This is a genomic window from Amycolatopsis sp. NPDC051106 (assembly GCF_040682775.1).
Taxonomy (GTDB): Bacteria; Actinomycetota; Actinomycetes; order Mycobacteriales; family Pseudonocardiaceae; genus Amycolatopsis.
Genome location: NZ_JBFBBQ010000011.1, coordinates 1 through 165,084 on the forward strand (window position 1 = coordinate 1; position 165,084 = coordinate 165,084).

Here is a 165,084-nt window from a genome sequence, read left to right on the forward strand (position 1 = left end):
GCCGGGCCTCCCCTTCTGCGCGGGGCGGGGGGGCGGCCCCCCCGACGGCTCGGCAGTACCAGAAGTACCAGTTGAAGAACTGGTACCCGGAGTCCTGGCACACCTGGGTTCCTTCGTCGGCCAGTTCCAGGCATTCGTCCCACCTGCCGGTGAGGTAGTCGTCCAGGCACAGGTGCATCAGCGCGCCGACGTGCCGGCGCGGCGGACCACCGTCGCGCCCTTGGAGAACGACTCGCCACGAAGGCTCGCGGACGTCCGCGAGGCGATCGAGGTAGAGCGCGCCCGTGCCGGCGCGCACGATCCGGCCGGGGTCGGTTTCCTTCTGCAGGTCGCCGAGAACGGATTCCAGCTGGTCCAGAGCCCCGGCACCGGAACGGACCGGGTCGGAGAAGGTCTTGGCCGCCACCGACAACAGGGCGGGTGGCTCCGGTCGCAGGCGCCGGAGCGTCGCGTACAAAGGATCCCACAGCTCCGCGCGGCCACTGTAGAAGCACAGGAGCAGCAGCAGGTGCAGCGCGTCGATGAGGGCGCCGTCCTGGGCGTCGTAGCGGTGCATGCCGCTCTCGACGGCGCCGGCCAGCAGCCGGTGGGCGGTGTCGATGTCCCCGTCGCCGTTGATGATCAAGAAGACCGCGGCGGCCGCGAAGTGGAGGGAGCCCCTCAGCTCCGGGTCGGCCAAGCGGGCGCCTTCGAGCAGTTCCGACGCGTTGTGCAGCTGCCCGGTCGCGTCGGCGCCGACGTAGGCGGCCTCGGCGAGCCGGCGAGCGCGGTGCGAGCTTTGGGGACTCAGGTCGGCAGCCCTCACCAGCGCCGCCACCGCACCGACGGCGTCTCCGCGGGCCGCGATGCGACGCGCCGCGTGTTCCAAGAGGCCGGCCACGTGCTCGTCCGGCTCGACCGAAGCTTCGCCGAGGTGCCAGGCCCGCCGCTCGGGGTGGCTCACCAGCACGTGGGCCAACGCTCGATGGGCCGCTCTGCGCTCGGCACTCGTGCAGGCATCCACGACCGCCGAGCGGATCAAGGGGTGCCGGAAAACGAGCCTGCGCGTGCCCTCGTCGAAAGCCACCAGCCGATCCTGCTCGGCCGAGGCGAGGTCTTCGAGGTCGGATTCGTAGCCGGCCTGCCGCGCCGACGCCCGCAGGACCGCGAGATTGCCGGTTCCCTCCAGCGTCGCGAGCAGCAGCAACCGCCGTGCGGCGAGGAGAGGGCCGACACCCGGGAGGCGAACAGCGCCTGAAGCCGCTGGCTGAGCGGGAGCACCTCGGGGAGGTTCTCCAAGGCCACGCGCTGCTCCCCGCTCAGCGCCGTCGGCAACTCGAGCAGAGCCAGCGGGTTGCCCTCGGCAACCGACAGCAGTCGCTGACGCACCCGAGCGGCCAGCGTCGGAAATCGAGTGGTGAGCAGGAGCTGTGAGGACTCCCCGTCCAGCGGCGGCACCTCGTACTCGGGCAGGCCACCGTGGTTGAAGAAGGTTTCGCTTCCCGAGCGCATGGCGCCGAGGAAGGTGACGCGGGTGCCGTTGAGCCTGCGGGCGACGAAGCCCAGCACGGCGGCGCTGGCCCGGTCGAGCCACGGCAGGTCGTCGACGATCAGGAGCAGCGGGCCGGCCTTGGCCACGTGACGCAGGAGCATGAGCGTCGCGTTCGATACGACGAGCCGTTCCGGCGCTGCTCCGCTCCCGAAGCCCAGGGCGACTTGCAGCGCTTCGGCGTGCGGCGGCTCGAGTTCCCCGAACGACTCGTAGACGGGGAAGAGGACCTGGTTCAGCCCGGAATAGCTCACGTCGGCCTCGAACTCGACACCGGCGGCACGCAGGACCCGCGAACCGTTCGCGACCGCCGCTTCCGCCACGGCATTGAGCAGGAGGGTCTTGCCCACCCCCGCCGCCCCCGACAACAGGAGCGCTCCACCGCGATCCGGGGCGTCGAGGAAGCCGCGGATGCGCTCGAGCGCCACGCCGCGTCCCACGAGAAATTCGACACCGGTGTGTTCGAAGAGGCCGCTGTCACCCACTGGATCACGCTCCCCGCCCACGCGGGCCGGACTGTCCACAAGCGATTCGCCGGTGGTCACTGCTGGCTGTCAACGTAGGAATCCTTCACCTGGCCGCGCGGAGCGCCGGCGTCAGGTGCCGGGCGGACCTGGCGCTCAAGCATTCTTCCCACGTTGGGGCTTTCAGTGGTTTTGGACGATGCTCCACGGCATCGCGTGAAATGCCGGATCATCCGACCCCGGATCGATTTTACTCAGATGATCCGATGACATACGGTCCACTTGGCAAACATGATGGGTGCCTCCTCCGTCGGGAGCGCCGGGTCCGTTCGGGCGGAACCATCGCGCACTCAGCTCGCAGCTTAAAAGGAGGACGGAACGAAAACATGGCTCAAGATCCGGAAGACTTTGCCGATTCACCACAGCCGCCGGCTTACGGCGAGCACGATGCGCTCTCGGACGTGTTGCAGGCGATTCACCTGCAGGGTGGCGAGGTGCGACGCCGGTCGAGCCCGAGTGAGCGGCATCCGGCCGGGGCCAGGGTGCTGCACTTCGTCGAGGAAGGCGGGATCAGCGTCGAGGTCGCGGGCGAAGACACGGTGGAGCTGGGTACAGGAGACCTGGTGCTGCTCGCGCGGGGTGATGCCCACGTCGTCCGAGCGACGCCGCACACGACCTGGGTGACCGGGGAGTTCGTCGTCGAGACGGTTGTCGCCGCGCCACTGCTCGGAGTTCTGCCGGCGGCGATCGTGATCCGCGGCGACGCGCGATCGGCGGCGTGGCTCGTGCCCATCAGGGAGCTTCTCGTGTTCGAGGTGACGAACTCGGCACCCGGCACCCGCGTGATGGTTTCGAGAGCGCTCGACTTGCTCTTCATCTGGTCGCTGCGGTCGTGGGCCGCATCCGGCGATGTGCGCCACGCCGGCTGGCTGACGGCAGCGCTGGACCCGGTGCTCGCGCCGGTCCTCACCGCGATCCACCGAGACCCCGGCCGTGACTGGCCCGTCGACGAGCTGGCCCGGCTCACGTCGCTATCACGTTCGGCGTTCGCGACGCGGTTCGCCGAGTCGGTCGGGGAAACGCCCGGTTCGTACGTATTGCGGTGCCGGCTGGGTCACGCGGCGCACCTGCTGCGCGGCACGACCGACCCGGTGGGCCGGATCGCGGCCCGCGTGGGCTACACCTCCGAAGCCGCCTTCAGCCGGGCCTTCTCCCGTGCCTATGGCAGTTCGCCACGGTCGTGGCGCGGTGGGGCCGGCTCTGCTTCGTTCGAGGGAACGCCGGAATAGATCGCCCGGGCCGACACCGCCGGGCCGGCCGGCGGTGTCGCCCGGTTCACGTCACCGGGTGCCCGCGACGGCCCGCTCGATGAGGTTGACGACGATCCCCGGGTTGGTCACCTGCGCGGCGTGGGGAGTGTCGGCCTCGACGATGTGGGAGTGGGCGCGGGTGGCCATGAAGCGCTCGGCGGCCGCCGGGATCACGTGGTCGGCGTCGGAGACGAGGGTCCACGAGGGGATCGTCTTCCAGCCCGGCTCGCCCTCGAGGCCCTCGCCCAGGGCCGTCGAGGCGACCGGGCTCTGCGTGGCGGCGAGTGCCGCGGCGGTGGACACGGAGACGCGGTTGCTGAAGAACAGGTCCCGGTACTGGGCCGCCTTGGCGTACAGCTCGACCTCGGCCTGCCCGCCGGGGTTGAGGTAGGGGACGGGGACGGCGCTGAGGGCGGTGGGAGGCACCGCGGTGGGATCGGTGCTGAGGTGGCTGCCGGGGAATTGCCCGGCGAGGGCCGTGACGTTTTCCTTCGTGTCCGGCTCGAAGGCCGAGATGTAGACCAGAGCCTTGACGTTGGGGTTGCCCGTGGCGGCACTGGTGATGACTGCTCCGCCGTAGGATTGCCCGACCAGGACGACCGGACCCTGGATGGTCTTGAGGTAGGAAGCCAGCAAGGCGGAATCGCCGGAGAGGCTGCGCAGGGCCGTCGGCGGGGCGACGACCGGGTAGCCGGCCGCCTGCAGGGGCTTGATCACATCGACCCAGCTCTGGGCGCTCGACCAGGCTCCGTTGACGAAGACGATCGTCGGCTTCGGAGCCGCGGCCGGGTACGAGAGCGCGACAGGCGCGGCCTGGGGGGCCGGTGCGGCCGATGCCAGCGTGGTCACGCCGGCGGCGAGGGCGATCCCGGTCGCGCCGAGGACGGCGGAACGGAAAACACGACGTTTGCGCACGGTTTCTCCTTGTTCGAGACAATGGTCATTGCTGTCCGCAGACGTGTCTGCCCGCGGGAGTTCGTGGTGGTGGGGCCGGAGGTGTCGACGCTCAGGCACGGGCGGCGGCGTGTTCCTCGGCCCAGTTCAGGGCGTAGTCGGCGACTTCCTGCCAGCCGTCCTGGCCGATGATGAAGTGCGAGCGCCCGGGGAATTCCCGGTACTCGGTGACAGCCGCGGACTTGCTGGAAAGCCGCAGGTTGGCCTGGTTGACCTTCGGCGGCACGAGGTGGTCGGACCCACCCGCGATGAACAGGAGCGGGGCCTGGCGCGTGCGGAAATCGACCCGGGTCACGGCGCGGGGGTTGAAGTTGGCGAACGCCCCCTGGAAGAGCACGCGGGCCGAGCCGGGGACGACATACCGCTCGTAGCGCGCAGCGGACTCGCTCTCGGTGAGCGTGTTGGTGAAGGCGTAGTGGAACTGCTCCGGCGTCAGCGAGACCGCTTTGTTCCGGTTGGCCGGGTTTCCCAGGACCGGGAAGGTCGACTTGAGGGTCGACAGCGGCAGCGGAAGGACCCCCTTGACGGCCGCCGAGTCGATCGCGACACCGACCCTGCCCAGTCCGCGGTCGAGCAGCATCTGGACGATGGTGCCGCCGAACGAGTGGCCCATGATGATCGGCGGACGATCCAGCGTGCGGATGATGTTGTCGTAGTGGTCGACCACCTCGCGAAGGCCGACTCCGGCGATCCCCGTGGGGTCACGCCGAAGCTCCTCCACCTCGCGGTCGAGCCCCGGCCAGGCCGGGGCGAGCACCCGGTATCCCCGAGCCTCGTAACGTGGCTTCCACCCCTCCCAGCTGCGCGAATTCACCCAGAGGCCGTGAATGAACACAACCGTGCCGGCCTCGTCGGCGGAGAAATCATTCATGTGGATCTTCCCTTTGAGTAGGACGCTGTCCGCACTGGAGCAGGCCTCACCGGCGCTCCTCGAAAGCCGCCTCGATGCGGGCCGGGCACGCATCCGCGGCGGTTGTCAGGATCCGGTCCCGCGCCACTCCGGCGCTTCCGTCGGATGGCCACGGGGAATCGACGCCGTCGCACCGATTCGGACAGTCGTTCGACAGGTGTCGGTGTCGCGCAGGCGGCGAGCGCGACCCGGCCTCGGTCCGCATCCGCCGGGCTTCGCGACCGGCACGGTCACCATGAGCCTCGGTCGCAGGTGGACAGTGCGCTGGGGACAGGAGCCCAGGGACGAAGGCGGAACCAGTCGAATGACAGTGACCGCGGCGGTCCCGGATTCAGTACCGTCCAGCGGAATGTCGGCGCGACCTCTGCGTCGAGAGCGACGGTTGTTCAGGCTCCCGGCGAGGTCGGGTAGGAAGGCGTCGGGGGCGTTGTTCGGCATGTATCTGAGTGATCATGGCCGCGGCATCCCCGAGTACTTGACCTGGCCGCCATCGCGAGAATCCGGGCGCGACTCGGCAAAGCGTCCATGGAACTGATCTGCCTGCTGTGAACTCAGCCGGGGAGGACCGTGCCCGGCAGGGAGTTCAGCGCCGCTCGCGGCGATTCCGTTGTTCGCAAGGGAACCGGCGAGGTCGAACCGGCGGCCGCGGCGGAAGTCAGGGCCAGAACCTCGGACGCGATCGCTTGGCGGCGGGCTTCGAACGCCGGGTCGGTGAGCCCTGTCGGCTGGCCCAGCACCGGCGTGTGCAGGTGACCGCCCGCCACCGACGTCAAGCCCAACCCGAGCCGGACGCGGTTGGCTCGGTACATCGATTCGTTGGACAGGTAGTTCCCGCCGCCGCCCGAAGCCGCGATCTCGCCCGGCGCCGGGGCGTCCGACCGGCACACCGACGTCCCCGTACCCGGGTGCGCGGAGTCCGGCCACACGCAGAACGCCTGGTTGAAGTTGACCGGATAAGCACCGGTCACCTCGAGCATCCGCGAGTAGGGCAGCGTCGTCTCGATGAACTGGACGTCCGGCTGCGGCCAGCCCGCGGCCGGCGGGACCCCGCCCGTCACCGACGCGTTGTTGTTGTCCGGAAAGCCTCCCCGCCAGGCGCCGGCCCAGCGTTCGACGTCGAAACGGCCCGGACGGCCCTGGCTGATCGTCAGCACGACGTCCGGCCGCCGCGCGCGGTCGCGCAACGCCGTGCCGTACGCCGATTCCACGATGCCCTGGTCGAAGTAGCCCCACACGACCGGGAAACTCACCGCCTGCACCACGGCGGGGCCCGCCGGCGTGTCGAGGACGCGCCCGTCCAGCTGCAGCGCCGACGCTCCCGCCGGGTTCGAGATGGTGATCCCCGGGCCGTCGAGCTGGAACGGGTCGAAGCCGCTCACCATGACCCGCCGCGTCTTCCCCAGCGGGAACCGGACGTCGTCGAGGCCGCGCGAGCCGCGGTCGAACGCCGTCAGCAGCGTCGCCCGCTGCGAAGCAGACGCCGGTGCCCACTGCCGGATCGCGCTGCTGAGCTGCAGCCGCGCCCAGTACAGCGGCCGGTCGTCGAACCGGTCGAGCGTGCCGAGGTCGGGGCGGCGGCCCTGCGCGCGGTCGATGGCCGTCCGCCACAACCGCTCGCCGGCCTGTGTGACGACGCGCTCGGCCCGGCGCGGGGTGCGCGCTGCGCAGAGGTCGTGCTTCACCTCGGCGACGAGCGGGTCGAAGCCCGCCAGTCGCACGAGTTCGGGCCCGACGGCGGGGCCGCCCGCAGGCAGGGAAGCGGTCAGGCGCTGTTCCTCGACGGTCAGCGGCGCGGCCGGGTCGAAGCAACCGGACGCGCCGGCTGCGGGGGCGGGGAGCGCGAAGAGCGGAACGGCGGCGAGCAGGGGGAGCAGGGCGGTGAGGCGCACGGGTTTCCCTCCACGGCGTGGGTGACGCGGCCGAGTCTCCCGTCGATCGCACCACCCGCGGAACCCGCGGAAGTCGGGATCGGCCACACCGGTCTTCAGAGGGCTGCGCCCGCGGACGCCTCGGCCGGGAGCCGCAGCCACCAGTTCGCGCGGGAGCGGACGCCGGGGGCGTGTGCCCGCAGGAGCCGCAGCCTGTCGCGGTCGCCTTTCATGCCCACCGCGTAGAGCGCGGCTCGCTGGGTGCTCCCGCCGGTTGCCGAAGGTGCCAGCTACTCATCGCGTCGATGATGGCGGAAGCCTCAGCGGTCGGCCCCCGGCTCATCGGGGGAATTCAGGATGCCTGCGAGGTAGATGTCGGCTTGGCGGCGGGCAGCGAGCTTCCAATCGGGGACGTGCGGTAGGCCCTGCGCCAGCAACGCGCCGAAGATGACGACGTCCGCCCTGGTGACCTCGGTTCGGATCGTGCCGTCGCGCTGCCCTCGCTCCAGGATCGAGCCCAGTGTGCGATGGGCCTCTTCACGAACTGCGACCGTGGCCTGATCGATGGGCGCCGGCCCGCCGTGCATCGGGAGCACGAGGTCCGAACCGTGCTCGATGGTCTGCTCCAGGAAGAAGCGGATCCGGTCGATCGCCGCCGCATCGAGAGCCGCGGCTCTCCGGGCGGTCTCGAGCACGAGCTGGAAGGACCGGTGCGTCAGCGCGCCGAGCAGCGCGTCCCGCGAGGGGTAGTGGCGGTACACAGTCCCGACGCCGACCCCGGCGTCCGCCGCGATGGTGGCCATCGGGACCGCGGTCCCTTCCCGGCGGACCGCGACGGCGGCGGCCGCCAGGACCCGGTCGCGGTTGTCGGCCGCGTCGCGGCGTGGCCCTCGGCGCCGGACGACCTTGTCCTGTTCATCGGTCACGGCACCGATCATCGCAGCTGGGTGCTCCGGCGGCGTCGTTGACAGCCGATTAGTCGGACGATATCGTCCGTTTATCGCACGCGGGCGACCCGTCGAGTCTCGTGTCCCGGCCCGATCGCCGTCGATCTCGGTCCAAACGAATCTCCGGAAAGAAGGACCGTTGTGACGTTCACCGTCGACCCTCAGGTCGCCGCGATCCTGGCGCCGATGGCCGAAGCCATGGCCGCCGCGCCACACCCCGCCGTGGCCGACGTGACGGCCACCGACTTCCACGCGGTCGCCGGGGACGGCACGAAGGTGTTGCTGCGCTGGTACGCCAAGGACGGCGCCGCTCCGGGCTCGGCCGCGTTGTACCTGCACGGCGGCGGGATGATCCTGGGCAGCGTCGCGCTCTACGACGCGCCGATCGCCCGGTACGTCTCCGCGTGCGGGGTGCCGATGCTGGCCGTCGACTACCGGCTCGCACCCGAGCACCCCGACCCCACGCCGGTCGAAGACGTCTACACCGGACTGAAGTGGCTCCACGACCACGCCGCCGAACTCGGCGTCGATCCCGCTCGGATCGCGGTGATGGGCGACAGCGCCGGTGGCGGTCTGGCCGCCGGCGTGACGCTGCTTGCCCGCGACCGCGGTGGACCGGCGGTGGCGCGTCAGATCCTCGTCTTCCCGATGCTCGACGACCGTACGACGACGCCTGACCCGGAGCTGGTCCCGTTCGCGACGTGGAACTACGAGGACAACGCCACCGGGTGGTCGGCGTTGCTCGGTGCCCGGGCCGGCGGCGCCGACGTTTCGCCGTACGCCGCCGCGGCGCGGGCGGCCGACCTGACGGGCCTGCCGCCGACGTACCTCGAGGTCGGCCAGCTCGACATCTTCCGCGACGAGGACCTCGACCACGCCCGGCGGCTCGGCGCGGCCGGGGTCGACGTGGAGTTGCACCTGCACCCCGGTGTGCCGCACGAGTTCGACACGTTCGCCTGGGACACCGATGTCGCCCGCCGCGCGGTCGCCGATCGCCTGCGTGCCCTCGGCTCCTTCTGACCGTCCACTTCGAACGGAGCCACCCGATGAGCATGGCCTATCTCGCCCAGCCCGATCAGCAGCAGAAACTGGAGTGGCTCGACGGCGGCACGCTGTCGATCCTGCTCGACAGCGCGGCGACCGACGGCCGGCTGATGGTCGGCCGGTTCGACGTCAGCAAGGGTGAAGCGCCGCCGTTTCACCTGCACACCAAGGAAGACGAAGTCTTCATGCTCATCAAGGGGACCGCGCTGGTCTGGGTGGGCGAGGAGGAGATGGAGCTGGCGGAGGGCGGCATCGTCTTCCTGCCCAAGAACATCCCGCATGCCTACCGCATCACGTCCGAGAAGGCCGACCTGCTGATGATCAATACCCCGGCGGGGATCGAGGGCATGTTCCGCCACGCCGGCCGGGACCGGGCCGAACCCCGGCCGGACGGTTTCGAGATTTCCCCGGCCCGGATGGCCGAGGCGGCGGAGAAGTTCGGCAACGTCATCGTCGGCCCGCCGCGCTGATCCCGGTTCCCCGGGGCCGTACCCGAGGGTGGAACTGCCGACGGCGGTCACACGCACCACCTCCGGTTCATCCTCGGCAGGATCATCGCGCTCGATCATCATCTGGAACAGGTTCTCGTTTGGATGTGGCACGGGTCGCGTGCGGTCCGTGCGGCCGCAGTCAGTATCACTCCGGACAACGCCGTGATGGACACGGCGATCAACGCGACGTGCGCCGAGTCGAACGTGCCTGCCTGTCGGCTCCAGACGTTCAGTGCGCCCGGCAAGTGCTGGCCGTGGTGGCTGGGTGTTTCCTGATCGCTGGCCTCGCCGGCGCGAACAAACAGCGGGTGTGTCGCCTGGAGACACTGGGTGGTCCGGGGAGCGCGCCCGACGTCACCGGTGCCGGTCTACACCGACACGACGATCACGTCGGGCTGCGTCACCTGGGTGGATCGAAGAGGATCTGCCGTAGCACGCGGGCCAGGTGCGCGGTGAGCGTCGGGGCGGACATCCGGGCGAGTGGTCCGGTCTGGGCGATGTAGCGGTTGACCGTCACGCCGATGAGTTGCGCGCCGAGCATCGCGACGCGGGCGGCGGTGTCCTGGTCGGGGAGGACTTCGCGGTAGGCCTGGATGCTGCTGGCCTCCATCGCGGCGTACAGCTTCGCTGCCGCCTGCTGATCCGAGGCGATGCTGCGCAGCAGGACCACGAGGGGGTCGACGGCGGCGCCGGCCTCCATCCGTTCCACGTAGGCGTGCGCGACGCGGTCCGGCAACGTGTCCAGGTCGCCGGCGATCACCTCGTCGAGCTCACGGTGACCCGGCACCGCGGCGAGGAACAGCTGCTCCTTCGAGCCGAACTGGCGCAGGACCAGGCCGTGGGTGACCCCCGCGCGTGACGCGATCTCCCGCACTGTCGCCCGGGCGAAGCCGCGTTCGCCGAAGCAGGTGCGGGCCGCCTCCAGGATGGCCCGGCGGTGGCCTTCCGGGTCCCGCCGATGCGGGGGTTTGGTCATGCCACCCAACTTACCAACTGGCCAGTAAGCCTCTATGCTCGTTAATGACCAAGTGGTCATTAGAGGTGAGGGAGCTCATGAGTACTTTGCTGATCATCGGTGGCACCGACGGGCTCGGCCGCTTCATCGCCGGGCGGCACGCGGACCGCGGTGGCACCGTGGTGATCGCCGGTCGCGACGCGGGCCGTGCCGAGGCCGCCGCGAAGGACATCGGCCCCACCGTGACCGGGATCGGCCTGGATCTCGCACGGCCGGAGACGATCGCCGCGTCGGCCGCAGGGCTGCCGTCCCTCGACCACCTGGTGATCACGGCCAGCCACCAGCGCCCGAACACGTTGCAGAACTTCGACATCGCCGAGGCCATCACCGCGGTGACGACGAAGCTGGTCGGCTACACGGAGGCCGTCAGAGTCCTGCGGGAGCGGTTCACGCCGGAAGCGTCGGTCGTCCTTTTCGGCGGTCTGGCCAAGGAACGGCCTTATCCGGGCTCGACCGTCATCACCACTTTCAACAGCGCCGTCACGGGGCTGGTGAAGACGCTCGCCGTCGAAATCGCGCCGCACCGGGTCAACGCGGTGCACCCGGGGCTGGTGGGCGACAGTCCCCGGTGGCGCGACGCCGACCTCGGTCCGCAGGCCGACCGCACGCCGATCGGGCGCCTGGTCACGATGGAAGAGATCGCCGACGCCACGGACTTCCTCCTCCGCAACGGCGGGGTCAACGGCCAGGACCTTTTCGTAGACGGCGGATTCCTCACCCGGTGACTTTGCGCCCGCGATCGGGGGCGATTCAGTGTCTGGCTTGACGATCGTCCAGTGATCGCTCGTCGTCCTACGGGCAGGTCCGCGATCGCCGGGTCCGCCGACCCTGGACGGGCATCGGTCGCCGGGGGACATCAAATCGTCAGTGAACCCAGTTCCTGAGGGGTCAGTTCGACGTCCGCCGCTTCGGTCAGCTGCATCAGGTGCGCGGGGCGACCGGTGCCTACGATCGGGACCAGGTCGGCCGGAAGCGATGTCAGCCACGTGATCACCGCTTGGGGCACGGGGTGAGGCCCCGGGCGAGCCCGGGCCGCACTCTGGGCCGCCGGGCAGGCCGGTGACCGCGACAGCCGTGATGCCGCGCTCGCTGCCGTGGCGGCGGCGCAGGCGGAGTTCACCCGCGTCACCGACGGGGCGATCGAGGAAATGCGCGACATCGTTCGGCTTCGGCCAGACGCTGGTTGCTTCGAGTGGTCGCCGGCGCAGGTGCAGGGTCTGTCGGCGAGTCGTGGCGGCTGTGAGGCCTCGGTGCTAGCCGACCGTGTCCAGGAAGTGGTTGTGCCGTAGGCGGAGTGCGCGTTCGACACTGGCCAGCACGGCGCCGATGCCGAGCAGGGAGTTGAGCCACCCTGGCAGGGAGACAGGCGAGACGAACGCCCCGAAGCGCGCGGCGACGGGCGGCAGTTCGAACGCGACCTCGATCAGCTGCGGAATGAGCAGGAGCACCGAGATCAGGAGCAGGAGCACCGACGTGACACTGATCGCGCGGCTCAGCGCGGGGTGCCTGCGAGCGAGGTGTGCACGTCGTCCTTCGGCCGAGGTGTGCTCCGGGGTCAGCGGACGCTCGACCCCTCCCGCCTCGACGTAGTGGCAGCGCTTCAGCCCGAACGGGGATTCCGCGACCTCGATCGCGCCGCCCGGGGCGGGAAAGACGGCGGGGAGCTTGGACTGGGCCTGATGACGGCCGTCGAGGTAGAGGTCGGCTGTGCCCTTGCCGTCGGTTGCGAAAAATCGCCGTCGATGATGCACGTCGACCGTGTACACCGCCTGCCGCCCGTCGCGGCCGAGCTCGACCGAGTACAGCGATCGCGAGAAAGGCTGCCACCAGCGGAACGGCTTCAGTTCCCGCCCGGTACCGGGCGCTACCCGCCTCGCTGCGCGACGTCGGCTCCACTTGTGCATGACGACGTCTCCTCAGCTCGCCGGCGTCGCCGGCGAAAATCGATTCGGTGAGAACGGAAAATGTTCGGTGGGCGGTGCCCGGCGATCAGGGTTCGAGCGCCAGCGGCACGAGGAAGTAGATCTCGATGACCTCGTACACCGCGCCGATGACGAAAAGCACGAGCGCCGGGAGCCAGAGCCACCCGAGCCGGGTCAGGCCGCGCGCGTATCCCTGCCGACGGGTGGAGGCCTCGACGGTCGCGGGCCGGAGCCACGACCTGCCGAGCAGGTAGGCACCGAACATCACGAGCGCGTAGGCCTGGAACTCGATGACCAGCGTGAGCGAATGCGGGATGAGGGTCAGCCGTGAGGTCGCGTCGACGGGGGCGAGCGTGAGGCCCAGATCGATCGTCTTGATCGCGAAGACCGCGAGCCCGGCGAAGGGCACCACGAGCGACGGGAGGGTGATCAGCAGCAGCGCGGTCGGGAACACGTTCACGAGGAAGATGACCGTGCCGAACACCCACCCGTTGCCGACCACGGCGTTGACGAGCGCGCCCTGCTCGCCTCCCGCGAAGGAGGCGACCCGCGAGGCGTGCAGCTCCGGGAAGAGCACCCCCACTGCCATACCGAGGAGCACCATCCCGTAGACGAAGGCGTTGAACAGGAGATATGCGCGCAGGTCGGCGCGGATGAGCTGGAACGGCCTGCGGAGGCGGTCCATGGGTTCACGTCCATTCGTTCGGTCGGGCAACCGCGTGACGACTGCCTCGACACGCTTCTAATACACTGTGCTAGTGCGGTCGGCCGCAACGCTAGCACAGTGTGCTAGTACAGTGTGTTGGAGAGGTGTTGATGACGGAGCAGGAGACGGGTCTCAGCAGCCGGGACATGGTCCTTCGGGCGGCCATGGCGATGTTCGGGGAAGATCCGGGCGCGCGGCTCAGCGTGCGAGCGGTGGCGGCGCGGGCCGGGGTGAGCACCGGGTCGCTCAGGCACCATTTCCCGACACAGCGCGCCCTGCAGGACGCCGTCCTCGCCGGCATCTACGACGTCGTCGCCCCCGACGACCGGATCCACGACCGATCAGTACCGGCGCGGGACCGGCTGATCGACTGCCTCCGGCAGGTACTCGCCCTCGCCGGCGTGGGCGACCAAGCACGAGCGGGCTGGAGCGAGATCTTCCAGACGTTCATCGAGCCCGAACCGACTGACGAGAACCGCGCGGCGTATCTCGCTGTCGAACGGGAAGCGCACCGTCGCGTCGAGTACTGGTTAACCGTCCTGAGCAACGAAGGCGCCCTCGCCGACGGCGACAACCGGCGGCGCGCCAGATTCCTCGTGACCGTCCTCAACGGACTCTCCATCGCGAGGGCCTTGCCCGCCGAGGAATCGATCCTGACCACCGAAACCGAGACGCTGCACGCAGCCGTCGACCACGTCCTCGGTTGCCGATCCTGACACTCGGGCCTCCGCCGCTTGCCTCGCGGCCCGACCATGGATCGCTGTCGGACGCGTCGGTGCGGCCCAGCCTGACCCGGTTCGAGGTGACCGCTGCCGATCCGCGCGGTCGGTCGAGCCGGTCCCGCCGCGGGCATTTCGATCCACCGTCCTCATCACCACCGGCGGAGACGATGGTCGGCGTCACCCCAGAACGAGGCGAGCCGGACACCGTCTTCGGTGCAGAAGAAAAAGATTCCCACCACCACCGCGCCGAGACCGAGGACGTTGAGGACCGCCGGCAGCACGTACGGCAGCACGGCTGAGTCGTCGAGCGCCTCCAAGGTGATCAGCCGGATGGTCGACGGCGTGGCGATCGACGCTCCGAGCAGGAACAGCCCGAACCAGGCCAGCTTCCGCCGCCTGCGCCAAGCGGAACTGAACACCCGAACAGGCAAAGAGCTCTCGCACGAGCCGCAGGCCACCGTGGCTTCGACGAGGCCGGTGGCGGGCCGCGAAACCGGGATGTCGCTCAGCGAGTACCGGACGGTGGTCGTGGACACGGCGAGGTATTCGCGGTATCGCTCGTCGTGGATGCAGGCCAGACGTACCTGCGGACAATCGCCCGTCTTGGCCACTGCTCTCTCACAACTTCCCCGGAACGCGTGCTGCTTTCGCAGTATCGGGCGGTATCCTCCGGGACCGGTCCCCTGCCGCGCGTTCGATGCTCGGCGTATGCAGTCGGAGGGTGCGCCGGTCACTCCTGGGCGGAGCAAGATCGGTTTCGGCGCCGCGGTGGCCCGGGCGGTGCGGCTGAGCTTCCGGCTCCGGGGCCGGGCCTCGCGGCCGGAGTTCTGGTACTTCTTCCTGGCCTACGTGCCGCTGGTCCTGGTACTCGGGGCCATCGAGAACGCCGTGAACGAAGAATGGGTCTACACGACCGGCACCGTCCTCTACCTGCCGTGGGTGGTGCCGTTCGTCAGCGTCGGGGTCCGGCGGCTGCACGACGTCGGGCGTTCCGGCTGGTGGTGCGTCGGCATCATCTCGTGCTTCGGCTGGCTCTTCCTGCTCTCGTTCTGGAGTGGGCGGGGCCGGCCGGGGGAGAACCGGTTCGGCCCGCCGCCGCGGTGACGCGGCGTCAGCAGGGCGACACGGTATTTCGTAGACTGCTCGCCGTGACCAAGGGGCGAGTCGTGGCCGGCCGCTATCGGCTGGAGGAGGAGCTCGGCCGAGGTGGCATGGGCGTCGTCTGGCGGGCGGTCGATCTCGAGCTCGGCAGGCAGGTGACGCTCAAGCGAGCGCTGGGCGAGGACGCCGGGCAGATCCGGCGTGAGGCGCGGATCGGGGCCGGGCTGCTGCACTCGAACGTCGTCACCGTGTTCGACACGGTCGCCGACGGGGACGCCCAGTGGCTGGTCACGGAGTACCTGGCCGCCCGAAGCCTCGAGGAGCTCGTCGACGACGGGGGCCCGCTGCCCGAGGACCGGGTCCGGCGGATCGGCGCGCAGCTCGCCGCGGCGCTCGCGGACATGCACTCCCGCGGCATCATTCACCGCGACGTCAAGCCGGGCAACGTCCTGGTGACCGCGGACGACGTCGCCAAGCTGACCGACCTGGGCATCGCCCGCTGGACCGAGGTCACCCGCACCGGCGGCGCCCAGTTCACCGGCACGCTCGGGTACGTCGCGCCGGAGGTGGCCGACGGCGCCGAAGCCGGCCCCGCCTCGGACGTCTTCTCCCTGGGGGCCACCCTCTACGCCGCGATCGAAGGCCGGTCGCCGTGGGGCTCGGGCGAGCACGGCCCGTTCGCGCAGATGCGCCGCGCCGCCGCCGGGCGGCCGGTGCCCCCGGAACGCGCGGGACGGTTCGCACCGGTGCTCGCCGCGCTGATGGCCCGGCACCCGGCCGACCGGCCCGGCGCCGCCGAGGCGGTCACGCTGCTCACGGCGGACGCGCCCGCGCCCCGGCGCCCGCGCCGCAGCCTGCGCCGCCGGCTGCTGGCCGGGGCCGCGGTCGCGGCGGTGGCCGCGCTGGTGGCCGGGTTCGTCGTCGGCCGGCCGCTGTGGGCGACCACCACCGGTGGCGCACCGGCCGGGGCGACCACCCCGGCCGGGCCGAACACCCTCGGCGCCGACCCGGCCGGGACGGACCCGTGCGCGGCGATCTCGACCAACTCGCTCACCTCGTTCGGGGAGCCGTTCGTGGACCCCGAGGTGCTGAACTTCGGCAGCTGCGTGGTCACGACCACGCTGACCGGCAAGACCGGGCAGGTGCAGACCCGGCTCGATCTGACCGGCCCGCTGCGGTACCCGCCCCGGCCTCCGGTGCCCGGCAAGATCGGTGAGATCGAGCGTCCCGACCCCCACGACGGCTCGTGCGAGCGCGCCATCTCGCTGGCCGATGCCAACCGGGTCGTCGTCACTTCACACCCGCTGGACGACCGCGCGAAGGACGCGCCGCTGTGCTCCTTCTCGGAGTCGGTGCTCTCCGGCGTGCTGACCACGCTCGCCAACGGGCCCCTGCCACGGCGCGCCCAGCTCCCGGAGTGGTCACTGGCGCACGTCGACGCCTGCGGCCTGCTCGACGACGCCACGACGTCGGGTGTGCTGGGCCAGGCCAAGAAACCGGACCGCGGGTTCGGCGGCTGGGGGTGCACCTGGGAGCACGATCCGCGCACGATCACCGTCGAGTACAGCCGGGAATGGCCGATCGAGGCGGACGAGGACGTCCCAGGCGACCGGATCCGCATGGGGAACCGCAACGCCGTCGTCGCGCCGGTGCCGGGCGGGCAGCCGGAGTGCGCCGTCATGGTCGTGCACCACGTCTACACCCCGGCGCTGCCGGTGCTGAACGGCACTCCTCCGGACCGGGAGGAAGTCGCCAAGGTCTCCGTCGAGGACACCACCGCGGCCGGTGGGGACGTGCTGTGCGCGACCGCGCGCTCGCTGGCGGAGGTCCTCGTCCGGCGGCTGCCGTGAACCGGGGACCGGTCCCCGGCGCCCCCGGCTAGAAAGAGCGGGTGCCGGAGACGGCCGGAGGAGACGGGACGAGAAGTGTCGATACGGGTACTGGCCGGCGTGGCGCTCCTGGTGGCGGCCGCCGCCGGTCCGACGGCCGAGGGGGCCGCCGGACCGGGACCGCGCACCCGGCGTGCCGGGCCGCACGGGACGTACCCCAGCGTCCAGGCCGCGGCCGACGCGGCCCGGCCGGGGGACACCGTCGCGATCGAGGCGGGCAGCTACCCAGGCGGGCTGACCGTCCACCGCGGCGGCGCCCCCGGCCACCCCATCCGGTTCACCGGCATCGGCGGCACCGCGGTGCTGACCGGCGCCGGCGGCCTCGCCGTGGGCAGGCACAGCTGGCTGGAGTTCACCGACGTGACCGTGTCCGGCTCGTCGGACGTCGAGGTGTCCGGCTGCCGCGTGCACGACAACGGCGAGGAAGGCATCGACGTCAAGTACGACGACGCCGCGCGGGTGAAGATCCACCACAACGTCGTCACCGGCAACCGCGGGCCGGACATCTACGTCGATTCTTTGTCCACAGTGGATGTCTACGCCAACGTCGTCGGCGGTACCCGCGAGGCCACCAAGGCCGGGATCGGGCTCGCCGTCGAGGACTACTCGGAAAGCCGGCTGCTCTCGGACATCCGGGTCGTCGACAACCTGTCCACCGGAAACGCGCAGGCCGGCCTGAGCCTGTGGGTCGAGTCGGCCGGCGCGATGCGGGACCTGAAGATCGTCAACGACCCGGCCCGCGACGACTACCACCTCGCCGCGCGTTCGGCCGCGGTCGATGCCGGCAGCCCCGAGCACGCCCCCGGGTTCGATCTCGACGGCGTCGCCCGGGCCGCCGGCGCGGGCTTCGACATCGGCGCCTACGAACGGAGGTGGCCGTGACCACCGGACGTCTTGACTCCCACCGCCTGCGCAGCCTGCGCCACGGCGTCGCCGACACCGTGCCGGGCATGTTGAGCGCGCTGACCGTCACCGGCGGCGTCGCGGTGCCGCCGTCGCCCGGCAGCCGGGTGACTTTCGGGCGCAACCGGCTGGAGGTCGACGTCTGCGTCGGCGAGGAAGACGTGCGGATCAGCCGGGTCCACGGGCTGCTGGTGCGCGAGGGGGACCGCTGGTGGCTCAGCAACACCGGCCGCTCGCCGATCCGGCTGTCCGACAGCGTCCTGCTGCACCGCGACAGCGAACCGCTGCCGCTGGCCGACGGCTACACCGCGCTGTTCCTGCGCGGCACCCGCGAGCACGTGCTGGAGCTGCTCGTGTCCGACGGCGAGGCCGGGGTCGCCACGCGCCGTCCGACGCACCCGACGACGCCGCCGAAACGCTGGCGGCTGTCCCCGGAGGAGCACCTCGTGCTGGCGGTCCTCGGGCAGCGTTACCTCGGCTACGACCCCCATCCGCTGCCGCTGTCGCGGCAGCAGGCGGCCGCCGAGCTCGCCGAACGACGGCCGCGCGAGAACTGGACGGCCAAGCGCGTCGAGCACCTCGTTTCCCGGGTCCGGCAACGGCTCTCCGACGCCGGGGTGCACGGGTTGCGGCGGGAGGAGGTGGGGGAGCCGGTGGGGCTGACCCTGACCGTGAACCTGCTCCGCGAGCTGGTGCTGTCGACGACACTGGTGCCGATGGACCTGGAATGGCTCGAGCTCCCCGAGCCACCGCTGTTCCCGGGATGAGAGCGGCCGTGCTCCGCGATCTGCTCGGCGGCGGCCCGGCGAGCCGGCTGGCGCGCGCCACGGCACGGCTCGCGGCGGGTTTTCCCGAACCCCCCGGCGGCCCGCCGTCCGACCGGGCGATCCGCGCCTACGGCACCGCGTTGCGGCTGGCGTTGCGAGTGAACACCGAGCAGGCCGAGCAGCTCTTCCTGCGCTACGACCACCGGATCTCCCGGCGGAGCGCTACCCGCTGACCGCGGCCCACGAACACCGGCTCACCGGTTCGGATCGCCCCGCGGCGACGGTCGTGTTCGAGGTGGCGACGAGGCTGGGGCTGCCCGGAGCCCAGCGCCGCGGGCGGGACCGGCTGGCCGAACTCCTCGAGGATGCCGCGTCGATCGTGCGTGCCTTCGACCGGTGGCGGGCGCTGGGCGTGCTCGACCGCGACGTCCTGACGCGAGTCCTGCGCGGCCACACGGCCCGGGAGTTCGAGGTCCGGCGGTTCCCGGGCACGGCGCGGCCGCCGTCCGGCTGGATCCGGACCGCGGACCGCGCGCTGTGGGACTGCGGATCGAGGCAGCCACTGGAAGCGAAGGACGGGCCGCTGACGACGTCACCGACGCCGTCACCGACGCCGTTGCGAGAGAAGGCCGCGCCGACGAACACGGCACAACGCGGTGATCGCTGGTCCGGCGCCTTCCGTCGGACGCCCGGGCGTTCCTGTCCCAGCGGGTCCGGCAGGCCTACGACAGCCTGGCTCAACCGTCACGACTGGCCACCGAGCTGGTGATCACCCCCGACGCAGTGGCGGCGCTCGGCCGAGGCAGGTCGCCGCCGACCAGTTGGAGAGCGTTGACGTGTCGGGTCACGGCCGTCCTACAAATTCTACGTACAGGGGGCTGGCCACAAGAATGCGATGGACCGCTTTCGGATCAGCGGACGGCGTTGATACATTCGCGGTCACCCGGGCGTACCCCGCCATCCATGCGGCTAAGTCGTTGGGAATTTCCCCCTCCAGCCTGTCGAGCAACTTCGCGACTTGCCAGCCGTCGACTTCGCGACCAGGTCGTCCCTCAAGCGTCTGCACGAGATCAATGAAGCCATAAGCGGTCGACAGTCCCAGCGACAGCTGACCTCTGCTGGGTGGTCCGGCAGCTGCGTCCCTTTCAAGGTGCTCTGCGGCGCCGTGCAGCAGAAGACGAGTTGAGCTGTTGCGCTCGTCGGGAACAGCCCAGAAGAGCAAAGCCGATACTGAATCGACGCCTCGCCGGCGTACCTTGATGTCCATGATTCGGTAGTTCACGCGGGCCTCGAAATGCACCCAGTCGCCGGGCTCCAGTGTGTCTTCCTCGAACCACCGCGCGCTCCGCGAGGACTCGTCGATGTGTCGAAGCACGCGAGCAAGATCAGGATATCGTCGACTGGTGTCCTCGGAAAGTGCCAGCTTGCCACCTATGCCCAGCGGTGCCTTGGCTTCCACCTCCCGAAATCGGCGGAGGAATCCGAGTTTCGACTTATCGGTCTGAAATGAACGAAGTTTGCGTTCCGATAAGTAGATCAACTCGCGCATGACGTCATTCTCCCACGAAGCCGCGGTCAGCAGCGTCCGGTGCCGACCGGCGGGCAAGAGGCGGTCAGGTGATCAACGCGTCGCCTGCGGTGCGGTGATCGTGGCGCAGGCTGGGCCGCCACGGGTGTTCGCACGAGCAAATAGCTCGGTGTCGTTTCGGCGGGTCCAGGCTTAGCTTCGGGCAATGGCGAACGAACTGACCATTCCGCTCCTGCCCTGTCCTTCCATCGACGAGATCGCGGCGTTCTACGAGATGCTCGGCTTCGAGATCACCTACCGGCAGACGCGGCCGAACCCACACGTCGCGGTGCGACGGGAAGACATCAACCTGCACTTCTTCGGCATGGACGGCTACGACCCGGCGCAGTCGTACAGCACGTGCCTGGTCATCGTGGCGGACACCGGCGAGCTGTTCGAGGCCTTCGCGGCCGGGATGCGTTCCGTGCACGGAAAACTGCTCGTCTCCGGCATCCCGCGCATGACCCGGCCGCGGCTGCGCAACGACCGGTACACCGGGTTCACCGTCGTCGATCCGGGTGGCAACTGGATCCGGATCCACAAGGCCGGCAAGGAACCCGAAGCGCGGACCAAGCTCGCCAAAGCCCTGGAGAACGCCGCGAGGCAGGCGGACGCGCGCGGCGACGAACGCCAGGGGCTGAAGATCCTGGAAGGCGCGTTGAAGCGGGCGACCGGCGACGAACCGGAGTTTCAAGCGGTGCAGGAGTACCGCGACGAGCTCATCGAACGGATCAAGGGGTCCTGAGCCGCGTTCGGCGAGCTGGATGAACCTCCGCGCAGCGCGGTGGGTCAGGTCCTGGATCGACGGCGGCCTGCTCACCCGGCCGACCTGAAGCATTGCCTGACCGTTCCACCTCGAAGGGCCCGCCGGAGCACCCTCCGGCGGGCCCTTCGACGTGCGCGGGTTCTCAAGAAAGTTCTGCGTGGAGGTACACGGATCGAGCGCCGGAGCAGTCTTCCTGGTGATGGCTGACTACGAGGACTTCGTCCGGGCGCACCTGCCGCGGCTGCTGCGCTACGCGACGATGCTGACCGGGGAGCGGGAACAGGCCGCTGACCTGGTGCAGGACGTGCTGGTCAAGGCGTACCGACGGTGGTCGCGGATCAGCGACGCCGAGCACCCCGACCGTTACGTCCTGCGGATGGTGACCAACGGCTACCTGTCCTGGCGGCGCAGCCGGTCGGCGCGGCTGATCGCCGTGGGCGACCCGCCGGAGGAGGCGCGGCCGGATGACTTCGCGTCGGACCACGCGGCACGCGAGGACATGTGGCAGCGCCTGGCGCGGTTGCCCCGGCGCCAGCGCGCGGTCGTCGTGCTCAGGTACTACGAGCAGCTCGCCGACGCCGACATCGCCGACCTGCTCGGCTGCGCCCAGGCCACCGTGCGGGCCCACGCCCGCAAAGCCCTGACGACCCTGCGACACGGCCTGAGCATCGACCGGATGGCCCAGGCGAAGGAGAGCTGATGGACATCGAGAACCTGATCAAGGACACCTTCATCGACCACGAGCACGACGCCCCCGACAGCGCCCAGGTGCTGGCGGCCACGCGTCGGCGCCTCGACCGCAAGCGCGCCGCGCTGAGCCGTCCGCTCGCGGCCGGCGCCGGGGTGGTCCTGCTCGTCCTGGCCGCGGTCGCCGTCGTCGCGCTGAACCGGCCCGCGCACGACAACCAGGTGGCCACGGGCACCAGCCGGACCAGCGGTCCGGCGGCCGTCAAGGCGCCGGCCGAGGCGGCCATCGCGGAGCTGACCATGCCCTACTCGCTCGGCTGGTTGCCGCCGGGCAAGGCCGACTACCTCGCGCGCCGGATCAACATCGGTGGCAGCGCGGCGAACCCGGACAAGCCGGTGTACGGCGGCGAGTACATGCTGACCGTCACGGCCGGGCGTCAGGTCCTGCTCGTGGACGTGCAGGAAATGCGGATGATGCCGATCGGGCAGGCCGCCTTCAAGTCCGGTCCGGGCCGGCCCGTCACCATCGGCGGGCGGGCCGGCGTGGAGAGCTCGCACTCCGGCGGCCCGGGCGGCTACGAGGTGTACCTGACCCACCCCGGTGGCGGCTCGCTGTACGTCAACGTGGCCGCGCAGCCGGGCAGCACGGCCTCGGAGCAGCAACTGATCGACGCGGGCCGCCGCGTCGCGGAGAACGTCGCCTTCCCGGGCACTGCCACCGTCACCCCGGCGTTCGGCCTCGGCAAGCTGCCCGACGGCCTGCGGATGTGCGCGTTCGACGTCGAGAAGGGCGGCACGAGCTACTCGGTGGGCACGTGCAGCACCCTGCCGCCGGTCCAGGTGCGTGTCGGCGAGTCCGACCGGGTGAGCGGCGCCGCGGGGGAGCCGGTCCAGGGACACGAGACCCGCTACGTGGACGAGAACGGTTACCGCACGCTCTGGATCCTCAAGGCCGTTCACGACGCGCCGATCGCCGTCGCGGGCCCCAGCGCGCAGGCGGAGCTGTACGCCATCGCCGACCACCTCGTCCTGCCCCGCTGAGGTCCCGTGGGTCCTCTTCGGACACGACCGAAGGGGACCCTCGGTGGGCGGCCCGCTGGACCGGCCCAGGCGACGTACTAGTCGAGAGAACGCAGGGACCGGATCAGCTCCGAGCGGGTGACGAGTGGCAGGTCACTGAAGACGCCCAGCTCGCCCGCGGCGGACTCGAAGGTGATCTCGGTGATCGTCTGCTCGGGCTCCGCTTTCGGGTCCGCGACCGCCGACGTTCCCGGGTCGATGGTCAGTGCCACCCGGCCTTCCGGGCCGAAAGGCCGGAACAGCTGGTGCCGCAGTGCTTTGTGGCCGCTCGGTGCCCACTGCCAGCCTCGCCGGACAAGACCGGACAGCTTCGCGGCCGCGACCGTCCGCTGCCAGTAGCCAGACGGGTCCTCGCCGGCGAACACCTCGCGCCCGGCCTGGACGAACGGCTGCTCACCGCGCTGAGCGAGCCAGGCGGCCCACGGCGTGAAGTCGTCGACCGCCGGGTGGGCGAGCCGGACCCACGTGCCGTCGCCGGTCAGCCCGCCATCCGGGGCTACCAGGTCGCCGAGGGCGTCGACGACCGCGGTCCGGTCGTCGAGTGCCCACACCAACCCGCGGGCGAGCCGGCCCAGCAGCGGATGCGCCAAGATCCGGGACCGGAAGTCGCCGGCGGACCATCGGCGCTGCACGACCATCGCTTCCTCCAGACGCGCGACCTGGTCGGCGATCATCGGCTTTGCTTTACGGCGCAGGCTGTTCCACGCCGATGCCGCCGCCTTCTCCTCGTCGTTCGCCGCCTTGGGCAACGCGCTGAGCCTGGCTCCGGAAGGATCCCGCAGCACGAGTTCGCGTGTGTCGCCGAGGTCGACGGCGTACGACACGGTCCGGTACTCGACCTGACCACCGTCCAGCCCGAGATCCGGCGCCAGCAGGTCGTCGAGCTGTTCGGGCAGCAGCCCGTAGTCCGTGGCGACGCGGTCGAGCGCGGCAGCGGCGTGGCGGCGCAAGGGCCCGGACTTGGCATTGCGCGCCAATGCCGACAGGTGGCCGAGAGCCTGCTCGGTGTTCATCACGGCCAGCACGTCAGCGCCGCGCTTCGCCCGTGGCGCCGCGCCTTCCGACGGCCACGCCCGGATGCGCGGTGCCAGCCGGCCTGCGACGGTGCCGTCACCGAAGTAGCCGAGGGCGTTCATGGCCCACGCGTCCTTCGACGGCCTGTCTTCGGCCTCCCACAGCCGGTACAGCGACCAGACGAAAGCCGAGAGACTCGCCGGGTCACAGTGTCCGGCGATCACTCGCAGGCCCTCGTAGGGCGCCTCGAGCTGGGACATCGCGATCATGCGCAGGAGGGCGGCGGTCGGCTCGGCCGGCAGCGCGTACTCGCCACCGGCCAGCAGGACCTGCGGTAGATGACGAGGGTCCGCCCACTTCGGCACGGCCGGGATCTTCGCGGGCACGAAGTCGAGCGGGTCGCGGCTGAGCAACGTCTCCACGGCCTCGACGCAGCCGAGGTCTTTCGCTGCGGCCCGTACGTCGTCCGCGTCGAGGCGGCTGAGGGCCAGCGCGGCGGTCGTCGCCTGCGCGCGCGCCGCGCCGAGCGCGGCCGGGATGAGCAGTGCGGCGGCGCCGGCGCCGTGGCGGGTGAACCATTCCTGCGCGACCGGGCGGAACTGGCGTGACCGGGTCAGCCAGCCCGCCATCAGCTCGGCGACCTCGACGGCGAGGTAAGGCATCAGCAGTGGGGCACCGACAACCGGCTTCTTGCGGGCCAGCCGCAAGAATGGCTCCAGCGCGGCAAGTTCGTACTTGGCGACCACCACTTGCGGCTTCTCGAGGTAGAACGAGGCCGATTCGGCCTGCCACCGAGCGAGCAGCGGACGGACGATGTCGTCCGGCGCCCTGATGTAGAACTCCGGCGGAGCAACACCTTTCTCGGCGAGCGGGAGATGCACGCGCATTTCCTCGGACCGGAACGCTCGCCAGTCGTACGCCCAGCGTTCCTGTTCACCGTCCTGCCAGACGATTCGAGGCTCGACCGCGACCGGGGCAACCGTGACGCGGGCCGGCGGTTCACGATCCCACGGCGGCGACGCGAGCAGCTTCGGGACGGCTTCGGGCGGCGCCTCCGGACGGCGGGTGAACAGCCTGGCCTCAGGGACTTCCGGGTGCCTGCGCACTTGACGTAGCAGCAACACGTCGATGAAGTCACCGTCCCGATGCGCGCCGAGCAGCCGCGCCGCGCGTCCAGGGAACCTGTCGGCCGCGGCACGCACCCCACCCGGCACCGCCGGAAGGTCCATGCGGTGCAGCAGTCCGCCGAACGCCGCGTCCGTCGGGATACGCGTCAGCACCTCGAGGACGTCGCGCCGGACGTCCGGCGCCCAGCGTGACCGGTCCAGCTGACGGAGCAGCAGTGGCACGACGTCCTCGCCGGCCGCGTCGAAGGCCGTGACGAACTGTTCCAGCGAGCTCATGTGCCATCGGGACAACTGCTCGGCCGTCGCCATGCTGTAGAAGAGCAATTCCGGTGATCCCCAGTAGCCACCGGGGAGATCGTCGAGATCCGCGGCCGCCCACTCCGGCCGGGTGGGGACGAGGTAGGACGTGACGATGCGCTGGCGCAGCAGTCCGCCGCGGAGCGCGGCCAACCGGGCGACCGCGTCGTCGTACACGTCCTGCTGCGCGACGGCCAGCATCGACCGCAGCTGCCTGGCGGCGCCTGTCCACACGGGGTACCCGGCGTCCGTTGCGTCGCTGTGGCGCAGCAGCGGCATGACGTCGCTCGCGCTGACACGATCGGCGGTGTAGTAAGCGCAGCTCGCCACGAACGCGGCAGTGGCATGGGCGAGCCCGCGGACGGCGACGAGATCGTCGATCGGCGCCATCGAGGCGCTGTGTGCGATGGCGCCGCGGCTCGGGTTCGGTGCGAGCGCGAGCCGAACGCCATCGGCCTCGACGCTCGGCTCGGCGGAGAGCGCCAACGCGCGAAGCGCGGGATCGGTCTGCGCGTGGTGAAGAACTCCCTGCCGCTTACCGTCCAGGTCCACGCCACGAGCGGCATGCCATGCGGTGAGCTCCGCGAGGCTTTCGTGCTTGACGTCGAGTGGTTCGAGCGCGGCCATCCCGCCACGGCGGGGATGCAGGGCATAACGCCACGTGTCGGGGATGTCGATCCGGTCCTCACCAGGCATGACGCCATCATCCACGAGCGGTCCGGATCCCGGCGCGGGACCTACGACAACGCGACGCGGACAGCTCGGTGACCGTCCCGCGTCGCGCTGCCGCAGCTGGTTCAGGTGACGACGATCTTGCCCGTGTTCTGGGGGAAGATCGGGTCGTTGTAGAAGAACTCACCCTTCTTCGTGAAGGTGTGCTTGAACGACTGACCGGGCATCAAGGTGCCGCTGTCGAACTCGTACTCGAAGAACGAGACGGCGCCGTGGGCGAACGCGTTGCCCTGCGGGTTCACGAACGTGATCTCCGTACCCACCGGGACCGTCAGGTTCTGCGGCGACATCGCCGTCTGGGCCACCGTGTTCTCGACCGCACCGGGAGCGCCGGCGGCGGAGTCCCAAACGCGACCGAGCGTCACCGTGTACTTGGCGGCGGCCGCCGTCACCGCCGCGGCGCGGATCTGGTTGCGCTTCGACGGAGGAGTCGGTGCGGGCGCCGGGGCGACCTTGCCGCCGAGCTTGAACGCCCACAAGTGGTCGCCCTTGGGGATGTCGGGGTAGGGGAGGCCGTTGCCGCCGGCGAAGACCGCCAGGTACTGCTCGCCGTCGATCTCGTAGCTGATCGGGCTGGTGTGGACGCCGGCGCCGCATTGGAAGCGCCACAGCTCGCGGCCGTCGACGTCGTTCATCGCGAGGAGGTTGCCGTCCGGGCCGCCCTGGAACATCACGCCGCCGTCGGTGGTCAGGATGCCGTTGCCGTGGGCCAGGGACCACTCGCTGTCCTTGCTCCACACCAGCTTGTTGGTGCGCGGGTCGACGGCGGCGATCCCGCCGGCGAAGTACTCGCCGTACGGCCGGGCGGTGTTGACGCGGCCGCCGGTCGTGTTGGAGTAGGCGGAGTTGATGAGGCCGTAGCCGACGTACACCCAGCCGGTGTTGGGGTTGAACGAGACGTGGGACCAGTCGGCGCCGCCGCCGGCGCCGGGGAAGATGATCGTCGCGCGGTCCCAGTGCGTCGCGAACAGGCCGCCGGTGGGGTAGAAGGGCACCGGGCGGGTGGAGTTGTCCAGCCGCGGCTCCTGCGGGACGAACGGGTCCCCTTCGGGGAAGGGCTGGGTCGGCGACGTCTTGTGCCGCGGGTCCTGGGGGACCGGGCGTTCGGTCACGCCCTGGATCGGCTTTCCGTCGGTGCGGTCGAGGATGTAGTACATCCCGACCTTGCTGCCGTAGACGACGACCTTGCGCAGCTTGCCGTCGATGCGCAGGTCGATCAGCACCGGCGCCATGACGTTGTCGTAGTCCCAGATGTCGTGGTGCACGGACTGGAAGTGCCAGCGCCGCTTCCCGGTTTTCGCGTCGATCGCGACGATCGTGTTGGCGAAGAGGTTGTCGCCGCCGCGCGTGGAGCCGTTGGTACGGGGGTAGGGGTTGCCGAAGGTCCAGTAGACGAGGCCGAGTTCGGGGTCGACTGCCGGGTGGATCCACGGTACGGCGCCGCCGGTCTTCCAGGATTCGCCTTCCCAGGTGTCGTGGCCGAACTCGCCCGGGCCGGGCACGGCCCAGAAGGTCCAGGCGATCTTGCCGGTGGCGGCGTCGAGGGCGTAGGCCCGGCCGCGGGCGCCGGCGGTGCTGCCCTGCATGCCCACGTAGATGAGCCCGTCGGAGTAGACGACCGCGCCGGCGAGGCTGCCGATGCTGCCGCCGCACTGGCCGTTCGCCGGATCGCAGGGCTCGGGCGTGCCCTGCGACGCGTCTTCGGTCAGCAGCTGGGTCTTCCAGACGACCGCACCGGACTTCTGGTCGAGTGCGTAGAGGATGTTGGCGCCCGAGGTGGAGAACACCTTGCCCTGCCCCAGCGCCACCCCGCGCATGTTGGTGGTTTCGGTGCCGACGTTGGTCTTCCAGCGGACCGCGCCGGTGCGGCCGTCGACGGCGAAGACGTTCTGCTGCGTGGTCTGGACGTAAAGGACGCCGTTCTGGGCGACGATCGTGCTCTGCTGCGCGCGGGAGGTGTCCCCGCCTTCGAGGGTGACGTGCCAGGCGCCGCCGAGCCGGGTGACGTTCTGGCGGGTGATCTGGTGCAGGGGCGTGTGGTTCTGGTTGCCGAGGTCGCCGCCCACCTTCGTGAAGTCCCGGCCCGGTCTGCCGAAGGCGTCGGGCTGGCGCGGGGTGTCCACTGTGGCCGGTGCGGCGGCGGCCGGCCGGGCCGCGAGCACGGTCCCCGCCACGGCGGCTCCCGTCGCACCGGTCAGGAATTTGCGTCGATCCATCGGTTGAGCCCTCTCTTCGTTGAGGAAGCGCGCGCTGCGACAAGATGATCCAGGCGGCAAACGGGTCCATCTAGTGGTACTCTCGGACCGCTCGACGGTTGAGTCTAGGACGGCGCCGTGCGAGTCACAAGGGTGTTCGCCCCTTGTTCCACCCGCCGTCGCCGGGGTACGGTCTCGAAACGCTAGGCGGACCGTTAGGACCGCTCTGCGGACCAGAGATCCGCGACTCGAAGAGGAGTGCCGGTATGCTTTGTGTGGTCGAAACCGTTGCGGCGCAGGGAGACGAGCGAGTCCTCCCGGCGTGGTCGGAGCCCGTGGTCGAGTGCTACGAGACTCGTCCGGAGGTCACCGCGTACGCCGGCGAGAGCGAGCCGTGGCGGGCCCGCTGAGCCGGGCGGAGCTGTCCGACGCCCTGCTCCGCCTCGAGAAGCGCTACTGGGCTCACCACCCGTTCCACCTCCGGCTGCACGAGGGGGGCTGCACCCCGGCGGACCTGCGCCGGTGGGTGGCCAACCGCTGGTACTACCAGAAGTGCCTGCCGCAGAAGAACGCCGCGATCATCGCGGCCTGCCCGCTGCCCGAGGTCCGCCGCGTCTGGGTGGACCGGATCGTCTTCCACGACGGGGCGAACCCGGGCGAAGGTGGCCTGGAACAGTGGCTGGGCCTGGCGGAAGCTGTCGGGCTGAGCAGGGCGGAGGTGCTCGACGAGCGGCACGTGCTGCCCGGCGTGCGGTTCGCCGTCGACGGGTACCTGCACTTCTGCCGCACCAGGCCGTGGATCGAAAGCGTCGCGGCGGCCTGCACCGAGCTGTTCTCGCCAGGGCACATGACCGACCGCGTCAACGCCTGGCGGGAACACTACGACTGGATCCGGCCGGAGGGCTTCGCCTACTTCGACCGCCGGATCCCCGCCGCCCGTGAGGACAGCGCCCTGACGCTGCGGCTGGTGCTCGACCACTGCGTCACCGCGGACCGGCAGGAGGCCGCGATCCGGGCCCTGACCTTCAAGTGCGACGTGCTCTGGGCCGTGCTCGACGCGGTGGACTACGCGGGGGCGTCATGACGGTGACCGCCGGGAGCCGCCTCGGGCTGCGCCGCGGGGTGCGGGGGGAGTTCGACCCCGTCCGCGGCCGTCCGGTGCTGCTGTTCCCCGAAGGGGTGCTGCTGCTCAACGAGACGGCCGCGGCCGTGCTGTCCCGGTGCGACACCCGGCGTTCGGTGGCGGAGATCGTCGACGACCTCGCCACCGAGTACGCCGGCGTTTCGGCCGGCTCCGTGCTGCGGACGCTGGCCGACCTCGACCGCCGCGGCCTGGTGGGCGAGGCGCCGGACGCCCGTCCGGCACCGGTGTTCCCGAGGTCGCCGGAGGGATCCGAGGACCGCCGCTCTCCGGTGCCCCTCGGCCTGCTGGCCGAACTCACCTACCGATGCCCCTTGCAGTGCACGTACTGCGCCAACCCGCTCAACCTCGCCGACTACCGGGACGAGCTGGACACGGCCGCCTGGCTGGACGTGTTCACGCAAGCCCGTGCGCTCGGTGTCCTGCAGCTGCACCTGTCCGGTGGGGAACCCGGGCTGCGCCGCGACCTCGTCGACCTGGTCGCGGCCGCGCACCGGCTCGGCTTGTACACCAACCTGGTCACCAGCGGGATCTCCCTGAACGCACCAAGGATCGCCGGGCTGGCCGACGCCGGTCTCGATCACTTCCAGCTGTCCCTTCAGGACGCCGAGGCCGCACCTGCGGACCAGGTGGCCGGGCGGGCGGCGCACGAGCGCAAGCTCGTCGTCGCCGAGGCGGTCCGGGCCGCCGGGCTGCCGTTGACCATCAACGTCGTGCTGCACCGCGCCAACGTCGGGCACATCCCGGCGATCGCCGAGCTGGCCGACCGCCTGGGTGCGGATCGGCTGGAACTGGCCCACACGCAGTTCTACGGCTGGGCGCTGCGCAACCGTGCCTCCCTCATGCCCACCCGCGAGCAGGTCGACCGGGCGGCGCGGGACGTCGCCGAGGTCCGGGAGCGGTACGGCTTCGAGGTCGTCCACGTCGCCGCCGACTACTACGACCCGCGCCCCAAGCCGTGCAACTACGGCTGGGGTGCCCGGCAGCTGACCGTCACCCCCGACGGCCGCGTGCTGCCTTGCCTGGCCGCGGAGACGCTGCCGGGGCTGGAAGTGCCGTCCGTGCGCACGGACCCGCTCGCGGACATCTGGTACGAATCCCCGGCGTTCCGCAAGTTCCGCGGCACCGCGTGGCTGCCCGAGCCCTGCAGCGGCTGCGCGCTCAAGGAAATCGACTTCGGCGGCTGCCGGTGCCAGGCTTACCAGCTGACCGGCGACGCCACCGTGACCGATCCCGTCTGCGACCTGTCCGAGCACCACGACCTCGTGCTCGCCGGGACCGCGGAACTCGCACCCGAGCCCGCCGTACCCCGGCGGATGCGATGAAGATCCGTTTTCTCGGCACCGCGGCCGGCGGTGGCGCACCGCAGTGGAACTGCGGGTGCCCGGTGTGCGAGCGTGCCCGCGCCGCCGGGGTGTCGCGAACCCAAGACGGCGTGGCCGTCAGCGGGGACGGCACCGCGTGGTACCTCGTCAACGCCTCCCCGGATCTGCGAGCGCAGTTGCTGGCGACCCCGGACCTGCGCCCGGCCACCGGAACACGCCGGACTCCGGTGCAGGGTGTGCTCTTCACCAGCGCCGAACTCGACCACACGCTCGGGCTGCTCGGCCTGCGGGAGGCCACCGGCCTCGACGTCTACGCGACCGCGTGGGTGCACGACGCCGCGTTCCCGCTGCAGGCCGTGCTGTCCGGCTACACGCGGGTGCGGCGGCACGAGATCCGGGACGGTGAGCCGATCGAGCTGGCGGGTGGTCTCGAGGTGACGGCGACGGTGCTCAGCGCCAAGCGACCTCGGTACGCGAGCCGGCTGCCGCCGGGTGACGCGGTGTGCGCCCTCCGGTTCGCCGCCGCCGGAACCTCGTTCGTCTACGCACCCGGCCTCGCCGCCTGGAGTCCCGGGTTCGGGAAAGCGATCGCCGGCGCCGACGTCGTCGCGCTCGACGGCACGTTCTTCACCGAAGACGAGATGGGCCCGGAGCGGCCGGCCTCGGGCATGGGCCACCTCGCCGTGCGCGAGCAGCTTCCGCTGATCGCGAACCACCCGGGACCGCGATTCCTGTTCACCCACCTCAACAACACCAACCCGCTCGTCCTGCCGGACGCACCGGAGCTGGCCGAGGTCACCGCCGCGGGCGCGGCCGTGGCCGCCGACGGCCAGCTGCTCGAGCTGTAACCGGCTCCCCTCCCACGGACCCCGTGGCACCGCCGTGCCCGGAGAAAGGTCGGAACACCATGAAGAAGAGAGCAACGACGTTGGTGACCATGCTCGGGAGCGCGGTGACCGCGGCGCTGACCACGGCCGCCCTGATCGGCATGCCCGCCTCCGCCCACGACGGGAAGAACCAGCAGGGTGCCCAGGCGCTCGGCGATCCCGACTACGGCGTGTGCCGCGGGCTCGACTCGCGCTGCTACCACAACTGGGGCAACTTCGACCTCGGCAAGGGCATCAAGGTCCTGGTGTACTCGCGCACCGCCGGCCCGCGGCACGCGAACCTGGGACCGGCGCTCGGGCCGGGCCTGAACCCGCCGCTGACGGCGGCGAACGTCGCGCAGAACGGGCTCATCGAGCTGGGCAAGAGGAACGGGTTCGCCGTGGACTGGACCGAGGACGTCACCCAGCTCGCCAGCCCGAACACCCTGTTGAAGTACAACGCGGTCATCTTCATGAGCACCACGCGCGACGCTTTGGATGACTCGGCGCAGACGTCGCTGCGCCAGTACATCCGCGGCGGCGGCGGTTTCGTGGGGATCCACAACGCGTTCGGCACCGAGTACAACTGGCCGTGGTACGAGGGCCTGCTGGGCGGGGCGAACTACTACGACCACGGGCCCGCGCAGGCCGGCGTCGTGCAGACGGTCGATCGCAACGACGTGTCGACGAAGGGCTTGCCGAACCGGTGGGCCTTCACCGACGAGTGGTACAACCTCGTCCCGTTCCCCAGCGACGTACGGGTCTTGGCCAAGGTCGACGAGTCGACACTCGCGAAGGGCGTCAAGGGTTCGATGGGCCACCCCGGACACGGCGACAACCATCCCGTGGCGTGGTGCCAGTACTACGACGGCGGCCGGTCGTGGGTGACGACGCTGGGCCACGAGAGCTGGGCGTTCACCAACACGTCCACCTCGGACGGTGCGGCGTACTTCCAGACGCTGATCGCGAACGGCATCAAGTCCGCGGCGGGAGCGGCACCGTTCTGCCGCTGAATCCTGGGAAACGCGAAACCCCCGGCCGGAGTTCCGGCCGGGGGTTTCGCTTGCCGCTGCTACAGCCCGAGGTAGATCTGCCGGACCAGCGGATCATGCGCGAGGTCCGCCGAGCTGCCGGTCATCGCGATCCGCCCGTTTTCCATGACCACGCACGTCTCGGTCGCCTCGAACGTCAGCTTCGCGTTCTGCTCCACCAGCAACAGCCCCAACCCCGACGCGGACAACCGCTGCAGCGTGCCGAGGATCTCCTCGACCAGCTTGGGGGACAGGCCCATCGACGGCTCGTCCAGCAGCACCAGCCGGGGTTCGGACATCAGCGCGCGCCCGATGGCCAGCATCTGCTGCTGACCACCCGAGAGCGCTCCCGCCAGCCGGTGCTGCATCTCGCCCAGCACCGGGAACATCTCGTAGACCTCGGCCAGCTTGTCCCGCGTCGGGCCCTTCCACGAGCGCAGGTACGCGCCGAGCAGCAGGTTCTTCTCCACGGTCAGCCCGGTGAAGACGTGCCGGCCTTCCGGCACGTAGCCGATGCCGTGGCGGACGACGTCCTTCGGCTTGACCTTGGTGAGGTCGCGGTCGCCGAGGCGGAGCGTGCCCACCTTGCGGGGCACCAGGCCCATCAACGCCTTCAACGTCGACGTCTTCCCGGCGCCGTTGGCCCCGATGATGCCGAGGCACCGGCCGGCGCCGACGGTGAACGACACGGAGTTGACCGCCTGGACCCCGCCGTAGTGGACGGCGAGGTCCTCCACGACGAGGTCGCCCTGGGGCGAGGTGTTCACGGCAACGCCTCCGTCTCGACTGCTTCCACGACCTCGGCCGTGCTGAACGAGTCGCCGAGGTAGGCCTCGATGACTTCCGGCTGGACGGCGACCTCCGCCGGGGTGCCTTCGGCGATCACGCGGCCGCTCGCCAGCACCGTGACGCGGTCGCACAGGGACATGACCAGGCCCATGTTGTGCTCGATCAGCACCACCGTGACGCCGCTGTCGCGGATGGACCGCACGATGTCCTGCAGTTGCCCGACCTCCTGGCCGTTGAGACCGGCCGCGGGTTCGTCCAGCAGCAGCAGGCTGGGTTCGGCGGCCATGGCCCGGGCCAGCTCGACGCGGCGCTGGATGCCGTAGGGGAGCGACCGGGGGGCGTCGTCGGCGAAGTCGGTCAGTCCGAAGCGGTCGAGCAGTTCCGCCGCGGCCCGCCGGAGCCGGCGTTCGTGCCGCCAGATGCCGATCGGCCAGACCACGTACTGCCACGCCGAACGCATCGGCGTGCGGTCGAGGGCGACCAGGAGGTTCTCCTCGACCGTCATCTGCCCGAACAGCCGCAGGTTCTGGAACGTCCGCGACATCCCCTGGTGCGAGAGCTGGTACGGCCGGCGCCCGACGAGCGGCCGCCCGTTGAAGCTCGCGGTGCCGCCGGAGGCGGTGTAGATCCCGCTGATCACGTTGAACAACGTCGTCTTGCCGGAGCCGTTGGGGCCGACGATGCCGCGGATCTCGCCCGGCGAGACCGACAGCGTCACGCCGTCCAGGGCGCGCAGTCCCTTGAACTGCTTGCTGATGCCGGAGATCTCGAGAGAGCCTGGCTCGGCTGTCTCCGTGTCCGGCTCGTACGGGCGGAACGCGTTGAGCACCGGCGCTGTCCGGTGCCGGCGGCGCTGCACCGCGGTCCGGATCCGCCGGGGGAGCCCGGCCAGGCCGGTGGGCGCGAACACGACCATCAGCACGACCACGGAGCCGTAACCCAGCTGCGCGTACACCGAGAAGTCGACCAGCGCTTCGCGCACCAGGGAGAGTGCGATCGCGCCGATCACGCAGCCGACGATGCTCTGCCGCCCGCCGATGATGACCATCGCCAGCAGCAGGAACATGTTGGCCACGCTGAAGGACTCGGGCGCGATGTAGTGGATCAGCCCGGCGTAGAGGACCCCGGCCGCGCCGCCGTAGACGCTCGCGGTGAGGAACGCCGTCATCCGCAGCAGCGGCACCGGGGCACCGACCGCGCCCGCGGCCAGCGAGTCGTCGCGCATGGCCCGCAGCCGCCGGCCGAGCGCGGTGCGCACGAGGAACAACGCGAACCCGATGGCGAGCGCGAAGACGATCAGCTCGAAGTAGTAGTACAGGTACTCGTTGGTCAGGTCGATGCCGAACAGCGGGGGCGCAGGGATCCCGTTGAGGCCCGACGCGCCGCCGGCGACCTGGGCGTTGGTGACCCAGTTGGTGAAGGCCAGCGCGAGGCCGAGGGTGACGATGCCGAGGTAGTGCGACTGCACCCGCAGCGCCGGGACGCCGACGAAGAGCCCGGCCAGCGCGGTGGCGAGCATCGCGAGCACGGCCGAGACCCAGAAGCCGAGGCCGGAGTTCGTCGTGAAGATCGCCAAGGCGTAGGAACCGATGCCGAAGAACGCGATCTGGGCGAGGTTGATCTGCCCGGCGACGCCCATGGCCAGGCCGAGGCCGACGGCCAGCAGCGCGAAGACCACGGCGATGTTGACGACGTGGATGCCGTAGGTGTCCAGCCCGTAGGGCAGGAACCAGGCGGCGACGGCGATCGCGGCGGCCGCGATGACTTTCACCGCGGCCGGTTTGGTGCGCAGGAAGGAGCTCATGCCCGGTTCACCGTCCGTTCCCCGAAGAACCCGGTCGGCCGGATCATGATGATGACCGTGAAAGCGAGGAACACGACCAGGTCCGAATAGCCTTGGAACTGGCCGGAGGCGTACGAGTCGAGCAGGCCGATGGCGAGACCGCCGGCGATCGCGCCGCCGATGTTGCCGAAGCCGCCGAGGATGGCCGCGGCGAACCCCTTGATGCCCAAGGTGCCGCCCAGCGTGGGACTGACGTACAGCAGCGGGCCGACCAGCCCACCGGCGAGTGCGGCCAGACCCGCGCCGATCGCGAACGCGATGGCGTTGCTGCGCCCGACGTGGATGCCGACGGCCGTCGCGGCCTCGTGGTCCATGGCCACCGCCTGCATGGCGGCGCCGCGCTTGGTGCGCTGCAGGAACAGCAACAGCAGCACGGTCGCGACGGCGGCGATGCCGAGCACCACGAGGTTGTAGGTGCGGACGCGCACGCCGAACAGGTCCAGCGGTCCGGTCTCGACCGGCGTGGGGACCGCGTGCCCGGTCGCGCCCCAGATGATGGTGGCGAGTGCTTCGAGCACCACGCCGAAGCCGATCGTGCCGATCAGCATCAGGTCGAAGTCCTTGTTCTCCAACGGCCGGAGAACGCGCTCCATGACCAGCGCGATCAGCCCGGTGACCACCATGGCGACGACGATGGCGAGGATGAACGGGAGGCGTGAGGACATGTAGAAGGTCGAGGCCGCGTAGGCCCCGACCATGACCACCTGGCCGTGGGCGAAGTTCACCAGGCCCATGGTGCGGTAGACGATCGAGAAGCCCATCGCGACGAGGGCGTAGACGGCACCGAAGCTGAGCCCGCCGACGAGGGTCTGGAGCAGAACTTGCATGGGGGTCCTTTCACCGGAGGAGCCGCGCGGGACCGCGCGGCTCCTCGGGGCGAATTCAGCTGGCGGGAGCCGCGATGAGCTTGCCGCCGGTGATGACACCGATCGACGTGGCGTGGATGCCGACCCCGGTCTGGTCGAACGTGAAGCCGCCCAGCAGGCCGGGGTACTTCGTGCCGCGGATGGCGTCGGCCAGCTGCTGGCCGGTGGCGCCGTTCGACGTCTTCAGCGCGGTGAGGAAGATGCTGGTGCCGTCGTAGGCCTTGGCGCCGTGCAGCTCCGCGTCCTCGTTGAACGCCGCCTTGTACGCCTGGGCGAACTGCCGGGCCGCGTCGCTGGTCTCGTTGCTCAGGTACGGGCTGCTGACGACGGTGCCTTCGGCGTTGCTCGCGCCGGCCGTGTTGAGGTACACGGTCGTGCCCATCGGGGCGGCGCCGGCGATGGTCGCGGTGATGCCGAGCTCGCGCGCCTGCTTGACGATCAGCCCCGCCTCGACCTCCTCGGTGCCCACGAACAGCACCTGCGGGTTCTTCTGCCGGATCGAAGTCAGCGCGGCGCTGAAGTCCTTCTGGTCGGTGGTGACGACCTGGTCGTCGACCGGCGTGACCCCGCGCCCGGCCAGTGCCTTGCCGAACGCGTCGTGTTCGCCCTTGCCGTAGGAGCCGTTGTTGGTGATGAACGCGATGGTCTTCTGGCCCTTCTGATCCACCAGGTACTTCGCGAGCGTCTCGTCATACGTCGTGCTGGTCGGCCCGTTGAGGAACTGGAACGGGCTCTTGACCGCGATGATCGACGGCGACTGCCCGGAGGTGATGCTCGGGATCTTCGCCTGCTGCAGCACCGGCGCCATCGCCACGGTGACCGCGCTTTCGGCGGTGCCGATCATCGCGGTGTAGCCCTCGCTGGAGATCTTGCGCGCCAGGTTGGTGCCGACGGTCGGGTCGCCGGCGTCGTCGAAGACGTCGAGCTGGATCTTGCGGCCGTTGACCCCGCCCTTGGCGTTCCACTGGTCCACGGCCAGTTTCGCGCCCTTGTACTCCCACGCGCCCAGCGAACTGAGCTGTCCGCTTTGGGCGTTGACCACGGCGATCTTGATCGGTCCGCTGCTGTCCGATGTGGACGGCGACGAGCCGCCGGGTGCGCTGCAGGCGGCGGCCGCTCCCGCGGCCAGCAGGGTCAGCGAGGCGAGCAGCCGTCTGGTTCCGGGTCGGTTCATGGGGACACTCCGTTGTGTGCGGTGGCGGGGATCATTCGAAGACGCCTTGGTAGATGTCGTTGATGTTCCAGTGCCCGGGGGTCGGGACCGGTTCGTTGACCATGGGGACGTCGAGCACGGCGGGGCGCCGGTTTTCGATCGCCTCGCGCAGTGCGGCGGCGAGGTCCTCGGGGCGTTCGACGGTGTAGCCGTCGGCGCCGCAGGACCGCCCGAAGGCCGCGAAGTCGGGGGAGAAGGGGTTGCCGTCCTGGTCGCGGAACTCGCAGCCGAAGCTCCGGCCGAAGTTGTGGGCCTGCAGGTCCGCGATGGTGCCGTGCGCCTTGTTGTTCATCACGACGAACAGCACCGGCAGCCCCTGTTCGACGGCCAAGGGCACGGCGGGCAGCTGGGCGCTCATCCCGCCGTCGCCGACGAGCGCGACGACGACGCGGTCCGGCTGGGCCAGCTGCACGCCGACCGCGGCCGCCGGGCCGAAGCCCATCGTGGACGCGCCGCCCGGGGTGATGAACCGGCCCTCTTCGGGGAGTTCGTAGCACTGGGCGACGCCGTTCTTGTTCCACCCGACGTCGGTGACCAGCACCGCGTCCGGGGGCAGCGTCGTGCGCAGGTCTTCCAGGATCCGTTCCGGACGCAGCGGGAAGTCGGTGCTGCGACCGCGTTCCTGGCTCGCCGAGAAGAGGTCCGCGCGGACGGCGCCGATCTGCTCGCGGACGTCGGGCCGCTCGACGGGTTCGGGTTTCAGGTCCTTGACGGCGGCGGTGATCGCCGGCACCGCGTGGTTCACGTCGGCGACCGCGCCGATCTCGACGGGGTAGTTGCGGCCGATCTCCGCCGGGTCGAGGTCGATCTGGATCAGCCGGCCCGGGGGGAAGGCCCAGGTGTACTCGTCGTTCCACGAGCTGGCGTCGGTCTCGGCGAACCGGGTCGCGAGCGCGAGGACGACGTCGGCCTTGCGGGTGTACTCGTTGGTCAGCTCGAGGCCCCAGAACCCGGTCATGCCCATGACGAGCGGGTGGCGGTCGGGCAGGGTCCCCTTGGCCATCAGGGAGTGGGCCACCGGGATGTCGAGGTACTCGACGAGCTCGCGCAGCGCGGCCCGTCCCTCCGGCGAACGGAGGCCGCCGCCGACGTACACGAGCGGACGTTCGGCCCCGGCCAGCGCCTGCGCGATCCGGCGGGCGTCGCCGTCGGACAGCGCGGGCTTCGCGGTGTGCGCGACCAGCGGGTACTCGACCAGCGGGACTTCGCGCGAGAAGTGGTCCATCGGGACGTTGAGCAGGACGGCGCCCGGACGGCCCGAGGTCGCCGTCCAGAACGCGCGCTCGGTGAACCGGGCGAGGTCCTCGGCGCGGTGCACGTGCCAGGCCCGCTTGACGAAGGGGCGGTAGATGGCCGTCTGGTCGGCGTCGGCGTGCAGGTTGACTTCCTGGTGCGGGTGCCGGCCGTGGTAGTACGACGGGATGTCCCCGGAGATCGTGATCAGCGGCACCGAGTCGAACGCCGCGGTGGCCACGCCGGTGACCGCGTTCATCATCCCGGGGCCGACGTGCACCAGCAGGACGCCGGGCTTGCCGGTGGCACGGGCGTAGCCGTCCGCGGCGTGAGCCGCGGCCTGCTCGTGGCGCGCCATCACGAACTTGATGCGGCTGCGCCCCAGCGCGTCCAGGAACGCGATGTTGGTGTGCCCGCACAGGCCGAAGACGTATTCGACGCCGTAGGACTCCAGCTGGCGCACGAGCGCGTCGGCGGCGGTGATGGTCGGGGCGGGGTGGCTCATCGGGCGGGAACTCCTCGGTCGCTCGGCGGGTTCGGTCACTGCTCGCCCCAGATGGACAGGTTGCGCAGCACGAGGGTCTTGACGACGGTGTAGTCGTCGATCATGGGAGCGGGGGACTCACGGCCGAAGCCGGAGTCCTTGACGCCGCCGAAGGGCACGTGGTCCAGGCGGAAGTTCGACGAGCCGTTGACGATGAGCCCGCCGACCTGCAGTTCTCGCCACGCCGTGAAGATCGTGCCGATGTCCTGGGTGAAGATCCCGGCCTGCAGCCCGAACCGGCTCGCGTTGCAGGAGGCGATGACGGTGTCGAGGTCGTCGAAGGGCAGCACGGCGACCAGGGCGCCGAAGACCTCCTCGACGACGACGGTGGCGTCCGGTGCGGGGTCGGCGACGATCGTGGGCAGCAGCGTCGCCCCGTCGCGCTTGCCGCCCAGCAGTACCCGCGCGCCGGTGGCCGCCGCCTCGGACGTCCACTTTTCGACGCGGGCCGCCGCCTCTTCGTCGACCATCGAGCCGACATCCGTGGCTTCGTCCAGAGGATCGCCGACCCGCAGCCCCTCGACCTCGGTGCGGAACGCGGTGAGGAAGTCCTCGAACCGGCTGCGGTGCACGTAGACGCGCTGGACGGAGATGCAGCTCTGGCCGGAGTTGCTGTAGCCGGTGCGAGCGCAGGTCTTGGCGGCGAGGGCGAGGTCGGCGTCCGAGCAGATCAGCGTCGCGGCGTTGCCACCGAGTTCGAGCACGAGCCGTTTCGCCCCGGCCGCGCGGGCGACCGCGTTGCCGGTTTCGGCGCTGCCGGTGAAGCTGATGACGGCGACTTCACGGGCCGCGCACAGGGCGGCGCCGACGTCACCGCCGCCGTGCAGCAGCTGCACCGCCTCCGGTGGCATGCCCGCTTCCAGCAGCAGCGCCACCACGGCCGCGGTCGTGGCCGGCGCCTGCGGCGGAGCCTTGACCAGCGTGGTGTTTCCCGCCGCGAACGAGGCGCCGAGCTTGTGGGCCAGCAGGTTCGCCGGGGCGTTGAACGGGGTGATCGCCAAGGCCACCCCGGCCGGCGCGCGGTAAGTCAGCGCCGTGTTGCCCACGCCGCGTGCCCAGCCGGCGACCGGCAGGTTCTCGCCGCCGATGTGGCGGGTTTCCGCGGCGCAGACGGCGAAGGTGTCGGCGACGCGGTCGAGCTCGCCCCGCCCGTCCTTGAGCGGCTTCCCGAGCTCGAGGGCGATCAGCCGGGCGATGTCGTCCCGGTGGTCTTCGGCCAGCCGCGACGCGCGTTCGAGGATCGCCGCGCGGGTCGCCGGGGCCAGGCGCGCGACGACGGGCGCGGAGCCGGCGGCGTACCGGACCGCACGGGCGACCTGGGTGTCGTCCGCGGTGAAGGATGTAGAGACGACTTTTCGCTGGTAGGGGCCTATGCGCTCAGCTACTGCCCCGTCCCGGGACCACTGTCCGGCCACGAACGCGGCGGCCTCGACCGGGGTATCGGATTTCGCGGCTTCGAGGATCTGCTCCAGCACCGCCACACTCCCTTGTGAACCATCAAACGGCACATCTGGACCGCTCTGCGGACTCCGTGTAACGTACGGTCAGTCGCCTGCCGGTGGCAAGAGCGGGATTCGAAGTAGTTATCAAGTGGTTCGCCGGCCGGGACGGCAGCGGAGTCCTGACCCGAGGACGATGTCGGCAACAGGACCCGTGACGGGACGAAGGGGTGAGCGGTCGTGAAAGCTGCTGGTGCGGGCGGTGCCGAGGAGAAAGAAGGATCGGCCGGCGAGGGTGGTGAGTCCCAGGGGGTGCGCAGCGTCCAGCGTGCGCTCGACATCCTCGGGTTGCTGACCGACGAGCGGCCCGCCGTGACGATTTCCGACATCGTGAAGGCGACCGGCCTCGCGAAGACGACGGCGATCCGGCTGGCGCAGACGCTGGAACTGAACGGGCTGTTGTGGGCGACCAGCAAGGGCTACATGGCCGGGCCCGGGCTGTGGCGGTGGGCGCACCTCGCGCGGCAGACCTGGGAGCTGCCGGCGGAGATGAAACAGCTGATGCGGGAACTGGGCGACCGGCAACGCGAGACGGTGAACCTGTACGTCCTGCGCGACATGTACCGGGTTTGCGTGGCCCAGCAGGAAAGCACCCAGCCGCTTCGGCACGTCGTGCGCGTCGGCGACGAACTCCCGTTGTGGGGCGGTGCTTCGTCGAAAGTCTTGCTCCGCGAGGCTTCTCCTGCTTTGCTGAAGAGGATCGCGCGCAGTTCCCCCTACGGCGCGGACTATGCGGACAGTATCCACAAAGGACTGACCGAAGCGGCCGAGCAGGGGTTCGCGGTGAGTCACGGCGAACGCGAGGCGGGCCTGTCCGCGGTGGCGGTGCCGGTGCTCGGCAAGAACGGCTCCATCGCCGCGGCGTTGTCGTTGAGCGGCCCCACCGTCCGATTCTCCGAGGACCGGATCGCCGAGTTCGTCGCCGACCTCACCGAGTCCGCTTCGCGGATGAGCGAGCGCGGCTTCGACTACCCGTTCGCCGGCTGACGCGGCTGGGCTCGTCTTCTGGGACAAGGAGAGGGAATGACGAAAAGACCGCTTCGCGGTATCCGGGTGCTCGACCTGACCAACGTCCTCGCCGGACCGTACTGCAGTTACCAGCTCATGCTGTTCGGTGCCGAAGTGGTCAAGGTCGAGCTGCCGGGCTCGGGGGACCTCGCCCGGAACCTGGGACCGGACGCGGCTCTGAACCGCGCGGGGATCGGCTCGTCGTTCCTCGCGCAGAACGCCGGCAAGAAGTCGATCGAGCTCGACCTCAAGGACGCCGGTCAGGTCGAGCTGTTCGAGGACCTGGTTCGCGGGGCCGACGTCGTTCTCGAGAACTACCGGGCCGGCGTGCTCGATCGGCTCGGCTTGGGCTGGCCGAGGTTGCGTGCGCTCAACCCCGGGCTGGTGTACTGCGCCATTTCGGGCTTCGGCCAAAGTGGACCGTTGAGCCAGGCACCGGCTTACGACCAGATCATCCAGGGTCTGTCGGGCATGATGAGCGTGACCGGAACGCCCGAAACCGCTCCGCTCCGGGTGGGGTTCCCCGTCTCGGACACCGTCGGCGGGCTCATGGCCGCGCTCGCCATTTCGGCGGCGCTGGTCGGCCGGGACCGCACCGGCGAGGGGTCGTTCGTCGACCTGTCGATGCTCGAAGCCTCGATCTCGGCGATGGGCTGGGCGGTGTCGAACTACGTCATCAGCGGCATTCCGCCGGCCCCGATGGGGCGGGACAACGCGACCGCGGCGCCTTCGGGCACGTTCTTCGCCGCGGACGGGCCGCTGAACATCGCGGCGAACCGGCAGGAGCAGTTCGTCACCCTGTGCCGGCTGGTCGGCCGGCCCGACCTGGTCACGGATTCCCGGTTCGCCGACCGGGAAGACCGCAAGACGCACCGGACCGACCTCGACGCCGAGCTGAACCGGGCCTTGGCCGCGCGGCCCGCCCTCGAGTGGGAGCGGCTGCTGTCCGAGGCGGGCGTTCCGGCGGCCAGGATCCTCACCGTGCCGCAGGCTCTCGAGTCCGAACAGCTCGCGCACCGCGGATTCTTCACGGAACTGCCGTTTCCCGGTCAGTCCGAGCGGACCCTGCGCGCCAGCGGTAACGGCGTCCTGCTCGACGGCGAGCCGCTGCGCCCGGGAACGCGACCTCCGCTGCTCGGGGAACACAACGCCGAAGCGGCCGAGCTCGCCCGCAGGTGGAACGCCGGCACACCGATTCCCCGGCCGGCACCGGAACCGGCGTTCACGCCCGCGGACAAGGACTGACATGGACAGCGAAGCAAGTGTCGCCGACTGGTGGGCCACCTCGATCTGCCGGATGGCGCCCGGTGTGGTCGAGCTGCGCGGAGTGCCGGTGCAGGATTTGATCGGTTCCCACGGTTTCGTCGCCACGATCTGGCTGATGGTGCGCGGAACGAGTCCCCGGCCCCGGGAAGCCGCGCTGCTCGAGGCCGCGATGGTCGCGTCGGTCGACCACGGTCCGCAGGCGCCGTCGATCGCGATCGCCCGGATGACCGCGACCTGCGGGGTCGGCCTGAACAACGCGATGGCGTCCGGGGTGAACGCGCTGGGCGACTCGCACGGCGGCGCCGGTCAGCAGTGCGTCGAACTGCTGTCGGCGATCGTCGAGCGCGAAGCCGCCGGTGACCCGCTGGAGGCCGCCACCGAGGCGGTCGTGGCGGACTTCCGGAAGCGCAGCCGCTACCTGCCCGGCTTCGGCCACCGCTTCCACCCGCGCGATCCGCGCCGGGACCCGTTGCTGGCCCTGGTGGACGGAGCCGTCGCGGACGGGACCGTCGAGGGGAAACATCTCCGGGCCGCACTGGCGGTCGAAGCGCTGCTGAACGAAGGGCGGGCCAAGCCGATCCCGATGAACATCGACGGCGCCACTGCGGTCATCTACGCCGAACTGGGCTTCCCGCCGCCGCTCGCCCGCGGGCTGTTCGTGCTCAGCCGCAGCGTCGGAATCCTCGCCCACGCCTGGGAAGAGACGACGCAGGGCCGCCGCAACAAGGGACCGATGCCGACGTCGATCCTGCCGACGGTGCTCGCGGCCGGATCGTGACCCCCGCGGAGTTCGAGGTCGACCTGCTCGTCCTCGGTTCGGGTGCGGCGGGCCTGAGTGCCGCCGTGGTCGCGGCCGCCGAAGGCCGGTCCGTGCTGGTGCTGGAAAAGACGGAGTGGCTCGGCGGGACGAGCGCCTACTCGGCGGGCACCGCCTGGATTCCCGGGCACCGGTACCAGGCCGACCCGGCCGCCGACACGGAGGAGGCCCGCCGGTACCTCGACGCGCTCGTCGGCGACCGCGCGCCGCGCGAACTGCGGGAGGCCTACCTGCGGCACGGGCCGGAGGTGATCGACCACCTCGAGCGGACCGGGATCGGCTTCTGGCATTCGGCGAGCGTGGTCGACTACCACCCGGAGCTGCCCGGCGCCGGGATCGGCCGGGCGCTCGAGCCGCGCACCTTCGACGCCCGGCGCCTGGACCGCGCCCACTTCGAGCGGGTTCGCTGGCCGGTGCGGGAGTTCGCCTTGTTCGGCGGGACCCTCATGCTCCGCAGACGCGAAGCTGATCAGCTCGTGAAGGTGTTCGACGGTTCCGTCCGCGGGATGTCCGTGGCTCTCCGGCTCGGCGTTCGCTGGGCACGGGACCGGCTTCGGCGCCGTCGTGGCACCCGCCTGACGATGGGCAACGCCCTCGTCGCCGCCCTCTACGACCTGCTCGTCCGCCGAGGTGGCGAGGTCTGGTTCACCGCCTGCACGACGGAACTGCTGAGCGACGACTCCCGCGGCGTGACCGGTGCCGTCGTGTCCCACCGCGGACGGACCGTACGTGTCCGTGCCCGCCGCGGTGTCGTCCTGGCCGGCGGCGGTTTCCCGGCGAGCCCGGAACTGCGCGCCGAGTACTTGCCTTCGCCGGTGCCGCAGTTCACCCCGGCGGCCGGTGGCGCCACCGGTGACACCCTCGCGCTGGCTCGGTCGGTCGGCGCCGTGCTGGCCCCGCCTGGCGACGACAACGCGCTGTGGTTCCCGAGTTCGATCGGCCGCCGGCCGGACGGCTCCACGGCGGTGTTCCCGCACATCTGGGACCGCGCCAAGCCGGGCATCGTGGCCGTGAACGCGGCGGGCCGGAGGTTCGTGGACGAGTCGGCGTCGTACCACCGCTTCACCCGGGCGATGTACGCCGCGCCGGACGCGATCCCGGCGTGGCTGGTCCTCGATGCGCGCACGCTGAAGCGGTACGGCTTGGGGATGGTCCGCCCGCACGCGCGGTCGGCGGTTCTCCGCCGATACATCGACGAAAAGTATCTCTACTGTGGACGGACGGTCGAGGAGCTGGCGCGGACGATCGGCGTCGACCCGGCGGGTCTGAGGGAGACAGTGGCGGCGGCGAACGTCGCGGCCCGCGTGGGTCGCGACGAGGAGTTCGCGAAGGGGGAGAGCCCGTACGGCCGTCAGTACGGCGATCCGGCACACCGTCCCAACGCGAACCTCGGTCCCATCGAGAAGGCGCCGTTCTACGCGATCGCCGTGGTGCCGACGCCGTTGGCGACCGCCCTGGGACTGCGCACCAGCCCCGACGCCGAAGTCCTGGATTCCGAGGGCGAGCCGATTGGCGGGCTCTACGCCTGCGGCAACGACGCGGCATCGATGACCGCGGCCGAGTACCCCGGCGCCGGGTGCCAGATCGGGGCCGGATTGGTCTTCGGCTACTTGGCGGCGCAGCACGCCGTCTCGTTCCACGCCCACGACTTGCCGGCACAGCCGGAGTAAGGTCGCGGGCGTGAAAGACGGTTGTCCAGTGCTTTCGCCCTGAGCACCGGGCTGAGGGGCGGGTTGCTGGAGGAGGGGCGCCTGTCGGTGGAGGGCATCGCCGTCGCGTGCGGCTACGCCTCGGCGGCGGCGCTGAGGCACCAGTTCAGCCGGCTGCGGGGGACGAGCCTGACGTCGTACCGGACGGCTTTCCGGGGGTGACCCGAGCGCCCCAATGTGGCCTTCGGTGCGTCAGGCGCACCCAAGGCGGCCTTCGGTGCGTTCAACGCAACCAAGGCCGCCTTGGGGCGCTGGCGACTGCCAACAAGTGGGTCTGGTGCGACCCGATCCTCGGCGACGAATACGCCGAGCGGGCGATGCGCAGTCTCGATCCTGGCTCCCCAGCGGTCAAATCCAGCTCGACACGGTGTCGGTCCGGGCGTGGCGCACCTCGAAATGGACCCCACGCTTCGTCGATACGGCACCCGGTTCCACTGCGGTTTCGACGATCCGGCCGCACTGGCCGGCTGACACCCGCGGCTTGGCTACGTCGACGAGGCGCCGATGAACGACTCGCCCGAGCTGACGGTTCCGGTTCTGAACACCGGCGCCGCTGTCAGGAGCCGATGCGGATGGTCAGGCGAGCGACGCGAGGTGGCGGCGCGCGGCGGCGAGTGCCAGCCGGGCGTGCTCGCCGGCGCCGACTTGGGCTACGAGCGTCGCGCGGGGAATCTCCAAGGCGTAAGGGATGTCCGGTGGGAGCGCGGCGAGGACGCCGGCCACGTCCAGGCCGCCCTCGCCGGGGAACAGGCGTTGGAAACGGGCGGTGTGGATGATCTCGGCTGTGCCGGCGGGGATCTCCGGGGGAGCGTCGCAGACGTGGGCGAAGTGGAACCATTCGCGTGGCAGGTCCCGCAGTTCGGCCACACTCGAACCGGACCGGGCGAAATGCAGCACGTCGATGAGGATGCCCGCGTTGGGCCGGTCCGCCGCGCGCAGCACACGGACCGCTTCGGTGAGGTCGGCCGTCTCGGTCCAGGACGGGAATTCGAGGTCGAGGGTGAGGCCGAACGGCCTGGCCAGGTCGCACAGCTCGGTGAAGTGATCGACTTTGCGGACCGGGTCCGGGTCGGGCAGCTGCGTGACGACATGCCGCGCGCCGAGCTCGGCGCCGGCCTCCAGCACGCTCAGGAAGTCACGTGGCTCGTCGCGCGGGCCGATGCGGGCCAGTTCGATGTCCAGGACGTCGACGCCGGTAGCCGCCAGCCGGGCCTTGGTGGAGCGCAGGAGAGCGGGATCGGTCGCCAAGGGGTAGTGCGGTTCCTGGGGTGTCACGCGGGTCAGGCGCAGCCCGACGTAGCGGTAGCCGGCGCTCGCCGCGGCATCCACGAGCGCCGGCGGCGACAGGGACAACGCGGTGAGGTGGGCCAAGGAATAGTCGTGCTGGTGGCGTGGTTCCTGCGATTCCCGAAGCGTGCGGAGCCGGCGCCTGCGGTGCGCCGCCATGCGAACGGGCGTGCCGGCCGCGCCGTACCCGCGGTAGCGGCCGAGGCGTTGCACCACCTCGAAGAACACGCGGGAGCCGGCGATCTCGGTGTAGAAGTGCAGGTACTCGCCGTGCTCGTCGCGGTCGTAGAGGATCGAGTGCTCGCGCAGCGCGGCGAGCAGGTCCGGCGCCGGGGCGAGGCGGGCGTCCAGGTCGTCGTAGTAGTTCTCGGGGATCGGGAGCACCGCGGCGTTCCGGGCGCGCATTGCTCTCGCGGCGGCGACGGCGTCGTTCGTGGTGAACGCGACGTGCTGGGGGTTCGGCACGGCGGGCGCCCAGTCGCCGCGGCGCAGTGGTGCGGTGTTGAGGGTGATCCGGACGTGGTCGGCGGGGTCGCTCGCGGCCCGGCTGCGGATCAGCCCGAACGGCGCGTCCAGCTCGACGGTGTGGCCGGGCCGCAGGCCGAGTACCACGCGGTAGAACAGGGATGTCTGGTCGAAGTCGTCGACCGACTCGGTGAGCGAGACGTGGTCGGTGCCGGTGAGCAGGTCCGAGACGATCGCGTGCCCGGTGGGCGTGAAGTCGCCCAGCCAGCCGTGCTCGTCGCCGGTGCGGCAGAAGAAGACCGCGGTTCCGTCGGGCGCGGCCACCGAGCTCAGTTCGGCCTCCTCAGGCCGGTGGACGCGCGGCAGCACGGGCGCGAGCAGCCGTTCGGCTCGCCGGGCCGAGGTCGCCGGGTCGTCGCTCTCCACCGCCAGCGCGCAGATCGACGCCGTCCCCGGCGCGACCGTCCGTTGTGGTGCGTGGTTCAGCAGGATTCGGGCCTCGCCCTGGTGCCACAGCTCGACGGGCTTGGACCGGTGCTGGCCGGAGTGGGTGAACCCGAGCCCGGTCAGCAGGCTCGCCACCGCCGGCCCCGACACCTCGTCCACGGCCAGCTCGGTGAACACGTGCCCGGCCAGCCGGGGTGCCGGCGGCAGGCCGGGCTCCCGCGTGGCGCCCGGCTCCCGCAGGGCGAGCAGGGAACGCATCGCGTCGACGGCCGCGTGCCACGGGTCGGTCTGCCGCAAGACGTCGTTGCATACCTCCAGCGACAGCGGTCCCGCGTATCCGGTCGCGAGCACGGCGTCGAGGAAGGCGGTGAGGTCGAACGCGCCCTGGCCGGGGAACGACCGGTGGTGCAGGCTCTGCTCCAGCACGTCCATGCCCGGCCGCGGCGCGTCCGCGAGCTGCACGTGGAACACCTTCTCTCCGGGAAGGCCGCCCAGGTCCGCCGGGGCGTCGCCGCCGGACAGCACGTGGAAGCTGTCCAGGCACAGGCCCAGCGCGGGGTGGTCGGCGCCGCGCACGATCCGCCACGCGTGCCCGTAGGTGTTCACGAACCGCCCCCACGCCAAGGCCTCGTAGGCGATCCGCAGCCCGCGGTCGGCGGCCCGGCCGGCCAGCTCGTGCAACTGCTCGGCGGCGAGGCCGTCGTCGTCGACCGCGTCCGGCGACACCGACGAGCAGACCAGCATCGTGGTCGCGCCCAGCTGTTCCAGCACGTCGAACTTGTGCTCCGCCCGGCGCAAGTTGGCGGCGAGCAGGTCGGATGGCACGGCCTCGAAGTCGCGGAAGGGCTGGTACAGGTCGATCGAGAGGCCCAGCCGGGCACACTCCCGCCGCACCTGGCTCGGCGACCACGGCGACGCGACGAGGTCGCCCTCGGAGATCTCCACACCGTCGAAACCCGCCTCCGCGGCGGCGGACAGCTTGTCCTCGAGGGTGCCGGACAGGCAGGCGGTCGAGATGCCCAGGCGTGCCCGCGCGGCAAGGCTCTTCGGGGATGTGGTCGCGGCATCACGCTCGACGGTGAGCATGGGCACCCAGCCTTCCGGAGTGTGAACGTACTAGGTAGTACATATACGCCGGATGTTGCGTCGGTGTAAAGGCGCGGCTTATGGTTCGCCCGTTGAACGGTTCATCTGTACCGCCTGGTGGACCCCCCGCTCCGCTGAGAGAGGTGGACGTGTGAAGACCGTCGTCCTGACCGTCGTGGCACTTCTGGCCGGTCTGGTGACCGGTCCCGCGGCGGCGACCGTACCGGCGCCCGTGGTCCCGGCGGGCGTTCCGAGCCCGCTGGTGACCGGGCCGATCCCCGCCACCGCCCGGCCCGGCGACCCGTCGCACGGCTACCCGTTCTTCGCCACGGACCAGAACCTGCGGGCGCGCGGGTACGTCGAGGAGGAGTACTTCGTCGAGGGCACCGCCAACCGGTACACGACCCCGGACGGCGCGACCGGCTCGGTCATCGACGGCGGTCACGCCTACCGCACCCGGATCGTCGTCCGCCGCCCGGTTTCGCCGAAGAAGTTCACCGGCACGGCCGTGGTCGAGTGGTACAACGTGACCAACACCTTCGACTACGAGGTCGTGTGGAGCCGGTCGTTCCAGCACCTGCTCGACGCCGGCTACGCCTGGGTCGGCGTCAGCGCCCAGGCCGCCGGCGTCCATTCCGGATCGGGCCTGAAGGCGTGGAGCCCCGGCCGGTACGGCACGCTCGACCTGACCGACGGCGGCACCGTCACCGACGACTCGTTGTCCTACGACGTCTTCAGCCAGGCCGCCGAGGCACTCCGGCACCCCCGTGGCGCGAATCCGTTGCCAGGCTTGAACCTCAGGACGGTCATCGCGACCGGCCAGTCGCAGTCGGCGTCGCGGCTGACCACCTACGCGAACTCGGTGCACCCGATCGCGCCGGTCTACGACGCCATCGCGATCGTCGACGGCGGCGTCCAGCTGCGGACCGACCTGACCACGAAGGTGTTCAAGACGGCCGGCGAGTACGACGTGCTTTCCAACCAGGCTGCGCGCCGCCAGCCGGACACCGACCGGTTCGTCTACTGGGAGATCGCCGGTGCGTCCCACTCCGACCGGCACGCGTACCTGGTGAACAACCCGATCCGGCTGCGCGACGCCGGGGTGTCGGGTCTGCTCGCCGGGCCGACCGCGCCCTGCGTGGCACCGGCGCGCAGCAACGTGCCCTACGAGTACGTGCTCGACGCGGTGTTCGACCACACCGTCCGCTGGGTTCGTGACGGCGTCCGGCCGCCCGACGGGCCGCGGATCGAGGTGACGGACACCGGCACCCGGCCCGCCACGGCGAACCGCGACGCCTACCAGATCATCAAGGGCGGCATCCGGCTCGCGGCGGTCGCCGCGCCGACCGAGCGCAACACGGGCTGGAACACCGGCCTCACCCCGGACCGGGACAGCGCCTGCGCACAGGGTGGCACCTGGATCCCGTTCGACAGCACCACATTGCGGAGCCTGTACCCGACGCACGCGAGCTACGTCGACGCGGTCCGCCGGGTCACGGCGCAGAACCTGCGGGACGGCTACCTGGTTCGCGAGGACGCCGACGCCACGATCCGAGCGGCGGAGCGGGCTGATGTGCCGTGAAGCACCGCGGATACGCCGCCGTGCCGGTCGGGGAAACGTCGGACATTCGATCCCGAAACCGGACTGCCCGCTGACCAGGCCGAACAACAGTGGGAGCCCGGCAAGCGCGTTCAGCGCCGGTGACGGGGGAGACGATGACACCGCGTCAAAGGCAGCCCGCCAGCGTCGTCAGCAGCAGGGAGCCGCGCTCGTCCGTGTCCTCGGACTGCAGCTCGCTCGTCGTGAACGAGAACCCGAGACCCTCCTCCGGCCACGCGCCGTGCCGCCCACCACCCGCGCCGGAGTGGCCGAACGCGACCGGGGCCGGACCGTAGGTTCCGATGGCGTCCGCCAGCTCGTAGCCGAGACCGAAGCGGACCGGGCGGTCGTTGATCACGTCCGTGCCCGACGACCATTCGCGGGTCGCCGCCGAGAGGACCGGCGCGGGGACCAGGCCCGCGCAGATCCGGTCGTAGAGCCGTGCCATCGCCGCGGCCGTGCCGGTCGCGCCGCCCGCCGCGAACTCCGCGCGGCGGTACCCGGCCGAGTTGATCGTGTCGGGCTCCAGGAGCCCGCGGTACATCCGCTCCACGATCTTCCGCCGTTCGGGGTCGTGCAGGAACGTGCTGATCCGGTAGCCCGGCGAGCGCGTCAGCCGTGCCACGCGGTGGTCCTCGGCCGCGGGTGTGCCGAGGTGGAGGTCGAACCCGCCCAGCAGGGCACGCACGACCGCGCCCGCGTTCTGTCCGGTCACCCGGCGGATCAGCTCGGTGCAGAGGTACCCGTAGGTCGTCGCGTGGTAGGCGACCCGGGATCCGGGCGTCCACAGTGGCCGTTGGGCCGCCAGGGCCGCGGCGTTCGCCCGGTTGTCCAGAAAGGACACTTCCGCCTCGACGTACGGCAGCCCCACCGTGTGGGACAGCACGTGGGACACCCGAGCTTCGGCACGGAACTGGGGCCAGTACGTCGTGACGCGCTCCGAAGGATCGAGCAACCCTCGCGCCGTCAGCAGCGCCATCACGGTGGCCACCACGCCCTTGGTGCCGGAGAACAGCACCACCAGCGTGTCCCGGGTCCAGCCCGGTCCGCCCCACAGCTCCACGAGGACTTCGCCCCGGCGCACCACGCTGAACGCCGCGCCCCCGGACGTCTTGGCCAGCACGGTGGCGAACGCCTCCCACACCGGCTCGAAGCCCGGCGCCACCATGCCATTCACAAGAGGGCCGTTCACAAGAGACCCCCTCACAAGCGCGGGGTCGCGGCCAGCAGCTCCCGCGTGTAGGCGTGCGACGGCGCGTCCAGCACGCTCCGCACCGAGCCTTCCTCGACGATCGCCCCGCCCTGCAGCACGGCGATCCGGTCGGCGACCTCGCCGGCCAGCGCGATGTTGTGCGTCACGAACAGCATCGCCATCCCGAGCTCACGACGCAGCTCCCCGAGTAGCTCGACGATCGTGGCCTGCACCGAAACGTCCAGTGCGGACGTCACCTCGTCGCACACCAAGACGTCCGGCGTCGTCACCAGGGCACGGGCGATGGCGGCCCGCTGCCGCTCGCCCCCGCTGAGCTGCTCCGGCAGCCGGTCGGCCGGCGCCCGCCCGAGCCGGACCCGGTCGAGCACCTCGGCAACGCGCTCGCGGCGTTCCGCCCGCGACATCGACGTCAGCCGCGTCAAGGGCACCTCGATCGACTGCGCCACCGTCTTGCGCGGGTTGAGCGAGGAGAACGGGCTCTGGAACACGTACTGGATCCGGCGCCGCTGCTCGTCGGACCGCTGCCGCGTGGACGCCGCCAGGCCGGTGCCCGCCAGGGAAATCGTCCCGGAGTAGGAGCTGGTCAACCCCGCGATGCACTGCGACAGTGTCGTTTTGCCGGACCCGGATTCGCCGAGCAGCAGCAGGCACTCGCCCCGCGCGACCGAGAGGTCGACCCCGCGCAGCACCACGTGCTGTCCATAGGAGACGGTCACGCCCTTCGTCGCGAGCACGGGCTCGGCCGCGGGGGGAGGTGCGACCACCGCGTCGGGATCGGGCACGGCGTCCAGCAGCCGCCGCGTGTAGGCGTGCGACGGACTCCGCAGCACCGACGCGGCCGGCCCGCACTCGACGATGCTCCCGTGGTACATCACCGCGACGCGGTCGGCGATCTCGGCGACCACCGCGAGGTCGTGGGTGATGTACAGGGCGGCGACCCCGTGTTCGGCGGTCAGCGCCCGGACGGTCTTCAGCACCAGGGCCTGCGTGACGACGTCGAGCCCGGTGGTCGGCTCGTCGAGCACCACCACGGCCGGGCGGCATGCGAACGCCATCGCGATGCCGACGCGCTGCTGCTGCCCGCCGGAGAGCTGGTGCGGGTAGCGGCGCCGGTACGCCGGGTCCGCCGGGAGGCCGACCTCGGCCAGGACCTCGGCGACGCGGTCCTCGACCGAGCCCGGGAAGCCGTGCGTTTCCAGGACCTCGGCGATCTGCAGCCCGATCCGCAGCGCCGGGTTCAGCGACAACGCCGGATCCTGCGGAATGTAGGCGACCGTGCTGCCGCGCAGCTTCCGTCGCGCCGCGGTGTCGAGCGCGAGGACGTCGACTGAGTCCTCGCCACGCGGGCACACGGTGATCCGGCCGCCGGACACGGCGAGCCCGCGCCGGAAGTGGCCGAGCGGGGCCAGCCCGGCGGTGGTCTTGCCGGAGCCGGACTCGCCGACCAGGGCCAAGACCTCGCCGGGAGCCACGGCGAAGGACACGTCGTCCAAAACGGGCACCCCGGCCGTCGTGCGGACTGCGAGCCCGGTGACCTCGAGAGCGGCGTTCATGCGCGAGCCTCCCGCTTCCGGCCGGCGGCGGCCGAGGCCAGCGCGTCGGCCACCAGGTTGGTCCCCACGGTGAGGGCGGCGATCGCCAGCACCGGCAGGAGCACACCCCAGGGCTGGACGACGAGCGCGATCCGGTTCTCGTTGATCATCAGGCCCCAGTCGGCCGACGGCGGCTGGATGCCCAGGCCGAGGAACGACAGCGACGCGATGTACCCGATCGAATAGGTCAGCCGCAGCCCGATCTCCACCATGAGCGGCCCGGTGATGTTCGGCAGGATCTCCCGCAGCAGGATCCGCGACCGGGGCACGGCGTACATCTCGGCCGCGCGGATGTAGTCCTGGCCGCGGACGGCGACCGTCGCCTGCCGGGCGACGCGAGCCGTGCGCGGCGCGTGGGTCAGCCCGATGACCAGCACCAGCAGCCAGCCTTCCGGCCCGATCACCGCGATGGCGAGCAGCGCGATCACCAGCTGGGGGAAGGACAGCAGGACGTCGTTGCCGCGCATCAGCAGGCTGTCGAGCCGGCCGCCGCCGTACCCGGCGACCATGCCGAGCAGCGCGCCCAGCACGATCCCGAGCGCGGTGGCCAGCACGGCGTAGAGCAGCAACGTCGTCCCGCCGGCGAGGAACCGGGTGAGCACGTCGCGGCCGAGGCCGTCGGTGCCGGCGACCCCGTCGGGCTTGAACGGCTTCCCGGCGAAGTCCGTGGTGGTGTGCCCGGTGAGCACCGGCCCCAGCCACGGTCCGAGCAGCGCGATGAGCACCACGACGAGAGTGAGCCCGGTGCCGATCTTGGCCTGCGGGAATCCCCACGCGGTCCGGAAGAGCCCGCCGGAACGGGCCGGCGGCGCGGCTTCGGTGACGGTCCCGGGGAGTTCGACGGCGGTCATCGGCCTGCCTCCGTGCGTAGTTTCGGGTCGGCGAGGATGCCGACGACGTCCGCGAGCAGGTTCACGACGATGTACACCGCGGCGATGAGCAGGGTGATCGCCTGGACGACGGCGACGTCCCGCTTGCCGACCGCGTCGATCAGCGCCTGGCCGATCCCGGGGTAGCGGAACAGGAACTCGACGACCACGACCCCGCCGGCGAGCCACGCCAGCTGCAGCGCGACGACCTGGGCGACCGGCCCGATCGCGTGCGGCAGCGCGTGCCGGACCAGCACGGTCCGTTCGCGCACGCCCTTGAGCCGGGCCATCTCGACGTACCCGCTGTCGAGGACCTCGTTCATCGTCGCCCGCATCATCCGGGTGATGTAGGGCGTCACGACCAGCACGAGGGTCAGCACCGGCAGCACGAGCTGGGCCGGCTCGTCCCACACCGCCTCGCCGGGCGCGGTGATCGTCACCGACGGAAAGATCTTGAACACCGTCGTCGAGAGCAGCACGACCAGCGCGACGCCGATGACGAACTCGGGCAGCGCGGCGATCACCAGGCTGATGCCGGAGACCACCTGGTCGGCGGCGCGGTCGCGGCGGATCGAGCTCCACGTGCCGAGGCCGAGCCCGAGCGGGGTGGCCAGCACCGCGGCGACGACCAGCAGCACGAGTGACGCCGAGATCCGGTCGCCCAGCAACGCCGTCACCGGGCCCTGGGTGGACGTCGACGTGCCGAGGTCGCCGGTGAACAGGCCACCGAGCCAGTCGAGGTAGCGCTGCCACACGGGCAGGTCGAGGTGCAGCTGGTGCTGCAGCGCGGCGACCCGCTCGGGGGTGGCCTGCTGGCCGAGGATGGCTCGCGCGGGATCGCCCGGCAGCAGCAGCGTCGCGACGAAGACCAGCAGGGACACCACCCAGAGCACGAGGACGCTGACGAGCAGCCGGCGCAGGATCAGCCGTGTCATCTCACGCCTCCTTCGTCGCGGGAGAGCCAGGCGTTGCGGAACTGGTACCCGCTCAGCGAGATCCCGGTGCGGTCCGGAACGAGCCCGGCGACGTACTTCTGGTGCGCGTCGACCTGGTTGACGAAGCCCCAGACGATCAGCCCGCCCCGCTCGTACTCGATCTCCTGCGCCTGTTTGAGCAGGCCCGCGCGTGCGGCCGGGTCCACTGTGGAACTCGCCCGGGTGACCAGGTCGACGAACTCCGGGTCCTGCCAGTGGGTCTCGTTGTACGGCGCCTTCGGCAGCGTGCCGGAGGCGACCTGGGGGAGGTAGTTGCGGGTGTACCAGAAGTCCTGCGCGAAGTCCCAGGACAGGTAGTTCTCGCCGTAGAAGGTCGTGGTGTCCAGCTTGCGGATCCGGACGGTGATGCCCGCCGCCTTGGCCTGCTGCTGGAACACCTGCGCCGCCTCCACCGCGCCCGCCTGGATCGGCGCGGTGACCAGTTCGACGTCCAAAGTGGAGTGCCCGGCCGCGGCGAGGAGCTGCCGCGCTTTCTCGACGTCTCGCTTGCGCTGAGGGAGCTCCTTTGCATAGGCCGGGTCGAAGGGCGCGTAGAGGTCGTTGCCGAGCCGGCCCTGTCCACTGAGGACCTGGTTGATCATCTGCTCCCGGTCGACGACCAGCCGCATGGCCTGGCGCACCCGGACGTCGTCGAACGGCGGGCGGTCGACCCGCATGGTGAACGGCAGCCAGGTGCCGGTCTCGGCGGCGAGCACCTCGATCCGCGGGTCGCTGCGCAGGACGTCCACCAGCGCCACCGGCACCTGGTCGATGGCGTCCACCTGGGACGAGAGCAGCGCGTTGATCCGGGCGTCGTCATCGGCGAAGTTGATCAGCACCAGCTCGTCGAGGTAGGGCTGCCCGGGCCGCCAGTAGTGCTCGTTGCGGGTGAACGTGCTCTGCTGCCCGGCCGTGAACGAGCCGGCCTTGAACGGGCCGGTCCCGATCGGGCGCTTGACGTCGAAGTCCGCCGGGACGATGCCGAGCGAGTACTGGCCGAGCAGGTCGTCGAACCCCGCGTTCGGCGAGTTCAGCCGGAACTCGACGGCCCGGTCGCCGCTCGGCGCCACCTCGGCCAGCATGGTCAGCCCGGCCGCGCCGCTCTTGGGGTCGTTCGGGTCCATGATCCGCTTGAAGGTCGCTACGACGTCGGCCGGCGTCACCGGGCGGCCGTCGTGGAACTTCACGCCGTCGCGCAGCACCGCTGTCCACGTCCGGGCGTCGGGGGACGACGTCAGCGACTGCGCCACCAGGAACTGGAGTTCGTAGTCGTGGTCGCGGTTCAGCAGCGGCTCGTACAGGTTGATCACCCGCGCGATGTCCGGGTTGGTCGCCGGGGTGTGCGGATCCAGGGTGTCGGACGCGCCGCCGCCGGTGACGCCGACCCGCAGCGTGCCCCCGGCGCGGGGCGGCCCGGTCGGCGCCGGCGCGGCGTACGTCGCCCCGCACCCGGCGGCCAGCAGCGCGACGCCGGTGAGGCCGAGGAACCTTCGTCGGGTGAATGGCCTACATCGCTCTTCCATGGTGGGGACTTCCGGTGGGAGCGGGTGTTCGGGTCAGGTGATGGCGCGCCCCGCGTAGTCCGGGACCGGTCCGAGGTGTACGCGCAGCCGCTCCGCGACGTCATCGGGAAGCGGCGAAGCTCTCGAGTCCGTGACGTGGATCGCCAGGATCTCCTCGGTGGCGACGAGGTCACCCGCGACCCGCATCTCGTGGCAGAGGCGGACCTTCTTCGCGCCGAGGCCGACCACCGACGTGGTGACGGCCAGCTCGGCGTCCGGCCCGACTTCGCGCAGGTACCGGACGTGGGCTTCGACGGTGTACAGCGAGGAACCGCTGCGCTCGGGGCCGAGGCCGACGGTGTCCATCAGGTGCGTTGTCGCGTCGCCGAAGACCAGGACGTAGTACGGCTCGGACAGGTGGCCGTTGTAGTCGATCCACTCCGGACGGACACGGTCGTGGTAGGACAGTTCAGCCATCGCGCGCCTCCTCGACGGCGCGCTGGACGGCGATGATCGCCCGGTCGCGTTCGGCGATCAGATCGGCGATGGTGCGTTCGCCGGCTTCGTCCGCACAGCCCTCGACGACCGCGTCACGCAGTTCCGGCGTCAGCTCGGGGGCTTCGAGGCGGGTCCACGGCGCCTTCAGCGACGGGCCGAAGTGGTCGAGCATGTGCGCCATGCCGCCCTCACCGCCGGCGAGGTGGAAGGTGAGCATGGGCCCTTGGACGGGCCAGCGAAGACCAGGCCCGGCGGTGATGGCCGTGTCGATCTGCTCGACGGTGGCTTCGCCGTGGTCCACCATGTGCAGGGCCTCGCGCCAGAGCGCCTCCTGCAGCCGGTTGGCGATGAAGCCCGGGACCTCGCGGTCCATGGTGATCACGGTCTTGCCGACCCGTCGGTAGAACTCCGCGGCCCGTTCGACCGCCCACGCTCCGGTGCGCTTTCCGCCGACGACCTCGACCAGCGGGATCAGGTAGGGCGGGTTGAACGGATGCCCGACGACCAGGCGTTCCGGCGTCACGGCGTCGGCCTGCATCTCCGTCATGCCGTAGCCGGACGTCGAGGACGCGATGACGATCCCGGCCGGGGTGGCCGCGTCGATCTCGGCGAGGAGCTTCTGCTTGAGCGGGAGGTCCTCGGGGGCGCTCTCCTGGACGAAGGTCGCTTCGGCGACCGCATCGGCGAGGGTGGCCACGACGCCCAGGTTGTCCCGGCTCGCGCCCTCGGCGAGGCCGAGCGAGGTCAGCGCGGGCCAAGCGGCGTCGACCAGCCGTCGCAGCTTCGCCTCGGCGTCCGGCGCCGGGTCCCAGGCGCGGACGTGGAAGCCCTGGGCGAGGAAGTGCGCGACCCAGCCACCGCCGATCACGCCGGCGCCGATGCACGCGACCGTCTCAGGCATGGACGCGCTCCTTCAGGCCGAGGATCTCGCGGGCGCGGGAAGCGCTTGCCACGGTGGCGCCGAGGTCCTGCACGATCCCGACGGCGCGCTCCACGAGCTGCCCGTTGGTCGCCTTCACACCCTTCGCCAGGTAGAGGTTGTCCTCGAGCCCGACCCGGACGTGCCCGCCGAGCAGCACCGACTGCGCGACCCACGGCATCTGGTCCCGCCCGATGGCGAACGACGCCCACTGCGCGCCGTCGGGGAGCAGCCGCACCATGGCCTGCAGCAGCCCGGGGTCGACGGGCGCGCCGTAGGGGATGCCCATGCAGAGCTGGAAGAGCGGGGGAGCGTCGATCAAGCCTTCTTCGACCATTTTGGACGCGAACCAGAGGTGCCCGGTGTCGAAGATCTCCAGCTCCGGCTTGACACCGAGTTCCTGGATCCGCTTGGCGCCGGCGCGCAGCATGTCCGGTGTGGACACGTAGAGCTGGCTGCCCTCACCGAAGTTGAGGGAACCGCAGTCGAGCGTGCAGATGTCCGGCAGCAGCTCTTCGACGTGCGGCAGCCGGTCCATCGCGTTCACGAGGTCGGTGCCGTCGACCGGCTTGAGCGGGTCCTCCTGGTCGATCACCAGGTCGCCGCCCATGCCGGCGGTCAGGTTGACCACGACGTCCACACCGGACTCTTTCACCAGGCGCACGACTTCGCGGTAGAGCGGGACGTCCCGCGACGGTGACCCGGTCTCGGGATCCCGGACGTGGATGTGCACGACGGCCGCCCCGGCGTTCGCGGCTTCGACGGCACTCGCGGCGATCTGCGCGGGCGTGACGGGCACGTGCGGGCTCCGGCCGACGGTGTCCCCGGCCCCGGTGAGGGCACAGGTGACGATGACCTCGTGGTTCATCAGTCCCCTTTCACGATGGACCTCTCGATGAAGTCGTGCAGGTGTTCTCGCATGCTCTCGGCCGTGCTGCCCGGGCGGCCGGTCAGCACCTGGATGCCGAGGCCGTCGATCAGCGCGGTGAGCCGGGTGGTCGCGGCGTCCGGGTCGGCCACCGAGAACACGCCCTGCTCGCGGCCGGAGCGGATGGTCATGGCGATCGTGCGTTCCCATCGGCCGATCGAGTCGTGGTACAGCGATCGGAACGACGGGTCGAGCGCAACCTCGTTCCACACCTGCAGCCACACCGACCACTCGGCACGCAGGACGCCGTCGGTCGGCAGCTGCAGCTCGACCAGCCGGTGCAGCCGTTCGTGCGCGTCCTCGATGGAGTGCAGTTCCGCGACTTGCCGGTCGAAGGCGAGCTTCACGTTGCGCCGCAACGCTTCGTTGAGCACCTCGGTCTTGCTCGGGAAGTGGTAGTGGATGGTGGCGGTGCTCGTCCCGCACGCCTGGGCGATGTCGGCGATGCGCACCTTGTGGTAACCGCGTTCGGCGATCAGTGCCCAGGCCGTCTCGAGGATGCGACGGCGCGGCTCGGACTGGGCGAGGTGGTCGGGATCGTCGCTCACCGGGCGGGCGGCGGGTGCGGGCACCGCTGTGACGGTGACCGCGTCGTCGCTGCCGTTGAGCAGCCAGTTGACCGTGACGCCGCAGTGCTCGGCGACGCGGACCAGTTCGTGCGGCGAGAACCGGCGGGTGCCGTTCAGCGCCTTGGACAGCTTCGTCTCGTCGAGCCCGATCGCGGCCGCAAACTCCCGCTGGGCCCCCGGCACGGCCTTGACCAGGCCGCGGACCCGGTCCCGCAGCTCGGCGCTTTCGTCCATGCCAGGAGACGGTAACCCCACGTTGCGATAATCGCAATATCCGAGTGGAGAACGTTGTGGTTGAGGGGAGTTGCGAAGCCGGATTGACTGATGAGTCAGTCGGCCGGCGTCGCCGGGCGCCTCGGCGCATGCCCGGCTGTCGGGCGTCGCGGTACCTCGATCGGAAGCACAAGACGGTCCTGCGGCATGCACCTTATGGCCAGGAAAGGAAAAATAAACGTCACGACCGGGTGATGGCGTCCCCCGCTTTTCTTGCCGGAAAGAACGGGTTATTCCACCGAAAGTGGTTTGGCGCATCGATAGGGGTTTTCGGATTGCCGGTGACCTCGACCTTGGCGACAATCGGGGCATGGAGAACACGGTTTCCGAACCCGAGGCAGCGCCGGAGTCCGACGTCCGGTTCCCGATCGTTCTACGAGGGTACGACCGCCGGCAGGTGGACGAATACGTGCGGGTCGCGGAGAAGCGGGTGGATCGGCACGAGAAGGCGCGACGGGTCGCGGAGCGCAGGTTGGCCAAGGCGCAAGTGCCGGCCCCCCGGACGCCCGAACCGGACGATGTCGCCGGGCTGGGCAAGCGGATCGACAAGATCCTCCAGGTCGCGAAATCGGAGGCCGCGGAGATCAAGGAGCAGGCTCGTAAGGAGCGTGAGGCGCTGCTGGCGGCCGCGGAAAAGACCGTCGCCGAGGCGGAAAGCGCCGCCGCGGAAACCGACCGCACGGCGCAGCGGGACGCTCGGCTCGTCATCTCCCGCGCGGAGGAGGAAGCCGCCGCCATCCGGGCCACGCACCGGGCGGTGCTGGACCAGCTGGGCCGGATCGTCGACACCGTCGAGGAGCTGCGCGAGCGGTTCGGCGGCGAGGCCGACGCCGGCGGGGACAGCCCGGCCGAGCCGGCGACCGCGGACTCCGTGCCGTCTCCGGCCTGACCGCCACACGGTCACGACGCGCCCTCGCGGCGAGGGCCACTAGGGTCACTGCGGCCACGCCCGTCGAACCGCCCTGCCGCGGCAGGCAACTGGTGGGGCACCGCTGATGGCCGGCTCGGCGCCGGTGGGTGTGCGACCTTGCCTGCACTCGGCCTCGAAGGATGCTCACATCCGTTCTTCGGCGCTCGTCCCGACGGTAGCGGCCGGTGGCGGCGGCGAAGCCTCGGCGACCGAGGCCACCTCCGTCTGTCCGAGCAGTTCCGCTGCGGCCTGGGCCTCGGCTTCCGACAGCGCCGCGGCGCACCGTCCCCGTTCCGGCAACCGGGTCAACCCTCGGGCTGACCGGCCCACCGAAAATCTATGGCGGCCGGGGTAGACATTCAACGGCGGCTGTGTGTAGTGTTCTCCTCGTACCGAGAGAGACAACGTCAAGCAGGCGCGGGAGAGGACGTAACTACCCGCGAGGTGAGACAAGACGGTCAGGCAGCACGGAGCCGATCAAGGGAACAAGGTTTCGGCTGGTGACCGGGAGCAGTACTCCAGGACCGGGTCGTGAAGAAGGTTCGACCGAGCAGTACCGGTCCCGGATCAGCAGTTACGGCAGTTGCAGTATCGCTAGGTGAAGATCAGCAGTACCGGTAGTTGTTGTGTGCAAGTGCAGTTGCAGGACATGTCAGGTGGCCGGGGCCGATCAGTGAACGGGGCTCCGGGCAGTGACCAGCGGCGTCAGCGTGCTGGGACCGATCAGTGGAAGGGTTCCGGCAGTGACGTGCGCAGCGAACGAAGTAGAAGTCGCAGTAACCGGTAAGTGGAAAACACAGGAAAGAAGGGAACGGGAACATCATTGGATCGCCCGCAGCGGCCAGGTAGCGCCGCGCGGGTGCCGCAGTCCCATCGAGTTCGGAGGTGGTGCTCGGTCACGAGTAAGCGATCCCCGTGGAATCCGGTTTTCGGCCGGACGCGGGTGCAGGACGCCGGCGGTCGCGCCGGTTGACAATGGTGAAAATCCCTACCCTTGAGGACCCCGGGCGCCGCAGTGGCGCCCGGGGTCCTCTGCGACGTGGAGGTGGAATGATCCCTGACCAACAAGGCCCGGCCACGCCCCGTGCGGCCGACAAGTTCGACGACGAGCAATACCCCGCCTACACGATGGGCCGGGCCGCCGACATGCTCGGCACCACCCAAGGCTTCCTTCGGAGCCTCGACGAGGCCGGCCTGATCACCCCGCAACGCTCCGCCGGCGGGCACCGCCGCTACTCCCGGCACCAGCTGCGCCTGGCTGCCCGGGTGCGGGAACTGGTCGACCACGGCACCGCCATCGACGCCGCCTGCCGCATCATCACCCTCGAAGACCAGCTCCACGAAGCTCAGCGCCGCACCACCGAACTCCCCGCCGGCGACTGAACCTCCGAATCGGCACGCGGCCCCGGCGCCGCGTGCCGATGTGCGGCCAAGCCACGCCCCTTTGCGGCCATGGTCGTTCGGCGTCCTCGCCGACGAGCGGACGGTCCGGACACGGGGACTCGCGTGCGGGAAACCGGCCCGAGGTCGGTGCCCCGGCGGCCTCCTGGTGGCCTTGGTCCCGGGTTTTGGTGACCAACGGCCGACGCGGGCGACGGCCACTGCGGGGCATGCTGAGGTGGTACCCGCCCTTGACGTCCGGAGTCCGCGATGAGCCGACCGCACGCGACGATGTTCGAGCAGGCCCTCGCCTCGGCCGTCCGCGCACCGTCTCCGCACAACACCCAGCCCTGGCGGTTCGTCCTCGACGGCGAAACACTCGAAGTGTGGCTGGACCGTGAACGTGTGCTCGGGGTGGCGGACCCGCTCGCCCGGGAAGCCCGGCTGTCCTGTGGCGCGGCCGCGTTCAACGTGGTCGCCCGCTTGCGGTCGGAAGGGATCGCGACGGTCGTCCGGACGATCCCGGACCCGGGCGAGCCCGACCTGCTCGCCGTGATCCGGCTCGAGGGGAACGCGAAGATCACGCAGGCCGACCGCGAGCTGGCCGAAGCCGTGTTCCGGCGGCACACCAACCGCAGGCCGTTTCTCGATCGGCTGGTGCCGCCCGTCGCCCGGGTGGCCCTCAAGTCGGCCGCGCTCGAGGAAGGCGGGCAGGTGGAGTACCTCGATGCGTCCGGGCGCTTCTCCACGGTGACGACGCTGGTGCGTCGCGCCGAGGCGCTGCAGGAGAACGATCCCGCGTTCCAAGCCGAGACCGCGTCTTGGATGCGGCACGATACCGAGGCACTGGACGGCGTGCCGACCATCGCGACCGGGCCGCCGCCGTACGGGGCCAGGGCGGTGTCGTTGCGTGCCTCGCACGCCAATTCGGAGCTGCCACCGCGCGAGTTCGAGCAGGACCCGCTGCTGGCCGCCGTCCTGACCCGGGACCGCGGGCCGCACGCCGAGGTCCGGGCCGGGATGGCCATGCAGCACGTGCTGCTCACCGCGACCGCAGCGGGTTTGGCGACCTCGTTCCTGTCGCAGCCCTTCGAGACGCCGCAGACCCGGGACGCGCTCGACCGGATCTTCGCCGGCCTCGGGCAGGCCCACACGCTGCTGCGCATCGGCTACGGCCAGCCGACGGCGACGACGGCGCGACGCCCCGTCGCCGACGTGCTGACCTTCGCCGTCACCCCGGATGTCCCCGCGCGGTGACGGCGAAGGTCCGGCACTTCACTCCGCGGCCGGGGCCTCGGGACGGACCACGAGCACCGGGCAGCCGGCGTGCTGCACGAGTGCCTGGCTGGCCGATCCGAGCAGCATCCCGGTGAACCCGCCGCGCCCGCGGCTGCCCACGACGACCAGCTGGGCCTGCTCCGCGGCTTCGAGCAAGGCGTGCCGGGGGCGGTCGCGGCGCAGAACCCGGCGGACTTCGACGTCCGGGTACTTCTCCTGCCAGCCCGCCAGGCGCTGCGCGAGCAGCCGCTCCTCGTCGTCCGCCACCGATGCCCACTGCGGCACGATCCGCCCGGTGCCGGAGAAGTCTTCGCAGGCGACGTCGCTCCAGGCGTGCACCGCGACGAGGGGCGCACCGCGCGACGACGCCTCTTCGAACGCCGCGGCGATCGCCGGTTCACTCGTCGGGCTGCCGTCGACCCCGACCACGACCGAGCCCGATTCCGGGACGCGCGCCGTGCCATGGCGGCCCCGGATGACTGCCACCGGCGAGTGCGCGTGGCTCACGAGGGTGGCCGCGGTCGTGCCGAGGAGCATCCCGGTGAAGCCGCCCGAGCCGGACGCGCCGACGACGACCATCCGGGCCTGCCGCGAGAGCCCGATGAGCAGCGGCGCCGGGGACTCGACCGGCGTCTTCACCGTGATCACCAGGGCCGCGTCGACCGACGCGGCCACCTTCCGGGCGACGGCGACGACCCGCTCGCCGTCCTGGCGCACCGCGTCGAACAGCACATCGGCGCCCGCCATGCCGCCGCCGTAGCCGAGCGCGGCGATCTGCAGCCCGTGCACGATCTCGAGTTCGAAGTGACGAGAGGAAGCCAGCTGGGCGGCCCACGACACCGCCGTCGTCGACGCGGCCGAGCCATCGACCCCCACCACGACCGTCCGGTTCCTGCCCTTCATCGCGTCTCCTCGCTTCCCGCGTCCTGCGACCGGACCACCGCGACCGGACACGGCGAATGCACGATCAGTGCCTGGCTGGTCGAGCCGAGCAGCATCCCGGTGAAGCCACCGCGGCCCCGGCAGCCGACCACGATCAGCTGCGCGTGCTCCGCGCGCTCGAGCAACGTCCGGACCGGGCGCCCACGGGTCACGTCGAGGTCGATCGTCAGGTCCGGGAACTTGTCCCGCCACGGGCTCACCTGGTCGGCGAGCCTGGCGCGTTCGGCCCGTTCGATTTCGACGGCGTCGTCCTGGAACGGACGGGGCCGGAGCACTCCGTCGGCGACGATTTCGCTCCAGGTGTGCACCACGGTCAGGCCGGCTCTTCGCAGCCGCGCCTCTTCACACGCGAACGCCAGGGCGCCGTCACTGTCGGACGATCCGTCCGCGCCGACGAGCACGGGGCCCGCGACCGGCGGCGGATCCTGGGGTCGCCGGCCGCGCACCACCACGACCGGGCAGCGCGCGTGGGCGACCACGGAAACGGCCGTGGAGCCGACGAGCATCCCGGTGAAGCCGCCGAGCCCACGGGACCCGAGTACCACCAGGCCGGCGTGCTGTGACTCCTGGATGAGGGCGGTGACCGGGTTCCACTCCCGCGCGGCGGTTCCGATTTCGAGCCCGGGTGATTCCGCCAGCACCGCTGTCCGCGCCTCGGCCAGCCAACCTTCGGCACGTTCGGCCAGCCCGGCACGCACCTGTTCGTGGGTCCCGGCCGCGATCGGAGCGCGCACCTGCGGCACCGCGTACACGTGCACCAGCCGCAGCGGACGTCCGCGCCGGAGCGCCTCGGCACCGGCCCAGACCGCCGCGCGCACCGCCGACGACGAGCCGTCGACCCCGGCGACGACGGCGCCGGGCGTCGCCCGAGTCGCCTCCGGATGCCCGTGCGGCGTGGTCACGACGTGCTCCCGGCGACGGCCGCGGCGGCCAGCGTCGCGCCGATTCCGTAACCCCAGGCCCGGATCGACGGCCAGTCACGGAAGTCGCCGTCCTCGACGTGCAGCGCCGTCACCACGAGGCGTTCCGGGAGGCGCAGGCCCTGGCGGTCGATCCGGCCGCCGAACACCCGGTGCTCCCGTGCCCCCAGCCGCCGGACGAGGTCGTCGATCGCAGCCTGGTCTTCGGGCTCGGGCTTCTCGCTCACCGGGCCGCTGGAGAACAGCCAGAGGGGAAGACCTCGCAGCTCGTCCGAGAAGGACTCCGCGAACTTCCGCGCCGGTTCGAGCCACCGCCCCAGGTAGCGGGCGCTGCCGAGGACCACCGCGTCGAAGCCGTCGAGCGAGGCGATGAGCCCGACGTCGCGCACCTCGACGTCGGGCGCCACTCCGGCGTCGGTCAGCGCGGAGCCGAGCGACGAGGCGAGGTGTTCGGCGATTTCCCGGGTGGCGCCGTGCCGGGTGGCCACCGCGACGAGGATTCTCATGGTCTCAGCCTCACCCGGCGGCGGCTCCGGCAGCAGAGGCCGACGACCTCGCCGGACCGCCGAAGGTCACCGCGGCGGGTCAATGGACGACGGCGACCGGGCAGGTGGCGTGCGCGAGCAGGTCGTTGCCCGTCGACCCCAGCACCGCGCCGGCGACCGGGCCGCGACCGCGGCTGCCGACGACGATCAGCTGCACGTCGGGCGCGACCGCCATGAGCACGCGCGACGGCTCGCGGTCTTTGACGACCCGCGTCGTGATCGCCAGGTCCGGGTGCTTCCGCGTCCAGCCGGCGACCAGTTCGTCGAGCTCGCGGCGATCTTCTGCCTGCTGGTCGGCGAAGGCGGGTTCGATGCTCGGGACCCGTCGGCGGCCGGCGTGCACCACGACCAGCGGTACCTCGCGCGTGACCGCCGCGTCGACCGCGAAGTGCAGCGCTTCCTCGCTCGACGGCGAGGAGTCCACGCCGACCACGACGGGGCCCCTGGGGTCGGCGTGGCCGCGAAAGACGACTACCGGGCACTTCGCGGCCGCGACGACCCTGAGGGCGACCGAACCGACCAGGGCACCTCGCAAGCCGCCGAGGCCGTGCGAACCGAGGACGATCAAGGACGCGGTCACGGACTCGGCGAGCAGCAGGTCGACCGCGAGCCCGAGCCGCACGTCGATTTCGACTTCGAGGCCCGGTGCCGCGGTGCGGGCGATCTTCTCCGCGTGGCGCGTCCGGCGGGTCACGTGCTCGGGCTAGAGCTCGGAATCGTCGCCCGGATCGACCACGCAGGCGTGCACCAACCGCAGGTTCGTGCCGCGCCGGGCCGCTTCGTGCGCCGCCCAGCGGACCGCGCGCAGCGACTCCTCCGAGGTGTCCACCCCGACGATCACCGCGGCCTTCTTCTCGGCCATCGCCGCCTCCTGCCGTCCGGTGCCGCCCGGACGGCGGCCCTGCCAGCATGTCCTCCGGCGCGTCCCCGCGTCAGAGCACGAAGACCCTTCGCCGGGGGACCAAATCCGGGAGGAACCTGTCACGGTCACGCTGTGACCGGGTCCCGGCGCCCCCGGCAGGGATACACTGATCGTGCCTCGGACCCCGGCGCTGCTTGTCCTCTCGGCGTGCCGCACAAGACGGTTCGCCGATCCGAATCCCGTTCGCGAACCCCGAGGCGCCGATGACCACCCGCACCACCTCGGCGCCCGCGCGACCGGCCGCCCCCGACCTCGACATCGCCCACGCCGCGGCGCTGCCCGGTGCGGCCGTCCTGGCCGCGCTGGGCGTTACGTCCGACGGGCTGACCGCCCGCGACGTCGCCGAGCGGTCGGCGCGGTACGGGCCGAACGCGGTGTCGTCGCACCGGGCGCGGCTGGTTCCGGTGCTGTGGCACCAGCTGCGCTCGCCGTTGCTGGTGCTGCTGATGGTCGCCGCCGTCGCGTCCTACTTCGTCGGCGAGCGCAGCGACGCGGTGATCATCGGGGTGATCGTCGCGGTCTCGGTCGGGCTGGGGTTCGTCAACGAGTACCGCGCGGAAAAGGCCGCGGAAGCCCTGCACACGCAGATCCGGCACGAGACGGTGGTGCGCCGGGACGGTCACGCCGTGCGGGTCGACGTGACGGCGCTGGTGCCCGGGGACGTCGTCGAGCTGAAGCTGGGCGACGTCGTCCCGGCCGACGTCCGGCTGCTGTCGGTCACCGGGCTGGAATGCGACGAGTCGGTGCTGACCGGGGAGTCGTTGCCGCTGGACAAGAGCACGGCGGTGGTCCGGGCGGGCACGGCGATGGCCGAGTTGTCCGGGTGCGCGCTGATGGGGACTGTCGTGCACGCGGGCAGCGCCACCGGTGTCGTGGTGTCGACCGGCGCCCGCACCGGGTTCGGCGCGATCGCCGCCGGCCTGGGCACCCACCAGCTCGACACCGAGTTCCAGGTGGGGCTGCGGAAGTTCTCGATGCTGCTGGTCTACGTCGCCGGCGCGCTGACGACGTCGATCTTCGCGATCAACGTGGTGCTGCACAAGCCGATCCTCGACGCGCTGCTGTTCTCGCTCGCGATCGCGGTCGGCATCACCCCGCAGCTGCTGCCCGCGGTCGTGTCGACCAGTCTCGCGGCCGGGTCGCGCCGGATGAGCCGGCGCAAGGTGCTCGTCAAGCGGCTGGTGTGCATCGAGGACCTGGGCAACGTCGACGTGCTGTTCACCGACAAGACCGGCACCCTCACCCTCGGCCGCGTCGACTACATGCGGGCCGTCCCGGCGGCCGGCGGGGATCCGGGCGAAGTGCTGCGCTGGGGCCTGCTCTGCACCGAAAACCCCGGCTCCGTCGGCGGCAACCCGCTGGACCAGGCGCTGTGGGCATCGCCGGCGTCGGTGACCCAGCGGTCCGCGCTCGCCGGTTACACCACGCTGGCCGTGCTGCCCTTCGACCACGAACGGCGCATGGTCTCCGTCGTCGCCGGTGATCCGGCAGGCCACACGGTCCTGGTGACCAAAGGCGCTCCGGAGACGGTGCTGGACCGCTGCACCGGAATCCCGCCTGACGCGCGGCAGGCCCTGGACGCCGAGTTCGCGGCGGGCAACCGGGTCGTCGCCGTGGCCATGCGGCCCTTCCCCGGCGGGCAGCCGCTCACACCCGCGGACGAACAGGGCCTGACGCTGCTCGGGTTCCTGGTGTTCCTCGACCCGCCCAAGCACGACGCCGCGCGGTCCCTGCGGCGGCTGGGCGACCTGGGCATCGCGGTCAAGGTCGTCACCGGCGACAACTCCGCGGTCGCGGCGAAGGTGTGCCACGACCTCGGACTCGGCGACGGTGCCGCGCTGACGGGGGCCGACCTCGACGGCCTCGACGACACTCAGCTCGCCGAAGCGATCACGCGGACCACGGTGTTCGCCCGGGTGAGCCCGGAACAGAAGGCCCGCATCGTGCGTGTCCAGCGCATCGGTGGCGGCGGGGTGGCGTTCCTCGGCGACGGCGTCAACGACGCGCTCGCCCTGCACGCGGCCGACGTCGGCATCTCGGTGGACTCGGCCACCGACGTCGCCAAGGACGCCGCCGACGTGATCCTGCTGGAGAAGGACCTCGACGTGCTCGCCGACGGCGTCACCGAAGGGCGGCGGATCTTCGCCAACACCATCAAGTACGTGCTGATGGGCACGTCCAGCAACTTCGGCAACATGTTCTCCGCCGCGGGTGCGTCGCTGTTCCTGACGTTCCTGCCGATGCTGCCTTCGCAGATCCTGCTCAACAACCTGCTCTACGACACCAGCCAGCTCGCGATCCCCACCGACACCGTCGACGAGGAGCAGCTCCGCCGTCCGTCCCATTGGGACATCGGCTTCATCCGCCGGTTCATGGTGTTCTTCGGTCCGCTCAGCTCGGTGTTCGACTTCGTCACCTTCGGCGTCATGCTGTGGGTGTTCCACTCGGGCCCCGACCAGTTCCGCTCGGGCTGGTTCGTCGAGTCCCTGGCCACGCAGACGCTGGTGATCTTCGCCATCCGCACCCGGCGGATCCCGTTCTTCCGCAGCCATCCCAGCCTGCCGCTGACCCTGGGAGCCCTCGGCGTCGTGACCGTCGGCGCACTGCTGCCCGCGACACCGCTCGCGTCGGCACTGGGGTTTTCGCCGTTGCCGGGCGGGTTCTTCGCGGCGCTGGCCGGGATGGTGCTGGGCTACCTCGTCCTGATCGAAGCGGGCAAGCGCGTCTTCTACCGGCTCGTGCGGACGACCACCGCCGCGCCACAGCCCGCTCCTCGTCGTCACCTGCGCCGCCGGGCCGCCTACTTCAGCACCGCGGAGCCGACCGGTCACGCCGGAACACCTTGACCGCAAGGACTTCGCTGACGGACGAGACGCGGAACGCCGGCGTGCTCGTGGCGATCAAGGTCGTGCACACGGCGGCCTGGCTGGTCATCGAGTCGTGCTTCTCGTACGCCCTGTACTCGGGGCTGACCGGACGATCGGACCGCCGTGCCGCACTGGCCGGGGGAGTGGTCGCCGCCGAGTGCGTCGTCTTCGCGGCGAACGGATTCCGCTGTCCGTTGACGGTGGTCGCCGAATCGCTCGGCGCCGAGCGCGGCTCGGTCACCGACATCTTCCTGCCGCGGTGGTTCGCCCGGAACCTGCCCGCGATCCACGTACCGCTGCTGGTCCTGGCCGTCGGCCTGCACACGCGGAACCTGCTCCGCGGGGCCGCGGTCAGCCGGCGGGGTGCGGCGGACCCTCGCCCTGCCAGACGAAGTCCATCCGGTTCCTGACCCCCACCACGCCGGGAACAGCGAGGGCGAGCCGTTCCGCGGTGGCCACGTCGGCTTCGTACTCGAGCCGGCCGGTCAGCAGGACCACGCCGTGCTCGACGCTCGCGAGCACGGTGTTCTTGTCGGCGTGCAGCGCGTCCTCGAACACGGTGTGGTCGACGTCGGCCCGCAGGTCTTCGTCCGTGCGGAGGAAAGTGCGCAGGAGGTCCCGCCGCGCGACGACGCCCACCAGGTGCGCACCGTCGAGCACGAACAGCCTTCGAACACCGCTCGTGGTGAGCAGCCGCGCGACCTCCGGCAGAGTGGCACCCGGTGTGGTGGTCCGCGGCGCCGCGGACATCAGCGTGGCCGCGGTCTGCGCGGCCGCCTTCCGCCAGTCCTCCCGCGTCAGGTGGCCGGCGAAGTGCGGACAGCCCGCGCCGAGGGCGTCGTCCTGGTGAGCTTGGCGGCACAGCAGGTCCGCTTCGGTCACGACGCCGAGCAAGCCGCCCTCCGGGCTCACGACCGGGACCGCGCCGACGCGGTCGGTGACGATCATGCCGACCAGGTCCTTGAACGACGTGGCCGGCGTCGCGGTGATCACTTCCCGGGTCATTACGTGGTCGACGGTCGTGCTGGTTCGCATGGCGTTCCTCCTGTGGTGTCCATTGTGGACTAAATGGCGGTGCTCAGCGAAGCCAGGTGTTGCGCCGGACGAGTTCCAGCTTCGCCCAGCGGCGGCCCAGGCCCCAGGTGTCGCCGGCCGCGAAGGCGGCCAGGACGACGATCGCGACGAGGTACACGAGGTGGTAGTCGAGCAAGGGGTTGGTCGAGGAGGTGGCCGTGCCGTCCGAGGCCGTGCGGGCGAGCGGCCATTCGGCGATCCACATCAGGGCGAGCAGGACCGTGGCCGCGACGGCGGCCGGGCGCAGGCCCACCCCGAGCAGCAGCGCGAGCCCGATGCCGAGCAGGGCCAGCATGAACAGCCCGTCGGCCCAGCCGGTGCCCGCCCAGTCCCGGAGCATCGACTGCAGCGGGCCGACCTGCACGTGGCCCAGGAATCCCTTGGTCGGTGACCCGCCGCCGATCCAGGCCTGCGCGGAGCTCGTGGCGTAGCCCAACCCGAACGTCTTGTCGAAGAACGCCCACAGGAACGTCAAGCCCAGGACGATGCGCAGGACGGCCAGCGCCGGGCGGCGACCCGGTTCGGCCGCCGCGCCCGCCGGCCGGCCGGAGAGGAACGATTCCTGCATGGACTGACCGCGGTCCCGGATGGACATGAGGGGCTCCTTTGGTGTCACCCGGAGTATCAGCCCTCGTGGCGGCCCGGCGCTGGTGCCGAAGTCCCCTTTTCGAAAGGTCTTCGGGAACCGGACCCGCGGCGCCGGGGACGCCAGAGGAACTTGTCGAGCTCGGCGACCAGGAACGTCGTGGCGGCGAGGCCGAGCACCAGCAGCCAGCTCCCGACGGTCAGCGGCGCGGTGTGGAACAGCTCGTTCATCACCGGGAGGTAGAGGATCGACACCTGCAGCACGACCATCACGGCGACCCCTCCGAGCACCCAGGGGTTCCACCCCGTCGGCCGGAACCGGTCGAGGGACCGGCAGCTGAACAGGTAGGCGATCTGCGCGAAGACGAACACGGTGACCGTGATCGAGCGTGCTTCCGTGACGGCCGCCCCGGCGCGCAACTGCCAGGTGAACACCGCGAACGAACCCGCGACGAGGATGACCGACACGAGCGTGATCCGCCGGAGCAGGTCGGCGGTCATCAGCGCCTGGCCCGGTGGGCGGGGGCGGCGGGCCATGATGCCCGTTTCCTTCGGTTCGAACGCCAGCGCGAGGCCGAGGAAGACCGCGGTGGTCATGTTGATCCACAGCACCTGGACCGGCAACATCGGCAGCTGCGCGCCGAGCACGATCGCGACCAGGATGACCAGTCCCTCGGCGATGTTGGTCGGCAGCGTCCAGGCCATGAACTTGCGGATGTTGTCGAACACCGCGCGGCCTTCTTCGACGGCGGCCTCGATGGTCGCGAAGTCGTCGTTGGCCAGGACCATGTCGGCGGCTTCCTTGGCGACTTCGGTCCCGCTGCGGCCCATCGCGACGCCGATGTCGGCCTTGCGCAGGGCGGGTGCGTCGTTCACGCCGTCACCGGTCATCGCGACCACGTTGCCGCGCTGCTGCAGGAGGGTGACCAGCCGCAGTTTCTGCTCCGGGGAGACGCGGGCGAACACGTCCACGCCGGCGAGGGTGTCGTCCGGGGTGGCGGCGATTTCGGCACCGGTGAGGACCACCGGTTCCCCGTCGGCCAGCGCGAAGTTCCGGGCGATCGCCCGGGCGGTTTCGCCGTGGTCGCCGGTGATCATCTTGACCGCGATCCCGGCTCGCCGGCACGCCGCCACGGCGGCCACCGCGGCCGGACGGGGTGGGTCGTGCATGGCCTGGAAGCCGACGAGGGTCAGCCCGTCCGGAGGCGTGCCCGCCGGAAAGGCGGTTTCGCCCGCCGGGGTGAACGTCGCGAAAGCCAGTACCCGCAGTCCGCGGCGGGCGAGGGCTTCCGCGGTCTCCCGTTGCCCCTCCGCGAGCGGCTCGGCGGTGCCGTCCTCGCAAAGCTGGTCGTGGCACCGGGCGAGCACCTTTTCGGGAGCTCCCTTCAGGTATCCGGTCAGCCGGCCGTCCGCGCTTCGGTGCACCGTGGCCATCAGGTTCCGCCCGGACTCGAAGGGCAGCACGTCGACGCGCGGCCGGGCCGACCGTTCCGCGCCGGCGTCCAGCCCGGCTTCCCGTGCCGCGGTGAGGAGGGCGGTTTCGGTCGGATCGCCGGTCGCCGCGGTCGTGCCGTCGGCGGGTTGCGCCTCGTTGCAGAGGACCCCGGTGAGCAGGCACTCCCGCAGGGCCGGCGGGAGCGGGCCGCCGCCGGTCCACTCGTGGGTGCGGCCGCCGGCGACCACGGTGGTCACCGTCATCCGGTTGGTGGTGAGGGTGCCGGTCTTGTCGGTGCAGACGACCGTGGTGCTGCCGAGGGTCTCCACCGACGGCAGCCGCCGGACGATCGCGCCGCGCCGGGCCATCCGGACGACGCCGATCGCCAGGACGATCGACACCGCGGCCGGCAGGCCTTCGGGGATCGCCCCGACCGCCATCGTCACCGCCGCGGTGAACATCTCTCCGGCCCGGTAGCCCCGCAGCAGGCCGATGCCGAACAGGACGACCGCCAGCGCCACGATGCCGACCGAGAGCCGGCGGCTGAACCCGGCGAGCTTGCGGGTCAACGGCGTGGTCGGCACCCCGGTGGCGGTCATGAGCTGGTTGATCAGCCCCAGTTCGGTGCCGGCGCCGATCGCTACGACGACGGCGGTGCCCTCGCCCCGCGTCACCACGGTGCCCGCGTGCGCGATGTTCCGCCGATCGGCGAGCGCGGTGGCCCGGGGGAGTGCGCCCGGCACCTTCGTGACGGGTGCGGCCTCACCGGTGAGCGCGGATTCGTCGATCTGCAGTGTGTGCGCCGAGAGCAGGAGCGCGTCCGCCGCGACCTTGTCCCCGGCGCGGAGAAGCACGAGATCCCCGGTGGCCAGTTTCTCGGCTGACAGCCGGATCGGTGCACCGTCGCGCACCACCCGGACCTCGGTGGTCACCATGCCGGCCAGCGCGGCGAGCGCGTGTTCGGCCCGCGACTCCTGGAGCAGCCCGACGACCGCGTTGAGCAGCACCACGGCGAAGATGACGCTCGAGTCGACCAGCTGGCCGAGGCTGAGGGTCACGGCGGCCGAGGCGAGCAGGACGTAGACGAGCGGATCCTTGAACTGGCGGAAGAACCGGCCGAGTGCGCTGGTGGGACGGCCGGTCGGGAGCACGTTCAGTCCGTTGTGGACGTTCCGGGCGGTGGCCTCGGCTTCGGTGAGCCCAGCTTGCTCGTCGGTCCCGAGCAGGGTGATCGTTTCGGCCGCGTCGAGCGCGTGCGCCGGTGCGCGGACGGCGGTGCCGACGCGCTCAGCCGGCCGGGCCGGTGCCGGCACTCGCATGATCGGTTCCCTTCGACGGCTCTGGCGGACCTTTCGTCCCGATCGTCCCGGTGATCGTGGTGCCGGGCACAGGGCCGAACTGCTCCACGTCCGAGGTCGGACGGCCTCAAGCTCGTCGACGGCGATGGCCGGGCGCGTAGGGTGCGAGGTGAGTGCCCCGGACCCGGCGCGACGACCAGCCGATCGAGGAGCACCCATGGCACCCGTCGATCTCGCGGGAATCGCCGAGCCGCATCGCAGCGCGGTGACCGCCGGCATCGAGAGCGCGGCGGAAGCCGGTGCCCGATGCGGGTCCTGACGGTGAACCCCGGCTCGTCGAGCGTCAAGCTGTCGGTCGTCGACGACGGCCGGGAGGTCGACCGGGCCACCGTCGGCGCCGCGTCCGCCGCCCAGACCCGGCAGCCGCTGGCCGACCTGGTGGTCCGGCGGCAGCCGATCGACGCGGCCGGGGTGCGGTTCGTGCACGGCGGCCCGAGCACCCACCCGGTCCCGCTGGACCAGGCGGAAACCGCGCGGCTGACCGCCTTGGCCCCGCTGGCGCCACTGCACCAGCCGCTGTCGCTGGAACTGGCCGCGGTGGTCGCGGAGATCGTGCCGGGGCCGGTGTACGCGTGTTTCGACACTGCTTTCCACGCGCTGATGCCGGAAGCCGCAGCCCGCTACGCGTTGCCGAAGAGCTGGGTTCGCGAGCACGCACTGCGGCGCTACGGCTTCCACGGTCTCTCTTGCGCGTCCGCCCTGCGCCGCACGGCCGAGCTGCTCGACCGGGACCACACCGAGCTGCAGCTGGTCTGCTGCCACATCGGGGCCGGCGTTTCGGTGACCGCCGTCCGCGACGGCCACGGCGTGGACACGTCGATGGGCTTCACCCCGCTGGAGGGGGCGGTCATGGCCACCCGCTCCGGCAGCGTCGACCCGGGTCTGCTCCTCTACCTCCTGCGCTCCGGCGTCACCGACGCCGCCGGGCTCGACGACGCGCTCGACCGCCGGAGCGGCCTGGCCGGGATGACCGGCACCGGCGGCGACGTGCGCGACGTGCTGGCCGCGCGGGACCGAGGCGACCCGGACGCCCGCACCGCGATCGAGGTCTACCTGCACCGGTTGCGCCGGGAGATCGGGGCGATGGCGGCGTCCCTCGACCGCCTGGACGCGCTGGTGTTCACCGGCGGCGTCGCGGAACACCAGCCGGCCCTGCTGGCCGAGCTCTGCGGAGGGCTGGGGATCTTCGGCGTGCGGGTCGTGCCCGGTCTCCTGGCCGCCGCAGGGGACCGGCAGATCGGCCGGGCGCACGAGCCCGTGCGGGTGCTGGTCGTGACCGCGCGCGAGGATCTGGAGATCGCCCGGCAGACGACCCTCGCGATGGCCGCCCGGGCCGCGGGTGCCGGTGGACCTCGCGATCGGTGACGAACGACCGCAGCGCGCCCGGCGGGGTCGGGCCTAGCGTCAGGGGCGACGAAAGAGGACTTCGATGCAAGCACGCGACATCATGAGCAGCCCCGTCGTCTCGGTGACCCCGGACATGACGGTGAAGTACGCCGCGAACCTGTTGTCCGCCCACGGCTTCACCGCGCTCCCGGTCCTCGACGAAGACGGCCGGCTCATCGGCGTGGTGACCGAGGCGGACCTCGTGCGGGACCGGTTCCCGCGCGACGCCCGGTACCACCCGGCCGAAGGCACCGGCCCGGCCGATCCGCGGAAGCCGCCGGCCGGGACCGTGGGCGGGGTGATGACCACTCCGGCCGTCGAGATGAGCGCCGGCACCGACGTGGTGGACCTGGTACGGGTCCTGCTCGAGGATCGGATCCGCAGCATGCCGATCGTCGACGGCGCCCACGTCGTCGGCGTCGTCACCCGCCGCGACCTCGTCCGGGCGCTCGCCCGCGACGACGACGTCATTTCGGCGGACGTCCGCCATCAGCTGTCGATCTACGGCGGCCCGGCGCGGTGGACCGTCCAGGTCCACGACGGCGCGGTCGAAGTCGTGGACGCGTTCGACGACGAGACCGACCGGCACGTCGCGACCGTGCTGGCCCAGGCGGTGCCGGGCGTGACCGCGGTCCGCGTCACCGGTACGACCGGCTGAGAACCGGCCCGACACACTTCCGGAAGGCCACGGCGATGCAGCAGTCCACGACCCTGACCGGCACCACTCCCACGACTTCGCCGTACGACGAGCACGAGCGGGACCTGGACCTGAGGTGGTGGGCCGCGGCGAACTACCTGACCGTCGCCCAGATCTACCTGCAGGACAACCCGCTGCTGCGCGAACCCCTCTCCGTGGAGGACATCAAGCCGCGCCTGCTCGGCCACTGGGGCACCAGCCCGGGGCTGTCCATGATCTACACCCTGCTGAACCGGCTCATCCGCGACACCGGTTCCGACTGCGTCTACGTCGCCGGTCCCGGCCACGGCGGGCCGGCCCTGCTCGCGAACGCCTACCTCGAAGGCACCTACGGCGAGGCGTACCCCGCCGTCTCCGCCGACGTCGCCGGGCTGACCCGGCTGGTGCGGCAGTTCTCCACGCCCGGGGGCGTGCCGAGCCACGTCGGCGTCCAGACCCCCGGCAGCATCCACGAGGGCGGCGAACTCGGCTACTCCCTGGCCCACGCGGCCGGCGCCGCGTTCGACCACCCGGGCTTGATCGTGGCCTGCGTCGTCGGAGACGGCGAAGCGGAGACAGGACCCCTGGCGGGATCCTGGAAGATCCCTGCCTTCCTCAACGCCCGCCGCGACGGCGCCGTGCTGCCGATCCTGCACCTCAACGGGTACAAGATCGCCGGCCCGACGGTGCTCGGCCGGACCGACGACGCCGACGTCCTCGAGCTGCTCACCGCACAGGGCTGGGACCCGGTCCTCGTGTCCGGCGACGATCCCGCCGCCGTGTTCACCGAACTGCACGCCGCCCTCGCCGCCGCCCACGACCGGATCCGGGACAACCAGCGGCAGGCGCGCACCGGCTCGGCCGAGCCGTTCCGGGCGGTCCGCTGGCCGGCCATCGTCCTGCGCACCCCGAAGGGCTGGACCGGCCCGGACGTCGTCGACGGCCTCGCGATCGAAGGCACGTTCCGGGCGCACCAGGTGCCCCTGACGCAGGTCCGGGAGGACGTCGGGCACTTCCGGTTGCTGGAGCGGTGGCTGCGGTCCTACGCCCCGGAGACCCTGTTCGACGCCACCGGACGGCTCGTCCCGGAACTGGCCGCGCTCGCCCCGGTCGGGGACAAGCGGATGTCCGCCAGCCCGTACGCCAACGGCGGCCGGCTGCTGGAACGGCTCGACATCCCCACCCTCGACCAGTACGCCGTCGCCGTGCCGGCGCCCGGTGTCGTGCACCACGGCAACACCCGCCCGTTCGGTGAGCTGCTGCGCGACGTCTACCGCGCCAGTACCCGGGAATCCGACGGCGGCGGCACGTTCCGGTTGTTCTGCCCGGACGAGACGGCCAGCAACCGGCTCGGCGCCGTCTTCGAGGCCACCGATCGCTGCCTGCAGGCACCGATCCTCACCACCGACGACCACGTCTCACCCGAAGGCCGGGTCATGGAGGTGCTCTCGGAGCACCTGTGCCAAGGCTGGCTGGAGGGCTACCTGCTTTCGGGGCGGCACGGCGTGTTCGCGACCTACGAAGCGTTCGCGATGGTGTCGGCGTCGATGCTGGTCCAGCACGCCAAGTGGCTGCAGCACGCCGCGGACCTGCCCTGGCGGCGTTCGGTCGCGTCGCTCAACGTCCTGTTGACCTCGACCTGCTGGCGCAACGACAACAACGGTTTCTCGCACCAGGGGCCGGGCCTGATCGACATCGCCATCCCGCTCGCTCCCGGCGTCGTGCGCGTCTGGTTCCCGCCGGACGCCAACACCACCCTCTCGGTGGCGGACCACTGCTTGCGCAGCCGCGACCACGTCAACCTGATCGTCGCCGACAAGCAGGAGCACGTGCAGTACCTCGACCTCGAGGAAGCGGCCGCGCACTGCGCCGCCGGAGCGTCCACATGGGACTGGGCCGGCACCGAGACGTCCGACGGCGAACCCGACGTCGTGCTCGCCGCCGCCGGTGACGTGCCGACGCTGGAGGTCCTGGCCGCCGCCCGGCTGCTCCGCGACCACGTCCCGTACCTGCGGGTGCGGGTGGTCAACGTGGTCGACCTGATGGGCCTGCTCCCGCCCGGCGACCACCCGCACGGATTCGGCGAGCGGAAGTTCGAGCGGCTGTTCACCGCGACCGCCGACGTCGTGTTCGCCTTCCACGGCTATCCCCGGGCCGTGCACCAGCTGCTGCACGGCCGCCCGGATCCCGGTCGCTTCCACGTTCGCGGCTACACCGAGCAGGGCACGACCACCACCCCGTTCGACATGGTCGTGCTCAACCGGATGAGCCGCTACCACCTCGTCCTCGAAGCACTGCGCAGATCCGCCCGGGTGCCGGAAGGCGGGGCGGCGCTGGCCGAGCACTGCCACGCCATGCTGGCCCGCCACCACGGCTACATCCGCGAACACTTCGAGGACATGCCGGAAATCCGCGGTTGGACCTGGGCCGGCTGACCGGCGCCGGGTTCAGCTCAGGAGAGAGAGCCGGACGGGAAGGGTCCGCCGTCCGGCTCCGCCCTCCAGCTTGACGGCGAGCACCCGCATTCGCGTGCCTGGGAAGGAAGTCGGCCCGACTCGGCAGCCGGATGCCGCGCCCCGCGGCCGAGGATCAGCCGGTGCAGTTGGGGACTGCGGGGACGCTGCCGACGCAGTTGTTCGGGGTGTTGGCGGTGATGGGTGAGTTGGTCGTGGTCATGGTGCCGCCCTGGCGGTAGACGCCGCCGGCGGAGCCCAAGAGCAGCAGTGCGTGGTTGTTGGTGACGGCGGTCTGGGTGAGGGTCGTCGCGGTGGAGCCGACGGCGGAGATTCCGCCGCCCCGGCCCGCATTGTTGCCGGTGATGAACAGGGGGCTGCCGGAAACGCCGGTGACCGTCAGCGAGCCTCGGAGGCCGTTGTAGATGGCGCCGCCGTCGCCGAGCAGCGTGCTGTTGCCGGACAACGGGCTGTTGGTGAACGTCGCGGCAGGTGCGGTGCCGGACGGGGTGTCGGCGTTGGCGAGGCCGCCGCCGTTGCCCGAGGCGGTGTTGCCGGTCAGGGTGCTTCCGGTGAGGGTGACCGCGCCGCGGTTGAGGATGCCACCACCGTCGCCGAGGACGTTGCCGCGGGTGAACGCGACGCCGGTGGTGAGCGTGAGACTGCCGGTCGGGCCGACCTCGGCGATGCGGAACATCCCCAGGCCGAGCAGCGAGGCGTTGGTGACGGTCGCGGGGCCGACCATCTCGATCGGGGTGGTGATCACCGGCAGCGCGTTCGCCGCGCCGCCGTGGGCGGTGGTGATGCCGTAGGTGCAGCCACCCGCCAGGACGAGGGTGTCCGAGGTGGGGGTGGAGTTGGCCAGGTTCACCGCCGCGACCAGAGCGTTTTCGCTGCAGGCCACCGGAATGGTGATGGCCAGCGCGGCCGGGGCCAGAGCGACCAGGCTTCCGGTCGCGATGGTGGCCCCGAACAGGACCCGGACAATGGTGCGGATACGTCGCATGACGATTTCTTTTCCTGGAAATGCTGGGAACGACCCGCCGGCGCGGTGTGCCGGCGGTGAGAAATACGTAAACGGTGCGTGATCTGATCCACGCGAAAGGACCCCGGTTTTGGCGTCCGCTTGTGTGATCGCGGATTTTTTGCGGCACCGGGGTCCAGGGTTGCAACCGTCAACCTACTCTTTGGTCCGGGTGAGGGATACCCCAGGCCCCCGGATGGGGGTATTCCCGGTGGGCGAGAATGGGTGCGGGTCCATTCTCGCCGATCACCGATGGCGAATCGGAAGTCGCGGGAATTGCTTTTACTTCGGGGGTCAGGTGCGGTCGAGGCGAGGGTGGAGCACCTCGCGCAGGAGCAGCAGGAGGGCGGCGGCGACCGGGATGGCGACGAGCGCGCCGATGACGCCGAGCAGCGCGCCGCCGACGATCACCGCGACGACCGTCACCAGTGCCGGGATCTTCACCGCGCCTCCGATGATCCGGGGGACCAGGAGGTAGTCCTCGAGGAGCCGGTAGACGACGAAGAAGCCGATCGTGCCCAGGCAGACGGGCAGTGACACCGTCAGGGCGACGAGACTGACCAGTACGCCACCGACGACCGAGCCGACGACCGGGATGAGGTCGAGGATGGCGACGGTGATGGCGAGCAGGGCGGGGTAGGGGACGTCGAAGATCAGCAGCCACAGCAGGGTGAGCACGCCCGCGATGACCGAGATCGCCAGGTTGCCCAGGACGTAGCCGCCGACCTTGGTGAAGATCTGATCTCCGAGGAGGATGGCCCGGGGCCGGCGTGAGCGCGGGAGCAGGCGGTAGGCGCCGGTGCGGATCCGGGGCAGGTCCGCGACGAAGTACACGGTCAGCACCACCAGGATGAGCACGTTGGTCAGCGCGCTGAACACGGCTTGGCCCGCACCGAGCAGGCCGCTGCCCAAGGCGGATCCACTGACCAGGCCTTCGACCTGTTGCTGGAGGTGGAACCGCTCGTTGAGCCGGCCCAGGAGCGTGCTGTGGTCCTGGGCTTCGCGCAGGTAGGCGGGTGCCTTGGCGATGAACTGGCTCGCCTGCTCGACCACGACCGGGATGGCGGCGGTGAGGAAGCCGCCGACGGCGAGCAGCCCGGCGACGAACACGGTCGTCACGGCGAGCCAGCGGGGAAAGCGGTGCCGGGTCAGCCACGCCACCGCGGGTTCGAGCCCGATGGCGAGGAACAGGGCGAGGCCGATGAGGACGAGGACGTCCTGGAGACCGACGATGACGCGGACGAGCCCGTAGGTGACCGCGACACCGGCGGCGGCTGTCATGCCGATCAGGAATGGCGAGCGCCGGTTGAGGGGTTTTCCGCTCGCGCCCAGGGGTTGTTCGGCGGTGCTGAGTTCGGCCGCGGTTGTTTCGTCGTCGGTGATGCCGCTCGGAGGTGGTGGGTTTTCCGGTGGAACCGGCACGTCGGGTGAGGACACGGGCAAAACCTCCAGGGAACCGGCGGCGCCGGGTGGGTGGACCGGCGCGTTCGCCGGAGGCTGCCGGCTCAACCGGTTCTCATCCAACCACGCCGGACCCCCGTCCGCGACGTTCGTGGTTCGCGCGGGACCACGATGGTCCGTTGTTGCACGGCCCAGTGGCTGAGGAGGCTGGTGACGCGTCGCGGCTCTTCGAGATCCGGGGCCGGCTCATCGCCAACGCCGGCGGCCAGGGCTTGCTGTGATTCGTCCTTTGTGGACCAGATGGTGACTGCCGGCAGTTGACGTGCCGTGGCGCGCTGACCGTGGCCGGGGCTACCTGTGCTTTGCCGTCAATCCAGGCAGAATTCGTTGCCTTCGGGGTCGGTCATCACGATGAACCCGGCGCTGAGCGGAGGTTCGGGCTCGAAGCGGCGTACCCGGGTCGCGCCGAGGGCGATCAGCCGCCGGCATTCCGCTTCGAGCGCCGCCATCCGCTCGTCGCCCTGCAGGCCCGGTGCGCTCCTGACATCGAGGTGGACTCGGTTCTTCGCGGTTTTGTCCTCCGGCACCTGCTGGAAGAACAGGCGCGGGCCCCGACCGTCGGGGTCTTCGACGGCGGAGCTGCTGTTGCGCTGGTCCTCCGGCACGCCGACCCGCTCGAGGAACTCATCCCACGCGGCGAAGGGGTCGGCGCCCTCGGGCAGCTCGACGCCGGGCGGTGCCGGGTGGACGTAGTCCAGCACCTCGCGCCAGAACGCCGAAAGCGCTCGGGGGTCGTGGGCGTCGAACGTGATCTGGACGTGCCGGCTCATCGGGGTCCTCCGTTGGTCGTCGTCGGGCTGACGTCGCCCATCCTGACATCCAAAGCGGACAGGCACGGTCCTCGATTGCGTCGCGGCCAGGCCGGTGGACACCCACCGGCCTAGCGCACCAGACAGGGACGTTTGCCGTCGAATTCCCAGCCGGGAACGAGGTAGCGCATGGCGATGGTGTCGTCGCGAGCGCCCAATGCCTTCTCTTGGTAGAGCTCGTGGGCCGCGAGGAGCCGGTCCCGGTCGAGCTGGATGCCCAGGCCGGGGGAGTCGGGAACGGCGATCTCGCCGCCGATGATGCGGGGTGGGGCGGTGGTGAGCCGCTCGCGGCCTTCCTGCCAGATCCAGTGCGTGTCGAGGGCGTTGTACTCACCCGGCGCCGCGGCGCCGCAGTGGGTGACCATCGCCAGCGAGATGTCGAAGTGGTTGTTGGAGTGGCAGCCCCAGGTCAGGCCCATCGCGTGGCACAGCTGCGCCACGCGCACCGAGCCCTGCATGGTCCAGAAGTGCGGGTCGGCCAGGGGAATGGAGACCGACTGCAGGGCGAGCGCGTGGGTCAGCTGCCGCCAGTCGGTGGCGATCATGTTCGTCGCGGTGGGCAGGCCGGTCGCGCGCCGGAACTCGGCGAGGATCTCGCGTCCGGAGTAGCCGCCCTCGGCGCCGCACGGGTCTTCGGCGTAGGCGAGGGTGCCCACCAGGGGCCGGCACAGCTCGATCGCCTCCCGCAGGGACCAGGCGCCGTTCGGGTCCAGTGTGATCCGGGCGTCGGGGAAGCGCTCCTTGAGCGCCAGCACGGCCTTGACCTCTTCGGTGCCTTCGAGGACACCGCCTTTGAGCTTGAAGTCGCGGAAGCCGTACCGGTCGTAGGCCGCTTCGGCCTGACGGACGATCGCGTCGGGCGTCAGGGCTTCCTCGTGCCGGATGCGGTACCAGTCCACGGCCGCGCCGGGTTCGCCGACGTAGTCGAGGTCCGTGCGGGCGGAGTCGCCGACGTAGAAGAGATAACCGAGGACGCGGACGGAGTCGCGTTGCCGCCCGTCACCGAGCAGGGCCGCGACCGGCACGTCGAGGTGCTGGCCCAGCAGGTCCAGCAGCGCCGCTTCGACGGCGGTCACCGCGTGCACGGTGGTGCGCAGGTCGAAGGTCTGGGCGCCCCGGCCGCCGGTGTCGCGGTCGGCGAACCGGTCGCCGATCTCCCGCAAGACGCGTTTGTAGTCGCCCACCTTCGCGCCGACGACGAGGGACTCGGCGTCACGCAGCGTCCGGGTGATCTGTTCGCCGCCCGGTACCTCGCCCAGGCCCGTGCGCCCTTCGGAGTCTTCGAGGACGACGATGTTGCGGGTGAAGTAGGGGCCGTGGGCGCCGGAGAGGTTCAGCTCCATGCAGTCCCGGCCGGCGACCGGGTAGACGGAGAAGGCGGTGACGATCGGCTGCTTGACGCTCATGGATGTCTTTCTGTGCCGGGGAATCAGATGTTGAGGGCGTTGAGGATGCCCTCGACGGCGAGGACGCCGCCGAGGCCGAGGATGGCGAGGACCGTGGTGTAGCTGGTCCGGACCTTGATGGCCTCGACCACCGAGAGGTTGAAGTATTCCTTGAACAGCCAGAAACCCGGGTCGTTGACGTGGGAGAAGGCGATCGAGCCGCAGGAGACGGCCAGCACCATCATTTCGGGGTGGATCCCGCTGCCCGCCACCAGCGGCAGCACCACGCCGGACGCGGTGACGACGGCGACCGTGGCCGAGCCGAGCGCCACGCGCAGGATGACCGCGATGAGCCACGCGAGGATGAGCGGTGAGATGGGCCAGCTGTGCGTGACGTCCTTGATGTAGTCGGAGATCCCGCCTTCGACGAGCACGTTCTTGAACGCACCGCCGGCGCCGATGACCAGCAGGATCATCGCCATCGCCTTGGCCGCCGACGCGCAGGAGCCGCCGACCTCTTCCAGGCTCCGGCCGATGCGCGGGCCGAACACCCAGATCGCCAGGAGCAGGGTGAGCAGGAGCGCGATCGGGGCGGAGCCGATGAAGGCGATCAAGTGCAGGAAGTGGCTGTCGCCGGGCACGGCCAGCTCGGTCACCGCGGCGCCGGCGATCAGCACCACGGGAAACAGTGCCACGCCCAGCGACCAGCCCAGGCCGGGCATTTCCTCGTCGGTGAACTCACGCTCGCCGACCAGGCCCGTGGGGACGGCGGGGTCCATCCGCTTGACGAACGGCAGCCGCGGCCACACCAGGGCGATGAGCGCACCGGCCGGGATGGCGATGAACAGACCGTAGAACAGCGTCAGTCCCACCGAAGCGTGGAAGGTCGCGGCGACGGCCGTCGGCCCGGGGTGGGGCGGCAGGAAGCTGTGCATGGTGGACAGGGCGATGGACATCGGCAGCCCCACCCACAGCAGTTTCTTGCCGGTGACGCGGACGAGGGTGAACGCGATGGGCACGATGATGACGAAGGCGACCTCGTAGAACATGGTCACGCCGATGAGCATGGACGTGACGACCATGGCGACCTGGACCCATCGCGGGCCGAAGGCGTCGAGGAGTTTTCCGGCGATCCGCTGGGCGGCGCCGGAATCGCCCATGACCCGGCCGACCATGGCGCCGAGGCCGATGGTGAGCATCGTGTCGCCGATCTGGTCACCGATGCCTTCGGAGAGGACGTCGGGGATCTTGACCAGCGGGATCCCCTGGACGATGGCGACCGCCACGGCGACGAGCAGCAGCGCGGCGAAACCGTTCAGCTTCAGCTTGGTCATCAGCAGGAGCAGGATCAGCACGCTGATCCCGACCACGATGAGCGGCATGGCAGTTCCCCTTTGAACTGTGGGTCGAGCTGAGGGCGGGTTTGGTCAGGCGAGCCGGCGTGCGGCGCCGACGAGGTCCAAGCCGGTGTCGAGCACTTCCGCCAGGTCGGCGAGGTCGCCCGGGCCCGGGTCGGTGAGCGGAGCGCGGACCGGGCCGACGGGCAGGCCGCGCAGCCGGGCGGCCGCCTTGACCAGCGAGACGGCGTAGCCGGGCACTCGATCGCGCAGTTCCACCAGGGGCACGTAGAACTCCCGCAGCAGCTGGTCGACGGCGTCGTCGTCGCGTGCGGTCAGTGCGGTGAAGAAGGCGTGCGCGATTTCCGGCGCGAAGGCGTGCACGGCCGAGGAATAAGCCGCGACGCCGACGGTGGCGTAGGCGCGGGCCTGGATTTCGGCGGTGGCCGCGCCGTTGAAGAACAGGAAGCCTTCCGGTGCGGCGAGGGTGAGGCGCTGGAGCCGGTCGAGGTCGCTGCGCCCGTCCTTGAGGCCGATCACGGCCGGGATCTCCGCGATCCGGCGCAGGCCGGCGGCGGTGAAGGAAACTTGGTCGCGCTGGTAGGCGATCAGCGGCAGGCGGGTGCCGTCGGCGACCCGGCGCAGCTGCTCCACCAGCCCGTCCTCCGGCGCGGTGACCAGGTAGTGGGGAAGCACCAGCAGGGCATCCGCCCCCGCGTCCTCCGCGATCCGGGCGAACCGCCGCGCCTGAGCCCAGCCGTAGCCGACGCCCGCGACCACCGGCATCCGGCCGTCGGCCACTTCGACCGCGCTCGTGACGACGGTGCGGTACTCGTCCTCGTCCAGTGCGCCGAACTCGCCCGTCCCGCACGCCGGGAACACGGCCCCCGGCCCGGCGGCGAACTGCGTGGCCAGGTACGTCCGGTACGCGTCCGGGTCGAGGTCGCCGTTGTCCCGGAAACTGGTGAGGGGAAAGGAAAGGACCCCGCCGGCCATCCCGTCGCGCAGCCGCTTGGCCACGGCCTCGGGTGCGTGTTCGGCGTTCAAGTACATGAACACATCCTTGTATGCAAACGACATCTACGTATGCAGATGGAGGGTAGGCGGGTGAACGCTTGGGGTCAATGGCCGCTCCGAGCGCGATCTACGATGAGGGCATGTCGGAGGGTGCGGAAGGCCAGGCCAGGGGAGTGCGTGGCGTGAAGTCGGCGGCCCGGACCGTCGCGCTGCTGGAGCTGCTGGCAGCGCGAGGCGATCGCCCGGCCCGCCTGGACGAGCTCGCCGCCGAGCTGGACGTGCCGCGCAGCAGCATGTACCAGCTGTTGCAGACCCTCGTCGACTGCCGCTGGGTGCGCACGGACGTCACCGGCTCCCTCTACGGGATCGGGATCCGGGCGCTGCTCACGGGCACGAGCTACCTCGACACCGACCGGCGGGTGCGCGTGATCCGCCCGTACCTGGACGAGGCCTCGGACGCACTCGGCGAGACGATCCACCTGGCCCGGTTCGACAGCCCGGACGTCGTCTACCTCGCGACCCGCGAATCCCACGAATACGTGCGCACGATAAACCGCGTCGGCCGCCGGGTCCCGGCCCACGCCGGCGCCCTCGGCAAAGCACTGCTCGCCGAACGTTCCGACGACGGACTCCCGCTCCCGGCCGAACCGTTCGCCGCGCTGACCGAGCACACCCACACCGACCGCGCGTCGCTGCTGGCCGACCTGGCGCAGGTGCGCGAGCGCGGATACTCGACCGAACACGAGGAAACGGTGCCGGGGATAGCGGGCTTCGGGTTCGCGTTGCGCTACGACAGCCCCGCGATCGACGCGATCAGCTGCTCGGTCCCGCTGGCCAGGCTTACCGTGGACCACGAAGCCCGCATCGTGGCGATCATGCGGGAGGTCCAGGCGAAGATCGAGACCCTTCTGGCGCCCGCTTCCGGGGCCCCCGACTGGCGTTGACCGGTTCCGGCGTGGTCACGAGGCAGGGCTCGCCGGGTCGGTCGCGTGTGGACGGTCCGGGCGGAGGCCCGCACTTGGACCACGACGACGGGTGCGCCGGTGGGCCACGAGGCTCCTTGACCAGCGCCGGCCGCCCACGCTTCGGCGCCGTCCAGGAACCGGTCGGCGCCGAAGCCGAGCTCGATCGGAAGTGGGTCACCGCCGGGCCGTGAAGCGGCCTGGGCTTTCCTTCTCAGGCGCCGGCGCCCCCGTCCACCGGCACGATCGCGCCGGTCACCATCGAGGCACGGTCGCTGAGCAGCCACGCCGCCACCTCGGCGACCTCGCGGGGCTCAGCCATCCGGCCGAGCGGGGTCGACGCGTTGATGCGCTCGATGACGCCCGGGGTCGCCGCCTCCCACGCGTCGATCATCTCCGTGCCGGTGCCACCGGGGGTGATGCCGTTCACGCGGATGCCCTCGCGGCCCCAGGTCACGGCAGCGGTCTCGGTGATGCTGTTGAGCGCGCGCTTCATCGCGCCGTACGCGGGGAGGGCGGGGTTCGCGCGGCGGCTGCCGATGCTCGACGTGTTGACGATCGCCCCGCCGCCGCCCCGGCGCATGAGCGCGGCCTCGGCCGTCATGGCGGTCCAGTGCGCCCGGAAGTTCACCGCGAACTGCTCCTCGACGTCGTCGTCGCTGGTGGTGTCGAGCGGGCCGGGTCGCTGGATCGCCGCGCCGTTGTTGAACGCGCCGTTGAGCCGTCCGTGCAGCTGCTCGACGCGGTCGACCGCCGCGCGGATGCTCGCCCGGTCGGCGAGGTCCACCGGCACGGCGTCGGCGACGCCGCCGTCGGCGCGGATCCCGGCGACGATCCGCTGGAGGGCGTCGGTGCTGCGCGCGGCGAGCACGACGGCGGCGCCCTCGGAGGCGAAGAGCCGGGCCGCGGCCGCCCCGATGCCGCGGCTGGCGCCGGTGATGAACACGATCTTGCCGGTGAGCAGGCCGATGGGAGTGCTGTCGCTGTCGTTGGTCATGACCACAGCCTGTGCCGGCCCCCGGATCGGATACAGGCACAAGCGGTACCAGGGTCCGCCGCCGCGCGGTGTGCAGACTGGGGGTATGGACAAGCAGGAGCTCGGGGCGTTCCTTCGCAGCCGTCGCGAGCGGCTGCGGCCGCAGGACGTCGGCCTCCCCGCCGGGCCGCGACGCCGGACACCAGGCCTCCGCCGCGAGGAGGTGGCGGTCCTCGCGCACATCTCCACGGAGTACTACGTCCGGCTCGAGCAGGGCCGGGCGCCCCGCCCGTCGGGCGAGGTCCTCGCCGGGATCGCCGGCGCGCTGCGGCTCACCGACGCCGAGTCCGATCACCTGCACGTCCTCGCCGGCACTGCGCCGAGTCGTACCGGCCTGCATCGGCGCGACGTCCGCCCGAGCATCCTCGCGCTCCTCGAGCGGTTGCCGCAGACGGCCGCTTTCGTGACCTCCGCCGCGTTCGAGGTGCTCGCCTGGAACACCCTCGCCGCTGCGCTCATGGAGGACTTCGCCGCGCTCGCCCCGCAGGACCGCAACCTCGCCCGCCGAGCCTTCCTCGGCGCGGAGCAAGCCGATCCGCTGTACGGAATCTCCGACGCCGCGGAGTTCCGGCACCACGTCGTCATGGAGCTTCGCGCCACCCTCGCCCGCTACCCGGCCGATCCCGCGGTGACGGGCCTCGTCGCGGAGCTGCGCGACGCCAGCAGCGAGTTCGCCCGGCTCTGGGAACAGCACGACGTGCAGGCTGCGCCGGTGCTCACCAAGACCTTCCGCCACCCGGTCGCCGGGGCGATCACCGTCGACTGCGACTCACTCGCGCTCACCGACCGCGACCAGCACCTCGTGCTCTACAGCGCGCCGCCGGGATCGCCCGACGCCGAGGCTCTCGCCTTTCTCAACGTACTGGGAGCCGAGGCGAACAAGTCCTGAGAGCCCGTGGCGGAACCTCAGCCCGTCATCACCGCGCGGCGGACGGTCTCCCGCAGCAGGGCGCGGCGTCCGTCGTGCCGGTCCGGCGGCTCGTCCGCGGTGGCCGCGTAGACGTTGCTGACCGGTGACCACGCCATCGACATCGCGATGACCACCGCCATCACGTCGAACGGGTCGCCCGGCCGCACGAGCCCGGCGGCCTGTGCCTCGGCGATCGCCCGGAGCTTGCGGTCGTCGAGCCGGTCGGCGTCGGCGACGAGGTGGCCGGCCGGGCGCCGTTCCAGGCGGGCCCAGGTGGCCAGGCGGATCAGGTCGGGGCGGCGCAGGTACTCGTCGTAGAGGCGCACGGCCCAGTCCGCGAGGTCGGTGGCGTCGATCGGGACGACGTTCACGATCCGTTCCAGCGAGGCGAAGAAGATCGCGTCGAACAGGCCGTCCTTGTTGCCGAAGTAGGCGTAGAGCTGTGCCTTGTTGGTGCGGGCGGCGCTCACGATCCGCTCGATGCGGGCACCCGCGATCCCGTGCTCCGCGAACTCCCGGGTCGCCGCCTCGAGGATGCGGTCTCGGGTCGCCGTGCCGCGGGCGGTCAGGGGCAGGTCGGTCATCGGGCGAGCCTAGCAACAGAACAGTCGGTTTGCTTTTCGGTCGGGCCCAGCCTACGGTGAAATAGACCGAACAGTCTGTTTGGATGGGAGTGATCATGCGGGAGACGGTGGGCTGGGGAGTGGACGGCGGAGCCGGGGAGTTGCGGCGAGTGCCTCTCGAGCGGCGGGACCTGCGCCCGGACGACATCGCGGTCCGGGTCGATTACTGCGGTGTCTGCCACACCGGCGAACGCGCCGGTCGAACATGGTGGTGTGCCGGTCACCGGGCCGGATTTCGAAGAGAAAGTGAAGCAGGAATGGACATCAGCGGACGCACCGCACTGATCGTCGGTGGCACCACCGGAATCGGCCGCGGCCTCGCCCGGCGGTTCGTGGACGCCGGCAGCACCGTCGTCGTCGGCGGACGGCACACCGACCAGGTCGAGGGCCTCGAGACGGTCCGGGTCGACGTCACCGACCCGGCCTCCGTCCTCGCCGCCCGCGACGAGGTCCTCGCGAAGCACCCCGACCTCGACCTCGTCGTGACGATGTCGGGCGTCATGCTCACCGAGGACCTTCGTGACCCCGGCCACCTCACCCAGGCGGAGACCACCATCGCGGTCAACCTCCTGGGCACCATCCGGGTGATCGGCTCGTTCACCCCCCACCTGCTCGGCCGCGGCGCCGGCGACATCATCACCGTCTCCTCGGGCATCGGATTCCTGCCGTTCCCGCTCATGGCCACCTACGGCGCCTCGAAGGCCGCTGTGCACTCCTACACCGAGTCGCTCCGCGCCCACCTCGCAGGCACCGGGGTCGGTGTCACCGAGCTCGTCCCGCCGGCCGTCGCCAACGCGGGCCAGGAAAAGCTCAACCCGCACGCCCTGCCGCTGGAGGGCTTCCTCGACGAGGTCATCGGGCTCCTCATCCAGACCCCGACCCCGGACGAGATCGTCGTCGAACGGGCCAAGGCGCTGCGCTGGGCCGAGCGCGACGACACCTACGCCGAACTCCTGGCCGCCCGGTCCCAGGCGCTCGGCAACCTTCCCGGACGCTGAGCGGCGGCCGTCGGGATTCCCTTCGGCGGTCGGGCACCGGAGCCGACCTTCGTTGCAGCGACTGGCTCCGCTGCTCGCCGAGGGCTGCGGTTGTAGTGCTGACCACCTCCGCTTCGAACGAGCTGGGGCAGTCCGACCACAGTGTCTACTCGATACCCAGCTGTGACGCCGCGCTGGTCCTGCCTGCGCTGAGCCTTTCGGGTGGTGCCTCGGTAGGCGGCTCAACCGCTGTGGGGCACTCGGACGTGGAGGCGGCGTCAACCGACCTTCAAGGGGAGTCCCATGCTCAAGCGAACTCTTGCGCTGCTGACGTTGCTCTGCACGGCTTTGGCGCCCAGCTTGCTGCTCTCGGCCACCGTCGCCCACGCGACAACCCCAGGTCGAGTTGCTCCGGCGCCCGTCGCTTCGCCGAAATGCTCGGGCACACTGTCACACGGCAAGATCCGTTACCAGGTCTGTTTCCGCTGGAACTGCGACAGCACGAAGTGCAACGTGCTCGGCTATCTGGGGCTGATCAACACGGCCACGAGCGCCCGCACCGTCAAATGGCACCTCCACTACGGCATCGACGGCGGCCCGTACAGTCTCGACGATGAGGGGTCGGCTCGGTTGAACGCGGGCGAGCAGCGGACCATCTACTCCACGAATCCCCGGCAGACGAGGCTCTGCGTCCGGAACGAGGAGAACCTTCAAGTCAATTACGACAGCAGTGGGTGGAGCCTCGCGGCGATCACCAGCGAGTTCATCGGCTGTCTGTAGAGTCTGCCGCGCCTCGGAATGACACAGCACGTTCGTGGCTGTGCCGACCGCGAAGGTGCGTCTCAGGGTTCAGCGGGCCCCAATGCGGTGGCCGGGGCGAAGCCGTCGGGACGAGGCTCCTTCAGCTCGATGAACACCGAATGCGTCGGGGTGTCACCCACGTTCTCGCCTGAATGTTCCTGTTCGCCGAGCCACCGGACGGCGCCTGCCGGCAGGTCGACGCTCACTTCCTGGTCCCCGGCGTGGATGCGGCGCCGGAAAGCGCTGAGGGTGACCATGACGCTGTCCGGGTGGTGGTGCGGTGCGGTCCGATCGCCCGGCCCGTCGAGGTACTCGAGCACCCGGACCCGTTCGTTCTCGAAGGCGACTCGATACAGCTCGGGGTTCGTGTCCGTGGGATCGGCGATGGCTGCCTCCTTATGGAACTGAAGTACCATGATGGCATGGACGTACCATATGAGTCCACCGGCCGCCGGCGGCAGAAGGGCCGGACCCGGGCCGCGCTGGTGGCGGCCGCGCACGAGTTGCTCGCCGCGGGGGAGTCTCCGGCCGTCGAGGACGCCGCCGCCATCGCGGGCATCTCGCGGACCACGGCGTACCGCTACTTCCCGAACCAGCGCGCCCTGCTGCTCGCCGCCTATCCGGAAATCGAGGACGGCGTCGGGTTGCTGCCGGCCGATGCGCCGGCCGACGTGGAGGCGCGCCTCGATCTGGTCATGCGGTCGTTCCTCGATTTCGTGGTGCGCTGGGAGCCGCAACTGCGGGCACAGCTGCGGCTGTCCCTCGAGCCGGGAGCGGCTCAGCCGATCCTGCGCGGCGGCCGGGCGATCCGCTGGATCGAGGAGGCGCTGGCGCCGCTGGCCGAGTCCCACCCGCACGTCGGCATCCGCGAAACCGCCGTCGCGATCCGATCCGCTACCGGCATCGAGTCGCTGGTGTGGCTCACCGACATCGGCGGGCTCGGCCGCGAACGCGCCGTCGAAGTACTGGCCGGTTCCGCGCGAGCGATCCTCCGAGCGGCCCTCGAGCCCGCGGACTGATTGGCCTCAGTGCGCGAGCACGTCCGGGAAGCCGAACATCGCGGCCAGGGCGGGATCGTGGAACTTGGTCACGTGCCGGACGCCGGTCGCCGTGGCGGCCAGCACCACGACGCCGTCGGCTCGCAGTGCGCCGTCCGAGTCTCGGTGGTACACGACGGCGGCGGGGTGGCCGTTGGCCGTGGTGGGGATCATCCGCCAGTCGCCCGGTGTGCCGAGCACGAACGCGTCGAGCACGTGGACGCACATCGCCCGGCCCGACTGCCAGTCGCGGAACGGCGTCGCCTCCAGGGTGGCGTCGGTGCGCAGCACCTGTTCCAGCAGACCGGCATCGGAGTGCTCGAAGGCCGCGATGTAGCCCTCGAGCAGGGCACGCGCCCGCCGGTCGGTCGGTTCGAGCACCTCCGCGGGCTCCGGCTCCACCTCGTCCAGCCGGACCCGGGCGCGCTGCAGCCCGCTCTTCACCGCCGCGACGGTCGTCCCGAGGACCTCCGCGGCCTCGGCCGCGGAGAACGCCAGCACTTCGCGCAGGATGAGGATCGCGCGCTGGCGGGCGGGCAGGTGCTGCAGGCCGGCGATGAGCGCGAGCCGCAGCGACTCGTGCGCGACCACGACGGCGGCCGGATCGTCGGCGGGCGGGGCGATCCAGGCGTCCGGCATCGGTTCCAGCCACGCGACTTCGCCGGGCGCGACGGGACTCGGTGGCCGGTCGGGTCCGTCGTACGGGCCGGTCAGGCCCGAGGGCAGCATCCTGATCCGCCGTGGTTCCACCGCCCGCAGGCAGACGTTGGTGGCGATCTTGTAGAGCCAGGACCGGATCGACGCCCGGCCCTCGAACCCGGAGTAGGACCGCCACGCCCGCAGATAGGTCTCCTGCACCAGATCCTCGGCGTCGTGCGCCGAGCCGACCATGCGGTAGCAGTGCGCCAGCAACTCCCGGCGGAACCGTTCGGTCTCGGCGGTGAACCGGTCCTCATCCGGTGCCGTCCGCGCGTGCGATGTCACTCCGGGAGCCTAATGACCCGGTACCGGAAGTGTTTCAAGGCAGCAGCGCCAGTTTGCCGACGGTGGCCCTGGATTCCAGTTCCGCGAGCGCTTTCGGGCCGTCGGCCAAGTCGTAGGCGGTGGGCCGGCCGGGGGCCACCACACCGGTGGCGACGAGCGAGGACAGCTCGCCCATGACGTCGCCGAAGATCCGTGGCGCGGCGCTGATCACCACGCCGAGGTTGAAGCCGATGACGTGCACCTGGTGCTGGTAGACCAGGTCCCAGTTGGTGATCGCGGCTTCGCCGCCCGCCAGGCCGAAGACGACCACCCGGCCGGTGACCCGCTTCGCCGCGGCCAGGCTCGCCTCGAAAGTGGCGCCGCCCGCCGACTCCAGCACGACGTCGACGCCGGCGCCACCGGTCAGCCGCAGCACCTCGGCGACGAGATCGCCACCGCGGGCGTCCAGGACGTGGTCGGCGCCCGATGCCAGCACCGTCTGGTGCTTGCCCGGCGAGGCGGTGGCGATGACCGTCGCACCGTAGTGCTTGGCCACCGTGACCGCGGCCTGGCCGGTCGCGCCCGCCGCGGCGTGGACCAGCACGGTCTGCCCCGCGGTGACGTCACCCAACGGCTTCAGCGCGGCCAGCGCGGTCGGCCAGTTCACGAGCAGGCCCAGCGCCTGCTGTTCCGTCCAGCCAGGCGGCACGGGCATCGCCGCGGCCGCCGGCAGCACCGTGTACTCGGCGAACGCGGCGTTCCCGATGCCGACGACACGAGCCCCCAGCGTCGGGCCCGCTGCCGCGTCGCCCGTCGCGACGACTTGACCGGCAGCCTCGAAACCGGCCAGATAAGGCGGCCGCGGACCGTCCAGGAACGTGCCGTGGGCCTTCGAGACGTCGGCGAAGTTGACGCCGGCGGCGGTGACCCGGATCAGGACCTCGTCCGGGCCGGGGCTCGGCACCGGTGCGCCGGTGATCAGGCGCATGTCCTGCGGGCCGTCGAGGGAAGTCTGCTGCAGCGCGCGCATGGTCGCGGGAATGGTCATGGACGATCAGCCTTGCTTTCCGGGGTGGGTGATCGGGACCGGCCCGTCGCGCGGGCCGCGTCTCCGATCAGGTAGATCCCGGCCACCGCGAAAAGGAATCGGGCGCCGCCTCACAGGCAAGATCAGTCGACGCGCGGCTCCTCCGCGTACGCGGGCACGGCGTGCGGGCGGGGCTTGCCCGGGCCGTACGGGAACAGGACCGCCATCCGCCGTCCCCAGCCGCCGATCCACGCTCGTCGATCCTTCTCGCCGACCAGGTAGCCGGCGCCGTGCGCCGATATCGCGGTCCGCAGCACGATCTCGCGGCCGTCGCGGTAGCGGACCAGGATCTCCGGGTTGTGGCTGCGGGCCCGGAATCCGGGTACGACGGTCACCGTCGCGATGCGCCAGCCGGTGTGGGCGACCGCGCGGGCGCGGCGGCGCCGGCCCACCGCCGCCTTGGCCGCGAACGGCAGCCCGGCGAAGCCGACGACCGTCACCGCGTCGCCGACGTAGTACACGCGAGCGGAGTCGCGGACGATCTCCTCGGTCCAGGACTTTCCCGGCGAGTGGTAGCGCACCCAGAACGACGACGTGCCCCTGCTCGGCTGGTGAACCGCGAGCACCACACCCTCGACGCGGACTCCGGTGGCGAGGAGGCCGGCGGCGGCCTGGTAGGCCGCGACGACACCGGCGAGCCCGAGCGTGATCAGCACGGTCCAGGCCAGCACCAGCGCCGCCGCGTGGCGGGCGATCCGGCGCAGGCCGGCGGTCCGGGGCTCCCCAGGCGATACGCGGCGAAAACGGCGAGGCCGAGGGATCCGGTCAGGATGGCGGCCGCGACGAGGAAATCACCGCCCGCGAAGACGTAGGTCCGGTTGAGCAGCAAGGAGGTCGTGCCCGTGCCGAAGAACAGGAACACCAGCACCGCGACCGCCACCACGACCCGCCAGGCGATCCGGTGTCTACCAGACTCCATCAGCCGAGCGTAGAGCCGCCGAAGAGTGCCGGTCCTGCAAGAAAAAGCACAGGTGGGCCGGGCAACCGGACGGCCGCGCCCGGCGTGCGAGTGAGCAGGCAGATCTTCGGGATCGTCAGGACACGGTCGTCACCCATCGACCGACCGTCAGCACGGCATCGGCGAAAGCGGTGGGAGCCTCCTGGGGAAGGTTGTGGCCCGCGTCGATCACGCGGTGCTCGTGGCGGGCGGTGAACATGCCGGCGTGGTCGGCCGTGCCACCGGGTTTCAGCGTGTCGCTCGCTCCGTCGAGGGTCACCGCCGGCACCGTGATTTCCGGACGGTGCGCAAGCCGCTCTTCCAGCTCCGCATGAGCGGGGTCGCCGGCCTCGAGGCCGAAACTGTGGCGGTAGGCGTGAATCACGACGTCGACGAAGTCCGGGTTGTCGAACGACGCGGCGGTTCGTTCGAAGGTCGCCTCATCGAACCGCCAGTGCGGGGACCATTGCCGCCACAGCGTGCGGCACAGCTCCCGGCGGTGGTCGGCGAGGCAGCGGCGTCCCCGCTCGGTCTGGAACAGGTGCTGGTACCAGACGGCGTGCTCCACTGCGGGATCGTGCGCGCGCTGCTGGCTCTCGATGTCGATGATGTCGTAGCCGGCCAACGAAACCAGCCCGGCCACGCGCTCGGGCCACAAGGCAGTGGCGACACAGGAAGCCAGGCCGCCCCAGTCATATCCGGCGAGGATGGCGGTGTCCAGGCGCAGGGCATCCAGCAGCGCGACGAGGTCGGAGCCGAGCGCGGCCTGCTGCCCGCTGCGCGGGGTGGCCGCGGTCAGGAAGCGGGTCGGACCGAACCCGCGCAGCCATGGGCGGATGACCCGGGCACCCCGGGCGGTCAGCTCCGGGACGACCTCGTCGTAGGCGTGCACGTCGAACGGGAACCCGTGCGCCAGGATGACGGGCCATCCGTCGTCCGGACCGTCCTCCAGGTAGCCCACCGCGAGAACTCCCGCGTCCACCGTCTTCACGTCAGGACCACCGGGAGCCTGGTGAAGATTTCGGCGGCCCGCTCCAGCGCGGACACGTCGACGCGTTCGTCGGTCTGGTGTGCGAGGTTCGGGTCGCCCGGGCCGCACAGGAGCGTGGGAACGCCGGTGGCGGGCTGCAGGATGGATCCGTCGGAGAAGTAGCTGACGCCACGGGGTTCGGGGGAGCGCCCCAGCACCGTGCCGAGCACGCGCGTGGCGGCCCGCACGAGGGGCTGGTCGAGAGCCGTGCCGACGGCGGGGTAGTCACCGGTGACCGTCAAGCGCGCCCGGAAGCCGGTGTGGGTGCCGGCGAGTTCGTCGAGCAGCCTCTCGAGGCGAGCCACCAGGGCCGGGTGGTCGATGCCGGGCACCGTGCGCACGTCCACGCGGGCGGTGCACCGGTCCGGCACGATGTTCACGACCGATCCCCCTTCGATGGTGCCGACGTTGAGCGTGGCGCCGCCGAGCAGGGGATGCGCCGGGAGCTCGGTGGCGAGGGTACCCAGTCGGTCCAGCAGGCGCGTCATGTGGGTGATGGCGTTGACGCCCTGCTCGGGCATGGCGCCGTGGGCGGCCCGGCCGTAGGTGGTGAACTCCAGGAACAGCGCGCCCTTGTGGGCGACCACCAGTTCGAGGTCCGTCGGCTCGGCGATGACGAGGTTCGCCACGCCTTCGAGCGCACCGGCGTCCAGAGCGGCACGGGCGCCGGCGCAGTCGACCTCTTCGCCCACGGCGCCCAGGAAATGGACGTCGCCGGGCAGCGGCACCTCGGCGCGGGCGAGGGTGGCCATGCCGACGAGCATGGCCGCGACCCCGCCTTTCATGTCGACGGCCCCGCGTCCCCACAGCACGCCGTCTTCGTCCACCTCCGCCGCGTGGGGCGGCCGGGTCCACGCCGCGGTGCCCAGCGGCACGGTGTCGAAGTGCCCGCAGTACATCAGCGGAGCTCGTGCGCCGGCCCCCGGGAGCACCAGGCGCAGGTTGGCGCGGCCGTCGCCGAGGGGCACCAGGTCGCCGTCCAGGCCGAACCGCTTCCCGTAGGCGAGAGCCACCTCCGCGGCCGCCCGTTCGTTGCCGGGCGGGTTCACCGTGTCGATCCGGAGGAGCTCACGAGTGAGTTCGACGACTTCGCGACGGTCGGGGGACGGCACCACGTCCGGGGAACTCGCCACGGCGCTACCTCCTGGGTTCCGGATGTGCAGAACGACTTCGCGCCCCACTGTGGCAAGCTTGGCTGGTTTCGAATACAGCCAAGTGAAAGGTGTTGGCCGGATGGGCCCCGAGCGGCTGGCGTCCCTGATCGAGCCGTGGCTCGCCGGCGACGTACCCGTCTACGTCGCGGTTTCCGCCGGCGTCCGCAGCCTGGCGCTCGACGGCCGGCTGCCGGTCGGCACGCGGCTGCCCTCGGAGCGCGCTCTGGCCGGGGTCCTGGGCGTGAACCGGACGACGGTGAGCGCCGCGTACAACGTGCTGCGGCAGGAGAGCTACCTGCACAGCGCCCACGGCGCGGGCAGCCGGATCAGCCTGCCGGCGACGCCCGCGCAGCGGCCGGACGCCCAAGCCGGCGAGCCGGCCGAGGTCCTGGACCTCACGGTGGCCGCGCTGCCCGCTCCGGGTCAGCTGCCCGATGCGGCGCGGGCGGCCGCGGCGGACCTGTCCGCCCAGCTCGCCGGCCACGGTCTCCACCCCTTCGGCCTGCCCGCGCTGAGAGCCGCGGTGGCCCACCACCTCACCGGGCGCGGCCTGGAGACCCGAGCCGAGCAGGTCCTCGTGATCAGCGGCGTCCTGCAAGGCTGGAACCTGCTGCTGCGCGCGCTGGGCCGCCCCGGCGCCCCGGTGCTGGTCGAACAGCCCACCTATCCCGCCGTCCTCGACGCCGTCCGCGCCCACCACCTGCGCCCGGTCCCGTTGCCGGTCACCGCGGCCGGCTGGGATCGGCCCGCCGCGGGCACGACGCTGGCCCACCTGACCCCGGACGGTCAGAACCCCACCGGCCTGGTCGCCGGCGAGGCGGCCCGCCGGCGAGTGCTCGCCGGCCTGCGAGGCGCGGTCGTCGCGGTCGACGAAACGTTCGCCGACCTGGTGCTGGACGGTCCCGCGCCCCCGCCGGCCGCAGTCCTGCGCCGGGACGTCGTGACCCTGGGGTCGATGAACAAGGCGTTCTGGGCCGGCTTGCGCATCGGCTGGGTCCGAGCCGAGCCGGGTCTCCTCGCCCGGCTCGCGCAAGAGCGCGCCTCCGTCGACCTCGGCAGCCCGGTCCTGGACCAGCTGGTCGCCGTCCGGCTCCTGCACGACGCCGACGTCATCCTCGCCGAGCGGCGTGACCACCTGCGCCGGTCCCGCGCCGCCCTCGAGCGGGCCCTGCGCGCCCGGCTGCCGGACTGGCGGTGGTCCTCCCCGAAAGCCGGGATGGCGCTGTGGGTCGAGCTCCCGCAGCCGAGCGCGACCCGCATCGCCTCGGCGGCCCTCGAGCTCGGTCTCCGGATCACTCCCGGCCCGCGCTTCACCGTGGACGGCACGGCCGATCGGTGGCTCCGGCTGCCGTTCACCGTGCCCGCCCACCAGGCGGACTTCGTCGCCGGCTTGCTCGCGGAAGCCTCGCTCCGGTCCGCGGCGCCACCGGACCGGGACCTGCACGTCTCCCGCTGGACGGCCTGAGCTGCCTGGCCATCGAGCACTCCGACGACGGCTCAGAACCACCGGGTGACGGCTCGGTCGAACGCACCACCGTCCGGAGTGCGGTCGCCGGCCCAGGCGACGATGCCGTCCGGCCGGACGAGTACCGCGCCGAGGCCGAGGTCGTCGTGTGCCGCGCCGGTCGCGTACCGGATCCGGTCGTCGTGGAGCGACGCCGCCTCGCGCAACTGCCCCTCGGCGGTGAAGTCGAGAACGACGCCGCAGCCGTCCCGCAGCAGCTCGCCGAGGCGGGTGCCGTCGGCCAGGCGGAAGTCCGGCGCGGTGCGGCCGGCCAGCGGGTGTTCGCCGCCGAGCTCGTAGCGGAGCGACGTGCCCGAGGTGCGCTCGAAGACGTACGTGGTGCCGTCGCGGGTCTCCAGCAGGTCGCGCACCACGGCCTGGACCGCCCGGGAGTGCGGGTCCGGCCGCATGGTCGCCACCTGGGCGCGCGACCAGTCGAGCACCCGCGCGCCGATCGGGTGGCGTTCGGCGGTGTAGGTGTCGAGCAGGCCTTCCGGCGCGTGCCCGCGCACCGTCGCCGCGAGCTTCCAGCCCAGGTTGACCGCGTCGCCGAGGCCGAGGTTGAGCCCCTGCCCGCCGAGCGGGGAGTGGATGTGCGCGGCGTCGCCGGCGAGCAGGACGCGGCCGCGCCGGTAGGTGGTCGTCTGCATCGCCCGGTCGGTGAAGGTCGAGGCGAGGTGCACCTCGCCGAGCGTCACGTCGGTGCCGGAGACGCGGCGCAGCACCGACTGGAGGTGCTCGCGGGTCAGCGGCCGGGAACGGTCGTACGCGCCGCCGTCGAAGTCCATGATGCCGAAGTGGCCGGGCTCGGACATCGTGAGGTACATGCCCGCCGGGGTCAGGGCGAAGCCGCGGCGCAGCTTCTCCGGATCGGCGAGCGTGGCCAGCGCGAGGTAGCCGGTGAACTGCGGTTCGGTCCCGGCGAAGTCGAAGCCCGCGAGGCGGCGCACCGCACTGCGGCCGCCGTCGCAGCCGACGAGCCAGCGGGCCGGGTACTCCTGCTCGCCGGCCCGGGCGGCCACGGTTTCGCCGTCCTGGGTGACGGCGGTGACGGTGACCCCGCGCCGGATCTCGACGCCGAGCTTTTCGGCCCGCTCGGCCAGCACCGTCTCCACCGCCTCGAGGCTGGTCATGATGCCGTCGGAGGCCGGGCTGGGCAGCCGGTAGGGCAGCCGGGCGAGGTCGACGTCGGCCGGGTCGAGCATCATCCCGGCGAAGTGGCCGACCGTCCGCGGGGGTGCCGGCTCGTCCGGCACCGGCGTCTCCGGCACGCCTGACGCCGTCAGCAGGGCCGGCAGCATCCCGCGGCGGTAGAACGCTTCGACCGAGCCGGCCGACAGGCCCCGCATGCCGAGCGGGAAGCTGCGCCACGGGGTCCGCGCCTCCGGCTCCCGTTCGAGGACCAGTACCGAGCAGCCCGCGAGCCCGAGCTCGCCGGCGACGAACAGGCCGACCGGACCGGCCCCCACGATCACAACGTCATGCATGGCAGTTCCCTTCTCGAGGTGTGCCCCGAGACTGGCGACCGCCGCGCACACCAGACGCACACCGCGCGCACACCACGGGTTTGCCCGGTCAGGGACGGGACAGCGAGGCCGGGTCGGCTTGGGTCACGGCGGTTTCCGCGTCCAGCTCCCAGCCCCGCGCGTACGCCGCGGCGAACTCGTCCGCGCCCGACGCGGCCCGGACCCGGCGGGTGAGCTCGCGGATCTGGGGATCGGTGCGGTCGTGCGCGCCCCGCAGCCGGGCGGCGACCCCCAGCAGCACGGCCGGCTCGTGCCGCCGCCCGAGTGCTTCGGCGAGCGCGGCGGTGTACACCGTCACCAGCGAGAGGATCGGCAGGTCGCGGGCGACCAGCGCGGCGGCGTACGCGGCCCGCAGTGCCTTGTCCGCGCCGGCCAAGTCACCCTGGGCCAGGCAGAGCGCGGCACGGGCGCCGGCGACCAGGGTCCGGGCGTGGTCCGAGGGGAACGCGGTATCGCCGGGCAGACCGCGTTCGGCGGCGTCGAGCAGAGCATCGGCCCGGTCCAGGTCACCGAGCCGCACTCGCAAGTCGGCCTCCCGGGCGTCGATCAGCACCAGCATCTCCGCCGACGACGCGCGCAGCGCCCGCTCCCGGGCGGCGGCGAGCACCGCCATCGCGCGGTCGGTTTCGCCCCGCCGCACGTGCAGGTCGATCCAGCGCAGGTCGCTGTAGAACTGGTCGCCGAGGCTGAGCGCACCGAACTCGCTCGCCAGCGTCCGCGCTTCGCGCAGGTCGGCCAGCGCACCGTCGAGGTCGTCATAGCACCGCAGCTGGGCTCGCATCGGCAGCGTCGCCGCCTGGCCCCAGCGGTCGCCGGCCCTCCGGAAGCCGGCCAGGGCCGCTTCCACGTGGACGCGCACCCGATCGAGCGCACCGGTGTTCTCGGCGAACTCGGCCTGGAACATGTGGGCCAGCCCGGACAGCCACGCGTCGTCGCCGTCGGCCAGGCGCTGGAAGGCCGGGATCGCGGTCTCCTCTTCCAGCAGGAAGAGCAGCACCGGGCCGAACACGCGGTAGTGCGCCGGCAGCCCCGGGTGCGCGAGCAGCCGGCCGGCCAGCTCTCGCATCTCCGCCCGGTCTTCCGCGGCCTCCCCGGCGGTGATCCCCGACAGGATGTCCGCCCGGTTGAGCAGGTAGACGGCTCGGGCGCAGTCGCGTTCGGCCGTCGGCTCGCCGCCGGGCACCGCCAGCGCCGCACCCAGCCAGTGGTCGGCGTCGGCCGTGCGGCCGAACATCTGCCAGTACCAGGTCATGGCGAGCACGAGGGTGATCGCGGCGGCGGCGTCACCGGTGGCGCACAGGTGCCGCAGGGCGGCGATCGTGTTGTCGTACTCGGCGCCGAAGACCTGCATGGCCCGCACCTGGTCGTGGCCGCGCAGGCCGGGTTCGTGGCGGGCCATCAGCTCGGTGAAGTGGGCGGCGGCCAGGTCGCGGGTCGTGCCGAGCTCACCGGAGCCGGTCAGCCGGGCGGTGCCGTACTCGCGGAGGGTTTCAAGCATGCGGTAGCGGCCGGATCCGGTCGGCGGCTGCAGCAGCGACCGGTCGACGAGGGCGGCGAGCAGTTCGGGGATCTCGTCGGCCGGCACGGCCGTGCCGGCGCAGACGGCGGCGGCCGAGGCCGGGGTGACGCCCCCGGGCAGGATCGAGATCCGCTCCGCGACGGTGCGTTCGTGCTCGTCGAGCAGCTCCCAGCTCCAGGCGATGACCGCCCGCAGGGTGCGGTGCCGGGCCGGCGCCGTGCGGTGGCCGGTGGTGAGGAGCCGGAACCGGTCGGCGAGCCCGTCGGCGAGGTCGGGCAGGGCCAGCGTGCGCAGCCGGGCGGCGGCGAGCTCGAGGGCGAGCGGCAGGCCGTCCAGGCCGCGCACCACGCGCACGATGCCGGGCAGCGTGGTCTCGTCGACGGCGAAACCGGGGCGCACGGCGGCGGCCCGCTCGGTGAACAGGCGCACCGAGGCCACCGTGGCGGCCTGGTCGACGTCGACGTCCGGCTCGGGCAGCGCGAGCGGGCCCAGCGGCACGAGTGCCTCGCCGTCCACTGCGAGGGGTTCGCGGCTGGTGGCGAGCACCCGCACCCCGGGACAGCGGGGGAGCAGTGCCGCGACCAGATGGGCCACCGCCTCGATCAGGTGCTCGCAATTGTCGAGCAGCAGCAGGGTTTGCCGGCCGCCGAGCTCGCGGACGAGAACGTCCAGCTCGTCACCCTCGAGCCGCCGGTGGACGTCGAACAGGGCACCGCCCCGCAGCCCGATCCCGGCGAGCACGGCCGGGCCGATCTTCGCCGGTTCGGTGACGGGCGCGAGGTCGACGAAGCAGGCGCCGTCGCGGTATTCGTGCTGGTGCCGGTGGGCGGCTTCCAGTGCCAGCCGGGTCTTCCCGGCGCCACCGGGGCCGAGGACGGTGACCAGGCGTCCGGTGGTGAGCAGGGCGCCGATCCGGGCGAGGTCGTCGTCGCGGCCGATGAAGCTGGTCAGCGACGCGGGCAGGGCGGACGGCGGGACCCGGCGGGGTCCGGTCGCGGGCCGCCGTCCGGTTTCCGCCGTGCCGGCCGAGGTGTCCAGCAGGCGCAGGTGGCGGTCCCGCAGGGCGGTGCCCGGGTCGGCGCCGAGGTCCTCGGCGAGGGTCCGGCGGACCCGCTCGTAGACGGCCAGCGCTTCGGCCTGCCGCCCCTGGGCGGCGAGTGCGTCCATCAGCAGTCCGGCCGCCCGCTCGTGCGCCGGGTACTCGGCCAGCAACCCGGTCAAGCGGGTAGCGGCCACTTCGGCGCGCCCCAGCGACAACTCGGCGCCGGCGAGGTCGGCGACCGCCTCGATCGACACCCGCGCCAACCGGGTCGCCACCGTCGGCGCGACCGCGGCGATCACCGCGGGCTCGGTACCGGCGGGTTCGCCCCACAAGGCCACGGCCTCGGCGAGCGCGGCCCTCGCGGCCTCCGCGTCACCCGCCCGCAGCCCGTCTCGCCCAGCCGCGGTGAGCTGCTCGAAGCGCAGCGCGTCCACGTCGGCGGCGGCCACCGCCAGCCGATAGCCGCCCGCGACCTGCACGATCCCGGCCGGGGTGAGCGTGCGACGCAGCCGGGAGACGAGGGTCTGCAGGGCGGAGGCGGGCCCGGACGGCGGTTCCTCGCCCCAGATCGCGTCGACCAGCACGCCCGGCTCGACCGCACGGCCCCCGGCGAGCGCGAGCCGGACCAGCAGGGCCTGCAACCGCGCGCCCGGCACGGGCAGGACCACGTCACCGCGAGCCACCTCGAACGCCCGCAGCAGCGTGATGCGAAGCCGGGCACCACCGTCCATCTCCCGATCTTCGCGCGCCCGCCCGCGCCACCTCGAACCAGGGCGGCCGTGTCAGCGCCGTGTGCGTCCCGTGTGAGCGGCCCGCCGCAGTCTTGCGCCACCACGAACGCCACGAACCACGGAGGAACCGATGACCGAGACGGACGACGCAGGCAGCTGGGTCCGGACCTGGGGCGCTTCGCCCCAGAGCGCCCACGACGGGTTCGGCTCGCTCGACGACCACCCGCCGCTCGCCGACGTGACCCTCCGCCAAGTCGTCCGCATCGGCGGCGGCGGGCGCCGGGTGCGCATCCGCTTCACCAACGAGTTCGGGACCGCGCCCCTCACCATCGGCGCGGCACAGCTGGGCCTCGCGGCCCCCGGCGGTGCGGTGCGGGCCGGCAGCGAGCGCGTGCTGACCTTCTCCGGCGCCCCGGCCGTCACCGTCCCGGCCGGCGCGCCCGTCCTCAGCGATCCGGTCGACCTGCCCCTGCCCGCGCTCGCCGAGCTGTCCCTCAGCCTCTACCTGCCGGAGCGCGTGGAGACCTGCACCTGCCACGACCCCGTCCTGGACACCGGCTGGACGATCCCGGGCGACGCCGTCGCCGCTCCCACGCTGCCGGAGAACGCCGGGGACCTGCCGGTGCGGGCTCTGATCTCCGCTGTCGAAGTACTCCCCGACGCCCCGGCGAAGGCGATCGTGGTGCTCGGCGACTCCCGCACCGACGGCGCCGGCTCGACCCCGGGCACCCACCACAGCTGGCCGGAACTGCTGGCCGGGCGGCTCGGCACCGGGTACGTGGTCAACCAGGGCATCAGCGGCAACCGGATGCTCGACGACGGCATCGGCACCGCCGGCCTGGCCCGCTTCGACCGCGACGTGCTGGCGACACCCGGCCTCGGCCACGTGGTGCTGTCCATCGGCGGGGACGACATCATCATCTCCGCTGCCCCGCGCGACGACACTTCCCTCGCCGACTTCCTGAAGATGTTCCCCGGCGCACCGGTGACGACGGACGACGTCATCGCCGGCTACCGGCAGCTGATCGCCCGGGCGCGCGAACGCGGCGTGCGGGTCTACGGCACGACCATCGCGCCCTTCGAGGGCTCGGAGCTGTACACACCGGAAGGCGAGAACGCGCGCCAGACGGTCAACGAATGGATCCGCACCGGCGGCGCCTTCGACGCCGTGCTGGATTTCGATGCCGTCTGGCGCGACGCGGACCACCCCGGCCGGATCAGGGACGACCTCCACGCCGGCGATCATCTGCACGGCAGCGACGCGGGTTACCGGGCCCTCGCCGACTCCGTCGACCTGTCGCTGTTCGGCTGAGCCGGCCGGGCCGTCGAGAGGGTGCTCAGCTGCCGGTGACGAACTCCACCACCGCCTTGCCGAACAGGTCGGGTTCTTCGAGGTGGCCGAAGTGACCGCTGTGCTCCAGCACGACGAGGCCGGCGGCGGGGATCAGCTCGGCCAGTTCGTGCGCCCAGCGGACTCCGCAGATCACGTCGAACCGGCCGACGAGCACCAGCGCGGGCACGGTCAGCGCCCCCAGTGCTGCCCGGTCGTCGATCGTGTCCGGTACGAGCCGCGCGTCCAGTCCGGAGATGTGCGTGCCGCGCACGGCCGCCCTCAGGGGCGCGAACTCCGCCTCCCGGCCCCAGTAGTCGGCGAAGTAGGCCGGCATCAGGCCGCGCAGCGCGGCGGTCATCTCGTCGTCGTCCGAGATGGACGCGGTCGCCTGGAGGGCGGCCAGCACGGCGGGCAGCTCGGGCCGGTCGGCGTTGCGGCGGGCGAACTCGGCGACGTTGCGCTGAGCTTCGGCGCCGTGCTCCGGCCCGGTGACCGGGGCGCTTTCGTACAGCACCACCCCGGCGACCCGGCCGGGGTGGTGCAGCGCGAAGTACTGCGCGACGAACCCGCCGTGGGAATGGCCGAGGAGGTGGGTCGTGGCCAGGCCGAGGTGGTCCAGCAGGGCGAGCAGGGCGCGGGCGTACCGGTCGCGGGTGTACCCGTGCGGGTGGGACGCCAGCCGCCCCGAGCCGCCGGTGCCGATCGGCTCGACGTAGACCAGGGTCAGGTGCTCTTCGAGCGCGGGCATCCGGAGGTACGCCCAGTCCACGCCGGGGCCGCCGGGAAGGGCGACGCACACCGGCCCGCGGCCGTGCACGTGGTAGCGCTGAAGGATGCCGTCGAGCTCGACGGTGTGGGTGCCGATGTCCATGGGACTTCTCCGATCGCGAGGTGCTGGGACACCGGCACGATGGCTTCGGGGAAGGAAAGTTCGATCCGGCCGGCATGGCGTGCGTCACACCGCGGTGCCCGGGTCGAGACCGGGAAGAATGATCTGGTGATCCCCATCGACATCGAGCTGGCGCGCAGCGCCCGGGCCGGCAGCGTGAGCGCCCTCGGGACGTTGCTCGCCCGGCATCAGGCCGGTCTGCGCGCGGTGGCGCTGAGCATCCTGGGCCACGGCCCGGACGCCGAGGACGCGCTGCAGGACGCCGCGCTGCAGGCGTTGCGGCGGATCGGCACCCTGCGCGACCCGGCCGCGGCGGGCCCGTGGCTGCGGGAGATCGTCCGCAACGCCTGCCTCGTGCGCCTGCGCGCCGCGCGCCGGGTCGTGCCGGTCGCGGACCCGAGGCCGCCGGCCGATCTCGCGACCCCGGAACGCGTTCTCGACGACCACGTGTCCCGCGACTGGATCTGGCACGCGATCGACAGCCTGTCCCCGGCGTTGCGGGAGGTGGTCCTGCTGCGCCACTTCAGCGACGTCACGTCGTACGAGCAGATCGCCGCGGCCTGCCGGCTTCCGGTGGGCACGGTGCGCAGCCGGCTGAACCAGGCGCGGACCAAGCTGTCCGAAGCACTGCTGGCCACCGCCGACCGCGCGTACGACGACGCCGCCGCGCGCAACGCCGCCAGCGCCCGAGAGGCGACCGACACGCTGGCCGCCGCCCGGCGCGGCGAATTCGCCGGCGTCGTCGCCGACCGCTGGACACCGGACCTGCGGATGACCAGCGGCCAGGGTTTCCAGGGCGGGCCGGGCATGGCCGTGGCGGGCATGGAAGCGGACCTGGCCTACGGCGTGACCCAGCACCTCGTCAACGCCGTCACCAGCCGCGACTTCACCGTCTGGGAAATGGCGATGGTCAGCCCGTCGCACGATCCGCAGCACTGCCCGCCGGCCGTGGTCTGGCTCATGTCGCACGACGAAGGCCGGGTCCACCGTCTGCGCCTGTTCTTCCCGGCGAGCTGAGGAGCACACCGGGCCCGTCTCGCGGACGGAGTGGTCGATACGCAACCGTTCCGTCTCGTGCCGGCTTCGACCGATGAGCGACCCCGTTCCCCCGGCGCCCGGCGGCGCGCGCCCGGCGGGCCGGTCCTGCAGGACGACGTCACCGCAGCGCTGACGGAAGCCTTCTTCGCGGAGCTCGCCGCCGTCGGCTACGGAAGGCTGTCGCTGGAGGCGGTGGCCAACGCGCCGGCGCGGGGCGACCTCCGTGCGTTCCTCCAGGACGCGATCGACGCCCTCAGTCATCCCCAGGCCCGCCGTGGTGCAGCTGCCCACCCAGGAGCACTACGTCGAGCGGCTGATCGACCACATCGTCCGCTCGCTGGGTGGGCACTGCCCGGCCTAGGTCAGTTCCCTTTGCCGCCCGGTTCCCACGTCAGTGGCGGTTGCCGTGCGGTGCCCAGATCCGGAACCGGCCGCTGTCGTAGAGCAGCCCGAGCTGGTAGAGCATGCCGTCGTAGTAACGGGCTCGCCCGGCCGGGATCGGCGTGGTCCAGAAATCGCGGACGAAGGCGTTCTTGTCCGGATTGGTGGCCGAAATCGCCGATGTCGAGTTCATCGCTACGAGCCCCTCGGCGTGCGCGGGCTCGTAGGTGTTCTGGCCGGCGGTCAACGGTGTGCCGTCGAGGTGGTACCGGCTGACGTAGGTGCTGACACCCTGTCCCTGGAAGAACCGCTCCAGCGTGTCGGAATACCGCGTCTCCCACGGCTTGACGCCGTACCAGGACGCGTCGACGTTCACGTTGGCGATGGCGCGCCACGCGTCTTCCTGGAAGTTGTGGTCGTAGGCGTTGTCGGTCACCGTCTCGTTCGGCCGCAGGTACGGCGTGCCGTCGAAGTTGGCGTAGTCCGGTGCCAGTCCCGTCGCCGGGTTCGCCGCGCTCCGCAGCAGGTTCTCACCGGCGGTGTACGCCTGGTCCCACAGGTCGCGGTCCGCCGGGTCGGCCTCCGCGAAGACCTTGTAGAAACCGGTCAGGCTGTACGAGGGGTCGGTGAAGCCGACCGCGCCCGGCGGCGAGAACGTCGGCAGGAAGGACTTGCGGTCGAACATGTCGACGCCGCCGTGGTCCGACTCGTGCCACATCGCGTGCAGGATCTGCTTCGCCTGCTGCCCGTAGGCGTAGGTCCCGGTCCGGTCGCCCCAGCGGCCCGACGCGAAGTCGAGCGCCGCGGCGATCCACTGGTCGCCGTCCGGCGCCACACCGGTGTCGATGATCTTCCCGGTCGTGTCGGTGTGCCAGGCGAAGTAGTACTGCTCCGGACCGCTCTGGAACTGCATCTTGGTCTTGGCGAAGTTCCACAGCGCGTCGAACTCCTGCTGGTGGCCGAGCTGCACCGCGATCATCATGGCGTAACCCATGCCTTCGGTGCGCACGTCCTGGTTGCCGATGTCCTCGACGTAGGCCAGGTCCGGCGCGAGCCGGTAGTACAGCGTCTGGCCGTCGTACCGGTCGGCGGCGGTGCCCGGGCTACCGTGGAAGAGCTGCTGCCAGGTGGCTTCGATCTTGGCGTCGACCTGTCTCTTCGGGTAGCCGGCCCGGGCGAACGCGTCGGGGTAGGGGCCGGCGTGCAGGTTTCCCGGCGGATCGTGTGGTGCGGCGGATGCGGTCGCGGATACGGAGGACAACAACGCAGCTGCCGAGAGAATCACGACGCCGAGTTTCGCTGTCTTGCGCATACGACACCTCCTCGTGTCAGAGCGGGAACGGTGGCCGCGAGGCCGTTGTCAACCGCGCGATCGGCGCGCGGTCGGCCTGGAGACGAATGCGGGACAGGACCTAGCGGAACACCTCCGGCCGGTCCTTCGCGAGGTTGATCAGCCCGCCGGCGTCGAGCATGGCGACGAGGAACGGGTCGGCCGCCGCGCCGCGCACCATCGTGCCCGTCGTCAGGTTGGTGAACTCACCGGTGGTGAGGTCCACCCGCACCCGGTCGCCGTCGTCCGCCAGGTCCGGATTGAGCCCGATCTCCAGTGCGGGCAGGCCGATTTCGAAGCAGTTGCGGTAGAACGTCCGCGCGAACGTCTCCGCGACCACGCAGCCGATTCCCGTCGCCTGCAACGCCTTCGTGGCGATCGCGCGGCCCGACGACTGCCCGAAGTGCTTGCCGGCGAACACGATGTCGCCGGGCCGCACCTTCTTCGGGAACTCCGGGTTGAGATCCTCCAGCACGTGCTGCACGAGCACGTCCATGGGTTCGAACACGTACTGCGTCTTCACGAGCCGGTCGGTCGGGATGTTGTCCCCGAACCGCCAGCAGCGGCCTTCGTACTTCACGCGGTCCTCCCTGCGATGACGCCCGCCACGGCCGACGCGGCGACGGTCTCCGACGACGCCAGGTACATCGACGCGTCGGGGCTGCCGTTGCGGCCGGGGAAGTTGCGGGCGTGCGTGGAGATCATCGCCTCGTCCGAGGCCAGGGCGCCCATGTTGTACGCCTGGTTCGAGCCCGTGCTCGGCGGGAACCACGTCGCCCCGGCCTCGTGCAACGCGAGCACGAGCCCGTCCCGCGCCGCCTCGGCGAACACCTCACGGCTGGAGGGCACGAGGTGGAACCGGACGTCCGGGTGCACGTGGCGCCCGGCCAGGACCTCCGCCGCCGCGCGGAAGTCCTCGAGCCGGCCGCCGCCGTGGCCGCCGAGCTCGGCGTACTGGACGGGCGTGCCCGCGACCTCCGTCACCGGCTTGACGTTGCCGACGGTCGGCGGGCAGGCGACCTGCGGGTCGACCTCGCCGACGTCGAAGCGCAGCACCTGCGCCGCCTCTTCGCCGTCGCCGCGCACCAGCAGGTCCGGCGCGTCGCCCGGCAGCGTCCGCACGAATGCTTCGGTCACCTCGTCCGGCTCGACGAAGCTGCACTTCGCCCCGAGGTCCACGCACAGCAGCGGGAACAGCCAACGGTCCCAAAAGGACAGTGCGCGCACGTACGGTCCGCCGAACTCGACGGCCCGGTAGTTCAGCTCGCCCTCGCCGATGCGGCCGACGAGCCACAGCGCGACGTCGCGGGGGGTGACGCCGGGCCTCGGCGTACCCTCGAGGTGAACGCGCGTGGTTTCCGGTACCTTGAACCACGCCTTCCCGTACGGCAGCACGGTTCCGGCGTGCGAGTCGTTGCCCAGCGCCACGGCGAGCGCACCCATCGTCCCGTGCACGGGCGTGTGGCTGTCGGAGCCGACCACGATCATGCCGGGCCTGATGTGTCCATTGCGGACGACCGCGTGGTGCAGGTTGCCGTTGCCGCAGTCGTACAGCGTCAGGCCGTGCTTGCGGGCCCATTCCCGGTTGTGCCGCAGCACGTTCGCCTGCTGCTCGGTGGGCGGGGCGAAGTGGTGGTCGAACACCAGCACGGCCCGCTCGGGCTCGGGAATGGGCGTGTTCACGCGCTTCTCGTACACCTGCGAGGTGAGGTACCCGGACAGGTCGTGCATGATCAGCCGGTCGACCTTCGCGACCACGATCTCCCCGGGGTCCACGGAATCCCGGCCGCTCGCGCGGGCGAGGATCTTCTCGACGAGGTTCACGCGACCACCGCCGTCGCCACGATCTCGCGCGGGTCGGTGATGACGCCGCGGATCGCCGAGGCCGCGGCGGTCGCCGGGCTCGAAAGGAAGATCTTCGCGTCGTAGCTGCCCATGCGGCCCTGGAAGTTGCGGTTGGCGGTGGACAGCGTGGTCTCGCCGTCGGCCATCGCGCCGCCGTTGCCCGCGCACGCGCCGCAACCCGGGTTGGTGATCATCGCGCCGGCGTCGATGAGCTTCGTCAGCACCCCGTTTTCCGCCGCCTTCGCCATGATCTTCGCCGACGCCGGGGTCACGATGAGCCGCAGGCCCGGCGCGACGCGGTGGCCGGCGAGCACGTCGGCCGCGATCACGAGGTCGTCGTACTTGGCGTTGGCGCACGAGCCGATGAACACCTGGTCGAGCTTGGTCCCGGCGACGTCGCCGACGCCGACGACGTTGTCGACCGTGTGCGGCACGGCGATCTGCGGCGCCAGGGTCGGCCCGTCGAGGTGCACGGTCGCGCGGTAGGTCGCGTCTTCGTCGGGCAGCAGGATGTCCAGCTCGTCGCGGGGCACTCCGGCCTCGTCGAGGTAGGCGAGCGTGGTGGCGTCCGGGGCCACGTAGGCGTTCTTGGCGCCCATCTCCATCGCCAGGTTGCAGAACGTCATGCGTTCCGACACGGACATGCCCGCGACGTAGGAGCCGGAGAACTCGGCCGAGTCGTAGGTGAGCCCGTCGGCACCGAGATCGCCGATGAGCTTGAGCATCACGTCCTTGGCGTACACGCCGGGGGCCAGGTCGCCGTCGATGACCACGCGGACCGACTCGGGCACCTTCACCCACAGCTTGCCGGTGACCCACGCGGCGGTGATCTCGCTGAACCCGACGCCGGTACCGAAGGCGCCCAGCGCGCCGTAGATCGTCGAGTGCGAGTCGGTGCCGATGATGAACTGGCCGGGTCGGACGAGCCCGTGCTCCATCAGGACGATGTGCGCGATGCCGCTGTTGACGTCGAAGAAGTTCTTGACGCCCATCTTCTTCGCGAACTCGCGGCACAGCGCGTGGTCGGCGGCCGTCTTCGCGTTCATGGCGGGGGAGAGGTGGTCCATCACCATCGCCACGCGGTCGACGTCGAAGAGCTTCTCGACGCCCATCTTCTCCAGCGTCCGGATGCACCGCCAGCTCGCGGTGTGGCTCATGTACAGGTCCGGGTACGCGTCGACGATCTGCCCGGGCGCGAGGTCCGCGACGCCGGACGCGCGCTCGATCGCCTTTTGCGCGAAGGTCTTGCCGGTCACTGGGTTCCTCCTGCCGCGAAGCTCGCCATCAGGTGCGGGATCAGGCCGCCGTCGGCCATGATCTCCCGCAGCACCGGCGGGTACGGGCTGAACGGGAAGGTCCGCCCGGCCATCCCGACCGTGCCCGCGTCGTAGTCGACCCACAGCTCGCCGCCGTCGGTGGCCGCTTCCGCCGCGGCGGGCGACTCGACCGCGACGAGCCCGGTGTTGATGGCGTTGCGGAAGAACACGCGGGAGAAGGAGGCCGCGACGACCGCCTTGATCCCGGCGCCGAGCAGGCAGGTGGCCGCCTGCTCCCGCGCGCTGCCGCAGCCGAAGTTGCGGCCGGCGACGATCACGTCGCTCGCCCGCAGCCGTTGTTGCGTTTCCGGCCCCAGCGGCTCGAAAGCGTGCTCGGCGAGCTCCGCCGGGTCGATGCTGACGAGGTAGCGGCCGGGGATGATGACGTCGGTGTTCACGTTTTCGCCGAAGGTGATGATCTTGCCTCCGACGCGATGTGCACTGCTCATGGTGGGTCTCCGCTCGAAGTTCCGGTGGTGTGCCGTGTCCGGTCAGGGGCTGGTCTCCTCCAGGAACCACTCGGTCGGTACGGCGTGCCCGAGGTCGCGTTCTTCGGCCAGCGCGAGAGCCCGCGCGCACACGGCCGCGAACTGCACGCCCATGCCGGTGTTGTTGGCGAACACGGTGATGTCGTCGTGGCTCGTGCGGCCGGGCGCCTCGCCGAGCAGCAGGTCGCCCAGCTCGCGGATGTCGTCCCACGCCAGCAGGCCGCGCTCGACGGGCCCGAGGATGTCGTACTGCTTGTCGTGGTGCACCTGCTCGCGCGAGAGCACGGTGATGCGGGCCGCGCGGTCGAACGTCGTGTCGTCCAGCTCGCGCCGGGTGGCCGTGCCGTCCGGCGAGGTGATGGCCGTGACGTGCGTGCCGGGGTCGAGCCACGCGCCGTCGAAGCACGGCTCCATGGCCGCGGTGGCGCACGTGACGATGTGGCAGCCCGCGACCGCGTCACGCCGCTCGTCGACGGCCACGATCTTGCGACCGGTCTTCTCGCTCCACACCTTCGCGAAGTGTTCGCGGTGCTCGGGCGTGGGGCTGTACACGCGAACCTCTTCGATGTCCGGTCGCACCATGAGCAGGCACTCGAGGTGCGCCTCGGCCTGCCAGCCGGAGCCGAACATCCCGGCGACCGTCGCGTCCGGATTGGACAGTTCGCGGATGCCGAGCGCGGAGGTGGCGCCGACGCGCATCTTCTGGATGAAGCTGTCGTGCATGATGGCGAGCGGTTCCAGGGTGGTCAGGCTGTAGAGCGTGACGAGCCCGACGTAGCGGCCGCCGGGCGCGGCCGGGATGAGCCGCCGCCGCTGCACGCCGCTCGGCAGCGTCTCGACGCCGGCGATGTCGGACGTGATCCGCAGCGCCCACACGCCGCTGGAGACGTTGCCACCTTCCTGGGACTTGAACCGGAAGCGGAAGCCGGGGTGGCGGCTGTCCTCGACCGGGAAGTAGGTGTGGTTGCGCGGCCGGTTGGCGCCCTGGCCGGACGAAAGCTCCTTGTACGCGGTCTCCAGCGCGCCGAGCGTTTCGCCGGCGGTGAGCACCTGCTCGATGTCGCCGTTGGAAAGGATCCTCACCGTTGTGCTCCTGTCAGGTGTTCGGGTTCGCCGTCGGTGACGCGAACGGTTTCGGCCACGGCCGCGGTGCCGCCGTCGGCGAAGGCGACCTCCACGGACACCGCGCCCGCTTCGCCGTCGGCCAGCACGCTTTCGGGGTTCTGCGCGCGGAATTCCCCCGCGGTGGACAGGTCCGCCTGGTTGACCCAGCGGACCTCGGTTGCCGCGCCTTCGGGCAGCTTCGCCAACGCGGGCGCGGCGGCCTCGGCGAGAGCGCCGACGGTGACGCCGGCCTTGGCCGCGCCGATCGCCTTCGCGAGGGCCTCCTTCAGGGCGTCAGGCCAGCCGCCGTCATCGAGCACGCGGCTCGAGTGCACCCAGTTCATGCGGTACTGGCCGGTGACGGCGAAGGACGTCACGCCGTCCGAGGTGGACAAGGAGATCGGGTACAGGTCGAGGAACCCGCCACCGCGCAACGCGCGTTCCACGGTTTCGACGCGGCTGCCCGCGGTGCTGCCCGCGACCGTCGCCTTCGCCGCGGCGTCGTCCAGGATCCGGCCGGCCGCGCGCAGCAGCTCGGTCTCGGCGGCCGACGGCACCAGCCGCTGCTCGCGCACCAGCCCGCCGAGGCGGCGGACCTCCCAGCCGGGCACCGCGGTGACGATCTCGTCCGCCACGTCGGCGGGCCACAGCGCGGCGTCGACCAGGCCGACGGTGCCGGTCGGCCGGTCGAGCAGGTACTTCGCGACGAGATCGGCGAAGTTCTTGCCGCTGCTGAACTCCGTGACCGTCGACGAGCGCCGCATCCAGTTCTGCACGCGCAGCGAAAGCTTGGTCATGAAGGTAACGGGGCCCTCGACGGGGATCGCCAGCACTCCCTCGTTCCAGTAGAGGCACAGGTTGGTCAGGTAGGCGAGGTCGTCCGAGCGGGACACGTCGGCGTAGACGAGGGCGACGTCGACGCCCTCGGCGGCCATGGCCCGCTGCACCGCGGCCACGCGGTCGTGCCACTCCCGGTCGGGGACCTCGGCGGGATCGAGTACGTGCAACCCTCGTTTCACGCGACGTCTCCTGTCTCGAACAGCTTGCGTTCGGTCGTGATGAGCACTTCGCAGCCGTCGGCGGTCACGCGCACCGGGTCGCCGAGCACGTGGTAGCCGGCCAGCGGCGTGTAGGTGTTGGGGTGGATGATGAACACGGAGTTCTCGGGCAGCACCGTGTGGTTGCCCTCGATGATCGGCGTCTCGTCGAGGTGCAGGCCGTGTCCGTGGCCGCGCACGCGGGTGTACTGGCTCGTGCAGTACTCGCCGTAGCCGTACTTGCGGAACACGTCGTTCTCCGCCACTGCCACCTCGTGGGCGGTGACGCCCGGTCGCACCACGGCCATGCCGGCTTCGACGGCTTCGTTGAACAGGTCGAACGACTTGCGCTGCCCGTCGTCGGCCTTGCCGACCACGGCGGAACGGCAGATCTGCAGCCAGTAACCGTCCATCTTGGGCGTCAGCTCGGTGCGCACCATGTCGCCGGGTTCGAGCAGCCGGTCGCCGGGCGGGGTCATGCCGCGGACCTCGTCGCGGCCCGACGCGATGAGCATGAAGTTGTCCTCGGCGCCCAGGTTCTTCACCCGGGCCTCGACCTCGGCGACGATCCGGTATTCCGGCAGCCCCGGTTCGAGGACGTCGACGAACGCTTCCCAGCCTGCCGCGCACACCACGGCACTGCGGCGCATCCGGGTCAGTTCCCACTCGCTCTTCACGAGCCGGGCGGTGTCGAGCAGCTTCGTCGCCGGCCCGACTTCGGCGCCCGGCGCCGCGGCGCGGATCGTTTCCATGAGCACGAGCGGCACGAGCTCGTGGAGGGCGATCCCGATGCGCCGCGGCGCCAGCTCTCGCAGGACCACGCCCAGTTCCGCCGGGTTCGCCGGGTCGAGCCGGCGGGCCTCGCCGACCCAGCCCCGGGCGGTGAACGCCGCGAGGTCCGACGGCCGGGTCGAGAAGGCGACCGGGTCACCCTCGGCCGGGAAGACGACGAGCGCGGCGCTGCCGGCCGGGGTCACGTCGGTGAAGTAGCGGATGTTCTCGCGCCGCCAGGCCGGGCCGTAGGCGAGCACGACGTCGAGGCCCTGCTCGGCCATCGCGTCGCGGATCTTGCGGTGCCGCAGCCGCAGCTCCGCGCGATCCTCGGGGGACAGGTCCGCTCCGGCGGGTGCCGGGGCGTGGTCGATCGTCATGGTTCCTCCACTGTGGACAGGATCAGGAGCGGGCCATCGCACGCGTGGCCGCCACCGGTGCCCCGGTGATCTCCTGGGTGATCTGCTCGACGGTGCGGCCGCGGGTCTCGAAGGTCGCCACCAGCGCGGCGAGCCCGGCGAGGACCGAGATGACCCCGAAGAGCAGGAAGAACAGGAACTGCGAGGTGTGCATGGCCAGGACGAACCCGGCCAGCGCCGGCATGACGAGGCCGCCGACCTTCTGCCACGCCGCGGCCCAGCCGAGCCCGGTCGCGCGGCTCGCGGTCGGGTAAAGCTCACTGGCGTAGGCGAAGAGCGTGCTGCCGGCCAGGCCGCTGCCGAAGAACGTCGCCAGCGAGCCGAGCAGGATCACCGCGCCGGCGGCGGACGTGGTGCCCCAGAGCAGGCACAGCAGTCCACTGAGGACGAACCCGGCGCCGAGCACCACGCGGCGGCCGATCCGGTTGATCAGCTGCCCGGCCAGCAGCGCGCCGACGACGCCGGCCGTGGTGATGATCGCCGTGTAGCCGAAGCTCTTGAGCAGGCCGACGCCCTGTTTTTCCAGGATCGAGGGCAGCCAGCTCGACAGCCCGTACAGGAACGCCCCGGCGCAGACCTCCATGAACCACAGGGAGATCGTGTAGCGGAGATAGCGTCGGGCGACGAGCGTGCGCACGGTGCCCCGGGTTTCGGGCGCCTCGTGGTGCTCGGCGGGTGCGCTCGTGCCGGTGCCGCGGCAGAGCGTGTCGACGATCGCCGTCCCGGCGGCGAGCCGGCCGCGGCGCAGCAGGTAGCGCACCGACTCCGGCAGCGTGGCCAGCATGACGGCGCCGACGAGCACCGGCACGGTGGCGATCGCGAACATCGCCCGCCAGCCCCACACCGGTACCACCGCGGTGCCGACCGCGGCCGCCGTCGGCAGGCCGATCAGCCAGGCGGCGGTGGCCGCGGTGACGAGCGGCCCGCGGTGACGGGACGGCACGAACTCCGCGATGTAGGGCAGGGCCACGGCGATCTCCGCGCCGAGCCCGATCCCTTGCAGCGCCCGGAAAGTGACGAGTGCACCGAAGCTGGGCGCGAACACGGCGGCCAGCGAGAACAGCGCGTAGACCATGATGGTGATGGCCAGCGGGACTTTCCGGCCGAACCGGTCGGACAAGGTGCCGGCGACGGCTGCGCCGACGAGCATGCCGGCGAACAGGACCGAGGAGAACACCCCGGCCGATGCGCTGGTGAGGTGGAACGTCTTGACGACGCCCGGCAGGACCACCCCGGTCAGGTTGATGACGAACCCGCACAGGAAGTGTCCCAAGAGGACGGTCGCGTAGATTCTGGAGTGCCGCGCGGTGAACGCCGACTCGTCGAGCCGGGCGAGCAGCGCGCGGGATGAGGCGGTGGGGGACGGGGGCATGGCGGGGCCACCTCTCTGTGGCATGGACCAGCGGTTGTGCGCTTCTGCGGACCCCCCTCGGGTCTTCCCCGCTACCGGTCGTCGAGGTTGCCCTGGACGCGGTGGTAGAGCCCGGAGAGCGCGGACAGGAGTTGTTCGCGGACCCCGGGCGTGAGGCCCGCGGTCAGCTCGGCGGTGAACTTGTCGAGCGCGCGCCGCGCGGCGTCCCGCGCCTCCACCCCTTTGGCGGTCAGCTCGAGCTGCATGGTGCGCCGGCTCTTGGCCGACGGCTGCCGGGACAGGAATCCCTGATTGACCAGCTTGTCGACGCTTTCGGACATGGTCGACGGGTTGCGGTGCGCGAGCTTGCACAGCGCGGTGAGCGACGTGTGCCCGGCCCCGACCCGCGACAGGATCCGGTACTGCCGGATGGTGAGCGGCTGATCGAGGCCGGCCAGCAGTTCCGTCTGAAGCCGGGTAAGCCGTCCACCGAGGGCGAGCAGAACCTCGCCCAGGGAGGCGTCCGGTCCCAGCTCGTCGAAGGTTTCGGTGTCGCGAGTTGTCACTTTGGTCCCCGTACGTTCCGGTACCCGAAATAACGTCGAGGCCGACTATACGTCCGCCCGGCGCTCGCTGGGAAGGGGGATTTCGCGACGAAGAAAGCCTTCCGGCCAGTGAAAGGCGGGTGGCTCAGGGGACGAACGGGATCACCGCGACACGCTGTGCGATACCGGATTCGGACGGAACCGGACGACGTCGTCCGGCTCTGCATCCATTCGCGAGGGGCCGGTCCAGGTGCCGTTCGGCGGCTGCCTCGCCGACAAGCCGATCCAGCGCGGCTTGTCGGCGGTCCTCTCGGTGAGACGGCTTCAGCCGTTGCGCACGATCCGCCAGCGGGTGGCGGCCGCGCCGTTGTCGGGGCCCTGGACGGCGAACGCGCCGGTCGCCGTCGAGGTGTTCTCGATCGTCAGCAGCTTGCCGCTGTTGACGTTGCGGATCTTCGCCGTCCCGTCGCCCTGGTCGACGACCGTCCACCGGTGGTCGGCCGTGCCGTTGTCCGACCATTGCAGGACGCGGGCGTTGTCCGCCGTCGACATGTCCAGCACGCCGAGCACCTTGCCGCTGTTGGCGTTGCGGAACCGGACGGCCGTCCCGTCCGTGATGATCTCCCAGTTGTGGTCCGCCGTGCCGCTGTCCGACCACTGCAGCGCGCGGCCGCCGTCGGCGGTGGACATGTTCTCGATGCCCAGCACCAGGCCGCTGCCCACGTTGACCAGCCGGCTCGTCGTCCCGCCGGAGCCGCCCCCGGTGTTCCAATAGACCGTGTAATTGAAGCCCTGCGCGTCATAGAAGGGCACCAGGTTGACCGACGCGCCGTTGGCCTTCGCGCTGAAGGCGAGCGCGGTGGTGCTCGTCCGCGTGACCGAGTTCGGGTCGAGGGACGGCAGCGCGCCGAGCGTGCTGCTGCCGTAGTTGCCGGCCAGGACCACGGGTCCGTAGGTGACCGCGGCGACGTTCGCGTTGTCGTTGGCCGCTTTCAGGGCGACCTTCATGGGCAGCCGGACGGTGACCGTGTCACCCGCGGCCCACGACCGTGACAACGTGGCGTAACTGCCGGGCGTGGCGGTCACGTTCTGCGCGACGCCGTTGACGCTGATGGTCGCCCCGCTCGCCCAGCCCGGGATGCGCAGGCGCATGGCCCAGGTGCCGCTCACGCTGCCGGTGACCGTCAGCGTGGTGGTGTCACTGGCCGGGTAGGACGTCGTCTGCGTGACGGTGATGCCGCGCTGGGTCCAGGTGAGCACCGAGGGCAGGAACAGGTTCACGATCAGCGTCGTGTCGCTGTAGAAGTAGATCGAGTCCGCCAGCTTCGTCTGGGTTTCCAGCCCGCTGCCCTGGCAGCACCAGAACGAGTTGTAGTCGGTGCTCCACGTGCCGCCGCCCCACGCCGGGCCGAGGCCGCGCCGGCCGCCCGGGTTGAGGGAGCTGAAGTAGGTGACGTGGCCGTGGCTGTCGGCCGGGTTCTGCTGGCCGATCATCTGGTTGAGCAGCGCCCGCTCGTAGTAGTCGGCCAGGTCGGCGCGATCCGGGTAGAGCGTGAACAGCTCCCGGGTCAGCTTGAGCATGTTGTAGGTGTTGCAGCTCTCGCACGTGTCCTGGTTGAGGTACCCGGCGATGGCGTTGGGCGCGCGGAAGTGCTCGGCCTGGCTGTTGCCGCCGATGGCGTAGGTGTGCGCGCCGACGGTGATGTTCCACGCGTTCGTCGCGATGTCGCGGTAGCGCGTGGTGCCGGTCGCCTTGTACTCCCGCGCGGCGCCGATCCACTTCGGAATCTGGGTGTTGGCGTGCAACCCGTTGAGCTGATCCCGGTTCGCTGCCAGCGGGTCGAAGACGGCGGCGTGGTCGAACCGCTGCGCAACGGTCAGCCACCGGGCGTCGCCGGTGTACTGGTAGAGGTCGGTCAGCACCGCGTTCATGCCGCCGAACTCCGTGCCCAGCACGGATTGCTGCTGCGCGTAGCTGAGCCTGCCGGTACGCCGGTCGACCCACGCCGCCAGGTTCAGCAGCACGTCCCGGGCCTGGGTGCTGTCGACGTACCGCCAGACGTCGAGCAGGCCCGCCATCGTCTTGTGGATGCAGTAGTACGGCACGTTGCCGTTGGTCAGGCGCCCGGCCTCGAGGTTGTCGAAGTCCGACTCGGGGAAACCGGACAGGTACCCGGCGGTGAACCCGGCGGCGCCGTTGTTGGCCTGGCACTTGGCCAGTTCGGCGACCATGGAGGTGGCCTTGTCCCGGCACGTCGTGTCGCCGGTGACCGCCCACAGCTGTGCCCACGCCGTGAGGAAATGCCCCTGCACGTGGCTGCGGAACGGGAAGTTCGGCGCGTCCCAGCCGCCGTTGGTGGCGGCGCCGCCGGTGGACAGCCGGTGGTTGGCCCGGAAGTTGTAGAGCAGCCGGCCGACGTCGACGAACCGCAGGTAGTTCTGCGTCCGGTTCTGGTTGTCCAGCCACCGGCTCGCCGTCAGCCGCACCTGGCCGAGCTCGAACGGGAACGCGGACACGCCGACCTCCGATCGGACCGGTCCGGTGGCGGCGCCGGCGGCCGGCGCCCACCCGAAGGCGGATCCCGTCGCGGAAACGAGGGCACCGGCGCCGGCGGCTTGCAGCAACCGCCGCCGGGTGAAGGATGAGGTCACCGGGTTCTCCGTTCGTCCAGCGTGGGAACGGAGGAGAACGTTAGCGCTAACATTCGAGTCTGTCACGTACTTCGTGGCCGGCTTGTGCGCGTGAGGGCCAACGACTACCGGCTCGTTGGCTGTTCAGGCACGGTGACCACGGCAGGACAGGTCGGCGGCGGCGGATGAAACTTACTCCGGCGAAGGCGATCAGCGCGGACGTCCACCGGGCGGCGTCGACTCGGCGGGGGACGGTGCGGGTTGACCGGGTGCCGCGGGGCAGACGCCGGCGGCGAGCCACTTCTCGCGCAGGCCGGCCGGGATGGTCAGCGCGGTCGGCTGCCCGTTGGTGAGCGTGCGGACGCTCCCGCCCAGCAGCAGACTGCCCGCCTTGTCGAGAACCGCCGTGGCCAGCCGGCTGCGGTCCTCCGCTCGTTCCAGCACCCGCATCAAGCGCGCGCCCGCGCCGACCGCCCGGCTCCAGCCCCGTGCGCGCGGCACCTCGAGCCAGTCGGCGACCTGCGGGGTGACGACCTGGCGCACGACCGCGGCGGCCACGCCGTCGAACGCCTTGCCGGGAATCATGTCCTCGTACAGGTCGAGGAGGTTGCGGGTGAGCTCGATCCCTTCGTCCGACGGCCCGTAGGTCGCTTCGACGAGTTCGGCGTTCAGCGTCTGCGCCTCGGCGAGCGTCTCGGGCATCGCGCCGGCCGGGATGCCGAGCATCGCGCCAGTCACGCGCCAGACGTAGTAGTAGTCCTCGGCTTCGCGCTCGGTCACGGAAATCCCGATCCGGCGCATGCCGTCGATGACCTGGACCGAGAAGATGAGCAGCGCACCGAGCATGTCCTGCTGGCACAGCGGAACCCCGTGGGCGGCGACGTCCCATTCGCCGGAGTGGGTGATGAAGTACCGCACGGCGGCGTGGATGAGCCGGGTCTTCTGGATCGTGGGCACGAACCCGCCGCCGGAGCCGAACGGGGCGGGCCCCATCATGTTCAGCACGAACTGCGAGGTTTCCGACAGCCGGCGGTGCGGCTGGTTGAGCCGGTGGGTCAGCGACAGCACGCGCGATGGCCGCGGCTGGGCGTAGCAGTTCACCATCGCCCCGAACGAGAGCACCGACGCGACGTGCACGCCGTCGTCGACGAAGAACTCGTACGCGCTCGCGACCCGGTCGAGATCGGCCCAGCCCGGCGGATCGTCGGTCGCGACCAGGTAGCGGCGCACCGAATCCGGCAAGGTGTCGGGAATGGGCTGGTCGTTTTCCCGGAAGTGCGCCAGGACTTCGTTGACCGCGGCCGTCGTCCCGCTGGAGACCAGGTCGGCGACCACGGCGTCGGCGAGTGGGTCGCCCAGGAACTTCAGCTCTTCGAGCGGGATCGGTCTCGGTGTCCCGTGGTGGATCTCTGTCACCGACTTAGTTTCGGTCGAGAACAAACCGGGGGTCAGCGCTATTCAGGCATAACCGGTTCACGAACCGGTGACAGCGCCGATCACGGCGCGTGCGCTCCATCGTCCGTCCTGCTGCCGGACCTCGATGGGGTGCGCGAAAGCCGTTGTGACGTTCTCGGAGGTCAGCACCCGATCCGCCGGGCCGGCTTCGACGAGCCTCCCGTCGTTCAGCAACGCCGCGTGCGTGGTGCTCGAGGGCAGCTCCTCGAGGTGGTGGGTGACCATGATGGACGCCAGCCGGGGGAGTGCGTGTTGCAGCGTGTCGATGGTCTGCAGCAGTTGTTCGCGCGCGGCGACGTCGAGCCCGGTGGCGGGTTCGTCGAGCAGGAGCAGCCGCGGTTCGCAGATGAGTGCGCGGGCGATGAGCGCCCGCCCGCGCTCACCTTGGGAGAGCGTGGGCCATGCGTCCTCGCTCCGGCCGGCGAGGCCGAGCCGGCCGACGAGCTCGTCGGCCCGGCGGCGCTGCGAGGTGGTCGGCTTCCAGCGGGGTGGGGTGTCGATCGACCCGGTCAGCCCGGTCAGCACCACGTCGCGGACGGTCAGCGGCGAGGTGAGCGGGTGGCGCGGGTTGACGTGCCCGATGGAGCGGCGCAGGTGCTGCAGTTCGACGCGGCCGAGCCGGCTGCCGAGGATGTGGACGGCTCCGGAGGTGGGGTGCGCGACGGCGCCGCACAGCGCGAGGAGGGTGCTCTTGCCGGCTCCGTTGGGGCCGAGCAGGGCCCAGTGCTCCCCGGCGCCGACGGTGAAGCTGATGGATTCGAGGATCGTCCGCCCGCTCCGCCGGAACGCGACGTCGACCAGGTCGAGGACGGGGCTGGTGGTGCTCGGGGTCATGCCAGGGCTGCTTTCAGGGCGGAGAGGTGAGTTCGGCTCGTCTCGGCCGCCTCGCGGGGCTGCCGGTCGGCGATGGCCTGCACGAGCGCCGCGTGCGCCGCGTGGTCGGCCTCCGGTGCGGCGATCGGCTTGAGCTTGAGCATGTCGATCATCGCCGTGCGCACCCGGGGCACGAATCCGTCGAAGAGTTCGAGCAGCACGTCGTTGCGGGCGGCGGCCACGACCGCCCGGTGCAGGACCATGTCGGCGTCGATGTGCTCTTCAGGGGTCTGCCCGGCCACGACACGCTGAGCCAGCGCTCGGCGCAGGGCGCGGACGTCGGCGGCGGTGCGGCGCTGCGCGGCGAGCGCGGCGGCTTCGGCTTCGATCGCCACGCGGGCTTCGATGACCGACACGATCGATGCTCGCCGCAGCTTCGACTCCCAGTCTTCGACGACGTCGACGGCGGTGACGAAGACCCCGGCGCCTTGCCGGGGATCGAGGACTCCCTTGCCGGCGAGCTCGCGGATCGCCTCGCGCACGGTGGATCGTCCCACTCCGAGCTGCACCGCGAGGGTGGTCTCGCCGGGGAGCTTGTGGCCCAGTGGCCACTCACCGTCCTTGATCCGCGAGAGCAGGACTTCGGCGGCCTGGGCGGCGAGGGGATGCCGCTGGACGGTTGACGCCATCGACGACTCCTCCAGTTGTCTGAGGTCTACTGGAACCCTACCCGATGGCAGATCCGGCCGGAGACCGCGGTTTTGCGGTTGACACCTCTACTTGTCTGAGGAGTACGGTTCGGCGCATGGGAAAGATCATGCTGCGAGACACGGCTGCGGTGAGCGTGCCGACGAGGACGATCCGGCGGTCTCGCGGGAAATTCTGGTCGCTGGTGAGCACGCACACCATGAACGACTTCCAGACCGGCGCCGTCGCGGCCCTGCTGCCGTACCTCGTGTCCGAGCGGCATTACGACTACGCGGCCGCGGCCGGCATCACGCTGGCCGCCACCTCGCTGTCGAGTGTCAGCCAGCCGCTGTTCGGCTACCTGTGCGACCGGTTCTCCCTGCGGCCCCTGGTGCTGATCGGGCTCTTCGTCGCCGCGGCCGGGATGGCGGCCGCGGGGCTGACTTCGGGGAGCTACTGGCTGACCTGGCTGGTGGTGGCCTTGTCCGGCATCGGCGTCGCCGCGTACCACCCGCCGGCCACGATGGCGGCCAGGGAGGCCGGCGGCGGGACGAACCGGTCGATGAGCATCTTCTCCGTCGGCGGCAACGTCGGCGTCGCGCTGGCGCCGCCGGCCGTCGGCCTCACCGTCGGGCTCGCCGGCCTGAACGCGACGCCGCTGCTGCTGATCCCCACGATCGCCGTCGCCGCGATCTACCTGCTGACGCACGCCGCCCGCAGATCCCCGGCCGACGGTGTCCCGGCGTCGACGCACGCCGAGCGGACCGCCGCGGCCCCGGCGGCGCGCGACGCCTGGGGTCCTTTCGCGTGGCTGATGGTCATCGTCTCGTTCTGGTCCATCGCCTACGTCGGCACCACCTCGTTCGTGGCGCTCCACTCCATCCAGGAGTTCGGCGTCTCCACCACGACGGCATCCGTCGCCTTGACCGTGTTCCCCGCCGCCGGCGCCGTGGGCACGCTGACCGGCGGGGTGCTGGCCGACAAGTACGGCCGGCGGACGATCATGCGGATCGGCTACCTCCTGGCCGCCCTCGGCGCCGCCGCGATCGCCGGCGCGCCGAACGTGGTCGTGGTCATCGTCGCCGCGGGCGTCCTGGGCTGGGCGTTGTTCCTGCCGTTCGCCCTGCACGTGACGCTGTCGCACGCCTACCTGCCGCGTCACATCGGGACGGCCAGCGGAATCACGCTGGGGCTGTCCACGACCCTCGGCGGGCTCTTCACCCCGGTGCTGGGGGCGGTGGCCGACCACACCGGCGTCTCGGTCGTGTTCGTGATCATCGCCGCGGCGCTCGGGCTGGGGCTGGGGTGCTCGTTGTTCGTCCGGGAACGCAGCTGATCGGCGTGGGCGGCCTGGTGGTGCTCAGTCCGGGCGGGAATCGTGGGAGCACGCGCCCGACGACGCGATCGCGATGACGTCGTCGAGCTGCTTCCGGGTGCCCGCCAGCTCGGCCAGCCGGCGGTCGATGCGGTCGCGCTCGGCCACGAGGACGGCGAGCGCTTCCGGAGTCGCCTCACGCGATTCCACGCAGGGCAGGATCGTGAGGATCGTCTTGCTGGACAGGCCCGCGGCGTAGAACTGCTGGATCAGCCAGACCACCTCCACCCCACGCTCCGAGTAGTGGCGGTGGCCGCCGGCGCTGCGCTCCGGGACGAGCATTCCCTGCTCTTCGTAGTACCGCAGCGCCCGCACGCTCACGCCGGTCTTCTCCGCGAGTTCCCCGATCCGCATGGCCACTCCCGACGTGATCTACCGCACTCGACGTTGAAACTCACGTCCACGTGAGATTTTAGCGTAGCAGGGAACTCACCCGAAGGAGATCCCGTGACGACCCGCGCTTCCCACGTCCTGTCCCGCCCGCTCACCCTCGGCGGACTCACCGTTCCCAACCGGATCGCCATGGCGCCGATGACCCGCGGGCAGTCGCCCGACGGCGTGCCCACCGAGCAGGTTGCCGCCTACTACGCCCGCCGGGCGGCCGGCGGTACCGGCCTGATCATCACCGAAGGCACCTACGTCGGGCACCCGTCGTCCGGCGAGCACGACCAGGTGTCGCGCCTGTACGGCGACGCGCCGCTGGCCGGCTGGTCCCGGGTGGTCGAGGCCGTCCACGCCGCCGGCGGCGTGATCTTCCCGCAGCTCCAGCACGTCGGCATGACCCGCAAGGCCGGGACGGCGCCCCACCCGGGCGCGCCCGCCATCGGCCCCTCGGGTGTGCCGGTGTCCGCGGACGGCAGCGCCGGCGAGCCGGGCCGGACGATGTCGCAGGCCGACATCGACGCCGTCGTCCGGGCGTTCGCCGACGCCGCGGCCACCGCCGAACGCCTCGGCTTCGACGGCGTCGAGGTGCACGGCGCCCACGGCTACCTCGTCGACCAGTTCCTCTGGCCGGCCACCAACCGCCGGACCGACGCCTACGGCGGCGGCTTGCGCGCCCGCAGCCGGTTCGCCGCCGAAGTCGTCGCCGAGATCCGCCGGGCGGTGAGCCCCGGCTTCCCGGTCGTCGTGCGGCTGTCCCAGTGGAAGATGAACGACTACGCGGCCCGGCTCGCGGACACGCCGGAAGAGTTCGGCGTCATCCTGGGTGCCCTCGCCGACGCGGGCGCCGACGCCTTCCACGCCTCCACCCGCCGCTTCTGGGAGCCCGCCTTCGACGGCTCGGACCTGAACCTCGCGGGCTGGGCCAAGAAACTGTCCGGCAAGCCCGCCATCACCGTCGGCTCGATCGGGCTCGACACCGAGTTCACCGCCCGCGGATCGGCCGCCGCCACCGGGATCGACGGCGTCCTGGAGCGCCTGGAAGCCGACGAGTTCGACCTGATCGCCGTCGGCCGCCCCCTGCTCGCCGACCCGGCGTGGGCCGCCAAGATCGTCGAGGGGCGCGAGGACGAGATCACGCCGTTCACCCCGGCGGCGCTGGCCGTGCTGCGGTAGGGAGCCGGCCCTCCCGTCCGTTGTGTCCAGGCAGGGAGTTCGCGCAACCGGACATGTGTCCGGTAAGGTGGGCGGCGTACCGGACATCTGTCCATTTCAGTGAGGGGATCGTCATGACCATCCACGGCAAGGTCGTCGCCATCACGGGCGCCAGCAGCGGAATCGGGGAAGCGACAGCTCGCCACCTCGCCTCGCTCGGTGCGGCCGTCGTCCTCGGCGCCCGCCGCACCGAGCGGCTGGACCGGCTGGTCGCCGAAATCGAAGCCGACGGCGGTCAGGCGGCCGCCACGCGCGTGGACGTCACCGTTCCCGGCGATCTCCAGTCGCTCGTCACCCTCGCCGTCGAGCGCTTCGGCCGCCTGGACGTCTTGGTGGGCAACGCCGGGGTCAGCAGGATCAGCTCGATCGCGGACCTGGACGTCGAGGGGTGGTCGGCGATGGTCGACGTGAACGTCAAGGGAATCCTGCACGGGATCGCCGCGGCCCTGCCGGTGTTCCGCCGGCAGGGCCGCGGTCACCTCGTCACCGTCGTCTCGACCTCCGGGCTGAAGATCGTTCCCACCCAGGCGGTGTACGCCGGGACGAAGAACGCGGTGCGCACCCTGCTGGAGGGCCTGCGGCAGGAGAGCACCGACGGGGTCCTGCGGACGACGTCGATCTCGCCGGGCTATGTCCGCACGGAGCTGATCGACCACGCGGTCGACGATCCGGCCGTGCGCGAGCAGGCCAGGCAGAACATGGCTGAGCTCGGTATCGACGCCACGGCGGTGGCCCGGGCGATCGCCTTCGCGATCGACCAGCCCGAGGACGTCGAAATCGGCGACCTGACCATCCGGCCGGCTCGCCAAGGCTGAGGGGTCCCTTCGGCCGTTATGGACAGTGGACGCCCATCTGTGCGGCGGCGATGACCAACTCGGTTTTGCCGGCCCAGCGGAGGTAGATCGCCGCCTTGCCGGTTCCGGCGCGCCGGCTTCACTGGCAACGCCGGGGCTGCGGGCCGTCAACTTCCACCGCAGCCACGACGGGCACCGTCTGATCAACTTCGGGACGTGGTCCACCTTCGACCAGTTCCACGTTGTGCACGACCAGCCCGGCTTCACGACGGGCAAGAAGTACTGGGACGGGCTCGCGACATTCGAGAACGACTACTTCGACGTCATCGACGTGGTGAGCGGCCGGTCCGAAGTGCGGGCGGCCGGCTGACTTTCCGTGGCCAGACAAGGAAGGTCGTCGCCAAAGCCGCCATCGCGAGCACGGATCCCGCGACGAGCACGGGGACCGGACTCGCCAGGCTGCTCAGTGCCTGCACGAGCACCGGGAAAGCGAACCCGGCGTAGGCGAGGCTGTAGAAGACGGCGTTCGCGGTGGCGGCGTGCTGTGGAGGGGCCAGCGATTCCACCAGCCGCAGTCCGCTGACCAGGAGGATGCCGTAAGCCGAGCCGAGGACGACGGCCGCGGCCACCAGCAGGACCAGGGAACCGGTGCCCGCGGTGAGCGCCGCGAGCAGCATGCCGGCGATCGCGGCCGTCATGCCCGTCCGGAAGGGTGCTGCGGGGGAGCGTCTCGCGAGCCGGCCCGCCCATGGCTGCACCGCGATGCCGGTGCCCAGCGTGATCGCGGCGACGATGCCGCTTCCGACGGCGCCGAGGTGGCTCAGGGGCACCAATGCGGGCAGCACCGTGAAGGACACCGTGGCGGCTCCGAAGATCCAGGGTGCGGTGGGCAGAACGGCGGCCAGGAACGCCCGGCCGGTCAGGTAGCTCCCCGGCCGGTCGTCCGCTGCGGTGTGGCTGGTGGCCGGTCCGGTGTGCCGCCGTCCCGTCTCGGGGGCCCCGGACACGAGGGGTAGCACCAGCGCCACGAGCGCGATGTGGACGAGGTAAGACGTGGTCTGGGGCAACGGAAGCCACTGGACGATGGCCCCGGACAGGAGGGGCCCGGCCGCGAACCCGGCGGTCAGCGCCACCGCCGCGCGTCGTGCTCCGCCGGATCGCGTCGGCGTGGTGCCGGAGAGTTCCTTGATCCACGCCGTTCCCGGCCCGAAGGCCGCGCCGGCACTGATCCCGATGAGGATCCGCCCGAACAGGATCGTGCCGAACGCGCCGCCCGAGAAGGCCAGCACCGTCGAGCCGAGCGCCGAAAGCAGCAGTGCGGCGAGGAGTGCCCGCCGCCGGCCGAACCGGTCCGAGACCCGTGCCGCGATCACCAGGGCCGGGACGAGACCCAGGGCGTAGGCCCCGAACAGGCCGTCGGCCCGGGTCCCGCTCAGGTGGGCGTAGGCGTGCAGCACGGAGGCGAACATGTTCGCTCCCCATCCGACGACGAAGACCGCGGCGGCGGGCCGGATCCACGCGGTCCGGCCGGTTGTCCGCGCCGGCACCGGGGCGGCGGTGTTTGTGCTGGCTGGTAAGGGCATCGGTTCTCAGTCCCTGTGCGGACCCGGCCGGTACCGGGTCGTCGGTCAGTTCGTCCGGCTGGGCCCGCCGGGCCGGGGCCGGGTGGGCCGCCGGCCCGGCAGGGGCGTCGAGTTGCTCGCGCGGCGTAGCGCTCACGCGCCGTTCTTGGCGACCTTCGCGACGAGGTCGATGAGTGCGTCCGCGGCCGGGCCGGAGGAGGCGGGATTCTGCCCCGTGATCAGCAGGCCGTCCCGCAGGACGTACGGCGCCCAGTCGTCACCCTTGGCGTAGTCGCCGCCCAGCCGCACGAGCTCGTCCTCGACGAGGAAAGGGACGACGTCGGTGAGCTGGACTCCCGCTTCCTCGCTGTTGGTGAACCCGGTGACCTTCTTGCCGTGCACCAGCGGCGTGCCGTCCGCGTTCTCCGCGTGCCGCAGGACACCGGGAGCGTGGCAGACCAGCGCGAGCGGCTTGCCGGCGCGCAGGGTGGTCTCGATCAGCCGGACGGAGGTGGTGTCCTCGGCCAGGTCCCACAGGGGGCCGTGACCGCCGGGGTAGAAGACGGTGTCGAAGTCGTCGGCGGAGACGGAGTCGAGGCGCACGGTGTGGGCGAGCGCGTCCATGGCCTCGGGGTCGGCTTCGAAGCGGCGGGTCTCGTCGGTCTGGCTGGCCGGCTCGTTGCTCTTGGGGTCCAGCGGCGGCCGGCCACCCTTCGGCGAGGCGAGCACGATGTCGAAGCCGGCGTCCCGGAAGCGGTAGTAAGGGGCGGCCAGCTCCTCGAGCCAGAAGCCGGTCTTCCGGCCGGTGTCGCCGAGCTCGTCGTGCGAGGTGAGGACGAGGAGAACCTTCATGAGTACTGCTCCTTCGCATGGTGCCGGTCAAGTAGACCGGTCGTCTCTATTGGGTGAACAGAACGTACGGCGGCTGAACGGGATTGCTACAGGTGCAGGAGCCGGCGGGTGACCGTCGTGGTGGTGTCCAGGGGGCCGATGTCCCGGTGGATCTTGGCCATGACGCTGGCGCCGAGCCACATGTCGTACAGGACCTGCGCGGTGGTGCGGGCGTCCTCGTCGACCGCGAGCGAGCCCTCCGCCACGCCGGCGGCGATCACCCGCTCGAGGCGGTCGACGATGGCGGTGGTGCCTTCCTTCAGGGCGAGCCGCATCGACTCCGACAGGTCGGCGACCTCCGCCCCGAGCTTGACGGCCAGGCACTTGCCCTGGCACTCGTCGACGCTCTGCGTCTCGCGCCAGCTCTGCCAGTAGTTCATCAGCCGCTGCGCCGCGGTCGGGCCCGGCTCGCCGAGGATGCGGTCCATGTCCGCGAGGTAGTCGGCGAAGTACGACCGCATCATCGCCTCGCCGAAGGCGTCCTTGGAGGTGAAGTAGTGGTAGAAGGACCCCTTGGGCACTCCGGCCTCGGACAGGACCTCGTTGATGCCCACCGCGGCGAACCCCTTGTGGGACATGATGCGCTGAGCCGCGTCGAGGATGCTGCGGCGAGTGTCGCCCTGGGTGACTGGCATGGGTTCCATCCTAGCTTCCACTAGACCGGTCGTCTAGAAGGGGTCAGCGGCCGAGGAAGTCCAGCAGGATCTCGTTGACCTCGGCGGTGTGGGTGGTGATGAGCCCGTGCGGCGCACCGTCGATCTCGACGTACTGCGCGGTGGGCAGCGCCTTGGCGAAGCGGCGTCCGGTGGCGTCGATGGGCAGGGTGCGGTCGGCGGTCCCGTGGACGATCAGCGCCGGGACGTCGATGCGGGGGATGTCGGCGCGGAAGTCGGTGGGCCAGGTCAGGGGAGCGGCCGCCGAGGCGATCGCACCGGCGCCGGTCGCCACGTTCCAGGCGTTGCGCACCGCTTCCTCGCTCACCCGGGTGCCGAGGTTCTCGTCGAGGTTGTAGAAGTCGTTGTAGAACCCGGTGAAGAAGGCGTAGCGATCCTTCTTGACGGTGTCGGAGACGCCCTGGAAGAAGGCGGCGGGAGCGGCGCCGTCGGGGTTGTCGTCGGTGACGAGCAGGAAGGGTTCCAGCGAGGCCAGGAAGACGGCCTTGGCCACGCGGGCCGAACCGTAGGTGGAGAGGTAGCGGGCGACTTCGCCGGTGCCCATGGAGAAGCCGACCAGGACCGCGTCGTGCAGGTCGAGGGTCTCCATGAGGGTGTTCAGGTCGGAAGCGAAGGTGTCGTAGTCGTACCCGGTCGCGGGCTGGCTGGACTTGCCGAAGCCGCGCCGGTCGTAGGTGATGACCCGGTTGCCGGCCGCCAGCAGGGCCGGCACCTGGCCTTCCCAGGAGTTGCCGTCCAGCGGATAGCCGTGGATCAGCACGACCGGCCGGCCCTCGCCCTTGTCCTCGTAGTGCAGTTCGATGTCGGTGCTGTTCTCCGTGCCGACCTTGATGCTTCCCATGACGCTTGACCCTTCGAGGAGCGGCGGGGGACTCGGCGTGTGCCGCGTCCCGACGAGAAGGACTATACGACCGGTCTACTCCGGCGTCAACTGCCGCCCCATGCGCCAGTGGCAGGGGAGGTGGTGCCGGACGATCGCCCTAGCCGGCCTCCGCGGCGCGTCCGGCTCGACGGGACAGCTCCGCGAACGCCGTGCGCAGCTCCGGCGGGCCGATCACCTCGATCTCGGTGTCGAAGCGGGCCACCGTCGCGGCGAGGGCGGCCCAGGACCAGGACCCCGTCGTCAGCCTGGTCCGGGCGTCGCCGAGGTGCTCGACGACGCCGTCGCCGGCGAACGGGGCCACCTCCGCCAGGGGCAGGCCGAGGATCACTTCGCCGCGGCACGGCCAGGCGTCGGTGCTTTCGGAGCCCTTGAACCGGGCCGACAGGAACGTGGCCACGTCGCCGCCCGGCACTTCCCGGGGCACGAACCGGGGGCCGTTGGGGATCCGAGGTGTCATCCGGTCGGCGCGGAAGGTCCGCCAGCCGCCGCGGTCGGGGTCCCAGCCGACGACGTACCAGCGGCCGGCCCGCACCACCAGGTGCTGCGGCTGCACCCGGCGCGGCTCGGCGTCCTCGGGCCGGTCCGGCGAGCGGTAGCCGAACCGCACCTCCTCGTTCGCGCGCACCGCGGCACTGAGCGTGAGCAGGATCCCGGTGTCGATCTGCGGGTCGCTGCCGCGCCCGGCCACCCCGATCTCGAGGGCGTCGACCCGCTGCCGCAACCGCGACGGCAGCACCTGCCGCACCGTGGCCAGCGCCCGGAGGGCCGCCTCCTCGATGCCCGCGCCCGTCCCGGCGGCGATCCGCAGTGCCACGGCCAGCGCGACCGCCTGCTCCTCGTCGAACAGCAGCGGCGGCATTCGGCTGCCTGCTTCGAGCCGGTAGCCGCCGTCGGGCCCTTTGACCGCCTGGACCGGGTAATCCAGCTCGCGCAGCCGGTCGACGTCGCGGCGCACGGTCCGCTCGCTGACGCCGAGCCGCTCGGCGAGCAGGCCGCCCGGCCAGTCCCGCCGGGCCTGCAGCATGGACAACAGCGACAACAACCGGCTGGAGGTCGTCGTCGAGGAGGCAACCGGCATGGCTTCGACCATGCCACAAGTAGCGGACGTTCTCTGACCGGTACTGCTGACATCGTCGGTCCTGTCGCCGGAGCCCTCCGGCGTCAGGAACCACTCGCGAAGGACCGGAACACCATGTCGCTCAACGCTGTCGCCCACCTGAACTTCCACGGCCAGGCCCGCGAAGCCCTGGAGTTCTACCAGTCGGTGTTCGGCGGGCAGCTCACCGTCGCCACCTACGCCGACTTCGGCATGCCCGCCGAGCTGCCCGGCGCCGCCCACGTCGTGTTCGGCCAGGTCGTGGCCGACAACGGCTTCCGGGTGATGGCCTACGACGTGCCGGGCGAGCACGCGCCGGCCGTCCCGGGCGCGCCCACCACGCGTCGCGAGAACGGCACCACGATCACCGAGGAGCCGTTCTTCCTTTCCGTCCGCGGCGAGAGCATCGACGAGGTCACTCCCGTGTGGGAGGGCCTGGCCGAGGGCGCGAACGTGATCGAGGCGTTCGGACCCGCCCCGTGGGCGCCCGCGTTCGGGATGCTCGCCGACCGCTTCGGCGTCACCTGGATCGTCGACGTCGCGGCCGGGTACGTCCAGGCCTGACGGTCCCCCGCGAGGAGTGCGGCCGGTCGCGGCCGCGCTCCTCGGTGACCCGTTCGGGCTCGCTCGCGCCCTCCGCACCCGGGTTGGCCCAGTAGGTGGTTCGCCCGGTCGGGGTGTATGCGGTTTGGTCGCCGTCGTGTCGGGAAAGCCCTTGCGGGACTGGGTCAGTCGGCGGAGGTGTGTGTGCTCAGGGGTCTGTTCGGCGCCGCGAAGGCGAGCTTGGTGCTGGGGTTGACCGGGCCGGTCCTGGTTACGCAGGGGGCGAAGAAGGCGGTCGCGGCGATCGGCCCGCTGGCCGGCGAGCTGGCCACCGGTGCGGCGGGGACACTGCGCGAGGCGACGGTGACGACGAGCCGGTCGACGGTGCGTGCGGCGCGGGTGGTGCGCAACGCGACGGGAGCACGCTCGGCGGTCTGGCGCGCGGGACAGCGTCTGCACGTGCCGCTGCGGCCGGCCGACGACGGCACGGGCCGTCCCGACGGTCCCGCGGTGGCCGCCGCGGTGGCGGCGCACCCCGAGGTGGCCGGTGCGTACTGGGACGGCGGGCTCGGCAGCCTCGTCGTTCACCTGGCCGAAGACGGTGCGGTGTCCGGGGTCCTCGACTCGATCGCCGCGCACTGCTCCCGGCACGGGCTCGCGCCGGCCGAACCGGGCGACTGCGCGCCGTCGCACCCGGGCGACACCTACGGGGTGCGGACGGCGGCGCTGGCGCTGGCGATGGATGTCGCGGGCCTGGCCGTATCGATCGGTGGGCGCGCGATGGGGACCGGCCGGGTGCACGAGGCGGCCCGGGCGGCGGTGTCCGCGGCGCGGGAGCACCCGGCGGTCCGGACGGCCTTGGACGAGCGGTTCGGTTGGTACACAGCGGAACTCGTGCGGGCCGCGGTCTCCGCGGCGGTGCGCGGATTCGGCCAGGAGCCGGTCGAGCTGGCCTTGGACGCGGTGCTGCGCACCGGCCAGCTGACCGAGGCGATCGCCCGGCTCACCGCGTTCGACGCCGTGCACGACGAGCTCTGTTCGCCCGAGCGGCCCAGTTTGGGGGTGACCCCGGCGGAGCGGCGGGTGCGCGCGCCCACGGAGGACTACGCCCGCAACGCGCTCGGCAGCGGCCTGCTCGCCGCGCTGGCCGATCTGCTCATGCGCCGCAACGCACGCGAAGCCGCCGAAGCGCTCCTCGCCGCGTCCCCGATGCCGGCCCGCTACGCCGACACGGCCTTCCACACGGCGATCGGCACCGCGTTCGCCCGCGAAGGCATCCTCGTTCGCGACCCGGACCGGCTCAAGGCACTGGCCACAGTGGACACAGTGCTCCTGCACGCCGATGTCCTGCACGGGGACGACGGCTTGGACCCGCACGCCGAAGCCGTGCTGGACGCGGCTCGGCGCGCCGAGGCCCGGGTCGTCATCGCCGGGACGGACGTCCGCGAGCGGCTGGGGGAGTTCGCCGCGCTCGCCGACGACGTGACCGCCCTCGGTGCGGACGAGACCCTGGCCGGACTGGTGGCGCGGCTGCAGGACGAAGGCCGCGTCGTCCTGGCCGTCGGCCGGCCGGCCCCGCACTGCCGGCCGGCCTCCGACGACGTCGCCGGCCTGCTCGCCGCGGACCTCTGCGTGGCGCTCGTCGACGGCGACGCCCCGGTGCTGTGGGGCGCGGATCTCCTCGTCCGCCCGGGGCTGCGCGGGGTCTGGCGGGTGCTGCGGGCGGCCGCGGCCGCCCGCGCGAACAGCGGGCGCGCGACCCGGGTGGCCACCGCCGGCGCCCTGATCAACGGGCTGCTGCTGATGTCCGGCCGCCGCCCGGGAGCCCGGCGGCCGCTGGTCCCGGCCGTCCCGCGGCTGAACCCGGTCGCGCTCGGGGGGCTGACCGGGATGGCGCTGGGCTGGTCGAGCGCCCTGCACGTGGCCACGGCCCGGCCGCCGGCGGGCCGGGTCCGGGTCGCCTGGCACGAGCTGAGCGCCGACGACGTCGTCCGGCGCCTCGCGGCCGACCGGCCCACCCCGACCTCCTGGGACCTGGCCACCCAGCGGGTGCGCGCGGCGGCCGAGACCGCGGCCCGGCACCCCGTGGCCGCGCCGGTCCGCTTCGGCGCGGGGCTGACCGCCGACATCGTCGCCGAGCTCGACGACCCGCTCACCCCGGTGCTGGCCCTCGGCGCGGTCGCGTCCGCGGTGGTCGGTTCGCCGGTCGACGCGCTGCTGGTGGCCGCGGCGATGGGACTGAACGCCGTGGTCGGCGGCACCCAGCAGTTCCGCGGCCGCCGGGCGCTGGCCCAGCTGCAGGACGGTGAGCGGCAACGCGCCCGCCGGGAGGGCGGCCGGGTCGTCGACGCCCGGGTGCTCGAGCCCGGCGACCGGATCGAGCTGCGCGCCGGCGACGTCGTCCCCGCCGATGCGCGGCTGCTTTCCGGTACCGGCCTCGAAGTCGACGAATCCGCGCTGACCGGCGAGTCGCTCCCGGTCACCAAGCAGCTCGACCCGGTTCCGGGTGCGCCACTGGCCGAGCGCAGCTGCCTGGTCTTCGCCGGCACCACCGTGGTCAGCGGAGAAGGCACGGCCGTGGTCGTGGCGGTCGGCGCGGCGACCGTGGCCGGCCGGGCGGTCGAGCTGGCCACCCGCAGCTCCGCCGCGGTGGGCATCCAGGCGCGGCTGCAGGACCTCACCCGCCGTGCCCTGCCGCTTACGCTGCTCGGCGGCGCCCTCGTCACCGGGCTCTCCGCGGTCCGTGGCCGCCCGATGCGCCGCGCGCTGGCCGGCGGGGTGGCGATCGCCGTCGCCGCGGTGCCCGAGGGACTCCCGCTCGTGGCCACGGTGGCGCAGCGGGCGGCCGCGCGGCGGCTCTCGGCCCGCGGCGTGCTCGTGCGTGCCCCGCGCGCGCTGGAGGCGCTGGGCCGGCTGGACGTCGTGTGCTTCGACAAGACCGGCACGCTGACCGAGAACCGGCTGCGCGTGGTCACCACGACCGGGCCGGACGGCGAACCGCGCGAGGCGGACGCGGCCGACCCCGTCCTGCGGGCCGCGGCTCGCGCGTGCCCGGGTGCACCGGACGATCCCCACGTGCGGGTCCACGCCACCGACACCGCGGTGCTCGACGCCGCCGGTCCGGACGACGGCTGGACCGAGCTCGACGGCCGGCCGTTCGAGGCGAACCGGGGCTACTCGGCGACGGTCGGGCGGGATCGCGAGGGCGCGCCGGTACTGCTCGTCAAAGGGGCACCGGAAATCGTCCTTCCCGCGTGCGCCAACGCGAGTGAACCGGCCGCGGCCGGAGAAGCGTTGGCGGACCGGGGTTTGCGCGTGCTGGCGGTGGCGACCCGGTCGCTCGGCGACGATCCCGGCTCGCTGTTCGCCGACGGTGACGGCGACGTACTGGCCGACCTCGAGTTCGTGGGCTTCGTCGGTCTGGCCGACACGGTGCGCGCCACGGCCGAGCCCTTGATCAGCGGGCTCCGCGCGACCGGCGTCGCGCCGGTGATGCTCACCGGGGACCACCCGAACACCGCACGAGCCATCGCGACGTCGCTGGGCTGGCCCGCCGACACCGAAGTCGTCACCGGGCATGAGCTCGCCGAGCTCGACCGGGCCGGGCGCGCGCGGCTGCTGGCGGGCGCCGGGGTCATCGCGCGCGTCGCGCCGGAGCAGAAGCTGCAGGTCGTCGAGGCGTTGCGCGAGGCGGGCCGGGTGACCGCGATGGTCGGCGACGGCGCGAACGACGCGGCCGCCATCCGCGCCGCGGACGTCGGCATCGGCGTGCGCGCCCGTTCCTCGACCGCCGCGCGCACCGCCGCCGACCTCGCGCTCACCGACGAGGATCTGACCGTGCTGCTGGACGCCGTCGCGGAGGGCCGCGCGCTCTGGCGCAGCGTCACCGACGCCGTCGTCATCCTGGTCGGGGGCAACGCGGGCGAGATCGGCTTTTCGGTGCTCGGCACGCTGGTGTCCGGCGACTCGCCGCTGGGCACCCGGCAGCTGCTGCTGGTCAACCTGCTGACCGATCTGTTCCCGGCGATGGCGGTGGCCGTCACCCGGCCGGACGACGACGGCGCCGGCGGCCCGGCGGGCCTCGGCGAGCGGCTCGCGCGCGACATCACGAGCCGCGGGGTGACCACCGGCGTCGGCGCGACGACGGCGTGGCTGATCGGCCGGTTCACCCCCGGGACCGCGCGCCGCACCAGCACCATGGCTTTGTGCGGCCTCGTCGGCACACAGCTGGCCCAGACCCTGCGCGGCCGGCGGCGCAGCCCGTTGGTGGTCGGCACCGCGGTCGGCTCGGCGCTCGCACTGGCCGCGATCGTGCAGACGCCGGGTCTCAGCCAGTTCTTCGGCTGCACCCCGCTCGGCCCCCTCGCCTGGGCCGGCGTCGGTGCCGGCGTTACGACGGGCGCGGTGACGTCCCTGCTGCCGATCGGCCGCCTCGTACCGGGCGCTTGATCGCCGCACGCCACGCCGTTGACCGTGATCCGGTCCGGCGCGAGTTCGAGCGCCAGGCCCTTGATCATCGAACCGAGCGCTCCCTTGGACGCGCTGTAGACGGCTCGTCCCGGTGAGCCGAGCTGCGCGTGTCCGGAGTGGACGTAGACGATGCTGCCGCCCGGCGCGGTCAGTGCGGGGATGGCGCTGCGCGACAACAGGAACGGGCCTTGGCGTTGACCGCCATGACCCGGTCCCATTCGGCGGGCGGGAGATCCTTCAGCGGTGACCAAGGCGGTGCGACCACGGTGGCCACGGCCGGCACGTCGAGCCGGCCATGTCCGTGAGCACGACTCGGGCACCGTCCTCGGCGAAACGGCACGCGCCGCGGTACCGATGCCCTGAGCGGCCCCGGTGCTTCGGCGACAAGCGAGCCCTGTGCCGGACAGTGCCGGCCGAGCAGCTCCAGCAGCTCGCGGTCGCGGTCGGCGAGCCGCCGGGCGGCCTGGAGAACATCGGCGAGTTCGCCGGCCGGTCGACGAGACGAATCGCGGTGCGCACTACCAGAGCAAGGTCGCCCGGTACGCCGCCGCGCAGCGGGACGGGACGCTCGACGACGAGATCGACGCCGACTACGCCTTGTACAGCCGTTCCTTGGTGATGCCGGCCCGGTTCGCGATGTCGGCCATGGTCGCGTCCGGGCCGCGGTCGCCGAACTCGGCGACCGCGGCTTCCTTGAGGCGTCGTCGTGTCTCCTCGGTGTCCCAAGCCATGCCCGGAGCCAAGAACATTCCCACCGAATAGTTGGACTACGGGCCCGGTCAGGGGACGAGGGCCACGAAGCCGAGGCCCGTCGTGCGCTCGGCCAGGTCGAGTGCGGCCGCGGGGTCGTCCAGGCCGACCGTCAGCAGCTCGACCGCGGAGAGGTCCAGCAGCCCGGTGCGGACCAGGTTCCACACCGTGGTCACCGTCTCGTCGTCGCTCATCCAGGACCCGCGCAGGGTGAGCCTGCGGTGCATCAGGTCGCTGTAGGGAATGGTGAGTTCCTGGCGCACACCGCCGATGAGCACCAGGGTGCCGCGCCCCCGCAAGCTGTCGTAGGCGGCCATGGTGGCGTCCGCCGTCGGCGTCGCACCGAGGGCGTCGAGCGCCACGTCCACCGGGCCGATCCCCGCCGCGTCCGTCGCGCGGTCGCCGGTCAGCCGGTGGGTGCGGACGCGGGGGCCGAGCTCGGCCAGCCGGTCGAGCGCCTCCTTGTTGCGGCCCACCGCCGTCACCGTCGCCGCGCCTTCCGCCAGCGCCAGCAGCACCGCCGCGCCGCCGAGCTGGCCGGTCGCGCCGATCACCGCGACGTCGCGGCCGGCCAGGGTGCCCGCCGCGTGCAGGCCCCCGGCGGCGATGCAGAGCCACGGCAGGAACGACAGCCGCGCCGGGTCCGGGTAGTCCTCCGCGCCGGGCAGCTTGACCATCGTTTCCTTGGCGCAGAGCGCTTTCTCCGCGAACACGCCGTCGTGCCACACCGCGCGCATGCGGTCCGTGCGCTCGCTGCCGGCGCCGGAGCCGCCCAGGCCGACCCAGCCCACGAGGATCTCGTCGCCGTCACCCGCGTCGAGCCTCGACGTGTCCAGCACGATGTCGCCCGGGGCGACGTGGAACACGTCGGGCGCCACGTCGAGCACGCGCCCGATGCAGGACGGGCCCAGGATCAGGGGCACCGGCAAGCCGCCACGGTTTCCCCGCACCACCATCTTCGTGTACGCCGGGAGGTGCGCGGAAAGCACCTCCACAATCACGCCGCCGCCCTGGAGGGTGGGCGCCGGCACTTCGGTGAGGCGTACGTCGTCGTCGTGTGCCGCAACAGTCCAAGCTCGCATGGGGCAAGTCTCGCGCCGCGGTAAGCTGGTATCCAGAATCGCGTTGTTCTGGTACTGGAGGTTCCAGGTTGAGCGTCGAGCTGGGCACGTTCCTGCGCAGCCGCCGGGAGCGGCTGGCCCCGGCCGACGCGGGCCTGCCGATCACCGGGCGCCGCCGCACCCCCGGGCTGCGCCGCGAGGAGCTGGCCCTGCTGGCCGGCATCAGCGCCACCTGGCTCACCTACCTCGAGCAAGGGCGCGACGTGCGCCCCTCCGGTCAGGTGCTCGACGCCTTGGCGCGGGCGCTGCGGCTCAGCACCGCGGAACAGGAGCACCTGCACCGCCTCGCCGGGGGAGGCACGACGTCCGAAGAGGACGTTCCGGAGGAGGTCGCGCCCGAGATCGCGGGCGTCCCGGCGTTGCTGGGGGACAACCCGGCGTACGTCACCGGGATCTGTTACGACGTCCTCGCGCAGAACGCCGCCGCCGCGGAGCTGTTCCGGAACAGCGGGCCGGGCGGCAACATCGTGCGCTGGGTGTTCACCGAGCCCGTCGCCCGCGAGGTACTCGTCGATTGGGAGCAGGAGGCGCGCAATGTCCTGGCCCGGCTGCGCGCGATCGCGGGGCGCCATCCCGACCACCCCCGCGTGACCCGGCTCGTGGCCGAGCTGACCGAGACGAGCCCCGAGGCGCGCGAGTGGTGGCCGCAGTACGACATCCAGTTCAGCCACGCGGGCCGCAAGCGCTTCCGGCATCCCCGGCTGGGCGTGATCACCGTGTCCCACGCGGCATTCCACGTCGCGGAGCGGCCCGAGCAGACGCTGGTGGTCTACCACCTGTGACGTGCAGCCCGCCTTGAAGAACCTTCGACGGGGCGAACTCCGCATCGATCGACGGCAGCGCCGTCCGGGACGACGAGCGGCTCAGCTGATCGAGCCGAGGTACCGCGCCACCGCCGCGATCTCACCCGCGTCGGAGATCAGCCCGATGTACCCGTCGGGACGGATCAGCACCAGGGTGCGGCGGGTCGCGCCGTACGCGCCGGCGAGGTGACCTTCGGTGTCGGCGACCTCGTCCGGACCGGCCGGCCGATCGACGACGCGGAAGCGCTCGACGCCGGGCGGAAGGGGTTCGGCCGGGGAACCGAAGTCCAGCAACGTGAAACGCCCGCCGCGCGTCAGGTCGAACAGTCGGCGTTCGCCGTCCACCGTCTTCAGCGCGGTCGCGTCGGGAGCGCGATCTCCCGCGCGGAGCACCGCCGTCTCGTCACGGTCGTCGACCGCCAGGGCGGAGCCTCGGTAGTTGACGTCGAGCTGCAGCGTGCTCGCATCGCGGCGGGTGGAGACGCCGCCCCGCTCGAGGGTCCGCTCGAGACGAGCGGTCGAGGACACGAGCACGCCGGCGGCGACCGGCCGCCGCTCGGCTTCGTAGCTGTCGAGCAGTGCCGGTGAAGCACCCTTCGCGACGGCGGCGAGCTTCCAGCCGAGGTTGTACGCGTCCTGGATACCGGTGTTCATCCCCTGGCCGCCGGCGGGTGAGTGGATGTGCGCCGCGTCGCCGGCCAGGAAGACGCACCCCGCGCGGTAGCGGTCGGCGAGGCGGATGTTGGCGCGCCACAAGGACGACCACTCGGGTTCGCGCAGGCGGAGGTCGGTACGCCCGCTGCGCCGCTCGAGGATCGCCTGCAGGTTCGCGACGCTGAGCCCGGGATCCTGTCCCGGCGCGAGGCCGGCCTGGTACTGGAAGACGTCCGTCGAGGGCAGCGGGCAGAGAGCGAGGAAGCCGTCGGCGTGCCGCCACATGTGCCAAGCCTCGCGATCGAGGCCGTCGACGTCGACGTCGGCGACCAGCATCCGCACTTCTTCGCGGGTCTCACCCTCGAAGGCGATCCCGGCCTGCTTGCGGACGGTGCTGTGGCCGCCGTCGCAGCCGACCAGCCACCGGGCGGTGATCGTCTCGGTCTCGCCGTCCTTGACGACGACCGCCGACACGCCCTCCTCCGACTGCTCGAAGCCGACGAGCGTGGTGCCGAACTCGACGGTGCCGCCGAGGTCCGTCAGCAGGAGCCGGAGTGCCTCTTCGACGCGCCATTCCGGGGTGACCAAGCTCGTCGTGTAGGGAATGTCGGGACGGTTCCGCAGCGACTCGGGCTCCGCGCCACCCAGGGTCACCTGACCGTCGAGCGCGACGGACCGCATCGGCATCGCCGGCCGGCCGTGGGCGAGCACCCGCTCGACGATGCCGAGGTCGTCGAACACTTCGAGGGAGCGCGGCTGGAGTCCCTTGCCGCGCGAGCCGGGCTGCGGTCCGGGCGAGGCCTCGACGATCCGGGCGGCGACACCGCGCCGGGCGAGGTCGCAGGCCAGCGTCAGCCCGGTGGGGCCGGCTCCGACGATCAGTACGGCCGGGGCCTCCCGCTCCGGCGGCACGACGTTCTCGATCATCGCCTCGTCCTCACCTTAAGAAAGGGAACTCTGTCCTGTCAGCGTAGGGACGCTTGTCAAGAAAGGCAAATCTTTCTAGTGTGACGTAGTGGCCACCGAGGCAGCCGAGTCCGTCCGCCGTCGTCGCCGTGGTGAAGAGCTCGAGTCCGCGCTGCTCACCGCGGCCTGGGACGAGCTGGTCGAGATCGGGTACGCCCACCTGACCATGGGTTCGGTCGCCGTCCGCGCCCGCACGAGCGAGCCCGTGCTCTACCGCCGGTGGGCCAACAAGGATCGGCTGGTCCTCGCCGCGCTCGATCACCACCGGAACGCCCACCCGGTCGCGGATCCCGACACCGGAAGCCTGCGCGGTGACCTGATCGCCCACCTGACGGCCGTCAGCGAGACCCTCGCCGGCTTCTACGCCATCGCCGTGGCCGCCGCGTTCTCCGGGCTTTCGGCCGACACCGGTCTGACTCCTTCGCAGGTCCGCGAGCAGGTGATGGGCATTCGGCTCGAGCGTGTCCGGGCCCTCTATCAACGCGCCCACGACCGCGGCGAGCTCGACCTCGAGCGCGTCCCCGGCGCGGTGCTCGCCATGCCGTTCGACTTGGTGCGGCACGACATGCTGATGGATCTGGGGCCGGTGAAGCCCGCGCGCATCCGGTCGATCGTCGACGAGCTTTTCTTGCCGCTGCTGCGGAACAGTCAGGAAAGCTGAAGCCGGTCGGTCGGTGACGGCACTCGCTGCCGGCGGGCCTCAGTCATCGGATCCGTGGTACTCGTGCCGGGGTCCATTGTGGTCGGTTCCCTCGGGCTGCCCACTGTCCTCATCGGACAGTCCGGCCCGCAAACCGGCGATGAGGCTGTCGACGACGAAAGTGAAGCTGCGGTCGACATCCCGGTTCAGTCCGAAGCCGCCCGCGTTCTCCAGGGTGACGAATCCGTGCAGAGCCGAGCGCAGCGCGCGGGCGGCGTCCACCACCCGGCTGCCCGGCAGGTCGAAGCCCGCGAGAACGGCGTAGAGGATCTGCAGGATTTCGTTCGCGATGCGCTGCCCCTCCGCGTCGTCGGGCCCGGGTGCCCGGAGGCCGGCGGCGTAGCGCCCGGGGTGCCGGCCGACCCAGTGGCGGAACGCGTCCGCGTAGGCCCGGACCGCGGCCGGACCGGCCAGCCCGACGGTGGCCCGCATCAGGGTTTCCCCGAGTTCGCGCCACGTCTCGACGCTGATGCCGTGGCACAGCGCGTCCAAGGAACTGACGTGTTTGTAGAGCGACGGGGTCCGCACGCCGAGTCGTTCGGCCAGCAGGCCCATCGTCAGGTTTTCGTAACCGAGCTCGTCGGCCAGTTCGGCACCCGCGGCCACGACCGACGCGGGAGTGAGGCCCGCTCTGGGCATGGTGACCTCCCGAGTCCGAGAGCCTGTCGACGTTAGCCGGGAAGCTATCTCCGTTAGCTTCCGGTGTCAACCGGTGCTGCTCGGGTGACGCGGCCCACCGTGGGCGGAGTGTTGACATCATCAGCTAATCAGATTAGCTTTTGGCTAACCACATTAGCCAACTTCCCGGAGGTTCCCATGACGCAGCACCTGACCGTCGACGGCGGCACGCTCGCCTACGACGTGACCGGCGATTCCGGGCCGCTCATCGTGCTCGCGCACGGCCTGGGCGACAGCCGGCAGGCCTACCGCTTCGTCGCACCCGAGCTGGCGGCCGCCGGCTACCGCGTCGCCACCCTCGACCTGCGCGGCTGCGGCGAGTCGAGCGCGCAATGGCCGTCCTACACCCAAGAAGCGATCGCGGACGACTTGCTGGCCCTCGTGCAGCACCTGGGCGGTCCGGCGACGCTGGTCGGCCACTCGTTCGCCGGCGGCGCGGCCACCATCGCGGCGGTCAAGCGCCCGTCTCTGGTCACCGCGCTGATCGAGGTGGGGCCGTTCACGCGCAAACAGCAGGTCGCGCTGGGCGATCTGCGGGTGGCCGGCTACCGCCGCGGCGCGCTGCTGCTCGGGCGGGCCGGCATGTTCGGCAGCGTCACCGCGTGGAAGAAGTACCTCGAGCTCGCCTACCCCGGACCCAAGCCCGCGGACTGGGACGCGCGGATGGGCCGGATCGACGCCATGCTGCGCGAGCCGGGCCGGATGAAGGCGTTTCGGTCGATGGTCCGCGCGGGCGCCGCCGAAGCCGGCGCACAGCTGGCCAACGTCCGCTGCCCGGTCCTGGTCGTGCAGGGTGGTCTCGACTCGGACTGGGTGTCGCCGGAGGACGAAGGGAAGGCGATCGTGGCCGCCCTGCCGACCGGACTCGGCCGGCTGGTGGTGGTTCCCGGCGCCGGCCACTACGCGCACGTCCAGTTCCCGGCGCAGGTCGTCAGCGAGGTGCTGGCGTTCCTCACCTCGGCTCGTGCCTAGGGCGGGCCTGGACCGGGCCGCGGTCGTGACGGCCGCTGCGGCGCTGGCCGACGAAGTGGGCCTCGCGGCCCTGACCATGGGCCTGGTGGCCGAACGTGTCGGCGTCCGCACGCCCTCGCTGTACAAGCACATCGCGGGCCAGCACGATCTCAACCGGCGGATCGCAGCACTGGCTCTCACCGAGACGGCCGACGCGACCGGCACGGCCATCCAGGGCCGCGCCGGCCAGGACGCGCTCACGGCCGCGGCGCGCGCCTTCCGCGACTTCGTGCTCACTCACCCGGGCCGGTACGCGGCGACCATCGGGGTCGCCGAAACGGGCCCCGACGACCCGATCGCGATCGCGGAAGGCCGCCTGCTGGAGTCGTTCACCGCGGCCCTGCGCGCGTACGACGTCAGTCCGCACGACCTGGACCACGCCTTGCGCGCGGTCCGCAGTTTCCTCCACGGTTTCGCGACTTTGCAGTCGGCGCAGGGCTTTCGGCGGTCAGCTCACGTCGGCGACAGCTTCGAGTGGCTGATCGCGCTCGTCGACCGAGGACTGCGTTTCCCCTTGTGACCCGGCCGTCGGCGCTGTCTTCGCCGGCCCAAGACGACGTTCGCGCGTGAAAGAGTGTTCTCATGGCGGGTGGAGTGATGCCAGGGCATGGGGTCGTGCTCGAGACGGATCGCCTGGTGCTCAGGCCTTGGCGGGTGGCCGAGGCTGCCGTCCAGCGTGAGCTGTGGACCGAACGTGATCCACGAGTGCCGCCGCACCGGCGGATCGACGCGGAGGGGCGCCCCACAGTCGCGGAGCTCGAAGAGACGATCCGCGTCGGCCGGTCGTCCGGGTTGCCGGCGGTCGAGCGGAAGGCCGAGGGTGACGTCATCGGCTACTGCGGGCTGCTCGACGGAGGGCGTGGGCCGGAGCTGGCGTTCGAACTGCTACGCCGGGTCTGGGGTCAGGGATATGCGACGGAGGCCTCGATGGCGGTCTTGGACTGGGCCAGGTCGTCCGGGTACGCACGTTTGTGGGCCACGGTCTGGGACTGGAACACGGCTTCTCGCCGTGTGCTGGAGAAGCTCGGGTTCACCGAGACCGGGCGAGAGGAAGTGGACCCCGTCCACGGGACCACGCTGGTCTTCACGAAACGGCTCTGACCTACCCGGTCACTCGGGAGCGAAGAAGAGGTGCGACGCGCGTTCGCGGACGTCGGCGTCGGAGTGGTCGCGCAGCGCCGATACCAGCTCGCGCCACGGAAGCGACCAACCAGCGTGATGGCCGGCCTGGCTCGCGATGCTCGCCGCTAGCAACGCCTCTGCCGGGCTTGCCGTGAGGGCTCGGGCGGTGCCGAGCAGCTCGGGGCGGCCCGGGTCGTGGCCGGCCAGCCAGGCCGCGAGCCGGTCCGCCACTTGCCAAGCCGGTGCGGGACGGTCGGCGAGGGCGGCGATCCGGCGGAGGGCCGGCAGCAGGTCGCCGCGGCGGGGGAGGGCGGTGACGGCGAGCAGGAGCGCGTCCGTTCGGTACTCCGCCCGCTCCGCCAGTGTCATGGACAGCCGCAGCGCCGCAGCGCACATCGTTTCGCCGCCTGTGTCCAAGCGGGCGGCGAAGCGGACGAGGAAGAGACGCAGTCGTTGCCGCGCCGGCTGATCCCGGCCGTCGGCGACGACGTCGTCCCTTTCGGCGAGCGTCGTCACCACGGCGGGCAACGGCGCCGGATCGCCGGTGACCTCGGAGGCGGTGAGCAGCGCTTCGACCGCGGCTCGCCAGGTCGCGGTGCTGGTCAGGTCACCGATCACGGCGACCAGTGCGGGAGTTCCTTCGCGGTCCCAGGCGCTCCACGCGGGCCAGGCGGCCAAGCCGGTCCGTGCGGTGTCCGGGTCGGCGCTGCCCGCCACGGTCCGCACCAGCGCGCCGTAGCGCGCGCGGTAGCGCTCGGCGATGGTCATCGGGTCCGCTTCGGTCACGGCCGTGGCCACCGCGCTCATGGTGGCCGCCTCGGCGAGCCACTCCCAAGCACGGCCGTCGTCGAGCAGCCGGCGCGCGGCCGACACGATGGCGCGGCGGAGGTCGCGGTGCAGATCCGGAGTCGCCCACAGGGCGGCCAGTTCGCCGGCCGCATCCGGCACGCGGTGCTCGGCGAGCAACCGGATCGCTTCCTTGCGTGCCGTCACCTTCTTCCCGGCCAGCACGGGGCGGAGCGCGGCACCCAGGTCGGCCGGCGGGATGGCCCGGGCGGCCCGGCCGGCCGCGTACACCGCGACCCGGGCGCGCTCGGTATCGGCGTAACCGAGCAGCGTGCCCAGCGCATCGCCGGGCCGATCGGTCCACGCCAGGCCGGCCAGCGCCGCCTCGACCACGGCGACCTCGTCGTCTTGGAGGAACGGCAGCACGTCGTCGACGCGGGCACCGGGCAGGATCGCCAGGTGGGTCACGGCGGAAACCCGTTCCCAGACCGCCTTGCCGGGCGCGGTGGCGAGGTCGGCCAGCAACTCCGCGTACCGGGTGACCTGACGGGGCAGCCAGTTCCGCAACGACCCGCCGAACGTCGGCACCAGCCGGACACCGCGGGCGACGAACCGGCCGTGCGGCGGCCGGTCCAGCACGCGGTCGAGCAGATCGGTCCGGCGTCCGCTGACCGCGCTCGCGACCGCGGTCACCGTGATCGTGGACGAGTCGCGTCGCAGCACGGCCTCGACGCGTTCGTCCCGGCTCGCGGGCGGGGCCAGCCACAGTTCGAGCGCCCAGCGGACCGTGTTGTCGTCGGCCGCGCCGGTCGCTTCGCCCACGACGGCTTGGAGGTCGGGCATCGTCCACGCGCGCCGGTGCAGGCCCGACGCCAGGGACAGGGCCAGGTCATACCGGCCGGCGCGGGCGTCGGCGGCGACGCGGGGCCGCAGCGCGGACCACACGGTGTGCTCGGCGCCGAGGGGGAGGGCCTGGTCGAGCCGGTGCAGGGTGAGGGTGCGCGCGTGTCCGCCGGACCGGGCGAGGACCAGCAGCCCGCTTTCGACCAGGTCGGGCCGCGCCGTGAGCGTCCCTTGCCGGACCAGGGTGACCGCCAGGGTGCCGACCGCCTGGCGAGTGCCCCAGGACGCGTCCTTGGCCTGGACGGCATCGGTGGCCAGCTTGACCACTGTGGACGGATCGGCCGACCGCAGCAGCCAGCCCGGGATCGCGGCGATCGCCGCGAGCGCGGCGTGACGGACCGGGTCCTGCTCGTTGGGCAGCCGGGTCAGCGACGCCAGTACGCGAGCGACGACGTCCGGATCCCGGGTGGCCGCCGCCGCGCCGATCAACGACGGGTAGCCGAGAACCCGCTCCACCGCGGCCGGCCGAGCGGTCGCGGCGCGCAGCAGGGGCTCGGCTTCCGGCCACGGCAGCCGGGCGGTCGCCTCCCGCCGCAGGTCGGGGTGGTCGGCCACCGGGCGGGTGGCCAGCAGCCGGCGGGCTTGCTCGTGCCGGGACCGCCACGGCAGGAGGTCGAGCAGCGCCATCGGCAGTCCGGCCTGCTGCAGGTTCCGTTCGCCCAGCGCTCCACTCAGGACGGTCGCGCGCCGGCCGGGCGGGAGCCCGCGCAGCAACGCCGTCAACCGGGTCACATCGATGAGGGAGCTGCGCGCGAGCGAGGTCAGGGTCTCGTCCGAGGCCAGCCGCAGAGAGCGCTCCATGCTCCGGCCCGGCCGGAACCGGATGCGCCGCCCGGGATCGGCGAGGAGCGCGACGACACGGTCCGGATCGGCCTCGATCGCCTTGGCCAGCCAGCGGTCCGCGCCGGCCGGAAGCCCGGTCGGCGGCCCCGAGTGCGCGAGCAGGTCGACGAGCTGGCCGGGCTCGTGCCGGACCAGTTGCTTCAGCGCGGGGCCGAAGCGCGCCCAGGTGGCGTTGCGACCGGCTTCGCCGGCTTCGGTCAGCCGGTGGCGCAGGTGCGCGAGCACGACGGCGGGGTGCCGGCGGGTCAGCGCGGCGAGGTTGGGCACGGCGAAGTCCAGCTCCGGCAGCAGGGCCGTCACCGTCCCGGTTTCGCAGGCCGGGAGCACGGCGGCGGCTTCGTGGTCACCGAAGCGTGCGCGCACCGAAGGCAGGAGAGCTTCCGCCCACTCGGTGGCACCGGTGGCGCGCACCGCGCGGTAGAGGGTGTGCCGCCAGGCGAGGGGCGCGGTCGGGAGCGCCGCGGTGACGACGTCGAAGTGCAGGCCGCGGCGAGCGCAGTGGTTCATCGCCAGCCCGGCGACGCGGGTGTCGGCCGCGACGAGGCTGCGGCGCAGGTGCGTGTCGTCGTCCGCGATGACGGCCATCGTCACGGCCCAGGCGCGCGGCAGTCCGGGGACGGCGTCCAGTTCCGCGAGCAGAGCGGTCAGCTCCGGGGAGCCGGCCAGCGCGCGTGCGGTGTCGGCGAGGACCCGCCGTCGTGCCGGCGCCGCCAGCGGGTCGATCCGGGTCAGCAGCGCGCGCATGTCCATTTCGGTCATTGTTCCCGATCATGGAGCTCGCACCAACGCAATTCCGCCCGGCGGCCGTGGTCACCGCCTAGGATCGGCACGGCGCGGCCGGACGCCTCGATCTCCGGTGGAGAGCTGTGGAGGCGAGCATGTCACCCCTTACCTCGACGAGCATCGAGACCATCCCGCGGGTACTACTGCTCGTAGTGGGTGTGCTCGGCTTGATCTTCTCGATCAAGGGGCGGTCCAAGGGGGTGTCCGGCTTCATGGTGGGGGCCTTCGCCGTCATGCTCGTCACGACGGTGGCGGGCATCGTGTGGCAGTTCGTGGCGCTGAACGCGGCGTCCTGGAGCAGGTCCAGCCACCTCAGCGTGGACGATGTCCGCCTGATCTTCCTTGCGGTGGGTATCCCGCTCGACGTCGCCGCGGTGCTCTCGTGGCTCCTGGTCGTGATCGCGGTCGTCAAAGGCGGCCGTCCGCCTCGGCAGGCCGGTTTCCCGCCTTATCCGGGGCCTGCCGGTTATCCGATGGTCGCTCAGCCGGGCTTCGTGAGTCCCCAGCACGGCTACCCGCACACCCAGCAACCGCCGAATTAGCCTTCGAGGTCAGGCGCGCAAACGGACGCTGATGCCGGTGACGCTCACCCGCGCGGATCCGGTCGCGAAGTACTCGTCGCTGCGGGCGTCGAAGTCCGATTGCCGGCTCGGCCACACCATGATGAGCGTGTGGTCCGCGGGCGCCGGCCACCCCTGACCAGCTGTTCGCGATGTCCGGCGACGCGAGCGGCAGCGGGTCGATCGTGTTCGTGTTCCTTGCGAGCACACAGCCGCGGCCCGTATTTACCAACTCCCGGCCGCTGTATATGTTGTCACCAACAACATATTCACCGTGGCGGGGTTTCCCCACGTCCCGCCGCCAGGAGGTGTCGTTTCGATGAGGAAACACGACAGAGCCGGTGGTTCCCGTGCCGGCGTGCTGAGGAGCCGGGCGGCCCTCGTGGTGACGGCCGGCTGCCTGCTCCTGGGCGTTACGACGGCGCCCGCCGCCTCCGCAAGTGGCCACGCCGGCGGTGGCGACGGGTGGGTGCTGAGCACGACCGACACGGCGAAGAACTACTCGCCCACGTTCGTCGGCAACGGCTACCTCGGCGCCCGGGTCCCCGCGGCGGGCCACGGGTACAGCAGCAAGCCCATCGTCACCCAGTCGCAGCTCGCCGGCTTCTACGGCGCGCCCTCGGCCGGGCAGGAGGAGCGAGCCGGTCTGCCGACCTGGACCACCCTCGGGTTCGGGCGCGGCGGCGACGTCTACGGGCTGGGGGAGTGGTCCTGCGGATTCGGGCAGCTGTGCCCCGCCGCGTACGGGAAGATCTCCGGGGGCGCGTTCGTCGAGAGCTCCCACCCCGGCTCCACCACCGGCGCCTACCTGGCCGGGCTGAACACCAACGACAAGCCGACGGTCGGCGGCACCGACGTCATTCCCGTCCGGGACGCGCCGGCCGGCCCGGCGACGCTGGCCGTGCGGTACGGCAACGGCAGCGGCGGCCCGCAGACCGTCCACATCGGCGTCAACGGCCAGTCTCGGCAGGTGTCCGTACCCAGCCTGGCGAGCTGGGACGACTGGGCGGTGGTGACCGTGCCGGTGACCCTGACCGCGGGCGCGAACACCGTGGAGGTCACCGTCACCGACGGGGACACGGCGCGCGTCAACGTCGATTACCTCGCGCTGTACCCCGGCGGCGCGCAGCCACCGACGCAGGTCGCTCCGTCAACCGTGGGCACCACCACGAACTACCGGCAGTCGATGGACCTGCGCACCGGGGTGCTGACCACGTCGTTCGACTGGACCTCACCCGCCGGTGACGCGACGAGCTTCACCTACGAGGTCAACGCCAACCGCGCGGACGGCCACCTGGGCACGGTGAGCGTGCGCGCGGTCCCGCACTGGAGCGGAACGGCCACGGTGGTCGACGCGTTCGACGGTCGAGGGCTGGACCACGCCTCGACCAGGGACTCCCGGGTGGACGGCCGGACCGCGACCCTGTCGCAGACCGTCGTGAGCGACGGGAACCTGGTCACCGCCGGGATGAGCTCCGCGCTGCGCGTCGAGGGCAAGACGCCGACCACCCGGGCGATCGCCGACCCGGGTGACGGCGGCGCGGGGCAGCGCGCGGACTTCCCGGTGCGCGCCGGAGCGCCGGTGCGGATCACCAAGTACGTGGGCGTCGCCTCCAGCGTCGACACCGACCGGCCGCTCGCGGCGGCGACTCCGCAGCAGGCCGCCGCGAAGACCGCGGCCCGCGCCGCCGCGGACGGCTACCAGCGGGCGCTGGCGCGCAACCACGACGCGTGGGCACGCCTGTGGCAGTCGAGCATCTCGGTCCCCGGTGACACCGCCATGACGGCGCAGATCCACGCGTCGATGTTCTACCTGCTCGCCGGCGTGCGCGCCGGGGTCGTCTGGAGCGCCAGCCCGGGCGGCCTGTCCTCGGACGGCTACAGCGGGCACGTGTTCTGGGACATGGAGACGTGGATGTACCCGGCGCTGCTGGCCCAGTACCCCGACATCGCCGCCGACGCGAACACCTACCGGCAGCAGCGCCTGCCGGCGGCGCGGGCGGCCGCCGCGGCACTGTCCACTCCGGACCACCCGATCAAGGGTGCGAAGTTCCCGTGGCAGAGCGCGCTGACCGGCAAGGAGACGACCCCGGACTGGTCTCCCGACGGCAAACAGGAAATCCACATCAACTCCGACATCGCCCTGGCGCAGTGGCAGTACTACGAAGCGACCGGCGACAAGGCGTGGCTGCGCGACAAGGCGTGGCCCGTGCTGCAGGGCATCGCCGACTACTGGGCCACGCGCGCCGTGCCCGACCCGGCCGGTGGATACGCCATCAACGACGTCAAGGGCGCCGACGAGTACCACGACAACGTCAACAACAGCGCCAGCACCAACGCCGGCGCGCAAGCCTCGCTGCGCATCGCGATCCGCGCCGCCGGCATCGTCGGCCGAACCGCCGATCCGGCCTGGAGCAAGGTCGCCGACGGCCTGAAGATCCCGGTCGACACAGGCGCGAACATCCATCCCGAGTTCGACGGGTACGCCGGGCAGACCGTCAAGCAGGCCGACGTCACGCTGCTGCAGTACCCGTGGGCGGTGCCGATGCCGCCCGGCCTGGCCCAGAACGACCTGGACTACTACCAGCAGCGCACCGATCCGAACGGCCCGTCGATGACGGACGCGATCGCCACCATCGCCGGTGCGGCCCTCGGGTCGCCCGGCTGCCAGGTCTACACCTCCCTGCGCGACAGCGCGGGTCCGTACTTGGCGGCGCCTTTCGACCAGTGGTACGAGACGCGCACTGGCGGAGCGTTCGACTTCACGACGGGCCAGGGCGGTTACCTGCAGGAGTTCCTCTACGGGTTCACCGGGCTGCGGTGGGGAACCGACGCCGTCACGGTCGATCCGTTCCTGCCGCCGCAGCTGCCGGGGGTCGACATCACCGGCGTCCAGTGGCACGGCCGCACGTTCGACCTGTCGGTGGGGGCGCGAACGACGAAACTGGTTCTGCGGTCCGGTCCGCCGCTCCCCGTCCGGGTCGGCATCGGCAGTGCCGACGTGCGGCAGGTCCGGCCCGGCAGCACGCTGCAGGTGCCCACCCGGCACCCCGCGGGCGATCCGGCGGACTGCGGTTCTTGATGGCCGTCTTTCGTAGTGAACTACCCGGGGCTCACCGGTAGCGCGGGATCGGCCGCCTGCGCGCGTCGCACGTGCGATCGGGCGTGGGCGGCCGCTTCGCCGAGGTCGGTGAACAGGTGGTTCTCGTGCCGGAGCTTGCCGAGGGCGCCGGTGGCGCTCAGCAGGTGCCGGTGGTGCGGCCGGATTCCCTTGAGCAGCACCGTGATCCCGCGGGCTTCGAGTTCTTCGATCGCTTCGCCGAGCGCTTTCGCGCCGGTCGCGTCGAGGAGGTGCAGGCCGGACAGCCGCAGGATGACCACGAGGATGTGGTCGGCGGTGCCGGCGACTTCGGTGACGATGCGTTCGGAGGCGCCCCAGAACAGGGCACCTTCGAAGCCGAACACCGCGATGTGCTCGTCGCCGGGGGTGGCGGGGCCCGGCAGCGGGTCCTGCCGGGCGTGGGCGGCGCCGGCAAGGTGGCGCAGGGCGAAGAACGCGGCGACGAGCAGGCCGATTTCGACGGCGAGGATGAGGTCGGCCGCGACGGTCACCAGGGCGGTCACGGCGAAGGTGGCCGCGCTGGATCGGCTCGCGTGGAGGACTTCGCGGATCGTGCCGAACGGGACCATCTTCAGGCTGGTGACCATGAGGACCCCGGCCAGCGCGGCCAGGGGGATGCGGGAGACGAGGCCGGTGGCGGCGTAGATCACCGCGAGGATCACTAGTGCGTGCGTGATGGCCGCCAGCCGCGTGCGGGCCCCGGAGCGGACGTTGACCGCGGTGCGGGCGATCGCGCCGGTGGCGGGCATGCCGCCGAAGAGGCCACTGGCGATCGAGGCCAGGCCCTGGCCGACGAGTTCGCGGTCCGGGCGGGTGGGCCCGACTGGTGGCCCCGTGCGGGTCATCGTCACGGCGACGCGCGCGGAGAGCAGCGATTCGATCGCCGCCAGCGCGGCGACCGCGACGACGGCTCCGGTGAGGTCGCCGACCGCCCCGAGGGTGAAGGACGGCAGCGCGGGGCTCAGGGCGCTCGGCAGGCTACCGATCCGCGGGAGCGGCGCGTGGACGAGCTCGGCGGCGACGGTCGCCGCGGCGACCGCGAGCAGGGACGCCGGTATCCCGCGGTGCAGCTTGGGCAGCGCCAGCATGACGACCGCGACCAGCGCCACGGTCGCCAGCGTCCAGAGGGCCGTGCCGCCGCCGGTCACGGCGTGGGCGATGGCGCCGGCGGCGGCCAGGAGCGGGTTCTTTCCCGGCGGCGCGGTCGTGCCGACGGCCGCGGGGACCTGCTGCAGGAAGATGATGCAGGCGATCCCGAGCGTGAAGCCCTCGACGACCGGCCAGGGAAGGAAGCCGACCAGCCGGCCCAGCCGGGCGGCTCCCGCGACGAGCACGACCAGACCGCCGAGGATCGAGACCAGGGCGACCGACGACGGCCCGTGGACGGCGACGATCGGGGCCAGGACCACGGCCATCGCACCGGTCGGCCCGGACACCTGGACCGGTGAGCCGCCGAACACCGCGGCCACGATCCCGGCGACGACGGCCGTGACCAGGCCGGCGGCCGGTCCCGCGCCGGAGCTGACCCCGAAGGCCAGCGCCAGCGGCAACGCCACGACACCGACCGTGACCCCGGCGAGGAGGTCCGCGCGCACCACCGGCGGCCGCAGGTCGTAGTCACCGCGGCCCGGCAGGAGGTCCCGAGCCGTCGCGAGGACGCTCACACCTGGGCCGAGACCGCGTCGAGCACGGCTTGGGGGCTCGCGCCGGGGAGCGGCGGCAGTTCGCGCGCGGCGCGCAGCTGTTCCGAGCCGGGACGCAATCCGGCCAGCAGGAAAGCGCGGGCGACCACGAGCAGCTCGGCCACCAGCGGTTCGGCGAGCCAGTATTCGACGGCGTTGCCGGAGCGCGACGAGGTGACGACCCGGGTGCGGCGCAGTACCGCGAGGTGCTGGGACAGCTGGGAGGCTTCGCAGCCGGTCACTTCGAGCAGCCGCGTCACGGGCGCGCCCTCGTCACCGGCGGCGGCCAGCACCTCCAGGACCTGGATCCGTGTCGGGTGGGCGAGGCACTTGAACAGGTCGGCCTTGATCCGGTACAGCGGCTCGGTCGTGCGGGACCTCGCGGGCATGGGCACCTCCTGGATTGATGACTCTATCAATCCATCAATCCGTGGCGGTACCCCGGCTGGCTCAGACCGGGGTACTACACGGGGAGCGCGGTCGGCTCGGTGCTGCCGGACAGCCGTGCGGCCGACGTTTCCGGCGACATCGGGGCGCCGGATCTCCCGGCGCCCCGGACGTCTCGGATCAGCGGACCGCTCGGGCCGAGCTCTCACCGGGAGGCGACTCGAGTTCGGAGCTCTCGGGGAGCGTGCCACGGCGCAGGTCCGCTTCGGTCCGCACCTGGACGCGGCGGGGATTCGCGACAAGGCGGGGAGTGGGGTTCTCGTTCACGGCGGTCCTTTCGACATCTTCCAGTTCCGGTCTACCCCGAGTGCCGGACGGGCGAACTGTGATCAACAGCGCAGGTGGTGCTCGCCATAACGGCCGCGTATCCCTGGGGCGCGATCAGCTGCCGTGAGACCGATCTAACCGGCAGTTGATCGTGGACTTACGCGCGAGAAACCTCCCGGCGGTTCCCTGGTCACCAGGGTGACCACCACGACCGGGAGGCGAAGTGACGAGCATCTACGAACAGATCGGCGGCCAGGAAGCACTGGTGGCCGTGGTCGACGACTTCTACGAGCGGGTCCTGGCCGACGCGGAACTGGCCGCCTTCTTCAAGGGCACGAACCTGCCGCGGCTGAAGGGCATGCAGGTCGAGTTCTTCGCCGGCGCGCTCGGCGGGCCGGACGAGTACCGCGGCCGGTCCATGAAGGACGTCCACCGGGGCCGGGGCATCGAGCGGCACCACTTCGACCTCGTCGCCAAGTACCTGGCGGACTCGCTGCTCGCCGCCGGCGTGCCCGAGGAGACCACGCAAACCATCATCGGCGCCGTCGCGCCCTTGTCGGCGGACATCGTCTCCCCGGCCTGAGGGCCGGGTGACCGGCGGTCTCAGCCCTCCGCGACCAGCGGTTCCAGCACCAGCTCGGGCACCCGGCGCTGCAGGATGCGCAGGTCCATCTCCTGCTCGAACAGGGCCAGCTCGGTGCCGTCGGCGCGGGTGAGCACCTCGCTGCGGCGCTCACCGTTCACGATGGACCGCTGGGCGGGGTCGGGGAGCCGCCGCACCGCGGTGTAGGGCAGGTGGTCCAGCCGGACCGGGCAGGTGAACTCGTGCTCGAGCCGGTGCGCGGCGACCTCGAACTGCATCGGACCCACCGCGGCCAGCACGGGGGCCGCGTCGCCGCGCAGGTCGGAGGTGAGCACCTGGACGACGCCTTCGGCGCCGAGCTGTTCGATGCCCTTGCGGAACTGCTTGGCGCGGCCGAGGTCGGTGGGCCGGGCGACGGCGAAGTGCGCGGGTGCGAAGCTCGGCAGGCCGGGGAACCGCACGGCCGGCTTGCCGTCGTGGAGCGTGTCGCCCACGCGCAGCGCGGCGGCGTTGACGAGCCCGATGACGTCCCCGGGGTAGGCGGTGTCGAGAGTGGAGCGCTGCTGCCCGAAGACCTGCTGGACGTACTTGGTGGCGAAGGGTTTCCCGGTGGTGGCGTTGGTCACGACCATGCCGCGCTCGAACTTCCCCGAGCACACGCGGGCGTAGGCGAGCTGGTCGCGGTGCGCGCGGTCCATCCCGGTCTGCACCTTGAACACGAACGCCGAGAAGGGGTCCTCGAGGTCGCGCGGACGCCCGTCGACGTCGGTCCGGGCGGTGGGCCGGGGTGCGAGTTCGACCAGCAGGTCGAGCAGGTGGCGGACACCGAAGTTCAGCACGGCCGCGCCGAACAGCAGCGGGGTCGCCGAGGCGTCGGCGAAGCGCGCGGGGTCGAACTCGCCGCCGGACGCCTGGATCAGTTCCGCTTCCTCTTGGGCCGTCGTCCACTCGTGGCCGGCTTCGGCTTCGGCGGCCGCGGGAGTGAGGTGCTCTTCGGGGGCGGCGGTGGCCCCGCCCGTGGTCCGCCCGTAGCGCACGAACTGGCCGCTGCGGAGATCGGCGACGCCGCGGAAGTGCCCGGCGCTGCCGACCGGCCACGTCAAGGGCATCGGCGGCAGCCCGATCCGCTCGGTGAGCTCGTCGCACAGGTCCAGGGCCTCTCGGCCGGGGCGATCCCACTTGTTGATGAACGTGATCACGGGGATGCCGCGGTAGCGGCACACGTCGAACAGTTTCAGCGTCTGCGGCTCCAGGCCCTTCGCCGCGTCGAGCAGCATCACCGCCGAGTCGACGGCCGACAGCACCCGGTAGGTGTCTTCGGAGAAGTCCGCGTGCCCCGGCGTGTCCAGCAGGTTGATCACCGTGTCGCCGTACTCGAACTGCAGCGCCGCCGACGTGATCGAGATACCGCGGGCGCGCTCCATCTCCATCCAGTCCGAGGTGACGCCGCGTCGCCCGCCCTTGCCGTGCACGGCACCCGCCTCGGAGATCACCCGCGCGTGCAGGGCGAGCGCCTCGGTCAACGTCGATTTGCCCGCGTCCGGGTGGCTGATCACCGCGAAGGTCCGGCGCCGGCGGGCCTGCGCCGGCACCTCCGTTCCTGCGGGCTGGAGCGTGGTCTCGGTCATCACCGGCAACCCTACCTTTGCGTGAGGGCGAGGCCGGGCGGGGCAAGGCCGGGTCGCCGGCGCCCTCGGTCGCGCGGCTACTTCCGGCGCCCGAGCGCCTTCGCGCGGTCGTGGGCCCAGCCGGCCAGCACGATTCCGGCCGCCGTGGCCACCAGGTAACCGACCAGGGTTCCGGTGAACCCCGCTCCCAGCCATCCCAGCAGCCCGGTGTTCGCGTGGTCGATCAGCAGCCGGATCGCGCCCTGGGCGCCCACGACCGTCAGGACCGCCCCCAGGATCTGCAGCACGTCGAACTTCACGGTGTCCCCCCTCCAATTCCTGATACGAACGTATCATAACCATGGGTGATAACCTCGCGGCGTGGCGGGGAGCCGGATCACGGTGCAGGTGGGCGAGCGGCAGCTGACGCTCTCGAACCTCGAAAAGGTGCTGTATCCGCGCCACGGCTTCACCAAGGGCGAGGTGCTCGACTACTACACGCGCATCGCGCCGCTGCTGCTGCCGCACGTCCGCGACCGCGCCATGACGTTCGTGCGGTTCCCCGACGGTGTCGCCGGCGGCTCGTTCTTCGAGAAGGACGTCTCGCGCCACGCGCCCGACTGGGTCCGCACCGCCCGCCTCACCGTCGGCGGCCGCGGCAAGGAGCCCGAGGTCATCGCGTACCCGCTGATCAACGACCTGCCCGAGCTCGTCTGGGCGGCGAACCTCGCCGCGCTCGAGCTGCACGTCCACCAGTGGACCGTCGACGGCGGCGACGAGCGGAGCACGCCGGACCGGCTCGTGTTCGACCTCGACCCCGGACCCGGCGCGACGGTCGTCGACTGCTGCCGCGTCGCCGAGCGCCTGCACGACGTGCTCACCGCCGACGGGCTCACCCCGGTGGCGAAGACCAGCGGCTCCAAGGGCATGCAGCTGTACGCGGGCGTCGTGACGACCGACGCCGCCGAGACGTCGCAGTACGCGAAGGCCCTCGCCGAGCGGCTCGCCGCCGAGACGCCGGACCTCGTCGTCGCGCGGATGACCAAGACGCTGCGGCCGGGCAAGGTCTTCATCGACTGGAGCCAGAACAACCCCTTCAAGACGACGATCGCGCCGTACTCGCTGCGGGGGCGCGACGAGCCGACCGTGTCGACCCCGGTCACGTGGGACGAGGTGCGCGCCTGCCGGCACGTCTCGCACCTGAGGTTCACCGCCGACGAGGTCCTCGACCGCGTCGGCGACCTCGGTGACCTCTTCGCCGAACTGGACCGGACGCGCGTTCCGATTCCTGCGTTCGGCTGAATTTCGGAATTCGTTATTCCGCGGCTGAATCGCGCCGGTTTCCGAGGTGCCGTACGCCACTGTGGACGCAGTGTCGCGACGGCGGGCGCGACCAGGCGATTTCGATCGTCCACTGTGGACCGCTGCACGTGCAGACGGCCGTGTCGGTGCGCGGCGCCGATGATCGGGACGATTGCGTTGTGCGCCAAGCTGGACGAACTCGGTACGGTCTACCCGTAAACCGCCGTCTTGAGCCGCCGGAGCCGGTCATGAAGATCCAGAAACCGCCGCGGCTTTCGCGAGCCTTCGGCCGTTCTTCGCCGGGCGCGTTGTGCGAGCCGTTCTCGGTCACGACGTCGTTCCCCGGCGATCGGAGCACGCTTGTCACGGTGGTGGGCGACATTGATCTCGCGACTGTCGCCATTCTTGTCGAATGCGCGGAAACCGCGCTGAAAATCGGCGGCCCGCTCGTCGTCGACCTCGGCGGGGTGACTTTCTGCTCCGGCGTCGGCCTCCGGGCGCTGCGGCGGGTGCAGGAGCGCGCCGACGAACTGGCCGTCCCGCTGGCGTGGGTGGTCGGCACGCCGGCGATGTGGCGGCTGCTGCGGGGGACCGGCGTCGCCGGCTTCTCCTGCTACCGGGATCGGGCCGACGCGCTGGCGGCGGTCGGCTGATCCGCTTCGACCGGCCGGGCAGGGTGCGCGGCCGGGTTCCGCGAAGAAGGGAAACGGGTGTCCGGCCTGATCGACACCGATCTCGAGTTCTGGTTCCAGCGCGGCCTGCGCGCGTACCTCGGCGAGGTGGCGGGGGCGCTCGGCTTCGGCCTCGAGTCCTGCACCGTGGACGTCGACGTCCCGGTGTCGGCCTACGTCGCGGTGGACTGGCGGCTGCGCCGGTTCCCCGACCGCGACGTGGCGCTGCTGTGGGACGAGGTGCACGGCTGGGCCGTCGCCGTCGAGGCGGCGTGCGGGGAGGAGATGATCGTGCTGGCCTACCTCGGCGGCGCCGACATCCTGCCGCCGTCGCGCGTGATCGTGCGGTTCCTGGCCGCGTTGCGGGCCGGGGACCTGGAGCCGGACGGGCCGGGTTCGCCCGTGCTGCGCCGCGCCGGGAGCCACCAGGAGCTCCTGCCGTTGCTGCCGGCGGGGTGACGCTGCCCCGGCCGATCCTCCACACTGGAGCGATGGGGACGGTGCCGGACGCGGTGGCGCCGATGCTGGCCGTCGACGGGTCCCTCCCGGACGACGACCAGCACGGCTACGAGTGGAAGTGGGACGGCTTCCGGGGCTGCGCCCGGGTCGCGGCCACCGGCGAGGCCCGGATCACCAGCCGCAGCGGCAGCGACCACACCCACCGCTACCCCGAGCTGCAGGAGATCTTCGCGCCCGCGCTCGGCGGTCACGCGGCGGTGCTCGACGGCGAGGTCGTCGCGCTGAACGCGGCAGGCCGCCCGGAGTTCGAGCTGATGCAGCGCCGCGCGATGCACGAGCCGACGGCGAAGCTGCGGGCCGAGGTCCCGGTCGTCTACTTCGCCTTCGACCTGCTGCGGATCGGTTCGGAGTCGCTGCTGGACCGGCCCTACGAGCAGCGGCGTGCACTGCTCGCGGAGCTGGTCCGGCCCGCCGACGGCCGGCTCGTCGTCCCGCCCTGGTACACCCGCGCCGACATCACACCGGACCAGTTGCTGGCGACGGCGGCCCAGCACGGCATCGAGGGCGTCGTCGCGAAGCGGCTGGACGCGCCGTACCTGGCCGGCGCTCGTTCGCCGTTGTGGACGAAGCGCGCGCTGACCCAGACGCGCGAAGTGGTCGTCGGCGGCTGGCGGACCGGCGCGGGCCGCCGCGCGGGCACGCTCGGCGCGCTGCTGCTCGGCGCGTACGACGACGACGGCGCGCTGGTGTACATCGGCGACGTCGGCACCGGGTTCACCGACGACGCGCTCGAGGGCCTCCGCGAAATCCTCGCCCCGCTGGCGCGTCCGGCGTCCCCGTTCGCCACTGACGTGCCGCGCGACCGCGCCCGCGGCGCGCACTGGGTCGAGCCGGACCTGGTCGGCGAGGTCGTCCACCGCCGGGTCACGCCGGACCTGCGGCTGCGTCACACGTCGTGGCGCGGCCTGCGGCCGGACCGGACGCCCGGCGAGGTACGAGTGCCGAAACCGACAGGAGCGCTGTGAACCCGGCCGTGCGCTTGGTCGAGATCACCGGCGCGAACCGGGAAGCGGTGTGCGCCTTGCGTGTGCACCCGGGTCAGGAGCGGTTCGTCGCGTCGGTGGCGAAGTCGCTGGAGGACGCCGCGACGACGCCCGAGGGCGAACCCTGGTACCGGGCCGTCTACGCGGACGACGAGCCGGTCGGCTTCGTGATGCTCAGCTGGGACGTCCCGCCCGGGCGCCCCGGCATCCTCGGGCCGTACTTCTTGTGGCGGCTGCTCGTCGACGGGCGGCACCAGGGCCGCGGGATCGGCCGCGCGGTGCTGAGCGAGGTCGTCTCGCTGCTGCGGGCCGACGGTGCGACCGAGCTGCTCACGAGCCACCAGCCCGGTGCCGACGGCCCGGGCGCCTTCTACCGGAAGTTCGGGTTCACCCCGACCGGGGAGATCGACCACGGCGAGATCGTGCTTCGGCTCGGATTGTGATCGCCGTCACGGCCGGTCACATCGGTCCGGCGGGCGGAGTCGTGGGGGTGACGGACCCGGAACCCCGGGGCCCGCGATCTCCCGGAGGAGCTCCGATGTCCACCGCACACCTGATCGTCACCCTTTTCGCCGCCGCCTTCGTCGGCTTCTCGGCCGTCTCGGTCTTCGCCCGGGCGAAGTGGGTCGTGGAGCCGATCACCTCCTACGGCGTGCCGGAGGCGTGGTGGCCGTGGCTGGGCGCGGCCAAGGCGGCCGGCGCGGTGGGCCTGGTCGTCGGGTTGTTCGTGCCGCCGATCGGCGTCGCGGCGGCGATCGGGCTGGTGCTGTACTTCCTCGGCGCGGTCGTCACCGTGGCCCGCGCCCGGTCGTACGGGCACCTGGCGTTCCCGGTGCTCTACCTGGCGCCGGTGGTCGCTTCGCTGGCGCTGCTGTCCTGACCGGCGAGCCAGGTGAGGGCGTCGGCCGCGTGTTCCAGCACGGAGAGGTGGCCGTCGCCGGGGGTGAGCCGGAGCTCGGCGCCCGGGATCCGCGCGGCGAGCCACTCGCTGTGCGTGGCGGGGACCATCCGGTCGTCCGCGCCGTGCACGAGCAGCGTCGGGACGGTGATGGCCGCCGGGTCGCAGCCCCACGGCGTGACGTAGGCGAGGTCGTCGTCGATCAGGCCGGCGGCGCCGAGGGCCGGCTGGACGACCTCGTCGAGCCACGACCACGACCCGGTGAGGGTGGCGAAGTCGGCTTTGGTGAAGACGTCCGGGTCGAACTCGGCGGCGGCTTCGTACTTTTCCTTGGCAGCCCGGCCTTCGGCGGCGGCCCGCAACGAAGCGGCACTGGCGGCGGCCATGCCGTCGAACCAGCCCTCGGCCCCGAAGGGCGCGACGGCGGCGAGGCTGGCGACGGCCCGGACGCGGCCGGGCAGCAGCGCCGCGGCGGCGAGGGCGTGCGAACTGCCACCGGAGTGCCCCATGACGGCGAAGTCCCCGATCCCGAGCGCGTCGGCGACGGCGGCCACGCACCCGGCGGCGTCCCCGACGGTCCGGTCCGCCAGGTGTGTGGAGCGGCCGTAGCCGGGCCGGTCGTAGGAAACCCAGCGGACACCGAGGCTTTCGGCGAGCGGCAGCAGCGGCCCGGGCGGCGCGCCGAGGTTGGGGGTTCCGTGGTGCCAGAAGACGGTGAGCTGCGCGGAGCCGCCGGTGTCGTAGACGTGCAGGCTACGTCCGTCCGGCAGGGCGAGGTCCGTTTCGATCACCATGCGCCGAGCCTAGCCGCTGTAACGAAAACCGGGTTCGGATCGTCGGAGAACCACGACACCACCGCGAGGGGAGCCGGCATGAGCAACGGGAACTACGCGATCTTGGGCGAGGACCGGTATCCGTTCCACGTCTGGTACGACGAAGACAACCGGGCGATCCACCTGACGTGCACCGACCCCCGGCTGACCGACGAGAGCGGGCAGAAGCCGGGCTTCTTCCGCGAGTTCAACGCCAATCCGCGCTCGGCGGACTACGACCCGGCCAACTTCAACCGGTTCGCCCGGTACCTCCGCCAGGAGGGCAAGGCCGCGCCGGACGAGGTGCCGGTCCATCCGCGGCAGCTCGCCCAGCGGCCGCGGGTGATCGAGGCGCTCGCCGCGGACGGCTGAGTGTCAGCGGGCCAAGCGTTCCGCGAGCCAGGCCAAGGACAACGGGTACCGGTAGTCGATCGCGGCGTGGCCGGCCTCGAACAGCTCGAAGTGGATCCGGTCCTCCGGCAGCCCCGCCTTGACCACCTCCGCCCGGAACGCCTCCGCGCCGACGTCGAGGAAGTACTCGTCGCTCGTGCCCGCGTCGATCCACACCGCTCGCCACGAGCTCACCGCCTCGGCGCGGTCCGGGACCATGCGGACCGGGTCCCAGTCCAGCCAGCGCTGCCACACCTCCGGGCGCACCACGCCCGTCGCCGGGTCGAACGGCAGCTCCGGCGTTCCGTCCGGACGCGGCGAGAAGCACGCCGAGACCCCGAGCAGCTGCAGCAGCGTCGCGTCCTCCGGCCGGGTGAACGCCGGGCGCGTGCGGAAGTCCGTCCACCACGCCTGGATGTCCTGGCCGTACCCGCGCAGGGCGCGGACCGCCTTGCCGAAGTCCGGGACGTAGCACAGCTCGTACAGCGAGTCGCCCGCGTGCGTCGCCAGGGCGCCGAACACGTCGGGGCGCAGCATCGGCGTGATCATCGCGCCGAACCCGCCCGACGACTTGCCCGCGATCGCGCGGGACTCGCGGTCCGGGATCGTGCGGTAGTGCGCGTCCACCCACGGCACGATCTCGTCACACAGGTACGAGTGGTAGCGGCCCGTCCCCGGCGAGTCGACGAACTGCGAGCCGCCGTACGCGGTCCACGCGTCGACGTACACCACGACACAGCCCGGTGCGCCGCCGGCGAACACCGCGTCGGCCGTCTCCACGAACGGCTGCCGGAACGGCGTCCGGTTGGCCCACATCGACAGGTGCCCGGTGTAGCCCTGGATCACGTAGACCACCGGGTACCGCTCACCGCCGTCGTCGTAGCCCGGTGGGACGTACACCCACAGCGGCCGCTCGTGCGGGTCGCCGAGCGGGTTGTCCCGCAGCAGCGCGGATTCGACGGTGTGCCGGTCGAGCCGGCCGGCGAGGTCGCCGTCCCAGGGCAGCATGCCGCCAGTCAACCACGGTTCAACCGGTTGCACGGGCTAAGCGATACCTCTTTTCCGCGGGTAGCGTTGAGCCGTTCCGCCCCGACCGCCGTGTTATGGGCACGGTGGTGGGTCAGGGGAATGCGGGGAAGAACCATGAAGAGTCCGGGGCCGTTGTTCACTCTGCTCGCGGGTGTCGTGCTCGCCGGCGGGATCGGGATCGTCAACCTGGCGACCGGGACCGGCGTCGCGCCGGTCGCCGGCGCCGCCAACGCGGCGAGCGTCGCGAGTTCGTCACCGCCGACGACTTCGGCGGCACCCAAAGCCGAGGCGCCGAAGGCGGACGCGCCCTCCCGGGCGGACTACGCGGGGCGCGTCACCGGCGGCGGCGCGTCCGTGGCGGTTTCGGTGCGTGACGGCCACGCGATCGCGTACCTCTGCGACGGCAAGAAGGTCGAAGCCTGGCTGCAGGGCGTGACGGTCGGCGGGAAGCTGGACCTCAAGGGCGCCAAGAACGCCAGCCTGACGGGCAGCTTCGACGCCGCTTCGGTCACCGGGACCGTGACGGCGGCCGGCAAGACGTGGCAGTTCACCGCGCCCACCGCGAAGAAGCCCGCGGGGCTCTACCGCGCGGCGCCGAAGGTGAAGGGCAAGACCGCCAAGGTCGGCTGGATCGTGCAGCCCGACGGCAGCCAGGTCGGCATCCTCACGACGGACGAGGAGTCGGCCGCCGCTCCCGCGCTCGACCCGGCCGCCGCCACGGCGACCGTCGACGGCGCGCCCGTGACCGCCGAGCCGGTCAGCGGCCTGGCCGGGCAGGGTGACTTCTGATGACCACGGCGGGCAACCGCGCCGGGGCCGCGCTCCTCGCGCCGCTCGGTGCCGGCGCCGTCGTCGCGGTGGTGCTCGGCGTCTACGGCAGCCTGCACACGCCGACCGGCGTCGCGGTGAACGTCGCCGGGTTCTCCAGCCCGATGGCGGTGAAGGCGTGGCTCGCGACGGTCGTCGTCGTGCTGGCGATCGTCCAGCTGCTCTCGGCGCTGGCGATGTACGGCAAGCTCGGCCGCACCGCACCCGCATGGGTCGCCCCGGTGCACCGCTGGTCGGGGCGGCTGGCGTTCCTCGTGTCGATCCCGGTGGCGCTGCACTGCCTCTACGCGCTCGGGTTCCAGTCGTTCGACACCCGCGTGCTCCTGCACTCCCTGCTGGGCTGCTTCTTCTACGGCGCGTTCGTCGCGAAGATGCTGCTGCTGCGCAAGGACGGCGCGCCCGGCTGGTCGCTCCCGCTCCTCGGCGGCCTCGTGTTCACCGCACTCGTCGGGCTCTGGCTGAGCGCGTCGCTGTGGTTCTTCACCCAATCGGGCTTGACCTTCTAGGCGGGGGACGATCGTGCGCGAAGAAGACACGGACGCGGCCGTCACCCGCCGGATCGCGCTCGCGGCGGCGGGCGCCGGGCTGGTGGCGGGCTGCAGCACCTACGGCGGCAACGCGGGGACGTCGTCCGCCGCGGCGCCGCCCCCGGCCGCCGGGACGGAGCTGGGCGAGGCCGGCGACGTCCCGGTCGGCGGCGGCAAGGTGTTCGCGGACAAGCAGGTGGTGGTGACCCAGCCGGCGGCGGGGACGTTCGCGGCGTTCTCGGCGATCTGCACGCACCAGGGCTGCGCGGTCGACGCCGTCGACGGCGGCACCATCAACTGCCCGTGCCACGGCAGCAAGTTCAAGATCGCCGACGGCTCGGTCGCGAACGGCCCGGCGTCGCAGGCGCTGGAGAAGAAGAACGTCACGGTCGCGAACGGGAAGATCACCCTGGCCTAGGTGTAGGCCTTCGCGACGGTCCGCCCGTCGATCGTCCACAGCGGACTCGACGCGTCGGGTGGTCCGGGCAGGACGCTGCCGTCCGTGCACGCGAACCGCGGATCGGGGGCGGCGACGGCAGCGCACTGCAGGCCACCCTCCAGCGTGAGCAGGAACGGATCGGCCGTCCCGCCGGGCTGCGGCGGGGCCGGCAGGGCTCCGGTGTAGGTGAGCAGCACGGCCTTCGTCGCGGAGGCCGGGCAGACGACCCGCGTCCCCGTCGTGGCGAAGCACGGGTCGTACGTGGTCGCGCCGCTCGTGCAGCGGTAGGCGTCGTGGCGGCCGGTCACCGCCGACACCGAACCGCAGGTGCCGGTCGCCCGGCTCGTCGTGGCGCCGGTCCGCGCCCGGTACTCGACCGTCTGCGTGAACCGCTGCGAGCGGCTCGTGGCGATCGTGACTTCGAAGGCGGGGTTCGCCGGCGCGAGCCCGCTCGTCACCGGCCCGGCCCCGGGGGCGAGGAACCGGCGCACGACGTCGCCGCCGTCCGGCCGGCAGGGGACGAGCGCCGCCCACACGGCGGCCGCCGCTTCGGCGAACGGCCGGTCCGCGGCGTAGTGCGCGGCGCCGGCGTCCGCGGCGCAGGCCAGCACGCCGGAAGCCGGCTCGGGGGCGCCGGGCATCCCGAACAGCGCGGCCAGGCGGTGCGCGGCCAGGGCCAGCGCCGTGCCGAGTCCAGGTCCGGGTTCGGCTTGGCCCTTGACCGTCGACGGCAGCCGGCCGAACGGGACGTCGTAGGTGACGCCGGAGCCGGGCCAGATCAGGTCCCGCTGGCGTGGGTGGCCGAACAGCTGCACGGCGGACATGGTCGCCGCGGCGGTCCGGGCGGTGGGTTCGGGCCAGCCGGGCGGCGTCGCGAGCCGGTAGGGGACGCGCGCGGCCGACGTCAGGGTGACGCCGGCGCGGCCGTCGCCGGCGGTGACGCAGGTGGTCAGCGGCGTCGCGGGACCGGGCACGCCGAGGCCGACGGTGACGCCGCCGGA

149 protein-coding genes and 4 pseudogenes are annotated in these 165,084 nt (G+C 71.6%); 64 read left to right on the forward strand and 89 right to left on the reverse strand.

All coding sequences use genetic code 11. The features are described 5' to 3' along the window. Positions 1-1,017: 1,017 nt before the first annotated feature. On the reverse strand, positions 1,018-2,073 hold the full coding sequence (locus AB0M83_RS11405) for an ATP-binding protein (protein ID WP_364515846.1): 1,056 nt from the start codon (positions 2,071-2,073) through the stop codon (positions 1,018-1,020). A 305-nt stretch (positions 2,074-2,378) separates the two neighbouring features. Here AB0M83_RS11405 and AB0M83_RS11410 point away from each other — a divergent pair, with 305 nt between their 5' ends. Continuing rightward, entirely contained in the window at positions 2,379-3,281 is a 903-nt protein-coding gene (locus AB0M83_RS11410) for an AraC family transcriptional regulator (RefSeq protein ID WP_364515848.1), read from the forward strand. Between the two features lie 51 nt (positions 3,282-3,332). Here AB0M83_RS11410 and AB0M83_RS11415 read toward each other — a convergent pair whose 3' ends face one another. The 4 genes from AB0M83_RS11415 to AB0M83_RS11430 all read right to left on the reverse strand — a co-directional run bounded on the left by AB0M83_RS11415 (position 3,333) and on the right by AB0M83_RS11430 (position 7,960). Then, positions 3,333-4,217 (reverse strand): alpha/beta hydrolase, encoded by an 885-nt coding sequence (locus tag AB0M83_RS11415; protein ID WP_364515850.1) that lies wholly within the window; start codon positions 4,215-4,217, stop codon positions 3,333-3,335. 91 nt (positions 4,218-4,308) lie between these two features. Further along, complete coding sequence (locus AB0M83_RS11420) at positions 4,309-5,220, reverse strand: alpha/beta hydrolase (RefSeq protein ID WP_364515852.1); 912 nt, start codon at positions 5,218-5,220, stop codon at positions 4,309-4,311. 497 nt (positions 5,221-5,717) lie between these two features. Further along, positions 5,718-7,055, reverse strand: coding sequence for a hypothetical protein (locus AB0M83_RS11425; RefSeq protein WP_364515854.1), 1,338 nt, complete (start codon positions 7,053-7,055; stop codon positions 5,718-5,720). A gap of 299 nt (positions 7,056-7,354) precedes the next feature. Next, positions 7,355-7,960: a helix-turn-helix domain-containing protein gene (locus AB0M83_RS11430; RefSeq protein ID WP_364515856.1), complete on the reverse strand. Its 606-nt coding sequence runs from the start codon at positions 7,958-7,960 to the stop codon at positions 7,355-7,357. Positions 7,961-8,122: 162 nt separating this feature from the next. Between AB0M83_RS11430 and AB0M83_RS11435 the strand changes: the two genes are divergently transcribed. Together AB0M83_RS11435 and AB0M83_RS11440 are read left to right on the forward strand one after the other, a co-directional pair. Then, the gene (locus tag AB0M83_RS11435) at positions 8,123-9,001 is read left to right on the forward strand and encodes an alpha/beta hydrolase (protein WP_364515858.1); all 879 of its coding nucleotides are present in this window, start codon (positions 8,123-8,125) and stop codon (positions 8,999-9,001) included. 26 nt (positions 9,002-9,027) lie between these two features. Further along, positions 9,028-9,495: a cupin domain-containing protein gene (locus AB0M83_RS11440; protein WP_364515860.1), complete on the forward strand. Its 468-nt coding sequence runs from the start codon at positions 9,028-9,030 to the stop codon at positions 9,493-9,495. A 421-nt stretch (positions 9,496-9,916) separates the two neighbouring features. On the opposite strand, the gene AB0M83_RS11445 is transcribed toward AB0M83_RS11440, so the two are convergent. Then, on the reverse strand, positions 9,917-10,492 hold the full coding sequence (locus tag AB0M83_RS11445) for a TetR family transcriptional regulator (RefSeq protein WP_364515862.1): 576 nt from the start codon (positions 10,490-10,492) through the stop codon (positions 9,917-9,919). A gap of 77 nt (positions 10,493-10,569) precedes the next feature. Here AB0M83_RS11445 and AB0M83_RS11450 point away from each other — a divergent pair, with 77 nt between their 5' ends. Further along, entirely contained in the window at positions 10,570-11,256 is a 687-nt protein-coding gene (locus AB0M83_RS11450) for an SDR family oxidoreductase (protein WP_364515864.1), read from the forward strand. A 528-nt stretch (positions 11,257-11,784) separates the two neighbouring features. Here AB0M83_RS11450 and AB0M83_RS11455 read toward each other — a convergent pair. Then, the gene (locus AB0M83_RS11455; RefSeq protein WP_364515866.1) at positions 11,785-12,435 is read right to left on the reverse strand and encodes a hypothetical protein; all 651 of its coding nucleotides are present in this window, start codon (positions 12,433-12,435) and stop codon (positions 11,785-11,787) included. Between the two features lie 85 nt (positions 12,436-12,520). Continuing rightward, complete coding sequence (locus tag AB0M83_RS11460; protein ID WP_364515868.1) at positions 12,521-13,138, reverse strand: stage II sporulation protein M; 618 nt, start codon at positions 13,136-13,138, stop codon at positions 12,521-12,523. A 131-nt stretch (positions 13,139-13,269) separates the two neighbouring features. Between AB0M83_RS11460 and AB0M83_RS11465 the strand changes: the two genes are divergently transcribed. Next, entirely contained in the window at positions 13,270-13,875 is a 606-nt protein-coding gene (locus tag AB0M83_RS11465) for a helix-turn-helix domain-containing protein (RefSeq protein WP_364515870.1), read from the forward strand. 155 nt (positions 13,876-14,030) lie between these two features. Here the strand turns inward: AB0M83_RS11465 and AB0M83_RS11470 are convergent, their stop codons facing one another. Next, the gene (locus AB0M83_RS11470; protein ID WP_364515872.1) at positions 14,031-14,417 is read right to left on the reverse strand and encodes a hypothetical protein; all 387 of its coding nucleotides are present in this window, start codon (positions 14,415-14,417) and stop codon (positions 14,031-14,033) included. Between the two features lie 172 nt (positions 14,418-14,589). On the opposite strand from AB0M83_RS11470, the gene AB0M83_RS11475 reads away from it, so the two are divergent. The 6 genes from AB0M83_RS11475 (at position 14,590) to AB0M83_RS11500 (ending at position 19,310) form a co-directional block, all read left to right on the forward strand. Beyond that, positions 14,590-14,985, forward strand: coding sequence for a DUF805 domain-containing protein (locus AB0M83_RS11475; protein ID WP_364515874.1), 396 nt, complete (start codon positions 14,590-14,592; stop codon positions 14,983-14,985). Positions 14,986-15,029: 44 nt separating this feature from the next. Continuing rightward, entirely contained in the window at positions 15,030-16,832 is a 1,803-nt protein-coding gene (locus AB0M83_RS11480) for a serine/threonine-protein kinase (protein ID WP_364515876.1), read from the forward strand. A gap of 75 nt (positions 16,833-16,907) precedes the next feature. Continuing rightward, positions 16,908-17,753, forward strand: a complete 846-nt coding sequence (locus AB0M83_RS11485) for a right-handed parallel beta-helix repeat-containing protein (RefSeq protein ID WP_364515878.1) — start codon at positions 16,908-16,910, stop codon at positions 17,751-17,753. After that, positions 17,750-18,541 (forward strand): FHA domain-containing protein, encoded by a 792-nt coding sequence (locus AB0M83_RS11490; protein WP_364515879.1) that lies wholly within the window; start codon positions 17,750-17,752, stop codon positions 18,539-18,541. The genes AB0M83_RS11485 and AB0M83_RS11490 overlap by 4 nt, the downstream gene beginning before the upstream one ends. A gap of 8 nt (positions 18,542-18,549) precedes the next feature. Further along, positions 18,550-18,774, forward strand: a complete 225-nt coding sequence (locus tag AB0M83_RS11495; protein WP_364515881.1) for a hypothetical protein — start codon at positions 18,550-18,552, stop codon at positions 18,772-18,774. 62 nt (positions 18,775-18,836) lie between these two features. After that, complete coding sequence (locus tag AB0M83_RS11500; protein ID WP_364515883.1) at positions 18,837-19,310, forward strand: hypothetical protein; 474 nt, start codon at positions 18,837-18,839, stop codon at positions 19,308-19,310. Positions 19,311-19,385: 75 nt separating this feature from the next. Here AB0M83_RS11500 and AB0M83_RS11505 read toward each other — a convergent pair whose 3' ends face one another. Further along, on the reverse strand, positions 19,386-20,090 hold the full coding sequence (locus AB0M83_RS11505) for an SAVMC3_10250 family protein (RefSeq protein WP_364515885.1): 705 nt from the start codon (positions 20,088-20,090) through the stop codon (positions 19,386-19,388). Positions 20,091-20,274: 184 nt separating this feature from the next. On the opposite strand from AB0M83_RS11505, the gene AB0M83_RS11510 reads away from it, so the two are divergent. From AB0M83_RS11510 to AB0M83_RS11520, 3 genes are all read left to right on the forward strand, one after another. Next, positions 20,275-20,853, forward strand: a complete 579-nt coding sequence (locus AB0M83_RS11510; protein WP_364515887.1) for a hypothetical protein — start codon at positions 20,275-20,277, stop codon at positions 20,851-20,853. A gap of 220 nt (positions 20,854-21,073) precedes the next feature. Further along, positions 21,074-21,574 (forward strand): SigE family RNA polymerase sigma factor, encoded by a 501-nt coding sequence (locus AB0M83_RS11515; protein ID WP_364515889.1) that lies wholly within the window; start codon positions 21,074-21,076, stop codon positions 21,572-21,574. After that, positions 21,574-22,602 carry a hypothetical protein gene (locus AB0M83_RS11520; RefSeq protein WP_364515891.1) on the forward strand — a complete coding sequence of 343 codons (1,029 nt, stop codon included), beginning with the start codon at positions 21,574-21,576 and terminating at the stop codon, positions 22,600-22,602. Before AB0M83_RS11515 ends, AB0M83_RS11520 begins: the two co-directional genes overlap by 1 nt. A gap of 77 nt (positions 22,603-22,679) precedes the next feature. Here the strand turns inward: AB0M83_RS11520 and AB0M83_RS11525 are convergent, their stop codons facing one another. Both AB0M83_RS11525 and AB0M83_RS11530 read right to left on the reverse strand, forming a co-directional pair. Next, positions 22,680-25,775, reverse strand: coding sequence for a DUF4132 domain-containing protein (locus AB0M83_RS11525; protein WP_364515893.1), 3,096 nt, complete (start codon positions 25,773-25,775; stop codon positions 22,680-22,682). Between the two features lie 101 nt (positions 25,776-25,876). Next, a complete protein-coding gene (locus tag AB0M83_RS11530; protein ID WP_364515895.1) occupies positions 25,877-28,027 on the reverse strand; it encodes a PQQ-binding-like beta-propeller repeat protein in 2,151 nt (716 codons plus the stop codon). Between the two features lie 373 nt (positions 28,028-28,400). Here AB0M83_RS11530 and pqqC point away from each other — a divergent pair, with 373 nt between their 5' ends. From pqqC to AB0M83_RS11550, 4 genes are read left to right on the forward strand one after another with little or no spacing between them, the layout of a single operon-like run. Beyond that, complete coding sequence (pqqC, locus tag AB0M83_RS11535) at positions 28,401-29,090, forward strand: pyrroloquinoline-quinone synthase PqqC (protein ID WP_364515896.1); 690 nt, start codon at positions 28,401-28,403, stop codon at positions 29,088-29,090. Then, positions 29,087-30,472 (forward strand): pyrroloquinoline quinone biosynthesis protein PqqE, encoded by a 1,386-nt coding sequence (gene pqqE / locus AB0M83_RS11540; RefSeq protein ID WP_364515898.1) that lies wholly within the window; start codon positions 29,087-29,089, stop codon positions 30,470-30,472. Before pqqC ends, pqqE begins: the two co-directional genes overlap by 4 nt. Further along, entirely contained in the window at positions 30,469-31,320 is an 852-nt protein-coding gene (locus tag AB0M83_RS11545; RefSeq protein ID WP_364515900.1) for an MBL fold metallo-hydrolase, read from the forward strand. Before pqqE ends, AB0M83_RS11545 begins: the two co-directional genes overlap by 4 nt. Positions 31,321-31,379: 59 nt before the next feature. After that, the gene (locus tag AB0M83_RS11550) at positions 31,380-32,351 is read left to right on the forward strand and encodes a ThuA domain-containing protein (RefSeq protein WP_364515902.1); all 972 of its coding nucleotides are present in this window, start codon (positions 31,380-31,382) and stop codon (positions 32,349-32,351) included. Between the two features lie 59 nt (positions 32,352-32,410). Here the strand turns inward: AB0M83_RS11550 and AB0M83_RS11555 are convergent, their stop codons facing one another. From AB0M83_RS11555 to AB0M83_RS11580, 6 genes are read right to left on the reverse strand one after another with little or no spacing between them, the layout of a single operon-like run. Next, complete coding sequence (locus tag AB0M83_RS11555; RefSeq protein WP_364515904.1) at positions 32,411-33,136, reverse strand: ABC transporter ATP-binding protein; 726 nt, start codon at positions 33,134-33,136, stop codon at positions 32,411-32,413. Beyond that, positions 33,133-34,962, reverse strand: coding sequence for a branched-chain amino acid ABC transporter ATP-binding protein/permease (locus tag AB0M83_RS11560; RefSeq protein WP_364515906.1), 1,830 nt, complete (start codon positions 34,960-34,962; stop codon positions 33,133-33,135). The genes AB0M83_RS11555 and AB0M83_RS11560 overlap by 4 nt, the downstream gene beginning before the upstream one ends. Next, a complete protein-coding gene (locus tag AB0M83_RS11565; RefSeq protein ID WP_364515908.1) occupies positions 34,959-35,828 on the reverse strand; it encodes a branched-chain amino acid ABC transporter permease in 870 nt (289 codons plus the stop codon). Before AB0M83_RS11565 ends, AB0M83_RS11560 begins: the two co-directional genes overlap by 4 nt. A gap of 55 nt (positions 35,829-35,883) precedes the next feature. Next, positions 35,884-37,041 (reverse strand): ABC transporter substrate-binding protein, encoded by a 1,158-nt coding sequence (locus tag AB0M83_RS11570; RefSeq protein WP_364515910.1) that lies wholly within the window; start codon positions 37,039-37,041, stop codon positions 35,884-35,886. A gap of 31 nt (positions 37,042-37,072) precedes the next feature. Continuing rightward, the gene (locus AB0M83_RS11575; protein ID WP_364515912.1) at positions 37,073-38,818 is read right to left on the reverse strand and encodes a thiamine pyrophosphate-binding protein; all 1,746 of its coding nucleotides are present in this window, start codon (positions 38,816-38,818) and stop codon (positions 37,073-37,075) included. Between the two features lie 35 nt (positions 38,819-38,853). Then, positions 38,854-40,332, reverse strand: a complete 1,479-nt coding sequence (locus tag AB0M83_RS11580) for an aldehyde dehydrogenase family protein (RefSeq protein WP_364515914.1) — start codon at positions 40,330-40,332, stop codon at positions 38,854-38,856. Between the two features lie 204 nt (positions 40,333-40,536). Between AB0M83_RS11580 and AB0M83_RS11585 the strand changes: the two genes are divergently transcribed. The 5 genes and pseudogenes from AB0M83_RS11585 to AB0M83_RS11605 all read left to right on the forward strand — a co-directional run. Next, complete coding sequence (locus AB0M83_RS11585) at positions 40,537-41,343, forward strand: IclR family transcriptional regulator (RefSeq protein WP_364515916.1); 807 nt, start codon at positions 40,537-40,539, stop codon at positions 41,341-41,343. Between the two features lie 36 nt (positions 41,344-41,379). Then, the gene (locus AB0M83_RS11590; protein ID WP_364515918.1) at positions 41,380-42,609 is read left to right on the forward strand and encodes a CoA transferase; all 1,230 of its coding nucleotides are present in this window, start codon (positions 41,380-41,382) and stop codon (positions 42,607-42,609) included. Between the two features lies 1 nt (position 42,610). Next, a complete protein-coding gene (locus AB0M83_RS11595) occupies positions 42,611-43,408 on the forward strand; it encodes a citryl-CoA lyase (RefSeq protein WP_364515920.1) in 798 nt (265 codons plus the stop codon). Beyond that, positions 43,405-45,117 (forward strand): FAD-dependent oxidoreductase, encoded by a 1,713-nt coding sequence (locus AB0M83_RS11600; protein ID WP_364515922.1) that lies wholly within the window; start codon positions 43,405-43,407, stop codon positions 45,115-45,117. The genes AB0M83_RS11595 and AB0M83_RS11600 overlap by 4 nt, the downstream gene beginning before the upstream one ends. Positions 45,118-45,180: 63 nt before the next feature. Continuing rightward, positions 45,181-45,318, forward strand: a pseudogene (locus AB0M83_RS11605) (AraC family transcriptional regulator); the annotation flags it as partial. Positions 45,319-45,732: 414 nt separating this feature from the next. On the opposite strand, the gene AB0M83_RS11610 reads toward AB0M83_RS11605, so the two are convergent. Beyond that, entirely contained in the window at positions 45,733-46,602 is an 870-nt protein-coding gene (locus AB0M83_RS11610; protein ID WP_364516129.1) for a sugar phosphate isomerase/epimerase, read from the reverse strand. Further along, a pseudogene (locus tag AB0M83_RS11615) lies at positions 46,576-48,441 on the reverse strand (TIM barrel protein); the annotation flags it as partial. The gene AB0M83_RS11610 and the pseudogene AB0M83_RS11615, both read right to left, overlap by 27 nt. 151 nt (positions 48,442-48,592) lie before the next feature. Here AB0M83_RS11615 and AB0M83_RS11620 point away from each other — a divergent pair. Then, a complete protein-coding gene (locus AB0M83_RS11620; RefSeq protein ID WP_364515924.1) occupies positions 48,593-50,023 on the forward strand; it encodes an alpha/beta hydrolase domain-containing protein in 1,431 nt (476 codons plus the stop codon). Positions 50,024-50,168: 145 nt separating this feature from the next. Here the strand turns inward: AB0M83_RS11620 and AB0M83_RS11625 are convergent, their stop codons facing one another. The 9 genes from AB0M83_RS11625 to AB0M83_RS11665 are packed head-to-tail and all read right to left on the reverse strand — an operon-like array spanning position 50,169 to position 59,339. Beyond that, the gene (locus tag AB0M83_RS11625) at positions 50,169-51,209 is read right to left on the reverse strand and encodes a serine hydrolase domain-containing protein (protein ID WP_364515926.1); all 1,041 of its coding nucleotides are present in this window, start codon (positions 51,207-51,209) and stop codon (positions 50,169-50,171) included. Between the two features lie 35 nt (positions 51,210-51,244). Continuing rightward, the gene (locus AB0M83_RS11630; protein WP_364515928.1) at positions 51,245-52,807 is read right to left on the reverse strand and encodes an ABC transporter ATP-binding protein; all 1,563 of its coding nucleotides are present in this window, start codon (positions 52,805-52,807) and stop codon (positions 51,245-51,247) included. Then, complete coding sequence (locus tag AB0M83_RS11635) at positions 52,804-53,697, reverse strand: ABC transporter permease (RefSeq protein WP_364515930.1); 894 nt, start codon at positions 53,695-53,697, stop codon at positions 52,804-52,806. The genes AB0M83_RS11630 and AB0M83_RS11635 overlap by 4 nt, the downstream gene beginning before the upstream one ends. Further along, complete coding sequence (locus tag AB0M83_RS11640; protein ID WP_364515932.1) at positions 53,694-54,650, reverse strand: ABC transporter permease; 957 nt, start codon at positions 54,648-54,650, stop codon at positions 53,694-53,696. Before AB0M83_RS11640 ends, AB0M83_RS11635 begins: the two co-directional genes overlap by 4 nt. Continuing rightward, positions 54,647-56,212, reverse strand: a complete 1,566-nt coding sequence (locus tag AB0M83_RS11645; RefSeq protein WP_364515934.1) for an ABC transporter substrate-binding protein — start codon at positions 56,210-56,212, stop codon at positions 54,647-54,649. The genes AB0M83_RS11640 and AB0M83_RS11645 overlap by 4 nt, the downstream gene beginning before the upstream one ends. Positions 56,213-56,245: 33 nt before the next feature. Continuing rightward, on the reverse strand, positions 56,246-56,668 hold the full coding sequence (locus AB0M83_RS11650; RefSeq protein ID WP_364515935.1) for a thioesterase family protein: 423 nt from the start codon (positions 56,666-56,668) through the stop codon (positions 56,246-56,248). Beyond that, positions 56,661-57,590, reverse strand: a complete 930-nt coding sequence (locus AB0M83_RS11655) for a 3-hydroxyacyl-CoA dehydrogenase NAD-binding domain-containing protein (protein WP_364515937.1) — start codon at positions 57,588-57,590, stop codon at positions 56,661-56,663. The genes AB0M83_RS11650 and AB0M83_RS11655 overlap by 8 nt, the downstream gene beginning before the upstream one ends. Further along, positions 57,583-58,476 carry a 3-keto-5-aminohexanoate cleavage protein gene (locus AB0M83_RS11660; protein ID WP_364515939.1) on the reverse strand — a complete coding sequence of 298 codons (894 nt, stop codon included), beginning with the start codon at positions 58,474-58,476 and terminating at the stop codon, positions 57,583-57,585. The genes AB0M83_RS11655 and AB0M83_RS11660 overlap by 8 nt, the downstream gene beginning before the upstream one ends. Then, positions 58,476-59,339 (reverse strand): TetR/AcrR family transcriptional regulator, encoded by an 864-nt coding sequence (locus AB0M83_RS11665; RefSeq protein ID WP_364515941.1) that lies wholly within the window; start codon positions 59,337-59,339, stop codon positions 58,476-58,478. Before AB0M83_RS11665 ends, AB0M83_RS11660 begins: the two co-directional genes overlap by 1 nt. A 349-nt stretch (positions 59,340-59,688) precedes the next feature. Here AB0M83_RS11665 and AB0M83_RS11670 point away from each other — a divergent pair, with 349 nt between their 5' ends. The 3 genes from AB0M83_RS11670 to AB0M83_RS11680 all read left to right on the forward strand — a co-directional run bounded on the left by AB0M83_RS11670 (position 59,689) and on the right by AB0M83_RS11680 (position 62,925). After that, positions 59,689-60,267 carry a hypothetical protein gene (locus AB0M83_RS11670; protein WP_364515943.1) on the forward strand — a complete coding sequence of 193 codons (579 nt, stop codon included), beginning with the start codon at positions 59,689-59,691 and terminating at the stop codon, positions 60,265-60,267. A 1,071-nt stretch (positions 60,268-61,338) separates the two neighbouring features. Continuing rightward, positions 61,339-61,671 carry a helix-turn-helix domain-containing protein gene (locus AB0M83_RS11675; RefSeq protein WP_364515945.1) on the forward strand — a complete coding sequence of 111 codons (333 nt, stop codon included), beginning with the start codon at positions 61,339-61,341 and terminating at the stop codon, positions 61,669-61,671. Positions 61,672-61,938: 267 nt separating this feature from the next. Continuing rightward, a complete protein-coding gene (locus AB0M83_RS11680; protein ID WP_364515947.1) occupies positions 61,939-62,925 on the forward strand; it encodes a hypothetical protein in 987 nt (328 codons plus the stop codon). A gap of 18 nt (positions 62,926-62,943) precedes the next feature. On the opposite strand, the gene AB0M83_RS11685 is transcribed toward AB0M83_RS11680, so the two are convergent. The 5 genes and pseudogenes from AB0M83_RS11685 to AB0M83_RS11705 all read right to left on the reverse strand — a co-directional run. Then, positions 62,944-63,849: a universal stress protein gene (locus tag AB0M83_RS11685; RefSeq protein ID WP_364515949.1), complete on the reverse strand. Its 906-nt coding sequence runs from the start codon at positions 63,847-63,849 to the stop codon at positions 62,944-62,946. Beyond that, a complete protein-coding gene (locus AB0M83_RS11690) occupies positions 63,846-64,790 on the reverse strand; it encodes a universal stress protein (protein ID WP_364515951.1) in 945 nt (314 codons plus the stop codon). Before AB0M83_RS11690 ends, AB0M83_RS11685 begins: the two co-directional genes overlap by 4 nt. Next, the gene (locus tag AB0M83_RS11695) at positions 64,787-65,314 is read right to left on the reverse strand and encodes a flavodoxin domain-containing protein (RefSeq protein ID WP_364515953.1); all 528 of its coding nucleotides are present in this window, start codon (positions 65,312-65,314) and stop codon (positions 64,787-64,789) included. The genes AB0M83_RS11690 and AB0M83_RS11695 overlap by 4 nt, the downstream gene beginning before the upstream one ends. A gap of 79 nt (positions 65,315-65,393) precedes the next feature. Next, positions 65,394-65,786 carry a universal stress protein gene (locus AB0M83_RS11700; RefSeq protein ID WP_364516131.1) on the reverse strand — a complete coding sequence of 131 codons (393 nt, stop codon included), beginning with the start codon at positions 65,784-65,786 and terminating at the stop codon, positions 65,394-65,396. A 39-nt stretch (positions 65,787-65,825) separates the two neighbouring features. Then, positions 65,826-66,215 (reverse strand): annotated as a pseudogene (locus AB0M83_RS11705) (universal stress protein); the annotation flags it as partial. Positions 66,216-66,478: 263 nt separating this feature from the next. Between AB0M83_RS11705 and mgtA the strand changes: the two are divergent. Then, complete coding sequence (gene mgtA, locus AB0M83_RS11710) at positions 66,479-69,121, forward strand: magnesium-translocating P-type ATPase (RefSeq protein ID WP_364515955.1); 2,643 nt, start codon at positions 66,479-66,481, stop codon at positions 69,119-69,121. Beyond that, positions 69,118-69,552, forward strand: coding sequence for a hypothetical protein (locus AB0M83_RS11715; RefSeq protein ID WP_364515957.1), 435 nt, complete (start codon positions 69,118-69,120; stop codon positions 69,550-69,552). The genes mgtA and AB0M83_RS11715 overlap by 4 nt, the downstream gene beginning before the upstream one ends. Here AB0M83_RS11715 and AB0M83_RS11720 read toward each other — a convergent pair. Genes AB0M83_RS11720 through AB0M83_RS11730 form a run of 3 tightly spaced genes read right to left on the reverse strand, consistent with a single transcriptional unit; the run spans position 69,494 to position 73,555 of the window. Beyond that, on the reverse strand, positions 69,494-70,177 hold the full coding sequence (locus AB0M83_RS11720; protein WP_364515959.1) for a CBS domain-containing protein: 684 nt from the start codon (positions 70,175-70,177) through the stop codon (positions 69,494-69,496). The two genes, AB0M83_RS11715 and AB0M83_RS11720, sit on opposite strands and share 59 nt — an antisense overlap. A 43-nt stretch (positions 70,178-70,220) precedes the next feature. Continuing rightward, positions 70,221-70,811 carry a hypothetical protein gene (locus AB0M83_RS11725; RefSeq protein WP_364515961.1) on the reverse strand — a complete coding sequence of 197 codons (591 nt, stop codon included), beginning with the start codon at positions 70,809-70,811 and terminating at the stop codon, positions 70,221-70,223. Between the two features lie 29 nt (positions 70,812-70,840). Next, positions 70,841-73,555, reverse strand: coding sequence for an HAD-IC family P-type ATPase (locus AB0M83_RS11730; RefSeq protein ID WP_364515963.1), 2,715 nt, complete (start codon positions 73,553-73,555; stop codon positions 70,841-70,843). Between the two features lie 285 nt (positions 73,556-73,840). Here AB0M83_RS11730 and AB0M83_RS11735 point away from each other — a divergent pair, with 285 nt between their 5' ends. The 3 genes from AB0M83_RS11735 to AB0M83_RS11745 all read left to right on the forward strand — a co-directional run bounded on the left by AB0M83_RS11735 (position 73,841) and on the right by AB0M83_RS11745 (position 78,091). After that, positions 73,841-74,959: an acetate kinase gene (locus AB0M83_RS11735; protein ID WP_364515964.1), complete on the forward strand. Its 1,119-nt coding sequence runs from the start codon at positions 73,841-73,843 to the stop codon at positions 74,957-74,959. 64 nt (positions 74,960-75,023) lie between these two features. Then, positions 75,024-75,638 carry a CBS domain-containing protein gene (locus AB0M83_RS11740; protein ID WP_364515966.1) on the forward strand — a complete coding sequence of 205 codons (615 nt, stop codon included), beginning with the start codon at positions 75,024-75,026 and terminating at the stop codon, positions 75,636-75,638. 35 nt (positions 75,639-75,673) lie between these two features. Next, positions 75,674-78,091, forward strand: coding sequence for a phosphoketolase family protein (locus tag AB0M83_RS11745; protein WP_364515968.1), 2,418 nt, complete (start codon positions 75,674-75,676; stop codon positions 78,089-78,091). A 154-nt stretch (positions 78,092-78,245) separates the two neighbouring features. Here the strand turns inward: AB0M83_RS11745 and AB0M83_RS11750 are convergent, their stop codons facing one another. The 6 genes from AB0M83_RS11750 to AB0M83_RS11775 form a co-directional block, all read right to left on the reverse strand. Then, a complete protein-coding gene (locus AB0M83_RS11750; protein WP_364515970.1) occupies positions 78,246-79,115 on the reverse strand; it encodes a hypothetical protein in 870 nt (289 codons plus the stop codon). Between the two features lie 312 nt (positions 79,116-79,427). Next, positions 79,428-80,414 (reverse strand): AI-2E family transporter, encoded by a 987-nt coding sequence (locus AB0M83_RS11755; RefSeq protein ID WP_364515972.1) that lies wholly within the window; start codon positions 80,412-80,414, stop codon positions 79,428-79,430. A 488-nt stretch (positions 80,415-80,902) separates the two neighbouring features. Beyond that, entirely contained in the window at positions 80,903-81,364 is a 462-nt protein-coding gene (locus AB0M83_RS11760; RefSeq protein WP_364515974.1) for a VOC family protein, read from the reverse strand. A gap of 110 nt (positions 81,365-81,474) precedes the next feature. After that, positions 81,475-82,809 (reverse strand): enolase C-terminal domain-like protein, encoded by a 1,335-nt coding sequence (locus AB0M83_RS11765; RefSeq protein WP_364515976.1) that lies wholly within the window; start codon positions 82,807-82,809, stop codon positions 81,475-81,477. Positions 82,810-82,832: 23 nt separating this feature from the next. Next, positions 82,833-84,170, reverse strand: coding sequence for a gluconate:H+ symporter (locus AB0M83_RS11770; protein WP_364515978.1), 1,338 nt, complete (start codon positions 84,168-84,170; stop codon positions 82,833-82,835). 45 nt (positions 84,171-84,215) lie between these two features. Then, positions 84,216-85,178, reverse strand: a complete 963-nt coding sequence (locus AB0M83_RS11775) for a 5-dehydro-4-deoxyglucarate dehydratase (protein ID WP_364515980.1) — start codon at positions 85,176-85,178, stop codon at positions 84,216-84,218. A 104-nt stretch (positions 85,179-85,282) separates the two neighbouring features. Between AB0M83_RS11775 and AB0M83_RS11780 the strand changes: the two genes are divergently transcribed. Beyond that, positions 85,283-86,086 (forward strand): IclR family transcriptional regulator, encoded by an 804-nt coding sequence (locus AB0M83_RS11780; RefSeq protein WP_364515982.1) that lies wholly within the window; start codon positions 85,283-85,285, stop codon positions 86,084-86,086. Between the two features lie 232 nt (positions 86,087-86,318). On the opposite strand, the gene AB0M83_RS11785 is transcribed toward AB0M83_RS11780, so the two are convergent. After that, complete coding sequence (locus AB0M83_RS11785) at positions 86,319-87,101, reverse strand: SDR family oxidoreductase (protein ID WP_364515984.1); 783 nt, start codon at positions 87,099-87,101, stop codon at positions 86,319-86,321. 85 nt (positions 87,102-87,186) lie between these two features. On the opposite strand from AB0M83_RS11785, the gene AB0M83_RS11790 reads away from it, so the two are divergent. Then, on the forward strand, positions 87,187-88,029 hold the full coding sequence (locus tag AB0M83_RS11790; protein ID WP_364515986.1) for a helix-turn-helix transcriptional regulator: 843 nt from the start codon (positions 87,187-87,189) through the stop codon (positions 88,027-88,029). A 17-nt stretch (positions 88,030-88,046) separates the two neighbouring features. Here the strand turns inward: AB0M83_RS11790 and AB0M83_RS11795 are convergent, their stop codons facing one another. Then, positions 88,047-88,634: a TetR family transcriptional regulator gene (locus AB0M83_RS11795; RefSeq protein WP_364515988.1), complete on the reverse strand. Its 588-nt coding sequence runs from the start codon at positions 88,632-88,634 to the stop codon at positions 88,047-88,049. Positions 88,635-88,930: 296 nt separating this feature from the next. Here AB0M83_RS11795 and AB0M83_RS11800 point away from each other — a divergent pair, with 296 nt between their 5' ends. Both AB0M83_RS11800 and AB0M83_RS11805 read left to right on the forward strand, forming a co-directional pair. Further along, complete coding sequence (locus AB0M83_RS11800) at positions 88,931-89,671, forward strand: SDR family NAD(P)-dependent oxidoreductase (RefSeq protein WP_364515990.1); 741 nt, start codon at positions 88,931-88,933, stop codon at positions 89,669-89,671. Positions 89,672-89,953: 282 nt separating this feature from the next. Beyond that, positions 89,954-90,430, forward strand: a complete 477-nt coding sequence (locus tag AB0M83_RS11805) for a hypothetical protein (protein WP_364515992.1) — start codon at positions 89,954-89,956, stop codon at positions 90,428-90,430. A 62-nt stretch (positions 90,431-90,492) separates the two neighbouring features. On the opposite strand, the gene AB0M83_RS11810 is transcribed toward AB0M83_RS11805, so the two are convergent. Next, positions 90,493-90,867 carry a cytoplasmic protein gene (locus AB0M83_RS11810; RefSeq protein ID WP_364515994.1) on the reverse strand — a complete coding sequence of 125 codons (375 nt, stop codon included), beginning with the start codon at positions 90,865-90,867 and terminating at the stop codon, positions 90,493-90,495. Positions 90,868-90,873: 6 nt separating this feature from the next. Between AB0M83_RS11810 and AB0M83_RS11815 the strand changes: the two genes are divergently transcribed. After that, positions 90,874-91,470: a TetR/AcrR family transcriptional regulator gene (locus AB0M83_RS11815; RefSeq protein ID WP_364515995.1), complete on the forward strand. Its 597-nt coding sequence runs from the start codon at positions 90,874-90,876 to the stop codon at positions 91,468-91,470. 6 nt (positions 91,471-91,476) lie between these two features. Here AB0M83_RS11815 and AB0M83_RS11820 read toward each other — a convergent pair whose 3' ends face one another. From AB0M83_RS11820 to AB0M83_RS11845, 6 genes are all read right to left on the reverse strand, one after another. Next, positions 91,477-92,472 (reverse strand): RNA polymerase subunit sigma-70, encoded by a 996-nt coding sequence (locus AB0M83_RS11820; RefSeq protein ID WP_364515997.1) that lies wholly within the window; start codon positions 92,470-92,472, stop codon positions 91,477-91,479. Between the two features lie 34 nt (positions 92,473-92,506). Then, positions 92,507-93,499, reverse strand: a complete 993-nt coding sequence (locus tag AB0M83_RS11825) for a zinc-binding dehydrogenase (RefSeq protein WP_364515998.1) — start codon at positions 93,497-93,499, stop codon at positions 92,507-92,509. Positions 93,500-93,621: 122 nt separating this feature from the next. Beyond that, the gene (locus AB0M83_RS11830; protein ID WP_364516000.1) at positions 93,622-94,209 is read right to left on the reverse strand and encodes a hypothetical protein; all 588 of its coding nucleotides are present in this window, start codon (positions 94,207-94,209) and stop codon (positions 93,622-93,624) included. Further along, complete coding sequence (locus tag AB0M83_RS11835) at positions 94,188-94,457, reverse strand: hypothetical protein (RefSeq protein ID WP_364516002.1); 270 nt, start codon at positions 94,455-94,457, stop codon at positions 94,188-94,190. Before AB0M83_RS11835 ends, AB0M83_RS11830 begins: the two co-directional genes overlap by 22 nt. A 115-nt stretch (positions 94,458-94,572) precedes the next feature. Then, the gene (locus AB0M83_RS11840; RefSeq protein WP_364516004.1) at positions 94,573-95,466 is read right to left on the reverse strand and encodes an alpha/beta hydrolase; all 894 of its coding nucleotides are present in this window, start codon (positions 95,464-95,466) and stop codon (positions 94,573-94,575) included. Next, a complete protein-coding gene (locus AB0M83_RS11845; protein WP_364516006.1) occupies positions 95,463-96,638 on the reverse strand; it encodes a M20 family metallopeptidase in 1,176 nt (391 codons plus the stop codon). Before AB0M83_RS11845 ends, AB0M83_RS11840 begins: the two co-directional genes overlap by 4 nt. Positions 96,639-96,738: 100 nt before the next feature. Here AB0M83_RS11845 and AB0M83_RS11850 point away from each other — a divergent pair, with 100 nt between their 5' ends. Further along, positions 96,739-98,124 (forward strand): PLP-dependent aminotransferase family protein, encoded by a 1,386-nt coding sequence (locus AB0M83_RS11850; protein ID WP_364516008.1) that lies wholly within the window; start codon positions 96,739-96,741, stop codon positions 98,122-98,124. 32 nt (positions 98,125-98,156) lie between these two features. On the opposite strand, the gene AB0M83_RS11855 is transcribed toward AB0M83_RS11850, so the two are convergent. Both AB0M83_RS11855 and AB0M83_RS11860 read right to left on the reverse strand, forming a co-directional pair. Continuing rightward, positions 98,157-99,650 carry an FAD-dependent monooxygenase gene (locus AB0M83_RS11855; protein ID WP_364516010.1) on the reverse strand — a complete coding sequence of 498 codons (1,494 nt, stop codon included), beginning with the start codon at positions 99,648-99,650 and terminating at the stop codon, positions 98,157-98,159. Positions 99,651-99,738: 88 nt separating this feature from the next. Then, positions 99,739-102,981 carry a BTAD domain-containing putative transcriptional regulator gene (locus AB0M83_RS11860; protein ID WP_364516011.1) on the reverse strand — a complete coding sequence of 1,081 codons (3,243 nt, stop codon included), beginning with the start codon at positions 102,979-102,981 and terminating at the stop codon, positions 99,739-99,741. A 130-nt stretch (positions 102,982-103,111) separates the two neighbouring features. Here AB0M83_RS11860 and AB0M83_RS11865 point away from each other — a divergent pair, with 130 nt between their 5' ends. Continuing rightward, positions 103,112-104,293 (forward strand): SGNH/GDSL hydrolase family protein, encoded by a 1,182-nt coding sequence (locus tag AB0M83_RS11865; protein WP_364516013.1) that lies wholly within the window; start codon positions 103,112-103,114, stop codon positions 104,291-104,293. Positions 104,294-104,318: 25 nt separating this feature from the next. Here the strand turns inward: AB0M83_RS11865 and AB0M83_RS11870 are convergent, their stop codons facing one another. After that, a complete protein-coding gene (locus AB0M83_RS11870) occupies positions 104,319-105,185 on the reverse strand; it encodes an alpha/beta hydrolase (RefSeq protein WP_364516015.1) in 867 nt (288 codons plus the stop codon). A 126-nt stretch (positions 105,186-105,311) separates the two neighbouring features. On the opposite strand from AB0M83_RS11870, the gene AB0M83_RS11875 reads away from it, so the two are divergent. Then, on the forward strand, positions 105,312-106,220 hold the full coding sequence (locus AB0M83_RS11875) for a sigma-70 family RNA polymerase sigma factor (RefSeq protein WP_364516017.1): 909 nt from the start codon (positions 105,312-105,314) through the stop codon (positions 106,218-106,220). A 244-nt stretch (positions 106,221-106,464) separates the two neighbouring features. Then, positions 106,465-106,602 (forward strand): hypothetical protein, encoded by a 138-nt coding sequence (locus AB0M83_RS11880; RefSeq protein ID WP_364516019.1) that lies wholly within the window; start codon positions 106,465-106,467, stop codon positions 106,600-106,602. 30 nt (positions 106,603-106,632) lie between these two features. On the opposite strand, the gene AB0M83_RS11885 is transcribed toward AB0M83_RS11880, so the two are convergent. The 14 genes from AB0M83_RS11885 to AB0M83_RS11950 all read right to left on the reverse strand — a co-directional run bounded on the left by AB0M83_RS11885 (position 106,633) and on the right by AB0M83_RS11950 (position 122,416). Beyond that, positions 106,633-107,934, reverse strand: coding sequence for a glycosyl hydrolase family 8 (locus AB0M83_RS11885; protein ID WP_364516021.1), 1,302 nt, complete (start codon positions 107,932-107,934; stop codon positions 106,633-106,635). A 100-nt stretch (positions 107,935-108,034) separates the two neighbouring features. Next, a complete protein-coding gene (locus AB0M83_RS11890) occupies positions 108,035-108,532 on the reverse strand; it encodes a 3-isopropylmalate dehydratase (protein WP_364516023.1) in 498 nt (165 codons plus the stop codon). Beyond that, positions 108,529-109,776: an aconitase family protein gene (locus AB0M83_RS11895; protein ID WP_364516025.1), complete on the reverse strand. Its 1,248-nt coding sequence runs from the start codon at positions 109,774-109,776 to the stop codon at positions 108,529-108,531. Before AB0M83_RS11895 ends, AB0M83_RS11890 begins: the two co-directional genes overlap by 4 nt. Then, positions 109,773-111,053, reverse strand: a complete 1,281-nt coding sequence (locus AB0M83_RS11900; RefSeq protein WP_364516027.1) for an aconitase/3-isopropylmalate dehydratase large subunit family protein — start codon at positions 111,051-111,053, stop codon at positions 109,773-109,775. The genes AB0M83_RS11895 and AB0M83_RS11900 overlap by 4 nt, the downstream gene beginning before the upstream one ends. Then, complete coding sequence (locus AB0M83_RS11905) at positions 111,050-111,562, reverse strand: 3-isopropylmalate dehydratase (RefSeq protein WP_364516029.1); 513 nt, start codon at positions 111,560-111,562, stop codon at positions 111,050-111,052. Before AB0M83_RS11905 ends, AB0M83_RS11900 begins: the two co-directional genes overlap by 4 nt. Positions 111,563-111,604: 42 nt before the next feature. Continuing rightward, entirely contained in the window at positions 111,605-112,684 is a 1,080-nt protein-coding gene (locus AB0M83_RS11910) for an ornithine cyclodeaminase family protein (protein ID WP_364516031.1), read from the reverse strand. After that, positions 112,681-113,724, reverse strand: a complete 1,044-nt coding sequence (locus AB0M83_RS11915; RefSeq protein ID WP_364516033.1) for an aminopeptidase P family N-terminal domain-containing protein — start codon at positions 113,722-113,724, stop codon at positions 112,681-112,683. Before AB0M83_RS11915 ends, AB0M83_RS11910 begins: the two co-directional genes overlap by 4 nt. Continuing rightward, positions 113,721-114,893 carry a Xaa-Pro peptidase family protein gene (locus AB0M83_RS11920; protein WP_364516035.1) on the reverse strand — a complete coding sequence of 391 codons (1,173 nt, stop codon included), beginning with the start codon at positions 114,891-114,893 and terminating at the stop codon, positions 113,721-113,723. Before AB0M83_RS11920 ends, AB0M83_RS11915 begins: the two co-directional genes overlap by 4 nt. A 22-nt stretch (positions 114,894-114,915) precedes the next feature. Further along, positions 114,916-116,304 carry an MFS transporter gene (locus AB0M83_RS11925; protein ID WP_364516037.1) on the reverse strand — a complete coding sequence of 463 codons (1,389 nt, stop codon included), beginning with the start codon at positions 116,302-116,304 and terminating at the stop codon, positions 114,916-114,918. A gap of 71 nt (positions 116,305-116,375) precedes the next feature. Next, complete coding sequence (locus AB0M83_RS11930) at positions 116,376-116,849, reverse strand: winged helix DNA-binding protein (protein WP_364516039.1); 474 nt, start codon at positions 116,847-116,849, stop codon at positions 116,376-116,378. A 303-nt stretch (positions 116,850-117,152) separates the two neighbouring features. After that, positions 117,153-119,480, reverse strand: a complete 2,328-nt coding sequence (locus AB0M83_RS11935) for a beta-L-arabinofuranosidase domain-containing protein (protein ID WP_364516041.1) — start codon at positions 119,478-119,480, stop codon at positions 117,153-117,155. A gap of 189 nt (positions 119,481-119,669) precedes the next feature. Then, positions 119,670-120,875 (reverse strand): oxygenase MpaB family protein, encoded by a 1,206-nt coding sequence (locus AB0M83_RS11940; RefSeq protein ID WP_364516043.1) that lies wholly within the window; start codon positions 120,873-120,875, stop codon positions 119,670-119,672. 57 nt (positions 120,876-120,932) lie between these two features. Beyond that, entirely contained in the window at positions 120,933-121,748 is an 816-nt protein-coding gene (locus AB0M83_RS11945; RefSeq protein WP_364516045.1) for an ATP-binding cassette domain-containing protein, read from the reverse strand. Further along, positions 121,745-122,416: an FCD domain-containing protein gene (locus AB0M83_RS11950; RefSeq protein WP_364516047.1), complete on the reverse strand. Its 672-nt coding sequence runs from the start codon at positions 122,414-122,416 to the stop codon at positions 121,745-121,747. Before AB0M83_RS11950 ends, AB0M83_RS11945 begins: the two co-directional genes overlap by 4 nt. Before the next feature lie 116 nt (positions 122,417-122,532). Here AB0M83_RS11950 and AB0M83_RS11955 point away from each other — a divergent pair, with 116 nt between their 5' ends. Then, the gene (locus tag AB0M83_RS11955) at positions 122,533-123,750 is read left to right on the forward strand and encodes an MFS transporter (RefSeq protein WP_364516049.1); all 1,218 of its coding nucleotides are present in this window, start codon (positions 122,533-122,535) and stop codon (positions 123,748-123,750) included. 24 nt (positions 123,751-123,774) lie between these two features. Here AB0M83_RS11955 and AB0M83_RS11960 read toward each other — a convergent pair whose 3' ends face one another. Then, a complete protein-coding gene (locus AB0M83_RS11960; protein ID WP_364516051.1) occupies positions 123,775-124,143 on the reverse strand; it encodes a MerR family transcriptional regulator in 369 nt (122 codons plus the stop codon). A 93-nt stretch (positions 124,144-124,236) separates the two neighbouring features. On the opposite strand from AB0M83_RS11960, the gene AB0M83_RS11965 reads away from it, so the two are divergent. Together AB0M83_RS11965 and AB0M83_RS11970 are read left to right on the forward strand one after the other, a co-directional pair. Beyond that, positions 124,237-125,346, forward strand: coding sequence for an NADH:flavin oxidoreductase (locus tag AB0M83_RS11965; protein WP_364516052.1), 1,110 nt, complete (start codon positions 124,237-124,239; stop codon positions 125,344-125,346). Between the two features lie 113 nt (positions 125,347-125,459). Beyond that, a complete protein-coding gene (locus AB0M83_RS11970) occupies positions 125,460-126,200 on the forward strand; it encodes an SDR family oxidoreductase (RefSeq protein ID WP_364516054.1) in 741 nt (246 codons plus the stop codon). A gap of 16 nt (positions 126,201-126,216) precedes the next feature. Here the strand turns inward: AB0M83_RS11970 and AB0M83_RS11975 are convergent, their stop codons facing one another. The 6 genes from AB0M83_RS11975 to AB0M83_RS12000 all read right to left on the reverse strand — a co-directional run bounded on the left by AB0M83_RS11975 (position 126,217) and on the right by AB0M83_RS12000 (position 131,267). After that, entirely contained in the window at positions 126,217-126,288 is a 72-nt protein-coding gene (locus AB0M83_RS11975) for a hypothetical protein (RefSeq protein ID WP_364516133.1), read from the reverse strand. A 214-nt stretch (positions 126,289-126,502) separates the two neighbouring features. Continuing rightward, on the reverse strand, positions 126,503-127,762 hold the full coding sequence (locus AB0M83_RS11980) for an MFS transporter (protein ID WP_364516056.1): 1,260 nt from the start codon (positions 127,760-127,762) through the stop codon (positions 126,503-126,505). Between the two features lie 132 nt (positions 127,763-127,894). Next, positions 127,895-128,593, reverse strand: coding sequence for a type 1 glutamine amidotransferase domain-containing protein (locus AB0M83_RS11985; protein WP_364516058.1), 699 nt, complete (start codon positions 128,591-128,593; stop codon positions 127,895-127,897). Positions 128,594-128,679: 86 nt separating this feature from the next. Beyond that, positions 128,680-129,267 carry a TetR/AcrR family transcriptional regulator gene (locus tag AB0M83_RS11990; protein ID WP_364516060.1) on the reverse strand — a complete coding sequence of 196 codons (588 nt, stop codon included), beginning with the start codon at positions 129,265-129,267 and terminating at the stop codon, positions 128,680-128,682. A gap of 43 nt (positions 129,268-129,310) precedes the next feature. Beyond that, positions 129,311-130,147: an alpha/beta hydrolase gene (locus AB0M83_RS11995; RefSeq protein ID WP_364516062.1), complete on the reverse strand. Its 837-nt coding sequence runs from the start codon at positions 130,145-130,147 to the stop codon at positions 129,311-129,313. 139 nt (positions 130,148-130,286) lie between these two features. Next, positions 130,287-131,267 (reverse strand): WYL domain-containing protein, encoded by a 981-nt coding sequence (locus AB0M83_RS12000; protein WP_364516064.1) that lies wholly within the window; start codon positions 131,265-131,267, stop codon positions 130,287-130,289. Between the two features lie 114 nt (positions 131,268-131,381). Between AB0M83_RS12000 and AB0M83_RS12005 the strand changes: the two genes are divergently transcribed. Together AB0M83_RS12005 and AB0M83_RS12010 are read left to right on the forward strand one after the other, a co-directional pair. Next, positions 131,382-131,849, forward strand: a complete 468-nt coding sequence (locus AB0M83_RS12005) for a VOC family protein (RefSeq protein ID WP_364516066.1) — start codon at positions 131,382-131,384, stop codon at positions 131,847-131,849. Between the two features lie 183 nt (positions 131,850-132,032). Then, on the forward strand, positions 132,033-136,277 hold the full coding sequence (locus AB0M83_RS12010) for a cation-translocating P-type ATPase (protein ID WP_364516068.1): 4,245 nt from the start codon (positions 132,033-132,035) through the stop codon (positions 136,275-136,277). A gap of 11 nt (positions 136,278-136,288) precedes the next feature. Here AB0M83_RS12010 and AB0M83_RS12015 read toward each other — a convergent pair. From AB0M83_RS12015 to AB0M83_RS12025, 3 genes and pseudogenes are all read right to left on the reverse strand, one after another. After that, positions 136,289-136,516 (reverse strand): annotated as a pseudogene (locus tag AB0M83_RS12015) (SDR family NAD(P)-dependent oxidoreductase); the annotation flags it as partial. 372 nt (positions 136,517-136,888) lie between these two features. Beyond that, positions 136,889-137,029, reverse strand: coding sequence for a TetR family transcriptional regulator (locus AB0M83_RS12020; RefSeq protein WP_364516070.1), 141 nt, complete (start codon positions 137,027-137,029; stop codon positions 136,889-136,891). A 48-nt stretch (positions 137,030-137,077) separates the two neighbouring features. Further along, the gene (locus AB0M83_RS12025; protein ID WP_364516072.1) at positions 137,078-138,130 is read right to left on the reverse strand and encodes a zinc-binding dehydrogenase; all 1,053 of its coding nucleotides are present in this window, start codon (positions 138,128-138,130) and stop codon (positions 137,078-137,080) included. Between the two features lie 68 nt (positions 138,131-138,198). Here AB0M83_RS12025 and AB0M83_RS12030 point away from each other — a divergent pair, with 68 nt between their 5' ends. Then, the gene (locus AB0M83_RS12030; RefSeq protein ID WP_364516074.1) at positions 138,199-138,951 is read left to right on the forward strand and encodes a helix-turn-helix transcriptional regulator; all 753 of its coding nucleotides are present in this window, start codon (positions 138,199-138,201) and stop codon (positions 138,949-138,951) included. Between the two features lie 81 nt (positions 138,952-139,032). Here AB0M83_RS12030 and AB0M83_RS12035 read toward each other — a convergent pair whose 3' ends face one another. Then, positions 139,033-140,553 (reverse strand): FAD-dependent oxidoreductase, encoded by a 1,521-nt coding sequence (locus tag AB0M83_RS12035; RefSeq protein WP_364516076.1) that lies wholly within the window; start codon positions 140,551-140,553, stop codon positions 139,033-139,035. Between the two features lie 88 nt (positions 140,554-140,641). Between AB0M83_RS12035 and AB0M83_RS12040 the strand changes: the two genes are divergently transcribed. Beyond that, positions 140,642-141,253, forward strand: a complete 612-nt coding sequence (locus AB0M83_RS12040; protein WP_364516078.1) for a TetR/AcrR family transcriptional regulator — start codon at positions 140,642-140,644, stop codon at positions 141,251-141,253. Positions 141,254-141,292: 39 nt separating this feature from the next. On the opposite strand, the gene AB0M83_RS12045 is transcribed toward AB0M83_RS12040, so the two are convergent. Further along, positions 141,293-141,931, reverse strand: coding sequence for a WHG domain-containing protein (locus AB0M83_RS12045; RefSeq protein WP_364516080.1), 639 nt, complete (start codon positions 141,929-141,931; stop codon positions 141,293-141,295). A 177-nt stretch (positions 141,932-142,108) separates the two neighbouring features. Between AB0M83_RS12045 and AB0M83_RS12050 the strand changes: the two genes are divergently transcribed. The 3 genes from AB0M83_RS12050 to AB0M83_RS12060 all read left to right on the forward strand — a co-directional run bounded on the left by AB0M83_RS12050 (position 142,109) and on the right by AB0M83_RS12060 (position 144,082). After that, positions 142,109-142,942, forward strand: a complete 834-nt coding sequence (locus AB0M83_RS12050) for an alpha/beta hydrolase (RefSeq protein ID WP_364516082.1) — start codon at positions 142,109-142,111, stop codon at positions 142,940-142,942. Continuing rightward, a complete protein-coding gene (locus AB0M83_RS12055; protein WP_364516084.1) occupies positions 142,935-143,501 on the forward strand; it encodes a WHG domain-containing protein in 567 nt (188 codons plus the stop codon). The genes AB0M83_RS12050 and AB0M83_RS12055 overlap by 8 nt, the downstream gene beginning before the upstream one ends. A gap of 77 nt (positions 143,502-143,578) precedes the next feature. After that, entirely contained in the window at positions 143,579-144,082 is a 504-nt protein-coding gene (locus AB0M83_RS12060; RefSeq protein ID WP_364516086.1) for a GNAT family N-acetyltransferase, read from the forward strand. Positions 144,083-144,091: 9 nt separating this feature from the next. Here the strand turns inward: AB0M83_RS12060 and AB0M83_RS12065 are convergent, their stop codons facing one another. Continuing rightward, on the reverse strand, positions 144,092-147,394 hold the full coding sequence (locus AB0M83_RS12065; RefSeq protein ID WP_364516087.1) for a hypothetical protein: 3,303 nt from the start codon (positions 147,392-147,394) through the stop codon (positions 144,092-144,094). Positions 147,395-147,513: 119 nt separating this feature from the next. Between AB0M83_RS12065 and AB0M83_RS12070 the strand changes: the two genes are divergently transcribed. Together AB0M83_RS12070 and AB0M83_RS12075 are read left to right on the forward strand one after the other, a co-directional pair. After that, positions 147,514-147,960, forward strand: coding sequence for a hypothetical protein (locus tag AB0M83_RS12070; protein ID WP_364516089.1), 447 nt, complete (start codon positions 147,514-147,516; stop codon positions 147,958-147,960). 337 nt (positions 147,961-148,297) lie between these two features. Next, positions 148,298-151,060 carry a glycosyl hydrolase family 65 protein gene (locus AB0M83_RS12075; RefSeq protein ID WP_364516091.1) on the forward strand — a complete coding sequence of 921 codons (2,763 nt, stop codon included), beginning with the start codon at positions 148,298-148,300 and terminating at the stop codon, positions 151,058-151,060. Positions 151,061-151,080: 20 nt separating this feature from the next. On the opposite strand, the gene AB0M83_RS12080 is transcribed toward AB0M83_RS12075, so the two are convergent. Next, on the reverse strand, positions 151,081-152,763 hold the full coding sequence (locus tag AB0M83_RS12080) for a SulP family inorganic anion transporter (RefSeq protein ID WP_364516093.1): 1,683 nt from the start codon (positions 152,761-152,763) through the stop codon (positions 151,081-151,083). Then, a complete protein-coding gene (locus AB0M83_RS12085; RefSeq protein ID WP_364516095.1) occupies positions 152,760-153,170 on the reverse strand; it encodes a metalloregulator ArsR/SmtB family transcription factor in 411 nt (136 codons plus the stop codon). The genes AB0M83_RS12080 and AB0M83_RS12085 overlap by 4 nt, the downstream gene beginning before the upstream one ends. A gap of 548 nt (positions 153,171-153,718) precedes the next feature. On the opposite strand from AB0M83_RS12085, the gene AB0M83_RS12090 reads away from it, so the two are divergent. Further along, entirely contained in the window at positions 153,719-154,078 is a 360-nt protein-coding gene (locus AB0M83_RS12090) for a group 1 truncated hemoglobin (protein ID WP_364516097.1), read from the forward strand. A 20-nt stretch (positions 154,079-154,098) separates the two neighbouring features. Here the strand turns inward: AB0M83_RS12090 and AB0M83_RS12095 are convergent, their stop codons facing one another. Both AB0M83_RS12095 and AB0M83_RS12100 read right to left on the reverse strand, forming a co-directional pair. Continuing rightward, positions 154,099-155,706, reverse strand: coding sequence for a peptide chain release factor 3 (locus AB0M83_RS12095; protein ID WP_364516099.1), 1,608 nt, complete (start codon positions 155,704-155,706; stop codon positions 154,099-154,101). A gap of 77 nt (positions 155,707-155,783) precedes the next feature. Further along, entirely contained in the window at positions 155,784-156,005 is a 222-nt protein-coding gene (locus AB0M83_RS12100) for a hypothetical protein (RefSeq protein ID WP_364516101.1), read from the reverse strand. Positions 156,006-156,066: 61 nt separating this feature from the next. Between AB0M83_RS12100 and ligD (AB0M83_RS12105) the strand changes: the two genes are divergently transcribed. From ligD (AB0M83_RS12105) to AB0M83_RS12130, 6 genes are all read left to right on the forward strand, one after another. Further along, complete coding sequence (gene ligD / locus AB0M83_RS12105) at positions 156,067-156,987, forward strand: non-homologous end-joining DNA ligase (RefSeq protein ID WP_364516103.1); 921 nt, start codon at positions 156,067-156,069, stop codon at positions 156,985-156,987. A gap of 128 nt (positions 156,988-157,115) precedes the next feature. After that, a complete protein-coding gene (locus AB0M83_RS12110) occupies positions 157,116-157,640 on the forward strand; it encodes an STAS domain-containing protein (protein ID WP_364516105.1) in 525 nt (174 codons plus the stop codon). 57 nt (positions 157,641-157,697) lie between these two features. Next, positions 157,698-158,117 (forward strand): DUF6292 family protein, encoded by a 420-nt coding sequence (locus AB0M83_RS12115; protein WP_364516107.1) that lies wholly within the window; start codon positions 157,698-157,700, stop codon positions 158,115-158,117. Positions 158,118-158,149: 32 nt separating this feature from the next. Continuing rightward, the gene (gene ligD / locus AB0M83_RS12120; RefSeq protein ID WP_364516109.1) at positions 158,150-159,142 is read left to right on the forward strand and encodes a non-homologous end-joining DNA ligase; all 993 of its coding nucleotides are present in this window, start codon (positions 158,150-158,152) and stop codon (positions 159,140-159,142) included. Continuing rightward, complete coding sequence (locus AB0M83_RS12125) at positions 159,139-159,603, forward strand: GNAT family N-acetyltransferase (RefSeq protein WP_364516111.1); 465 nt, start codon at positions 159,139-159,141, stop codon at positions 159,601-159,603. Before ligD (AB0M83_RS12120) ends, AB0M83_RS12125 begins: the two co-directional genes overlap by 4 nt. A 95-nt stretch (positions 159,604-159,698) precedes the next feature. Next, entirely contained in the window at positions 159,699-160,040 is a 342-nt protein-coding gene (locus AB0M83_RS12130) for a DoxX family protein (RefSeq protein WP_364516113.1), read from the forward strand. On the opposite strand, the gene AB0M83_RS12135 is transcribed toward AB0M83_RS12130, so the two are convergent. Beyond that, positions 159,998-160,852, reverse strand: coding sequence for an alpha/beta hydrolase (locus AB0M83_RS12135; protein WP_364516115.1), 855 nt, complete (start codon positions 160,850-160,852; stop codon positions 159,998-160,000). The genes AB0M83_RS12130 and AB0M83_RS12135 overlap by 43 nt on opposite strands. A gap of 78 nt (positions 160,853-160,930) precedes the next feature. Here AB0M83_RS12135 and AB0M83_RS12140 point away from each other — a divergent pair, with 78 nt between their 5' ends. Beyond that, positions 160,931-161,242 carry a hypothetical protein gene (locus tag AB0M83_RS12140; RefSeq protein ID WP_364516117.1) on the forward strand — a complete coding sequence of 104 codons (312 nt, stop codon included), beginning with the start codon at positions 160,931-160,933 and terminating at the stop codon, positions 161,240-161,242. Positions 161,243-161,245: 3 nt separating this feature from the next. On the opposite strand, the gene AB0M83_RS12145 is transcribed toward AB0M83_RS12140, so the two are convergent. Next, positions 161,246-162,268, reverse strand: coding sequence for an alpha/beta hydrolase-fold protein (locus AB0M83_RS12145; protein ID WP_364516119.1), 1,023 nt, complete (start codon positions 162,266-162,268; stop codon positions 161,246-161,248). Positions 162,269-162,403: 135 nt separating this feature from the next. On the opposite strand from AB0M83_RS12145, the gene AB0M83_RS12150 reads away from it, so the two are divergent. From AB0M83_RS12150 to AB0M83_RS12160, 3 genes are read left to right on the forward strand one after another with little or no spacing between them, the layout of a single operon-like run. Further along, a complete protein-coding gene (locus AB0M83_RS12150) occupies positions 162,404-163,078 on the forward strand; it encodes a hypothetical protein (RefSeq protein ID WP_364516121.1) in 675 nt (224 codons plus the stop codon). Next, positions 163,078-163,623, forward strand: coding sequence for a DUF6529 family protein (locus AB0M83_RS12155; protein WP_364516123.1), 546 nt, complete (start codon positions 163,078-163,080; stop codon positions 163,621-163,623). Before AB0M83_RS12150 ends, AB0M83_RS12155 begins: the two co-directional genes overlap by 1 nt. A 13-nt stretch (positions 163,624-163,636) precedes the next feature. Beyond that, positions 163,637-164,062, forward strand: a complete 426-nt coding sequence (locus AB0M83_RS12160; protein WP_364516125.1) for a Rieske (2Fe-2S) protein — start codon at positions 163,637-163,639, stop codon at positions 164,060-164,062. Here the strand turns inward: AB0M83_RS12160 and AB0M83_RS12165 are convergent. Then, positions 164,059-165,084: hypothetical protein (locus AB0M83_RS12165; RefSeq protein ID WP_364516127.1), on the reverse strand; the 1,026-nt coding region annotated here is incomplete at its 5' end. The two genes, AB0M83_RS12160 and AB0M83_RS12165, sit on opposite strands and share 4 nt — an antisense overlap.

Excerpts from the sequence above, each read along its gene's own strand:
- AB0M83_RS11410 (WP_364515848.1), top strand. The coding sequence starts at position 2,379 with ATGGCTCAAGATCCGGAAGACTTTGCCGATTCACCACAGCCGCCGGCT.
- AB0M83_RS11420 (WP_364515852.1), bottom strand. The coding sequence starts at position 5,220 with ATGCGTGCCCGGCCCGCATCGAGGCGGCTTTCGAGGAGCGCCGGTGAG.
- AB0M83_RS11440 (WP_364515860.1), top strand. The coding sequence starts at position 9,028 with ATGAGCATGGCCTATCTCGCCCAGCCCGATCAGCAGCAGAAACTGGAG.
- AB0M83_RS11445 (WP_364515862.1), bottom strand. The coding sequence starts at position 10,492 with ATGACCAAACCCCCGCATCGGCGGGACCCGGAAGGCCACCGCCGGGCC.
- AB0M83_RS11450 (WP_364515864.1), top strand. The coding sequence starts at position 10,570 with ATGAGTACTTTGCTGATCATCGGTGGCACCGACGGGCTCGGCCGCTTC.
- AB0M83_RS11455 (WP_364515866.1), bottom strand. The coding sequence starts at position 12,435 with ATGCACAAGTGGAGCCGACGTCGCGCAGCGAGGCGGGTAGCGCCCGGT.
- AB0M83_RS11460 (WP_364515868.1), bottom strand. The coding sequence starts at position 13,138 with ATGGACCGCCTCCGCAGGCCGTTCCAGCTCATCCGCGCCGACCTGCGC.
- AB0M83_RS11465 (WP_364515870.1), top strand. The coding sequence starts at position 13,270 with ATGACGGAGCAGGAGACGGGTCTCAGCAGCCGGGACATGGTCCTTCGG.
- AB0M83_RS11475 (WP_364515874.1), top strand. The coding sequence starts at position 14,590 with ATGCAGTCGGAGGGTGCGCCGGTCACTCCTGGGCGGAGCAAGATCGGT.
- AB0M83_RS11505 (WP_364515885.1), bottom strand. The coding sequence starts at position 20,090 with ATGCGCGAGTTGATCTACTTATCGGAACGCAAACTTCGTTCATTTCAG.
- AB0M83_RS11510 (WP_364515887.1), top strand. The coding sequence starts at position 20,275 with ATGGCGAACGAACTGACCATTCCGCTCCTGCCCTGTCCTTCCATCGAC.
- AB0M83_RS11515 (WP_364515889.1), top strand. The coding sequence starts at position 21,074 with ATGGCTGACTACGAGGACTTCGTCCGGGCGCACCTGCCGCGGCTGCTG.
- AB0M83_RS11520 (WP_364515891.1), top strand. The coding sequence starts at position 21,574 with ATGGACATCGAGAACCTGATCAAGGACACCTTCATCGACCACGAGCAC.
- AB0M83_RS11525 (WP_364515893.1), bottom strand. The coding sequence starts at position 25,775 with ATGCCTGGTGAGGACCGGATCGACATCCCCGACACGTGGCGTTATGCC.
- AB0M83_RS11530 (WP_364515895.1), bottom strand. The coding sequence starts at position 28,027 with ATGGATCGACGCAAATTCCTGACCGGTGCGACGGGAGCCGCCGTGGCG.
- pqqE (WP_364515898.1), top strand. The coding sequence starts at position 29,087 with ATGACGGTGACCGCCGGGAGCCGCCTCGGGCTGCGCCGCGGGGTGCGG.
- AB0M83_RS11545 (WP_364515900.1), top strand. The coding sequence starts at position 30,469 with ATGAAGATCCGTTTTCTCGGCACCGCGGCCGGCGGTGGCGCACCGCAG.
- AB0M83_RS11550 (WP_364515902.1), top strand. The coding sequence starts at position 31,380 with ATGAAGAAGAGAGCAACGACGTTGGTGACCATGCTCGGGAGCGCGGTG.
- AB0M83_RS11560 (WP_364515906.1), bottom strand. The coding sequence starts at position 34,962 with ATGAGCTCCTTCCTGCGCACCAAACCGGCCGCGGTGAAAGTCATCGCG.
- AB0M83_RS11565 (WP_364515908.1), bottom strand. The coding sequence starts at position 35,828 with ATGCAAGTTCTGCTCCAGACCCTCGTCGGCGGGCTCAGCTTCGGTGCC.
- AB0M83_RS11570 (WP_364515910.1), bottom strand. The coding sequence starts at position 37,041 with ATGAACCGACCCGGAACCAGACGGCTGCTCGCCTCGCTGACCCTGCTG.
- AB0M83_RS11575 (WP_364515912.1), bottom strand. The coding sequence starts at position 38,818 with ATGAGCCACCCCGCCCCGACCATCACCGCCGCCGACGCGCTCGTGCGC.
- AB0M83_RS11590 (WP_364515918.1), top strand. The coding sequence starts at position 41,380 with ATGACGAAAAGACCGCTTCGCGGTATCCGGGTGCTCGACCTGACCAAC.
- AB0M83_RS11595 (WP_364515920.1), top strand. The coding sequence starts at position 42,611 with ATGGACAGCGAAGCAAGTGTCGCCGACTGGTGGGCCACCTCGATCTGC.
- AB0M83_RS11610 (WP_364516129.1), bottom strand. The coding sequence starts at position 46,602 with ATGGCGGCGCACCGCAGGCGCCGGCTCCGCACGCTTCGGGAATCGCAG.
- AB0M83_RS11625 (WP_364515926.1), bottom strand. The coding sequence starts at position 51,209 with ATGGTGGCGCCGGGCTTCGAGCCGGTGTGGGAGGCGTTCGCCACCGTG.
- AB0M83_RS11630 (WP_364515928.1), bottom strand. The coding sequence starts at position 52,807 with ATGAACGCCGCTCTCGAGGTCACCGGGCTCGCAGTCCGCACGACGGCC.
- AB0M83_RS11635 (WP_364515930.1), bottom strand. The coding sequence starts at position 53,697 with ATGACCGCCGTCGAACTCCCCGGGACCGTCACCGAAGCCGCGCCGCCG.
- AB0M83_RS11640 (WP_364515932.1), bottom strand. The coding sequence starts at position 54,650 with ATGACACGGCTGATCCTGCGCCGGCTGCTCGTCAGCGTCCTCGTGCTC.
- AB0M83_RS11645 (WP_364515934.1), bottom strand. The coding sequence starts at position 56,212 with ATGGAAGAGCGATGTAGGCCATTCACCCGACGAAGGTTCCTCGGCCTC.
- AB0M83_RS11650 (WP_364515935.1), bottom strand. The coding sequence starts at position 56,668 with ATGGCTGAACTGTCCTACCACGACCGTGTCCGTCCGGAGTGGATCGAC.
- AB0M83_RS11655 (WP_364515937.1), bottom strand. The coding sequence starts at position 57,590 with ATGCCTGAGACGGTCGCGTGCATCGGCGCCGGCGTGATCGGCGGTGGC.
- AB0M83_RS11660 (WP_364515939.1), bottom strand. The coding sequence starts at position 58,476 with ATGAACCACGAGGTCATCGTCACCTGTGCCCTCACCGGGGCCGGGGAC.
- AB0M83_RS11665 (WP_364515941.1), bottom strand. The coding sequence starts at position 59,339 with ATGGACGAAAGCGCCGAGCTGCGGGACCGGGTCCGCGGCCTGGTCAAG.
- AB0M83_RS11670 (WP_364515943.1), top strand. The coding sequence starts at position 59,689 with ATGGAGAACACGGTTTCCGAACCCGAGGCAGCGCCGGAGTCCGACGTC.
- AB0M83_RS11675 (WP_364515945.1), top strand. The coding sequence starts at position 61,339 with ATGATCCCTGACCAACAAGGCCCGGCCACGCCCCGTGCGGCCGACAAG.
- AB0M83_RS11680 (WP_364515947.1), top strand. The coding sequence starts at position 61,939 with ATGAGCCGACCGCACGCGACGATGTTCGAGCAGGCCCTCGCCTCGGCC.
- AB0M83_RS11685 (WP_364515949.1), bottom strand. The coding sequence starts at position 63,849 with ATGAAGGGCAGGAACCGGACGGTCGTGGTGGGGGTCGATGGCTCGGCC.
- AB0M83_RS11695 (WP_364515953.1), bottom strand. The coding sequence starts at position 65,314 with ATGAGAATCCTCGTCGCGGTGGCCACCCGGCACGGCGCCACCCGGGAA.
- mgtA (WP_364515955.1), top strand. The coding sequence starts at position 66,479 with ATGACCACCCGCACCACCTCGGCGCCCGCGCGACCGGCCGCCCCCGAC.
- AB0M83_RS11720 (WP_364515959.1), bottom strand. The coding sequence starts at position 70,177 with ATGCGAACCAGCACGACCGTCGACCACGTAATGACCCGGGAAGTGATC.
- AB0M83_RS11725 (WP_364515961.1), bottom strand. The coding sequence starts at position 70,811 with ATGTCCATCCGGGACCGCGGTCAGTCCATGCAGGAATCGTTCCTCTCC.
- AB0M83_RS11730 (WP_364515963.1), bottom strand. The coding sequence starts at position 73,555 with ATGCGAGTGCCGGCACCGGCCCGGCCGGCTGAGCGCGTCGGCACCGCC.
- AB0M83_RS11735 (WP_364515964.1), top strand. The coding sequence starts at position 73,841 with ATGCGGGTCCTGACGGTGAACCCCGGCTCGTCGAGCGTCAAGCTGTCG.
- AB0M83_RS11740 (WP_364515966.1), top strand. The coding sequence starts at position 75,024 with ATGCAAGCACGCGACATCATGAGCAGCCCCGTCGTCTCGGTGACCCCG.
- AB0M83_RS11745 (WP_364515968.1), top strand. The coding sequence starts at position 75,674 with ATGCAGCAGTCCACGACCCTGACCGGCACCACTCCCACGACTTCGCCG.
- AB0M83_RS11750 (WP_364515970.1), bottom strand. The coding sequence starts at position 79,115 with ATGCGACGTATCCGCACCATTGTCCGGGTCCTGTTCGGGGCCACCATC.
- AB0M83_RS11755 (WP_364515972.1), bottom strand. The coding sequence starts at position 80,414 with ATGACAGCCGCCGCCGGTGTCGCGGTCACCTACGGGCTCGTCCGCGTC.
- AB0M83_RS11760 (WP_364515974.1), bottom strand. The coding sequence starts at position 81,364 with ATGAGCCGGCACGTCCAGATCACGTTCGACGCCCACGACCCCCGAGCG.
- AB0M83_RS11765 (WP_364515976.1), bottom strand. The coding sequence starts at position 82,809 with ATGAGCGTCAAGCAGCCGATCGTCACCGCCTTCTCCGTCTACCCGGTC.
- AB0M83_RS11770 (WP_364515978.1), bottom strand. The coding sequence starts at position 84,170 with ATGCCGCTCATCGTGGTCGGGATCAGCGTGCTGATCCTGCTCCTGCTG.
- AB0M83_RS11775 (WP_364515980.1), bottom strand. The coding sequence starts at position 85,178 with ATGTACTTGAACGCCGAACACGCACCCGAGGCCGTGGCCAAGCGGCTG.
- AB0M83_RS11780 (WP_364515982.1), top strand. The coding sequence starts at position 85,283 with ATGTCGGAGGGTGCGGAAGGCCAGGCCAGGGGAGTGCGTGGCGTGAAG.
- AB0M83_RS11785 (WP_364515984.1), bottom strand. The coding sequence starts at position 87,101 with ATGACCAACGACAGCGACAGCACTCCCATCGGCCTGCTCACCGGCAAG.
- AB0M83_RS11790 (WP_364515986.1), top strand. The coding sequence starts at position 87,187 with ATGGACAAGCAGGAGCTCGGGGCGTTCCTTCGCAGCCGTCGCGAGCGG.
- AB0M83_RS11795 (WP_364515988.1), bottom strand. The coding sequence starts at position 88,634 with ATGACCGACCTGCCCCTGACCGCCCGCGGCACGGCGACCCGAGACCGC.
- AB0M83_RS11800 (WP_364515990.1), top strand. The coding sequence starts at position 88,931 with ATGGACATCAGCGGACGCACCGCACTGATCGTCGGTGGCACCACCGGA.
- AB0M83_RS11805 (WP_364515992.1), top strand. The coding sequence starts at position 89,954 with ATGCTCAAGCGAACTCTTGCGCTGCTGACGTTGCTCTGCACGGCTTTG.
- AB0M83_RS11810 (WP_364515994.1), bottom strand. The coding sequence starts at position 90,867 with ATGGTACTTCAGTTCCATAAGGAGGCAGCCATCGCCGATCCCACGGAC.
- AB0M83_RS11815 (WP_364515995.1), top strand. The coding sequence starts at position 90,874 with ATGGACGTACCATATGAGTCCACCGGCCGCCGGCGGCAGAAGGGCCGG.
- AB0M83_RS11825 (WP_364515998.1), bottom strand. The coding sequence starts at position 93,499 with ATGACCATTCCCGCGACCATGCGCGCGCTGCAGCAGACTTCCCTCGAC.
- AB0M83_RS11835 (WP_364516002.1), bottom strand. The coding sequence starts at position 94,457 with ATGGAGTCTGGTAGACACCGGATCGCCTGGCGGGTCGTGGTGGCGGTC.
- AB0M83_RS11850 (WP_364516008.1), top strand. The coding sequence starts at position 96,739 with ATGGGCCCCGAGCGGCTGGCGTCCCTGATCGAGCCGTGGCTCGCCGGC.
- AB0M83_RS11855 (WP_364516010.1), bottom strand. The coding sequence starts at position 99,650 with ATGCATGACGTTGTGATCGTGGGGGCCGGTCCGGTCGGCCTGTTCGTC.
- AB0M83_RS11860 (WP_364516011.1), bottom strand. The coding sequence starts at position 102,981 with ATGGACGGTGGTGCCCGGCTTCGCATCACGCTGCTGCGGGCGTTCGAG.
- AB0M83_RS11865 (WP_364516013.1), top strand. The coding sequence starts at position 103,112 with ATGACCGAGACGGACGACGCAGGCAGCTGGGTCCGGACCTGGGGCGCT.
- AB0M83_RS11870 (WP_364516015.1), bottom strand. The coding sequence starts at position 105,185 with ATGGACATCGGCACCCACACCGTCGAGCTCGACGGCATCCTTCAGCGC.
- AB0M83_RS11885 (WP_364516021.1), bottom strand. The coding sequence starts at position 107,934 with ATGCGCAAGACAGCGAAACTCGGCGTCGTGATTCTCTCGGCAGCTGCG.
- AB0M83_RS11905 (WP_364516029.1), bottom strand. The coding sequence starts at position 111,562 with ATGAGCAGTGCACATCGCGTCGGAGGCAAGATCATCACCTTCGGCGAA.
- AB0M83_RS11920 (WP_364516035.1), bottom strand. The coding sequence starts at position 114,893 with ATGACGATCGACCACGCCCCGGCACCCGCCGGAGCGGACCTGTCCCCC.
- AB0M83_RS11925 (WP_364516037.1), bottom strand. The coding sequence starts at position 116,304 with ATGCCCCCGTCCCCCACCGCCTCATCCCGCGCGCTGCTCGCCCGGCTC.
- AB0M83_RS11945 (WP_364516045.1), bottom strand. The coding sequence starts at position 121,748 with ATGACCCCGAGCACCACCAGCCCCGTCCTCGACCTGGTCGACGTCGCG.
- AB0M83_RS11950 (WP_364516047.1), bottom strand. The coding sequence starts at position 122,416 with ATGGCGTCAACCGTCCAGCGGCATCCCCTCGCCGCCCAGGCCGCCGAA.
- AB0M83_RS11955 (WP_364516049.1), top strand. The coding sequence starts at position 122,533 with ATGGGAAAGATCATGCTGCGAGACACGGCTGCGGTGAGCGTGCCGACG.
- AB0M83_RS11960 (WP_364516051.1), bottom strand. The coding sequence starts at position 124,143 with ATGCGGATCGGGGAACTCGCGGAGAAGACCGGCGTGAGCGTGCGGGCG.
- AB0M83_RS11970 (WP_364516054.1), top strand. The coding sequence starts at position 125,460 with ATGACCATCCACGGCAAGGTCGTCGCCATCACGGGCGCCAGCAGCGGA.
- AB0M83_RS11980 (WP_364516056.1), bottom strand. The coding sequence starts at position 127,762 with ATGCCCTTACCAGCCAGCACAAACACCGCCGCCCCGGTGCCGGCGCGG.
- AB0M83_RS11985 (WP_364516058.1), bottom strand. The coding sequence starts at position 128,593 with ATGAAGGTTCTCCTCGTCCTCACCTCGCACGACGAGCTCGGCGACACC.
- AB0M83_RS11990 (WP_364516060.1), bottom strand. The coding sequence starts at position 129,267 with ATGCCAGTCACCCAGGGCGACACTCGCCGCAGCATCCTCGACGCGGCT.
- AB0M83_RS11995 (WP_364516062.1), bottom strand. The coding sequence starts at position 130,147 with ATGGGAAGCATCAAGGTCGGCACGGAGAACAGCACCGACATCGAACTG.
- AB0M83_RS12000 (WP_364516064.1), bottom strand. The coding sequence starts at position 131,267 with ATGCCGGTTGCCTCCTCGACGACGACCTCCAGCCGGTTGTTGTCGCTG.
- AB0M83_RS12005 (WP_364516066.1), top strand. The coding sequence starts at position 131,382 with ATGTCGCTCAACGCTGTCGCCCACCTGAACTTCCACGGCCAGGCCCGC.
- AB0M83_RS12020 (WP_364516070.1), bottom strand. The coding sequence starts at position 137,029 with ATGGCTTGGGACACCGAGGAGACACGACGACGCCTCAAGGAAGCCGCG.
- AB0M83_RS12025 (WP_364516072.1), bottom strand. The coding sequence starts at position 138,130 with ATGCGAGCTTGGACTGTTGCGGCACACGACGACGACGTACGCCTCACC.
- AB0M83_RS12035 (WP_364516076.1), bottom strand. The coding sequence starts at position 140,553 with ATGATCGAGAACGTCGTGCCGCCGGAGCGGGAGGCCCCGGCCGTACTG.
- AB0M83_RS12045 (WP_364516080.1), bottom strand. The coding sequence starts at position 141,931 with ATGCCCAGAGCGGGCCTCACTCCCGCGTCGGTCGTGGCCGCGGGTGCC.
- AB0M83_RS12050 (WP_364516082.1), top strand. The coding sequence starts at position 142,109 with ATGACGCAGCACCTGACCGTCGACGGCGGCACGCTCGCCTACGACGTG.
- AB0M83_RS12060 (WP_364516086.1), top strand. The coding sequence starts at position 143,579 with ATGCCAGGGCATGGGGTCGTGCTCGAGACGGATCGCCTGGTGCTCAGG.
- AB0M83_RS12065 (WP_364516087.1), bottom strand. The coding sequence starts at position 147,394 with ATGACCGAAATGGACATGCGCGCGCTGCTGACCCGGATCGACCCGCTG.
- AB0M83_RS12070 (WP_364516089.1), top strand. The coding sequence starts at position 147,514 with ATGTCACCCCTTACCTCGACGAGCATCGAGACCATCCCGCGGGTACTA.
- AB0M83_RS12075 (WP_364516091.1), top strand. The coding sequence starts at position 148,298 with ATGAGGAAACACGACAGAGCCGGTGGTTCCCGTGCCGGCGTGCTGAGG.
- AB0M83_RS12085 (WP_364516095.1), bottom strand. The coding sequence starts at position 153,170 with ATGCCCGCGAGGTCCCGCACGACCGAGCCGCTGTACCGGATCAAGGCC.
- AB0M83_RS12095 (WP_364516099.1), bottom strand. The coding sequence starts at position 155,706 with ATGACCGAGACCACGCTCCAGCCCGCAGGAACGGAGGTGCCGGCGCAG.
- ligD (WP_364516109.1), top strand. The coding sequence starts at position 158,150 with ATGGGGACGGTGCCGGACGCGGTGGCGCCGATGCTGGCCGTCGACGGG.
- AB0M83_RS12130 (WP_364516113.1), top strand. The coding sequence starts at position 159,699 with ATGTCCACCGCACACCTGATCGTCACCCTTTTCGCCGCCGCCTTCGTC.
- AB0M83_RS12135 (WP_364516115.1), bottom strand. The coding sequence starts at position 160,852 with ATGGTGATCGAAACGGACCTCGCCCTGCCGGACGGACGTAGCCTGCAC.
- AB0M83_RS12140 (WP_364516117.1), top strand. The coding sequence starts at position 160,931 with ATGAGCAACGGGAACTACGCGATCTTGGGCGAGGACCGGTATCCGTTC.
- AB0M83_RS12145 (WP_364516119.1), bottom strand. The coding sequence starts at position 162,268 with ATGCTGCCCTGGGACGGCGACCTCGCCGGCCGGCTCGACCGGCACACC.
- AB0M83_RS12150 (WP_364516121.1), top strand. The coding sequence starts at position 162,404 with ATGAAGAGTCCGGGGCCGTTGTTCACTCTGCTCGCGGGTGTCGTGCTC.
- AB0M83_RS12155 (WP_364516123.1), top strand. The coding sequence starts at position 163,078 with ATGACCACGGCGGGCAACCGCGCCGGGGCCGCGCTCCTCGCGCCGCTC.